The sequence below is a fragment of the Pseudonocardia halophobica genome, from assembly GCF_050948485.1.
In the GTDB taxonomy this organism is placed as follows: Bacteria; Actinomycetota; Actinomycetes; order Mycobacteriales; family Pseudonocardiaceae; genus Pseudonocardia; species Pseudonocardia halophobica.
In genome coordinates this window covers 510,636-741,321 of the sequence record NZ_CP192046.1, presented here as the reverse complement: position 1 = coordinate 741,321, position 230,686 = coordinate 510,636, and the positions used below count along the sequence as shown (strand labels likewise).

At 71.6% G+C, this 230,686-nt stretch carries 198 protein-coding genes, 3 tRNA genes, 3 rRNA genes, 5 pseudogenes and 1 other annotated feature (1 of these 210 running past the window's edge); of the genes and pseudogenes, 109 read left to right on the top strand and 100 right to left on the bottom strand.

The window, feature by feature from the left end:
* Positions 1-126: 126 nt before the first annotated feature.
* Positions 127-1,197: a UDP-N-acetylmuramate dehydrogenase gene (locus ACQP04_RS03600; RefSeq protein ID WP_433505650.1), complete on the bottom strand. Its 1,071-nt coding sequence runs from the start codon at positions 1,195-1,197 to the stop codon at positions 127-129.
* A 37-nt stretch (positions 1,198-1,234) separates the two neighbouring features.
* Here ACQP04_RS03600 and ACQP04_RS03595 point away from each other — a divergent pair, with 37 nt between their 5' ends.
* From ACQP04_RS03595 to purU, 4 genes are all read left to right on the top strand, one after another.
* The gene (locus ACQP04_RS03595; RefSeq protein ID WP_433505649.1) at positions 1,235-1,726 is read left to right on the top strand and encodes a DUF2505 domain-containing protein; all 492 of its coding nucleotides are present in this window, start codon (positions 1,235-1,237) and stop codon (positions 1,724-1,726) included.
* A gap of 58 nt (positions 1,727-1,784) precedes the next feature.
* The gene (locus ACQP04_RS03590; protein ID WP_433505648.1) at positions 1,785-2,612 is read left to right on the top strand and encodes an alpha/beta fold hydrolase; all 828 of its coding nucleotides are present in this window, start codon (positions 1,785-1,787) and stop codon (positions 2,610-2,612) included.
* A gap of 41 nt (positions 2,613-2,653) precedes the next feature.
* The gene (locus tag ACQP04_RS03585; protein ID WP_433505647.1) at positions 2,654-3,421 is read left to right on the top strand and encodes a GNAT family N-acetyltransferase; all 768 of its coding nucleotides are present in this window, start codon (positions 2,654-2,656) and stop codon (positions 3,419-3,421) included.
* 121 nt (positions 3,422-3,542) lie between these two features.
* Positions 3,543-4,436, top strand: coding sequence for a formyltetrahydrofolate deformylase (gene purU / locus ACQP04_RS03580; protein ID WP_433505646.1), 894 nt, complete (start codon positions 3,543-3,545; stop codon positions 4,434-4,436).
* A 62-nt stretch (positions 4,437-4,498) separates the two neighbouring features.
* Here the strand turns inward: purU and ACQP04_RS03575 are convergent, their stop codons facing one another.
* From ACQP04_RS03575 to ACQP04_RS03545, 7 genes are all read right to left on the bottom strand, one after another.
* A complete protein-coding gene (locus ACQP04_RS03575; protein WP_433505645.1) occupies positions 4,499-5,893 on the bottom strand; it encodes an FAD-binding oxidoreductase in 1,395 nt (464 codons plus the stop codon).
* Positions 5,894-6,017: 124 nt separating this feature from the next.
* Entirely contained in the window at positions 6,018-7,412 is a 1,395-nt protein-coding gene (locus ACQP04_RS03570; RefSeq protein ID WP_433505644.1) for an FAD-binding oxidoreductase, read from the bottom strand.
* Positions 7,413-7,528: 116 nt separating this feature from the next.
* Complete coding sequence (lon, locus tag ACQP04_RS03565; RefSeq protein WP_433505643.1) at positions 7,529-9,829, bottom strand: endopeptidase La; 2,301 nt, start codon at positions 9,827-9,829, stop codon at positions 7,529-7,531.
* A gap of 89 nt (positions 9,830-9,918) precedes the next feature.
* Positions 9,919-10,461, bottom strand: a complete 543-nt coding sequence (locus ACQP04_RS03560; RefSeq protein ID WP_433505642.1) for a YbaK/EbsC family protein — start codon at positions 10,459-10,461, stop codon at positions 9,919-9,921.
* Positions 10,458-10,805 (bottom strand): DUF2516 family protein, encoded by a 348-nt coding sequence (locus ACQP04_RS03555; RefSeq protein WP_063739861.1) that lies wholly within the window; start codon positions 10,803-10,805, stop codon positions 10,458-10,460. The genes ACQP04_RS03560 and ACQP04_RS03555 overlap by 4 nt, the downstream gene beginning before the upstream one ends.
* A 134-nt stretch (positions 10,806-10,939) precedes the next feature.
* Positions 10,940-11,779, bottom strand: a complete 840-nt coding sequence (locus ACQP04_RS03550) for a hypothetical protein (RefSeq protein ID WP_433505641.1) — start codon at positions 11,777-11,779, stop codon at positions 10,940-10,942.
* A gap of 5 nt (positions 11,780-11,784) precedes the next feature.
* The gene (locus ACQP04_RS03545; RefSeq protein WP_358212236.1) at positions 11,785-12,213 is read right to left on the bottom strand and encodes a helix-turn-helix domain-containing protein; all 429 of its coding nucleotides are present in this window, start codon (positions 12,211-12,213) and stop codon (positions 11,785-11,787) included.
* A gap of 156 nt (positions 12,214-12,369) precedes the next feature.
* Between ACQP04_RS03545 and crcB (ACQP04_RS03540) the strand changes: the two genes are divergently transcribed.
* Entirely contained in the window at positions 12,370-12,813 is a 444-nt protein-coding gene (gene crcB / locus ACQP04_RS03540) for a fluoride efflux transporter CrcB (protein WP_433505640.1), read from the top strand.
* Positions 12,810-13,166 carry a fluoride efflux transporter CrcB gene (crcB, locus tag ACQP04_RS03535; protein ID WP_433505639.1) on the top strand — a complete coding sequence of 119 codons (357 nt, stop codon included), beginning with the start codon at positions 12,810-12,812 and terminating at the stop codon, positions 13,164-13,166. The genes crcB (ACQP04_RS03540) and crcB (ACQP04_RS03535) overlap by 4 nt, the downstream gene beginning before the upstream one ends.
* A 40-nt stretch (positions 13,167-13,206) precedes the next feature.
* Here the strand turns inward: crcB (ACQP04_RS03535) and ACQP04_RS03530 are convergent, their stop codons facing one another.
* Positions 13,207-14,412: a DUF445 domain-containing protein gene (locus tag ACQP04_RS03530; RefSeq protein WP_433508289.1), complete on the bottom strand. Its 1,206-nt coding sequence runs from the start codon at positions 14,410-14,412 to the stop codon at positions 13,207-13,209.
* A gap of 241 nt (positions 14,413-14,653) precedes the next feature.
* Positions 14,654-15,157: a hypothetical protein gene (locus ACQP04_RS03525; RefSeq protein WP_433505638.1), complete on the bottom strand. Its 504-nt coding sequence runs from the start codon at positions 15,155-15,157 to the stop codon at positions 14,654-14,656.
* 285 nt (positions 15,158-15,442) lie between these two features.
* Between ACQP04_RS03525 and ACQP04_RS03520 the strand changes: the two genes are divergently transcribed.
* A complete protein-coding gene (locus tag ACQP04_RS03520) occupies positions 15,443-16,354 on the top strand; it encodes an NAD-dependent epimerase/dehydratase family protein (protein ID WP_433505637.1) in 912 nt (303 codons plus the stop codon).
* Between the two features lie 59 nt (positions 16,355-16,413).
* Here ACQP04_RS03520 and ACQP04_RS03515 read toward each other — a convergent pair whose 3' ends face one another.
* Positions 16,414-16,617, bottom strand: coding sequence for a cold-shock protein (locus ACQP04_RS03515; protein WP_037051431.1), 204 nt, complete (start codon positions 16,615-16,617; stop codon positions 16,414-16,416).
* 398 nt (positions 16,618-17,015) lie between these two features.
* Here ACQP04_RS03515 and ACQP04_RS03510 point away from each other — a divergent pair, with 398 nt between their 5' ends.
* Both ACQP04_RS03510 and ACQP04_RS03505 read left to right on the top strand, forming a co-directional pair.
* On the top strand, positions 17,016-17,978 hold the full coding sequence (locus ACQP04_RS03510) for an acyl-CoA desaturase (protein ID WP_433505636.1): 963 nt from the start codon (positions 17,016-17,018) through the stop codon (positions 17,976-17,978).
* A 300-nt stretch (positions 17,979-18,278) separates the two neighbouring features.
* Complete coding sequence (locus ACQP04_RS03505) at positions 18,279-19,175, top strand: hypothetical protein (RefSeq protein ID WP_433505635.1); 897 nt, start codon at positions 18,279-18,281, stop codon at positions 19,173-19,175.
* Between the two features lie 915 nt (positions 19,176-20,090).
* Here the strand turns inward: ACQP04_RS03505 and mftR are convergent.
* The gene (mftR, locus tag ACQP04_RS03500; RefSeq protein ID WP_433505634.1) at positions 20,091-20,714 is read right to left on the bottom strand and encodes a mycofactocin system transcriptional regulator; all 624 of its coding nucleotides are present in this window, start codon (positions 20,712-20,714) and stop codon (positions 20,091-20,093) included.
* A 175-nt stretch (positions 20,715-20,889) separates the two neighbouring features.
* On the opposite strand from mftR, the gene ACQP04_RS03495 reads away from it, so the two are divergent.
* The 3 genes from ACQP04_RS03495 to ACQP04_RS03485 all read left to right on the top strand — a co-directional run bounded on the left by ACQP04_RS03495 (position 20,890) and on the right by ACQP04_RS03485 (position 23,877).
* Complete coding sequence (locus ACQP04_RS03495; RefSeq protein WP_037051436.1) at positions 20,890-21,714, top strand: mycofactocin-coupled SDR family oxidoreductase; 825 nt, start codon at positions 20,890-20,892, stop codon at positions 21,712-21,714.
* Positions 21,711-22,547, top strand: coding sequence for a mycofactocin-coupled SDR family oxidoreductase (locus ACQP04_RS03490; protein WP_037051437.1), 837 nt, complete (start codon positions 21,711-21,713; stop codon positions 22,545-22,547). The genes ACQP04_RS03495 and ACQP04_RS03490 overlap by 4 nt, the downstream gene beginning before the upstream one ends.
* Positions 22,548-22,857: 310 nt before the next feature.
* The gene (locus tag ACQP04_RS03485; RefSeq protein ID WP_433505633.1) at positions 22,858-23,877 is read left to right on the top strand and encodes a sigma-70 family RNA polymerase sigma factor; all 1,020 of its coding nucleotides are present in this window, start codon (positions 22,858-22,860) and stop codon (positions 23,875-23,877) included.
* Positions 23,878-24,004: 127 nt separating this feature from the next.
* On the opposite strand, the gene ACQP04_RS03480 is transcribed toward ACQP04_RS03485, so the two are convergent.
* Positions 24,005-24,346 (bottom strand): hypothetical protein, encoded by a 342-nt coding sequence (locus ACQP04_RS03480; protein WP_433505632.1) that lies wholly within the window; start codon positions 24,344-24,346, stop codon positions 24,005-24,007.
* A gap of 386 nt (positions 24,347-24,732) precedes the next feature.
* Here ACQP04_RS03480 and ACQP04_RS03475 point away from each other — a divergent pair, with 386 nt between their 5' ends.
* On the top strand, positions 24,733-26,211 hold the full coding sequence (locus ACQP04_RS03475; RefSeq protein ID WP_433508288.1) for a glycosyltransferase family 39 protein: 1,479 nt from the start codon (positions 24,733-24,735) through the stop codon (positions 26,209-26,211).
* Here the strand turns inward: ACQP04_RS03475 and ACQP04_RS03470 are convergent, their stop codons facing one another.
* From ACQP04_RS03470 to ACQP04_RS03455, 4 genes are all read right to left on the bottom strand, one after another.
* Positions 26,212-26,739, bottom strand: coding sequence for a hypothetical protein (locus ACQP04_RS03470; RefSeq protein ID WP_433505631.1), 528 nt, complete (start codon positions 26,737-26,739; stop codon positions 26,212-26,214).
* Between the two features lie 257 nt (positions 26,740-26,996).
* A complete protein-coding gene (locus tag ACQP04_RS03465; RefSeq protein WP_433505630.1) occupies positions 26,997-28,433 on the bottom strand; it encodes a sugar porter family MFS transporter in 1,437 nt (478 codons plus the stop codon).
* A 189-nt stretch (positions 28,434-28,622) separates the two neighbouring features.
* Positions 28,623-29,408, bottom strand: a complete 786-nt coding sequence (locus ACQP04_RS03460; protein ID WP_433505629.1) for a DeoR/GlpR family DNA-binding transcription regulator — start codon at positions 29,406-29,408, stop codon at positions 28,623-28,625.
* Positions 29,401-30,378 carry a LacI family DNA-binding transcriptional regulator gene (locus ACQP04_RS03455; RefSeq protein ID WP_433505628.1) on the bottom strand — a complete coding sequence of 326 codons (978 nt, stop codon included), beginning with the start codon at positions 30,376-30,378 and terminating at the stop codon, positions 29,401-29,403. The genes ACQP04_RS03460 and ACQP04_RS03455 overlap by 8 nt, the downstream gene beginning before the upstream one ends.
* Positions 30,379-30,727: 349 nt before the next feature.
* Between ACQP04_RS03455 and ACQP04_RS03450 the strand changes: the two genes are divergently transcribed.
* Entirely contained in the window at positions 30,728-30,946 is a 219-nt protein-coding gene (locus ACQP04_RS03450; RefSeq protein ID WP_433505627.1) for a hypothetical protein, read from the top strand.
* A 42-nt stretch (positions 30,947-30,988) separates the two neighbouring features.
* On the opposite strand, the gene ACQP04_RS03445 is transcribed toward ACQP04_RS03450, so the two are convergent.
* The 4 genes from ACQP04_RS03445 to ACQP04_RS03430 all read right to left on the bottom strand — a co-directional run bounded on the left by ACQP04_RS03445 (position 30,989) and on the right by ACQP04_RS03430 (position 31,707).
* Positions 30,989-31,062: transfer RNA gene (locus ACQP04_RS03445), tRNA-Phe, on the bottom strand.
* Between the two features lie 29 nt (positions 31,063-31,091).
* Positions 31,092-31,165, bottom strand: a tRNA-Asp gene (locus tag ACQP04_RS03440).
* Between the two features lie 19 nt (positions 31,166-31,184).
* Positions 31,185-31,257: transfer RNA gene (locus ACQP04_RS03435), tRNA-Glu, on the bottom strand.
* A gap of 189 nt (positions 31,258-31,446) precedes the next feature.
* Entirely contained in the window at positions 31,447-31,707 is a 261-nt protein-coding gene (locus ACQP04_RS03430; RefSeq protein ID WP_156067997.1) for a hypothetical protein, read from the bottom strand.
* Between the two features lie 320 nt (positions 31,708-32,027).
* On the opposite strand from ACQP04_RS03430, the gene ACQP04_RS03425 reads away from it, so the two are divergent.
* The 3 genes from ACQP04_RS03425 to ACQP04_RS03415 all read left to right on the top strand — a co-directional run bounded on the left by ACQP04_RS03425 (position 32,028) and on the right by ACQP04_RS03415 (position 33,018).
* Complete coding sequence (locus ACQP04_RS03425) at positions 32,028-32,309, top strand: metal-sensitive transcriptional regulator (protein ID WP_433505626.1); 282 nt, start codon at positions 32,028-32,030, stop codon at positions 32,307-32,309.
* A gap of 38 nt (positions 32,310-32,347) precedes the next feature.
* Entirely contained in the window at positions 32,348-32,566 is a 219-nt protein-coding gene (locus ACQP04_RS03420) for a heavy-metal-associated domain-containing protein (protein ID WP_433505625.1), read from the top strand.
* A gap of 80 nt (positions 32,567-32,646) precedes the next feature.
* Entirely contained in the window at positions 32,647-33,018 is a 372-nt protein-coding gene (locus tag ACQP04_RS03415) for a hypothetical protein (protein WP_433505624.1), read from the top strand.
* 56 nt (positions 33,019-33,074) lie between these two features.
* Here the strand turns inward: ACQP04_RS03415 and ACQP04_RS03410 are convergent, their stop codons facing one another.
* Complete coding sequence (locus tag ACQP04_RS03410; RefSeq protein ID WP_433505623.1) at positions 33,075-34,340, bottom strand: GDSL-type esterase/lipase family protein; 1,266 nt, start codon at positions 34,338-34,340, stop codon at positions 33,075-33,077.
* Between the two features lie 280 nt (positions 34,341-34,620).
* Between ACQP04_RS03410 and ACQP04_RS03405 the strand changes: the two genes are divergently transcribed.
* From ACQP04_RS03405 to ACQP04_RS03375, 7 genes are all read left to right on the top strand, one after another.
* Positions 34,621-36,510, top strand: coding sequence for a propionyl-CoA synthetase (locus ACQP04_RS03405; protein ID WP_433505622.1), 1,890 nt, complete (start codon positions 34,621-34,623; stop codon positions 36,508-36,510).
* Positions 36,511-36,621: 111 nt separating this feature from the next.
* Positions 36,622-37,359: an excalibur calcium-binding domain-containing protein gene (locus ACQP04_RS03400; protein WP_433505621.1), complete on the top strand. Its 738-nt coding sequence runs from the start codon at positions 36,622-36,624 to the stop codon at positions 37,357-37,359.
* Positions 37,356-38,000: a class F sortase gene (locus ACQP04_RS03395; RefSeq protein WP_433505620.1), complete on the top strand. Its 645-nt coding sequence runs from the start codon at positions 37,356-37,358 to the stop codon at positions 37,998-38,000. Before ACQP04_RS03400 ends, ACQP04_RS03395 begins: the two co-directional genes overlap by 4 nt.
* Before the next feature lie 207 nt (positions 38,001-38,207).
* Positions 38,208-38,621, top strand: a complete 414-nt coding sequence (locus tag ACQP04_RS03390; RefSeq protein ID WP_433505619.1) for a hypothetical protein — start codon at positions 38,208-38,210, stop codon at positions 38,619-38,621.
* Positions 38,618-38,809 (top strand): ferredoxin, encoded by a 192-nt coding sequence (locus tag ACQP04_RS03385; RefSeq protein WP_037051458.1) that lies wholly within the window; start codon positions 38,618-38,620, stop codon positions 38,807-38,809. The genes ACQP04_RS03390 and ACQP04_RS03385 overlap by 4 nt, the downstream gene beginning before the upstream one ends.
* Positions 38,810-38,855: 46 nt before the next feature.
* Positions 38,856-40,439, top strand: a complete 1,584-nt coding sequence (locus ACQP04_RS03380) for an acyl--CoA ligase family protein (protein WP_433505618.1) — start codon at positions 38,856-38,858, stop codon at positions 40,437-40,439.
* A gap of 107 nt (positions 40,440-40,546) precedes the next feature.
* A complete protein-coding gene (locus tag ACQP04_RS03375) occupies positions 40,547-41,767 on the top strand; it encodes an MFS transporter (protein ID WP_433505617.1) in 1,221 nt (406 codons plus the stop codon).
* 80 nt (positions 41,768-41,847) lie between these two features.
* Here ACQP04_RS03375 and ACQP04_RS03370 read toward each other — a convergent pair whose 3' ends face one another.
* Complete coding sequence (locus ACQP04_RS03370) at positions 41,848-42,663, bottom strand: DUF72 domain-containing protein (protein ID WP_433505616.1); 816 nt, start codon at positions 42,661-42,663, stop codon at positions 41,848-41,850.
* 28 nt (positions 42,664-42,691) lie between these two features.
* Between ACQP04_RS03370 and ACQP04_RS03365 the strand changes: the two genes are divergently transcribed.
* The 6 genes from ACQP04_RS03365 (at position 42,692) to ACQP04_RS03340 (ending at position 52,956) form a co-directional block, all read left to right on the top strand.
* Positions 42,692-43,999 (top strand): M20 family metallopeptidase, encoded by a 1,308-nt coding sequence (locus ACQP04_RS03365; RefSeq protein ID WP_433505615.1) that lies wholly within the window; start codon positions 42,692-42,694, stop codon positions 43,997-43,999.
* A 19-nt stretch (positions 44,000-44,018) separates the two neighbouring features.
* A complete protein-coding gene (locus ACQP04_RS03360; RefSeq protein WP_433505614.1) occupies positions 44,019-44,837 on the top strand; it encodes a serine hydrolase domain-containing protein in 819 nt (272 codons plus the stop codon).
* 386 nt (positions 44,838-45,223) lie between these two features.
* Complete coding sequence (locus tag ACQP04_RS03355; protein WP_358203911.1) at positions 45,224-45,484, top strand: hypothetical protein; 261 nt, start codon at positions 45,224-45,226, stop codon at positions 45,482-45,484.
* Between the two features lie 165 nt (positions 45,485-45,649).
* Positions 45,650-50,023: an ATP-dependent RNA helicase HrpA gene (gene hrpA, locus ACQP04_RS03350; protein WP_433505613.1), complete on the top strand. Its 4,374-nt coding sequence runs from the start codon at positions 45,650-45,652 to the stop codon at positions 50,021-50,023.
* Positions 50,024-50,066: 43 nt separating this feature from the next.
* The gene (locus tag ACQP04_RS03345; protein ID WP_433505612.1) at positions 50,067-51,260 is read left to right on the top strand and encodes an acyl-CoA dehydrogenase family protein; all 1,194 of its coding nucleotides are present in this window, start codon (positions 50,067-50,069) and stop codon (positions 51,258-51,260) included.
* A gap of 115 nt (positions 51,261-51,375) precedes the next feature.
* Entirely contained in the window at positions 51,376-52,956 is a 1,581-nt protein-coding gene (locus ACQP04_RS03340; protein ID WP_433505611.1) for a fatty acyl-CoA synthetase, read from the top strand.
* On the opposite strand, the gene ACQP04_RS03335 is transcribed toward ACQP04_RS03340, so the two are convergent.
* The 5 genes from ACQP04_RS03335 to ACQP04_RS03315 all read right to left on the bottom strand — a co-directional run bounded on the left by ACQP04_RS03335 (position 52,935) and on the right by ACQP04_RS03315 (position 60,232).
* Positions 52,935-53,396 (bottom strand): type II toxin-antitoxin system death-on-curing family toxin, encoded by a 462-nt coding sequence (locus ACQP04_RS03335; protein WP_433505610.1) that lies wholly within the window; start codon positions 53,394-53,396, stop codon positions 52,935-52,937. The genes ACQP04_RS03340 and ACQP04_RS03335 overlap by 22 nt on opposite strands.
* Positions 53,393-53,599, bottom strand: a complete 207-nt coding sequence (locus ACQP04_RS03330; RefSeq protein ID WP_433505609.1) for a DUF6290 family protein — start codon at positions 53,597-53,599, stop codon at positions 53,393-53,395. The genes ACQP04_RS03335 and ACQP04_RS03330 overlap by 4 nt, the downstream gene beginning before the upstream one ends.
* A gap of 45 nt (positions 53,600-53,644) precedes the next feature.
* Positions 53,645-54,022, bottom strand: a complete 378-nt coding sequence (locus ACQP04_RS03325) for a rhodanese-like domain-containing protein (protein WP_433505608.1) — start codon at positions 54,020-54,022, stop codon at positions 53,645-53,647.
* Positions 54,019-54,612, bottom strand: a complete 594-nt coding sequence (locus ACQP04_RS03320; RefSeq protein ID WP_433505607.1) for a cysteine dioxygenase — start codon at positions 54,610-54,612, stop codon at positions 54,019-54,021. Before ACQP04_RS03320 ends, ACQP04_RS03325 begins: the two co-directional genes overlap by 4 nt.
* Positions 54,613-54,763: 151 nt before the next feature.
* On the bottom strand, positions 54,764-60,232 hold the full coding sequence (locus ACQP04_RS03315; RefSeq protein WP_433505606.1) for a SpoIIE family protein phosphatase: 5,469 nt from the start codon (positions 60,230-60,232) through the stop codon (positions 54,764-54,766).
* A gap of 145 nt (positions 60,233-60,377) precedes the next feature.
* Between ACQP04_RS03315 and ACQP04_RS03310 the strand changes: the two genes are divergently transcribed.
* Positions 60,378-61,082, top strand: a complete 705-nt coding sequence (locus ACQP04_RS03310; RefSeq protein WP_433505605.1) for an acetoacetate decarboxylase family protein — start codon at positions 60,378-60,380, stop codon at positions 61,080-61,082.
* Positions 61,083-61,097: 15 nt separating this feature from the next.
* On the top strand, positions 61,098-61,922 hold the full coding sequence (locus ACQP04_RS03305) for an alpha/beta fold hydrolase (protein ID WP_433505604.1): 825 nt from the start codon (positions 61,098-61,100) through the stop codon (positions 61,920-61,922).
* A gap of 39 nt (positions 61,923-61,961) precedes the next feature.
* Here the strand turns inward: ACQP04_RS03305 and ACQP04_RS03300 are convergent, their stop codons facing one another.
* Both ACQP04_RS03300 and ACQP04_RS03295 read right to left on the bottom strand, forming a co-directional pair.
* On the bottom strand, positions 61,962-62,786 hold the full coding sequence (locus ACQP04_RS03300) for an alpha/beta hydrolase (protein ID WP_433505603.1): 825 nt from the start codon (positions 62,784-62,786) through the stop codon (positions 61,962-61,964).
* On the bottom strand, positions 62,786-64,957 hold the full coding sequence (locus ACQP04_RS03295) for a carboxypeptidase regulatory-like domain-containing protein (protein ID WP_433505602.1): 2,172 nt from the start codon (positions 64,955-64,957) through the stop codon (positions 62,786-62,788). The genes ACQP04_RS03300 and ACQP04_RS03295 overlap by 1 nt, the downstream gene beginning before the upstream one ends.
* A 268-nt stretch (positions 64,958-65,225) precedes the next feature.
* On the opposite strand from ACQP04_RS03295, the gene malQ reads away from it, so the two are divergent.
* Both malQ and ACQP04_RS03285 read left to right on the top strand, forming a co-directional pair.
* Positions 65,226-67,172 (top strand): 4-alpha-glucanotransferase, encoded by a 1,947-nt coding sequence (gene malQ, locus ACQP04_RS03290; protein WP_433508287.1) that lies wholly within the window; start codon positions 65,226-65,228, stop codon positions 67,170-67,172.
* A gap of 15 nt (positions 67,173-67,187) precedes the next feature.
* Complete coding sequence (locus ACQP04_RS03285; protein WP_433505601.1) at positions 67,188-67,976, top strand: 2-keto-4-pentenoate hydratase; 789 nt, start codon at positions 67,188-67,190, stop codon at positions 67,974-67,976.
* 95 nt (positions 67,977-68,071) lie between these two features.
* Here the strand turns inward: ACQP04_RS03285 and ACQP04_RS03280 are convergent, their stop codons facing one another.
* Positions 68,072-68,725, bottom strand: a complete 654-nt coding sequence (locus ACQP04_RS03280) for an RraA family protein (protein ID WP_433505600.1) — start codon at positions 68,723-68,725, stop codon at positions 68,072-68,074.
* 82 nt (positions 68,726-68,807) lie between these two features.
* Between ACQP04_RS03280 and ACQP04_RS03275 the strand changes: the two genes are divergently transcribed.
* A complete protein-coding gene (locus ACQP04_RS03275) occupies positions 68,808-69,239 on the top strand; it encodes an SRPBCC domain-containing protein (RefSeq protein ID WP_433505599.1) in 432 nt (143 codons plus the stop codon).
* A complete protein-coding gene (locus ACQP04_RS03270) occupies positions 69,236-69,544 on the top strand; it encodes an ArsR/SmtB family transcription factor (protein ID WP_433505598.1) in 309 nt (102 codons plus the stop codon). The genes ACQP04_RS03275 and ACQP04_RS03270 overlap by 4 nt, the downstream gene beginning before the upstream one ends.
* Position 69,545: 1 nt before the next feature.
* Here ACQP04_RS03270 and ACQP04_RS03265 read toward each other — a convergent pair whose 3' ends face one another.
* From ACQP04_RS03265 to ACQP04_RS03255, 3 genes and pseudogenes are all read right to left on the bottom strand, one after another.
* On the bottom strand, positions 69,546-69,743 hold the full coding sequence (locus tag ACQP04_RS03265; protein ID WP_433505597.1) for a hypothetical protein: 198 nt from the start codon (positions 69,741-69,743) through the stop codon (positions 69,546-69,548).
* Between the two features lie 38 nt (positions 69,744-69,781).
* On the bottom strand, positions 69,782-70,657 hold the full coding sequence (locus ACQP04_RS03260) for a diacylglycerol/lipid kinase family protein (RefSeq protein ID WP_433505596.1): 876 nt from the start codon (positions 70,655-70,657) through the stop codon (positions 69,782-69,784).
* A gap of 10 nt (positions 70,658-70,667) precedes the next feature.
* A pseudogene (locus ACQP04_RS03255) lies at positions 70,668-71,574 on the bottom strand (DMT family transporter).
* Between the two features lie 59 nt (positions 71,575-71,633).
* Between ACQP04_RS03255 and ACQP04_RS03250 the strand changes: the two are divergent.
* Both ACQP04_RS03250 and ACQP04_RS03245 read left to right on the top strand, forming a co-directional pair.
* Positions 71,634-72,011 (top strand): RNA-binding S4 domain-containing protein, encoded by a 378-nt coding sequence (locus ACQP04_RS03250; protein WP_433505595.1) that lies wholly within the window; start codon positions 71,634-71,636, stop codon positions 72,009-72,011.
* Positions 72,012-72,210: 199 nt separating this feature from the next.
* Positions 72,211-73,308: a quinone-dependent dihydroorotate dehydrogenase gene (locus tag ACQP04_RS03245; protein WP_433505594.1), complete on the top strand. Its 1,098-nt coding sequence runs from the start codon at positions 72,211-72,213 to the stop codon at positions 73,306-73,308.
* 132 nt (positions 73,309-73,440) lie between these two features.
* Here ACQP04_RS03245 and rrf read toward each other — a convergent pair.
* The 10 genes from rrf to iolC form a co-directional block, all read right to left on the bottom strand.
* Positions 73,441-73,557 (bottom strand): 5S ribosomal RNA (rrf, locus tag ACQP04_RS03240).
* Between the two features lie 134 nt (positions 73,558-73,691).
* A 23S ribosomal RNA gene (locus ACQP04_RS03235) occupies positions 73,692-76,822 on the bottom strand.
* A 300-nt stretch (positions 76,823-77,122) separates the two neighbouring features.
* Positions 77,123-78,639 (bottom strand): 16S ribosomal RNA (locus ACQP04_RS03230).
* Together the 16S, 23S and 5S rRNA genes form the textbook arrangement of a ribosomal RNA operon.
* A gap of 1,144 nt (positions 78,640-79,783) precedes the next feature.
* The gene (locus ACQP04_RS03225) at positions 79,784-80,242 is read right to left on the bottom strand and encodes a hypothetical protein (protein WP_433505593.1); all 459 of its coding nucleotides are present in this window, start codon (positions 80,240-80,242) and stop codon (positions 79,784-79,786) included.
* A gap of 199 nt (positions 80,243-80,441) precedes the next feature.
* Positions 80,442-80,906, bottom strand: a complete 465-nt coding sequence (locus ACQP04_RS03220) for a MarR family winged helix-turn-helix transcriptional regulator (RefSeq protein WP_433505592.1) — start codon at positions 80,904-80,906, stop codon at positions 80,442-80,444.
* 183 nt (positions 80,907-81,089) lie between these two features.
* Positions 81,090-82,583 (bottom strand): CoA-acylating methylmalonate-semialdehyde dehydrogenase, encoded by a 1,494-nt coding sequence (locus ACQP04_RS03215; RefSeq protein ID WP_433505591.1) that lies wholly within the window; start codon positions 82,581-82,583, stop codon positions 81,090-81,092.
* 8 nt (positions 82,584-82,591) lie between these two features.
* Entirely contained in the window at positions 82,592-84,505 is a 1,914-nt protein-coding gene (gene iolD / locus ACQP04_RS03210) for a 3D-(3,5/4)-trihydroxycyclohexane-1,2-dione acylhydrolase (decyclizing) (protein WP_433505590.1), read from the bottom strand.
* Entirely contained in the window at positions 84,505-85,365 is an 861-nt protein-coding gene (gene iolB, locus ACQP04_RS03205) for a 5-deoxy-glucuronate isomerase (protein WP_433505589.1), read from the bottom strand. The genes iolD and iolB overlap by 1 nt, the downstream gene beginning before the upstream one ends.
* Positions 85,362-86,261 carry a class I fructose-bisphosphate aldolase gene (locus tag ACQP04_RS03200; RefSeq protein WP_433505588.1) on the bottom strand — a complete coding sequence of 300 codons (900 nt, stop codon included), beginning with the start codon at positions 86,259-86,261 and terminating at the stop codon, positions 85,362-85,364. The genes iolB and ACQP04_RS03200 overlap by 4 nt, the downstream gene beginning before the upstream one ends.
* Positions 86,258-87,223, bottom strand: a complete 966-nt coding sequence (gene iolC / locus ACQP04_RS03195) for a 5-dehydro-2-deoxygluconokinase (protein ID WP_433505587.1) — start codon at positions 87,221-87,223, stop codon at positions 86,258-86,260. Before iolC ends, ACQP04_RS03200 begins: the two co-directional genes overlap by 4 nt.
* A gap of 107 nt (positions 87,224-87,330) precedes the next feature.
* Between iolC and ACQP04_RS03190 the strand changes: the two genes are divergently transcribed.
* On the top strand, positions 87,331-88,065 hold the full coding sequence (locus tag ACQP04_RS03190) for a GntR family transcriptional regulator (protein ID WP_433505586.1): 735 nt from the start codon (positions 87,331-87,333) through the stop codon (positions 88,063-88,065).
* Between the two features lie 34 nt (positions 88,066-88,099).
* Here the strand turns inward: ACQP04_RS03190 and ACQP04_RS03185 are convergent, their stop codons facing one another.
* Entirely contained in the window at positions 88,100-89,086 is a 987-nt protein-coding gene (locus ACQP04_RS03185) for an ABC transporter substrate-binding protein (protein WP_433505585.1), read from the bottom strand.
* Between the two features lie 39 nt (positions 89,087-89,125).
* Positions 89,126-89,563, bottom strand: a complete 438-nt coding sequence (locus ACQP04_RS03180) for a Fur family transcriptional regulator (protein WP_433505584.1) — start codon at positions 89,561-89,563, stop codon at positions 89,126-89,128.
* 91 nt (positions 89,564-89,654) lie between these two features.
* On the opposite strand from ACQP04_RS03180, the gene ACQP04_RS03175 reads away from it, so the two are divergent.
* The 3 genes from ACQP04_RS03175 (at position 89,655) to ACQP04_RS03165 (ending at position 92,848) form a co-directional block, all read left to right on the top strand.
* Entirely contained in the window at positions 89,655-90,152 is a 498-nt protein-coding gene (locus ACQP04_RS03175) for a Dps family protein (RefSeq protein WP_433505583.1), read from the top strand.
* A 136-nt stretch (positions 90,153-90,288) separates the two neighbouring features.
* Positions 90,289-91,191 (top strand): hypothetical protein, encoded by a 903-nt coding sequence (locus ACQP04_RS03170; protein WP_433505582.1) that lies wholly within the window; start codon positions 90,289-90,291, stop codon positions 91,189-91,191.
* Positions 91,192-91,285: 94 nt separating this feature from the next.
* Positions 91,286-92,848, top strand: coding sequence for a hypothetical protein (locus tag ACQP04_RS03165; protein WP_433505581.1), 1,563 nt, complete (start codon positions 91,286-91,288; stop codon positions 92,846-92,848).
* Here ACQP04_RS03165 and ACQP04_RS03160 read toward each other — a convergent pair.
* The gene (locus ACQP04_RS03160) at positions 92,797-93,414 is read right to left on the bottom strand and encodes an AAA family ATPase (RefSeq protein WP_433505580.1); all 618 of its coding nucleotides are present in this window, start codon (positions 93,412-93,414) and stop codon (positions 92,797-92,799) included. The genes ACQP04_RS03165 and ACQP04_RS03160 overlap by 52 nt on opposite strands.
* 45 nt (positions 93,415-93,459) lie before the next feature.
* Here ACQP04_RS03160 and ACQP04_RS03155 point away from each other — a divergent pair, with 45 nt between their 5' ends.
* Entirely contained in the window at positions 93,460-94,200 is a 741-nt protein-coding gene (locus ACQP04_RS03155) for a class I SAM-dependent methyltransferase (protein WP_433505579.1), read from the top strand.
* Between the two features lie 3 nt (positions 94,201-94,203).
* Here the strand turns inward: ACQP04_RS03155 and ACQP04_RS03150 are convergent, their stop codons facing one another.
* Complete coding sequence (locus ACQP04_RS03150; protein ID WP_433505578.1) at positions 94,204-94,440, bottom strand: hypothetical protein; 237 nt, start codon at positions 94,438-94,440, stop codon at positions 94,204-94,206.
* 202 nt (positions 94,441-94,642) lie between these two features.
* Here ACQP04_RS03150 and ACQP04_RS03145 point away from each other — a divergent pair, with 202 nt between their 5' ends.
* From ACQP04_RS03145 to ACQP04_RS03120, 6 genes are read left to right on the top strand one after another with little or no spacing between them, the layout of a single operon-like run.
* Entirely contained in the window at positions 94,643-95,488 is an 846-nt protein-coding gene (locus ACQP04_RS03145) for an STAS domain-containing protein (RefSeq protein ID WP_433505577.1), read from the top strand.
* Between the two features lie 11 nt (positions 95,489-95,499).
* Positions 95,500-95,928: an STAS domain-containing protein gene (locus tag ACQP04_RS03140; protein ID WP_433505576.1), complete on the top strand. Its 429-nt coding sequence runs from the start codon at positions 95,500-95,502 to the stop codon at positions 95,926-95,928.
* The gene (locus ACQP04_RS03135) at positions 95,925-96,335 is read left to right on the top strand and encodes an ATP-binding protein (protein ID WP_037053623.1); all 411 of its coding nucleotides are present in this window, start codon (positions 95,925-95,927) and stop codon (positions 96,333-96,335) included. The genes ACQP04_RS03140 and ACQP04_RS03135 overlap by 4 nt, the downstream gene beginning before the upstream one ends.
* Positions 96,323-97,360, top strand: coding sequence for an ATP-binding protein (locus ACQP04_RS03130; protein WP_433505575.1), 1,038 nt, complete (start codon positions 96,323-96,325; stop codon positions 97,358-97,360). The genes ACQP04_RS03135 and ACQP04_RS03130 overlap by 13 nt, the downstream gene beginning before the upstream one ends.
* A complete protein-coding gene (locus ACQP04_RS03125; RefSeq protein WP_433505574.1) occupies positions 97,357-99,114 on the top strand; it encodes an ATP-binding protein in 1,758 nt (585 codons plus the stop codon). Before ACQP04_RS03130 ends, ACQP04_RS03125 begins: the two co-directional genes overlap by 4 nt.
* Positions 99,111-100,691 carry a SpoIIE family protein phosphatase gene (locus tag ACQP04_RS03120; RefSeq protein ID WP_433505573.1) on the top strand — a complete coding sequence of 527 codons (1,581 nt, stop codon included), beginning with the start codon at positions 99,111-99,113 and terminating at the stop codon, positions 100,689-100,691. The genes ACQP04_RS03125 and ACQP04_RS03120 overlap by 4 nt, the downstream gene beginning before the upstream one ends.
* Here the strand turns inward: ACQP04_RS03120 and ACQP04_RS03115 are convergent.
* Positions 100,688-101,152, bottom strand: a complete 465-nt coding sequence (locus ACQP04_RS03115; protein ID WP_433505572.1) for an ATP-binding protein — start codon at positions 101,150-101,152, stop codon at positions 100,688-100,690. The genes ACQP04_RS03120 and ACQP04_RS03115 overlap by 4 nt on opposite strands.
* A complete protein-coding gene (locus tag ACQP04_RS03110; RefSeq protein WP_433505571.1) occupies positions 101,152-101,556 on the bottom strand; it encodes an STAS domain-containing protein in 405 nt (134 codons plus the stop codon). Before ACQP04_RS03110 ends, ACQP04_RS03115 begins: the two co-directional genes overlap by 1 nt.
* A 477-nt stretch (positions 101,557-102,033) precedes the next feature.
* Here ACQP04_RS03110 and ACQP04_RS03105 point away from each other — a divergent pair, with 477 nt between their 5' ends.
* The 3 genes from ACQP04_RS03105 to ACQP04_RS03095 all read left to right on the top strand — a co-directional run bounded on the left by ACQP04_RS03105 (position 102,034) and on the right by ACQP04_RS03095 (position 104,676).
* Positions 102,034-102,612, top strand: coding sequence for a TetR/AcrR family transcriptional regulator (locus ACQP04_RS03105; RefSeq protein WP_433505570.1), 579 nt, complete (start codon positions 102,034-102,036; stop codon positions 102,610-102,612).
* A 188-nt stretch (positions 102,613-102,800) separates the two neighbouring features.
* Positions 102,801-103,430, top strand: coding sequence for a globin domain-containing protein (locus ACQP04_RS03100; RefSeq protein WP_433505569.1), 630 nt, complete (start codon positions 102,801-102,803; stop codon positions 103,428-103,430).
* Positions 103,431-103,590: 160 nt separating this feature from the next.
* Positions 103,591-104,676, top strand: coding sequence for a nitrilase-related carbon-nitrogen hydrolase (locus tag ACQP04_RS03095; protein WP_433505568.1), 1,086 nt, complete (start codon positions 103,591-103,593; stop codon positions 104,674-104,676).
* A 15-nt stretch (positions 104,677-104,691) separates the two neighbouring features.
* Here the strand turns inward: ACQP04_RS03095 and ACQP04_RS03090 are convergent, their stop codons facing one another.
* Both ACQP04_RS03090 and ACQP04_RS03085 read right to left on the bottom strand, forming a co-directional pair.
* On the bottom strand, positions 104,692-105,567 hold the full coding sequence (locus ACQP04_RS03090; protein ID WP_433505567.1) for a TIGR03621 family F420-dependent LLM class oxidoreductase: 876 nt from the start codon (positions 105,565-105,567) through the stop codon (positions 104,692-104,694).
* A 60-nt stretch (positions 105,568-105,627) separates the two neighbouring features.
* Positions 105,628-106,245, bottom strand: a complete 618-nt coding sequence (locus ACQP04_RS03085) for a GyrI-like domain-containing protein (protein ID WP_433505566.1) — start codon at positions 106,243-106,245, stop codon at positions 105,628-105,630.
* Positions 106,246-106,371: 126 nt separating this feature from the next.
* On the opposite strand from ACQP04_RS03085, the gene ACQP04_RS03080 reads away from it, so the two are divergent.
* From ACQP04_RS03080 to ACQP04_RS03070, 3 genes are all read left to right on the top strand, one after another.
* The gene (locus ACQP04_RS03080) at positions 106,372-107,439 is read left to right on the top strand and encodes a DUF2332 domain-containing protein (protein WP_433505565.1); all 1,068 of its coding nucleotides are present in this window, start codon (positions 106,372-106,374) and stop codon (positions 107,437-107,439) included.
* Between the two features lie 112 nt (positions 107,440-107,551).
* Positions 107,552-108,625 carry a zinc-binding dehydrogenase gene (locus tag ACQP04_RS03075; protein ID WP_433505564.1) on the top strand — a complete coding sequence of 358 codons (1,074 nt, stop codon included), beginning with the start codon at positions 107,552-107,554 and terminating at the stop codon, positions 108,623-108,625.
* Between the two features lie 38 nt (positions 108,626-108,663).
* Positions 108,664-109,788 (top strand): mandelate racemase/muconate lactonizing enzyme family protein, encoded by a 1,125-nt coding sequence (locus ACQP04_RS03070; protein WP_433505563.1) that lies wholly within the window; start codon positions 108,664-108,666, stop codon positions 109,786-109,788.
* Positions 109,789-109,812: 24 nt separating this feature from the next.
* Here the strand turns inward: ACQP04_RS03070 and ACQP04_RS03065 are convergent, their stop codons facing one another.
* The 4 genes from ACQP04_RS03065 to ACQP04_RS03050 form a co-directional block, all read right to left on the bottom strand.
* Positions 109,813-110,196: a VOC family protein gene (locus tag ACQP04_RS03065; protein ID WP_433505562.1), complete on the bottom strand. Its 384-nt coding sequence runs from the start codon at positions 110,194-110,196 to the stop codon at positions 109,813-109,815.
* Positions 110,197-110,242: 46 nt separating this feature from the next.
* The gene (locus ACQP04_RS03060) at positions 110,243-111,001 is read right to left on the bottom strand and encodes an alpha/beta hydrolase (RefSeq protein WP_433505561.1); all 759 of its coding nucleotides are present in this window, start codon (positions 110,999-111,001) and stop codon (positions 110,243-110,245) included.
* 332 nt (positions 111,002-111,333) lie between these two features.
* Entirely contained in the window at positions 111,334-112,986 is a 1,653-nt protein-coding gene (locus ACQP04_RS03055) for a cation:proton antiporter (RefSeq protein WP_433505560.1), read from the bottom strand.
* A 465-nt stretch (positions 112,987-113,451) separates the two neighbouring features.
* On the bottom strand, positions 113,452-113,949 hold the full coding sequence (locus ACQP04_RS03050; RefSeq protein ID WP_433505559.1) for a hypothetical protein: 498 nt from the start codon (positions 113,947-113,949) through the stop codon (positions 113,452-113,454).
* Between the two features lie 251 nt (positions 113,950-114,200).
* On the opposite strand from ACQP04_RS03050, the gene ACQP04_RS03045 reads away from it, so the two are divergent.
* The 3 genes from ACQP04_RS03045 to ACQP04_RS03035 all read left to right on the top strand — a co-directional run bounded on the left by ACQP04_RS03045 (position 114,201) and on the right by ACQP04_RS03035 (position 117,372).
* On the top strand, positions 114,201-114,542 hold the full coding sequence (locus ACQP04_RS03045) for a hypothetical protein (protein ID WP_433505558.1): 342 nt from the start codon (positions 114,201-114,203) through the stop codon (positions 114,540-114,542).
* 482 nt (positions 114,543-115,024) lie between these two features.
* A complete protein-coding gene (locus ACQP04_RS03040) occupies positions 115,025-115,831 on the top strand; it encodes an SCO6745 family protein (RefSeq protein WP_433505557.1) in 807 nt (268 codons plus the stop codon).
* 692 nt (positions 115,832-116,523) lie between these two features.
* Positions 116,524-117,372 (top strand): NmrA/HSCARG family protein, encoded by an 849-nt coding sequence (locus ACQP04_RS03035; RefSeq protein WP_433505556.1) that lies wholly within the window; start codon positions 116,524-116,526, stop codon positions 117,370-117,372.
* A gap of 7 nt (positions 117,373-117,379) precedes the next feature.
* Here the strand turns inward: ACQP04_RS03035 and ACQP04_RS03030 are convergent, their stop codons facing one another.
* Positions 117,380-117,634, bottom strand: coding sequence for a hypothetical protein (locus ACQP04_RS03030; RefSeq protein ID WP_433505555.1), 255 nt, complete (start codon positions 117,632-117,634; stop codon positions 117,380-117,382).
* A gap of 312 nt (positions 117,635-117,946) precedes the next feature.
* On the opposite strand from ACQP04_RS03030, the gene ACQP04_RS03025 reads away from it, so the two are divergent.
* Positions 117,947-118,600: a response regulator gene (locus ACQP04_RS03025; protein ID WP_433505554.1), complete on the top strand. Its 654-nt coding sequence runs from the start codon at positions 117,947-117,949 to the stop codon at positions 118,598-118,600.
* A 193-nt stretch (positions 118,601-118,793) separates the two neighbouring features.
* On the opposite strand, the gene ACQP04_RS03020 is transcribed toward ACQP04_RS03025, so the two are convergent.
* Complete coding sequence (locus ACQP04_RS03020; RefSeq protein WP_433505553.1) at positions 118,794-119,144, bottom strand: response regulator; 351 nt, start codon at positions 119,142-119,144, stop codon at positions 118,794-118,796.
* Between the two features lie 151 nt (positions 119,145-119,295).
* Here ACQP04_RS03020 and ACQP04_RS03015 point away from each other — a divergent pair, with 151 nt between their 5' ends.
* From ACQP04_RS03015 to ACQP04_RS03005, 3 genes are all read left to right on the top strand, one after another.
* Positions 119,296-119,610 (top strand): hypothetical protein, encoded by a 315-nt coding sequence (locus tag ACQP04_RS03015; RefSeq protein WP_433505552.1) that lies wholly within the window; start codon positions 119,296-119,298, stop codon positions 119,608-119,610.
* A gap of 333 nt (positions 119,611-119,943) precedes the next feature.
* Positions 119,944-120,126, top strand: coding sequence for a hypothetical protein (locus tag ACQP04_RS03010; RefSeq protein WP_433505551.1), 183 nt, complete (start codon positions 119,944-119,946; stop codon positions 120,124-120,126).
* Between the two features lie 8 nt (positions 120,127-120,134).
* Complete coding sequence (locus tag ACQP04_RS03005; RefSeq protein ID WP_433505550.1) at positions 120,135-120,581, top strand: pyridoxamine 5'-phosphate oxidase family protein; 447 nt, start codon at positions 120,135-120,137, stop codon at positions 120,579-120,581.
* Positions 120,582-120,660: 79 nt separating this feature from the next.
* Here the strand turns inward: ACQP04_RS03005 and ACQP04_RS03000 are convergent, their stop codons facing one another.
* Positions 120,661-125,868: an AAA family ATPase gene (locus ACQP04_RS03000; protein ID WP_433505549.1), complete on the bottom strand. Its 5,208-nt coding sequence runs from the start codon at positions 125,866-125,868 to the stop codon at positions 120,661-120,663.
* A 709-nt stretch (positions 125,869-126,577) separates the two neighbouring features.
* Between ACQP04_RS03000 and ACQP04_RS02995 the strand changes: the two genes are divergently transcribed.
* Together ACQP04_RS02995 and ACQP04_RS02990 are read left to right on the top strand one after the other, a co-directional pair.
* On the top strand, positions 126,578-127,018 hold the full coding sequence (locus ACQP04_RS02995) for an ATP-binding protein (RefSeq protein ID WP_433505548.1): 441 nt from the start codon (positions 126,578-126,580) through the stop codon (positions 127,016-127,018).
* 211 nt (positions 127,019-127,229) lie between these two features.
* Complete coding sequence (locus ACQP04_RS02990) at positions 127,230-127,622, top strand: STAS domain-containing protein (protein WP_433505547.1); 393 nt, start codon at positions 127,230-127,232, stop codon at positions 127,620-127,622.
* A gap of 478 nt (positions 127,623-128,100) precedes the next feature.
* Here the strand turns inward: ACQP04_RS02990 and ACQP04_RS02985 are convergent, their stop codons facing one another.
* On the bottom strand, positions 128,101-128,355 hold the full coding sequence (locus ACQP04_RS02985; RefSeq protein ID WP_433505546.1) for a mechanosensitive ion channel family protein: 255 nt from the start codon (positions 128,353-128,355) through the stop codon (positions 128,101-128,103).
* Between the two features lie 257 nt (positions 128,356-128,612).
* Between ACQP04_RS02985 and ACQP04_RS02980 the strand changes: the two genes are divergently transcribed.
* Positions 128,613-129,563, top strand: coding sequence for a DUF2382 domain-containing protein (locus ACQP04_RS02980; protein ID WP_433505545.1), 951 nt, complete (start codon positions 128,613-128,615; stop codon positions 129,561-129,563).
* 79 nt (positions 129,564-129,642) lie between these two features.
* Here the strand turns inward: ACQP04_RS02980 and ACQP04_RS02975 are convergent, their stop codons facing one another.
* Together ACQP04_RS02975 and ACQP04_RS02970 are read right to left on the bottom strand one after the other, a co-directional pair.
* Entirely contained in the window at positions 129,643-130,215 is a 573-nt protein-coding gene (locus ACQP04_RS02975; RefSeq protein WP_433508286.1) for an aquaporin, read from the bottom strand.
* Positions 130,216-131,362: 1,147 nt separating this feature from the next.
* Positions 131,363-132,129: pseudogene (locus tag ACQP04_RS02970) on the bottom strand (AAA family ATPase).
* 53 nt (positions 132,130-132,182) lie between these two features.
* On the opposite strand from ACQP04_RS02970, the gene ACQP04_RS02965 reads away from it, so the two are divergent.
* Positions 132,183-132,554, top strand: coding sequence for a hypothetical protein (locus ACQP04_RS02965; protein ID WP_433505544.1), 372 nt, complete (start codon positions 132,183-132,185; stop codon positions 132,552-132,554).
* 201 nt (positions 132,555-132,755) lie between these two features.
* Here the strand turns inward: ACQP04_RS02965 and ACQP04_RS02960 are convergent, their stop codons facing one another.
* From ACQP04_RS02960 to ACQP04_RS02945, 4 genes are all read right to left on the bottom strand, one after another.
* Positions 132,756-133,853: a YeiH family protein gene (locus ACQP04_RS02960; RefSeq protein ID WP_433505543.1), complete on the bottom strand. Its 1,098-nt coding sequence runs from the start codon at positions 133,851-133,853 to the stop codon at positions 132,756-132,758.
* A gap of 142 nt (positions 133,854-133,995) precedes the next feature.
* A complete protein-coding gene (locus ACQP04_RS02955) occupies positions 133,996-134,505 on the bottom strand; it encodes a flavin reductase family protein (RefSeq protein ID WP_433505542.1) in 510 nt (169 codons plus the stop codon).
* A gap of 111 nt (positions 134,506-134,616) precedes the next feature.
* Complete coding sequence (locus ACQP04_RS02950; protein WP_433505541.1) at positions 134,617-135,828, bottom strand: bifunctional 3,4-dihydroxy-2-butanone-4-phosphate synthase/GTP cyclohydrolase II; 1,212 nt, start codon at positions 135,826-135,828, stop codon at positions 134,617-134,619.
* Positions 135,829-135,902: 74 nt separating this feature from the next.
* Entirely contained in the window at positions 135,903-136,985 is a 1,083-nt protein-coding gene (locus tag ACQP04_RS02945) for an LLM class flavin-dependent oxidoreductase (protein WP_433505540.1), read from the bottom strand.
* A gap of 204 nt (positions 136,986-137,189) precedes the next feature.
* Between ACQP04_RS02945 and ACQP04_RS02940 the strand changes: the two genes are divergently transcribed.
* The 3 genes from ACQP04_RS02940 to ACQP04_RS02930 all read left to right on the top strand — a co-directional run bounded on the left by ACQP04_RS02940 (position 137,190) and on the right by ACQP04_RS02930 (position 140,395).
* Positions 137,190-138,074 (top strand): LysR family transcriptional regulator, encoded by an 885-nt coding sequence (locus tag ACQP04_RS02940; protein WP_433505539.1) that lies wholly within the window; start codon positions 137,190-137,192, stop codon positions 138,072-138,074.
* 196 nt (positions 138,075-138,270) lie between these two features.
* The gene (locus ACQP04_RS02935; protein WP_433505538.1) at positions 138,271-139,611 is read left to right on the top strand and encodes an MFS transporter; all 1,341 of its coding nucleotides are present in this window, start codon (positions 138,271-138,273) and stop codon (positions 139,609-139,611) included.
* 445 nt (positions 139,612-140,056) lie between these two features.
* Entirely contained in the window at positions 140,057-140,395 is a 339-nt protein-coding gene (locus tag ACQP04_RS02930) for an IS3 family transposase (protein ID WP_433505537.1), read from the top strand.
* A 355-nt stretch (positions 140,396-140,750) separates the two neighbouring features.
* On the opposite strand, the gene ACQP04_RS02925 is transcribed toward ACQP04_RS02930, so the two are convergent.
* Genes ACQP04_RS02925 through ACQP04_RS02915 form a run of 3 tightly spaced genes read right to left on the bottom strand, consistent with a single transcriptional unit; the run spans position 140,751 to position 143,085 of the window.
* Entirely contained in the window at positions 140,751-141,827 is a 1,077-nt protein-coding gene (locus tag ACQP04_RS02925) for an LLM class flavin-dependent oxidoreductase (RefSeq protein ID WP_433505536.1), read from the bottom strand.
* A 14-nt stretch (positions 141,828-141,841) separates the two neighbouring features.
* Positions 141,842-142,444 (bottom strand): isochorismatase family protein, encoded by a 603-nt coding sequence (locus ACQP04_RS02920; RefSeq protein WP_433505535.1) that lies wholly within the window; start codon positions 142,442-142,444, stop codon positions 141,842-141,844.
* Positions 142,441-143,085 carry a GntR family transcriptional regulator gene (locus tag ACQP04_RS02915; RefSeq protein WP_433505534.1) on the bottom strand — a complete coding sequence of 215 codons (645 nt, stop codon included), beginning with the start codon at positions 143,083-143,085 and terminating at the stop codon, positions 142,441-142,443. The genes ACQP04_RS02920 and ACQP04_RS02915 overlap by 4 nt, the downstream gene beginning before the upstream one ends.
* An 85-nt stretch (positions 143,086-143,170) precedes the next feature.
* Here ACQP04_RS02915 and ACQP04_RS02910 point away from each other — a divergent pair, with 85 nt between their 5' ends.
* Together ACQP04_RS02910 and ACQP04_RS02905 are read left to right on the top strand one after the other, a co-directional pair.
* Complete coding sequence (locus tag ACQP04_RS02910) at positions 143,171-144,058, top strand: isocitrate lyase/PEP mutase family protein (protein WP_433505533.1); 888 nt, start codon at positions 143,171-143,173, stop codon at positions 144,056-144,058.
* A gap of 917 nt (positions 144,059-144,975) precedes the next feature.
* On the top strand, positions 144,976-145,320 hold the full coding sequence (locus ACQP04_RS02905; RefSeq protein ID WP_433508285.1) for a LuxR C-terminal-related transcriptional regulator: 345 nt from the start codon (positions 144,976-144,978) through the stop codon (positions 145,318-145,320).
* Between the two features lie 784 nt (positions 145,321-146,104).
* On the opposite strand, the gene ACQP04_RS02900 is transcribed toward ACQP04_RS02905, so the two are convergent.
* Positions 146,105-147,175 (bottom strand): alpha/beta fold hydrolase, encoded by a 1,071-nt coding sequence (locus ACQP04_RS02900; protein ID WP_433505532.1) that lies wholly within the window; start codon positions 147,173-147,175, stop codon positions 146,105-146,107.
* Complete coding sequence (locus tag ACQP04_RS02895) at positions 147,144-151,730, bottom strand: HAD-IC family P-type ATPase (protein WP_433505531.1); 4,587 nt, start codon at positions 151,728-151,730, stop codon at positions 147,144-147,146. The genes ACQP04_RS02900 and ACQP04_RS02895 overlap by 32 nt, the downstream gene beginning before the upstream one ends.
* Before the next feature lie 871 nt (positions 151,731-152,601).
* Here ACQP04_RS02895 and ACQP04_RS02890 point away from each other — a divergent pair.
* Complete coding sequence (locus tag ACQP04_RS02890; RefSeq protein WP_433505530.1) at positions 152,602-154,323, top strand: flavin-containing monooxygenase; 1,722 nt, start codon at positions 152,602-152,604, stop codon at positions 154,321-154,323.
* A gap of 800 nt (positions 154,324-155,123) precedes the next feature.
* Here ACQP04_RS02890 and ACQP04_RS02885 read toward each other — a convergent pair.
* The 3 genes from ACQP04_RS02885 to ACQP04_RS02875 form a co-directional block, all read right to left on the bottom strand.
* Positions 155,124-155,318, bottom strand: coding sequence for a hypothetical protein (locus ACQP04_RS02885; RefSeq protein ID WP_433505529.1), 195 nt, complete (start codon positions 155,316-155,318; stop codon positions 155,124-155,126).
* 199 nt (positions 155,319-155,517) lie between these two features.
* A complete protein-coding gene (locus ACQP04_RS02880) occupies positions 155,518-155,928 on the bottom strand; it encodes an LLM class flavin-dependent oxidoreductase (protein ID WP_433505528.1) in 411 nt (136 codons plus the stop codon).
* Complete coding sequence (locus tag ACQP04_RS02875; protein ID WP_433508284.1) at positions 155,925-156,101, bottom strand: Dabb family protein; 177 nt, start codon at positions 156,099-156,101, stop codon at positions 155,925-155,927. Before ACQP04_RS02875 ends, ACQP04_RS02880 begins: the two co-directional genes overlap by 4 nt.
* A 208-nt stretch (positions 156,102-156,309) precedes the next feature.
* Here ACQP04_RS02875 and ACQP04_RS02870 point away from each other — a divergent pair.
* From ACQP04_RS02870 to ACQP04_RS02835, 8 genes and pseudogenes are all read left to right on the top strand, one after another.
* A pseudogene (locus ACQP04_RS02870) lies at positions 156,310-157,696 on the top strand (IS30 family transposase).
* A gap of 329 nt (positions 157,697-158,025) precedes the next feature.
* Positions 158,026-159,465, top strand: a complete 1,440-nt coding sequence (locus ACQP04_RS02865) for an MFS transporter (protein WP_433505527.1) — start codon at positions 158,026-158,028, stop codon at positions 159,463-159,465.
* 804 nt (positions 159,466-160,269) lie between these two features.
* Positions 160,270-160,515 carry a hypothetical protein gene (locus tag ACQP04_RS02860; RefSeq protein WP_433505526.1) on the top strand — a complete coding sequence of 82 codons (246 nt, stop codon included), beginning with the start codon at positions 160,270-160,272 and terminating at the stop codon, positions 160,513-160,515.
* Positions 160,452-160,901, top strand: a complete 450-nt coding sequence (locus ACQP04_RS02855; protein WP_433505525.1) for a GAP family protein — start codon at positions 160,452-160,454, stop codon at positions 160,899-160,901. The genes ACQP04_RS02860 and ACQP04_RS02855 overlap by 64 nt, the downstream gene beginning before the upstream one ends.
* Positions 160,902-161,361: 460 nt before the next feature.
* Complete coding sequence (locus ACQP04_RS02850; protein WP_433505524.1) at positions 161,362-161,907, top strand: hypothetical protein; 546 nt, start codon at positions 161,362-161,364, stop codon at positions 161,905-161,907.
* Between the two features lie 302 nt (positions 161,908-162,209).
* Positions 162,210-162,500 carry a cytochrome ubiquinol oxidase subunit I gene (locus tag ACQP04_RS02845; RefSeq protein ID WP_433505523.1) on the top strand — a complete coding sequence of 97 codons (291 nt, stop codon included), beginning with the start codon at positions 162,210-162,212 and terminating at the stop codon, positions 162,498-162,500.
* 16 nt (positions 162,501-162,516) lie between these two features.
* Positions 162,517-163,746 (top strand): cytochrome d ubiquinol oxidase subunit II, encoded by a 1,230-nt coding sequence (gene cydB, locus ACQP04_RS02840; protein ID WP_433505522.1) that lies wholly within the window; start codon positions 162,517-162,519, stop codon positions 163,744-163,746.
* A gap of 612 nt (positions 163,747-164,358) precedes the next feature.
* Positions 164,359-165,159 carry a hypothetical protein gene (locus tag ACQP04_RS02835; protein ID WP_433505521.1) on the top strand — a complete coding sequence of 267 codons (801 nt, stop codon included), beginning with the start codon at positions 164,359-164,361 and terminating at the stop codon, positions 165,157-165,159.
* A gap of 218 nt (positions 165,160-165,377) precedes the next feature.
* Here ACQP04_RS02835 and ACQP04_RS02830 read toward each other — a convergent pair whose 3' ends face one another.
* Positions 165,378-165,758: a hypothetical protein gene (locus ACQP04_RS02830; RefSeq protein ID WP_433505520.1), complete on the bottom strand. Its 381-nt coding sequence runs from the start codon at positions 165,756-165,758 to the stop codon at positions 165,378-165,380.
* Between the two features lie 180 nt (positions 165,759-165,938).
* On the opposite strand from ACQP04_RS02830, the gene ACQP04_RS02825 reads away from it, so the two are divergent.
* From ACQP04_RS02825 to ACQP04_RS02815, 3 genes are all read left to right on the top strand, one after another.
* Positions 165,939-166,118 carry a hypothetical protein gene (locus ACQP04_RS02825; protein WP_433505519.1) on the top strand — a complete coding sequence of 60 codons (180 nt, stop codon included), beginning with the start codon at positions 165,939-165,941 and terminating at the stop codon, positions 166,116-166,118.
* 401 nt (positions 166,119-166,519) lie between these two features.
* Positions 166,520-167,116, top strand: coding sequence for a hypothetical protein (locus tag ACQP04_RS02820; RefSeq protein ID WP_433505518.1), 597 nt, complete (start codon positions 166,520-166,522; stop codon positions 167,114-167,116).
* Between the two features lie 299 nt (positions 167,117-167,415).
* Positions 167,416-168,996, top strand: coding sequence for an ArnT family glycosyltransferase (locus tag ACQP04_RS02815; RefSeq protein ID WP_433505517.1), 1,581 nt, complete (start codon positions 167,416-167,418; stop codon positions 168,994-168,996).
* 103 nt (positions 168,997-169,099) lie between these two features.
* Here the strand turns inward: ACQP04_RS02815 and ACQP04_RS02810 are convergent, their stop codons facing one another.
* On the bottom strand, positions 169,100-169,771 hold the full coding sequence (locus tag ACQP04_RS02810; RefSeq protein WP_433505516.1) for a TetR/AcrR family transcriptional regulator: 672 nt from the start codon (positions 169,769-169,771) through the stop codon (positions 169,100-169,102).
* A 370-nt stretch (positions 169,772-170,141) separates the two neighbouring features.
* On the opposite strand from ACQP04_RS02810, the gene ACQP04_RS02805 reads away from it, so the two are divergent.
* The gene (locus ACQP04_RS02805; protein WP_433505515.1) at positions 170,142-170,630 is read left to right on the top strand and encodes a hypothetical protein; all 489 of its coding nucleotides are present in this window, start codon (positions 170,142-170,144) and stop codon (positions 170,628-170,630) included.
* 674 nt (positions 170,631-171,304) lie between these two features.
* Positions 171,305-171,589: a tyrosinase family protein gene (locus ACQP04_RS02800; RefSeq protein ID WP_433508283.1), complete on the top strand. Its 285-nt coding sequence runs from the start codon at positions 171,305-171,307 to the stop codon at positions 171,587-171,589.
* A gap of 450 nt (positions 171,590-172,039) precedes the next feature.
* Here ACQP04_RS02800 and ACQP04_RS02795 read toward each other — a convergent pair whose 3' ends face one another.
* The 7 genes from ACQP04_RS02795 to ACQP04_RS02765 all read right to left on the bottom strand — a co-directional run bounded on the left by ACQP04_RS02795 (position 172,040) and on the right by ACQP04_RS02765 (position 179,055).
* Entirely contained in the window at positions 172,040-172,759 is a 720-nt protein-coding gene (locus ACQP04_RS02795; RefSeq protein ID WP_433505514.1) for a hypothetical protein, read from the bottom strand.
* A gap of 92 nt (positions 172,760-172,851) precedes the next feature.
* On the bottom strand, positions 172,852-173,121 hold the full coding sequence (locus ACQP04_RS02790) for an SHOCT domain-containing protein (protein WP_433505513.1): 270 nt from the start codon (positions 173,119-173,121) through the stop codon (positions 172,852-172,854).
* Positions 173,122-173,320: 199 nt separating this feature from the next.
* Positions 173,321-175,615, bottom strand: a complete 2,295-nt coding sequence (locus tag ACQP04_RS02785) for a heavy metal translocating P-type ATPase (protein WP_433505512.1) — start codon at positions 175,613-175,615, stop codon at positions 173,321-173,323.
* Positions 175,612-176,613 (bottom strand): hypothetical protein, encoded by a 1,002-nt coding sequence (locus tag ACQP04_RS02780; protein ID WP_433505511.1) that lies wholly within the window; start codon positions 176,611-176,613, stop codon positions 175,612-175,614. Before ACQP04_RS02780 ends, ACQP04_RS02785 begins: the two co-directional genes overlap by 4 nt.
* Positions 176,614-176,670: 57 nt before the next feature.
* The gene (locus ACQP04_RS02775; RefSeq protein ID WP_433505510.1) at positions 176,671-176,880 is read right to left on the bottom strand and encodes a heavy-metal-associated domain-containing protein; all 210 of its coding nucleotides are present in this window, start codon (positions 176,878-176,880) and stop codon (positions 176,671-176,673) included.
* Between the two features lie 148 nt (positions 176,881-177,028).
* Positions 177,029-177,310 carry a metal-sensitive transcriptional regulator gene (locus ACQP04_RS02770; protein WP_433505509.1) on the bottom strand — a complete coding sequence of 94 codons (282 nt, stop codon included), beginning with the start codon at positions 177,308-177,310 and terminating at the stop codon, positions 177,029-177,031.
* 227 nt (positions 177,311-177,537) lie between these two features.
* The gene (locus tag ACQP04_RS02765) at positions 177,538-179,055 is read right to left on the bottom strand and encodes an MFS transporter (protein ID WP_433505508.1); all 1,518 of its coding nucleotides are present in this window, start codon (positions 179,053-179,055) and stop codon (positions 177,538-177,540) included.
* A gap of 230 nt (positions 179,056-179,285) precedes the next feature.
* Between ACQP04_RS02765 and ACQP04_RS02760 the strand changes: the two genes are divergently transcribed.
* The 12 genes from ACQP04_RS02760 (at position 179,286) to ACQP04_RS02705 (ending at position 191,426) form a co-directional block, all read left to right on the top strand.
* Positions 179,286-179,636 carry an NADH-quinone oxidoreductase subunit A gene (locus ACQP04_RS02760; RefSeq protein WP_433505507.1) on the top strand — a complete coding sequence of 117 codons (351 nt, stop codon included), beginning with the start codon at positions 179,286-179,288 and terminating at the stop codon, positions 179,634-179,636.
* Positions 179,627-181,207, top strand: coding sequence for a hypothetical protein (locus ACQP04_RS02755; RefSeq protein ID WP_433505506.1), 1,581 nt, complete (start codon positions 179,627-179,629; stop codon positions 181,205-181,207). Before ACQP04_RS02760 ends, ACQP04_RS02755 begins: the two co-directional genes overlap by 10 nt.
* 4 nt (positions 181,208-181,211) lie before the next feature.
* Complete coding sequence (locus ACQP04_RS02750) at positions 181,212-182,255, top strand: complex I subunit 1 family protein (RefSeq protein ID WP_433505505.1); 1,044 nt, start codon at positions 181,212-181,214, stop codon at positions 182,253-182,255.
* A complete protein-coding gene (locus ACQP04_RS02745) occupies positions 182,255-182,824 on the top strand; it encodes an NADH-quinone oxidoreductase subunit J (RefSeq protein WP_433505504.1) in 570 nt (189 codons plus the stop codon). Before ACQP04_RS02750 ends, ACQP04_RS02745 begins: the two co-directional genes overlap by 1 nt.
* The gene (locus ACQP04_RS02740) at positions 182,821-183,126 is read left to right on the top strand and encodes an NADH-quinone oxidoreductase subunit NuoK (protein WP_433505503.1); all 306 of its coding nucleotides are present in this window, start codon (positions 182,821-182,823) and stop codon (positions 183,124-183,126) included. The genes ACQP04_RS02745 and ACQP04_RS02740 overlap by 4 nt, the downstream gene beginning before the upstream one ends.
* A gap of 5 nt (positions 183,127-183,131) precedes the next feature.
* The gene (locus ACQP04_RS02735; protein WP_433505502.1) at positions 183,132-185,087 is read left to right on the top strand and encodes a proton-conducting transporter transmembrane domain-containing protein; all 1,956 of its coding nucleotides are present in this window, start codon (positions 183,132-183,134) and stop codon (positions 185,085-185,087) included.
* A 12-nt stretch (positions 185,088-185,099) separates the two neighbouring features.
* A complete protein-coding gene (locus ACQP04_RS02730; RefSeq protein WP_433505501.1) occupies positions 185,100-186,617 on the top strand; it encodes a complex I subunit 4 family protein in 1,518 nt (505 codons plus the stop codon).
* 28 nt (positions 186,618-186,645) lie between these two features.
* Positions 186,646-188,157, top strand: a complete 1,512-nt coding sequence (locus tag ACQP04_RS02725; RefSeq protein WP_433505500.1) for an NADH-quinone oxidoreductase subunit N — start codon at positions 186,646-186,648, stop codon at positions 188,155-188,157.
* A gap of 85 nt (positions 188,158-188,242) precedes the next feature.
* Positions 188,243-188,848 carry a hypothetical protein gene (locus ACQP04_RS02720; RefSeq protein WP_433505499.1) on the top strand — a complete coding sequence of 202 codons (606 nt, stop codon included), beginning with the start codon at positions 188,243-188,245 and terminating at the stop codon, positions 188,846-188,848.
* Positions 188,849-188,914: 66 nt separating this feature from the next.
* The gene (locus ACQP04_RS02715) at positions 188,915-189,577 is read left to right on the top strand and encodes a DUF305 domain-containing protein (protein WP_433505498.1); all 663 of its coding nucleotides are present in this window, start codon (positions 188,915-188,917) and stop codon (positions 189,575-189,577) included.
* Between the two features lie 299 nt (positions 189,578-189,876).
* Positions 189,877-190,239, top strand: coding sequence for a hypothetical protein (locus tag ACQP04_RS02710; RefSeq protein ID WP_433505497.1), 363 nt, complete (start codon positions 189,877-189,879; stop codon positions 190,237-190,239).
* Positions 190,240-190,820: 581 nt separating this feature from the next.
* Complete coding sequence (locus ACQP04_RS02705) at positions 190,821-191,426, top strand: CPBP family glutamic-type intramembrane protease (RefSeq protein ID WP_433505496.1); 606 nt, start codon at positions 190,821-190,823, stop codon at positions 191,424-191,426.
* A 559-nt stretch (positions 191,427-191,985) separates the two neighbouring features.
* Here ACQP04_RS02705 and ACQP04_RS02700 read toward each other — a convergent pair.
* On the bottom strand, positions 191,986-196,962 hold the full coding sequence (locus tag ACQP04_RS02700) for a Pls/PosA family non-ribosomal peptide synthetase (protein WP_433505495.1): 4,977 nt from the start codon (positions 196,960-196,962) through the stop codon (positions 191,986-191,988).
* A 343-nt stretch (positions 196,963-197,305) separates the two neighbouring features.
* The gene (locus tag ACQP04_RS02695; protein WP_433505494.1) at positions 197,306-198,034 is read right to left on the bottom strand and encodes a HupE/UreJ family protein; all 729 of its coding nucleotides are present in this window, start codon (positions 198,032-198,034) and stop codon (positions 197,306-197,308) included.
* A 135-nt stretch (positions 198,035-198,169) separates the two neighbouring features.
* Here ACQP04_RS02695 and ACQP04_RS02690 point away from each other — a divergent pair, with 135 nt between their 5' ends.
* From ACQP04_RS02690 to ACQP04_RS02675, 4 genes are all read left to right on the top strand, one after another.
* On the top strand, positions 198,170-198,679 hold the full coding sequence (locus ACQP04_RS02690) for a Chromate resistance protein ChrB (RefSeq protein ID WP_433505493.1): 510 nt from the start codon (positions 198,170-198,172) through the stop codon (positions 198,677-198,679).
* Positions 198,676-198,900, top strand: a complete 225-nt coding sequence (locus tag ACQP04_RS02685; protein WP_433505492.1) for a chromate resistance protein ChrB domain-containing protein — start codon at positions 198,676-198,678, stop codon at positions 198,898-198,900. Before ACQP04_RS02690 ends, ACQP04_RS02685 begins: the two co-directional genes overlap by 4 nt.
* Positions 198,825-200,609, top strand: a complete 1,785-nt coding sequence (gene chrA / locus ACQP04_RS02680; protein WP_433505491.1) for a chromate efflux transporter — start codon at positions 198,825-198,827, stop codon at positions 200,607-200,609. Before ACQP04_RS02685 ends, chrA begins: the two co-directional genes overlap by 76 nt.
* Positions 200,610-200,721: 112 nt before the next feature.
* Complete coding sequence (locus tag ACQP04_RS02675; protein ID WP_433505490.1) at positions 200,722-201,000, top strand: GlsB/YeaQ/YmgE family stress response membrane protein; 279 nt, start codon at positions 200,722-200,724, stop codon at positions 200,998-201,000.
* 757 nt (positions 201,001-201,757) lie between these two features.
* Here the strand turns inward: ACQP04_RS02675 and ACQP04_RS02670 are convergent.
* The 4 genes from ACQP04_RS02670 to ACQP04_RS02655 form a co-directional block, all read right to left on the bottom strand.
* Positions 201,758-202,249, bottom strand: coding sequence for a DUF305 domain-containing protein (locus ACQP04_RS02670; protein ID WP_433508282.1), 492 nt, complete (start codon positions 202,247-202,249; stop codon positions 201,758-201,760).
* A 221-nt stretch (positions 202,250-202,470) separates the two neighbouring features.
* Entirely contained in the window at positions 202,471-203,832 is a 1,362-nt protein-coding gene (locus ACQP04_RS02665) for a histidine kinase dimerization/phospho-acceptor domain-containing protein (protein WP_433505489.1), read from the bottom strand.
* A gap of 63 nt (positions 203,833-203,895) precedes the next feature.
* On the bottom strand, positions 203,896-204,624 hold the full coding sequence (locus ACQP04_RS02660) for a response regulator transcription factor (RefSeq protein WP_433505488.1): 729 nt from the start codon (positions 204,622-204,624) through the stop codon (positions 203,896-203,898).
* On the bottom strand, positions 204,624-206,123 hold the full coding sequence (locus tag ACQP04_RS02655; RefSeq protein WP_433505487.1) for an ArnT family glycosyltransferase: 1,500 nt from the start codon (positions 206,121-206,123) through the stop codon (positions 204,624-204,626). Before ACQP04_RS02655 ends, ACQP04_RS02660 begins: the two co-directional genes overlap by 1 nt.
* A gap of 390 nt (positions 206,124-206,513) precedes the next feature.
* Between ACQP04_RS02655 and ACQP04_RS02650 the strand changes: the two genes are divergently transcribed.
* On the top strand, positions 206,514-206,885 hold the full coding sequence (locus ACQP04_RS02650) for a hypothetical protein (RefSeq protein ID WP_433505486.1): 372 nt from the start codon (positions 206,514-206,516) through the stop codon (positions 206,883-206,885).
* A gap of 46 nt (positions 206,886-206,931) precedes the next feature.
* On the opposite strand, the gene ACQP04_RS02645 is transcribed toward ACQP04_RS02650, so the two are convergent.
* Both ACQP04_RS02645 and ACQP04_RS02640 read right to left on the bottom strand, forming a co-directional pair.
* Positions 206,932-212,112 carry a Pls/PosA family non-ribosomal peptide synthetase gene (locus ACQP04_RS02645; protein WP_433505485.1) on the bottom strand — a complete coding sequence of 1,727 codons (5,181 nt, stop codon included), beginning with the start codon at positions 212,110-212,112 and terminating at the stop codon, positions 206,932-206,934.
* A gap of 1,508 nt (positions 212,113-213,620) precedes the next feature.
* Complete coding sequence (locus ACQP04_RS02640; RefSeq protein WP_433505484.1) at positions 213,621-215,465, bottom strand: heparan-alpha-glucosaminide N-acetyltransferase domain-containing protein; 1,845 nt, start codon at positions 215,463-215,465, stop codon at positions 213,621-213,623.
* Positions 215,466-216,078: 613 nt separating this feature from the next.
* Here ACQP04_RS02640 and ACQP04_RS02635 point away from each other — a divergent pair.
* A pseudogene (locus tag ACQP04_RS02635) lies at positions 216,079-216,362 on the top strand (transposase); the annotation flags it as partial.
* Positions 216,363-216,382: 20 nt separating this feature from the next.
* On the opposite strand, the gene ACQP04_RS02630 reads toward ACQP04_RS02635, so the two are convergent.
* Complete coding sequence (locus ACQP04_RS02630) at positions 216,383-217,624, bottom strand: IS110 family transposase (RefSeq protein ID WP_433505483.1); 1,242 nt, start codon at positions 217,622-217,624, stop codon at positions 216,383-216,385.
* A gap of 320 nt (positions 217,625-217,944) precedes the next feature.
* Between ACQP04_RS02630 and ACQP04_RS02625 the strand changes: the two are divergent.
* A pseudogene (locus tag ACQP04_RS02625) lies at positions 217,945-218,925 on the top strand (IS3 family transposase); the annotation flags it as partial.
* Positions 217,959-218,093: a sequence feature (AL1L pseudoknot), on the top strand. It overlaps the preceding pseudogene by 135 nt.
* 28 nt (positions 218,926-218,953) lie before the next feature.
* On the opposite strand, the gene ACQP04_RS02620 reads toward ACQP04_RS02625, so the two are convergent.
* Entirely contained in the window at positions 218,954-219,124 is a 171-nt protein-coding gene (locus ACQP04_RS02620) for a hypothetical protein (protein ID WP_433505482.1), read from the bottom strand.
* 360 nt (positions 219,125-219,484) lie between these two features.
* Between ACQP04_RS02620 and ACQP04_RS02615 the strand changes: the two genes are divergently transcribed.
* Positions 219,485-221,059, top strand: a complete 1,575-nt coding sequence (locus ACQP04_RS02615; RefSeq protein ID WP_433505481.1) for a PP2C family protein-serine/threonine phosphatase — start codon at positions 219,485-219,487, stop codon at positions 221,057-221,059.
* Between the two features lie 216 nt (positions 221,060-221,275).
* On the opposite strand, the gene ACQP04_RS02610 is transcribed toward ACQP04_RS02615, so the two are convergent.
* Positions 221,276-221,554, bottom strand: a complete 279-nt coding sequence (locus tag ACQP04_RS02610) for a GlsB/YeaQ/YmgE family stress response membrane protein (protein WP_433505480.1) — start codon at positions 221,552-221,554, stop codon at positions 221,276-221,278.
* A 430-nt stretch (positions 221,555-221,984) separates the two neighbouring features.
* Here ACQP04_RS02610 and ACQP04_RS02605 point away from each other — a divergent pair, with 430 nt between their 5' ends.
* On the top strand, positions 221,985-222,422 hold the full coding sequence (locus tag ACQP04_RS02605; RefSeq protein WP_433505479.1) for an ATP-binding protein: 438 nt from the start codon (positions 221,985-221,987) through the stop codon (positions 222,420-222,422).
* On the opposite strand, the gene ACQP04_RS02600 is transcribed toward ACQP04_RS02605, so the two are convergent.
* Positions 222,391-222,615, bottom strand: a complete 225-nt coding sequence (locus ACQP04_RS02600; RefSeq protein WP_433505478.1) for a hypothetical protein — start codon at positions 222,613-222,615, stop codon at positions 222,391-222,393. The genes ACQP04_RS02605 and ACQP04_RS02600 overlap by 32 nt on opposite strands.
* Positions 222,616-223,148: 533 nt before the next feature.
* Between ACQP04_RS02600 and ACQP04_RS02595 the strand changes: the two genes are divergently transcribed.
* Positions 223,149-223,511 carry a DUF6401 family natural product biosynthesis protein gene (locus ACQP04_RS02595; protein ID WP_433505477.1) on the top strand — a complete coding sequence of 121 codons (363 nt, stop codon included), beginning with the start codon at positions 223,149-223,151 and terminating at the stop codon, positions 223,509-223,511.
* A 253-nt stretch (positions 223,512-223,764) separates the two neighbouring features.
* A complete protein-coding gene (locus ACQP04_RS02590; protein ID WP_433505476.1) occupies positions 223,765-224,526 on the top strand; it encodes an MIP/aquaporin family protein in 762 nt (253 codons plus the stop codon).
* A 396-nt stretch (positions 224,527-224,922) separates the two neighbouring features.
* Here ACQP04_RS02590 and ACQP04_RS02585 read toward each other — a convergent pair whose 3' ends face one another.
* The 3 genes from ACQP04_RS02585 to ACQP04_RS02575 all read right to left on the bottom strand — a co-directional run bounded on the left by ACQP04_RS02585 (position 224,923) and on the right by ACQP04_RS02575 (position 227,475).
* Entirely contained in the window at positions 224,923-225,330 is a 408-nt protein-coding gene (locus tag ACQP04_RS02585; RefSeq protein ID WP_433505475.1) for a PGPGW domain-containing protein, read from the bottom strand.
* A gap of 215 nt (positions 225,331-225,545) precedes the next feature.
* A complete protein-coding gene (locus tag ACQP04_RS02580) occupies positions 225,546-226,340 on the bottom strand; it encodes a mechanosensitive ion channel family protein (RefSeq protein ID WP_433505474.1) in 795 nt (264 codons plus the stop codon).
* Positions 226,341-226,575: 235 nt separating this feature from the next.
* A complete protein-coding gene (locus ACQP04_RS02575) occupies positions 226,576-227,475 on the bottom strand; it encodes a DUF2382 domain-containing protein (protein ID WP_433505473.1) in 900 nt (299 codons plus the stop codon).
* 471 nt (positions 227,476-227,946) lie between these two features.
* Between ACQP04_RS02575 and ACQP04_RS02570 the strand changes: the two genes are divergently transcribed.
* Positions 227,947-229,074 carry a MerR family transcriptional regulator gene (locus ACQP04_RS02570; protein WP_433505472.1) on the top strand — a complete coding sequence of 376 codons (1,128 nt, stop codon included), beginning with the start codon at positions 227,947-227,949 and terminating at the stop codon, positions 229,072-229,074.
* Between the two features lie 181 nt (positions 229,075-229,255).
* Here ACQP04_RS02570 and ACQP04_RS02565 read toward each other — a convergent pair whose 3' ends face one another.
* Both ACQP04_RS02565 and ACQP04_RS02560 read right to left on the bottom strand, forming a co-directional pair.
* Complete coding sequence (locus ACQP04_RS02565) at positions 229,256-230,473, bottom strand: cytochrome d ubiquinol oxidase subunit II (RefSeq protein ID WP_433505471.1); 1,218 nt, start codon at positions 230,471-230,473, stop codon at positions 229,256-229,258.
* Between the two features lie 2 nt (positions 230,474-230,475).
* Positions 230,476-230,686: the 3' portion of a cytochrome ubiquinol oxidase subunit I gene (locus ACQP04_RS02560; RefSeq protein WP_433505470.1), read on the bottom strand. It continues 1,178 nt past the right edge of the window; the window shows 211 of its 1,389 coding nt (coding positions 1,179-1,389); its start codon lies beyond the right edge, outside the window; the stop codon is at positions 230,476-230,478.

Sequence of the window (230,686 nt, the reverse complement as noted above, 5' to 3'; positions counted from 1 at the left end):
ACGGGGCGGCGGACGTTGCTCGTGAGCAGTGTCCGGTCGACGAGGTTACGCGTCACCACCGACAGCGACGACCGCCGACGCGGGCGGGGTTGCACGCCGTCCCGCCCGGTGAAACGTCACGGTCGGTCACAGGGTGCAGCCCACGAGGACCGGCTCCGGGTGCAGCGCGATCCCGAACCTGTCGAGCACCCCGGTCCGCACCTCGCGAGCGAGCGCCAGCAGGTCCCCGGTGCTGCCCGCGCCGCGGTTGGTCAGGGCCAGGACGTGCCGCGTCGACAGCCCGACGCGGCCGCCCGGGCCCTCGTGGCCGGGGGCGAAACCCGCGTGCTGGATCAGCCAGGCGGCGGGCAGCTTCGTGCGGCCCTCCCCCGCCGGCCAGCGCGGCATCGCCGGGTCCGGCACCACGGCGTCGTCGACGATCGGGTTGGTGAAGAAGGAGCCGGCGCTCCAGGTGTCGTGGTCGGCGGCGTCGAGCACCATGCCCTTGCCGCGGCGCAGCTCCAGGACGGCCTCGCGCGCCACCTCGGCGGGCACCGTGGAGCCGGGGTCCACGCCGAGCGTGCGGGCGAGCTCGGTGTAGGCGATCGGCATGCTGGCCCCGCCGCCGGGCAGCGCGAACCGCACCCGCAGCACGACCGCGGCGTCGGTGTTCTTGAGGACGCTGGTGCGGTAGCCGAGGCCCAGCTCGGCGGCCGGGACGTGGGTGCGGACCGTACCCGTCCGCCGGTCGTAGAGGTCGACGTCGACGAGCAGCGCGGAGACCTCCACGCCGTACGCGCCGACGTTCTGCACCGGGGTGGCGCCGGTCAGGCCCGGGATGCCGGACAGGCACTCCAGCCCGCCCAGGCCCTCGGCGACGGTCGCGGCCACGACCGCGTCCCAGTCCTCCCCCGCCTCCGCCGTGAGCAGCACCGACCCGTCCGGGCGCCGCTCGAGCGCGGTCCCGCCCCCGGTCATCCGCACGACGGTGCCCGTGAACCCCTCGTCGGCCACGACGACGTTGGACCCGCCGCCGAGCAGCAGCAACGGCTCGCCGGACTCGTCGGCCGCGCGGACAGCGTCCACCGCGGTCCCGGCGTCGGGCGCCTCGATCAGCCGCGCGGCGGGACCGCCGAGGCGCAGGGTCGTCAGCGGGGCGAGCGGCGCGCCGACGTGGACCGGGCCGGTCTGCTCGTCCTGCGCGGGGGAGGTCTGCACAGGGCGCCACGGTAGCGGGCGGGGTAGCCTCCCGGCCGTGTCCCGCCCGACGGAGTTCCGTGCCACGAGCCCCCACCCGGTCGACCGGGTGTACGCCACCATGGTCGACCGCGAGATCCTCAGCGACCGGCTCGCCACGATGGGCGGCCCGGGCGCGGCGATCCTCGAGTACACCGGCGACGAGAACGGCGCCAAGTACCGGATCCGGCACGGCATCGACGAGAAGGACCTGCCCGGGGTGGTGAAGTCCTTCGTCGGGTCGCGCGGCATCACCATCGAGCGGGACGAGAGCTGGACCCGCTCCGGCGACGGCTACGACGGCACCGTCGGGGTCGAGCTGCCCGGCATGCCCGCGGGCGCGCAGGGCACCATGCGGCTCACCCCGAAGGGCGAGGGCTCCGAGCTGGTCGTGAAGGTCGACGTCACGGTCAAGGTCCCGATCATCGGCGGCAAGATCGAGGAGTCGGTCGCCCAGCAGATCCACCACCTGCTGGAGATGGAGACGGAGTACACGCTCTCCCGGATCTGACCGCCGGGTGCCAGGTCGATGAGACCCGGCTGACAGGCCCGCCGCGCACGCTGCCGTCATGGCTACCTTCGACGGCCGTCACGGCCGGATCTTCCACGACAGTCGGCTGCCCGCGGGCGAGGCGCGCTGCGCCGTCGTCGTGCTGCACGGGTACGGCGAGCACCTCGGTCTCTACGACCCGCTGGCCCGCCGGCTCGTCGCCGACGGGCACGCCGTCCACGCCCTCGACGCGGTCGGGCACGGGCGCAGCGACGGGGAGCGGGCGGTGATCCCCTCCTGGGACGACCTGGTCGACGACGCGCGCACCCTGGTCGGGATCGCCCGCGCGCAACACCCCGGGTCACCCGTGGTCGTCGTCGGGCATTCGGGCGGGGCGGTGACCACGATGCTGCTGGGGCTGCGCGACCCCGACGCCGCCGACGCGCTCGTCCTCTCGGCCGGACCGATGCGCCCGCTCGAGTGGGTCGACGCCGAGCTGGCGACCGGGGCCGACGAGACCGGCGAGGGGGAGCCCACGGAGTTCCTGAGCACGCACCCGGAGTACGTGCACGCCCTGCTGCACGACCCGCTGACCTGGAAGGGTGGCTTCCGGCGGGAAACCCTCCTCGCGCTCAGGGCCACCTGGCCGGAGATCGCCGCGGGGCTCGCCGACGGCCGCCCCGCGGTACCCGTTCTCATGGTGCACGGCGAGGCGGATCCGGTGGTGCCGGTGCAGGACACGCACGAGATCGCCGCCCGGCTGCCGGACGCCACCGTCCGCACCTTCCCCGGGGACCTGCACGACGTGCTCAACGAGCACGACCGCGACCTCGTGCACGACGTGGTCGCCCGGTTCGTCGAGGCCGCCGCGGTGCGCGGGCGGGTCGACCTGGTGGGGCGCGGCTAACTCCGTTGCGCGGCGGGTGCGCCGCGGGCGAGCCTGCCGACATGGTGCTGCGGGAAGGGACGCACGGCGGGGAGACCGACGCCGACCTGTACGCCCGCGGCACGGCGACCCTGCTCGCGGCGTGGGAGGAGTACGCCCGCGGAGCGCGGGACGCCGCCGTGCACCGCCTCCCGGGCGTCGCCGCGGCGGTCTTCCCGCACGGGCCCGAGCGCGGGGTCTACAACAACGCGGTGCTGGTCGGCGGCCTCCTCCGGCCGGAGCGCGCGGCGGCGCTCGACGCCATGGAGGAGGCCTACGCCGCCGCCGGGATCACCCGGTTCGCGGCCTGGGTGCACGAGGACGACCTCGCGATGCGCGCCGACCTCGAGCAGCGCGGCTACACGCTCGACGAGACCACCCGGGCGATGGGCCTGTCCCTCGACGAGCTCCGGGTCCCCCGCCCGGCGCTGGACGTGGCCGCACCGGACTGGGCGGAGTACCTGCGCGTGATCGAGGTGCCGGCGGACCTGCTGGCCGATGCCGACCACGCCGCGTTCCACGTCGTCGTCGCGCGGCTCGGGACGGAGGCGGCCGCCGCCGCGATGGCGTACGACCATTGCGGCGACTGCGGCATCTACAACGTCGGGACGCTGGCCCACGCCCGCCGCCGCGGCCTGGGCACCGCGGTCACGGCCCTGCTCCTGCACGAGGCGCGCGACCGCGGCCGCCGAACCTCGAGCCTGCAGGCCACGCCGATGGCCGAGCGCCTGTACGCGACGCTCGGGTTCCGGGACCTCGGCCGGATCCTCGAGTACGTCCCGGAGCCGTAGACGCTCGTCCCGACGACAGCCCGCTGCCGACCCTGTGTCGTCACGAGGGCGATCGTGCGTCGGGGCCCGTCGTGGCGCACCCCACGTGGGACGTGTCGTTCGCGATGGCACCCTTGTCGTCGTGCAACCGGAAGCCGACCGCCGCTACGTCATCACCTTCAGCTGCCCCGACCGCACGGGCATCGTCGCGCGGATCGCCGGCTTCCTCGCCGAGACGGGCGCCTGGATCGTCGAGGCCGCCTACCACGCCGACGCGGAGGAGGGCTGGTTCTTCACGCGCCAGGCCGTGCGGGCGTCGTCGGTGCCGTTCGACGTCGACGAGCTCCGCGCCCGGTTCGCGGCGATCGCCGAGGAGTTCGGGCCCGAGGCCACGTGGCGGGTCACGGACAGCGGCGTGCCCAAGCACGCCGTCCTGCTCGTCACGCGCGAGGCGCACTGCCTGCACGACCTGCTCGGCCGCGTCGCCGCCGGCGAGCTGCCGGTCACGCTGGACGCCGTCGTCGGCAACCACGAGGACCTCGCGCCGCTGGTCGAGGCGCACGGCATCCCGTTCCACCACGTGCCCTTCCCCGGGCCGCGCGACCCGAAGCGCGAGCAGGGCAAGGTGGAGTCGTTCGAGAAGGTCCGCCAGATCGTCGACGCCCACGAGCCCGACGCCATCGTGCTCGCCCGGTTCATGCAGATCCTGCCCGCGCACCTGTGCGAGGAGTGGGCGGGCCGTGCGATCAACATCCACCACAGCTTCCTGCCGTCCTTCGCCGGCGCGCGCCCGTACCACCAGGCGCACGCGCGGGGCGTGAAGCTGATCGGCGCCACCTGCCACTACGCCACGGCCGACCTCGACGCCGGCCCGATCATCGAGCAGGACGTCATCCGGGTCGACCACGGCGACACCGTCTCCGACATGGTCCGCCGGGGCCGGGACGCCGAGCGCCTGGTCCTCGCCCGGGGCTTCCGCTGGCACCTCGAGGACCGCGTCCTGGTGCACGGCAACAAGACCGTCGTCTTCCGGTAGCTGTCCGAACGGCGCTCTCGCTCACACCTTGTGAGCGAGAGCGCCGTTCGTTCCTGTACGGGTCAGGCGGGCTTGACGTTGACGTTCCGGTGGAAGAGGTTCCCCGGGTCGTACTGGCTCTTGATCGCTGCGAGCCGCGCGTACTTGGCGGTGCCGTAACTCGCGAGAACCCGGTCCTCGTCGTACTCCGTTATCCCGTTGACGTAGGTTCCGGAGCCCATCGACATAGGGCGGAGGGCCTCCCAGAACCCGCGCACCCACTCCCGCTCGGCCGGGAGGAGCGACGGCTCGGCCGCGTTCGCGATGAGGAAGACGATGTACCTCGGCGACCGACCTCCGCTGAACGCGGTCGCGTCCTCCTCCGGCTCGCAGTACGCCGCGTCCAGGCGGTACGTGAGCATGACCGAGAGCGGGGACTGCTTGCGTGCGAAGTGCTCGACCACCACCTCGATGACCTCGTCCGTGAAGTCGGGCAGGTAGCAGGACTTGTCGTAGTAGTGATTGCCCCACGGGTTCGCCTCGTCGAAGAGGGTCTGCACAGCCGTGTAGGGCAGAGGCATCGTCGCGTCGATCAGCGGGCGGCTCTGCGAACGGATGCGTTCCGCGACCCCCTCGAACTCGTCGTCCGTCCCGAAGCCGACCAGGATCACTCCGAGACAGGGGAGGAGATGGTGCTCCTCCGGGACGAAGGGCGCGGGCGGCGCGTCGGCGCCTGCGATCATGGCGTTGACGTTCGGAGGGAGATCACCGACCACCGTCCGCAGCGCCTGCAACGCCTCGACACCGCGTTCGAGCGGCCACAGGAGCAGCCCGAACTGCACCGTGGGGCCGACCTCGGTGAGGCGCAGCTCGAACTCCGTCACCACCCCGAAGTTGCCTCCACCGCCGCGAACGGCCCAGAACAGATCAGGGTGCTCCGTCTCGGAGATCCTCAGGACACGGCCGTCGGCCACGACGATCTCCGCGGACAGAAGGTTGTCGATCGTGAGGCCGGCCTTGCGGGACAACCAGCCCATACCTCCGCCGAGCGTCAGGCCGCCGAGGCCCGTGTGCCCCACCATCCCTGCTGTGACCGCCAGACCGTGTGCCTGTGTCGCGGCGTCCATGTCGGAGTTCAAGGCACCGCCCTGAACCCGGGCGACCCATTTCGCCGGGTCCACGGTGACACCGCGCATCGCACTCAGGTCGATGACGAGCCCGTCCTCGACGGTCGATGCTCCGCTCATGCTGTGCGCCCCGCTGCGTACCGCGATCTCGAGCCCGTTGCGTCGGGCGAACTCAACCGCCGCTGCCACATCACCGGACGAGGCGCATTGCGCGATCAGCGCGGGCCTCCGGTCGATGTCGGCGTTGAAGACCTTCCGCGCCTCGTCGTAACGCCCGTCCGTCGGTTCGATCAACTGCCCCGTCAACGCCGCGCGCAGTTCTGTCGCGTCGTACCGTGCCGTGCTCGTCATCGCCCCTCCTCGACGTCGAAGGACAGAGGCTGTGACCCCGGTCACTCGTACGCCATACGTAGTTCTACGTACTTCCTCCCCCCGAGAACGGCGCCCTCGGGGAGAAGGGCGCCGTCCGCGCGGGTCAGGCGGGCTTGATGTTCGCGTTGACGTGGAAGACGTTGCCCGGGTCGTACTTCGCCTTGATCTGCGCGAGCCGCTCGAACTTCCGCGCGCCGTAGGCCGAGCGAAGGGCGTCCTCCGGGGTCTCCGCCATGAGGTTCACGTAGGAGCCCGAGCCGACGGCGGCGGGACGCAGGGCGTCCCAGGTGTCGCGCACCCACGTGCGGTCGATCGCCATGGTCTCGGAGTCCGGCGCGATCGCCTCGATGGCGACGACGTAGCGGAGCCCTCGGCTGCCGCCGAACGCCGTGTCGTCGTCGCCGACCTCGGCGTACGCACCGCCGAACGGGAAGATCAGCACCTCGGACATCGGCGATGTCATGCCGGGCAGCCGCTCGGCCAGGGTCTCGACGACCTCGTCCGGCATCGCGTCGAGGTACAGGCCCTTCGTGTAGGAGTGGATTCCCCAGGGCGACGCCTCGTCGAGCATCTGCTGCAGACCGACGTACGGGATGGGCGTGAGCACCTCGAACAGCGGGTCGAGTGCCTCCCGCAGCGGTACGACCGCGGCCGCGTGCTCCTCCGCGCTACCGAAGCCGACGACGATCACGCCGACACCGCGCCGGAAGTGGTGCTCCTGCGGGACGGTCGGCATCGGCGGGGCCGAGATGCATGCGACGGCCGGGCTGATCCCCTCGGGTATCCCGTCGAACCAGTCCCGCGCCGTCCGCAGGGCGTGCACCGCCCGCTCCTGCTCCACGAACAGCAGGCCCAGGTGGACCATCGGCCCGACCGGGTGCAGCCGGAACTCGAACTCGGTCACCACGCCGAAGTTGCCGCCGCCCCCGCGGATCGCCCAGAACAGGTCCGGGTGCTCGGCCGCGCTCGCCCGCACGCACCGGCCGTCGGCCAGGACGACCTCGGCCGACTCGAGGTTGTCGATCGAGAGGCCGTGCAGCCGGGACAGCCACCCGAACCCGCCGCCGAGCGTGAGCCCGCCGACGCCGGTGTGGCTCACCGTCCCGGCCGGCGTGGCGAGGCCGTGGGCCTGGGTGGCGGCGTCGAGCTGCGCCAGCTTCGCGCCCCCGCCGCAGCGGGCCCGCCGGGCCTCCGGATCGACGACCACGGAGTCGAGCGGGCTCAGGTCGATCATCAGCCCGCGCTCGGGCACGGCCGCGCCCCAGTACCCGTGCCCGCCCCCGCGCACGGCCACCTCGAGGCCCTCCTCGCGGGCGTACCGGAGCGCCGCGGCGACGTCGTCGGGGCCGGCGCAGCGCGCGATCACCGCGGGCCGCTTGTCGATCTCGCCGTTCCACACCGACCGGGCCTCGTCATACCCCTCGTCCCCGGGCAGCAGGACGCTCCCGCCCATCCGGGCCCGCAGCGCCTCGACGTCGTACCGTGCTGTGCTCGTCATTCGCCCTCCTCGGTGTCGGAACTCCCGCCCGAGGAAGAGCGTGTGAGGACGATCACAGATACCGAGAACGCCGGACGGCGCCCCTCGTCGAGGGGCGCCGTCCAGGTTCGTGCAGGTCAGGCGGCGGTGCGCTGCTCCACCGGCTCGAGCGCGATCTCGAGGACCTCGCTCACGTCGGCGACCGGGTGCACCCGGAGCTCACCGCGGACCGACTCCGGCAGGTCGTCGAGGTCGGGCTCGTTGCGCTTCGGGATGATCACGTCGGTCAGGCCCGCCCGGTGGGCGGCCAGCAGCTTCTGCTTGACCCCGCCGATCGGGAGCACCTTGCCCTGCAGCGTGACCTCGCCGGTCATGCCGACCGACGACCGCACCGGACGTCCAGAGGCGAGCGACGCCAGCGCCGTCGTCATCGTGACGCCGGCCGAGGGGCCGTCCTTCGGGACCGCACCCGCGGGGACGTGCACGTGCAGCTTCTTCGACGCCAGGTCCCCCGCCAGCCCGCGCGAGCGCAGGTAGGACAGGGCGATCGACACCGACTCGGTCATGACCTCACCGAGCTGGCCGGTGATCGTCAGGCCGGGGTCGCCGTCCATCTTAGTGGCCTCGATGAACAGGACGTCGCCGCCCGCACCGGTCACCGCCAGGCCGGTCGCCACGCCCGGGACGGAGGTGCGCTCCGCCGACTCCGGGGTGAACTTCGGCCGGCCCAGGTACTTGACCAGGGTGTCGGCGTCGACGTGGATCGGCGCCTCCTGCCCCGAGTCGAGCCCGACGGCGGCCTTCCGCAGGACCTTGGCCAGGCCCCGCTCCAGCTGCCGCACGCCTGCCTCGCGGGTGTACTCGGCGGCGATCATGCCCAGCGCGACCTCGGAGAACTCGACGTCCGTCGGCTCCAGGCCGGCCTTCTCGACCTGCCGCGGCAGCAGGTGGTCGCGGGCGATCGCGATCTTCTCCTGCTCGGTGTACCCGTCGAGCGTCACGACCTCCATGCGGTCCGCCAGCGGGCCCGGGATGGCCTCGCCGACGTTCGCGGTCGCGAGGAACAGCACGTTCGACAGGTCCAGGTCCACTTCGAGGTAGTGGTCGCGGAACGTGTGGTTCTGCGCCGGGTCGAGCACCTCGAGCAGGGCCGCGGACGGGTCGCCGCGGTAGTCGCTGCCGACCTTGTCGATCTCGTCGAGCAGCACGACGGGGTTCATCGTGCCGGCCTCGCGGATCGCGCGGACGATGCGGCCGGGCAGCGCGCCGACGTAGGTGCGCCGGTGGCCGCGGATCTCCGCCTCGTCGCGCACGCCGCCCAGGGCGACCCGGACGAACTTGCGGCCGAGCGCGCGGGCCACGGACTCACCCAGCGAGGTCTTGCCGACGCCGGGCGGCCCGACGAGCGCCAGCACGGCACCCGAGCCGCGGCCGCCGACGGTGTCCAGGCCCTTGCGGTTGCGCCGCGAGCGGACGGCGAGGAACTCGACCAGCCGCTCCTTGACGTCGTCGAGGCCGGCGTGGTCGGCGTCCAGGATCCGCCGGGCCTCGACCAGGTCGTCGGTGTCGACGGTGGTCTCGTTCCACGGCATGTCGAGGATCGTGTCCAGCCAGGTGCGGATCCAGCCCGACTCCGGGCTCTGGTCCGACGCCCGCTCCAGCTTGCCGACCTCGGTCAGCGCGGCCTTGCGGACGTGCTCGGGCAGGTCGGCGGCCTCGACGCGGGCACGGTAGTCGTCCTCGCCCTCGGGGTCGCCTTCACCGAGCTCCTTGCGGATCGCGGCGAGCTGCTGGCGCAGCAGGAACTCGCGCTGCTGCTTCTCCATGCCCTCGCGGACGTCGTTCGAGATCTTCTCGGTGACCTCCTGCTCGGCGACGTGCTCCTTCGTCCACTCGAGGAGCTTCTCCAGCCGGCGGGTCACGTCGGTCTCGGCGAGCAGCTCCAGCTTGTGGGAGTTGTCGAGCCAGCTCGCCCAGCCGGCCAGGTCGGCCAGCTGCCCCGGGTCCGTCGTCTGCTGGACGGAGTCGATCACCTGCCAGGCGTTGCGCTGCTGCAGGATCCCGACGACCAGGGCCTTGTACTCCTTGGCCAGCTCCTGGGTCCGGCCGGTCACGGGCGACTCGCCGACCGTCTCGGCCTCGACCCACAGGGCCGAGCCCGGGCCGGTCACGCCCGAGCCGATGCGGGCCCGCGTCTCACCGCGGACCACCGCGGCCCGGTCCCCGTTCGGGAGCCTGCCGATCTGTTCCAGGACCGCGACCACACCGATCGCGGCGTACTTCCCGTCGAGGCGGGGGACGACGAGGACCTTCTTGCCCTCCGCGGCGTCGACCGCGGCCTGAACCTCCGGAGCGTCGAGCCGGACGGGCACCACCATGCCGGGCAGCACCACCGAGTCGGTCAGCGGAAGCACCGGCAGCTTCAGCGTCTGTGTCATGCCCCGGTCAACGCTTACACCGCAAGCCTCATTCCAGCGTTCAAGTAAGTCCGCTGTGAGTGAACGCAGGAACCTTGAGCGAGGATGACTCAGGCCGGCCGGGCCAGGTCCTCCACGACCTCGGCACCGGGGAGTGCGGTGAGCACGACACCCGGGACGGCGAGCTTGGAGCCCCGGATCCCGCTGCCCACGACCACGGCCTCGGCCGCGGCGACCTCGGGCGCGATCAGGAGCGGCCAGCCGTCGGGCAGGCCGAGCGGGGTGATGCCGCCGTACTCCATGCCGGTGAGCTCCACGGCCTCGTCCATCTGGGCGAAGGAGGCCTTGCGGACGTCCAGCCTGCGCTTGACCACGCCGTTCACGTCCGCGCGCGTGGTCGCGAGGACCAGGCAGGCGGCGTACCGGACCTCACCGGACCGCTTGCCCGACACGACCACGCAGTTCGCCGAGAACTCGGGCGGGGAGGCATAGGCCTCGCAGAAGGCGGCGGTGTCGGCCAGGTCGGGATCGATCTCCGCGACCAGCACGCCGCTCACGTCGGGCAGCCGCGACAGCGCCTTGACGACGGGTTCGGCGAGCAGTTCGGGGTGGTCGGCGGCGGGGAGCGGAGTCAGGCTGCCGAGCACGCTCACCAGCTGTTGCCACCCCGCGAGGCGGCGACGACGGCCGGCTTGACGTCGACCAGGTAGACCAGCATCGCGACGGTGCCGGCCAGCCAGAACAGCGTGAGCTCGCTGCGCAGCCCCTGGAACGAGGCGACGACGCCGAGCAGGCTGGGCGACGAGATCACCCCGAAGATGGGAATGACCAGCAGGAACAGCGCCGCCGCGCCGGTGATGCCCAGCCAGGCGTTCTTGGTCAGCTTGCTGGCCGCCTGGAAGGCGTCGGCACGCTGGCGGACGGCGTGCACGAAGGCGTAACCCGAGCACACCGCGACCACGATGCCGATCACGCACAGCACCAGGCGGTCGAGCATGGTGAACACGTTCACCGGTCCAGACTACGTGCGGCGGCGGGATCAGGACATACCCGCACACCGTGAGCGGTGTCCCCGCAGAGACCGACGGCCCCGGAGCGGGGTGCTCCGGGGCCGTCGGGACGCGGGACGCGTCAGCTGTCGGACCTGGCCGGGCCCGTGCGCCGGGTGGCCGGCTTGCGGGTCGCGGCCTTCGGCGAGGTCTTCGCCGGGGTCGCGGCCTTCGCGGCCGGGGTCTCGCTCCGCGGCGCGGTCTCGGTCGTCGGAGCCGGCTCGGTCACCGGGGCGGTGCGGGTCGCGGCGCGGCGCGTGGTGCTGCGCGTGGTGGCGGCGGCCTCGTCACCGGCCTCGTCGACGGCCTTCGCGGCGTCCTGGCCCGCCTCCGCGACGGCCTTCGACGCGTCCGCGGAGACCTCGGTGATGGTCTCGGCGACCTCGTCGGCCGCCTTCTGCGTGCGGACGGCGACCTTCTCGCCGACCGAACGGGTCTGGCGGGTCAGGGTCGAGAGGGCTTTCTCGGCGGCGTCGTGCGCGTCGTCGACGAGGGCGTCGACCCGGGCGTCGAACTTGCCGGTCAGCTCCTCGACCTGGGTGAACGCCTGCTTGACCTGCGGCTGCTGGCGGATCTCGGACCAGGTGCCCTCACCGTGGCGGGCGAGGTCGGCGTAGGCCTTCTCCGCCCGGACGCGCCACAGCTCGACGACCTTGCGCAGCTCCTCGGTGGTCAGCTTGCCGCGCAGGCCCTCGATCTCGCCGGGCAGCTCGGAGGCGAACTTCTGGGCGGCCTCGGCCTGGGCGGTCGCGGCGGTCCTGGCGTTGCTGTAGGCGCCGAGGATGCTCGAGTACGCGTACTCGCCGGCACCCAGCACCGCCAGCAGCGGCGTCTTGACGGTCCCCGCCTGCTCGGCGGCGGACTTGGCAGCCTGCTCGCGGACCTTGCGGACGTCCGCGGCGGTCGGCAGCGACACGGCCATGGTGATCACTTCCTCTGTTCGGTCGGGACGTCGGGATCGACCTGTAGGTCGTTCTCCCGCCGGAAGGACTGGTAGATGTCGAGAAGAACCTGCTTCTGACGCTCCGTGAGGGAGGCGTCGGACAGGACCGCGTCGGTGACGACGCTGGCAGGCCGCTCCTCGAGGATCCCCGCCTTGACGTAGAGGGCCTCGGCGGAGATCCGCAGCCCCTTCGCGATCTGCTGCAGGATCTCGGCCGACGGTTTGCGCAGCCCGCGCTCGATCTGGCTGAGGTACGGGTTGCTGACGCCGGCCGTCCGGGCGAGCTGCCGCAGCGAGACCTGGGCGGCCTCGCGTTGGGAGCGGATGTAGGAGCCGATGTCGTCCACGGTCTTCTCGACGACGTGACCCACCTGACCCACGGCCTGGTCGATCAACGGCTTGTCGTCCGACATACGCTCACCTCCCCCGGACACGACCGACCGTACGCGGCTGTGCTAGCTGCTGCAAGCGCAGTGCTTGCGCAGGTGGCGTGGCCCTCGTCACGATCTGAATCGATGATCCTGAGCGAGCGTGGATCAGGGCCGGCGGCCGCCCTCTAGGGTGTCGACGTGCACGGCACCCCTCCGCCGGAAGCCGCGGCCCGCCCGCCGGCCGTCGCACCGCTGCGCGGGCAGGGCCGGGCCACCGGTGCCGTCGCCGTCGGGGGCGCGCTCGGGGCCCTGGCCCGCTGGGGCGTGGGGCTCGGGCTGCCGACCACGCCCGGCGCCTTCCCGTGGGGGACCTTCCTCATCAACGTGTCCGGCTGCCTCGCGATCGGCGTCCTGCTCGTGGTCGTCACCGAGCTCCGCACGGCCCACCCGCTGGTGCGGCCGTTCCTCGCGACCGGGGTCCTCGGCGGCTTCACCACCTTCTCGACCTTCTCGGTCGACGCCCAGCACCTCCTGCTGGGCGGGCACGTCGGCCTCGCCGTCGCCTACCTGGCCGGCACGCTGGTCGCGGCCGTGGCGGCGACCTGGCTCGGCGCCGCGGCGGCGCGGAGGTTCGGCCGGTGATCCCGCTGCTCGTGGTGCTCGGCGCGGCCGTCGGCGCCCCGGCCCGCTACCTCACCGACCGGCTCGTGCAGTCCCGGCACGCGACGGGCTTCCCGTGGGGCACCTTCACGATCAACGTCGTGGGCTCGTTCGCGCTCGGGACGGTGGCGGGGGCAGCCACCTCCCCGGCCGTGACCGCCCTGGTCGGCACCGGGTTCTGCGGGGCGCTGACCACCTACTCGACCTTCGGCTGGGAGACCGTCGGCCTCGCCCGGGACGGCCGCCGCCTGCTCGCCGTGCTCAACGCCGTCGGCTCCGTCATGGCCGGGCTGGGCGCCGCGGGCCTGGGCCTGGCCGTGGGCACCACCTTGTGAGTGGCGATGGTCGCTCCGGCGACCATCCGTACTCACGACGTCAGAAGACCAGCTGGGACACGGTGTAGATCACCAGGCCGGCCAGGGCACCGACGACCGTGCCGTTGATCCGGATGAACTGCAGGTCGCGGCCGACCTGCAGCTCGATCTTGCGGGAGGTCTCCTCCGCGTCCCAGCGCGCCACCGTGTCGGTGATCAGCGTGGTGATCTCGCGCCGGTAGTGCCGCACCACGTAACCCGCGGCGTCGGCGAGCCAGCCGTCGAGGCGGGCCCGCAGCTCGGCGTCGCCGGACAGCCGGGCGCCGAGCGAGATCAGCCCGTCGCGCACCCGCGCCCGCAGCTCGCTCGACGGGTCCTCCGCGGCGTCGAGGATCATGCCCTTGACCACGCCCCAGGCCTGCCCGATGAACTTCTGGACGTCCGGGTGGTCGACGATCTGCTGCTTGACCTGCTCCGCCCGCGCGATCGTCTTCGGGTCGCTCTGCAGGTCCCGGGCGAACTCGGCGAGGAAGCGGTCGACGGCGTGCCGCAGCGGGTGCTCCGGGTCGGTCTTGACCGCCCACGCGTAGCCCTGGACCTCGTTGAACAGCTTGTCCGCGACGAGGTCGTCGACGAACCGCGGCGTCCACATGGGGGCGCGGTCGTGCACGACCCGCAGCACCATCTCCTGGTTGGCGGTGACCCAGTCGTAGGCGCGGTCGCACACGAGGTCGACCAGGTGGCGGTGGGCGCCGTCGTCGAGGATCCCCTCGAGGATCTTGCCGAGCGGCGGCCCGACCTCCTTCTCCAGCAGCTTGCGGACCAGGACCTGCTCGATGAGGTCCTGGACGACGTCGTCGCGCAGCACGGTGACCAGGCCACGGGCCGCGGTGGCCAGCTCGGCGGTGATCCGCTCGGCGTGCTGCGGCTGCCCGATCCAGCTGCCGACCCGGTACGACACCTCGACGCGGCCGAGCTTCTCCCGCACCACGTCCTCGGACAGGAAGTTCTCGCCGACGAAGTCGCCGAGGCTGTCGCCGATCGTGTCCTTCTTGCGCGGGATGATCGCGGTGTGCGGGATCGGCAGCCCGAGCGGCCGCTTGAACAGGGCCGTGACCGCGAACCAGTCCGCCAGCGCGCCGACCATGCCGGCCTCGGCGGCGGCGCGCACGTAGCCCGCCCACGCCTGGCCGTGCAGCTCCAGGTAGCGCATGACGAAGAAGACGACCGTCGCGCCGAGCAGGAACCCGGTTGCGACGAGCTTCATCTTCCGCAGGTCGCGGCGCTTCTGCGCCTCGGCCTCCGGGCCGAGGCCCAGCCCGGCCGGGATGCTGCTGCCGCCGGCGGGCCGCGACGGCGCGGTGGCGAGGGCACGGTCGGAACTCACGGGTTCATAGTGCCCGTCGGCGGAACGGCGCGCGGGCCCGAACCTGAGAATGGCTGCCCCGGAATGGCGACGGCCGGGCCCGACGGTGGTCCGTCGGACCCGGCCGGGTCCTGGGGAGCGGCTAGCTCGCGCGGGCGACGGTCTCCGGCTGCCGCACCGCGGCGGACCGCAGCCGCACGGCGGCCTGGACGGCGTCGACGATCACGGCGGCGGCGGGCACCTCGTAGCCGGTGAACGAGGGGCGCACCCGCCACTGGACCCAGCCGTCCGGCCGTTCGGTGGGCGGGGCCAGCACCCCGATGCCGTCCGTGTGGAGCACGACGTCCGTGTGCAGGGACAGCTCCGCGGGCAGCTCGTGGTTCGGGGTCATCGGGAACCACCACGTGTCGTGCGGCGTCGCGGCGACCGGGACGACCATCCCGCGGTCACGCAGCGTGGCGCACACCTGCCGGCCGAGCTCGGCGGGCACCTCGATCACGTCGAGCACCGTGCCCGTGTCGAGCAGGACGTCCGCGCCCGGGCCCGGCACCAGCGGCCACCCGTGCTCGACGTACTCGACGGCGGCCGCCCGCAGCTCCGCGCCGTAGACGGCCCGGTAGCTGTCCCACCACGACATCCGGCTCATCTCCTCTTCCGTACCGATCACCCATGACCCGGCGCGCCCTTCCGGGCGTCGCTCACATCACATGCAACACCATCGGCGGGCACCGGGTTCGTGTTAGCCGGTCGCTCGCGGTGACCGCACGTGACATAGAGGTGAGTGGCCGACGCCACCGACGACCGGTCCGTCACCCACCGGTGGTCGGCGGCCGACCGGTCGCCGGCCGGGGACCGGCGGCTACTCCGTTCGAGGTTGCGACCGATCGGCGCACGGGCACACGGCGAACGGCCCTACGGCGATGATGGGGCCATGCTGCTCGTCACCGGTGCCACCGGGTTCCTCGGAAGCACGCTCGTCGCCCTGCTGGCCCGGCGCGGCCGGCCGGTCCGGGCGCTCGTGCGTGACCCCGCCCGGGCCGCCACCCTGCTGCCCGAGGGCGTGCCGACCGCCGTAGGACGGCTCGACGGCCCCGGCTCGCTCGACGCCGCGCTCGAGGGCGTCGACGCGGTCCTGCACCTCGCCGGCGTCGTCGGCGGCACGGCCGAGGAGATCCGGGCCGTGAACGTCGACGGGACCCGGGCCGTGCTGGAGGCGATGCTCCGGGCCGGGGTGCGCCGGCTCGTGCACGTGAGCAGCAGCGCCGCCGTGATGGACGCGTCCGGACTGGTGGGCGAGCGGCCGTCGGGCCCGCCGGTCCTCACCGACCCCTACTCGCGGACCAAGGCCGAGGCCGACGCGCTCGTGCTCGGCGCGGAGGGGATCGACGCGTCGATCGTGGTGCCGGTCAGCATCTACGGGCCGAGCCCCGCCGGGCCGCAGAGCTACAACGGGCTGCTGCGGTTCCTGGCGCGCGGGGAGATCACCGAGGTCGTCGACGCCCCGATCGGCTGGGTGCTGGCGGAGGACGCCGCAGAGGGCGTGCTGCTCGCCCTGGACCGGGGCGAGGCCGGGCGGCGGTACGTGGTGTGCGGCGAGGTCGCGCCGTTCGGCCGGGTGCTGAACGTTGCCGCCGAGATGCTCGGGACCCCGCACCGGGTCCGCACGCTCCCGCCGGGCTCCGAGCTCGGGCCCGACGCGTCGACCTTCGCCCGCCGTTCGGAGGTCTACGGCAGGTTCCCGCCGGTCCACGTCGACGACGCGGGCGCCCGCGCACTCGGCTTCACGCCGCGCGGGATCGACGAGGGCCTGGCGCTGACCTGCGCCTGGTTGAAGGACCTCTAGAAACGCCGCTGCCGGCGACCCCCGAGGGGATCGCCGGCAGCGGAAGACTCAGATGCCGCTCAGAGCGGGGTCACCGAGTCGGCCTGCGGGCCCTTGGCGCCCTGGCTGGCCTCGAAGGAGACGCGCTGGTTCTCCTCGAGGGTCCGGAAGCCGTTGCTCTGGATGGCCGAGTAGTGGACGAAGACGTCCGGCCCGTTGTCGTCGGTGGCGATGAAGCCGAAGCCCTTCTCGGCGTTGAACCACTTGACGGTGCCCTGCGGCATAGCTTTTTTCTCCCACACACTGAACGGATCCGGCTCCATGGCGAAGGCCGGAGGTTGCGCGGGCACCTCACGCGGGTGTGGGGACGACCCTCGACCTCACGTGGGGAACCGCTGTCACACGTTCCACGCACGCTGTCTCAACGATCGAGGAAGACACGACTGCAACCGGGGCGAACGCTACCACGGCCGGACGTGACGCCGGACGCAGATCTCCCGCGCGTCACCCGGATCCGCTATCCGGCCTTGTCCGGTTCGTTGCGCTACCGTGACCTACGGCCGCGATCGCGACGGGCCGGCAGGGAAGACACGACAGCACGTCGCGTGGCGGACCTCCGCCGCCGCGACGAGGCCGGAGCCGGTCCTCCCCCGACCGACCCCTCGACGTTGAAGGCGCCCGTATGACCAGCCTCGCCCCCGACCGCCCGCAGAGTCCTGCCGCCGAGCCGGCCACCGAGGGCCGTCGCTCGACCCTCGAACACGTGCTCGTCATCGCGTTCATGATCGTCCCGCTGCTGGCCGTCGCGGCCGCGGTCCCCGTCGCCTGGGGATGGGGACTCGGCTGGGTCGACGTGGCCCTCTTCGTCGTCTTCTACATGGTCAGCGGGCTGGGTGTGACGGTCGGTTACCACCGGCACTTCACCCACGGCTCGTTCAAGGCGCGCCGCGGGCTGCGGGTCGCGCTCGCCGCCGCGGGCTCGCTGGCCCTGCAGGGCAGCGTCGTGTCCTGGGTCGCCGACCACCGCCGGCACCACGCCTACTCCGACAAAGAGGGCGACCCGCACTCGCCGTGGCTGTTCGGCACCGGACCGAAGGCACTGGTCAAGGGCTTCTGGCACTCGCACATGGGCTGGCTGCTCGACCGCGACAAGACCAACGCCCGCCGCTTCGCCCCCGACCTGCTCGCCGACGCCCCGGTCCGGCGGATCGGCGACAACTTCCTCTGGTTCGCCCTCACCAGCCTGCTGCTGCCGGGGCTGCTCGGCGGGCTGCTGACCTGGTCGCTCGGCGGCGCGCTCACCGCGCTGTTCTGGGCCGGTCTCGTGCGCGTGGCCCTGCTGCACCACGTCACCTGGTCGATCAACTCGGTGTGCCACATCTGGGGTGACCGCCCCTTCGCCGCGCGCGACCGGTCGGCCAACGTCTGGTGGCTGGCCCTGCTCTCCTTCGGCGAGTCGTGGCACAACCTCCACCACGCCGACCCCACCTGCGCCCGGCACGGCGCCAAGCGCGGGCAGGTCGACATCTCCGCCCGGCTGATCCGCATCTTCGAGGTGTTCGGGTGGGCACACTCCGTGCGCTGGCCTACCACCCGGCGCCTCGACCGGCTCTCGCGCAGCTCCGCGGTCGAGCACGCAGCGTGATCGACCGGGGCGTTCCGCTCCACGTTCGGTGACACCGCGCCCGACCGAGTGAGGGTGATCGCAGACGTACGCCCTCGGGTGACGTCGGGTCGTGCCCGCCCGGGCACGTCGTCGCCCGCCCGTGGGACGACGGCCGGGTGTGTCACCCGGTCCGGGGTCACCGGTTCGAGTGGTCGGACCCAACCGCTCTCACGCAGAGTGAGCGCGGTAACCGCGCTCCCGAGGTGGGGCTCTGGTCAGCCCGCACGGCTCCTTCGCATGATTCGCCCGTCCCGCCGGGTGATCATCAGGAGGCTTGCCGTGCGGAAGAAGATCGCGCTCTCGCTCGTCGCGGTGGCGGCCGGCGGCAGCGTCGCCGTCCTCGGAGCGGGGACGGCGTCCGCCGCACCCGTCGCCGACCAGCTGCCCCCGGTCGCCGCGCCGGCCGTGCCCGCGTTACCGGCGGTGCCGGCGGTGCCCGCCGTGCCGGAGACGCCGGTGGGCGGCCTGCTCAACGACGTCCTGCAGGGTCTGCAGGGTCTCCTCCCCGGCCTGCTCGGCGGCGTGGTCCCGCCGGACCCGACGGCCGTCGTCCCCGTGCCGGTGGCCGTCCCGGCAGACGCCGCGACCGTGCCGGTCGCCGCCGACCCGGCTGCCGCGGCTCCGGTGGTGGCCGACCCGGCTGCTCTCCCGGCGGTGGCCGACCCGGCTGCCGCTGTCCCGGCGGTGGGCGATCCGGCCGCGGCTGACCCGGCCGCGGCGGCTTCGGCGGTGGGCGACCCAGCGGCCGCTGCCCCGGCCGCCCAGCAGGAGGTCACCGCCGCCGACCCGGCGCAGCTCCCGCCGCTGCCGGCCCCGCCGGCCGTGCCCGACCCGGTATCCGCTCTCCCCGTCGACCCGGCCCTGCCCGCGGACCCGGCTCTGCCCGTCGACCCGGCCCTCCCGGTCGACGCCCCCGCAGTCCCCGCACCCCCGGCCGACCCCGCGCTGCCGGCGGTTCCCGACCCGGCCCTCCCGCCGGTCCCCGCGCCCGGCGCGCTCCCGGTCGACCCGGCCGTCCCGGTCGACGCCCCGGCCGTCCCGGCACTTCCCGCCGACCCCGCCCTTCCCGCGCTCCCCGACCCGGCCCTCCCGCCGGTCCCGGATCCCGCGGCCGCCGTGCCCGCCCCGGCGCCCGCGATCCCGGGCGACACCGCCCCGACGGCCCCGGTCGGCTGACCGGGCCCCGCACACCTCGTGGCCCGGTCGCCCGGCTCCTCGGCGACCGGGCCACGTCACGCCCACGCTCTGAACCGGCGTCGCCGGGTTGAATGATCGCCACGAGAGTGCCGTGACGGTCGCCCGACCAGCCCTCACACGCCGCTTGCAACGATCATGAACGCCGTGGTGCCCTGCTCGCAGCACGCCAGGGTCGCCACTCGCAGGCCTCGGCCAACGACTGCCTGCGTGCCGTAGCCACCGCCCGCAGGAACAGCCACGAGCCGCACCATGATCACCACTCGCGGCACATCCAGGCCACATGCGGCCGCCATGGACCGCGACTGACGATCAGCGCGTCAAGATCTCTACGAGAGTGACGGCACGGTCGGCCGAACAGCCCTCACCCACCACTCGCAACGATCATGAGCGTCGTGGCGCTCTGCTCGCGGCTCGCTACGGCCGCTAGCCGACCTCGGCCAACGGCTTCGTGCGGTAGCCACCGCCACCGGAACACGCCACGAGCCGCACCATGATCACCACTCGCGGTGGATCCCGGCCACCTGCGGCCGCCATGACCGCAGCCAGCGATCACTTCCTCATGATCGCCACGAGAATGACGCCACGGTCCCCTGGACAGCCCTCAGTCACCACTCGCGACGATCCATCGCGTGTTGATCACCGCGAGGGTGACGTTGTGGTCGCCCGAGCCGCATCCACGTCCCACTCGCAACGATCACGAAGCCGACCCTCCCGGCGCCAACCCGAGCGACTCGCGGGGGTGCCGCTTCTCCCGACTCGCGGCGCCACTTCTTCCGACTCGCGGCGCCACATCTCCCGACTCGCGGTGCCACATCTCCCGACTCGCGGTGCCACTTCTCCCGACTCGCGGTGCCACTTCTCCCGACTCGCGGTGCCGCCTCTCCCGACTCGCGGTCAGTTCACGCGGGTGTCGGCGAAGCCGTTCTCCAGGGCGTGCATGACCTCGTCGAGCAGGTCCCGGAGCTCGACGTCCTCGGAGCGGAGCCACTGCTCGTAGGCGGAGAGGGCGGCGCCGAGGCAGACGTGGCCGAGGGTGCGCGGGAGCAGGGCGGTGGCGGGCTGCCCCAGCCGCTCCCCCGCGTAGTCCGCGACCACCCGCCGCCACTCGGCGTACCGCAGCGTGGAGTGGGCCTGGAGCGTCGGCGTCTCGAGGATCAGCCGCAGCCGCTGCCGGTGCCACGGCTGCTCGTCCGCCGGGACGTCGTTGAAGTCGAGGACCGTGGCGCGGATGCCCTCCATGACCGGCACGTCCGCGGGCAGCGCGGCGAACCGCTCCCGCATGCGGTCGAGCATCTCGTCGAACGCGCCCCACGGCACGTCGTTCTTCGAGGCGTAGTAGCGGAAGAAGGTGCGCCGGCCGATCCCGGCGGCGTGCGCGACGTCGTCGACCGTCGTGGTGTCGAAGCCGCGTTCGCTGAACAGGTCCAGGGCGATGTGCTCGATCTCCGAGCGGCTCGTCACCGGTCGGCGCCCGGCGCGACGCGTGCCCGCCCCGGGATGGTCAGCAACAGCGGACATCGACCCTTCCTCCGCCCGGGGACGCCGGGCTAACGTCGGTGAGACCGGGCTCACGCGGCACCCGTCGTCGAGGTCATCGTACGACCGGGCACGGCGTTACCTGCCCGGTGCAGTGCGGCCGGGCGTCTACCAACCGGTCGACAGCCGACGGCGACGAAGCCGGGAGGAGCAACACGTGGGCAAGTTGGAGGGCAAGGTCGCCCTGGTGACCGGAGCCGCGCGCGGGCAGGGACGCAGTCATGCGCTGCGACTCGCCGAGGAGGGCGCGGACATCATCGCCGTCGACATCTGTGCGCAGGTGGAGACGGTCGCCTACCCCATGTCGTCCAGGGCGGACCTGGACGAGACGGTCGCGGAGGTCGAGAAGCTCGACCGCCGGATCGTGGCCCACGTGGCCGACGTCCGCGACGAGAAGGCGCTCAACGCGGCGGTGGCGGACGGCGTCGCGGCACTGGGCGGTGTCGACATCGTGCTGGCGAACGCCGGCATCGCGTCGATCGGCACGGCCGAGGACGGGAACGAGGCCGCCGTCTTCCGGACCCTGATCGACATCAACCTGACCGGCGTCTGGAACACCGTGCACGCGGCCGCGCCCACCATGATCGAGCAGGGCCGGGGCGGCGCGATCGTGCTGACCAGCTCGACCCAGGGCCTCACCGGCCGGGGCGGCGACGGCAGCGGCGCGATGGACGGGTACTGCGCGGCCAAGCACGGGGTCGTCGGGCTGATGCGGACGTTCTCGCACTGGCTGGCGCCGCACAACATCCGGGTCAACTCCGTGCACCCGACCGGCGTCAACACGCCGATGATCGTGAACCCGGTCGTCGAGAAGTTCCTGGAGGAGTCCGCGGACGTCGGCGACGCCCTCGCGAACCTCATGGACGTCCCGGTGATCGAGGCGCGGGACGTCAGCAACGCCATCGCCTGGCTGGTGTCCGACGAGGGCCGCTACGTCACCGGCACGACCCTGCCCGTCGACGCCGGGTTCGTCGTCCGATGACCGGGCGCGTCGAGGGGAAGGTCGCGTTCGTCACCGGCGCCGCTCGCAACCAGGGCCGCAGCCACGCGCTCCGGCTCGCGCAGGAGGGCGCGGACATCATCGCCGTCGACATCTGCGAGCCCGTGAAGAGCATCGAGATGTACCCGCCGGCCACCGAGGAGGACCTGGCGGAGACCGCGCGGCTGATCGAGGAGCTCGACCGGCGGGTGCTCACCACCAAGGCCGACGTCCGGGACCCGGACGCGCTGCAGGCCGCGGTCGACGCCGGGGTCGCCGAGCTCGGGCGGCTGGACATCGTGTGCGCCAACGCCGGCGTCTTCGAGATCCAGCCGGCGCTCGAGCTCACCGACGCGGCCTGGCGCGAGATGATCGACATCAACCTGACCGGCGTCTGGAACACCTGCCGGGCCGCGCTGCCCCACCTCGTCGACGGCGGCCGCGGCGGCTCGATCGTGATCACCAGCTCCACCGCGGGACTCAAGGGCACGCCGAACACGGTGCACTACACGGCGGCCAAGCACGGCGTCGTCGGGATCATGCGGACGATCGCGAACGAGTTCGCCGCGCACTCCATCCGCTGCAACACGGTGCACCCGACGGGCGTCGACACGGTCATGATCCAGAACGAGAAGACCTGGGGCCTGTTCGACCCGGAGAACCCGAACCCGACCCGGGAGTCCGCCGCCCCGATCTTCGAGTCGACGAACGCGCTGCCGGTGCCGTGGGTCGAGCCGATCGACATCTCCAACGCGATCCTCTTCCTCGCCTCGGACGAGGCCCGCTACATCACGGGGGTGACGCTGCCGGTCGACGCCGGCTACACGGTCAAGTGAGGTCACACCGCATCGAGTAGGCGAGGGTACGGCCCCGGGTCGGGGACACGGGCGCCGGCGTCGAGCAGCCGGCGCCCGTGCCCCCGCCCGCGGTACCCGCGTCGTGCTCCCCGTCGTCACGCGAGGTCCTCGCGAGATCACGGGGAGCGTCGACGACCAGGCCAAGAGGGTGCCCGTCCGGCCGTCGAGCGGTCGGAAACGGACGGGTCGCCGATACGCACCTGATTTTGTCGGGGGGAGCGGGCACACTCTCGGGGGTGAGGCCGGACACTCCCACTCCGGCCCGCCGAGCCGAGGGGGGACCCGGGTCATGAGCGCGACGACGACCACGTCGGCCGCGGTGTCGACGCCGCCGGACCGCGCGGAGCTGGAGGCGCAGCTCGAGCGCTTCCGCGCCGAGCTGACCGGCTACAGCTACCGCATGCTCGGCTCCTCGTTCGAGGCCGAGGACGCGGTGCAGGAGACGATGATCAGGGCCTGGCGGGCCCTGGACAAGTTCGACGGGCGCTCCTCGCTGCGCTCGTGGGTCTACCGCATCGCCACGAACGTCTGCATCGACGCGCTGAACGGGCGCAAGCGCCGGGCGGTGCCGATGGACTTCGGGGGGCCGTCCGAACCGAGGGCGGAGAACCTGCGCGAGCCGCTGCCGGACGACACGTGGCTCGAGCCTATGCCTGACGCGCGGGTCACCCCGTCCGGGTCGGACCCGGCGGACACCGCCGTGGCCCGGGAGTCGATCCGGCTGGCGTTCGTGGCGGCGCTGCAGCACCTGCCGCCGAAGCAGCGGGTCGTGCTGATCCTGCGCGAGGTGCTGTGCTGGAAGGCGGCCGAGGTGGCCGAGCTGCTCGGCACGTCGGTGGCGTCGGTCAACAGCGCCCTGCAGCGGGCGCGGGCCACGCTCGACGACCGCGGGATCGGCGAGGCGGACGAGGCGGCGTCGTCTCCGCCGCCCGAGGAGCACGTGGAGCTGCTCGCCAAGTACGTGGCGGCGTTCGAGAGCTACGACATGCAGGCGCTGGTGGCGCTGCTGCACGAGGACGCCGAGCAGAACATGCCCCCGCTCGAGCTCTGGCTCAAGGGCCGGGACGACATCCTCGCCTGGATGCTGGGTCCGGGTGCGGAGTGCCGAGGTTCGCGGATGCTGCCCACTTTCGCCAACGGCGCTCCGGCGTTCGGGCAGTACCGGCTGCACCCGGACGGCGTGCACCGGCCGTGGGGCCTGCAGGTGCTGCGGATCGAGGGCGACCGGATCGCCGGGATCAGCACGTTCCTCGACGCCAAGCTGTTCGAGTTCTTCGGGCTGCCGATGGAGCTGCCGCCCGGTTCCTGAGCCGTTTCCGCGGCGCCGACGAGAAATCTCGGGGCGCGGCGGGAAAAGGGCCGAGAACGCAGGGACGCACCGGACCCGGAGATCGGGTCCGGTGCGTCATCCCCGGTTGGACGCTGAGTTCAGCGCGTCACTTCTGCCAGATGCCCTGGACGTCGCCGGCGTCGCACGAGGTGCTGTTTGGGGCGGCGTCGTTGACGGCCTGGCCGCCCAGGATGCCCAGCACGCTGAGGGCCGCGTCGACGTCCACGCCGCAGACGTTGACGTTCTTGAGGACCTCGGCGTCGTTCAGCGCGTTCACGGCGATGAGGCCGTTGGCGGACGAGCCGCCGTCGCTGATCACACCGACGTTCTTGATGTCCCTGTCGGCCTCGTGGTGGCCGTGGCCCTTCTCACCGGCGAACGCGAGCGGGGACACCGCAACGAGGCTCGCAGCGACGCCGACGGTGACGATCCCAGCCTTCTTCAGCACAGTGCTTCTCCTGTTACGTACGGGGATCCGGTTGGTGGACCCATCGTGTTTCAGCGTGTGACTTGGGGAGCCCCGCTGATGACGGAAAAGCTATCCGGCCCCCGACCGAACTACCGAGCCATCTACCACTATCGTGTGTACGGCATTACTTTCGGTGAGGATATTGCTCTCTTCGGGCATCGTCGGCCGCCAATGTCAACCTCATCCATCCGAAGGTCGTCACACTTTGCAGTGAATCATGACCCGTTCGGCCGCATATCCTTTGGCCGTGTCACGCTTCGTGACGAGCGCTTCCCGACACGGGGATGAGTGCACCCCGATCGGGCACGGCTCCCGAATCCGACACACGGCGCTTCGGCCGGGCGGAGGTGCCTCCGGTGAACGAGATGCAGTCACCGAGTGCGACCGAGGACACAGCCGGGCGGCCGCCCTTCGCCCGAGGTGCCGTACCGGCGATCGCCGCGCTGCTCGTGGCCGTTCTGCTGGTCGCGGCGGGGGGCTACGGCTACCACCGGGACGAGCTCTACTTCCTCGCCGCCGCCCGGCACCCCGCCTGGGGCTACGTGGACCAGGGCCCGCTCACGCCGTTGTTCGCGCGGTTGGCCACGGCGGTGTCCGGGGACTCCCTCGTGGGGCTGCGGGTGCTGCCCGCTCTGTTCCTGGGCCTGCTCGTGGTGGTCACCGCCCTGCTCGCCCGCGAGTTCGGCGGTCGCCGGGGCGCCCAGGTCCTGGCGGCCTCCTGCGTCGCGGTCTCGGCGATCGTGCTGCAGACCGGCCACCTGCTCTCGACCACCACGTTCGACCTGCTGGCGTGGGCGGTGGTCGCCTGGCTCGCGGTGCGGGCGTTGCCCACGGGCGGGCCGCGTTGGCTGCTCGTCGGGCTCGCCGCGGGCATCGGGCTGCAGAACAAGACTCTCGTGGCCTTCCTGCTGTTCGGCCTCCTCGTCGGTCTCGTGGTCGCGGGCCCGCGGCAGCCGCTGCGTGATCCGTGGTTCTGGGGCGCGGGCCTGCTCGCCGTCGCGCTGTGGACCCCGTACCTCGTCTGGCAGGCGCTGCACGGCTGGCCGCAGCTGGCGCTGTCGAGGTCGATCGCGGCCGGCGGGTCGACCTCGAGCGAGCCCTGGTGGCTCGTCGTCCCCTTCCAGGTGGTGCTGGTCTCGCCGCTGCTGGCGCCGGTCTGGGTCGCCGGGCTCGTGGCGCTCTGGCGCAGCCGGCGGTACCGCCTCTTCCCCGTCGCCTACGCGGTGCTGGCGGTGCTCGTCATGGCCACCGGCGGCAAGCCGTACTACCTCTGTGGGCTCTACCCCCTGTTGCTGGCCGCGGGGGCGGCGCCGGTCCTGCGCTGGGCGCGGGGCGGGCGCGCGCGGGCCGGCCTGCTCGGCGGGGCCCTCGCGCTGAGCGCGCTGGCCAACGCCGTGCTGATGCTGCCCGTCGTGCCGGTCGCCGAGCTGAAGGACACCCCGATCACCGCGATGGTGGCCGACGTCGGCGAGACGGTGGGGTGGCCGGAGCTCGCGTCGACGGTCTCGGGGGTGGTCACCGCGCAACCACCCGGGACCGTGGTGCTGACCGGCAACTACGGCGAGGCCGGGGCGGTGCAGCGGTTCGCGCCGGGGATCCCGGTGGTCAGCGGGCACAACTCCTACGCGGACTGGGGGCCGCCGCCCGACGACGCCGCCACCGTTGTGGCCGTCGGCTACGGGCCCGCGGTCCTGCGGCAGTGGTTCGCCTCGGTGGAGCCGGCCGCGGTGATCGACAACGGCGTGGGCCTCGACAATCAGGAGCAGGGCCGGACCGTGTGGGTGTGCCGGGACCCGGTGGCGAGCTGGTCCGCGCTGTGGCCGCGGATCCGGCACGTCGGCTGATCAGTCCTTCCGGACCCGGCCGCGCGGCTTCCACACGGACAGCACCGTGGCCACGACCAGCAGGCTGATCGACACGCTCGGCGGCATGAACAGCCGCGGGACCTCGCCGACGTCGGGCAGGCCCGCGGCGAGGGCCCGGCCGTGCCGCCCGGCGTCCTCCAGCCCGGGCCCCAGCAGCACCACGATCAGCGTCACGAGCAGCAGGTTCGTCACCAGCTTGATCGCCACCCACCAGTGCCGGACCAGCCCCCAGCGCGTGACGAGCCCCAGAGCGGTCCCGCTGACCAGGCTCAGCAGCGCCGTCGTGAGCAGGGGCCAGAACAGCAGCGGCAGCACCTGGTGACAGGCCGCGGTCCACGACGCGTCGAGCATCGGCACGAAGACCAGGACCGCGAGGGCGACGTCGAGCCCGATCCACGCCGCCGTCGCGACGATGTGCACCACGAGCAGGCCCAGGCGGACCCGGCGCGGCACGGGCAGGCGGATCGGGTCGCGCCCGGCGCGCGGGCGGGCGGTCACGGTCGTCATGTCCCCTCCTCGGTGCGGTGCCCCGAGGGTCGCAGCGCAGGGACGCGGGCGAATCGGGCCACGGCGGGCCCGCGCCCTACCGCACCGGTCGCGGATCGACGGGCCGCCGTACTCCCGCCGCGGTATGGACCACCAGCCGACAGCACGGACGTCCGCCCCCGGTGAGCTCGACGAGATCGCCGGTACCGCGGCAACACTCGCCCACGGCGGACGTCACCCGGTCGCCCCGACGGCGGCCGGGTGGGTCCGCCGGCGGGTCAGGACCCGTGGGCGTCGACCGGCGCGGACCGCGCCGCCTGCTTCCAGTCGTTCCGCCGGAGCTGGTCCTCCAGCTCCTCCAGGCTCCGGCCGCGGGTCTCCGGCGCGTACCGCTGCACGAACAGGATCGAGCCGACGTTGATGACCGCGAAGAGCCCGAACGTGGCGCTCGCGCCGAGGGCCGCGACCAGCGGCGGGAAGGCGAAGGAGATCGCCGCGTTGACCGTCCACAGCACGAACACCGCGATCCCCATGGCGAAGCCGCGGATCGTCATCGGGAAGATCTCCGAGAGCAGGAGCCAGACGAGCGTGCCGATGAAGGTCTGGACGAAGAACACGACGATCAGCATCGCGGCGAGGATCAGGTAGCTGCGCCCGGTGGACTCGGGCAGCAGGAACGACAGTCCCAGCACCGCGTGCCCGATGGCGACGCCGCTGAACCCGGTGAGCAGCAGCGGCCTGCGGTTGATGTAGCCGAGCAGGATGATCCCGAGGACGGTACCGATGATCGCCACCACGCCCACCGTGATCGTCAGGACCAGCGACGCGCTGGCGCCGAGGCCCGTCGACTCGAGGATCGTGGGTGCGTAGTAGTTCACCGTGTTGATGCCCGTCGCCTGCTGCACGGTGGCGAGCCCGCAGCCGATCCAGAGGATCCGCCGCATCCAGGGGAACGCCCGCAGGTCGCGCATCGCCGCGCCCTTGTCCTCGGCGAGGTCCCGCTTCGCGTGCTCCGCGATGACGTTGTACTCCTCGGCCGCCTCGGCCTCTCCCCTGCTCAGCGCAAGGACGCGCTTGGTGTCCTCGAGCCGCCCGCGCACGGCGTACCAGCGCGGGGAGTCCGGCAGGAAGAACATGCCCACGAACAGGGCGACGGCCGGGACGATCGCGACGGCGAGCATCCAGCGCCACACGTGCGGATCCTTGATCAGCGCATCGAGCAGTGCGTTCATCGCGAAGGCCAGGAACTGCCCGGTGACGATCATCAGCTCGTTGATCGTGACCATCCGGCCGCGACGGTCCGCCGGCGCCATCTCGGCCAGGTAGAGCGGGCAGGTGGCGGCTGCCGCGCCGACACCGAAGCCCAGCAGGATGCGGCCGACGGTCATGACCCCGACGTTCGGGGCCACCGCGCAGACGAGCGCGCCCACCAGGAACAGCCCGGCACAGACGAGCAGGCTGCCCTTGCGGCCGAGCTTGTCCGACAGCCGCCCTCCCAGCAGCGCACCGAAGGCGGCGCCCGGGAACAGGAGCGAGCTGACGACGAGTGCCTCGGTGAAGGACGTCAGCTGCAGGTCCGTCTTCATGTAGAGCAGGGCACCGGAGATCACGCCGGTGTCGTAGCCGAAGAGCAGACCACCGAGCGTGGAGATCACCGTCAGCTTGACCAGGAACCTATTGTGCGACCCCGACGATGTGGACCGACTCGCCGTCATTGGCGCCTCTTCCCCTCGACTCACGACATTCTTCAGACCTTTTGACACGGCTGCCGAGATCATCTCGGCGGCGGCGTGACCAGGAGGTTAAGTACCGAATATGATCCGTGCAACACGAGACTGCGTTCTTAATCGAACAATTCTTGTCGCTTTGCGAACACGCCGGGCGAATGTGTCGGGAATGGATGGTCAACTGCATCCGACCACGTCGAGCGACACGTTTGCCGCTCGCAGCGCGGCCGCGACCTGCGGCGGCGGGGGCCGGTCGGTCACCACCCGGTGGAGGGGCGCCAACTGCGTCACGCGGGCCGGCGCGGAGGCGACGAACACGTCGGCCGTCGCGACGAGGACGACCTCGTCCGCGATTCCTGCCAGCTTGCGCTGCACGCTCGCCTCGGCAGGCGAGTGCGCATACGTGCCGCGGGCGTCGACGGCGGAGGGCGCGAAGAAGAACGTGCGCGCCCGGAGCCGGTCGAGGGCCGCCTCGGTGGCCGGGCCGACGAAGGCGTGCCGATCCCCGAGCAGTTCCCCGCCGAGGGCGACCGTGCGCGAGGTGTGCCGCCGCGCGGCCATCAGGGCCAGCACGGGCATCGAGTGCGTGATGAGCGATCCGGCGAAGCTCGGTCGGAGCGCCCCGGCGAGCGCGAGAGCGGTCGGCCCCGCGTCGACGGCGATCGTGTCCCCGTCGTCGACCGACGTCGCGGCGCGCTCCGCCACGCGCAGGCGACCGGCGCCGTGGCCGTCCTCCGGGAAGGCAGGGGTGTGCAGCTCCCCCGGCGTGAGTGCCGCGCCGCCGTGCACCATCCGCACCTGCCCGGCGGACTCGAGCGCGTGCAGGTCACGACGCACGGTCATCGGCGTGACGCCGAGTTCGCGCGCCAGGTCGGCGACCGAGAGGAAGCCCAGGGAGCGCAGCCTGGTGAGGATCCAGGATCGCCGCTCGACGCCCTCCTGGCGGGCTCTCGGGTCACTCACCGCGCCGCACCGGCCCGGTGCTCGACCGGACGATCAGCTCCGCCGCGAGGCCCACGGGCTCCGCCGGAGCGGGCCGTCGGTCGATCAGGTCGAGCAGGATCCGCACGCCGACCCGCCCGGACTCGGCGGCCGGCAGCCGCACCGTGGTCAGCCGGGGAGTGACCATCTCGGCCAGCGAGGTGTCGTCGACGCCGACGACGCTCAGGTCGTCCGGCACCCGCAGGCCGCGGTCCGCCAGCCGGTTGAGCACGCCGACGGCCACCTCGTCGTTGTAGGCGACGACGGCGGTCGCCGAGGTGGCGAGGACCAGGTCCGCGGCCCGGACGCCGTCGGAGAAGCGGGCGTTGAACGGCCCGAGCTCGCGGGGCCGCACCCCCAGCCGCCGGCAGGCGCCGTGGTAGCCGCGCAGGCGCATGGTGTTCGCGAAGCCGTCCGGTCCGGCGAGGTAGACGATCTCGCGGTGGCCGAGCGCGTGGAGGTGCTCGACGGCATGTCCCACGGCCTCGGTGGCGTCGGTGACGACGGCAGGCAGCGCATCGAGCAGCCGGTTCGACAGGACGAGCGGGATGGCCGCGAGCTCCCGCAGCGCGTCGTCCGACATCAGCGGGGAGACGAGCATCAACCCGTCCACCTGCGGGGCCATCGCCCGCGCCCATTGCTCCTCGTCCCGGGCGCGCTCGTCGGAGCCGGACACGAACAGGGCGTACCCGTCCCGGGCGGCCTCCTGCTGCACGGCCTTGGTGACGACGGCGGAGAACGAGTTCGCGATGTCCGGCACGACGATCCCGAGGTTCCCGGTGCGGCGCCGGGCGAGCGAGCGGGCGACGGGATGCGGGGTGTAGCGCAGCTCCTGCGCGACGGCGAGGACCCGGTCCCGGGTGTCCGCGGCGACCGCGTCCGGCCGGGTGAAGACGCGGGACACGGTCGCGGGCGACACCCCGGCCCGGGTCGCGACCTCACGGATCGACACGCGTCCCTCTCCCCTCCCCGACGACCGGCCCCGCCCATGATGAAACCGGTTTCAGAAACAGTCAAGCCCACCACCCGTCCCGGCAGAGCTGCGGTCCGGGCCGGGCGGCTCACCGGGGCCACCGGAGCTGCGCTACCCGTCCCCGCTGAGCGCCGCCCCCACCGCGCTGCTCGTCGTGCAGGCGACGCTGGCGAGCACACTGGTCAACGGAGTGCAGCGGGTGCTGAGCGTGGTCTCCGGGGTGACGCCGGCTCTGTTCGTGTCGGTGGGGTGCTGGTCAACGTCCTCTTCCCACCGGCCGTGCAGACGCGCAACGCGGGGCGCGCCATCGAGGAATTCGCCAACGGCATTGCCGCCCTGCTCGAAGGAGGCATCGACGACGCCGGCCGCAGGCGCCGTCGAGGCCGGGACCACCGCCCGCTGGCTCGACGACGCACGCCGCCTCGACCGGCACGCCCCCCGGGTGGACAGGGGGCTGGCCCACGCGCGACCCGCGAGCACACCGCTCAACTCCGCACTGCTGACGACCGTGGACCGGGTCCTGCGGCAGATCGCGCCCGCGGGCTAGACACGAACGGCCCGCGCAGGACGCGGGCCGTTTGAGAAGGTGTGGCCAGGGGCGGGGTCGAACCGCCGACCTTCCGCTTTTCAGGCGGACGCTCGTACCAACTGAGCTACCTGGCCCTGGCTCCGAGGGGAACCGGATGGTGAAGCGACCCAGACGGGACTCGAACCCGCGACCTTCGCCGTGACAGGGCGACGCGCTAACCAACTGCGCCACTGGGCCTTGCTGTATGGACTTACCGTACCCCCAACGGGATTCGAACCCGCGCTGCCGCCTTGAAAGGGCGGAGTCCTAGGCCGCTAGACGATGGGGGCTCGGAGCACCGCTGGTGTTCCTCGACCTCCAACGGCTGTCCGTTGGGAGCGAGGAAACTATATGACACGCCGCCAGGCCGCCCAAAATCGCCCCCCTCTTACGGCGTTCCCGCACGTCACACAGGGTGCGAGGCGCCCGCTCGGGCCCGTTCGGCCCGGTCGGTGCCGTGTGTGACCTGCGGTACACCTTCAGCGGCAGACCGGCGGCGGCAGATCGGGGTTGCCCGAGACCAGGCCGAGCATGTCCAGCAGCAGCCGGAGATCGTCCGGGTCCTGCGAGTTCTCCGCAACCACGAGCCGGGCGCGGTGCACCTCGTCGTCGGAGACCCGGTAGGCGTCGGCCGCGGTGCGCGGACCGGGGATCGACCCCGACGTCCGGTCCTCCCCGCCGGCGACCCCGTTCGAGAGCCCGTTGACAGAACTGCCCCGCACGCTGTCGATCCCGCTCAACGACGTCTCCCCTTCGGTCGCGACCCCTGGCGACCCGGGGTGACCCGCGGGCGGAGACGGGCACGGCGGAACGCACGACCGCCGATCCCCCGACCGACGCCGCGCCCCGTGACCGGCGTACACCCTGCGGCCACCCCCGTGGCCGTGGCCGGAACGTTACCCATCCGAGACCCGCATCGCATGCCCCTTCCCGGGTGAGCACGGCGACGGTGCGTCACACGATCGCCCCGGTGCGAACAGCGGTGTGTCCGGTCCCACGTACCCCCTCGGGGTATGCTTGTCCCGAGAGCGACACCACGGGCGACCCAGGGAGGAACGCGATGCCCGGTTACTCCGACGCCCGCGAGGCCCATCTCCGGCGGCTGCGCCGCATCGAGGGCCAGGTCCGCGGCCTGCAGCGCATGGTGGACGACGACGTGTACTGCATCGACGTGCTCACCCAGGTCTCCGCCGCGACCCGGGCGCTGCAGTCCTTCGCTCTCGAGCTGCTCTCGGAGCACATGGCGGGGTGCGTCGTCGACGCGGCCCGCAACGACCCCGAGGAGGGCGCGGCGAAGGTGAAGGAAGCCGCCGACGCCATCGCCCGGCTCGTCAAGTCCTGACCACCCGCTGTCCGATCCGCACGAGAGGCTCCCCACCCATGAGCGTCGAGACCCCGTTCCGCACCACCGTCACGGTCGTCGGCATGACCTGCGGGCACTGCACCAGCTCGGTGCAGGAGGAGATCGGCGAGGTCGCCGGCGTCCGCTCGGTCGAGGTCGACCTGGCCAGCGGCGCCGTCACCGTCACCGCCGACCGCGAGATCGGCCGGGCGGAGATCGAGGCCGCGGTCGTCGAGGCCGGCTACTCCCTGGCCTGAGCCTGGGTCCACCGGGCGGCACCTCCGATCGGGGGTGCCGTTCGTTCGTCCGGGTGACGTGGCGCCGCTACGCTCCCCACATGGCCGGCTTCCGGGAACGACGCCCGTCGCGCCACGGCGCGCCCGCCCGCAGGGCCGCCGGGCCCGAGCTGGAGCAGCACGACCCCGAGCTCGACTCCTACCTGGCCGCCCTCGCCCCGGACGCCGAGCCGGGCGCCACGGAGACGACCGGCCGGTTCGGGACCGCCCAGGTCTTCCAGCTGCGGCTGCCGGCGCTGCGGATCGAGCAGCTCCGCCGCGTGGCCGAGGAGCGCGGCACCTCCCCCGGCGCGCTGGCCACGGAGTGGGTGCTCGAGCGGCTCGAGCAGGAGGACTCCCCGACCGGGCCGATGCCCGTCACCGCCGCCGAGGCGGGCCGGCGGGCCCAGCTGAGGCTCCGCCGCCGGCGGTAGAGCGGGTTCCCTCCCCGTCGGGCCCGTCGGCGCTCAGGTCGACCACCAGCAGTTCCTCATCGCGGCGCCGAGACCAGCACCTTCGCCGCGTCGCCCGCGGCCAGGCACGGGCTGCCGGTGAGCCGCGTCGGGTCGACGGCCGCGGCCAGCGCCCGGTAGCCCGCCGCCGAGAGGTGCAGGCCGTCGCCGGCGTCGAAGGCCGGCGCGAGCCGGGCCGGGTCGGCCGGGTCGGCCACCGCGGCGGCGAGGTCGAACACCCCGTCGGCGTGTGCCGGGCCCTCCGTGCGGATCCACCGGTTGACCGCCGCGCGCTGCACCACGGCGAAGGGCGCGCCGTGCGCCCCCGCGGCCGAGGGCGTGATCGTGGTGAGGAAGACCCGCCGCCCGTCCGCGCGGACCCGGTCGGCGTAGTCGACCAGCCCGGAGACGATCTCCCCGGCGTCTCGGCCGGCGGCGAGGTCGTTGGTCCCGATGTGCAGGACGACGTCCGCGGCGCCGGGCACCGAGGCGACGTCGGCGGCGTAGCGGGCCGCCGGGGCCTCGCCGGTCCCACCGCCGAGCAGCTGGTTCGCCGAGATCCCCGCGTTGAGCACGGGCATGGCGAGCCCGCCGGTGAGCCGTCCGGCCAGCGCGTCGGGCCAGCGGTCGTCCCGGTCGGGGTCGCTGCCGACGCCGTCCGTGATCGAGTCCCCGACCAGGACGACGGCGTTCTCGGCGCGCGGCGCGAGGACGTCGACGCCGGTGAGCACGAACCAGGACGAGACCGCCCGGACGAACGGGCCGGGGCCGGCCGTGTCGGCCACGTCGCCCGGCGCGGAGACGTACGAGGTCTGCAGCGCGACGGGGTGCACGGCGACCCGGTCCGGCTCCTCCGGCAGGTACAGGCTGATCGCGAGCGGGATGCCGCGCTGGGCGACGAACGCCAGGGCGTCGCTGGCCAGCTCCTCCCCGGGCGGCACGACCACCGTCGGCGCACCGGAGAACAGGACCGGCCGCGCGGTGCCGGGCACGAGCGCAGCACCCGAGCCGGCCTCGGCCGCCGACGCGGAGTCGATCCGCAGGGGCCGCGTGCCGAACCGGTTGGAGACGCGGATGCGCAGCTCGGAACCGGTGGCCTGGGGGCGCACCAGCATCCGCAGCGTCCGACCGCCCAGGTCGAAGGCCTGTCCCGCCTGCGGGCTGGTCCGCCAGGCCGCGACCCAGGCGGGACCGCACGGCGCCGGCGAGGCGCCGTCCTCGGCGCCGGACGCGCCCGTCGACCCGAGCGGCAGCAGCGCGACGGCCAGGCCGAGCACGGCCGCGGCCGCCACCAGGCCTGCCACGACTCCCCGGCCACCTCGCACCCGGTGCAGAGCGTCCACCCACACCCCTTCGCCGACCACGGATCACCCGACCGGGGCGTGCCGGCGGGGCGAGTTCCTCACCCGAACGAACGATTCCGCTCGCCGCTCGGCCTATCGGCCATCCGAGTGGTGACGTTACGTCAACCACTCATGACGGTCCGTCGCCTCACCGAAGGGGCAGTTCGGCGCCCGCGGAGGCCCGGTTCGGCCTAGGGTCAAGGGCCGGAAGCGCGAGGACGTTCGAGGTCAGGAGGCCGGTGTGGGCGCGTACGAGGACGTTTTCCGGGCCAGCGTGGAGGACCGGGAGGGGTTCTGGTTGCGGGCGGCGGAGGCGCTCGACTGGCACAAGGCGCCGACGAGGGCCCTCGACGACTCGAACCCGCCCTTCTACCGCTGGTTCCCCGACGGGGAGATCAACGTGGCGCACAACGCGTTGGACCGCCACGTCGAGGCCGGTCGGGGCGAGCAGGCCGCGTTGATCTACGACTCGCCGGTCACCGACACCAAGCGGACCTACACCTACGCGCAGCTGCGTGACGAGGTCGCCACCTTCGCCGGGGTGCTGCGCGACCTGGGCGTCGGGCCCGGGGACCGCGTGGTGATCTACATGCCGATGGTCCCCGAGGCCGCGATCGCGATGCTCGCCTGCGCGCGGCTGGGCGCGGTGCACTCGGTGGTGTTCGGCGGGTTCGCGGCCAAGGAGCTCGCGGTGCGCATCGACGACGCCGCACCCAAGGTCGTCGTCTCGGCCTCCTGCGGGATCGAGGGCAAGCGGGTCATCGAGTACAAGCCGCTGCTGGACAAGGCCATCGAGCTCTCGGCGCACAAGCCGGACAAGCAGGTCATCCTGCAGCGCCCGCAGGCCGAGGCCGCGATGGGCGACAACGACGTGGACTGGGCCGAGGCGGTGTCGAAGGCCAGCCCGGCCGATCCGGTGCCGGTGCGCTCGACCGACCCGCTCTACGTGCTCTACACCTCCGGGACCACGGGCAAGCCCAAGGGCGTGGTCCGCGACGGCGGCGGCTACGCCACCGCCCTGGCCTGGTCGATGCCCAACGTCTACGACGTCTCGGCCGGGCAGACGATCTTCACCGCGTCCGACGTCGGCTGGGTGGTCGGGCACTCCTACATCGTCTACGCCCCGCTGCTGGCCGGGGCGACCACGGTGCTGTACGAGGGCAAGCCGGTCGGCACCCCGGATGCCGGGCAGTTCTGGCGGGTCATGTCCGAGTACGGGGTGCGCTCCATGTTCACCGCGCCGACGGCGTTCCGGGCGCTGAAGAAGGAGGACCCGAACGGCGAGTACGCCCGCAAGTACGACCTGTCGGGGCTGAAGTACCTGTTCCTGGCCGGGGAGCGGCTGGACCCGGAGACCTACCGCTGGGCGTCGGCGCTGCTGGACATCCCGGTGATCGACCACTGGTGGCAGACCGAGACCGGCTGGCCGATCGTCGCGAACCCCGCGGGCATCGAGCTGCTGGAGATCAAGCCCGGCTCGCCGACCCGGCCGCTGCCGGGCTGGGACATCCAGATCCTCGACACCGACGGCAAGCCGGTGCCGCCCGGGGAGGACGGCGCGATCGTGGCCAAGCTGCCGCTGCCGCCCGGCGCCTTCCCGACCCTGTGGAACGACGACGAGCGGTTCGTGCAGTCCTACATGTCGGCGTTCGAGGGCTACTACCTCACCGGCGACGGCGGGCGGATCGACTCCGACGGCTACGTGTTCGTCATGGGTCGCACCGACGACGTCATCAACGTCGCCGGGCACCGGCTGTCCACCGGCGGGATGGAGGAGGTCCTGGCCTCGCACCCGGACGTGGCCGAGTGCGCGGTCATCGGGGTCGCGGACCAGATGAAGGGCCAGATCCCGCGCGGGTTCGTGGTGCTCAAGGCCGGCGTCGACTCCTCGGCCGAGGGCTATGAGGACAAGCTGCGTGCCGAGCTGGTCCAGATGGTGCGTGACCAGGTCGGCGCCGTGGCCTCGCTCAAGGAGGTCGCGATCGTCCCGGGCCTGCCCAAGACCCGCTCCGGGAAGATCCTGCGCAAGACCATGCGCGGCATCGCCGACGGCGCCGACGAGCCGGTGCCCTCCACCATCGAGAGCGTCGACGTCCTGGAGGCCCTGCGGCCCGTGCTCCGGAAGGACTAGCAGCCGCATACCAAAGATGGATGAGACGGGGTAATACGGAGGTAATCCTCGCGATAGGCGGGTCGGCCGTCGAGAAGAACCGGCGGCCGGGCCCCCTTCGAGAGGACACCGATGCCCACTCGTGCCCCCGCACGCCCCGTGATCCGCGCCGCGGCGCTGGTCGCCACCGTCTCCGCCGCCCTGCTGTTCGGCGCCACCGCACCCGCGCTGGCCCAGCCGATGGTCGGGGACAAGAACTGTTCCGACTTCGACACCTGGCGCGAGGCGCAGAACTTCTACGAGAGCGCCGGCTCCGGCGACCCGCACAACCTCGACGAGGACGGCGATGGGATCGCCTGCGAGACGCTCCGGGGCGCTCCGGGTTCGACCACGCCGACCACCACCCCCGAGCCCACGCCGACGACCCCGACCAAGCCCCCGAAGCCCTCGCCCACCACGCCCCCGTCGCACGACGACGACCACGGCAACGGCGGCCGCGACGACCACGGCGGCAAGAACGACGGCCACAACAACAACGAGGACGGCCACGGCGGCCGGGACGACCACCACGACGACGGGTGGAAGGACCGCGACGACCACGGCGACAACGACGACGCCACCTCCACCGACGAGGACGACTCCACCACCGTCGATTCGGCCGTCGTCGTGGTGACCGGCGACCGCGACTGCGCCGACTTCGCCACCCAGGCCCAGGCCCAGGCCGTGCTGCTGGCCGACGTGTCCGACCCGGAGCGGCTCGACGCCGACTCGGACGGCATCGCCTGCGAGGACCACTTCGGCACCGAGGGCCGCCAGGTCGCGGTCTACCCGGTCGGCGGTGTGGCGACGGGCGGGGCCGGCCTCCGATGAGCCGCACCCGGATCCCGTCGCCCGCCCGCCGGTTCCGCCGGCTCGCGGCCGGCCTGCTGGCCGGCACCGCGCTCGTCGTCCTCGTCGGGTGCAGTGCCCCGGAGGCGGCCCAGCCGACGCAGGCGACCCAGCCGGCCGCGCAGGTCCCGGCGGCCGCGGCTCCGGCCGCCGCCACGGCGCCGCTGGCCGCCTCGGCGCCCGAGCGGCTCGAGGTCCCGTCGATCGGCGTCGCGTCCGGCCCGCTGCTCAGGCTGGGCCTCACCGTGGACGGCGCCCTCGAGGTCCCGGCCGACGCGACGACGGTCGGCTGGTTCGGCCTCGGCCCGACGCCCGGTGCGTCCGGGCCGGCCGTGCTGGCGGCGCACGTCGACTACGGCGGCGTGCCCGGCACGTTCACCCGCCTGTCGGCGATGGCCGTGGGCGACGAGATCCGGGTGGCCCGCGCCGACGGCAGCGCCGCGCTGTTCACCGCCTACCGCGTGGCGCAGTACCCGAAGTCGGCCTTCCCGACCGAGGAGGTCTACGGCGACACCCCGGGTGCGGAGCTGCGGCTCATCACCTGCGGCGGAGCCTTCGACGACACCGCCCGCTCCTACGCGGACAACGTCGTGGTCTACGCCCGCCTCACGGGCACGGTCTGACCGGTCGGTGATCCGCCGTCGGGCAGCGGGACGTTCGGCAATCGAACGTCCCGCTGCCGGGACGCGGATCATGGGCGCGCCCGTTCGGCAGCGCCGCTCGACCGTTCACCCGAACGTGTAACGCCCGGGTCCGGGACCTGCGATGAGGGAGCGACGGCACGCTCCCCCACCGGCCGTCGCACCCCACCGGAGAGGACCCCGCCTCCGATGCGTCACCCGCTCCGCCCGCGGCTCCCCACGGTGCTGGCGGCGAGCCTGGCCGTGGTCGCCGTCGGCGGCCTGACCGGCGCCGCGCTCGTCGTCGACACCGGGCCGCCGGGCTCCGTACTGGCCGCCGAGCTCCGCGTCACCCCGCCCGCCGCCCCCGCGGACACCGTCGAGGCCACCGCCCTGCACCAGTCCGCGCACGTGCCCCGCACCCCCGTCACGACCCCACAGGCCCCCGCGCCGCTGGCCCTCGCCGGCGCCGTCCGGGCCGCGGCGGCAGCCCGCGCGGAGGGCGGCCGGACCCCCTGCCCGAGCACCCGCGCGGCCGCGCCCCGCCTGCCGGGCACCGGCTCCAGGCAAGGGTGTCCTGAGTCACCCGGCACCGACCCCGCAGGTCCACCATTGACGCCATGAAGGTTCACGTGGACTTCGACCTCTGCGAGAGCAACGCGCTGTGCATGGCCGCCGCGCCGGAGGTGTTCGAGGTACGGGAGGACGACTTCCTCTACATCCTCGACGAGAACCCGCCGGAGGAACTGCGCGGCAAGGTCGAGGAGGCGGTCCGGGCCTGCCCGAAGGCCGCCATCACCCTCGAGGGCTAGTCGCGACCTGTTGCCCGGCCCGGGACCCAGCGGCGAGGATCGGCGGATGGATTCGGTCTGGACCACGCCGCTGACGCCGCTGAGCTTCCTGGGCCGCTCGGCCGAGGTGTACCCGGACAAGACCGCGATCGTCCACGACGACCGCACCTGGACCTACGCGGAGTTCGCCGCGGAGGCGACCCGCGTGGCGCACGGCCTGCGCGGCTCCGGTGTCGAGCGCGGGGACCGGGTGGCGTACCTGCTGCCCAACGTGCCCGAGATGCTGGTCGCGCACTTCGCCGTGCCGCTGGCCGGGGCGGTCCTGGTCGCGATCAACACGCGGCTGTCGACCGAGGAGATCCGCTACATCCTCGACCACTCGGGCTCGAAGATGCTCGTCGTCGACGCCGCGCTGTACTCGCAGGTCGAGCCGGTCGCGCGGGAGCTGAAGACGGTCGAGGAGATCGTCACGGTGGTCGACCCGGCGAGCCCGGGGGACGGCATCGGCTCCGGCGTGCGCTACGACGACCTGCTCGCCCGCGGCGCGGACGACCCGCTGCCCTGGGAGGTCGCCGACGAGGACTCGACGATCTCGATCAACTACACCTCGGGCACCACCGGCAAGCCCAAGGGTGTGCAGTACTCGCACCGCGGGGCGTACCTGAACTCCTTCGGCGAGATCGTGCACTCCTCGCACACGCCGGACAGCGTCTACCTCTGGACGCTGCCGATGTTCCACTGCAACGGCTGGTGCACACCGTGGGCGCTCACCGGCATCGGCGGCACGCACGTCTGCCTGCGTGAGGTCCGCGGCGACCGGATCTGGCAGCTCATCAAGCAGCACGGGGTCACGCACCTCAACGGCGCCCCCACCGTCGTCACCACGATCATGCGCGCGGAGCAGGCGACGAAGCTGGACTACCAGCTCGTCGTCACCACCGCCGGCGCCCCGCCGAGCCCCACCACGATCCTGCAGATGGAGCGGATGGGCTTCCGGATCGTGCACGTCTACGGCCTCACCGAGACCTACGGCCCCTACTCCGTGAACCAGTACCAGCGCGCCTGGGACGACCTCGAGCCGGAGGAGCGCGCGCGGCTGCAGGCCCGGCAGGGCGTCGGGATGCTGCAGACCGACCGGGTGCGCGTCGTCGACAAGAACATGCGCGACGTGCCGCGGGACGGGGAGACGATGGGCGAGATCGTCATGCGCGGCAACAACGTGATGACCGGCTACTACGAGGACCCGGCGGGCACCGAGAAGGCGTTCGAGGGCGGCTGGTTCCACTCCGGCGACCTGGGCGTGATGCATCCCGACGGGTACGTGGAGCTGCGCGACCGCGCCAAGGACATCGTGATCTCCGGCGGCGAGAACATCTCGACGGTCGAGGTCGAGCAGGCCGTGGTGTCGCACCCGGCGGTCCTCGAGGCCGCGGTGATCGGCGTGCCCGACGAGCAGTGGGGCGAGCGGCCCAAGGCTTTCGTCGTGCTCGCGCCCGGCGGCGAGGCCACGCCGGAGGAGCTGATCGCGCACGTGAAGTCGAAGATCGCCCGCTACAAGGCCCCGCGGGACGTCGAGATCGTCGACGAGCTGCCCAAGACCTCCACCGGCAAGATCCAGAAGTTCGAGCTCCGCGCCCGCACCACCCCGTGAGTGCCTACTGCCCCTAGAGGGACAGTAGGCACTCGCGACCCCCGGGGACCTGGCATTCGTCACGTGCGGGCGAGGTTCGGGCCGGAAGTCCGTTAGCGTTGCTCATCGTGAGCCGCGAACAGACCGCCTTCCGCGTGGGGGCCGGCGCGGTCGCGATCACCACCTCGACCGTGCTGCCGATCTTCCTGACCGGCGCGCTCGCGGTGCAGATCTCCGCCGAGCTGGGCTTCGACCCGGCGGGGCTCGGCCTTGTCGTGGCGCTGTACTTCGGCGTCTCGGCACTGGTGTCGCTGCCCGTCGGCACGATCGTCGAACGCCTCGGCTCGGGCCGGACGAGCCGGATCGCCGTGCTCGGCGCCGCCACGTTCATGCTGCTCACGGCCGGTCTGGCGCGGAACTACGCCTCGCTGGTCGCGATCCTGCTCTGCGGCGCGTGGTGCAACGTCATGGGCCAGCTGTCCTCGAACCTCACCCTGGCCCGCTCGATGCCGGCCGCGCGGATGGGCCTGTCCTTCGGCGTCAAGCAGGCCTCGGTGCCGCTCGCCACGCTGCTCGCGGGCGTCGCCGTCCCGGCCGTCGCGCTGACCGTCGGGTGGCGCTGGGCCTACGTGATCGGCGCGGCGCTGGCGCTGACCTCGCTCGCCGCCGCCCCGCGGGGATCCGGCCCGGGTGCGAAGGACCGGACGGTCCCCGAGGACCGGGCGACGGCGGCGCTGTCGGTCATCGGCGCGGCCGCCGGTCTGGGCGCGGCCTCGGCGACCGGGCTGGGCATCTTCCTCGTGGCCTCGGCGGTGGACCGGGGCGTGGCCCCGGGGCTGGCCGGCCTGGTCCTGACGCTCGGCAGCGTCGTCGGGCTGCTGATGCGGATGCTGCACGGCTGGCTCGCCGACCGGCGCACCGGCGGGCACGTCGCCGTGGTGGCCGGCTGCCTGCTGCTGGGTGCGGCCGGGCTGCTGCTGCTCGCCGTGCCGGGGCCGGTGCCGCTGATCGTCGGGACCGTCCTGGGTTTCGGGCTCGGCTGGTCCTGGCCGGGCCTGCTGCAGTTCGCGGTGGTGCGGCTGAACCCGTCGGCGCCCGCGGCCGCGACGGCGATCGTGCAGGTGGGCGTGTACGCCGGCGGGTTCCTCGGGCCCGTCGGGTTCGGGTTCCTGGCTGCGCACGCCTCCTTCACCACGGCCTGGATCGTGGCCGCCGCGGCGATGGTGGTCGCCGGCGTCGGGGTCCTGCTGGGCCGCCTGATGCTGGTGGCGCATACGCGCAGGTCAGCAGGGGTCGTGAGTGCCGAGCGCACCTCTGGCGGCATTCGGTACTCACGGGTCGACGGGTGAGGCGCCGACCCTCGTAGCATCGCTCGGCCACCTCGTCACTCCGACGAAGTAGTCGTCCGTCCGCCCCACCAGGGGCAGTTTCATTCACGGAGTCGGTCGGCCAGGGAGATCGCGTCGAAGGGGGCGTGGACCTTGACGTCGTTGTCGAAGTAGACGACCACGTCGAGGCCCGCGGCGCGCCAGCCGCGGATCCGCTCGGCCCACACGTCCAGGGCCTCCGGGGTGTAGCCGCTGACGTAGAGCTCCTGGTCGCCGTGCAGCCGGACGTAGACGTGGTCGGCGGTCACGTCGGTGAGGAAGGGCCACTTCCCGGCGGTGTCCGCGACCACGAGCGCGACGTCGTGCTCCCGCAGCAGGGCGAGGAAGGCCGGGTCGCGGAAGCTCTCGTGCCGGACCTCCACGGCGTGCCGCAGCCGGCGGTCCGCGTCCGTCTCGAGCAGGTTGCGGCCCTCGAGGCGCTCGTCGTGTTCCTTCGCAAGGTCAGCTGCGGCGCCGGTCGAGTGCGGCAGCAGCTCCAGGAAGGCCCGCATCCGGTCGGCGTCGAAGCGCATCCGCGGCGGCAGCTGCCACAGCACCGGCCCGAGCTTGGGGCCCAGCGCCAGCACCCCGGAGGCGAAGAAGTTGGCCACCGGGGTGCGGACCTCGCGGAGCTGCTTCAGATGGGTGACGAACCGCGGTCCCTTGACCGCGAACAGGAAGTCCGGCGGCGTCTCCTCGCGCCAGCTCACCCAGCTCTCCGGCCGCTGCAGCGAGTAGAAGGAGCCGTTGATCTCGATCGACGCCACCGCGCGGGACAGGTACTCCAGCTCGCGGCGCTGGGCGAGGCCCTTGGGGTAGAACACGCCGCGCCACGGCGGGTACCGCCAGCCCGACGTCCCGGTGCGCACCTCCGCCACGTGGTCATCCTGGCCTAGGGTGCGGCAGGTGCGCAGCGAACCCGTCCGGCCCGACGACGGCTACCTCCGCGCGCTGGTGGCCGCGACCGAGCGGGCGGTCGCCGACGCCGAACCACTGGACTCGGACCACGCCGGCGCCCCCGCCGAGCTCCGCGAGCCGGTGGCCGACGCCGTCGTCGAGCTCGGCGACGAGCTGGTGGCGCTCAGCCGCGACCTGCACGCCCACCCCGAGACCTCGTTCGACGAGCACCGCTCCGTCGCCGCCGTCGCCGACCTGCTGAAGCGGCACGGGCACGAGCCCGAGCTCGGCGTCGGCGGACTGGAGACGGCGCTGCGGGTCGGCGTCGGGAACGACGGCCCGCACGTCGGCATCCTCGCCGAGTACGACGCGCTGCCGGGGATCGGGCACGGCTGCGGCCACAACGTCATCTGCACGACGGCGGTCGGCGCCTACCTCGCGCTGGCCGGCCGGGCGCCGGGCCGGGTCACCCTGTTCGGCACGCCCGCCGAGGAGGGCGGGGGCGGCAAGGAGACGATGGCGCGGGCGGGACTGTTCGACGACGTCGATGCCGTCGTGATGCTGCACCCCTTCTCGCACGACATCGCCATGCACCCGTTCCTCGGCCGCCGCCAGGTCGAGATGGTGTTCCACGGGGTGGCGGCGCACGCGGCGGCCCAGCCGTTCATGGGCCGCAACGCCCTCGACGCGGCCGTCGCCGCCTACAGCGGGGTCGCGGCGCTGCGCCAGCACCTGCCGCCCGGCGACCGGCTGCACGGGGTGTTCACGGACGGCGGGGCGCGCCCCAACGTCGTCCCGGACCGGGCGGCGCTGATGTTCTACGTGCGCTCGACGGAGCCGGACACGTTGCGGGACCTGGCGGCGCGGCTCACCGCGATCGCCGAGGGCGCCGCCCTGATGCACGGCTGCGGCGTCGAGCTGACCTGGGACGAGAAGCCCGCCTACCTGCCGATCCGGCACAACCGCACCCTCGCCGGGCGGTGGGCGGTCAACCAGCGGGAGTGCGGCCGGTCGTCGCTCGCGCCGGGGGTGGTGCCGGAGTTCCTCACCGGCTCGACCGACCTGGGGAACCTGAGCTACCGGATGCCCGCCATCCACCCGATGCTCGCGATCTCGAGACCCACGGACTCGCTGCACACCCTCGAGTTCGCCGAGGCGGCGGGCGGCCCGGGCGGCGACGCCGGGGTCCGCGACGGGGCCCTCGGGCTCGCCCTGACCGCCCTGGACTACCTCGCCGACCCCGCACTGCGCGAGGCGGTGCACGCCGAGTTCGAGGCGCAGGGCGGGGCGGTCGACGTGCCCCACTATTTCGAGTAGCGCCAACTAGGCTCGACCCGTGGATCTCGCCCGCGCCACGCGCGCCGTCCTGGACTGGCCCGTCGACCACGTCGCCGCCGCGGTGGTGGGCGCCGACGGGGAGGTCCGGGCGACGGCGGGCGACCTCGACCGGGAGTTCCGGCTCGCCTCGGTGACCAAGCTGCTCTCCGCCTACGCCGTGCTCATCGCGGTCGAGGAGGGCGCGATCGAGTGGGACGACCCGGCCGGGCCCGAGGGCTCCACGATCCGGCACCTCGCCGCCCACACCTCCGGCCTCGCCTTCGACTCCGACGACGTCCAGGCGAAGCCGGGCACCCGGCGGATCTACTCCAACGCCGGGTTCACGGTGCTCGGCGACGCGATCGCCAAGGCCAGCGGTATCGAGTTCCCGGAGTACCTGCGCGAGGCCGTGCTCGCCCCGCTCGGGCTCGACGCGACCGAGCTGCGCGGCCCGGCCGGGTCCGGCGCGTTCTCCACCGCCGCGGACATGGCCCGCTTCGCCGCCGAGCTGCAGGCCCCCACGCTGGTCGCGCCCGCGACCTTCGCCGAGGCCAGCCAGGTCGTCTTCCCCGGCCTCAACGGCGTGCTGCCCGGGTACGGCTCGCAGCGTCCCAACGACTGGGGAGCCGGCTTCGAGATCCGGGACGGCAAGAGCCCGCACTGGACCGGCACCCGCAACTCGCCGCGCACATTCGGGCACTTCGGCCAGTCCGGCACCTTCCTGTGGGTCGACCCCGACGCCGGCGCGGCGTGCGTGGTCCTCACCGACCGGAAGTTCGGCGAGTGGGCCGTCGAGGCGTGGACGCCGTACAACGACGGGATCGTCGACGCCCTGTGAGCAGACCGTAGACGGCCGGATCCGGAACGTGACCCCACGACACCCCCCGGATCCGGGAATCATCCACGGGGCCCGCCCGTTGGAACCCCATGTCCGAGCCGGGCGAGCAGTGTCCCCGGGCCGCAACAGATAAACGCCGCCGCGGAATACCGTACGGCTGGAGCCGCGGTGCGCCACTCGCCGCGAGGCGACCTGCGTCCGGCTCGGACCCCATCGTCGACCAGGGAATACCTCCCTGCCGGCGTGGGTTGGAAGAAGCGTCCGGATCGGGCGGACACCGTGTCCCCGGGTCTCAACCATCCGCCGCTGCGAGCGGCCACGCGCCGAGAGGCGACCGGCCGTCCGGTCCGGGCCTTCCCATCCCTACTTCGCTCGAGGAGCACGCCATGAAGGGCGACCGCGTCGAGATCGTGGTCGACGCCGGCAGCGGCACCACCAAGACCTACGAGGTCGAGGCGACCCGTGCCGGGCGTCGCGTCGACATCGCGCAGACCCGCGGGACCGTCGAGGTCAGCGAGGTCACCCGCGGGGGCACCGCCGTGCGCACCGCGCGCTTCCTGTCCGGCCGCGTGATCGCGCTCGTCGAGCACCCCGCCGCGGACGAGCCGGTGGCCGAGGAGATCACCCCGGCCCTGCGCTCGGCCTGACGGGGACGCGCGCAATCCCGTCGCGCCGATCCGTCGCGTCCGCCACACTGGGCCGGACGCGGGTGTGATCCACACCGCCCGCCGGAACAGATCCTCCGGCCGGCCCGTTGCACCACGTGCCCGCCGGGCGCGGTCCTCGCCCCCGACAGGCAGACTTGCACAACGATGACCTCCATCCGAGCCACCGGGAACACGGCTGCGCGCGCGGGCGATCCCTCCGCACGCACCGACGTTCCCCTCCCGTCCGGTCCGCCTCCCACCACAGCGACCGGACCCGCCGCCCCGCAGGCCGCGGCAGCGCCCCAGAACGGCAGCGCTGCGGCCCCGGAGAGCGGCGACCGGACCCGCCGCCGTCCACCCCGCCGGCGCGGGTCCCGGGGCCGGAGCGCACCCGCCGAGAGGCGGGGGAACGCGCCCGGCCCCGCCAGCGCTCCTCCCGACGGCCGGACCGACGGCCGGACCGACGGCCGGTCCGACGGCCGCCCCGCCGACGAGCGCCGTGACGGCGCCCGCGAGTCCGGCCGTGACTCGGGCCGTGAGCCCGGCCGTGACTCCGGGAACGGCCGCCGGCGCGGTCCGCGCCCGGAACGGACCGAACCCGCCACGCCGGCGTTGCCCGCGGAGGTCCTCGCCGACGTCGAACGCCGGATCGGCGAGCTGGGCCCGCACGACGCGGCCCGCCTGACCCGCCGGTTCCGCGGCGCCCGCCGCTCCGGCGACGGCACCGCCCAGCAGGCCGTGGCCGACGCCGTCGCCGCGGCCGAGCACCGCCTCGAGCGCCGCCGCGCCGCGGTGCCCCGGATCGCCTACCCGCCCGCCCTGCCCGTCAGCGCGCGCCGCGAGGACATCGCCGCCGCGATCCGCGACCACCAGGTCGTGATCATCGCCGGTGAGACGGGCTCCGGGAAGACCACGCAGCTGCCCAAGATCTGCCTCGAGCTGGGGCGCGGCGTCACCGGCACGATCGGCCACACCCAGCCGCGGCGGCTCGCCGCGCGCACGGTCGCCGCCCGCATCGCCGAGGAGCTCGGCACCGAGCTGGGCGACGTCGTCGGCTGGAAGGTGCGGTTCACCGACCAGGTGGGCGACCGCACCATGGTCAAGCTGATGACGGACGGCATCCTGCTCGCCGAGCTCGCGGGCGACCGGGACCTGCTGCAGTACGACACGCTGATCATCGACGAGGCGCACGAGCGCAGCCTCAACATCGACTTCATCCTGGGCTACCTCACCCAGCTGCTGCCCCGGCGTCCCGATCTCAAGGTGATCATCACCTCGGCGACCATCGACCCCGAGCGCTTCTCCCGGCACTTCGGCGCGGCCGGCAACCCGGCCCCGATCGTCGAGGTGTCCGGCCGCTCCTACCCCGTGGAGGTCCGGTACCGGCCCGTCGTCGACCCGGACGACCCCGACGCCGACCCGGACCGCGATGAGATCGACGCGATCGGCGACGCCGTCACCGAGCTGCAGCGCGAGGGCCCCGGCGACGTCCTCGTGTTCCTGCCCGGCGAGCGGGAGATCCGCGACACCGCGGACGCGTTGACGCGCAGGAACTTCCGCAACACCGAGATCCTGCCGCTCTACGCCCGGCTGACCACCGCCGAGCAGCAGCGCGTCTTCGCCCCGCACCCCGGCAACCGGATCGTGCTGGCCACGAACGTCGCCGAGACCTCGCTGACGGTCCCCGGCATCAAGTACGTGATCGACACCGGCACGGCCCGCATCTCCCGCTACTCGCGGCGGCTCAAGGTGCAGCGGCTGCCGATCGAGAAGGTCTCGCAGGCCAGCGCCAACCAGCGCGCGGGGCGCTGCGGCCGCACGAGCGACGGCATCTGCATCCGGCTCTACGCCGAGGACGACTTCGACGCGCGCCCCGAGTTCACCGACCCGGAGATCCTGCGGACCAACCTGGCGTCCGTCGTGCTGCAGATGATCGCGCTGGACCTCGGGGAGATCTCCGAGTTCCCGTTCGTGGAGCCGCCGGACAAGCGCGACGTCGCCGACGGCCTCGCCCTGCTGCACGAGCTGGGTGCGGTCGACCACGGCGCCCTGACCGCGGTGGGCCAGGCCCTCGCCCGGCTGCCCGTCGACCCCCGCCTCGGCCGGATGCTGGTGGAGGCCAACCGGACCGGCTGCCTCACCGAGGTCCTGGTGATCGCCGCGGCGCTGTCGGTGCAGGACCCGCGCGAGCGGCCGACCGAGCAGCGCCAGGCCGCCGACGAGCAGCACAACCGCTTCCGCGTGGAGGGCTCGGACTTCCTCGCGTTCGTCACGCTCTGGCAGTACCTCGCGGACCAGCGGGAGGCGCTGTCCGGCAACCGGTTCCGCCGCACGCTGCGCGAGGAGTTCCTGCACTACCTGCGCATCCGCGAGTGGTGGGACCTGCATGGCCAGCTCCGGCAGGCCGCGCGCTCGGCCGGGATGACCGCCAACGACTCGCCCGCCGATCCGGACCGGATCCACCAGGCGTTGCTCTCCGGCCTGCTGTCCCAGGTGGGGCTGCTGGAGGAGACCGACAAGAAGCAGCGGGATCCGAAGGAGCGCCGCGGCGCCCGGGACTACCTCGGCGCCCGCAACGCGCGGTTCGCGATCTGGCCCGGCTCGGCGCTGGCCAAGAAGCCGCCGCGCTGGGTGATGGCGGCCGAGCTCGTCGAGACCTCCCGGCTGTGGGCGCGGACCGTCGCGCGGATCGAGCCGGAGTGGATCGAGCCGCTCGCCGGGCATCTCGTCAAGAGGACCTATTCGGAGCCGCACTGGTCGCGCAAGCGCGCGAGCGCCGTCGCGACCGAGCGCGTGACGCTGCACGGCATCCCCGTCATCGCCGACCGGAGCGTGGAGTTCGGCCGCATCGACCCCGAGGTGTCGCGCGACCTGTTCCTGCGGCACGCGCTCGTCGAGGGCGACTGGGAGACCCGGCACCGCTTCTTCCACGCCAACCGCGAGCTGCTCGACGATGCCGAGGAGCTCGAGCACCGCGCCCGCCGCCGCGACCTCGTGGTCGACGAGGACACGCTGTTCGACTTCTACGACCGGCGGGTGCCGGCGTCCGTGGTGTCGGGCCGGCACTTCGACTCCTGGTGGAAGAAGGAGTCGAAACGGAACCCGGACCTGCTCGACTTCACCGTCGGGATGCTGGAGACCGAGGCCGCGCGCGGCGTCGACCGCTCCGCCTACCCCGACCACGTCGCCGCCGGCGGCCTCACCCTGCCGCTGTCGTACGCGTTCGAGCCCGGGCACCACACGGACGGCGTGACCGTCGACGTCCCGGTGGCCGCGCTGCACCAGGTCGACCCGACGCCGTTCACCTGGCAGGTCCCCGGGCTGCGCGAGGAGCTCGTCACGGCGCTGATCAAGACGCTGCCGAAGACCCTGCGCCGCAACTTCTCCCCCGCCCCCGACCACGCGAGGGCCGTGCTCGCCCGGGTGCGCGCCGGGGACGAGCCGCTGCTCGACGCGCTGGAGCGCGAGCTCGGGCGGATGCGCAACGTGCGCATCGGCCGGGACGACTGGGAGCTGGACCGGCTGCCCGAGCACCTCGTCGTCACGTTCCGGGTCGTCGACGAGAAGGGTCGCGAGCTGGCCCGGGGCACGGACCTCGAGGCCCTGCGCGCGCAGCTCGCCCCCCAGGTCCGGCAGGAGATCGCCGCCGCGGGCCGCGACGTGGAGCGGACCGGGCTCACCACGTGGACCGGTGACATCGGGTCCGGCGGCGAGCTCCCCCGCGAGCTGCCCATCCGCCGCGGCACGCACGTCGTGACCGGCTTCCCCGGGCTGGTCGACCGCGGCAGTTCCGTCGATATCCGGGTGTTCGCCACCGCCGCCGAGCGGGACGCCGCGCACCGCCGCGGCGTCCGGCGGCTGCTGCTGCTCGCCACACCCTCGCCGACCAAGCAGGTGCAGCGCGGGCTGGACAACAAGGCCAAGCTGACGCTCTCGCGCAATCCGCACGGCAGCGTCGACGCCCTGCTCGAGGACTGCGTGACCTGCGCGGCCGACCACCTGATCGCCCGCGCCGGCGGCCCGTGCTGGGACGCAGCCGGGTTCGAGCGGCTCCGGGGCGTATTCGCCCAGCACCTCGGCGGCACCACGATGCAGGTGCTGCGGGCCGTGCGCGGGGTGCTGGACCGCTGGCACCCGGTGCAGGCGGCGCTCGCCGAGCTGCGCTCGCCCACCACGCGCGAGGGCGTGGCGGACATCCGCGCGCAGCTCGACGGCCTCGTCGGCCCGGGCTTCGCGACCGCGGCGGGGGCGAACCGGCTCGCCGACGTCGCCCGGTACCTGCAGGCCGTCGGGATCCGGATCGACAAGCTCCGCACCGACCCGGCCCGCGACGCCGAGTGGACCGCGCAGGTCCACGTCGTCGCCGACGAGTACGCGGACGAGATCGCCGCCCTGCCCGCGGGCGTCGATCCCCCCGCGGGCCTGGTCGAGGTGCGGTGGATGATCGAGGAGCTGCGGGTGAGCCTCTACGCCCATCCCATGAGGACCCGGTACCCCGTCTCGATCAAGCGGATCCAGAAGGCGCTCGACGAGCTGTGACGTTCGAGGTGCCGCGCGGCGGCGGACAGGGCAAGGTGATCGCATGGAGCCGCAGTACGCCCACCTCGGCGAGGCGCTGGGTACGGACTTCTTCTCGGTCCGCGAGCAGTTCACGGACGAGCAGTGGGAGCGGTTCGCCGCCGTCCGCAAGTTCGTCGACGCCGAGGTGCTGCCGGAGATCGGCGGGTACTGGGAGCGCGGCGAGCTGCCGTGGCACCTCTTCCGCAGGCTGCCCGAGCTGGGCATCGTCGGCGAGACGATCACCGGCTACGGCGCGGCCGCGATGAGCCCGTTGGCCTGCGGGCTCGTCCACATGGAGCTGCACCGCGGCGACGGCTCGCTGGGCACCTTCCTCGGCGTGCACGCCGGGCTGGCGATGCAGTCGATCGCGATGTGCGGCGGCGAGGAGCAGAAGCAGCGCTGGCTGCCGTCGATGTCCACGATGCAGCGGCTGGGCGCGTTCGCGCTCACCGAGCCGGAGCACGGGTCGGACTCGGTCGCGCTGGAGACCACCGCGCGCCGGGACGGCGACCACTGGGTGCTCGACGGCCGCAAGCGCTGGATCGGCAACGGCACCATCGCCGACCTCGTCGTCGTGTGGGCCCGGGACGAGGCCGACGGCGAGGTCAAGGGCTTCGTCGTGGAGACCCCGACCGAGGGCTACGAGGCCACCGTGATCGGCGGCAAGGTGTCCGTGCGCTCGGTCTGGCAGGCCGACCTCACGCTCACCGGCGTCCGGGTGCCCGAGGAGAACCGGCTCACGGAGGCCCGCAGCTTCGCCGACTGCGCCGCCGTCCTCGCGTCCACGCGGGGGCTCTGCGCCTGGATGGCCCTCGGCCACGCGACCGCGGGCTACGACGCCGCGCTCCGCTACGCCAAGGAGCGCACCCAGTTCGGCAAGCCGCTGGCCGCGTTCCAGATCGTGCAGGAGAAGCTGGTCCAGATGCTGGCCGACCTCACCGGCATGCAGCTGTACTGCATGCAGATCGGCCGGCTCGCCGAGGCCGGACGGCTGTCCCCGACCGTCGCCGGCCTGGCCAAGATGAACAACACCCGCACCGCCCGCCGGATCCTCGGCACCGCGCGGGACCTGCTGGGCGGCAACGGGATCCTGCTCGAGCACCACGTCGCCCGGCACTGGGCGGACATCGAGGCGGTGCACACCTTCGAGGGCACCGAGACCATGCAGACGCTGATCGTCGGCAAGGAGATCACGGGGATCGGCGCGTTCTCCTGACTCGTGAGTGGCGATGGTCGCTCCGGCAGCGATCGCCACTCACGAGGGGTGTCGACCCGAGGCGGCCGGGCGGGGTCTACTGATCACCGGACGGCTCGACGAGGAGGCCCTGCACATGACCGACGACGACCTCGACCGCTACCTCCCGCCGTACACCGCGGAGATCGCGCGGGCGCGGCGGCAGAGCATCGGCTCGCTCCTGGCCCGCACGGCGAAGAAGTACCCCGACAAGCTCGCGGTGGTCCACCGCGACACCCGGCGGACCTTCGCCGAGCTCGACGCCGACGCCAACCGGGTGGCGAACGCCCTGGCCGCGCGGGGCGTACGGCGGAACCGGCGGGTGGCGATCCTGTCGCACAACTCGTACGCCTTCGTCGTCGCCTACTTCGCGCTGGCCCGGATCGGCGCGATCTCCGTGCCGGTCAACTTCAACTTCACCGCGGGCGAGGTGCGGTACGCGCTGGAGGACAGCGGGGCTCGTGCAGCGATCGTGTCCGAACGGCTCGCGCCGACCTTCGAGGAGGCCGGGGTGCCGGTCGAGCTGCAGGTCGTGGTGGGTACGCGGGACCATTGGGTGGGCTTCGACGAGTTGCTCGCGCATTCCGACGCCACCGAGCCCGACGTCGAGATCGGCGACGACGACCCGGTCCAGCTGCTCTACACCAGCGGCACCACGTCGGCTCCCAAGGGCGCGATCATGACCAGCCGGAACCTGATCGCCCAGTACGTCTCGGACATCGTCGACGGCGAGTACCACCGCGACGACGTCGAGCTGCACGCCCTGCCGCTCTACCACTGCGCGGCGCTGCACGACTTCCTCACGCCGGACGTCTACCTGGGCGCGACCAGCGTGATCGTCGACTCGCCGGATCCGGGGACGATCCTGCGCACGGTCGAGGCCGAGAAGATCACCAAGATGTTCTGCCCGCCGACGGTGTGGATCCGGCTGCTGCGCTCCCCCGACTTCGACCGCTACGACCTGGGCTCGCTGCGCAAGGGCTACTACGGCGCGGCGATCATGCCCGTCGCCGTGCTGAAGGAGCTCGGCGAGCGGCTGCCCGCGATCCGGCTGTTCAACTACTACGGCCAGACCGAGCTGGCACCCAACGCCACCGTGCTGTTCCCGGAGGAGCAGATCGCGAAGGCGGGCACGGCGGGGCGCGCGAGCCTGAACGTCGAGACCCGGCTGCACGACGACGAGGACAACCCGGTGTCCGTCGGCCAGGTCGGCGAGATCGTGCACCGCACCCCGCACGCCATGCGCGGGTACTGGGGCAAGCCGGAGGCGACCGCCGAGGCCTTCCGGAACGGCTGGTTCCACAGCGGCGACCTCGGGGTGATGGACGCCGACGGCTACCTCACGATCGTCGACCGCAAGAAGGACATCATCATCACCGGCGGCGAGAACGTCGCGAGCCGCGAGGTCGAGGACGCGATCTACGAGCACCCCGCGGTCAGCGAGGTCGCGGTGTTCGGGGTGAAGCACCCGGAGTGGATCGAGGCCGTCGCCGCCGCCGTCGTGCTGCGGGAGGGCGCCACCGCCGAGCCGGCCGAGATCGTCGCCCACACCCGGGAACGCCTCGCCGGGTTCAAGGCGCCCAAGTACGTGGTGGTCGTCGACGAGCTGCCCAAGAACCCCAGCGGCAAGATCCTCAAGCGCGAGCTGCGCGACACCTACGCCGGCCTCGCCGACTGAGCGGACCGGAGGTGCGAAAGGGCTACTCGCCGCGGCGCCGGCGCGGTGGGGAGGTACCCGGCCAGGCGGTCGACGATCTGCCGGAGCTCGGGCAGGGAGCCCTCGGCGACGTCCACGATGAGGTCGACGATCTCGTCCTGCGTAGCGACGAGCCGGATCTCGTTCAGATCGCAGAAGACCCAGGTCGCGAGCCACGCCAGTCGCTCGTTGCCGTCGACCAGCCCGTGGTTGCGGGTCAGCGACTCGCACAGGGCGGCTGCCTTCTCGAGCACGGACGGATAGGCGTCGGCGCCGAACACCGTGGTCTGCGGGCGGGCCGCTGCGGAGGCCAGCAGGCCGTGGTCACGGACCTGCGGCTCGCCGCCGACGGCCCAGCGGGCGATCTCCAGCAGATCGTCGAGATCCAGGTGGACGGTCTCCGGTCTTCCCGGACCGCTCACAGGGTGCCGAGGCGGTGCAAGGCCTCCGCGTAGCGTTCGGCCCCGGCCTCGGCGGATGCCGCGACCCGGGCCTTGTGCGCTCGGCGCGCGATCTGCTCACGTACCGCCCGGCGTGCGTAGTCGTTCATCGAGATGCCCTCGGCCTCTGCTGCGGCGCGCAGGGCCTCGGTCTCGTCCTCGGTGAACCGGACGGTCATCGCCATGAGGCGATGGTACGACGGTGATACCGCGTCCTCACCGACTCGCGTTCAGCGGGTGGGGAGGCCGGCCGCCTTCCAGGCCCGGAACCCGCCGTCGAGGTCGGTGGCGTTGTGCAGGCCCAGGTCCTTCAGGGAGGCGGCGGCGAGGCTGGAGCTGTAGCCCTCGGAGCAGGCCACGATCCAGGTGACGGCGTGGTCGACGGCCTCGGGGATGCGCGCGTCGGAGGCCGGGTCGAGCCGCCACTCCAGGTGGTTGCGCTCGATGACCAGCGCGTCGGCGAAGGAGCCCTCCTCGTCGCGCTGCCACTGCGGGCGGGTGTCGACCAGGCGCGCGCCCTCGCGCAGCAGCGCGGCGGCCTCCTGCGGGCCCACGCGGTCCAGCCGGGCCCGCGCCTCGGCCAGCACGTCGGCGATCGAGCGGGTCATGCCCCCACCTTCTCCGGTTCGTCCGTCAGCTCCGTGCGGGTGCGGCGCAGGAACTCCCCGCCCGGGCCCGACGCGACCTCGTAGTAGCTCATCGCGGTCAGCGGCGGCGAGTACGCGTGCACGCTGACCGCGGGCGACTCGAGGTGGTTGGCGACGTCGTGCACGTGGCCGAGCGGGAAGGCGGCGCCGCGCCCCGCCCGCAACGTACGGGCCCGCAGCCCCTCGCCGGCGACCCAGCGCTGCTCGACGAGGTCACCGGAGACCACGGTGAGCGCGCCGAGCGAGCCGGCGTGGTCGTGCAGCTCGGCGATCTGCTCCCGGGCCCAGCTGATCAGCCAGACGTCCACGACGTCGTCGCTGTGCAGCCGGCGGGACCAGCGGTGCACGGGATCGACGTGCACCGCGTGCCGGCCGAGGCGGACCTCTTCGACGTACCGGCGGGTCAGCGCGCTGAGGTCGGAGAGGTCGAGCGGGGTGGGGGCGGCGGTGCGGACCGCCGCACGGGACACGGTGCGGGCGTGCGCGAGCACGAGGTACTCCAGTAGGGGACGACGCGAGCAGGGGGCCTGGGTCAGCTCGAGCTGTGGCATCCCTGACAGCACTCGTCGAACACGTGCCCGCGGCGGCTCTCCCAGATGGGGCCGAGGTTCCACGCGGGCATCACGTCGATGATTCCAGCACACCCGGCGCTCCGGACGGAAATCCGCTCCCAGCGCCCGGGACCCGGACCCGAATGTCCGGTCAGCGCCCGTTGCGCCCGCTCAGGGGGTCCGGGACCGCGCCGATCAGGGTGTCCAGCCCCGCGAGGACCAGGATCCGGCGTGCCGGGCTGTCCGAGGGTGTGACCACGCTCAACTCCGTGCCGCCGGACCGCGCACGCTGCGCCAGCTCGGAGAGCAGCGCGATCCCCGAGCTGGAGACGTACGAGTCCGCGGCCAGGGTGAGGGTGAGCGGCCCGCCGCGGTCCAGCTCGGCGAGCAGGTCCGAGCGCACCGCGGCGACGCCCGCGAGGTCGAGGTCCCCCTCCACGTGCACGCGCACCGTGTGCTGGTCCGCCCACCGCCGCAGCCGGGTGACGGCCGGGCCGCCGTCGGTATGCGCGGGCTCGGCGGGCCGGTCGGCCGCCCCGCCGGGCAGCCGCGGGACCACCTCCACGGGCAGCGCCGGCAGCCGGAACCAGACCTCGGTGCCGTCGTCGGCCGGGAGGACCTCGACGTCCTCGGCCAGCTCGCGGATCAGCGCGAGCCCGCGCCCCCGGTAGCCGGGGTCGGCGGGCGGCGGCCGCCAGAGGCCGTGGTCGACGACCCGCACCGCGACCGAGCCCTCGGGCTGCAGCTCCAGGGAGAGCTCGACCGCGTCGGCGGCCGGCCTGTTGCCGTTGGTGTAGGCGTGCTCGACGGCGTTGGTCACCGCCTCCCCCACGGCGAGCTGCAGGTCGGTGGTGCCGTCCTCGCCCAGCCCGCACCGGGCCGCCCACTCCGCGATCGCCCGGCGCATCGGGGCCAGGCACTCGGCGTCGGCCGGCATCGACCGGGTCAGGGGCTCGGGCACCCGCCGGGCCAGCACCACGGCGGTGTCGTCCGGGGCGCCCTCCGCGTCGAGCATCCGCTCCAGCAGCACGTCGACCATGTCCGACGGCCGGTGCCCGGCCAGCGCGCCGAAGGTCGCGACCAGCCGGTCCATGCCGTCGTCGATCACCTCGGTGCGGCGCTCGAACAGCCCGTCCGAGCAGAGCAGGATCGTCTCCCCCGGCTCGATCCGGCCGTCGGCCTCCGCGAACGGCGGGCGGCCCGCGACGCCGAGCGGGGTGCCCCGGCCGCCGTCGAGCAGCCGGACCCCGTCCGGGCCGGCGACCAGCGGTGCGGGATGGCCGGCGCACGCGTAGCGCAGCTCCCCCGACGCCGTGTCGACGACAGCGCAGGCGACCGTGCTGGCCCGGGCGCCAGTGACCCGGCGGGCGAACAGGTCGAGCTGCTCGAGGGCGGTGGCCGGCGGCTGGCCGTTGACCAGGTTCGCGGCGAGCGCGCTGCGCAGCTGCCCCATGACGGCGGCGGCCGACGGCCCGCGCCCAACGACGTCCCCGACCACCAGCGCCACCCGGCCGTCGGCGAGGTCGAGCACGTCGAACCAGTCCCCGCCCGCCTCGGTGCCCTCGGTCCCCGGGTTGTACCGGGTCGCCACGGCGAGCCGCTCGAGCTGCGGCAGCTCCTGCGGCAGCAGGCTGCGCTGCAGGGTCACGGCGACCTCGTGCTCGGCCTGGTGCAGCCGCGCCCGCTGGACCGCCTGCGCGCACTGGCTGGCCAGGGTGAGCACCAGCCCGCGCTCGTCCGGCCCGAAGGCCGGGTCGCGGCCGAAGCCGAGCCCGATCACGCCGATCGCACGGCCTGCGACCAGCAGTGGGACGGCCGTGCGCACCGGGTACGGCGTCGGCTGCCCGTCCGCGGCCCAGATCGGCTCGGCCGACCGCACCACCTGGCCCAGCGGGTGGTCGGAGGTCACCCGCAGGCCGTGCTCGACGATCCGGCCGGTGTCCTGGTCCGCCCAGCCGTCGGCGGCCAGGGTGTGCAGGAGGCCCTCGTCGTCCACCAGCAGCACGACGACGGCCTCGGCGCCGATCGCCGACCGCGCATGGGCGAGGATCACGTCGGCCACCGACTCCAGGTCGGTGGCGCGGGAGAGCGCGGTGGCCACGGCGCCGAGCCGCTCGGCGAGCCGGCGGCCCTCGGTCTCGGCGACCAGCAGCAGCGAGCGGTCCAACGCCTGGGCCGCCAACTCCGCCACGGCCAGCGTCGCCTCACGGTCGCTGTCGGTGACAGCCCGCGGCCCGGTGAATCCGACGGCGATCATGCCGAGGTCCCGGTCCCCCGCCACGAGCGGCACCCAGAAGGCGGCCTCGATCCCGAAGGTGCGCAGCCACTGCGCGGCCGGGGGATGCTCGCTGTGCAGGCCCTCGGCGTCCTCGAACCAGAGCGCCTGCCGGGTGCGCAGCGCGGTGCGCGCCGGGTGGTCGCCGTCGAGGGAGACGGTGGAGAGCTCCGCGGGCGGCTCGCCCTGCCAGCCCTGCAACGCCAGGAGCTGCAGGTCCTGGCCGCGGGTCTGCCACACCCCGGCCACCGCGGACCCGAGCAGCGCCACCAGGTGGCCGGTCGCGGTCCGGGCGACCTCGGCGGGGGTCGCGGCCGCGGACATCTCGGCGGTCGCGCGGTGCAGCAGGCCCAGCCGCGTGCTGCTGGCGCGTTCCTGCTCCAGCAGCCGCGCGTTGTCCACCGCGACCGCCGCGCGCCGCGCGATCTCGGTGAACAGCACGGCGTCGGACTCGTCGAGCACCGGAGAGGCGCCCGTGCGCGCGACGGCGAACATGCCGAGCATCCCGCCGCGGGCCCGGAGCGGGACGAACAACGCGGAGTGCGCCCCGGACCGTCGCCACACGTCCTGGTCCTCGGGCGGGGTCTCGCCGAAGGCGGCCGCGAGCTGCTCGGGCGGCAGCAGCACCGGGTCGTCGACGTCGGCGAGCTGGTGCAGCACGGGCAGGCCGGGCAGGGTCCGCAGCTCTCGCTCGACGTCCGGGTCGGTGGCGGCGACGATCCGCAGGGCCGGGCCGGCGCCGTCGTCCGTGAACACGCGCACGATGTCGCCGAGGCCCTGGTCGACGACGGTCCGGGCGAACGCCTCCAGCCGCGCGGACTGGCTGATCTCCCGGTCCAGGGCGTCGCCGACGACCGCGTAGAGCTGGTGGCGGCGCTGCTCGGTGTGCCGGGCGTCGATGTCGAGGCAGCCGCCGACGTACCCGGCCCGCCGCCCGGCCGGACCGCCGTCCGTGCTGCCCGCCGCGCCGACCGGGGCACCGCGGTCGAGCACCCAGCGGAACCGGCCGTCGCCGCCCCGCAGCCGGTACTCCACCTCGAACGGCGCGCCCGCCCGCGTCGCCGCCTCGACGACCGAGCGGTACCGCTCGCGGTCGTCCGGGTGGATGCGCTCGCGCCAGTCCAGCCCGAGCTCGCCGACGGCGTCCCGCGCCCCGGTGAAGTCCAGCCAGCCGCGGTTGACGAACACGCGGTGCCCGCCGGCGTCGTCGACCCAGATCAGCGCGGGCGTGGAGTTGGCCATCGCCCGGAAGCGCAGCTCGGCGGCCCGCCGCACCCGGCCGAGGTGCAGGTGGTTGGCGACGCGCGCGAGCAGCTCCCGCGCGGAGAAGGGCTTGACGAGGTAGTCGTCCGCGCCCGCGGCCAGGCCCTCGACCGCGGCCTCCTCGCCGGCCCGCGCCGAGAGCAGCACCACCGGCAGGCCCGCGGTGCGGGCGTCGGCGCGCAGCGCGCGGAGCAGACCGATGCCGTCGAGCTCGGGCATCATGACGTCCGCGACGACGAGGTCCGGAGGGTCGGAGCGGGCCACGTCGAGCGCCTCGGTACCGCTCGCCACGGCGTGCACCGACCAGTTCTCGCTCAGCAGCCGGTGCAGGTGCTCGCGCATGTCGGGGTCGTCCTCGACCACGAGCACGCGGCCCTGCGGCGGGTCGACGGACTCCGGCAGCCGCGGCGTCCCGCGGTCCTCGGGCCGGGCGGGCGTCCAGCGCAGGGCCTCGGCGACGAACGGCTCGAACGTCTCGGGGCGCGGGTGCGGCGTGGCCGCGGGCCGCCCGAGGGTGATGCTCTCGACCGGCAGGTGGCTGAAGCCGAGCGGCAGCCGCACGGTGAAGGTGCTGCCGACGCCGGGGGTGCTGGCCGCGTCGACGGTGCCGCCGTGCACCTCGACGAGCTGGCGGACCAGGGCCAGCCCGATGCCGCTGCCCTCGTGCGAGCGGGCGCGGGCGGCACGGACCCGGTGGAAGCGGTCGAACAGCCGGGGCAGCTCGGCGGCCGGCACCCCGGTGCCGGTGTCGGCGATCCGCAGCACGAACCGGTCGTCCTCGATCCGGGTGCTCACCCGCAGGCCGCCCTCGAAGGTGAACTTCAGGGCATTGCTCAGCAGGTTGAGGACGATCTTCTCCCACATGTCCTGGTCGACCCAGGCGGGCCGCTCGGACGGCGGGCAGTCGACGTCCAGCCGCAGGCCGGCGCGCTCGGTCGGGGCGCGGAACAACGCGGCGAGCTCGCCGGTGAGCGTGCCGAGGTCGACGGGCGTGAAGCCGGCGTCGGGGTGGCCCTCCTCCAGACGCGAGACGTCCAGCAGGGTGTTGACCAGCTTGAGCATCCGCTGCGCGCTGCGGTGCGCCACGTCGGCGTCGTGCCGGACCTGCGGGTCGTCCGCCGCTCGGAGCTGCTCGAGCGGACCCATGATCAGCGCCAGCGGGGTGCGGAACTCGTGGCTGACGCCGGTGAAGAACTCGGTCCGGCTGCGGTCGCGGCTCTCCAGCTTGCCGGTGCGCTCCCGGTCCTCGGCGGCGGCCCGGACGGCCGCGAGCGCGGCGTCCACGTGCCCGGCGACGAGTGCGAGGAACTCGCGGTGCTCCTCGTCGGCCGGCTGCAGGGGCGACGCGCCGAGCAGCAGCCGGACCCCGCCGCTGAGCCCGGCCGCCCAGGCCTGCCCGCCCGACGGCAGCGTGACCAGGCCCTCCCGGTCCAGCAGCGCGACCAGCTCCGGCGTCGGGTCCACCCCCACGGCTACCGGCGCGCCCGCCCCGCCGAGCAGCGCGAACGGCACGTCCGGCGAGTCCACCAGCGCGGCGGCGACGTGGGCGGCGGCCGGGTCGGCCGGGCCGGCCTCCCGCACCAGCCGCGCCAGCCGGCCGAGCAGCGCGGTGCGCCGGGCCGCCACGACCTGCGCGGTGCTCTCGGACATCACGTCGAACACGCCCGCGACCGAGCCGTCGGCCGCGCGGACCGGGCTGAACGCGTAGCGCCAGAACGTCTCCCGCGGGCCGCCGGGGCGGTCCAGTACCAGGCGGTCGTCCGTGTGCTGCACCGCTTCGCCGGTGTCGAGGACGTGCCGCAGCGCGGGGCCGATCCGGTCCCACACCTCCGGCCACACCTGCGCGCCGGGCCGGCCGAGTGCCCACGGGTGCCGGTGGCCGAGGACACCGGCGAACGCGTCGTTGTAGACGACGCAGTGCTCCCGACCCCAGAACAGGGCGAGCGGGTGCGGCGAGGCGAGCATGAGGGCGACGGCCGAGGTCAGCTCGGCGGGCCAGCCGTCCGGGGCCCCGAGGGGCGAGTCCGCGGGGTCGGCGGTCGCGAGCAGGCGCCGGACGCCGGGGCCGTCCGGATCCGTCACGTGCCCTCCTTCACACCGCGGGACCGGCGCCCCGCCGGACCAGCCTGCCAGGTCCCCGTGGTCGCGGCGAACCGTGGCCCGCGCGGGCCGGACGCGGCCCGTCCTCCGGCCGCCCGGACCCCGTCCGACCGGGCAGGATGCCCGCATGGCGACGAAGCTCGACGACGGCTCCTGGGAGGTGCAGGGGAAGCACCTGACCTTCCCCGTGCGCATCGGCGACGCGGGCGTGGCCTGCGCCGCGTACCCCGTGCGGGCGGCCCGCGCGGCGGCGCTGCTGGAGGGCACCGGGCTGGAGCCGGTGGCCGTCGCGGGGTGGGCGCTCGCCGTCGTCGGGCTGGTCGACTACCGGGTCAACGACCTCGGCAGCTACGACGAGCTGGCCCTCGCCCTCCCCGTCCGGTTCCGCGGCCGGGTCGGCGTGCACGTCACGCAGCTGCCGGTCACCGAGACGTTCACGATGGAGGCCGGGCGGGCGCTCTGGGGACTGCCGAAATGGCTCGGGACCGCCGAGCTGGACATCCGGGGCTCGGACGCCACCGGGCACCTCGCGTACGAGGGCGCGCACGTCCTCACCGCGGCCCTCTCGACGCTGCCGTTCGCGCTGCCGGGCACCGTGCCCGGCTCGGTGACCGCCTTCGCCCCGCGCGCCGGCGTGATGCTGGCCAGTCCCGTCCGGGCCCGGCTGCGCGGGATCCGGGTCGGCCTCGGATCGGGCACGCTCGTCCTCGGTTCCGGTCACCCGATGGCCGACGAGCTGCGCTCCCTCGGCCTGCCGCGGCGGCCGCTGCTCACCGCGATCGTCGACCACCTCGCGTTCGACATGGACCCTGCCGAGGAGCTCTCCCTGTAGGGGATCATCGACCCCGTGACGGGGGTTCGCGTCGACGCGCTCGAGGTCCCCGGAGCCCGTCTGCACTGCGAGGTGCGGGGGTCCGGGCCGGTCCTGCTGCTCATCCCGGGTGGGGCGGCCGACACCGCCTCCTACGACGGGATCGCCCCGCTGCTCGCCGCGGACCACACCGTCGTCACGTACGACCCGCGCGGCACCTCCCGCAGCCCGGCCGTGGACCCGGAATTGGCGGCGTCCGTCGCGAGGCTCGCCGACGACGCCCAGCGCGTGCTCGAGGCGATCGGCGCCGGGCCCGCGACCGTCTTCGGCAGCAGCGCCGGCGCGGTCACCGGCCTGGAGCTCGCCACGCGGCGGCCCGAGCGGGTCGCGCGCCTGATCGCGCACGAGCCGCCGGTCACCGCCTTGTTTCCCGACGCCGCCCGGCACGACGGCGGGCGGCTGGCCGAGCTCCAACGGCGGGAGGGCACCCCGGCGGCCACGGCCCGCTTCCTCGCCGACACCGGCATGGCCGGCGACGCGCCGCCCCCGCCGACGGACGACCCGGCCGCCCTGGAGACGCTCGCCCGCTTCGCCGCCAACCTGCCGGGGTTCTTCGCGCACACGGTGGTCGCCGTCAGCCGCTACGAACCGGACATCGAGGCGCTGCGCTCCCTCGGCCCGCGGATCGTGGTGGCCGCCGGGCGGGACTCGGCCGGGCAGGTCCCGCGCCGCGCCACCGAGGCCCTCGCAGCGGCGCTCGGCACCACGCTCGTCGAGATGCCCGGGGACCATCGCGGGTTCCTCGGTGCACCCGTCGCCTTCGCCGAGGCGCTGCGGCCGCTGCTGGACGGGGCGCCCTGACCGTCAGCGCGGGGTCGCGGACGCCGTCGTCGGTGACCCTCAGCGGTGCGCGGCGAGCCAGGCGCGGAGGTCGGCGATCGGGCGGTCCCGCTCCGGCTCGTTGTAGATCTCGTGCCAGAGTCCCTCGTAGAACTCCACCGTGAGGTCCTCGGAACCGAGGACGGCGGCCAGCGCGCGGGAGGTCTCGACGGTCGTGATCCGGTCGTCGACGCCGTGCTGCAGCAGCACCGGGAGCCTGATCTCCGCCGCGGTGGCGAGCACCTCGTCCATGGCGTCGAACATCGCGGAGCCGAGCCGCAGCGTCGGGTGACCGTGGTGGACGAGCGGATCGGCCCGGTACCCCGCGACCACGGCGGGGTCCTTGCTGAGGTCCGCGACGTCGATGCCCGCCGGCCGCAGCGTCGGCGCGACCCGGGCGAGCGCGGTCAGCACCGGGACGAGCCGGCCGGGGACGGCCTGCTTCGACAGGGCCGGGGCGGAGAGGACCAGGCCGGCGAGCGCCTCCTGGTGCGCGGCGGCGTAGCGCAGCGCGATCAGCCCGCCCATGCTGTGCCCCAACAGGACCAGCGGCCGCCCGGGGTGCCGGGCGGCGGCGTGCCGGCGGACCAGGTCGAGATCGGGGACCCAGTTGGCGGGACCACCGTCGACCCGCCGGCCCTCGGACAACCCGTGGCCGGCGTGGTCGGGGGCGTACACCGCCCAGCCGTCCGCGGCGAGGGCCGCGGCGAGCGCGGCGTAGCGGCCGGAGTGCTCCCCCAGGCCGTGGCTGACCAGCACGATCCCGGTCACTTCGGCCGTAGGGAGCCAGGCCCGCCAGAACAGCTCGCCGAGGGCGCCCGGCAGGCGCCCCTCCGCGACCGGCATCAGTGGTCGGCGGCGCCGGTCGACCGTGCGACCGGCCCGGCCAGCACGACGTCCTGCGCCGCGTCGGCCTCCTCGCCCACCCGGACCGGGAGGGCCCGCGGCTCGCGCCCCTCGGCGACGACCGCGATCGTGTACTCGCCGGCGGCCAGCTCGCCGAAGCGGTAGCCGCCGTCGGCCGCGCTGATCGTGGTGGCGACCAGCTCGCCGTCCTGCAGCAGGGAGACCGCGACCTCGGCGACGCCGGAGCCCCCGGCGTCGCGGACCGCGCCGGCGACCGTCGACGAGCGCACGAGCTGCACCTCGACCTCCGCCACCGCGTACTCGGTCGCGGGGACGGTCAGCGCGACGACCCCGGGCTGGTGCCCGTCCGCCGCCGCGACCAGCACGTACCCGCCCGGGCGGGGTGCGGTGACCTCGCCGCGGCCCTCGACGTCCGCCTTCGCCGAGGCGGTCTCGCGGCCGCGCGGGTCGAGGAGCGTGACGGCGGCGTCGGCGACCGCGAACCGGTCCCGCTGCACCACCGAGAACCGCACGGGCACGGCCTGCCCGGGCGGGAGCGGCTCCTCCTCGTGCGCGACCGCGAGGTCGACGACGGGGGCGGCGCCGGGGCGCGGGTTGGGGTCGGCGAACCCGAGCGTGCGCAGCAGGGCCAGGTCGACGGCGGCGTGCTCGGCCGCGCGGGCCTCGTCGGGGGCGATGTCGGCGGGCTGCGGGGCGGGCTCGGGGGCGCTCGTCGTCGGGCTCACGGGGCTCAGCGTGACGGGCGCGGGCGCGGCCTCCGCAGCCGGGGTGTCGATCACGACGTCGGGGCTGGTGGGCGGCGCGGGGGTGGGCGTCGGGGCCGTCGCGGAGGCGTCGACGACCGGCTCCTCCAGCTCCTCGGCGACCAGCTCGTCCGACACCTCGACGGCCGGCTCCTGCAACACCTCAGCGGTCGGCGTCTCGGCCGCCTCGGCGATCGGCTCCGACGACACCTCGGCAGCCGGCTCCTCCGCCTTCTCGGCGACCGGCTCCGTCGACGCCTCGACGGCCGGCTGCCCCGGAACCTCGGTGAGCTCGTCGACCGCGGTCACGGGCTCCCCGGCCTCTGCCGCCGGCTCCTCCGGCGTGACGACCAGGTCCTCCGCCTCTGCGGACTCCTCGCCATGCACCGCGGCCGCCTGCTCGACCGGCTCGTCGGGCGCGACGTCCAGGTCCTCCGCCTCGACGGGCTCCTCGGAAGGCACCTCGGCCGGCTCCTCGGCCAGTTCCTCGGCCTGCGCCTCGACCGACTCCTCCGCCGACTCCTCATCGCGCGCGTCGGCTCGATCCTCCGCCGAGTCCTCGACCGGCTCCTCCGCCGGCTCCGCGACCTCCACCTGGCGCTCCTCGGCCTGCTCGGCCGGGTCCTCCTCGACCTCCTCGAGCACCTGCTCCGCCACCACCGGCTCGGCGAGCGACGCGGCCGCGGCACCGCCCGCCATCGCGGCCATCGGCGGCACTGCACGCAGCCGGCGGACCTCGCGGCCGTCGTCCGCCCCACCCCGCACCACGGCGAGGACAGGGCGCTGACCGGCGCCGTCCCGCGGCGCGGGCACGGCCGCGTCGTCCGACAACGGCTCGGGTCCCTGCTGGCGGCGCGACGCCTCGGCCCGCGCCACCGCCTCGGCGACGGCCGGGCTGACGATCCCCCGCGCCATGGGGCGGTCGTCGCGGCTGGGGGTGGGCGGCGCGACCGAGGTGACCCGGGCGACCAGCGCCGGGTCCACCGAGGAGCGGCGCTGCGGGCGGGTGCGCGGGGGTGCCTCGACCGGCACGCCGTCGACGAAGCCGCGGGTCCACGGAGGACCGACGGGGCCGGCGTCGACCTCCTCGGCCACGACCCGGCGTTCGGCGGGAGGCTCCTCGGGCCGCTCGTCCGCGGGCGCCTCGGCCGGCGCGGCGGGCGCGTCCTCGGCCGTGGTCGGGTCCTCGGCCGGAGCGGCGGGCTCGGCGGGCTCGGGGTCGGCGGGCGCGCCGACGGACCGGTCGCGGACCAGGTCGCCCACGGTCCGCCCGGCGGGGCGGGGTTCGGGCCGGGGACCGGCGGCGGCGGTCGCCCCGCCCCGGTCCCCGCGGCGCATCGCCACCAGGACGATCCCGGCGGCCAGCAGCACGAGCAGGACCATGACGACCAGGGCCCACGTGCTCATTCGGCTCTCCTCGCGCGATCTCGTCGAGGCCCGACCGGTGCCCTCGCCGCGGCGCGCGAGACGTGCGGGCCCGCCCGGACTCGTCGGAGGACCGTAGCACCGGGAGACCCCTTCACCCTGTTCGGCGACCGGTTCGCGGCGTGTCGCCCGGGCGGGTATCGGCCCAGCTCAGCGCGATTCAGTCGGCGCGGGTGACCGGCCCCGGCGCGTCCGGGGGATCCGAGCGGGCGGAGGCGGCCCCGATCCGGGACGATTCCCCCTCGTGGCGATCGATCCGGACCTCTCGGAACTGGCCGCGGCGCACGGCGTCGCGACGGGCTACAACGACGGCGACCGCAGGCCGGTCACCGTCGACGAGGAGGTGGTCGTCGAGGTCCTCGGTCTGCTCGAGGTCGACGCGACCACCCCCGCCGCACGGGCCGCGGCGCTCACCGAGGCCCGCGAGAAGGCCGCGCGCGGCCTGCTCCCCGGCACGATCGGCCTGCGCGCCGACCATCCCCGGCCGCTGCCCGTGCCCGGCGTGCTCGTCGGCGAGGACGGCAGCCGCCGCGAGGTCGAGGGCGAGCTGGCCGGCCCGGAGCCCGGCTGGTACCGGCTGGAGACGGCGGAGCAGCAGGTCACGGTCGTCGTCTCGCCTCCGGCACTGCCGCCGACCCCGCGCTCCTGGGGCTGGATGCTGCAGCTCTACGCGCTGCACTCGGCGGGCAGCTGGGGGATCGGCGACCTCGGCGACCTCCGGAGCTTCACCGCGCACGCCGGCGAGCAGGGCGCGTCGGCGATCCTGCTCAACCCCCTGCACGCGATCACCCCGCTCTCGCCGGTGCAGCCCTCGCCGTACACGCCGTCGAGCCGGCGGTTCGCGACCCCGCTCGCGCTGCGGATCACCGACCTGGCCGAGTACGCCGCGGCCGACCCGGCCACCCGCGCCGAGGTCGACGCCCTGCGCCCGGAGACCGTCGGCGACCGCCTCGCGCACGACCGGGTGTGGGCAGCGAAGCGGTCGGCGCTGGAGCTGCTGTGGCGCTCGGCCGGGCGCCCCGACCCCGTCGAGCCCGGTCCCGATCTCGTCGACTTCGCGACCTACTGCGCACTCGCCGAGCGCTACGGCGGCCGCTTCACCCTGTGGCCCGAGGAGCTGCGCCATCCCGGCTCCGAGGCCGTCGGACGCGCCCGGCGCGAGCTCGCCCCGCGGGTCGCGTTCCACGGCTGGGTGCAGCAGCGGCTCGCCGACCAGCTGGCCGCCGCGCGCACCGCGGCCCGCGAGGCGGGCATGCCCCTCGGCGTCATCCACGACCTCGCCGTGGGGTGCGACCCGGAGGGCGCCGACGCCTGGGCGCTGCAGGACGTCCTGGCCCTCGACGTGACCGTCGGCGCCCCACCGGACGCGTTCAACCAGCGCGGACAGGCCTGGGGCCTGCCGCCGTGGCGCCCCGACCGGCTGGCCGGGACGGGGTACGCCGCCTACCGCGACATGCTCCGCGCGCTGCTCACGCACGCCGACGGGCTGCGGATCGACCACGTCGCCGGGCTGTTCCGGCTGTGGTGGGTGCCGCCGGGCCGCACGCCCGACCGCGGCACCTACGTGCACTACGACGCCGAGGCGATGCTCGCCGTCCTCACGCTCGAGGCCTCCCGGGCGGGCGCGGCCGTGGTCGGCGAGGACCTCGGCACCGTGGAACCCGAGGTCACCGAGGCCCTGCACAGCCGCAACATGCTCGGGTCGACCGTGCTCTGGTTCGCCCGCGACCCCGAGCGCGAGGACGCGCTGATGCCGCCCGGCGAGTGGCCGGAGGAGGCGGTCGCGACCATCTCCACCCACGACCTGCCGACGGCGTCGGGCTTCCTGACCGGCGAGCACGTCCGGGCCCGGGCCGACCTCGGCCTGCTCGACGACGTCGAGGCCGAGGAGCGCAAGGCCGCCGCCGAGCGCGAGGAGCTGGTCGGCCTGCTGGTGTCGGAGGGGGTGCTCGACTCGGCCGACGCCCCCCAGGACCGGATCGTCGTCGCGATGCACGCGCTGCTGGCCCGCAGCCGCAGCCGGCTCGTGCTCGCCTCGCCGTACGACGTCGTCGGCGAGACGCGTCAGCCCAACCTGCCCGGGACCGTCGACGAGTACCCGAACTGGCGGCTGCCGCTGCCCGTGTCGCTCGAGGAGCTGGTGGCGGACCCGCGGGTGAAGGAGGTCGTCGCGGCATTGCGTTCCGGGGGCCGGTGAGGCGACGATCACAGCATGCCCCTCAGTGCCGAGGCCCTGACGACCGCCGACCACGCCGCCGACCTGCTCTGGGCGGCGTGGACGGCCGGTGACGTGATCGACGACCTCCCCGAGGACCTGCGCCCCTACGACCATGCGGCCGGCTGGGCGATCCAGCAGCGGATCGGCGAGCGGGCGGGCCCGGGCTACGGCTGGAAGATCGCGGCGACGTCGGCGCCGAGCCAGGCCGTGATCGGCATCGGCACCCCGCTGCCGGGCCGGCTGTTCGACCGCTTCCGCTTCGAGCCCGGCGACACGCTGCCCTTCGGCGGCCTGCACATGCGGGTGGTCGAGGCGGAGTTCGCGTTCCGGATGGCGTCGGACGTGCCGGCCGGCGCGTCCCGCGAGGACGTGCTCGCGGCGGTGGCGGCACTGCACCTGGCGATCGAGGTACCGGACTCGCGACTGCGGGACTACCCGCGGGCCGGCAGCTCGCAGCTGCTCGCCGACGTCGCCTGCGCCGGGCAGTTCGTGCTCGGCCCGGAGATCCCCGACTGGCAGGGGATCGAGTTGTCCACAGCGGGGACAGCCTTGTGGATCAACGGCGAGAAGGCGGCCGCGGGCACCGGCGCCGAGGTGATGGGCGACCCGCGCACCGCGCTGGTGTGGCTCGCCGAGGAGCTCGCGCACCTCGGGACGGGCCTCCGGGCGGGCGAGATCGTGACGACCGGCTCCACCACCCCGGTCCCGCCGATCTCCGCGGGCGACGCCGTCCGCGCCGACTTCGGCCCCCACGGCTCGGTGGAGATCACCTTCTCCTCCTGACCCCCGAACTCGCGACTCGCGCTGCAGAAGGTCCCGACTCGCGGACCTCCTCCCGCGAGTCGGGAGATCCGGCACCGCGAGTCGGGAGCTTCGGGTCAGACCGTGAAGCCCAGGGCGCTGGGCTGCTGCTTCGCCAGGGCGGCGAGGTGCTCGTCGACCGTGGTCATGCCGTGCAGGTCCCGGCCCGCCGCCATGCCCTCGACGAGCGCCTTCTCCGCCCGCTCGATCTCCTCGGCGGTGTCGATCGCGGCGGCGAAGCGCTCCCGCGGGCCGACGACGATGCCGTCGTCGTCCCCGACGACGAGGTCGCCCGGGGAGACGCGCACCCGCCCGAGGAGCACCTCCCGCCCGAAGGTGCCCGGGTCCCGGGTCGTGCCGGACATCGGGTTGGTGCCGCGCGCGTGCACCGGCAGCCCGATGCGGCGCAGCCCGCGGACGTCTCGGCAATAGCCGTCGATCACGATCGCGGCGAGGCCCCGCCGGCGCGCCTCGGTCGCGAACAGCTCTCCCGACACCGCCTTGCGCAGCGAGTTGGTGGCCACGACCAGCACCGAGCCGGGCTCGGCCTCGCGCAGGGCGACGAGCACCGGCAGGTGGTCGTCGTACGCGAGCAGCGTGAAGGCGGGCCCGGCGAACGAGACGTCCGGGATCATCGCGCGGATCGCCGGATCGACGACGGCGAGCCCCTTGTCGGCGTCGCACAGCGGCGAGACCTGCACCGCGCGGAGGCGCTCCATCAGCGTGTCCATGCCCCCATCGTGCATCCGCAAGCCTTGACTTGCACCTCCGGATGGTGCAAGTCTGAGCTTGCACATCAACCGAGGAGGACACATGGACACCATCACCCGCGAGATCACCGTCAGCGCCGCCCGGGCCCGCGTCTGGGACGTCATCACGCAGGCGCAGCACCTCGGCCGCTGGTTCGGCGACGCCGGGGCCGAGATCGACCTGCGGCCCGGCGGCCGGCTCACGCTCAGCTTCGAGGGTCACGGGACGAGCGTCGCGCGCGTCGAGCGCGTCGAGGAGCCGGCGGTGTTCAGCTTCCGGTGGGCGCGCAGCCGGGAGACCGAACCCGCACCGGGCGACGAGACCCTCGTCGAGTTCACCCTCACCGAGACCGCGGACGGGACCCTCGTCCGGGTCAGGGAGAGCGGCTTCGCGAGTCTGACCGGCGACGCCGCGGCCTACCACCGCGGGAACACCGAGGGCTGGGCGGTGAAGACCGCGGAGCTGCAGCGCTACCTGGAGACCGTGCCGGCATGAGTGGTCAGGCCCTGTCGGCCCTCGCCGACCCCACCCGCCGCGAGCTGCTCGAGCGGCTCGCGCGCGGGGAGGCCAGCGCGACCGTGCTGGCGCGGGACCTGCCGATCAGCCGCCAGGCCGTGGTCCAGCACCTCGGGGTGCTCGACGCGGCCGGGCTGGTCCGCTCCACGCGGCACGGCCGGGAGGTCCGCTGGTCCCCCCGGCCGGACGGGCTGATCGCGGCCGCGGCCTGGCTGACCGGCCTGGCAGAGGAGTGGGACCGCAGGCTCTCGGCGATCAAGGCGATCGCGGAGGAGCGCCAGTAGGTCAGCCCTCGTCGAGGTCGGGGTCGTCGAGCGGGCGGGGCGGGAGCTCCGTCCGCTCGATGCGGTTCTCGACGCCCTCGCGCGGCTCGGTCTCCGCCCACTCCTCGCGGTGCCCGCCGTGGTTGCCCAGCCGGCCCCGGACCTCCGCGGCCTCCTGCTCGTCGACGCGGGCGCTGTGCTTGCTGCTGCCACGTTCCATGTGCCGGGCGTACCTCCCCGGCGGGCGGGCAAACGGGGTCAGCGGACCGTCGCGAGCGCCGCCGCGACGATGTCGACCCGCACCCGGGCGCCGGCGTCGAGGTCGAGGACCTCGCCGTCGACCTGCAGCGGCATCGGGTCGACGGTCCGGAACGCGTACTCCCGCACGCTCGGCTGCGGACCCAGGCCCCGCACGGCGGCCTTGACCGCGGTGGCCAGCACCCGCAGCTTCGAGGTGTGCGGCAGCAGCACGACCTCGAACACGCCGTCGTCCGGCCTGCTGTCCTCGCTGAGGGTGGCGTACTTCGCCATCTCGGCGATGTTGGCGAACACGAGGCTGTCGAAGTCCTGCCGCCGACCGTCGTCGACCTCGATGGTGAACGGGCGGAATCGGGAGAAGGCCCGGACGGTCGTCAGGATCTCCTTGAGCGACCCCTTACCGCCGCGCTCGAGCTCCAGCGCGACGACCGGCGTGATGCCGAGGCCGATGTAGGAGTGGGCGTGGCGCGGCTCCTCGTCGTCGACGCTCAGCCGCAGCAGGTCGAGCTGCTCCGTCCGGCCCTCGGCGATCGCGTCGAGCAGGGGGCGCCGGCCCACGACGCGGCGGTGGTCGTTCGCGTTGCCGGCCGCCAGGACCGCCGCGACGGCCCGCGACTCGCCGGCCTTCATCAGGCCGTCGACGACCTCGTTGTAGCCGCCGTCGCCGCTCACCGAGACGACGAGCGGCGCACCCGATCCGGCCTCCTCGCGGGCGATCTCCCGCGCGTGCCCGGCGTACTCGGTGGGGCGCAGCTCGACGGGCAGGTCGGCGGCCCGTTCCGCGAGCCCGGACTTGAGCTCCTCGGCGCGCTCCTGCGCGTCCCCGGTGCTGTTCGGGTTGAAGACGATGACGACCCGGTCGTAGGCGCGCGCCACGCCGCGCACCCTATCCGGTCCGGGTCAGGACGACCGGTTCTGCACCGCGTTCACGTAGCCCGAGGGCGGTGATCGCCGCCACGACGACGAGCAGCCCGATCCACTGCGTTGGGGCTGGGCGAGACGCCGAGGAAGGCGATGCCGAGGACAGTTGCCGTCGCGGGGAAGGCGAGCTCGGCGAGCGTGGCCCGCGCGGCCGGGGTGTCGCGCAGCCCGACGTAGTAGAGGACCAGGGCGAGCAGGCCCGGGATCAGCGCGAGCAGGGCCAGCGGACCCAGCTGACCGGGCGAGACGGCGAGCGGCGCGCCCTGCACCGCGACGATGACCGCCGACGCCGGCAGCCCGACGAGAAACCGCAGCACCGTGACGTCGCGGGGCGCGGTGCGCACTCCCACCATCCGGCCGAGCACGGTGCCGAAGCCCCACAGCACCGCGGCCCCGATGGCGAGCCCCGCCGCCCCGAGCTCGCGGACCTGCACCGCGAGCGGATCGGGGAAGGCCACCAGCCAGGCCCCGACCAACGCCGGGACCGCGAACAGCCAGTACCCGGCGCGGACCCGCTCCCCGAGCAGGGCCGCCGCCGCGACGACCGCCACGAGCGGCTGCAGCTTCTGGAGCACGAGCGGGGTCAGCGCGTCGCCGGTGGCGAACGCCGCCGTGAACAGTGCGGTGGCCAGGGCCGACGACCCCGCCCCGATCACGAGGATTGCCGTCCGGTCGCGGGTCGGGGCGGCCCGGAAGGCCCGCACCGCCGCGGGGACCAGCGGCAGCAGCACGACGACGGCGATCAGGTGCTCCCAGAACACCACCGTCGCGGCCGGGAGCGCGCCCGCGAGCGGGGCCCGGAGCAGGCCGTCCGTGCCCCACAGCGCCGCCGCGACGGCCACGAGCCACGTCCGGTCCCGCACGTGCGTCATGCACGGGGCAACCTCGTGCGCGGTGGATCTATGCCGCGCGGTGCTGTCACGATGGAGGGATGGAGTCCACCCGCCTCGACCGCTGGCTCTGGTCGGTCCGGCTGGCCAAGACCCGGTCCGACGCCGCGGCCGCCTGCCGGGGCGGGCACGTGCGCGTCAACGACCGCCCCGCAAAGCCCGCCACCGCGGTGCACCCCGGAGACGAGGTCCGCGCGCGGGTGTACGAACAGACGCGGATCGTCGAGGTCACCAAGGTGATCCAGAAGCGGGTCGGGGCGCCCGAGGCGCAGGCCTGCTACCTCGATCGCACGCCGCCCCCGCCGCCGAAGGAAGCCCGCCCGGTCTTCGCCGTCCGCGACCGCGGGACCGGCCGCCCCACCAAGCGGGAGCGGCGGATGCTCGACCAGCTCGGCGCCCTCCGCCCGCCCCGTCCCTAGGCCGTGTCCCTCGATCCGGCGCCGCCGGGCCCGGTCGTCCACGTCGTTCCCGGCAAGGCAGCCGGGCTGCCCTCATACCGGGCGTATTCGGGTGGCCCGGCAACGCCGGCGGGGACGGCGTGGGCGCCGGGACCGGTGGTGGCGGGTTGGGAGACACGGCCTGGGCGCCCGCCCGCGGCCGGTGGGCGATGATGGGGACATGTACGACCTGCTGTTCCGGCACGTCCTGCGGCGCATCCCCGCCGAGCCGATCCACGGCGTCGCATTCGGTGCGATCCGGGGCGTGGCCGGGTCCCCGGTCGTCGGCCCGCGCCTCGGCTCGCTGCTGACCGAGTCGGACCCGGTCCTGCGGACGCGGGTGTTCGGCGTCGACTTCCCGAACCCGCTCGGCCTGGCTGCCGGCTTCGACAAGGACGCCCGCGGCCCGGTCGCCCTGGGTCGGCTCGGCTTCGGGTTCGTCGAGCTCGGCACGATCACCGCGCGCCCGCAGCCGGGCAACCCCAAGCCCCGGCTCTTCCGCCTCCCCGAGGACAAGGCGCTCGTGAACCGCATGGGGTTCAACAACTCCGGGGCCGACGCCGTCGCCGCCCGGCTGATCGCCCTCCCGACCGAGGGCCGCCCGGTCCTCGGACTCAACATCGGCAAGAGCAAGGTCGCGACGCCCGAGGAGGCGATCGACGACTACCGGCACAGCGCGCGCGTCCTCGGGCCGCACGCCGACTACGTCGTGGTCAACGTCAGCTCCCCCAACACACCGGGCCTGCGCGACATGCAGCAGGTCGCGGTCCTCGAGCCGCTGCTGGGCGCCGTGCGGGAGGAACTCGACTCCGCGGTGTCCGGCCGCAGGATGCCGCTCCTCGTCAAGATCACCACCGACCTGGCCGACGACGACGTGGACGCCGTCGCCGACATGGCCGTCCGGCTGGATCTCCACGGCGTGGTCGCCACCAACACCACCGTGTCCCGGGAGGGCCTGCACACCCCGGCCGCCGAGGTCGAGGCGATCGGGGCCGGCGGGGTGTCGGGCCTGCCGCTCGCAACCGTCGCGCACACCGTGGTCGGGAAACTGCGGGCGCGGCTCGGCCCGGACCGCACCATCATCTCCGTGGGCGGGATCTTCACCGGGGAGGACGCCTACCGCCGCATCACCGCGGGCGCCTCCCTGGTGCAGGCCTACACGGGCTTCATCTACGGCGGTGGCACCTGGCCCCGCCGGGTCAACCGCGACCTCGCCGCCCTGCTGCACCGAAACGGATTCACGAGTGTCGTGGACGCAGTAGGAACCGACACGGCCTGATCGCTGTCCTCTGGTCGGTGAACGGCGCTCTCGTTCATTCCTGGTGAGCGAGAGCGCCGTTCACCCGAACCGACCCCGAGAACGCGGGAAAGGCCCCGGAACCGCAGTTCCGAGGCCTTTCCCAAGGTTTGATGTCGGCGGCGACCTACTCTCCCACACCCTGGCGAGTGCAGTACCATCGGCGCTGGAGGGCTTAGCTTCCGGGTTCGGGATGGGACCGGGCGTTCCCCCTCCGCAATGACCACCGACAACACTATTCACCTATCCCACCCCACCCCCCGTTCTACCGGGGGAATGGACCGGGTCGAACACCAACCACCGACCCGAAACCGGGCCGGACTGGTCGTGTGCTCAGGGTCACACAGTGGATGCGAACAACATGTTGTGGCAAGCCCTCGGCCTATTAGTACCAGTCAACTCCACCCCTCACAGGGCTTCCATCTCTGGCCTATCAACCCAGTCGTCTACTGGGAGCCTTACCCACGCAAAGGTGGTGGGAGACCTCATCTTGGAACGAGCTTCCCGCTTAGATGCCTTCAGCGGTTATCCCTTCCGAACATAGCCAACCAGCCATGCACCTGGCGGTACAACTGGCACACCAGAGGTTCGTCCGTCCCGGTCCTCTCGTACTAGGGACAGCCTTCCGCAAGTCTCCTACGCGCGCGGCGGATAGGGACCGAACTGTCTCACGACGTTCTAAACCCAGCTCGCGTACCGCTTTAATGGGCGAACAGCCCAACCCTTGGGACCTACTCCAGCCCCAGGATGCGACGAGCCGACATCGAGGTGCCAAACCATGCCGTCGATATGGACTCTTGGGCAAGATCAGCCTGTTATCCCCGGGGTACCTTTTATCCGTTGAGCGACACCCCTTCCACCAGGAGGTGCCGGATCACTAGTCCCGACTTTCGTCCCTGCTCGACCCGTCAGTCTCACAGTCAAGCTCCCTTGTGCACTTACACTCAACACCTGATTGCCAACCAGGCTGAGGGAACCTTTGGGCGCCTCCGTTACCCTTTAGGAGGCAACCGCCCCAGTTAAACTACCCACCAGGCACTGTCCCTGAACCAGATCATGGCCCGAGGTTCAGACACCCAATTCGACCAGAGTGGTATTTCAACAACGACTCCACAACCACTAGCGTGACCGCTTCACAGTCTCCCACCTATCCTACACAAGCCGAACCGAGCACCAATACCAAGCTGTAGTAAAGGTCCCGGGGTCTTTCCGTCCTGCCGCGCGTAACGAGCATCTTTACTCGTAGTGCAATTTCGCCGAGTCTCTGGTCGAGACAGCGCCCAAGTCGTTACGCCATTCGTGCAGGTCGGAACTTACCCGACAAGGAATTTCGCTACCTTAGGATGGTTATAGTTACCACCGCCGTTTACTGGCGCTTAAATTCTCCGCTTCGCCGACGAATCGGCTAACAGGTCCTCTTAACGTTCCAGCACCGGGCAGGCGTCAGTCCGTATACATCGTCTTGCGACTTCGCACGGACCTGTGTTTTTAGTAAACAGTCGCTTGGGCCTGGTCTCTGCGACCGGCCACCCCTAGCCCGCAACGGGGCTTCAAGGCAACCGGCCCTCCTTCTCCCGAAGTTACGGAGGTATTTTGCCGAGTTCCTTAACCAGAGTTCACTCGATCGCCTCGGTATTCTCTACCTGACCACCTGTGTCGGTTTAGGGTACGGGCCGCAACAGCACTCACTAGAGGCTTTTCTCGACAGCATGGGATCACCCTACTTCGCCTCAATCGGCTACGCATCACCTCTCACCCCCGCCATTCAAGGCAGACCCCCGGATTTACCTGGGAGTCGGGCTACAGGCTTACACCACGACAACCACCGCGTGGCGAGGCTACCCTCCTGCGTCACCCCATCGCTTGCCTACTACCGAATCGGATCCCACGCTCCCCCACTCCCCCTCGTCCCGAAGGACTCAGAGGCGGGTTCGGATGGTTAGCATCAACAGCCTCGGCATGGACGCACTATCACGAGCACGGGAATATCAACCCGTTATCCATCGACTACGCCTGTCGGCCTCGCCTTAGGTCCCGGCTCACCCTGGGCGGAACAACCTGGCCCAGGAACCCTTGGTCATCCGGCGGCAGAGATTCTCACTCTGCATTCGCTACTCATGCCTGCATTCTCACTCGCACACCCTCCACCACTCGATCACTCGGCGGCTTCACCGGATGCACGACGCTCCCCTACCCAACCCAACCACTACACCAACGCCCCAAAAAGGCCCCGGCGGATGAATGTCGGATTGCCACGGCTTCGGCGGTGCGCTTGAGCCCCGCTACATTGTCGGCGCAGGACCACTTGACCAGTGAGCTATTACGCACTCTTTCAAGGGTGGCTGCTTCTAAGCCAACCTCCTGGTTGTCTCGGCGATCCCACATCCTTTCCCACTTAGCGCACGCTTAGGGGCCTTAGCCGGTGATCTGGGCTGTTTCCCTCTCGACTACGAAGCTTATCCCCCGCAGTCTCACTGCCGCGCTAACAGTACCGGCATTCGGAGTTTGGCTGACTTCAGTAAGCTTGTCGGCCCCCTAGGCCATCCAGTGCTCTACCTCCGGTACCCACCACGCGACGCTGCACCTAAATGCATTTCGGGGAGAACCAGCTATCACGGAGTTTGATTGGCCTTTCACCCCTACCCACAGCTCATCCCCCAGGTTTTCAACCCTGGTGGGTTCGGGCCTCCACGACGTCTTACCGACGCTTCACCCTGGCCATGGGTAGATCACTCCGCTTCGGGTCTACACCCCGCGACTCAACGCCCTCTTCAGACTCGCTTTCGCTACGGCTACCCCACACGGGTTAACCTCGCCACGAAGCATAACTCGCAGGCTCATTCTTCAAAAGGCACGCCATCACCGATAAAGGCTCTGACGGCTTGTAGGCACACGGTTTCAGGTACTATTTCACTCCCCTCCCGGGGTACTTTTCACCTTTCCCTCACGGTACTCGTCCGCTATCGGTCACCAGGAAGTATTTAGGCTTAACGGGTGGTCCCGCCAAATTCACAGCAAATTCCACGAGCTCGCTGCTACTCGGGTATGCGGTCCATCATGCGCTGCGCGTTTTCGCGTACGGGGCTCTCACCCACTACGGCGACCCTTTCCAGAAGTCTTCCACTAACACACAACCACACAATCCGAGGTCCGGCAGAACCCCGACGACCACAACCCACGACACCGCATCCGCAACCCCTGCCGGGTATCACACGAACACGGTTTAGCCTCCTCCGCTTTCGCTCGCCACTACTCACGGAATCACGGTTGTTTTCTCTTCCTGTGGGTACTGAGATGTTTCACTTCCCCACGTTCCCCCTTACACCCTATGAATTCAGATGTAAGTAACGCCCCATGACGGGCGCTGGGTTTCCCCATTCGGACACCCTCGGATCACAGCTCGGTTGACAACTCCCCGAGGACTATCGCGGCCTCCCACGTCCTTCATCGGCTCCTGATGCCCAGGCATCCACCATGTGCCCTTACACACTTGACCACAACAAGATGCTCGCATCCACTATGCAACACTCAACACACAACCACACCCCGACCCCCGTCACACCACCACCCACACAACGGCGGGCGTTAGATGAACCAGACCGGACGCGGCCACCAAGAACACACCCACAGGTGTCTCCTCAGGACCCAACAGCGTGCCGAACCGTAGAAACAAATACCGGAACCAGAACGATCGTGTTCCACCCAGCACCCCGAAACCGGGGTGATTCAGTGATAAGGAGGGACAGACACCCCAAGGGCACTGACCTCATCCCACCAACACGGTGAGACTCCTTAGAAAGGAGGTGATCCAGCCGCACCTTCCGGTACGGCTACCTTGTTACGACTTCGTCCCAATCGCCAGTCCCACCTTCGACGACTCCCTCCACAAGGGTTGGGCCGCCGGCTTCGGGTGTTACCAACTTTCGTGACGTGACGGGCGGTGTGTACAAGGCCCGGGAACGTATTCACCGCAGCGTTGCTGATCTGCGATTACTAGCGACTCCAACTTCATGGGGTCGAGTTGCAGACCCCAATCCGAACTGAGACCAGCTTTAAGAGATTCGCTCCACCTCACGGTCTCGCAGCCCTCTGTACTGGCCATTGTAGCATGTGTGAAGCCCTGGACATAAGGGGCATGATGATTTGACGTCATCCCCACCTTCCTCCGAGTTGACCCCGGCAGTCTCCCATGAGTCCCCGGCATTACCCGCTGGCAACATGGAACAAGGGTTGCGCTCGTTGCGGGACTTAACCCAACATCTCACGACACGAGCTGACGACAACCATGCACCACCTGCACACCAACCACAAGGGAAGCCCTATCTCTAGGGATGTCTGGTGCATGTCAAACCCAGGTAAGGTTCTTCGCGTTGCATCGAATTAATCCACATGCTCCGCCGCTTGTGCGGGCCCCCGTCAATTCCTTTGAGTTTTAGCCTTGCGGCCGTACTCCCCAGGCGGGGCGCTTAATGCGTTAGCTGCGGCACAGAGACCGTGGAATGGCCCCCACACCTAGCGCCCAACGTTTACGGCGTGGACTACCAGGGTATCTAATCCTGTTCGCTCCCCACGCTTTCGCTCCTCAGCGTCAGTATCGGCCCAGAGACCCGCCTTCGCCACCGGTGTTCCTCCTGATATCTGCGCATTTCACCGCTACACCAGGAATTCCAGTCTCCCCTGCCGAACTCCAGTGATGCCCGTATCGACCGCAAGCCCAGAGTTAAGCCCCAGGTTTTCACGGCCGACGCGACACACCGCCTACGAGCTCTTTACGCCCAATAATTCCGGACAACGCTCGCACCCTACGTGTTACCGCGGCTGCTGGCACGTAGTTGGCCGGTGCTTCTTATCCAGGTACCGTCACTCACGCTTCGTCCCTGGCGAAAGAGGTTTACAACCCGAAGGCCGTCATCCCCCACGCGGCGTCGCTGCGTCAGGCTTCCGCCCATTGCGCAATATTCCCCACTGCTGCCTCCCGTAGGAGTCTGGGCCGTGTCTCAGTCCCAGTGTGGCCGGTCGCCCTCTCAGGCCGGCTACCCGTCGTCGCCTTGGTAGGCCATCACCCCACCAACAAGCTGATAGGCCGCGGGCCCATCCCCAGCCGAAAAACTTTCCACCCACTCCCATGCAGGAGAAGGTCCTATCCGGTATTAGACCCGGTTTCCCAGGCTTATCCCAGAGCTGAGGGCAGGTCACCCACGTGTTACTCACCCGTTCGCCGCTCGTGTACCCCGAAGGGCCTTACCGCTCGACTTGCATGTGTTAAGCACGCCGCCAGCGTTCGTCCTGAGCCAGGATCAAACTCTCCAACAAAAACTGGCTCCAACTGGCGGGCCCACTCCCGACGGGGTCAGGAACATGAGCCCAAAAATGAACTGGCACAAACCGCCAGTCCCGATATTACTAGCTCGACACACTGTTGAGTTCTCAAAAGACACCCGCACACCATGGCTCACCCGACGGCGAACTTCCGGGGCTTTCCCCACCGTACACCCACTCGAATCCACGAGGATCCAGGGGGTCCGGCTCGGGGGGGCGGCCAGCGGGCCTGTTGACCGAACCCCATGGGCTCGTTCTGTCCGGCGTCTCGCTGACGACGAGAAAGTTACGCCCTGCCGACAGCGAGGGTCAAACCGGGGTCCCCCAGCCCGAAACCGGATCATCGCTGCAGGTCAGGGACCTGCACCCGACGCCGCTCGCCACGTTGACCGCAGATTTCGTGCTTCATGACGCCGGTCACACCTTGTCGTCGAGGGTCGTTCCGACAGCGACCGAGGAGCGCCGAAACCGGTGCTGACCTGCGAAGACGAGCCCTTGTAGGCGCTCACGGTGCGCAACTCCCCGTCCGTCGGCCCGAGTTGCGCCCCGCGAGCGAGCTCTGGCCCTCGTCCGGCGACCGGGGACGGGCTCGTCCCCCAGGAGATCCCCACCCGCTCCCGGCGGACGGGGGCGCCGGGCGGCTCGGGTGCTCCCCACGCGTGCGCACGAGGGCGCGCGAGGTGGCCGGCGCCGGGAACTCACCCAGGAGCCGGCTGCCGCACCTCCCGGGCCTTCTCGATCATTTGCTTCCGGACGCACCTACTCCGACCGGGGCCGCGGATATCGAGCGCCGCCCGTGATCGAACCGCGATCACCACCCGGAAAGTCGGGAGTCCACACCTACGACCGCTCGATCGAATTCGGGGAAACGCGATCCGTGGACACGTCGTCGCAGGCAGCGACCGACGGACCACCCGTTCGTGCGTGCAACTCCTCCCGCTCCGCCGCGTTGGACCGGATGAGCGTCTCCCACCGGACGCGCCGCGAACGCGGGGGCGAGCAATTCCGCGGCGGCCGGTGGGAGACGCTCTTTCCGTTCACCGGGAATTCAGCTCCACGCGGCGCAGCACGAGCCACCCTCGTATGCCGCGAGGGACGCGGCCTCGACGACGCCGCCACCCGCAGACCCGTGAGCACGTCAGACCCCCGTCGTCGAGCCGGGGCGCACGATCATCAGGACGACGACGACCGCCCAGAGCAGCGCGAACACCCCGGACGTCATCGACAGCCGCCGCGCGGCCACCGGTGCGCGAGTCTCGCTTTCTCCCTCGAGTGCGGCCACCACCTCGGCCTGCGCCGGGAGGATCCGTAGCCCCAGGAGCGCTGCGGACGCCGCCGTGAGGACGAGGGAGGCGATCAGCCAGGCGTCGCCGAGCACACCCAGCGCCACCGCGGTCCCCAGTCCGAAGACCGGCACCGCGATCGCGAGGAGCGCGTAGACCCGGCTGATGCGGTGGAGGAGCGTCACCGGGGCGGCCGGCCCCTCGCCCGCGAGGGCCGCGCGGGCGTACCGCGGGAACATCGATGTGGCCACGGTCACCGGTCCGACGAACACGATGGCGCCGAGGACGTGGATCGAGAGCAGGACGGCCGTCACATCCGACTCCTTCCTCCGGCACGAGAAGGCCGGGTTCGAGTTACAGAGAGACTGAAACCTTGATCCCGGTGCACCCCTCCGGGAGGCACGATCGGGACTCCATCCGCTTCAGCTCGGCTGAAACCGCCGCCGCGGGCCGGCCCCCTTCACCGGAACACGACGCCATCCTCTTCCAGCCGGGCTGAAACTAGCAGCCCGATCAGCGAGTGTCCTCCCCCAGCCGCCCGAGCATCCCCACGAGGGTGCGGGCCAGGAGAGCGCGCTCGGGCCGGGGGACGGAGGCGAGCATCACCCGTTCGACCTCGGCGACGGCCTTCTCCGCCCGGGTCAGCAGCCGGCGCCCGTCCGGTGTGACGTGCAGCTCGGCCACCCGGCCCCGCCCCGGCTCCGTGCGGCGCTCCACCGCGCCGCGCTCCTCGAGCTGGCGCAGCGTCGCCTGCATGCTCTGGGCCGTCACGCCCGCACGGCGTCCGAGCTCGCTGTAGGAGAGCCCCGGTCGTCGGGCCAGGTGTCCGAGGGCCGACAGGTGCCGCATCGTGAGCTGCTCGGCCCGCAGCGCCGTGTCGATCTCCTCGCGCACCCGCCGGCCGAGGGTGGCGAGCAGCACGGCGACGGCGCCCGGCCCGGCCGGCGGTCCGGCAGGGGGCGGTGCGGGGCTCGACACGGCGTCATCATGCCTGCCCGGACGCCCGGTCCCGGCCGGGACGCCCCCGGGAACGCCGCCGGCCCCGCACCACGGAACGGGTGCGGGGCCGGTCGTCGCGGAGGTCACCCGCCGGGCCGGGGATCGGTCGGCCCGGCGGGGAGCCCCTGCGGGTCCCGGACGGTGCCGGGACGTGGGAGCGGATCAGGCGTTCTGGGGGAAGCCCAGGTTGATGCCGCCGTGCGACGGGTCGAGCCAGCGGGTGGTCACGACCTTGCCGCGGGTGAAGAAGTGGAAACCCTCGGTGCCGTGGGCGTGGGTGTCGCCGAACAGCGAGTTCTTCCAGCCCCCGAAGGAGTAGTAGGCCATCGGGACCGGCACCGGCACGTTGATGCCGATCATCCCGACCTCGACCTCGTTCTGGAACTTGCGCGCCGCACCACCGTCGTTGGTGAAGATCGCGGTCCCGTTCCCGTACGGGTTCGAGTTGATCAGCTCCACGGCCTCCTCATAGGTGTCCACCCGGACCACCGAGAGCACCGGGCCGAAGATCTCGTCGGTGTAGATCGACATGTCGGTCTTCACGTTGTCGAACAGCGTCGGGGCCACGAAGAACCCGGCCCCGTCGGCGTCGAACGAACCCTGCCGGCCGTCGACCACCAGCGTCGCCCCGGCGGCCTCACCCGCGTCGATGTAACCCGACACCCGCTCCTGCGCCACCCTCGTGACCAGCGGGCCCATGTCGCAGCCCCGGGTGCCGTCCCCGGTGCGCAGCGCGACCGCACGCTCCTTGATCTTGCCGACCAGCTCGTCGGCGATGTTCCCCACCGCGACCAGCGCCGAGATCGCCATGCACCGCTCCCCCGCCGAGCCGAACCCGGCGTTGATCGCCTGGTCCGCCGCCAGGTCCAGGTCCGCGTCGGGCAGCACCACCATGTGGTTCTTCGCCCCACCCAGCGCCTGCACCCGCTTGCCGTGCGCCGTACCGGTCTCGTAGACGTAGCGGGCGATCGGGGTCGACCCCACAAAGCTGATCGACTTCACGTCCGGGCTGGTCAGCAGCGCGTCGACCGCGGTCTTGTCACCGTTGAGCACGTTGAACACGCCGTCGGGCAGCCCCGCCTCGCGCCACAACTCGGCCATCCACAAAGCGGCGGTGGGCACCTTCTCCGACGGCTTGAGCACCACCGTGTTGCCCGCGGCGATCGCGACCGGGAAGAACCACATCGGCACCATCGCCGGGAAGTTGAACGGCGAGATGATCCCCACCACGCCCAGCGGCTGGCGGATCGAGGCCACGTCCACGTTCGTCGAGGCGTTCTCCGTGGCCGAGCCCTTCAGCAGGTGCGGCGCGCCACAGGCGAACTCCACGACCTCCTGGCCACGCGCCACCTCACCCGCGGCGTCGGAGAGCACCTTGCCGTGCTCGGAGGTGATGATCGCCGCCAGCTCGCCCGCCCGCTCGTCGAGCAGCTCACGGAACGTGAACAGGATCCGGGTCCGCTTGGCCAGCGACGTGTCGCGCCAGGCCGGGAACGCCGCCTTCGCCGCGGCGATGACCTCCGCCGCCTCCTCCTCCGACGCCAACGGCAGGGACGCGGTCACCTCACCGGTCGCGGGGTTCGTCACGTCCGAGAACCGGCCGGACTTGCCATCGACCTTCTGGCCGTTGGCCCAGTGGTACAGCGTGTTCGTCATTTCTCTCCTCAGGAACTGGGCCGCAGGAACGACTTCTGGGTCGCCTTGTGCTCGTCGTAGACCTTGCGCGCGGACTGCGTCGACTCGAGCTCCGAGACCGCGCTGACCGGGACGTCCCACCAGGACTCCGAGTCCGGAGCGCCGATCAGCGGATCGGTCTCCACGTAGATCACCGTGCTGTCCGTGGCCTTCTTCGCCTCGGCGATGGCCGCCGCGAAGTCCTCCGGGGTCTTCGTGCGGATCACCCGCAGGCCGAAGCTCTCCGCGTTCGTCGCCAGGTCCAGCGGGAGGACCCCGCCGTCGAGCCGGCCCGTCTCGGCGTTGCGGTAGCGGTACTTCGTGCCGAAGCGCTGCGAGCCGAGGGACTCGGACAGCGAGCCGATGGACGCGAAGCCGTGGTTCTGCACCAGGACGGTGATGACCTTGATGCCCTCCTGCACGGCCGTGGCGAGCTCCGTGGCCATCATCAGGTAGGACCCGTCGCCGACCATGACGAAGACGTCCCGGTCGGGGCAGGCCAGCCGGACGCCGAGGCCACCCGCGACCTCGTAGCCCATGCAGGAGTAGCCGTACTCCACGTGGTAGCCCTTGGCGTCCCGCGTCTGCCAGAGCTTGTGCAGGTCACCGGGCATCGAGCCGGCGGCGCACACCACGACGTCGCGCGGGTCGGACAGCTCGTTGACCATCCCGATGACCTCGTTCTGGGTCAGCAGGCCGCCCGCCCCGTTGCTCGGGATCTCGGGCTCGTAGACGGACCTGACCGTCTCCGTCCACACGCGGTCGAGCTCGGCGTACTCGGCCTTGTACGCCTCGGCGACCGTGTAGCCGTCGAGCAGCGGGAGAAGGGCCTCGAGGGTCTCCCGCGCGTCGGCGAGGACCGAGGCACCGGAGTGCTTGACGACGTCGATCGGCGCCACGTTGATGTTGACGAACCGGACGTCCGGGTTCTGGAACGCCGTGCGGCTGGCCGTGGTGAAGTCCTCGTACCGGGTGCCGATGCCGATCACCACGTCGGCGTCCTTCGCAATGGCGTTGGCCGCGGTGGTGCCGGTGGAGCCGATGGCGCCCAGGCACTGCGGGTGGTCGAACACCAGCGTGCCCTTGCCCGCCTGGGTCTGGCCCACCGGGATCCCGGTGGCCTCGCAGAGCGCGGCGAGCGCCGCGTTCGCGCCCGAGTAGTGGATGCCGCCACCGGCGACGATCAGCGGCTTCTTCGCGCTCTTGATGATGTCCGCGGCGCGGGCGACGCGGGCCTTCTCCGGGAGCGGCCGCGCGACGTGCCAGACCCGCTTCGCGAACAGGTCGGCGTCCCAGTCGTGCTCCTGCGCCTGCACGTCCTGCGGGAAGCAGACGGTCACGGCGCCGGTCTCGGCCGGGTCGGTGAGCACCCGCATCGCGGACAGCAGGGCCGCGGGCAGCTGCTCGGGGCGCCAGACCCGGTCGAAGTACTTCGACACCGGGCGGAAGACGTCGTTGACCGTGACGTCGCCCGCGTAGGGGAGCTCGAGCTCCTGCAGCAGCGGGGACGCCGCACGGTCCGCGAAGGTGTCCGCGGGCAGCAGCAGCGCCGGGATGCGGTTGATCGTGGCGAGCGCTGCGCCCGTGACCATGTTGGTGGCGCCGGGGCCGACGCTCGACGAGACGGCCCAGGTCTGCAGCCGGTCCTTCATCCGCGCGTAGGCGACGGCGGTGTGCACCATGGCCTGCTCGTTGCGGCCGAGCACGTAGGGCAGCGCGTCGGGCTCCTGCAGCTCGGCCTGCAGCAGCGCCTGGCCGAGGCCCGCGACGTTGCCGTGGCCGAAGATGCCGAAGCAGCCGGCGAAGAGCTTCTGCTCGACGCCGTCGCGCTCGCTGTACTGCGCGGCGAGGAACTTCACCGTGGCCTGCGCGACGGTGAGCCGAACCGTGGACGACGCTGCCATCACTGGCCTCCGAGGCGGGAGTCGATCGCCTGGTCGGCCCACGTGTCGCGGATCCAGGCCTGGTCGGGGTGATCGGTGATGAGCCAGGCGCGCTCCTCGCCGGGGCCGGCCATCACGTTCAGGTAGTACATGTCGTGGCCGGGCGCCGCGGCGCACGGACCGTGCCAGCCCCACGGGATGAGCACGGTGTCGCGGTCGTGGACCTCGACCATGATGTCGATCTCGTGGCCCGGCGAGCTGCTCGTGCGGTGGAAGCCGAGGCCGGGCTGGCCGGCGGGGCCGGGCGCGATCTCGAAGTAGTAGATCTCCTCGAGCTGTGACTCGTGCGGGCCCGCCTCGTCGTGCTTGTGCGCGGGGTAGCTCGACCAGTTGCCGCCGGGGGTGACGACCTCGCAGGCGATGATCGAGCCGGCCTCGAAGGAGCCGACGGTGCCGAAGTTGCGCACCTGGCGGCTCGCCTGGCCGGCGCCGCGCAGCTCGACCGGCACCTCGGCCCTGGGGCCGTAGCGGAAGGGCAGCTCCTGCTCGCACTGCGCGCCGCACAGCGCGAACCGGCCGCCGGCCTCCGACGCGATCGTGACGGTGGAGCGGATCGGCAGGTAGGAGATGTCCGTCGGGCCCTCGAAGACGTTCGCGCGGCCCTGCAGCGTGTGGGTCTCCGACCCGAGGGTGACGGTCGCGGAGCCGTTGAGCGGCACCACGAACATCTCCTCGGTGCCGGTCTCGACGGTCCGCTCGGCGCCGGGCGCGAGGGAGACGATCCGCAGGCTGGAGTGCTCCCAGCCCGCGGACTTCGGGGTCACCTCGAGCTCGTAGCCGTCGGCGGCACCGGTGCCGGCGGGGATGTACAGCTCGCTCATGCGGCGACGACCTCCTGCGGGCGGACGAGGGAGACGGCGGTGTCGACGGCGCTCGCGACGTCGCCGTCCTCGGGGTAGAGCAGCGCGCGGCCGACGATCAGGCCGCGCACGGACGGGAGCTCCAGCGCGGCCTTCCAGGAGGCGTAGGTCTCCTCGGGGGCGCCGGTCGGGTCGCCGCCCAGCAGCAGCGTCGGCAGGGTCGTGGCCTCCATGACCCGCTCCATGCCGTCGACCACCGGCAGCTTCATCCAGGTGTAGGCGCTGGAGGCGCCCAGGCCCTGGGCGATGTGCACGGACTTGATCACGGCCTCGGTGGAGAGGTCGTTGATGATGCGGCCGTCGACCCGGCGGGACATGAACGGCTCGACCATCGCGACGACGCCGGCCCGGTTGGCCTCGGTGACCACCTGCGCGCAGGTCTCCAGCGTGGAGACGGTCGCGTGGTCGTCGAGGTCGATGCGGGTCAGCATCTTGATCGCCTCGAAACCCGCCTCCGCGGTCCCCGCGACGTCGTAGCCGGTGAGCCGGTCGTCCATCTCGAACACGGAGCCCTGCAGGCCGCCGCGGTTCATCGAGGAGACGACGACCTTGCCCTCCAGGGCGCCGAGCAGCAGCAGGTCCTCGAGGATGTCCGCGGTGCCGAGCACGCCGTCCACGCCGGGGCGGGACAGCGCCGTGACCAGGCGGTCCAGCAGCTCGGGGCGGCTCGCCATCGCGTCCGCCCGGCCGCGCGCCGACAGGGCGCCGCGGGCGGGGTGGTCGGCGGCGACGATCATCAGCCGGCCGTCGGAGGGGACGAGCGGGCGGCGCCGGCGCGCGGCCAGGAGCTCGGTGATCCGCTGCGGCTCGTAGAACCGGATGTCCCGGAGCTCGTCGTGGTCCTTGGCGAAACTCACGCGCTCACCTTCTCGTTGGGGTCGCCGCCGGCGAGGAGGACGTCGATCTCCCCGGCGGTGGGCATCGCGGTGGAGCACTCCAGGCGGGACGCGACGATCGCGCCCGCGGCGTTGGCCCGGCTGAGCACCTTCTCCAGCGGCCAGCCGGCCAGCAGGCCGTGGGCCAGCGAGCCGCCGAAGCTGTCGCCCGCGCCGAGGCCGTTGTAGGGGGTGATCGGGATGGGCGGGGAGACGACGCGCGCGGTGCGGCTCTTCGCCAGCACGCCCTTGGGGCCCTGCTTGACGACGGCCAGCTCCACCCCCGCGTCGAGCAGCGCGTCGGCCGCCTTCTCCGGGTCGGTCTCGCCGATCGCGACCTCGCACTCCTCGCGGTTGCCGACGGCCACGGTGACCTGGCCGAGGATCTTCTGGATCTGCTCGGTGGCCGCGGCCGGGGTTTCCCAGAACATGGGGCGGTAGTCGAGGTCGAGCACCGTGGGACGGCCGTCGCGCGCGGCGAGCACCTCGTGGTGGGCGCCGCGGCTCGGCTCCTCGGACAGCCCGGTCACGGAGAGCCACAGCAGCTCCGCCGCGCGGACGGCGTCGAGGTCGATGTCCGCGGCCGTGACCTGCAGATCCGGGGCCTTCGGCTTGCGGTAGAAGTACAGCGGGAAGTCGTCCGGCGGGAAGATCTCGCAGAACGTGACCGGCGTCGGGTACTCGTGGTTGGTCACGACGTGCGCGTCGCTCACCCCGAGCCGGCGCAGCTCCTGCCGGACGTAGCGGCCGAACGGGTCGTCGCCGACCCCGGTGATGATGGCGGCCCGCCGGCTGAGCCGCGCGGCGGCGACGGCGACGTTGGCGGTGGTGCCGCCCAGGAACTTGCCGAAGGACTCGACGTCCTCCAGGCCCACCCCGACCTGCAGGGGATAGATGTCCACCCCGGCGCGCCCGAAGGTCAACACCTCTGCTGGTTCGCTCATCAGTCCTCTTCGACGTCTCGTTACGCGCTGTCCGACGGGTTCGAAGCTACGTGCCCGTCGGTACTTTGTCTATACATAGTTACGTACTCACTTGTAGCCTCGCTCGCATGGAGGACACCCCCGTCGCGTTCGAGGTCGAGCTGGACCGCACCAGCCCGGTCCCGCTCTACCACCAGCTCGCGCTGGCCATCGAGCGCGCGATCGAGACCGGGGTCCTCAAGCCCGGCGACCGCCTCGAGAACGAGGTGGCGCTGACCGCGCGGCTCGGCCTGGCCCGGCCGACGGCGCGGCAGGCGATCCAGGAGCTGGTGACCCGCGGGATGCTGGTGCGGAAGCGGGGCGTCGGCACGCAGGTCGTGCAGCCGCACGTGCGCCGCGAGGTGCGGCTGACCAGCCTGTTCGACGACCTCGCGGCCGAAGGGCGGGTGCCCGGGACCGAGCTGCTGTCGCTGGACGAGTGCGGCGCCGAGGAGGTGCCGGAGCCGCCCGGGCTGCCGGCCCGCCTCACCCGGATCCGGCGGCTGCGCAGCGCCGACGGGGTGCGGCTGGCGATCCTCACCAACTATCTGCCCGCGCACTTCACCGTCGCCGGCCCGGACCTGGAGCGCACCGGGCTCTACGCGCTACTGCGGGCGCAGGGGGCGAGCTTCCGGATCGCGCACCAGAGCATCGGGGCGCGGCTGATGACCGAGGCGGAGGCGACGCTGCTCGGCGAGGAGGAGCCGGCGGCGTGCGTGACGGTCCGCCGCTCGGTCTACGACGACACCGGCGCCTTCGTGGAGACGGGCACGCACGTCTACCGCGCCTCCCAGTACACGGTGCGCACGTCGTTGGTGGTGTAGCGGGGCCCAATTCCCGCGGCGGGCGGCGGGCCGGTCAGGCCCGGGTCGCGAGGGCGGTGGAGAGCTGCGGGACCAGGTGGTCGAGGGCGTAGGGGACCGAGAGGACGCTGTTGTAGGTCATCGCGCCCCGGGTGTCGGTGTCCGGGACGATCATGCGCCCGTCCGCGACGACCGGGACCTGTTGCAGCACTGCGTCGGCGTCGACGGCGGAGCGGGCGGCCGGCTGGTCGGCCAGCATCACGAGGACGTCGCCGTCGAGGATCCCGGCCTGCTCCGGCGCCACCTCGACGAAGAACCGCTCGCCCGTGTCGAGCACCGCGACGCCCTGCGGGAGTGTGAAGCCGAGGCCAGCCATCACCTGGCCGCGGGCGTCGCCCGGGGTGTAGGCGCCGTACTTGCCGTCGTAGGGCAGCACGACGGTGCCGGTCTTGCCGCGGAAGCCGGGGTTGGCGGCGACGGCGGCGGTGTAGGCGTCGTCCGCCTTGCGGATCAGTTCCTCGCCGTGGGCGGACTTCCCGAGCGCCTGCGCGATCACGCGGGTGGCGTCGCTGCGCGGGACGGCGTAGGCTGCGGTGCCCTCGGGCCGGGCGATGGTCGGCGCGATGGCCGAGAGCTTCTCGTAGACGGACCGGTCGAAGCCCGCGTTGATCCCGATGATCAGATCCGGCCGCAGCCCCGCGATCTGCTCGAGGTTCGGCTGCGAGTCGCTCTCGAGGAGGACCGGCTGCTCACCGCTGACCAGCGGGCGCGCCCACGGGCCGAGCCCGCCGGTGGACTTGTAGAAGGCGTAGCCGGTGAGCGCGACGGGTGTGGTGCCGAGCGCCAGCGCCGCGTCGGCGTCCGTGACCCCCAGCGTGACGACACGGGTGGGCGGAGCCGGGATCGTCGTGGTGCCGAAGAGGTGGGTGATGGTGACCGGCTCGGCCGACGGGGCGGGCGCCGCGGGCTCGGCCGAGGAGCAGGCCGTGAGCAGCAGTCCGACGAGCAGGACGAACGGGACGATCAGGCGGCAAGGCGACACACGAGGACATTAGGCCAGCCTCACCTTCCAGCGGAAGCCTCAGCGCGCGGCGCACTCCGCGCAGCGACCCCAGAACACGAGCTCGGCCTCGTCGATCTCGAAGCCCTCCTGGGGCCCCGCCTCCAGGCACGGTGCGGAACCGACGGTGCACGGCACGTCCCGGACCCGGCCGCACACGCGACAGACCAGGTGGTGGTGGTTGTCGCCGTGCTGCAGCTCGAACCGCGTGGCCGAGCCGGCGGGCTCGATGCTGCGCACCAGCCCGACCCGGCGCAGGTCCTCGAGCACGTTGTAGAGGCCCTGCCGGGACAGCTCGGACACCGCCGACGGCCCGGCGGCCGCCCCCGCGTGCGCCACGACCTCCGCCACCTCGACGGCCGTGGAGTGCGGCCGGTCGGCGAGGGCGTGCAGCACCGCGCGCCGGTGCGGCGTGCTGCGCAGCCCCTTCCCCCGGAGCAGGGCGGTGAGGTCATCCATACAGGTGAGGCTACCCCAATACTTTGGATGCGGTCACTAACTTGACCAGCATCACAACTTGACACGGTCCAAAGTAGGGTACAAAGGAATCATGACCGCCACGAACACCACCACCAGCGCCCCCACCGCCTTCCGCCCCTTCACCGCCTCGCCCGAGCTCGAGGCGAACCTGCAGAAGGTGCTCGTCGACCTGGTCGCCCTGCACCTCGAGGGCAAGCAGTTCCACTGGAACGTGGTCGGGTCGAACTTCCGCGACCTCCACCTGCAGCTCGACGAGATCGTCGAGGTCGCGCGGGAGCACAGCGACACCGTCGCCGAGCGGATGCGCGCGCTCTACGCGGTGCCGGACGGCAGCCCGCGGACCGTCGCCGAGACGACCTCGCTGCCCCGTCAGCTGACCGGCGAGCAGGACACCACCGCCGCCGTCAACGCGATGAGCGAGCTCCTCTACCGCACCGCGGCCACCGCCCGCCAGGTGCACGACGCCGTCGACGCCGAGGACCCCTCGACCGCCGACCTGCTGCACGCGGTGATCGTCGACCTGGAGAAGCAGGCCTGGATGCTCAGCTCGGAGAACCGGCGCGCCTGAGCGACCCGGGCGCGACGGGCGGCTGCGGCCGGATCCCTCCGGGGGTCCGGCCGCGTCCCGTTCTCGGGGTCGTCCGTAACGTCCGGATCGGCCGGAGCGTGATCTCCACGGAGAGGTCTGCACGGGGGTGGTCGACGTGGTGTTCGGACGGCGCAGGCGCGCGGCGGCGGTGGAGATCCGCACGGACCGGGAGGTGTACCGGCCCGGCGACACGGTCCGGGCGCGGGTGCGGCTCACGCCGGGCACCGACCTGCCCGATCCCGAGATCGTCGTCGCGCTGCTGCACGCCGACAGCGTCAGCGAGAGCGGCAGCAGCTGGACCGACTCCTGGGCGGTCGACGGCCGGTACGTCTTCGAGGGCCGCTCCCTGCGCGCCGGGGAGGCCGTCGAGGTCGTGGTGGACCTCCGGGTCCCCGACCGCAGCGTGCCCTTCCCCGAGATCGACGACGACCCGCTCGTCGACGACCCCGACGACTACCGCTACGAGATCCTCCGCTCCGAGGTCTGGGGCGCCCCGACCAGCACCGGCAAGGCGCTGCGCTCGGAGTGGTTCGTGCAGGTGATCGCGCCCGGCACGGACGAGCGCCTCGCGATCACCGTCCTCGCCGTCGGCGGACCGGTCGACGCCGTGACCGAGCCCCGCGGCGACACGGGCCGGCTGGCCCGCATCGTCCTCGACGGCCTGCCGCAGCGTTCGGTCCCCGCCGGCGCCACCCTGACCGGACGGCTGCGCGTCGATGCCCGCACCGAGCTCGACGCCCGGGCCCTGCGCGTGGACCTGCTGCTGGTCGAGACCCGGGCCGACCGGGTGCTCACCGCCGAGCGCAGGGCGGGTGTCACGGTGTCGGGGCCGGTGAAGCTCAGCCCTGGCGCCCCCCGCGACCTGCCGTTCTCGCTGACGCTGCCGGCGGACCTCACGCCGTCGATCACCACCGAGTCGTGGGCGGTCAGCTGGGTCCTGCACGGTGTGGTCGACCTGCCCCTGCGTGAGGACGCCGTCGGCAAGCAGGTGATCGCGGTGCACGACCCGCGTGCCTGACCGCACGATCGGGTACTGCTCCCGGCGTCGGAGAAACGGCGGCCCGCCCGGCGTCGATCTTCCCCGTGGACGGCGCACGTGAGGGAGTTCGGCAGTGCAGGTACGCAACGGGCCGGGGGCCCTCGGCGCGCAGCAGGGGACGGAGGCCCGGGTACCCGCACCGAGGGAGCCCGCGACCGGACCCGTCCGCGTCCGCCGCTCGTCCCTCGTGACCGAGATCGCCGTCGCGGCGATGGCCCTCGTCCTGCTCTCCCTGACGGTCGTCACCTACCCCTTCCGCGGTGACCACGCGATCTTCGCCCTGATCGGCCGGCAGGTCCTGCACGGCGAGACGCTGTACACCGACCTGTGGGACGTCAAGCAGCCCGGCGTCTTCCTCTGGTACGGCCTGGCCGACGCGCTCGGGCTCGGCGAGACCGGCGCCCGGCTGCTCGACGTGCTCGCCGCCGTCGCGTTCGGGGCCTGCGTGTGGGTGCTGCTGCGCCGTCGGACCACCACACCGTGGGTGCGCCGCTGGCTTCCCGTGCTGGCCACCGGCGTCCTGCTGGCCTCCGCGGGCCCCGGCGACTTCGGTCAGCTCGAGATGCTCTGCCTGCTCCCCGCGGTGGGCGCCTTCGCGTTGGTCGCGGCGGACCCTGCGGAGACACCGGGCCGGCGGCGGATCGTGGGCGCCGCGCTGTGCGTCGGCGTGGTCGGGGTGTTCAAGCTGCCGCTCGCCGCCGTCACCGGCCTGGCGCTGCTCGTGTTCCTCGTGCTGCGACTGCGTGGGCGTGCCCGGGTCGTCGCCGTGCCGATGGTCGTCGTCGTGGCCCTGGTCCCGGTGCTGCTGGTGCTCGCCTGGCTGGCCACCCGCGGCGCGGGCGGTGCGGCCCTGCGGGTCTGGCTGGTCGACGCCGTGGACATGGGGGCCGCCCACGGCTCCCGCTCCCCCGCCCGGCTGCTCGAGGGTCTCGGCCGGTACCTCCTCTGGACCGCGTCCGTCGTGCTGCTCGTGGGGTGGCGGCTCGCGACCACGGTGCGCCGCCGGGATCCGCTCGACCTCGCGATGGTCGCCTTCGCGGTGCTCCACGCCGCGTCCGTCGCGGCGCAGTTCGGCTGGTGGTACCAGTGGTACTTCCTGTCCGCGCCGCTGGTCGTGCTGGCCCTGCGCGGGCTCGACGACCACGCGTCGCGGCTCGCCCGCGGCCCACGGCGGGGCCGGGTGGTCGTGCTGCTGGCCGTGGCCTGCCTGCCGATGCTCGCGCACGTCGCGAGCTGGACCGTTCCGGCCGTGCTCGACGGCGGCGGTGTCACCGCGGCGAGCCGGGCGCGGATCGACGAGCGGGTGGCGGGCTACGACACGATCCGCGCGGAGATCGCGGCCGCCGGCCTCCGGCCCGACGACAGCCTCTTCGTCCTCGGCGACCCGCTCTACCACCTGCTGTCCGGCAAGCCGCTGGTCGTGCGCACCAACGGCTGGGACTACGACCTCCTGGCCGACCGGCAGTGGCGGGAGCTGGCCGGGGAGGTCGCGGCCGTGCGGCCGACCGTCGTGCTGGTCGACGACCAGGCCGCGGGCTGGCTCACCGAGCGCGGCCCGGACCTGCGGGCGGCGCTGGCGCGGGACTACGCGCCGGTCCGGTCCGGCCCCGAGGGCACCTGGTACCGGCTGCGCTGACCCACGAGCGCCGCGACCTGCGCGGCGACGGGCGCGGCCCCGAGCCTGTTGTCGATCTCGTGGTGCGGGGCGGGCGGCGGCTCGTCCGGGCGCATCCGGGCCACGAAGGCGTCGAAGTCCGCGAGCTTGCCCGTGTCCCGCGGCGACCCGCGCCGCTCCAGGCGCTCCCGCAGGGTCGCGCGGTCCGAGCGCACCCAGACCAGCCGCACGTCGTCGCCGCCGAGCTCGGCCACCCACCGGCGCCAGCGGTCCGGGTCGCGGATCTGCCCGGTGAAGGGGCCGGACAGCAGAACGGGGCAGCCGTGCCCGCGGATCTCCCGGGCGGTGGCGGTGAGCCCGGCGTACTCGTGGACCTTGATCGCCGAGTCGTACCAGGGTCCCTCGCGCTCGCCCGGCGGCCGGCCCGCGGCGGCCAGGGTCGCGGCCACGAAGCCCCCGTAGAGCGTGTCCTTGTCCAGCAGCGCCGGGACGGGGTCGAGGGCGGCGAGCAGGGCCTCGGCGACCGTCGTCTTGCCCGCGCCGGGCGCCCCGGCGACCACCCAGACCGTCGCGGCCGTCGTGCCCATGGGTCCACCGTGCACGATCGCCGCCGGTCGGGCCAGGATCTTCCCGTGCCCCGCGACCCGATCGGCCCGGCCACCGTGCCCGGCGCCTTCGACGACCACGCCGCCTCGTACGACCGGCTCGTCGGCCGTAACCCCGGCTACCACGAGCACCTGCGACTCTCCGCCCGCCGGCTCACCGGATGGTCGGCTCCGCAAGCTCCGCCTCGGCGCGCCACCGGGCCGCGGCTGCTGGACCTGGGCTGCGGGACGGGGGCGTCGACGGCGGCACTGCTCGCCGCCACGCCGGACGCCGAGATCGTGGCCGTCGACGGCTCGGCGGAGATGATCGCCGAGGCCCGGCGCAAGGACTGGCCGGACCGGGTGACCTTCGTGCACTCCCGGCTGGAGGACCTGCCCGCGACCGGGATCACCGGGCCGTTCGACGGCATCCTGGCCGCCTACCTCGTGCGCAACCTGCCCGACCGGGACGCCGGCCTGCGGACGATGCACGACCTGCTCGCGCCGGGCGCCCCGATCGCCGTGCACGAGTACTCGGTGCGGGACAGCCTGCGCGCGCGGGCGATCTGGACGGCCGTCTCCTGGGGGATCATCATCCCGATGGGGCGCCGGGTCACGGGCTCGGCCGACCTCTACCGCTACCTCTGGCGCAGCGTCCTGGACTTCGACGGCGCCGGGCGGCTCGCCGCGCGGATGCGCGAGGCCGGGTTCGCGGACGTCCGCGTGGAGCCGGTGACCGGCTGGCAGCGCGGCATCGTGCATTCCTTCACGGGGCGGCGCCCGGCCTGACGGTCACGCCCGGTCCCGAAGCGCCTCCCCGCCCTCGGCGTGCGACGCGCAGTGGGCGCAGCAGAAGAACTTGCCCCCGGCCTGCACCCCGTGCCCGATGATCGTGCAGCCGCAGTGCTCGCAGACGGGCGCCATCCGGTGGATCGCGCACTCGAAGCTGTCGAACACGTGCACCGCGCCCTGGGCGTGCACCTCGAAGGCCATGTCGTAGTCGTTGCCGCAGACCTCGCACTCGGCCATCGCCCTGCTCCTCTCCTCGACGGAGTCCCCCGGCTACCCGCCCGGGCCCGGCCGAAGCACACCTGTCGGCGTCGCGCAGAGCGACCGGCCTGCGGCGGACGGCGACGACGGTTCACCCGCGTGCCCGCGACCCCGCCGCGCCGGATCCCGCACCTCACCCTTGTGGTTAGGTGCAGCCGGAAGACGGTCACTGGAGGTGGCGATGACGCAGGCGGACGGCGGGCGCGTGCGGGCCCTGCTGCGCAGCGGCGACAAGGTGCTGCGGCGCTGGGTCGAGGCGGCGGAGGAGCCGCTGCGCGGCCGGCTGACGACCGGCGAGCTCGGGAGGACCTGCTCGGACCTGCTGTCCGTGCTGGTCGAGGCCACCGACGGGGGGCTCGACGTCCGGACGGATGCCTACGCCGGCGCCCGCGGGTTCCTCACCGAGCTCTCCCGGGACTGGGCGCGCCGCGGCTTCAGCCCGACCGAGACGGCCTCGGCGGTGTTCGCGCTGAAGGACGCCCTGTTCGCGGCGGCGGACGAGGACGGCGACAGCGGCGGCGACCTCGCCACGGTCCTGGATGCCTCGCGCTGGGTCGACGCGCTGGGCCTGGTGACCTTCGAGAGCTTCGCCCGCGCCCGCGAGCAGGTGATCAGCGAGCAGGCCGAGCAGCTGCTGGAGCTCACCACGCCGGTGGTGAAGCTGTGGGAGGGCGTGGTCGCCGTCCCGCTGATCGGCACGCTGGACTCCGCGCGCACCCAGATCGTGATGGAGAAGCTGCTGCAGACCCTGGTCGACACCGGCTCCGAGCACGCGATCATCGACATCACCGGCGTGCCCGCGGTCGACACCGAGGTGGCGCAGCACCTGCTCAAGACGGTCGTGGCCGCCCGGCTCATGGGCGCGGAGTGCACGATCTCGGGCATCCGGCCGCAGATCGCGCAGACGATCGTGACGCTCGGCATCGAGTTCGGCGACATCACCACCAAGTCCACGCTGGCCGACGCGCTGCTGCACGCCATGCGCGGCACGGGCGTCGAGGTCGTCCGCCGGGCCGGGAGCCGCTGACCGTGGAACGGGTGCCGGTCCTGTCCCTGGGCGACGCGCTGCTCGTCTCCATCCAGGTCGACCTCCAGGACAACACCGTCCTCGCGCTGCAGGAGGACCTGGCCGAGCGGATCGTCTCCACGGGCGCGCGGGGTGTGCTCATCGACATCTCCGCGGTCGACATCGTCGACTCCTTCATCGGCCGCATGTTCGCCTCGATCGCGGCGCTGTCCCGGCTGCTCGACGCCGAGACCGTCGTCGTCGGGATGCGTCCGGCGGTGGCGATCACGCTCGTCGAGCTGGGGCTCTCGCTGGAGGGCGTGCGCACGGCGCTCGACGTCGAGCGCGGGATGAGGATCCTGCGCGCGCTCTCCGACCGCCGCGAGGTGCGGCAGGCCGACGAGGCGGACGCGGACCTCGTCCCCGTCGTGGAGGGCGGCGGCCCGGCCGCCCGGGCGTGACCACCTCGACCGGGGTCGAGGAGCTGCCGATCCGGACCGGCGACGACGTCGTCCGGGTCCGGCAGCTGGTCCGGGCGCGTGCCCAGGAGGTCCGGCTCTCGTTGGTGGACCAGACGAAGCTCGTCACGGCGGCCAGCGAGCTGGCCCGCAACACGCTCGTGCACGGCGGCTCGGGCACGGCCACGGTCGAGACCCTGAGCCGGGACGGGCGGTCCGGCATCCGGGCCGTCTTCGCCGACGAGGGTCCGGGCATCCCGGACGTCGACCAGGCCCTGACCCCGGGGTGGACCAGCGGTTCCGGGCTCGGTCTCGGGCTCAGTGGCGCGCGCAAGCTCGTCGACGAGTTCGCGATCGACACCGCCGTCGGCCGCGGCACGACGGTCACCGTGGTCAAGTGGACCCGGTGATCGCGCCCCGGGTCGAGGACGTCGCCTGGATCCCGCTCGACGACCCGAGCGCCGCCGGCAGGGCCCGCAGGGCCGCCGAGAAGCTGGCCGAGCAGCTCGGCTTCCCCGCGTCCCGGGTCGCCGAGGTCGGGCTGGTCGTCACCGAGATCGGCACGAACGTCGTCCGGCACGGGGGCGGCGGCGCGCTGCTGCTGCGCGCGGCGCACCTGGACAGGACCGGCGGCATCGAGGTCGTCGCGGTCGACGCGGGGCCGGGGATGACCGACGTGCCGGCGTCGAGCCGCGACGGGCACTCGACCAGAGGAACCCTCGGCGTCGGGCTCGGGACGATCGGCCGGCTCGCCGACGACCTCGACATCGGCTCGCGCCCTGGGAAGGGCACCGTGCTCGTGGCCCGGTTCCGGCCCGAGCGCGACGCCGGGCCGCCCGGGCCCGACGCGGCGGGCATCACCCGCCCCCTGTCCGGCGAGCAGCTCTGCGGCGACGCCTACGCGCTGCGGGAAGAGGGCTCCCGGCTCTGGCTCATGCTGTGCGACGGCGCCGGCCACGGCCCGCTCGCGGCCGCCGCCGCGCGGGAGGCGGTGCGCTCCTTCGCCGAGTCCGACCGCCCGCCGTCGAGCCCGGTCGACGCGCTCCGGGCGATCCACGGGGCCATGTCCGGCACCCGCGGCGGCGCGGTCGCGGTGGCCGAGCTGGATGCCGACGCCGGGCTCGTGCGGTTCGCGGGGGTCGGCAACGTGGCCGCCGCGGTCGTCAGCGGCACGACCAAGCGCAGCATGATCTCGGTCGGAGGGATCGCCGGCTACCGGGTGCCCAGGCTGCGGGCCTACGACTACCCCCTGCCGCCCGAGGCCGTCGTCGTCCTGCACTCGGACGGGGTCCGGCCCCGCTGGCAGGCCGAGGACCTGGTCCTGCTGCCCCGCCGGTCCCCGGTGGTCGTCGCCGCCGCACTGCTGCGGGACGAGGGCGTGCGCCAGGACGACGCCTCGGTCGTGGTCGGCCGCGCACCGCGGGCGGACCGATGACGGCCGCGCGGGGCGAGGTGTTCCGCCTGCGGATGCGCGGCGAGCAGGACGTGTTCGTCGCCCGCCAGCGCGGCCGGGAGGTCGCGGCGCTGGCCGGGCTCGAGCACCAGGACCAGATCCGGGTCGCGACCGCGCTCAGCGAGCTGAGCCGCGAGCTCACCACGTTGCCCGGCGAGGTCACGATCACGATCTCGCTCGGCGCCGAGCCCACGCCCGCGCTGGTGCTCACCGCGGAGTGGGCCGGCCCCGGCGGACGTCCCGAGGACCTGGAGGGCGTTCGGGCCGCCGCCCGGCTGACGGACGCCTGCGAGGTCAGCCACGAGGGCACGGGCGGCTCGGTCCGGCTCACCAAGCGGCTGCCACCGGGCAGCGCGGTCGACCACGACCAGGCCGAACGGATCCGCGCCGCCGTCCGCGAGTCGCGGCCGACCGACGCGCTCGGCACGCTGCGCAGCCAGAACCAGGACCTGCTCGAGGCGCTGGAGATCCTGCAGGCCCGGCAGGAGGACCTGCTGCGCGTCAACGCGGAGCTCGAGGAGACCAACCGCGGCGTGCTGGCCCTCCACGCGGAGCTCTCCGAGGAGCTCGAGGAGACCAACCGCGGCGTCGTCGCCCTCTACGCCGAGCTCGACGACGCGTCCACCCGGCTTCGCGAGGCCAGCGAGGCGAAGACCCGCTTCTGGGCGAACGTGAGCCACGAGCTGCGCACCCCGCTCAACTCGGTGCTGGGCATCTCGCGGCTGCTGCTCGACCCGGACGGCGGCCGCCTGGACCCGGAGCAGCGCCACCAGGTGGAGCTGATCCGCGACGCGGGCGCGATGCTGTTGTCCCTGGTCAACGAGCTGCTCGACGTGGCGAAGGCCGAGTCGGGGCAGATCGGGGCGACGATCGTGCCGACCGACCTCGGCGCGGTGTTCGACGAGCTGCGCGCCACCCTGCGGCCGGTCGCCGACGCCGGGGTCGAGCTCGTCGTGGAGCGGCCGGAGATCGACGTCGTGTGGACCGACCCGGTCCTGCTCGGCAGGATCCTGCGCAACCTGGTGAGCAACGGCCTGAAGTTCACCGAGCGCGGCGAGGTGCGGGTCCGGGCGGGCCTGGACCCGGAGGACGGGGAGGTGGAGGTCCGGGTGAGCGACACCGGGATCGGCATCCCCGCCGAGCACCAGCAGCGGGTGTTCGAGGAGTTCTACCAGGTCCGGGGGCACCTGCAGGCCGCCAGCGGCGGCACCGGCCTCGGGCTGCCGTACTCGCGGCGGCTGGCCGCGATCCTCGGCGGCTCGCTGGAGATGGAGAGCGAGCCGGGCCGCGGGACCGAGCTGAGGCTGCGCCTGCCCGGGCGTCCGGCGGGCGAGGCGGCGGCGGACGTCGTGCCGCTCGGCCGCGTGCTCGTCGTCGACGACGACCCGGCGGTGCGGGCGCTGCTGCGGCGGATCGTCGAGGGGCTCGAGGGCGAGGTCACCGAGGCCGCGTCGGGGCCGGAGGCGCAGCAGGCCCTCGGGGCCGCGGTCCCGGACCTCGTGCTGCTGGACCTGGACATCCCCGCGCCGACCGGCTCCGAGGTCCTCGCCGGGATGCGCGCGGACCCCGCCCTCGCCGCCGTCCCGGTCGTGGTGGTCACCGCCGCGCAGCTCGGCGACGCGCGGCGGCGGGACCTGGGCCGGACCGCCGCCGTCGTCGACAAGGCGCAGCTGTCCGGGCCGGTGCTGGTGGCGGCGGTCGGCGCCGCCCGTGACCTGGTCGGGAGGGCCCCGTGACCGGCCCGGAGACGAGCACCGAGGTGGTCGACGGGACCACGATCCTCGTGGTCGACGACAACGCCGGGAACCGGTACGTCGCCGCGAGCTGGCTGCGCCGCGCCGGGTACCGCGTGGTGGAGGCCGCGACGGGCACCGAGGCGCTGGACCGGGTGGCGTCCGACCCGATCGACGTCGTGCTGCTCGACGTCGGGCTGCCGGACATGAGCGGGTTCGAGGTGTGCGAGCGGATCAAGGCCGATCCGGTGCTCGCCCGGCCGGTGATCCACCTGTCCGCCACCGCCATCCGCGGCGAGGACCGGGCGCAGGGCCTCACCCGCGGCGCCGACGCCTATCTCGTCGAGCCCGTGGAGCCGGACGAGCTGCGCGCCACGGTGTGGTCGGTGCTGCGCTACCACCGCGCCCGGGAGGCGGCGGAACGGCTCGCGGCGCGGCTGGCCGGGCTCAGCCGCGCGACCATGGCGATGAACGCCGCCGTCGACTTCGACGAGCTGACCACCACGATCGCGTCCGGCGCCGCGGCGCTGGCGCAGGTGCCGGCCGCCGCCCTGGTCGCCGCGTCGGACCGGACGGTGCGCCGTGCCGTCGTCGACCCCGCCGACCCGGAGGACGACCTCCCGCGCTGCGACGCCGTGCCGCCGCGGCTGCTCGACCGGCTCGCCGACACGCTCCCCGACGGGCCGGTCGCCGTGTCCTGGGCCGAGGCGGTGGACCGCGGCGAGGACGACGGACCGGCGTCGGCCCTGCGGTTCGGGTTCCGCTCCGGCCGGGTCGCGATCGTGCTCCGGACGCCCGAGCTGTCCACGGAGCTGCGCGACCTGCTGGCCCAGCTGGGCAACGCGGCGGCGCTCGCCGTCGACTCCCTGCAGCTCTACGTCGAGGAGCACACCCTCGCCCTGACCCTTCAGCGGGCGTTCCTGCCCAGCGCCCCGGCCGCGCCGCCCGGGGTCGAGGTTGCGGTGCGCTACGTGCCGGCGGCGCAGAACACCGAGATCGGCGGGGACTTCTACGAGGTCGTCGAGCTCGGCGAGGGGCGGCTGCTCCTCGCGATCGGGGACGTCTCGGGCCACTCGATCCACGCCGCGACGGTGATGGTCGAGCTCAGGCACGCGCTGCGGGCCTACGCCGTGGAGGGGCACGGCCCGTCGGCGATCCTGAACCGGCTCGAGACCATGCTGCGGCAGTACCACCCGCGCGAGTTCGCGACGGTCTGCGTGATGGTCCTCGACGCCGCGCGAGACGTCGTGACCGTCGCCAACGCCGGGCACCTCGCGCCGCTGCTCGCCTCCCCCGAGGGCACGGTCCCGCTCGCCGCGCACGGCCCGATGCTCGGCCTGCGCCGCGCGCACGGGGAGGACTCGGTGCTCGCCCTGCCCCCGCGCTGGACGCTCGTGCTCTACACGGACGGGCTGGTGGAGAAGCGGGGCGTGGACCTCGACGCGGCGCTGGAGGACCTGCGCGCCGCCGTGTCCGTGGACCCCGCTCCCGAGGAGCTGGGCGACCAGCTGCTCGGTCGGTTCGCCGGGGTCCGCGAGGACGACATCGCCCTGCTGATCCTGCGGGGCGGCGTCGGCTAACGGCGCCACCAGAGCGAGACCGTGGTCCCGCCCGGCCCGCGCTCGATCTCCGCGTGGTCGCTGAGGTTCGTGATCATCGCCAGGCCGCGGCCGCGGTGCCCCGGGTCCGCCGGGATCGGTCGCCAGCGCCCCTCGTCCCGCACCGTGACCAGGACACAGCCCCCGGCGGTGCACACCGCGCCGAGGTCGACCGGTCGCTCGCCGTCCGCGTAGGCGTGCTCCGCCGCGTTGACCATGGCCTCGTAGGAGGCGAGGAGCAGGTCCTCCACGGTCTCCTCGTCGAGCCCGGTCGCCGCGGCCCATGCCCCCAGCTCCCGGCGCGCCGTGGCAAGCCGCGCGGCCTCGCCGGGGAACCGGTGCTCGAGGAGCGGGCCGTCCGCGGCGGGCTCCCGGCCCCACGCCTGCGCGTCCGGCGGATCGCCGACGGGCTGCGGATCGCGCCGGATAGGGACGGTCACCATCAGGCGTCCCCGAGCGCCGCCGCCCGGGAGGGGTACAGCGCGAGGGTGCGGTCCATGCCGGTGATCTGCAGCGGGCGCAGTACCCGCCGCGAGTCGGCGACCACGCGCAGCGCGACGCCGCGCTCCTCCGCGCCGCGCTGGGCGAGGGCGACCGCGGTCAGCCCGACCGAGGTGAAGAAGTCGACGCCGGTCAGGTCCAGGACGAGGACCGCGGGCCGGACCTCGAGCTCCGCCTGCAGGGTCTCGTCCAGCCCCGCGGCGGTGACGAGGTCGATCTCGCCGGCGATGGCGACGACCGTGGTGCGGCCGAGGTGCTCGATGTGGACGGTCAGCGCCTCGTCGTCCGGCCCGGCGCGCAGGAGTGGGTTGATCTCGGCCGTGCCCGAGGTGCGCCGTACCTGCATCGTCCGCCCTTCACCCGCCCCGACGCCGCGGGACGATCAGTCCGGCGGGCCGGGTGCACGGCGCACATGACGTGATCCGGTCCCCTGCCCTGGTCGGAGGCTACGCGTCCGTGCCGCCCGCCTCCAACGGGAACGGACCCACCGCCGGACCTCACATCGAGGCCGCGCCGAACGGAGCAACGGAGTGGTCATCTCGGCCGCCGGGACGGGACCGGTGGCGCACCGCACCCCTCGAACGGTGGCCGACCGGCCCGGCGCCGGTAGTTGAACGGGGTTCAGTACCGGCGCACGCCCAGCCTAGGCCGTGTTCACGAGGTCCTGATCGAGGGGCTTCGTGATCAGATCGTGTCGGGCGAGGCGCCGCCCCGGCCTCGTACCGGGCGTACTTGGCCGCGGGCGGCAACGCCAGGCCCGATCTGGGCGCGAAGACCGCGATCCGGGGCGTTCCGAACGCGGCCTAGTAGCGTGCGCGCCGTCATGACGCGGAGGGTGCGGCTGGACGGCGGGACGCGCCGCGAGCAGCTGCTGGCGGCGGGCATCGCCCTGTTCGGCTCGCGGCCCTACGCCGAGGTCGAGATCGCCGACATCGCCCGCGCCGCCGCCGTCTCGCGCGGCCTGCTCTACCACTACTTCCCGGACAAGCGGAGCTTCTTCGCAGCCGTCGTCGGGCGCCAGGTCGCGGAGCTCGCCCGCGCCACCCGCACCGACCCCGGCGACCCGCCCGGCGTGCGCCTGCGCTCCGGCGTCGACGCCTACTTCGACTTCATCGAGACCCACCCGCAGTGGTACCGCTCGCTGTACCGCAGCACCGCCAACGCCGACGACGTCGTCCGCCGGCTCCTCGACGAGGCCCATTCCAACCAGGCACACGCCATCCTGTCGCTCTTCCCCGACCTCGATCCCACGCCCGTCCAGCGCCTCGCCGTCCGCAGCTGGATCGCCTTCCTCGCCAGCGCCGGGATCGGGTGGCTGGAGGGCGTGCACGCCTCGCGGGACGAGGTGCGGGAGATGTGCTGCGCCACGCTCCTCGCGGCACTGGGCCTCGAGGACACCTGAGGCCGCTCGTGCAGGCCTTTCGGACCAGTGGCGGGTCCACGGCCGGCGTAACCGCGACCGCACACGGCGCAACATGTGCGACACACACAGGGAACCTGCCGGTAACCCGCTTCGATGACCCCGGGTCGGCGCGCTCCCTCCGCCACCGCCTGCCCACCCCGTATCGCCGCCGCCGAAAGGGCATGTCGATGGGTTCCCCGACGGGCTCCGGCCCGACCCGCGCCAGGACGGACACCGGACCCTCCGACGGGCGGCCCACTCCCGAGGTCATGGCGGAGGTGCAGCGGTCCTGTCGGGCCGTGGCGGACCGGCCGGAGCGGCTGGCCGAGGTGTTCTACGCGCACCTGTTCGAGATGGCGCCGTGGGCGCGGTCGATGTTCGGCACGGACATGACCGAGCAGATGCAGAGGATGACCGCGACCCTGCTCGCGGCGGTCCAGCAGCTGACGACGTCGGACACGGCCGACCTCGAGCTGGTGCTGCACCGGATGGGCGCCGATCACTACGTGCGCCACGGGGTCGAGCCGACGCACTACTTGTACATCGCCCACGCGCTGACCAGGGCCGTTCGTGACGTGGTGGGCTGGGAGTACAGCGGCCACCTCAGCTCGTGCTGGGTGTGGCTGAGCGAGTGGGTGTGCCGGCACATGATCTCCGGGGCCCGTGAGGCGATCGCCGAGCAGAACCCCGTCGAGGACGACGCCGGCTGGCGCCTGAGCGAGCGCGCCACCTCCGCCGCGATCCCGTCCCCGCGCGCGGAACCCGTGGCGCACGCCCGGCCGAGGCACGCCAGACGCCTGTTCCGGACCCGGAGCTGAGCCGACGGAGCACGGACCCGCCGGGGACGCCGACGCTGATCGGGGACGGACTCGTCGAGCCGCGTCCGGAATTGCCGATGGCGTCCGCGCCCTCGGTCCGGCATGGTCGTGACGTGGCTCACCGTGCAACGGGACGGGACGCCGGACACGAGGAGGCGCCGTGATCGAGCCCTACCAGGTCGTCGGCCTCGTCCCGACGATGCGGGGCATCCGGTACCGCGACGAGATCAAGCGCAACATCGAGCACCTCGGCCACCTGATGAAGGCGGCGTCGTGGCTGTCGGCGATGGCCCTGCCGGTCCGCCTGATCACCATCCCCGAGGGCGCGCTGCAGGGCTTCAACGACGAGGTGCTCGACCACGACCACGAGTGGTTCGCCGCGGAGTGCGCCATCGACATCCCCGGCCCCGAGACGGACGCGCTCGGCGCGCTGGCCGCCAAGTGGGACGCCTACGTCATGGCCACCGCGAAGGCGCGGCACCCGGAGTTCCCGGGCCGGTTCTTCAACGTCGGGTTCGCGATCTCCCCGCAGGAGGAGATCGTCCTCGTCCACCACAAGGTGGTGCCGCTGCTCCCGGTCGAGCACTCGGTCACGCCGCACAACGTCTGGGACCGCTGGGTCGAGCTCTACGGCGACGGGCTCGACGCCTTCTACCCGGTGGCGGACACCGAGATCGGGCGGCTCGGCGTGATGATGGCCAACGAGGCGTCGTACCCGGAGAACGCCCGCGGCCTGGCCATGAACGGCTGCGAGGTCGCCTACCGCGGCCCGTACCCGCACCCGCACGCCGGCAACGGCTTCTTCGAGATCCAGAACCGGGCCCGGGCGCTGGACAACAACATGTACGTGATCGGGAACCAGGTCGGCACGTACTACCTGGACGCCGACTCCGACATCCCGATCGACACCTTCGGCTCGCCGAGCATGATCTGCGACTACCGCGGGGACGTCGTCGGGCAGGTGGGCTACGCCGGACACTCCACCTGGGTCGCGGGCACGATCGACATCCAGGCGCTGCGCGACTTCCGCTCCCGCGCGCAGTTCGGCAACTGGCTCAAGGACCTCACCACCGAGCAGTACCAGGTCATCTACCGGGAGCCGATCTACCCGAAGAACCTCTACCTGCACCGGAAGCCGTACGCGCACGAGGAGTACCGGCGCGAGGTCACCGAGAAGCAGGTCGAGCTGCTGCACGAGCGGGACGTCTGGCGCCGCCCCGACCCTGGCACCCCGGACGAGGGCTGACGGCGGGATCCCACCTCACCGGAGCTTCTCGATCACCGGGGCGAAGGCCTCCGCCGACGGCTGGAGCACCGTGACGTAACTGGTCCCGAACCGCTCGCGGGCCGCTCGGAGCTGCTCGACGATCTCGTCGACCGTCCCGACGAGGAGCGTGGGCAGCTCCAGCATCTGGTCGACGGTCAGGTAGTCGACGCCGAACCGCGCCCGCAGCTGCTCGATCCCCGCCCGCCGGTCGTCCACGACGGCGACGACCTGGACCAGCAGGTTCCGCTCCGGGTCGCGCTCCCCCGCCGCCTCGGCCGCCAGCGCGATCCGCCCGTCGAGCTCCTCGGCGGTGAGCAGGAGCAGCTCACCGGTGGTGGAGCCGGGCTTGAGCGTCGCGCCCGCGAACGCGACGGTGTCCGCGCGCCGAGCGGCGAGACGCAGCATCCGGTCGCCGTTCCCGCCCAGGAGCAACGGCGGCCGCGGCTGCTGGGCGGGTCTCGGGGTGCCGTCCACGAGGGCCGTGTCGAGTCGCCCGACGAGGTCCTCCAGCGCCGAGACCCGCTCGCCGGGCGAGCCGAAGGGCAGGCCGGCGGCGTCGAACTCGGCGCGGTTGTAGCCCGTCCCCAGCCCGAGCTCGAACCGGCCGCCGGAGAGCTGGTCCAGCGTGGCGACCTCGCGCGCGAGCAGCGTGGGGTTCCAGAACCCGGCGTTGAGCACGAAGGTGCCGAGCCGCACCCGCTCGGTGGCGTCCGCGGCGGCGGCGAGCGCCGGGAAGGGCGCCGGCATGCCGAGATGGTCGGGCACGAGGAGGACGTCGTACCCCTGCTCCTCGACGCGCCGGCACGTCGCCACCCACGTCGCCCGGTCCTCGAACGACGTCAGGTTCACGCCGAATCGGAACGGCCTCATTCCCCACCCCCGGATCCGTGACGGTCTCCGGCCAGCATCGCGCACCCAGAGGCCGCGGGATCAGGCCTCGGCCACCGGCTGCCGGAGGATGGTCCGCAGCCTCGACGGGTCGGCCCGCCTCGGATCACTCAGGTAGATCTCGTGGTGCTTGCCGACCATGGTGAGGCCGTGCTCCGGGATGAACTCGTGGTGCATGTGCCGCAGCAGCTCGGCCTCGTCGTCGTAGGCGCCGACGTGGAGCGCCTGGACGCAGCGACCTTCCGCCAGGGTCGCCATGCGGACGTCGGCCAACCGGGAGGGCGGCGTCTTCGAGGCGACCTTCTCGACGGCCGCGTCGAACATCTCGCCCGTGGTCCAGCCGGGCACCATGATCATCATGGTCCAGTCCCACCGGGACTTGTCCCGCACTGTGGTGAAGGCGTCCATGTCCTCGGCCCACCAGAGACCTTCCAGCGGCATCACGACGTAGTCGCGGCCGAGCTCGGTCCTGCTGGCGAACTTGAGCGCGTAGGCGAGGGGGTACAGCGCCGAGACCGCGGCCTCGTACACCGGCGTGTTCGGGTCGCCGTGGCCGTCGATCATCAGGTACCGGAGGTCCGGCACGTCCAGGACCTCCGGCGAGTCGCGGCGGGCCCGGTAGCACGGCAGCTCCCGCTTCAGGTCCACCTTGGTGGCCACAGTGCCCCTCCCGATCGGTCACGAGTGTCTGCGGACGCCGGGAGCGTGCCGCACGACCACCCGTCCGTCACGCGCGCCCTAGGATCGCCGGGGTGCCAGGGGCCGACCGCAGGAAGCGCCGCACCCATGGTTAGAGCTCGCTCCCTCGCCGAGGTGTACCGCCGCTTCGGCGAGGTCGAGGCCGCCGGGACGTCGCCGCTGTACGAACGCGTGGCCGTCGCCCTGAGCGAGTCCGAGGAGGCGCTGCGCGCCGTCGAGGCGGCACCGGCGCGCTCGCGGCGCCCCACAGTGATCCTCGCCGCGCTGCACGACCTCGCCCTCGCGGGCCGCGCCCCGGCGCTCGCCGCGGCCTACGCCGCTGCGGACGGCGACGCCGCCGCCCGCGCGGCGATCGACACGCTGCTGCGGATGACCGACTCCGTGGTGGCCGTCGCCGTGCGCCGGCCGCCGCGTCCGGACGAGACCGGACGCTGCGCGGTGCTGTACCCGGCCATCGCCGAAGCGGCACGGCGGGTGGGCGCGGAGGCCGTCGGGCTGATCGACGTCGGCTGCTCCGCCGGACTCAACCTGGGTGTCGATCGCGTCGGCATCACGTACGGCAACGGGCAGTCGTTGGGCGACCCGTCGTCCCCCGTGCAGATGTCGTGCTCGATCGTGGGAGCCCGGCCCGTCCCGACGCGGGCGATGCCGCAGGTCGTCTCCCGGATCGGCATCGACCTCGATCCGGTCGACGTGACCGACGCGGACGACGCCCGGTGGCTGCGCGCCTGCCTGCCGCCGGATCAGCCGGAGCGGCTCGCGAGGCTCGACGCGGAGATCGCGTTGGGGGCGGCGGCCCCGCCGGTGCTGCTGAGGGGCGACGTCGTCGAGATGCTGCCGGACGCCTTCGCCCGCGTGCCCGCGGACGCCCTGCCCGTCGTCACCACGACGTGGGCGCTGTCGCGTCTCCCGCTCGAGAACCGGTTGCGGTTCCTGCACCGCCTCGACGACGCGGCGGCCGGCCGCCCGGTGGCGTGGGTGTCGGCGGAGGGGGTCGGCGTCGCGCCCGCCATCCCGACACTCGGGGACCGCCGCGCCTCCGGCCACAGCATCATCGGCCTGACGGTGTTCGACGGGGCGGCCCTGCACGCCGAGGCCATCGGCCGCTGCTGGTCGCAGGGCCGCATGCTGGCGTGGCTGACAGAAGAGCCGTAGGGGACGTGCAGGGCCCGTCAGGTACACACTTCCCCGAGAGCGCCCATCCGAGCCGCAGGACGTTCCCCGACCTGACCGCAGCCCGTTGCCACACGATCGACGTGGAGGTCCCATGGCGCACACACCGGCGGTTCCCGTGGACATGACGGCCGCGGTGCTCACGGGCTTCGGCGGCCCCGAGGCGCTCCGGCTGCAGCGGGTCCCCGTCCCGGTTCCCGGCCCGGGCGAGGTCCTGATCAGGGTCGCCGCCGCCGCGATCAACAACACCGACGTCTGGACCCGCCAGGGCGCCTACGGCCTCCCGGGCCGCCCGGACGCGCTCGCCGGATGGCGGGGGCCCATCGCGTTCCCCCGCATCCAGGGCGGCGACATCGCCGGCACCGTCGTCCGGGTCGGCGACGACGTCGTCGGTGAGTGGGTCGGTCGCCGGGTGCTGGTCGATCCCGCGATCTACGACCGCCCCTCGGACGACGCGAACCCGGTCGGCCTGCTGGGCAGCGAGGCCGACGGTGGCTTCGCCGAGTACGTGACCGCACGCGCCGACCAGATCCACGACGCGAGCAGCTCGCCGCTGACCGACGAACAACTCGCCTGTCTGCCCATCGCCTACGGCACGGCGATGGGCATGCTGGAACGTGGCCGACTCCGGGAAGGGGAGACCACGCTGGTCACCGGTGCCTCCGGCGGGGTCGGCCTGGCCGCCGTGCAGCTCGCGGCCGCGCGCGGTGCCCGGGTCGTCGCGCTCACCACCCCCGACAAGAGCGACGCGATCCTCGACGCCGGCGCCGCCGCCGTCGTGCACCGTGACGGCGACCCTGCCACCACCGCCGCAGCGATCGCCGAGGTCGCTCCGGACGGGCTCGACGCGGTGATCGACGTCGTCGGCGGCCCGCTGCTCCCGGCCGTGCTCGGACGCGTCCGCGACGGCGGCCGGTGGGTCATCGCCGGCGCCGTCGGCGGCGCCCGGATCGAGCTCGACCTGCGCCGCCTGTACCTGCACAACATCAGCCTCGTCGGCTCGTCGATGCACACCCCGGCCCATTTCCGCCGCCTCGTCGACGACGCGGTGACCGGGGCGATCCACCCCCGTGTCGCGCACCTGTTCCCGCTCGGGGCGATCCATGCCGCGCAGGAGGCGTTCGGCCGGTCCGACTACGTCGGCAAGATCGTCCTGACCCCGCCCTGAGGAGCGTGTCGTTGCGGCCCCGGACCCGAGGAACGACGATGAAGATCGCGCGGATCGACCTGTTCAGCGTGGACCTGCCGTACGTCGCGGGCGTCTACACGCTGTCGGGAGGTCGGACCTACGAGTCCTTCGACGCCACCTTCACGCGGATCACCGCCGACGACGGCACCGTCGGCTGGGGCGAGAGCACGCCGTTCGGGTCGACCTACATCGCCGCCCATGCCCGCGGAGTGCGCGCCGGCATCGCCGAGCTCGCTCCCGCGCTGCTCGGCCGCGACCCCCGCCAGGTCGAGCGGATCGCCGACGCGATGGACGCCACGCTGGTCGGCCACAACCACGCGAAGACGCCCCTCGACGTCGCCTGCTGGGACCTGTTCGGCAAGTCCGTGGGCCTGCCCGTCTGCGAGTTCCTCGGCGGCTCGACGAACGTGCCCCTGCCCATGATCTCCTCCATCTACGCCCGGGATCCCGAGCAGATGCGCGCCCACGTCGCCGAGCACCGCGAACGCGGCCACCGGGCCCACTCGATCAAGATCGGGGCACTCGACGCCGAGGGCGGCCCCACGCTCGACGCCGAGCGGATCACGGCCTGCCTGGCCGACCGCCGCCCCGGCGAGTACTTCCTCGTCGACGCCAACGGCGGGCTCTCCCCCGAGACGGCCCTGCGGATGCTCCGCCTGTTGCCCGACGGTCTGGACTTCGTCCTCGAAGCACCCTGCCCGACCTGGCGCGAGACCCTCTCCCTGCGTCGTCGGTGCCCCCACCCCATCGTGCTCGACGAGCTCGCCCAGCTCGACGCCGACATCGCGACGGTCGTGGCCGAGGACGCCGCCGACGGGATCGGACTCAAGATCTCCAAGGCCGGCGGACTGACCTCCGGACGCCGCCACCGCGACATGTGCCGGGCCGCCGGGCTGACGATGGCCGTGCAGGAGACCACCGGGTCCGCCGTCGCCTTCGCCGCGATCGTGCACCTGGCCGCGACCATCCCTCCCCGCCTGCTCCGGGGCGTGCTCAACACCCAGGACATGGTGACGCTGCGAACCGCACGCTTCGATGCCCCCGTCCTCGACGGCGGGGTCCTCCCACCCACAGCGCCCGGCCTCGGCGTCGACGTCGACGAGGACGTCCTCGGTGCCCCGGTCATGACCTGGGGCGGCTGAGCCGGACCGGGGTGTGGAGCGCGGTCAGCGGTCCTGGTGGACGCTGAGCTCGACGAGGTTCCTGTCCGGGTCGCGGATGTAGACGCTGCGGATGGGGCCCGTCGCGCCGGTGCGGTCGACCGGGCCCTCCTCGATCGGCACGCCGGCGGCCTCGAGGTCGGCGACGGCGTCGTCGAGGCTGCCGTCGAGGATGAGGCAGACGTCCGCGCTGCCCGGCGTGGGCTTGTCCGCGTACGGCGTGAACGAGTGCCCGGCCTCGTGCAGGTTGATCTTCGAGCGGCCGAAGGCGAGCGCCTTCCGTCCCTTGAAGGTGACCTCCTCCATGCCCAGGACCCGCGTGTAGAAGTCGATCGTCGCGTCCAGGTCGGCGACGGTGAGGACGAAGTGGTCGAGCCGGTCGATCTTCATGACGGGATCCCTTCGGTCGCCTGCAGCCTTTCGTGAGCCGCGGCCTTCATGGTTGGTCGAGCGACAACGGCGCGACAAGCCGCGAGTGGACCACGGGCCAGGCCGACGACAGCGGATCGATCAACGCGAAATGCCCCGTTCCGGGGACGACGACGACCTCGGTTCCCGGGTGAGCGTCCGCGTAGCGACGGGCCTGCGCCGGCGGCACGATTCCGTCCCGCTCGCCGTGCACGATCGTCACCGCAGACCCGACCGGGCCCAGCCGGACCGGGTCGAGGTCAGGACGGGGCTCCGGACCGGCGACGCCCAGGAACGCCCCGACCGCACCGTCACCCAATCCAGCCCGCTGAGCGGCAACCAGGTCGGACACCGGCGCGAGCGCGACCGTGGCGACCAGCCCGGGAGGCGGCGCCGACGCCGCGGCCCACAGGGCGAGGTGCCCGCCGGCGGAATGCCCCGCAACGACGACCGGGCTGCCGACCTCCGCCGCGAGCGCCAATGCCGCTCGAACGTCGGTCGTCGAGGCGTCCGGGTCGCCCGGCACCCGGCGGTACTCCACGGACACCACCGTCCGGCCCTCCTCGCGCAGCGCCGACGCGAGCGGCCGCAGGTGCGTCCGGTCGTAGGCAGGCCGCCAGAAGCCGCCGTGGATCACGCAGATCAGGCCCGCCCCCGTAGCGCCGCGGTAGATCTCGACCAGTTGGTCGCGATCGTCGCCGTACCTCCGCACCTCGTCCGGCCCGGGCGCGGCCCGCGTCAGTACTGAGCGGTCCTCCCCGCCCACGGCGGCCTCATCATCCGTCACGAGCTGCTCCGTCGGGTCGCTTCGCCGGGTCAGGATCCCGGCACACTCCCTGGAGTATGTGACACACGTCGAAGTAGGCGTCGTGCTCCGGGTCGGCGAGGGCGGCATGTTCGCCGAGCCGAACCCTGCGCCAGGCATCGGCCGACGTCGCATGAAGGCCTGGAAGTAGGTGAGCCACGAATCGACCGAGGTAGTCCCACGAACAGCTGGGCCGATTGCGTTCGTGATCGTGGCGAACGCTCCTGTTCCGCCGAAGAAGCTGAGGGTCGCGAGGAGCAGGGTTCCAGCCGACACCACCCGCTGCGCACTCTTCCCCAGCCGACGAGTTAGAGTCAGATCGGCCGCGCGACCTGGAGCTCAGCTGCTAACCAAGCCCGCATGCTCGCGCCGTCTGGGGTTGCGTCGAGCCTCAGTCGGCCGGGTTGGCCCTGGAGAACCGGACCTCCTCGATGTCGAGCCGGGCCTGGACCTGGCGCAGCACGATGTCGTCGATCCGCTGCTCGTCGCGCAGCTCGAGGAGCGCCTCGCGCCGACGGGCGATGAGCGCGAGCCAGAGACTGGCGTACTGGTCGTCGTGCCGGATCATCGGATCTCCCTCGGCGCCGTCGGCCGCGAGCACTTTCCGCCGTTTCTCGATCTCGGCGCGCACCCGCTCGACCACGCGCTCGTCGATGCCCAGCTCGGCCGCGGTGGCGTCGATCGAGCCGATCGCCGCGTCGGTGGTGAAGACCTCGGCGAAGCGCCGCTCCTCCTCGACGGAGGTGTCGACCGGAAGCCGGGCGAACCGCACCACACGCGGCAGCAGCAGCGCCTGCAGCAGCGTCAGCACGATCACCCCGCACGTGATCACCACGATCAGGTCGCGGTCGGGGAAGCGCTCCGGAGCCCAGCGTGTGCGGCACGGCCAGCACCGCGGCGAGCGAGACCGCGCCGCGGAACCCGGCCACGCCGCTGACCGAACGCTGCCGGGCACCGAGCCGGCGCAGCCGCTGCGCCGGCCGCCGGTCGAGCGCGCGGATGATGTACGGCGTGGTGTAGAGCCACGCCCAGCGCACCCCGATCACCACCGCGGTGACCAACAGGACGTCGACCAGCGCGCGGACCAGCGAGACGCTGGACAGCTCACGGATCGCGCTCTGGGCCTGCAGACCGACGAGCACGAACAGCACGCTGCTGAGCACCGTCGTCGAGACCGTCCAGAACGGGACCGAGGTCTGCCGGGTGACCGCGCCGGTGATGCGCGGGGTCACCTGGCTCATGAACAGCCCGCACACGACGACCGCCAGCACCCCGGACGCATGGATCAACTCGGCCAGCAGGAACGCCGCGAACGGCGTCACCAGCATCGCGATGCTCTCCAGCATCGGGTCGTCCATCCGGCGGCGCAGCTGCCAGCTGACCAGACCCGTCAGCGCGCCGGTGAGCACACCGCCGCCGTACGCCAGGACCAGCAGACCGCTCACGTGCAGCGGCGTCAGGTGCTCCTCGCCGACGGTGACCCCGACCGCGAGGCCGTAGATCACCAGCGCGGTGCCGTCGTTGACCAGGCTCTCCGCGCGCAGCACGGTCACGGTCCGGCGCGGCAGCCTCCGGGCCAGGACACCGACCGCGGTCGCGTCGGTCGGGGCGAGCGCGGCACCGAGCACCCAGGCCGGCCCCCACTGCAGGCCGATCGCGTGCGCCACGGCCGCCACCGCCGCGGCGGTGGCGAGAACCAACACAGTGCTGGCGAGGACCACGACGCGGAGGTTGTTGCGGATCTCCCGCAGCGAGGTCGTCAGGCTCTCCCAGTACAGCAGCACCGGCAGGAACAGCAGCAGCACGACCTCCGGCGGCAGCTGGGCCTGGCGCAGATGCGGCACGAAACCGATGAGTACACCCACGAGCACCAGCAGGATCGCCGGCGCGATCGGGTAGCGGCGCGCCAGCGCACCGCACACGACCAGGGCGACGCCCAGGACGACCGCCATCTCCAGTCCCAGCACGCACCCATCCTGACGGGCTTCTGCGTCGAGCCAGGACGGCCGACAGCAGCAGATGAACGCCCAGCTCCGAGGATGTGGACACGGTGATCCGCCCGGGCAAACCCAGCGTCCCTCACGACGCGGAACTGCGCTGGCCCGGCTGGGCGCCGCGGGCAGCTCGGCCGACGCCCCGGCGGTCAGTAGTCGTCCACGTCACCGCAGGTCCGCGCCTCGACTATGGCCGCAACCGGGTCTGCGCTCACCCCCGAACAACCGCCAGCCCCGACCCGTTGCGGGCCAGGGCTGGCCTCTGGGCGATCCCGAGGCTGCGTAGTCGAGCGCGTGCAGCACGGTGCCGTCCTGGCCGTCCTGGAGCGTGACGACCTCGAACCCGACCGTGGTGAGCGACTCGAGTGCGACACGTGCATCCCGGTAGCTCAGGCAGGCGAACAGAGCCGCATCACCCCCAGGAGTCCCGGCCACCGCTCAGCCCTCCGCCGGTTGACGCCGACCAGGACCGGCCCACCGCAGATGCAGACCGCGCCGTCGGATCCCGAGGGCAGCGACGATCACGACAACCAGCCCGACGGCGGCACCGAGTGCGAGCACCGGTTCCCCGGCCCCGCGGGCACCGAGCACCGCCCCGGCGAGGGCCCACACGACCGCGCCGAGGTAGGGCAGCAGCACACCGGTCCAGCGCAGCAGCGCCACCGCGGTCGCGGTCGCGGTGAACCCCGCGAACACCACGGTCAGCGGCCGCGCGATCCGCTCCCGAAGGTCCGGGTCCGGCCCGCCCGGCACCGCCGCCCACATTGCCCAGAGCAGTGACAGGACCTCGATCACCAGCCAGATCGAGAACGCATGCCCGGCCGGCACGATCGCAGGCTCACCGGCCCGGTCCGCCGTCGTGAACGCTCCCCCGCCCAGCGCCGCGATCACCGGGGGCGCCGCGAGCTGCACCAGGGCGAGCACCACCAGTCCCACCGTCCAGCCGCTCCACCGAGCGAAGCGTGCGGGCCGCGCTATCGCTCCGCGCACATCCCTGAGCAGACGAGCCACAACGATCACCCTCCCGATAAAATCTCGACCGTCAAGAGACTCGGGGGTGCGTCGGGGAGCTGCAACTCGATCACGGCGCCAAGACCGCGCTGAACGGTCTCCGGGCCCGGCGCCGAGGTAGCCGGGTACCTGCTCGACGATGCCGCCGACCCGAGGAGATCGTCCCGGCCGAGGTAATGGCGGAGTTCGACGAGGGCTGGCAGAATTTCCGGCTCGCCGCTGCCCAACAGCCAGGAGGCGGCATGATCTATCTACTGCTGTTTCTCATCCTCGTCGGATGCACGCCGCTGCTCTGCCTTCTCACGCCCGTCGCTGCCGGCGTCTTCCTCGCCCTGCGCGTCCTCGTCTTTGCTGTAGTGGTCCTGGTGCACCTTGTGGTTGCGGGCATCAGCGCCCTGTTGCGGTGGTCGGGCGACGAATGGAGCAACGGGACACCGCCCGGCAAGGACGAAGCTGGCGTCTGGGCCGATGCAGAGCAGCCGACCCGACCTGTGCCGACCGCCTGGCGACGTTACTGAGCAGCACGTCGCCTCACGACGTGCAGAGGTCGGCGACCGACTCCCCGCCGGCGTGCATTCCGCAGCTGTCTGGCCTGGTCCGCTCGGCGCTCTGGACCGCGCCCGCGGGGGACTCGAGGAGACCTCGAGAATGCTCGGCTCGGACCGCTGCCGGGTCGGTCCCGCCAGGCCACCACGACCGTTCCGACGAGAGGCCCCGGCCCGGTGCCACGTCCGGGTATATGCCTACGCCGACGTCGAGCGGTCGACGTACGGGTTCCAGCGCCCGAGCTGTGATGCGAGAAGCCTTGGCGTCCGGATGCCGGACCGAGGGGGTCGGCACGCTCCACCCGACGGTCGGGGCCTCGGTCGGCTTCGCTCCATCCACCGAGCGGACCCTGGTCAAGCGACGGAAGTAGCCGAATTTCTCCTGCACAAGCCGATGAGTTCGGGGGGCTCTCCGAGTCGGACCAGGCATGCCCACCGCGAGCACCGCCCGACGGATGTTCGAGCTTCTGGAGCCGATCTGCCTGGTCACCTACTTCGCCGACGAGTGCAACGAGGAGCTGGCCGCGCTCGGCCACCGCACCTACTGGGACGGCTATTTCGCCAGCCGCGCTGCGCCGTTGGGGCGGGTGCCGGCGCAGGTCGTGCACGCGGCCTTCTACAGCTTCGCCGAGGGGGAGGCCGCGCGGCACATCCCGAGCGCGTGGGAGACGATCCCACCCGAGGCGTCCCTCGCCGCGCGGGAGCGGGGCAGCGCGGCCTCCGTGCGGCGGATCCTCGGCGACGAGCTGGCCGACTCCCCGGGCCTGGTGCGCGCCGCCGATTTGACCACCAGAGCCGCGACAAGCGCGCCCACAGAAGGTCGGGTGAACTACGCCGGGATGCGCACCCTGCCGGTGCCGAGCGACCCGGTCGCCCGCCTGTGGCATTCCGCAACCATGCTGCGCGAGCACCGTGGTGACGGGCACGTCGCCGCTCTCGTCGGCGCGCGCATCGGCGGCACGGAGGCCCACGTGCTGTCCGCACTGGAGATGGGCATCCACCCGCCGGAGTCGTTCGGGCGCATCCACCACCTGCCGAAGGAGCGGCTGGCCGCGGTCATGGACGGGCTGCGCGAGCGCGGGCTCGTCGACGCCGAGAGCCGCTTCACCGACGCCGGCCGCGAGACCAAGCAACGCATCGAAGACCTCACCGACGAGCTCGCCGCCCCGCCCTACGAGGCCCTCTCCCCCGCCGAGCTCGACGAGCTGATCACCGAGCTCGAACCCATCACAGCGACACTGGTGGCCGCAGGGTCGCAGTGACGAACCGTGAAGGACGGTCGAGCAGGCCCCGCCCCCTGCGGGCTGTACGGACTGGTCGCGGCCGGTCTGCTGAGCCCCCGGCCGCACATCTGATGACCGCCGGGTTCTCCTCCCACCGCGGCCTGCCGGCGGCCGCGGGCGCGCGAGCGCTCACCCTGCGTCCAACACCGAGCGGCTTCGGCGCTTTCCGCGACCGCTCCCTGGCCGACCAGGCCTTCCCCCTACGTGTTTCTATGCTGTGGTGGCGTCAAGCCCGTCGGCGTGTCTCGGCCCTCACCGGGGCATCCTGACCCGCACCGGGTGTCGTCGAGGATGTGCGGAGCACCTTTGTCGTAGACCAGCCAGATCCCCGTGCTGGTCGCGGCGTGCTCCGCCGGCAGGCCCACCAGGCCGCGCGGTCGGCGAGGTGGACCCGGAACCGATCAGCTCCAGGTTTGCCGCGCACGCACGCGTCGTCGTCATCCCGGCTGATTTTCTCGGGTCCTGGCCACGGCGTCCGCGTCGGGCGGGGTGCGCAGAGCGCACCGGACGGTGGCGATCATCGTCCGACATCTGGAAGCACTGGGGACCCGCGGTGCCATGGCGCTGCGGGACCATACGGACCTCCCCGCCCTCGGCCCCGCCTCGCTCAGGGATGACGCGGGCGGCCATGATGGTTGTGCGTGCAACTAGCCGAACGCGAAGGGGATGTCGTGAACGCCGGAGAGTCGATCCTGGTCCTTGGCGCCACGGGCGGGCAGGGCGGTGCGGTCGCCGCCGCCCTGGGCCGCCGCGACGTGCCGATCCGCGCGCTCGTCCGGCGGGCGGAGTCCGCGGGAGCCCAGCGCCTGGGGGCACAGGGGGCCGAGCTGGCCACCGGAACGCTCGACGACGTCGACGCGCTGACCGCCGCCATGTCCGGCATCCGAGCGGTCTTCGCCATGACCACGCCATTCGAGGGCGGCACGGACGCGGAGATCGCGCAGGGCCGCACGATCCTGGCCGCCGCGGCGCAGGCCCGAGTGCCGCACCTGGTCTTCAGCTCCGTCGCGAGCGCGGACGCCGACAGCGGGGTGCCGCACTTCGAGAGCAAGGCCGTCATCGAGCGGGACCTGCGCGATGGCGACGTCCCGTTCACGATCCTCGGCCCGACCTACTTCTTCGAGAACGCCCTGAGTGGGCTGGACGAGCTGCGCGCGGGCGTCCTCGACCTCCCACTCCCCGGGGACCGTCCCCTCCAGCAGGTCGCACGGCGCGACCTGGGCGAGTTCGCCGCACGCGTGCTGACCGCTCCCGCCGAGTACGTCGGACGGCGCATCGAGTTGGCGAGCGACGCCCCGACTCCGGAGCAGATGGCCGCCGCGTTCGCGGCGGCACTCGGCCGGCCCGTCGAGCACCGCACGAGCGACCCCAGCCGCATCGGCAACGCGGACATGCGGGCGATGTGGACCTTCCTCAACAGGCAGGGGTACTCCGTGGACCTCGCCGCCCTGCACGCCGAGGCCCCCGACGTCGCCTGGACGACCTACGAGGACTGGGCCCGACAGGCCCTCAACGCCTGACACGGACTCACAGGATCGCGGTCGCGTTGGCGGGCGAGCCCACCGCCGGGCACGACGAGCGCTTCACCACTAGGAGGAAGCCGTTGAGCCGTCTCTGCAAGGCGGCGTAGTCGATCTGCCCTTGTGGTAGATGATCAGCCTCCAGGGTGTGGTCGCCCGAGGACAGCTTTCGCTGGCAGTAGATGTCCGGCACCTGCTCGATCAGCGCGCGGGCCGCGGTTCGGACCGCCATGCCTACGATCTTGTCCGGGTCGCCGGCCACTACGGAGACGGCACCGAAGGCAGAACCCCGGCTTCTCCTGGCTCAAGCCTCAGGGGAGAACCTGGTAACGCCCAGGGGTGCTCGGCGCCGCAGCGCCCCGTATGCGGTCAACGTGCTCACCCCAGCGCGATCGAGGCCCCTACGGAGCCCTTCCCGCCCTGGCCAATCCGAGCTCCACCCGCTGGCCCCTCGTCCGGGGCTGCGGTAGCCGACGAAGTGGTGTCGTGAGGGCTCGTCGGTGGTCGATAATGCCGAAATGTTGACGGCCAGGCACGTGAGCGCCCTCGCCGACCAGGCGAAACCTCCACGGCCATGACTGCCCTGCGGGTGGTCGTCGCTGACGACGATGTCCTGCTGCGTGAGGGACTGGCGAGCCTGCTCGTGCGCAGCGGTTTCGAGGTCGTGGGTCAGGCGGGTGACGCCGTTGAGCTCCTCGAGCTGGTCCGCAAGACGCCGCCGAACCTGGTGGTCGTGGACATCCGGATGCCGCCGGCGCATGCCACCGAGGGGTTGGACGCGGCCCGGGAGATCCGGCGGGAACATCCGGAGATGGCGGTCCTGGTCCTGTCCGCGCATGCCGAGGTCGACCACGCGATGGAGCTGCTCGCGAGCGGGCGTGGAATCGGCTACCTGCTCAAGAGCAGGATCAGCGACGTCGACGAGTTCATCGAGACCCTGCAGCGGGTCGCTCGGGGTGGTTCGGTCGTCGACCCGGCACTGGTGCAGGAGCTCGTTTCTGCGCGCAAACGCGACGACCCGCTCGGGGCCATCAGCCAGCGGGAGCGTGAGGTACTGGCGCTGATGGCAGAGGGGCGGTCCAACGCCGGCATCGCTCGCCAACTGTGGATCACCGAGGGGACCGTCGAGAAGCACGTGCGCAGCATCCTGACGAAGCTGGGCCTCGCGGACACCGAGGACGATCACCGTCGAGTGCTTGCCGTGTTGACCTTCCTCGAGAACCGCTGAGTCCGGCGGGCGGCGACGAACGTTCCCACTTCGCAAGCCTCGAGGATTCTCACGGCCTGCTTGCTCGTCCTCACCGCCGGAGCTCGCCCGGTGGCGTTGAGCTACTGATCCGCCGGGAGACAAGCTGTCGACCGGTGCAAGGCCTGCACCGGAGACACACCGGCCGCCGTCGGGGCCCTGAGCCGCCGGCCGTTCAGCACCGGTGAGGCGAGACCAGTTCGCGCACGGCCGTGGCGGAGAGCAGGTTCTTCGGGAGGAACCCCGCTGCCGGGCTAGCGGTGATCAGGTCCTCGAAGTCCTCGTGGTCCCGGGTGGAGATCAGGATGATGTGCGCGTGGAGGTCGGGGAAGGCCGCCACGAGACGACGGGTGAGCTCGAAGCCGCTGTCGGTGCCCAAGCTGATGTCGACGAGGACGACGTCGGGTTTGAGCTCTGCGGCCTTCGCCAGCGCCTCGGCCTGGGTTCGGGCCGTGCCGACGACGTCCAACCCGTCGTGGGTGAGCCGGTCGCGGGCGACGGCGAGGAAGCGCTCGTTGTCGTCCACGATCATGCACCCACACACCGGCCTCACGGTCGCAGCCGAGACAGCCTCGCGCATTGCAGGTAGCGGGAAGTTGCGGGGAGTCCCAGCCGGTAGCGCAGATGGGCGGAGGCTGTGACGACACGGCGCCCACCCGCGAGCATCCTTCTTCGCCGTGGACAGCGTGGCAGTGCTCAGCAACGCGATGACGGACTACCTGCTCACCAAGGGCACGAGCCGGGCTCACGCTGCGCAGGCCCCCGCGCACATGGCTGCCTACCTGGAAGCCACAGGCCACCGCATCGTCCGCTCCCCCGCCCCCGAGCCCGTCGATCGGGGCAGACGCGACCTGGTCGCCCGGATCGCTGCCCTGATCGACTGGCCCGGCTGTTGCAGCGACCGGAACGCCCGCCACTGGGTCGTACGCCAGGTCCTCGGGGCCGTCACGGACGGGCCTGAGAGGACCACCGACCCCCGCCGGGTGGCGTGACGCGACCCGCTACCCGGCGGGCCGAACCGCTCAGTCCTGTCGGGCAAACCCGGGACGGTCCGCTCCTCGACCCGATCGGAGACGTCATGCCCGTCTCGGCCGCGCCCCAAGCGGAGCTGACTCGCCTCAACCGGAGCCTGCACCAGGCGGCCACCGCGGTCCTGCTGCGGATCCACAGCCCCGTGAGCCCCCGGACCCGATGCCATGGGGTGCCGCGTCCCCCTCCGCGCGGCACCCCCTTCCCGTGTGGTGGAGCGGCCAACACGCTTCCCGAGCCTGGCGCGGGCGCTCGCGGTCGGGCCCGGCAGGGCGGCGCCGGGCGGGCGGTCGGTCATGAGCGATGACCCCGGCGCGGCAGCGTTCTCCGGGGTGCTGCGCGCCATCGAGCACCGCTACCTCGGCCGCATCCCGCGCGCGTTTCGAGGCATGGCGGCACCCAGCACCGATGCCGAGCTTCGGGAGTTCGGCAAGGCCCTCGCCGAGGCCGCCCGCCTCGCCACACATCGGGGGAGATAGTGCGTCCCGTGGATCGAGTCGTCAGCCCGCCGGATGCTCCTGTCTCTGCAACGGGCCACACCGCTGGCTTCGTGACGATCGGTCGGGCCGAGTGTCTGCTTCTGCTCGATACCGTCGACGTCGGCCGGGTGGTCTACACCGAGAACGCTCTGCCGGCGGCGCACCCGGTGACCTTTCTGCGGGACGGCGAGGAGATCATCTTCCGCACCGGGAGCCCCGTGAAGGCTGCGGCCGCAGCCAAGCGAGCAGTCGTCGGCTTCCAGGCAGATCGCATCCAGCCAGACCGGGGATGCTGGAGTGTGCTCGGTATCGGCACCACCTACGAGATCACCGAGCCCACACGGCTGGCTGACCTCGATCATCGACTACCTCGGCCCTGGCTACCGGATCACGACGGCTTTGTCCTCGCCATCGCGCTGCGCCTGCTCACCGGACGACACGTCGCGGCGCTGTGATCGCGCGCTGGGCCACCCGGGTCGGGACCGAGACCGGAGGCCGATAATTCGGTCAGCGGCCGGAGTCGGCGGGGCGTCGTCAGGTGGAGCAGGTGTTCAGGGGGAGCTCGGCCTGCACGGTGGTGCCCGCCCCGGGGGGGCTCTGCACGCGGATCCGCCCGCCGAGCGCTTCTATCCGGTCCTTGAGCCCGACCAGGCCGGATCCGCCGGCGGGGTCGGCGCCGCCGCGGCCGTCGTCGTGTACCCGGACCCGCAGTACCTCGTTGGCGTCATCGGCCCCGACGGTCTCGACCTCGATGCGGACGGCGGAGGCGTGTGCGTGTTTGGCTGCGTTGGTCAGCGTCTCGGCTACCAGGTAGTAGGTGGCGATCTCGATCTGCTCGGGCAGTCGACGGTCGAACCGCGTGTCGAGCTCGACCGGGATCGCGGCGCGCCGGGCCAGTCCTCGCAGCGCCGGGCGAAGCCCGCCCTCGGCAAGGATCGCGGGGTGGATGCCGCGGGCGAGGTCGCGTAGCTCGTCCAGGGCACCGGTCAGCTCGACGGTCAGCTCGTGCAGCTGCGCGGCCAGCTCACCAGCCTCCGGCGGCACCGCTGCTCGGGCGGCTTGCAGCTGCAGAGCGAGCGAGACCAGCCGCTGCTGGGCCCCGTCGTGCAGGTCGCGTTCGATGCGGCGGCGGGCCTGATCGGCGGCGGCCACGATCCGCGCGCGTGAGCTGGTGAGCTCGGCGTAGAGCTGGGCGTTGTCGAGGGAGACGGCGAGCTGGCCGGCGATGAGCTTGACACCGTCGAGCCGGTCGGCGGTGAAGGCGCCGTGGATCAGGCGGTTCTCCAGCAGCAGCACCGCCCGCAGGGTGCTGCGGCTGAGGACGGGCAGAGCCAGTACCGAGCAGCAGTCCAGGGCGGTGAAGTAGGGGTCGAGGGCGAAGCGGTCGTCACGGGTGGCGTCAGCGACGACCAGCGGTTCACGCATGCGTTGGGCGTAGCGCAGCACTGACATCGGCAGCTCGTCGCGCTCCCGGTCGGTGACGAGGGCGGTGCCGCCGTGCGGGGTGGGCAGCAGCCAGTCCTGACGATCGTCGCTCCACAGGAGCAGGCGCACACCGGTGGCCCCGGTCATCGCGCCGAGAACCGTGACCACGCGCGGGTGCAGCTGATCGATGCTGGTCTCCGAGCTCAACGCCTGGGACGCGGACAGGATGCCGAGCAGGTCGAGCGTTCCGGTGGTGACCGTGGCGCGACGACGAGGAAGGTCGCCGGGGTGCTCGGTGCCGGCGTCCTGGCCGGCGGTGGGCCGGGCGGGTGGCTGCAGGACCGGATAGACCCAGTCGAGTTGGGCGACCTTCGCGGCCGCGCCCCACGCGAGGTAGTGCTGCCGGGCTTGGGTGAGCAGGTCGCGCCCGGTGTGTTCGATGCCGTGGGCGAGGTGGAAGCGCGCAGCGCGTTCGGTGATCAGTGCTCGATGCCAGGGCCGTTGATGGTCGGCGACCTCGCGTCGGGCGGCGTCGAAACCGAGCACGGCGGCGCGGAAGTCGCCGACCGCCCAGGCCCGCTCGGCCTCGAGCAGCCGCAGCAGGTGCCGGAAGTTGTCCGGTGCATCCGTGGCGCGAGAGGCCAGCCACCAGATCATCTCGTCCAGCTCGGGCAGCGGATCGCCGCGCTCGCGCCCGTCGGTGGCGCGGGCATGCTCGGCGAGGGCGAGCCCGTACAGCAGGCGGGCCACGGCGGTCGGGTAGAGGTCCGGCGCGGCCGACAGCAGCGGCATCGCGGCCGCGGTGTGCCGGGTCAGGCCGACCGGTTCGTCGAAGATGGCGGCGGCGAGCGCGTGGCTCAGATGCGCGTAGAGAAGCGCCAGCGGGTTGTCGGCGTAGCGGTCGAGGGGGATCGGATCACCGGCGGCGGCTGGGCTGTCGCCGCGCAGTACGCGGGCCAGCCAGTGGTGGCTGTCGAGCCATTGGCCGGTCTGTTCGCTGCCGGTCCGGCGGAAGAAGGCCACCGCCGCCTCCACCTCGGCGACGAAGTTCTCCAGCGTCGGCGCGCAGTCCAGCAGCGCAGGCACGGTCAGCACGTAGGTGTACCCGGCATAGGCCATATCGCCGCCCGCGATCAGCCCTTCCCGGGCCCGCTGAGCCACGTGCACCCCGTGCTCGATCGGCTCGAACAACCAGCTCAGGGCAGCGAACATGTGGCGCGCCTGCGAGGTGGCGGGCTCGTGGCCGCGGGCCTCGGCCCGCGCCAGGATCCGCCGCATCGCCCGGTACCCGGCGGCGTAGTCGCCGTGCTGCGACCCGGCAGCGTAGGCGGCGTGGCAGGCAGGGCCGAGCAGGGTGGGGGTTGGGCCGTGCTCGGTCCAGATCCGCAGCGCTTCCAGGCCGAGCCAGGCGATCAAGGGCGGGTCGGCGAGGAAGTAGGCGGTCGGCAGGACTGCGTCGATCAAGCAGGTCGCCGCCAGCAGCGTGGGCTCGGTGAGGTCGGGCCGAGCCGGATCATCGGCCGCGTTCGTGTGGTCCAGCCATCGGTACAGATAGCCGAACTGGTGGTCGAGACCGTCCGCGAGCCGGTCCGCGGCCGGGACGGTGATGCCGCACTCGCGCAGCGACTCCAGGCCCAGGTCGATCGCCTCGGCAAACCGCGTCCGGTGGGTCAGGCTGTGCACCTGCACCGCCGTCGCGTCAGCACGCTCTACCGCGGTGGGGCACAGCGCCGCGATCGCGCGGTACTCCTCGTCGGCCTCGTCCAAGCGTCCCAGGCTGAACAGGGCGGCGTGCCGGGCGGTGCGCACCTCGACCACCGTGGCGGCGTCGCCGGGGTCGACCAGCCGCAGCGCCCCGACCAGCAGGGCGTTCATCAGCGCGTAGTCGCCGATCAACGCGGCCTGATCGGCGACGCGCCGCAGCAGCCCCACCACCCGATCTTGTTCCGCCGGATCGTCGATCGCGTCGATCACGGGGAGGTACTGCTCGGCTGCGACCGCGAACAGCTCCGATACCCGGGCCAGCCGGCGGGCCATCGCCAGCTGCAGAGTGCCTTGCCGCTGCGGGTCCAGCCCGGCCAGGATGGCTTCGCGGGTACGGTCGTGGCGAAACCGCACGGCCTCATTCGCCCCGGGCTCCAACACCAGCAGGCCCTCGTCGAGGGCGGGCGCCAGCAGCCGGCCCATGCCGTCCGCGGGCCCGGCGGTGGCGGTCTGCAGCACGCTCAGCTCCGCTCGCCCGCCCAAGCACGCCATCGCCTCCACCGTCCGCCGGGACCGCGCCGGCAGGGCCGCGACCCGCGCTGCCAACAGCCCGGCGACCTCGGACCGGCGCAGGCGTGCGCGCACGGTCGCCGCATTCCACCGCCATCCGTCGATCGTCGCCGCCAGCACGCCGTCACCACGCAGCGCGTTGAGCAGCTCCACGGTCTCGTACGGGTTGCCCTGCGTATAGGCCTCGATCACCTCGACCAGGCCGGCCGCCGCATCCGGGGCCACGCGCAGCATCTCCGCCACCATGACCGCCGAGCCGGGTACCGGCAGGTTCTCCAGGCGCACCTGGCGCACCTGATCTGGCCCGGCGTGCCGCTGCCACCGCGACAACATCGGCTGCAGGGGATGCGTGGTGTCCACATCGGCGTCGCGGTAGGCGCTCACCAGGAGCAAGCCCTCGATCGGCTCCTCGGTCAGCACCAGGTCGACGACGCCGAGCGGGGTGTGTCCCGCCCACTGCAGGTCATCGACGAACACCACCACCGGCCGTTCCCGCGAGGCGACCGCCCGCAGCACCGCCACAGCTGCCCTCTGCGTCCGCACCTGGGCGGTCAGCGGATCTCCTGCATCCGGCGGCGTGCCCAGCAGCGCCGCGAACTCAGGTGAGGTCGCCGTCACCAGACCCGCGTTCGTCCCGAGCACTCCCAGGATCCGTTCCCGGACCGCGGCCAGCTCGTCCTCCGGCTCAGCCAACAACAGCCGGCCCAGGGCGCGGAACGCCTGATACACCGCGTCAAAAGCCAGATCTCGCCGATACTGGTCGAACTTGCCCGCCACGAACCAGCCGTCCCGGCCGGTCACCACCGGCCGCAGCTCGTCGATCAACGCCGTCTTGCCCACCCCCGGCGCGCCACCGACCAGCACCCCACGACACCGGCCGGCCCGTGCGTCCTCGAACGCCACCTGCAGTGCCGCCACCTCCTCCTCGCGGCCCACCAGCCGGGACGGCGGCAGCAGCCGCAGCGGAACATCGCGCTCGCCGATCCGCAGCCCAGCCGCGCCGGCCCGCACCCGCTCCAGGTCGTAGACCAGACCCGCCGCCGTCTGATAGCGATGGTCCGGCTCCTTCTCCAGCAGATGCATGATGATCTTCGACAGCGACGTCGGGACCGCAGGGTTCAGCTGTGCCGGCGGCGTCGGCACCCGCGCAAGATGATCATGAATGAGCTGCAGCGGATCATCGGAGCCGAACGGTGGCGCACCCGTGGCCAGCTCGTAGAGCGTCGCCCCCAACCCGTAGAGGTCGGCGCGCTGGTCCACCGACCGGCCGGTGCGCCCGGTCTGCTCCGGCGCGAGATAGGCCAACGTCCCCACGATCTCGCAGTGGTGGATGAACTCGGGGCGGATCTCGGCGAACGAGGTCGCCAGCGCGAAATCCACCAGACACGGGCTGCCGTCGGCGGAGATCACGATGTTCGCCGGCGAGATGTCGCGGTGCACCACCCCCCGGCCGTGCACCCCCGCCACCGCCCGAGCCAGCCCCAGTCCGAGCCCGACCAGATCATCGACGGCCAGCGGCAGGGCCAGCCCGGCCAGGCTGGCGGCACCAGCGTCCCCCAGCACGATCGCCCCCGGATACCGCGGCTGCGCCACCAGCTGCGCAACCCCCGAAACACCGCGCAGCCGCTCCAAGATCGCCAGCTCGTGCTGTAGCCGGCGCTGCGCGTCCGGTCCACGCGGCTCCTTCCGCACGACCGTGCGCCCGGGCAGGAACAGCCGCGTGACGCGGGTGCGTTCGCTCTCCTGCACGACGTCGGCCCGACCGGATGGATCTCCGCCCGGCAGCACCCTGCCCGTGTCCACCCGACACCTCCATGCACGGCCGGACGTGACGCACCTTGCGTGCCCCGCCAAGGCGCGTCCTCCGGCCAAACCTACCCGGCCCCGGGCGACCGGCCGCGCCGAAGACGACTGCCTCTCGCCATCAACGAGCTCCGATCGGCGACTGGTCCGTGAGGGCACCGGCCTGCTCGGCCCGCACACCTTCGAGGTCCCGCGCACCGTGCAACTCGATCGGGGCTTCGAGATCTCCTGGCCGAGCATCCGGCACCGGTTGGGCGCATGAAACATCCACAACGCCGCCATCATCGCCCGTGCCCGTGGAGCATCCCAACAGGTTCTCTCGACTGCTTCCGGCTTCGACAACCGAACCGCCGAGGGGGCCGTCCAGTCGTGGCGGCCCGACGCGGCAGCTGTGTCGAAGCGGGCTCGGGACTGTCTGATCTTCGTGTAACTGGTCTCGAGCTCCGGGCGTGTTCCGGGGACGGGACCAGCGATGACCGACACGATCGAGCCCATGCCGCGGGCTCGAAGTGATCACCAACAGTTCGCTCAGCGGTAGGTGGAGGCCGCGAAGGCCGACGGGGTCGAGCTCCTCGGCCCGGACGGGCCCGCCGGGCTGGAGTTCCGGATCCGCACCCCGGGCGGGGCGGTGACGTACAGGTGCTCTCCCCCGGAGGTTCTCGACGGGTCGCTCCTGGTCGTGTGGAGTGTCGGCCGGTCGGGACGTGTCTGCATCGCATCGGCGTCGGCTGGGACACCGACCGAGGTGGCGTGCCCTCTCTCGCTGTCCAGACTCGAAGGCAGCTCTGGTAACGGCATGGAAGGTGCTGGGGCGGTGGCGACAACGTCTGGTTCGGCTTGGTTCGGCTTGAAGTGCGCAGGGTGGGGTAGTGAAGGCGCGACGCGGGCGGCGAGGGGCTCTGGCGTCGTTGGGCGTGGCGCCGAGCTGGAGTGGCGACGGAGCTGTGCGATGGGGGCAGTCAAGCTGAGTTGGCAGGTGTCGTTCGCGCCGCTGTTGGAGACACCGGGGCGGGTGCGTGCGGAGCTGCGCCGCTGGTTGAGCGAGCTGCAGTGGCCGGCTGCGCAGGCCCGGCGGTTGGTGAGCGCGGTCAACGAAGCGGTCACCAACGCTGTCGAGCACGGCTATCCGGTGGTCGGGTTCGCCGGCGGAGTGGTGACGGTGACCGCCGAGCTGGTCGAGGACGGGAACGGCCTGCGGCGGGTGCGAGTCCGGGTCAGCGACGACGGCTGGTGGCGACCGCGACTCGAACCGAGTTCCCCGCCCGAGCATGCCGGGTTGACGCTGATCGCGACGGTCATGGACGAGGTGCAGGTCCGGCGCGGCGAGATCGGCGAACCCGGCACTGAGATCGTCATGCTGAGCCCACCGGTCCGGAGTCTGATGGACTGAACGCGGACCCGGGGCCCCCCGACCAGACGGCTAGCTGCGGGTGCGCAAACTTTTGCGGTGCGCTGCTCGAGGTGAGATTGTCGACGACGTGGGTTGCGCAGGCCTGAACTGAGATGGCGGTGACCTGCCGCGGCGAGGACCTCGCCGTCGACGTTGCGGACACTGCAGGTCCGGTCGGCCCGGGCCTGGGGTTGGGCGTGGTTGATGCCGTATGGACAGCTTCGATGACCGTTTCGGGCCGGCGGAGTTTCCCGTGTCCCGCCGCCTGGAGCTGTCCCGGGTGTCGCTGAGCCCGACGCTGAGCATGGTCGAGGCCAGCGGAGACATCGACATCCTCAACGTCGCCGAGTTCGACTCCTGCCTGCGCGCCGCCACCGACAGCTTGGGGGTGGGCGGACGGCTGGTGGTGGACCTGGCCGGGGTGAGCTTCCTGGCGGTGTGCGGGGTGCGCAGCCTGCTCGAGGTCGACCGCCTGGTGGCCAAGCGCGGACAGAAGGCTCGGTTTGTGGTCACCACCGAGCCCGTGCGGCTCCCGCTGCAGGTGTTGGGCCTGTTCGAGCAGTTCGCGGTGTTCACCTCGCGCGCGGATGCCACGGTGGCGTAGCCATCACCAGTGCCCGATCATCAGATCTGGATCAGCGGGGCTATCCAGCGGGTTCACGGTCAGAAAGCTCGTCGGCGTCTTGATCAGCCCGTGAAGCGGTGAGCTGCGGAAACGCCTCAGCTCAACCCCGGGCACTTCCTTTTCCTACTGGATAGGGCGGGCCGTAGCAAGGCATCGGTCGCACCAGAACCGTGTCTGGTCCTCAGAGGGTCGGAGGCTGACAGCCGTGACGAACTGTCATGTGAGGCGTTCTCGGACCACGCCGCCAAACGCACCTTCCGCGGCCTGGATACGAAGGCGAGCGGGCCGGTCACAAGCCTGGTCCTCCTGCCGAAGCATGCCAACCAGACATCGGAAGCAATCCACCGGCGGAGCCATCTCGCTCTTGGTCGCACTCTTGACCAGCATGGTCGGCTTCTCTGCGCGAAGGGAGAAGCTCCGACAGGAATTGCGCACAGAGTTCATGGCGGAGCGGGCCTCACGCAGCTACCAAACCACTCACAGTGGAACCAGCGTTCTTACGAGACCATACCTTCTCCACATAGCGGCCGCCGGAGTTGGCGGTCAGCCGCTCGTCGACGCGGGCCTTGCGCAGCCCCTCGGTGATCAGCTTGTTCAGGATCTTGGCGATCAGGTAGCCGACCACCAGCACCACGATGGCCCCGAGCAGTTGTGGCAGGTAGTTGACGAAGGCGGTGAACCCGCTCTGCAAGCTCTGCAACGCATCGAACATTCTTCCGACCTCTCCGTAGGTGACCTGGTCCGGCCGACCCTCACCGAACGGAGTCGGACCGATCACCGGATACCCGCCCGGCTCACCGATGCAACCCCTCCCTCTGGTTTGACGAGACGGGCTGGGCCTCCGGGAGCCCTCGGCGACCCGTCGAGCAGAAAAAAGGCACAGTTGACCCCGGTGGGAGTTGCGAGGTCATCGCTCGTCCGTTCGGCTCAGACGCCTCGCGGACGCCTCGACGAATTCTGAAATCGGGGGTGTGGGCTCGCCGTGCGGGGGCTACCCGCCCGCCACTGTCCAATCCACCGGTTCGGGTGAACCCGAATCAGGTGATCGAGAAAGGGAGAACAGTGGCACTGAACCTCGAAGACCCGAAACGCATCTTCGGGATGACCGTCACCGGCCGGCAGGGCGAGAAGCTCGGCAAGGTCGACGGGCTCTTCCTGGACAACGACACGCAGCGGCCCGAGTGGGCGGCCGTCAGGACTGGGTTGTTCGGCACCCACGTCTCGCTCGTGCCGTTGGCGACCGCCGAAATGGCCGGCGACAAGTTGCGAGTGCCGTTCGACAAGGACGCTCTGCGCAACGCCCCGCACCACGACCCGGACCGCGAGCTGAGTGCTGAGGACGAGAAGAGCCTGTTCGAGCACTACGGCGTGTCTTACGGCGGCAGCAGCGTGACCGCGCAGACCGAGGGCGGCCAGGTCGCGGACACCGGCCGCGGGGAAGGGCGGGCCGCGACCACCGGCCGCCGCCGGACCGAGGACGACGGTGCGCGGGGGGCGGTCGGCCATGACACCTCTGGGCCGACGACCGACGACGCGATGACCCGCTCAGAGGAGCGGATGCGGGTCGGGACGGAGACGACGGAGGCGGGCCGGGCGCGGCTGCGCAAGTACGTGGTGACCGAGCAGGTGACCCAGACGGTGCCGGTCTCGCACGAGGAGGTCCGCATCGAGCGGGAGCCGATCTCCGAGTCCAACATCGATGCGGCCACCGACGGCCCGGCAATCTCGGAGGAGGAGCACGAGGTCACACTGCACGCCGAGCGGCCGGTCACCCAGACCGAAGCCGTCCCGGTGGAACGGGTGCGCCTGGACAAGGAGACCGTGACCCAGCAGGAGCAGGTCAGCGGCGAGGTCCGCAAGGAGCAGATCGAAGCCGACGGGGTGCAGACCGACCGCGACCAGAACCTGCGCAACCGCTGACGCCACCCGCACACCACGGCGCCGCTCCCAGCGGGCGGCGCCGTGGCGGGCGGGCACGCGCGAATAGGTGCGCTCTGTGCTACGCGGGCTTGTCGCCCTTGGCCAGGAAGCGGTGGTAAAGCAGCGCGGCAAGGGCGCCGCCGACGATCGGGCCGAGTAGGTAGGCCCACAGCGCTGAGAAGTCACCGGCGACGACGGCCGGCCCCAGCGTTCGGGCCGGGTTGACCGAGCCGCCGGTGACGGGGCCCGCGATCAGTACCGCGACAGCGAGGGCCGCCCCGACCGCGACGGGCGCGAGGCTCGGGTGTACCCGCTCGTCGGTGGCGACGGAGACCACCACGAACACCAGCACGAAGGTCACGAGCAACTCGACGACGAAGGTCGTCCCGCCGCCGACCCCGGGAGCCGGGGCCGTGGCGGCCAGCGCGGCCTCGTCCCGGCCAGGTTTGCCGAAGGTCAGCCAAGTGGCGAGGGCGCCGAGGATTGCACCGACGACTTGCCCGATCACGTACGCGGGCACGAGCCGCAACGCGAAGGCGCCCGCTGCCGCAAGTCCGATCCTCACGGCCGGGTTGACGTGCCCGCCGGACACATGGCCGATCGACGCCACGGCCACCAGCAAGGCAAGCCCGAAAGCGAGCGGGGTGGCCAGGGAGTCGTAGACCGGGCCGGCGACCGGCGGTCAAGAATGGCGGCGACTGCGACCGCCGTTCCTCCGTAGATCAAGACGAAGGTGCCGATCAACTCGGCCACGACCGCGGCAGCGGTATTCGTCCCGATCCGCGAGCCGTACAGGCCGGTCGGGCCATGAGGCTCGGTGCGGGAGCGGAGTCGGTCACGGGAACCTCCATTGATGCGCGGTATCGGGCGGCTGTCGGTCCGAAGGTGGCCCGCGGAATAACACTGATTCGCGCCGCTACACCTCAGCGGTCAAAGTCCGAGGCGCCGCGCTCAGCCAGGCCGGCCTAAGGGGTAGATCAGCGGCCCTCTATGCCCAGCAGGCCCTGAGGCGAACTCCTCCCTCGGTCGGCGGAACAACGAACCACGCTGACGGCGACCGCGACTCCCGCACGTCAGCCATCGTGCGCGCGTGTTGTCGGTGGCGTCGATCGCTGCCGATCGGTGCGGTCCCGAACCGGATCCACTCCCTCCGGCATCAGCGGACCTGGCGCGGGCCTCCCGCTGGACCCCCTCCCAGCGGACGGCCGTGCCCCCGTGCTGCGTGAGCGGAATCTAGGACCGCCTGCCATCAGAACCTGTATGCAGCGCTGGGTCGCTCGCTCGGAGTTTCCAGTCATGAGCGACGCGACGCGTGATCTCGCGGCCGCCGATGCTGTTCGTGTGCGTTCACAACGCGGCAAGTCCCGAATGACCGCCGAGTTCATGCGCCAGCTCGCCGGGACCGGATCGAGGTCCACTCCGCCGGCACCGACCCCGAACAGATCAACACCCGGTCCGCCGAGTCTCTCGCCGAAGTCGGCGCCGACATGACCAAGACCCCGAAGCCCATCGACCCCGACCTGCTTCGAGCGTCGACCTGGTGGTCACCTCGGCCGGAGGCCCACGTCGACGCGCTCGAGGGCGTCGAGTAGCGCAACAGGGCCACCCACGAGCCCTCCGAGGCGGCATCGACGGGATCAAGCGTGTGCTTTGTCCGCGACGACATCGCAGCGCGCGTCAAAGATCTGCTCGACGAGTTCGCTCCTGACCAGCGGCTCTGAGCTGACTCAATTGGGCCGGCGCCTCGGCACGCAGGTTCAGACCTTCTCTAGCTGTTCAAGTCGGCGCCGCCGCGCCGCTTACCACCCGCCGGGGCATCCGGCCTCCGGCCGGTCCCCGTCCGGGGCGCGGCTCCGGTTGGCGAGTTCGCTGTGTGCCGATGGGTCTGGATTAGAGGAGAACGTCAGCTCTTCGCTTCGCGACGATGCATCGCCCAGGGCGAGATTTGCTTCCGTCGAAGAGATCACCAGCTGGTGAGTGTCTTCGTCGCGCGCGACGGCGAGCACTGAGCGGGCAACCTCCGACCACGCGATCGATCCGAGGATGAGCGTGCCGGTGTCCGCAGACTCGCGTTTGCCGAAGTGCACAATCCCCAGCACCGCGGCACCCGTGTCGACCGCCAGCTTCGAAACGGGCTCGACGCCACGACGCATCTGGCGGTCTCGGTCTCCGTCGAGCGAGCTATCGATCACCGAGGTCGCGGCGTCGAGTACGACGAGGGCCGCGCCGAGATCGCCGATCTCTTCCGCAAGCAGCCATGTGTCTTGGGGCAGGACAAGCGGCGACTCGTCCTCGCTCGGTGTCATGGCGTCTAGGAAGACGACTCGCTCAAGGTTGGCCCGAGCTGCCACCGGACGCGGGACGATCGTGCTGTCTCTCGCGTCCTCCGAGTTGACGTAGATGACGCGACGAGACTCGCCGAGGAACTCCCGGCGCGCTCGCCACGCGTGACCTGTGCGACCAGGTCCACTGCGACTGTCGACTTGCCGAGCCCTTCTCGACCGGCCAACGGCGTCAGCCCGCCGAGCACGATTCGGTTCTGCCACAACCATCGCAGCCTGCGCATCGTCACTTCAGAGGCAGGCGTCCGGCGGAGCCGACGCCCTCGACCAGGAGGACGTGGACCTCTCGGCCGGCCTCATGACCATCCGCCGTCAGCTTGTCCAGAACGGATGGCAGGTCATCGAGAGCGGCCGAGTGAAGGTGCTGCAGGAGACCCTCGGCCGCAGTTCGGTGACGCTCAACGCCGACACCTACACGTCGGCCTTCCACGACGTGGCGGCGATTGCGGCCGAGGCGGTCGCAGCGTTGATTCCATGTGCCCGAACCGGATCCGCCACGCACAGACCACGCACGCACTCGCCCGAAGGCGATCATCCCGAGGTGCGATCTCCCCAGGTAGAAGGGGGTGGGCCCCTGGAACCCATGCATCCTGCCTGGTCTCCTGGGCCCGAGCGGACGAGCTGCACAGGGTCGTTGACGAGATTCTGAGCATGGAGCGCTGGAGCGGACCCCACCAGACGCCGCAATCCTCGAACCCGCCCAGCCGCTACCTGCCTTCGTCGACCCCACCGTCGCAGCGACGACTTAACGATCAACGGGACCTGCTCCCCGACGCATTCACAAGTGGAATCGTGACGCGGACGGGCGACCTCTGAAGGACCGGAGCAGCAAACCAATTGGATGCTCGAGTCACAACAGACCAAGCACGGCCTGCATGCCGAGCCCTGTCGCAGCGACTGTGACCCAAAGCAGCCCCCCGAATATCAGCGGGCGGACTCCGGCGGCGCGCATCTCAGAGAATCGCAGATTGAGGCCGATTCCGGCGAGAGCGGTGGTGAGGAGGAAGACGCCGAGCAGGGACAGGGGTTCGCGCCAGCTCGAGGGGATCAGGCCGAGGCTCTGCATCGCGGCGGAGGCGAGAAACCCTAGCAGGAACAGGGGGACCACCTTTCTCCAGGGAATACAGCGGGGCCCTCGTCCCTCGTTCCGTCGCCGAGCCTTCAGGGCACCGAGCGCGATCACGATAGGAATCAGCATGAGGGCGCGGGTGAGCTTCACGACGATGCCGTGTTGTCCCGCCTCGTCGCCGTAGGCGACGGACGCGGCGACCACGGACGATGTGTCGTTGATTGCCGTCCCGGCCCAAAGGCCGAAGGCCTGCTGGTCCAGACCGAGCAGGTGACCAAGAGGAGGGAAGAGTAGAACTGCGACGATATTGAATGTGAAGATGACACCGACGGAGTAGGCGATGTCGGCGCGCCTCGGTTGAATGACTGCCGAGGTAGCGGCGATTGCCGAAGCCCCGCATATCCCAGTTCCGACGGCGATCAGGGTCTGGCCGTCGCCGCGCACGCCCACTAGCCGCCCGAGCAACCAGCCACCGCCTAGGGCCACGGCCAACGTGCTGACCATGACGGGTAGCGAGCTTAGTCCGACGTTGGCGACCTGGGCCAATGAGAGCCCGGTGCCGTAGACGACGATCGAAAGCTGGAGGACGGGACGGGAGGCGACGGCCAGGCCCGGGTCGAGCCGGTCGCCCGGTTTCACGAGTGCGCCGACAGCGGCACCGAGAACGATCGCGACGACTGGTCCTCCGATAACGGGAACCGCGCGGCCGACGAACGTTGCCACGCTGGCCACAGCCATGGCCAGGAGCAGTCCAGGGCCGAGGCGGCGCAGGATCGAACCGGCCCGTCTCGCTAGGACGGTGGACATCCCCTGGGGTTTGTGCCCGAGCCCGGGTTGGGGGTAGGGGATGCCGCCTGCTGACTGACCGGGCACGATCATCGGGACTCCATGAGGCAGCGGGGGTTGCGAATCGAGCGGTGCGCAACGGCATCAGCGCAGACCAGCCGCAGAGCGCCCGCCGGCAAGTGCTTGATCCCAGCACGACGACGGGCCCACCGGCGCCATGGTGTGCCCGGGGCGATCAGGCGGGCAGCAACCCGGAGTGGGTGCCGAAGGTCCGCCGGCTGTAGACCAGCGGCCGCCGGTCTGCCGTCTCGGCCGCGGTGACCAGGCAGAACAGCACCACGTGATCCCCGCCGCCGACGAAATCCAGTACCTCGCCTGCGACCCAGCCCGCGTTTCCATCGAGCCGTGGCAGGCCTGCGCTGAGAGTCCACGCCGTACCAGCGAACTTGTCATCGCCCTTGCTGGCGAATCGCATCGCCAGAGCGTCATGGCCCTCGGCGAGCAGGTTGATCCCGACGCGGCGGGTCTCGTGTACCGCCGCCAGCAGTCGGGATCCGCGGTCGAGGGCCACGCAGACCATCGGCGGGTCCAAAGACAGTGAGCAGAACGCGGTCACTGTCGTCCCGTGCGGACCGGCCTCGGTCGTGGTGGTCACCACGGCGACCTGTGCGCACACCTCGCCCATGATCGACCTGAACCGTTCCCCGGACACGGGGATAGCGGTCCTGTTGGTGGTGATGGTCATCGGGCTTCCTCTGTGTCGGCAGTAGTGGGAAGAGACCGGGGCGGTCGCGCAGGCCGCACCCCTGCTGCTGCGGTCAGTCCCTGGGGTTCAGCGGCCAGGGGCGGGCATCGGTCAGCCGGCGCTCTCCTCGAGTGGCAGCGCGTGCCCCATTCGGTCTCGCTTGGTGCGGAGGTAGCGGAGGTTGTGCTTGGTGGGCGCGGTCGGCAGGGCGACGCGCGCGACGATCTCGATATCGCGCCCACCGAGCCCGGCGTACTTGGCGGGGTTTCCGGTGATCAGCCGGACGCGCGGCACGCCGAGATCACCGAGGATCTGCGCTCCGGCGTCGTAGGAGCGGGAGTCGACGGGTAGGCCTTGCGCGATGTTGGCGTCGACGGTGTCGAGGCCGCGCTCCTGCAGCGCGTAAGCGCGGATCTTGTGCGCGAGACCGATCCCGCGGCCCTCCTGCCCGCGCAGGTACACGAGTACGCCGGCGCCCTCGGCCACGATCGCCTCCAGTGAGCGCTCCAGCTGGGCACCGCAGTCGCAGCGCACGGAGCCGATGATGTCCCCGGTGAGGCACTCGCTGTGTACCCGGACGAGGGCGCCTCGGGCGCTGCGGCCCGCTGCGGCTGCATCCCCATGAACGAGAGCGAGGTGCTCAGTGCCGTCCACGCAGGAGCGATAGGCCTCAGCTCGGAACTCGCCGAACACCGTCGGCATGGTCGCGCTCGCGACATGCTCGACAAGACGCTCGGTCCCGCGTCGGTGACGGACCAGATCGGCGATGGCAAGCATCGGGATGACATGCTCGGTGGCGAGAGCACGCAGGTCCGCGCCGCGGGCCATCGCCCCGTCGGGGGCGACGATCTCGCCGATCACACCGACGGGTTCGCGGCCGGCCAGCCGTAGGAGGTCCACCGCAGCTTCGGTGTGCCCGGCCCGGGCCAGCACGCCGCCCTCACGGGCACGCAAGGGGAAGACGTGACCGGGCCGGCGCAGCTCGGCGGGGGTCGTCGCCGGATGAGCAAGGGCCCGTAGCGTCGTGGCGCGGTCGGCGGCGGACACCCCGGTTCCGGCGCTGACGTGGTCCACCGTCACGGTGAAGGCTGTCCCGTGGGTTTCCTCGTTGTTCTCGACCATAGGAGGAAGCCGCAAGGCGTCGGCCCGAGCGGCGGACATGGGCGCGCACAGGATTCCGGTGGTGTGCCGTACCAGGAACGCGATCTGCTCAGGTGTGGCGGTGGCGGCGGGCAGGACGAGGTCGCCCTCGTCCTCCCGGCCGGGATCGTCGGTGACGATCACCATGCCGCCCGCGGCCAGGGTCGCGACCGCGCGCTGCACGGCTCCGGTGGTCGGCAGCGCGGCGACCGGTCGCGGGTCGGTGCTGATGTGCGTCATCGCGGTAGCTCCTGGGTCTAGACGTACTCGAGCTCGCGCTGCCCGGGGAGGCGCTCCTCCGCGAACAGGGGCATGACGAGCTGCCCGAACCGCTCCGCCTCGCGGGCGTGCGGGTAGCCGCTCAGGCAGAAGCTGGTACAGCCGGCGTCGATGAACCGGCGCAGGGTCGCTGCGACCTGCTGCGGGTCACCGACCACCGCGACTCCCGCGCCCTCGCGGACGGTGGCGATCCCGCTCCACAGGTGATCGTCGATCATGTGGTTCTCAGCGCGCGCCAGTTCCTTCATCCGGTCGTTGGCCCGGGACTGGTCTCCGGAGGCCTGGCGCGCCGCACGCAGCTCGGGCGTGGCGTCGGCGATGAGGTCGTGCGCTGCCGCCCACGCCTCCTCCTCCGTCTCGCGGACGATGACCTGCAGGCGCATGCCGTAACGAAGGGTCCGGCCCTGCGCGGCTGCGCGGCTGTCCATCTCCTGCACCCGCTCGGCGATCGCGTCCGGGGTGTCGCCCCAGAACAGGTGCACGTCGGCGTGCGCGGCACAGAGCTGCTTCGCCGCTTCCGACAGACCGCCCAGGTAGAGTGGCGGGTAGGGCTTCTGCAGCGGCTTGGGTTTGACGAGGATCCCGTTGGCTCGGAAGAACTTCCCCTCGAAGTCGAAGGGCTCGTCCTCAGTCCAAGCGCGCTTCATGACGTCCAGCGCCTCGCCGAACAGCTCGTAGCGCTCGTCATGGCCGTAGAAGGAGCCGTCGGCCTCCAGCTCGGCTGAGGTCCCTCCAGCAATCAGGTTGACCCGGACACGGCCACCGGAGAGCTGGTCGAAGGTGGACAGCATCTTCGCCATCACCGTTGGGGCGACAAACCCGGGGCGGGCGGCGACGAGCGGCGCGATCCGCGTGGTCCGTGCGGCGATCATCGCGCAGGTGATGTAGGCGTCCCAGCAGTTGGTCTGCACGGGTACGAGCAGGTACTCGAACCCTGCGTCCTCCGCCTTCTGCGCGACGTCGGAGAACAGCTCCATGCCGGGCTCGATCTCGGCGTCGGGGCGCCCGAACGCCGTCGTGTCGCCCCAAGTCGGAATGAACCAGCCGAATTCGATGGTCACGTCCACCCTCCGCGGTGTGCACCGGTGCTCACGTCGCCGACGACGACGGATCGGACTGGCAGCGCCGCACCCCGGGTCCGGGGCCGCTCCGCCCTCGGTACCGACGCTAGCTACCGGCCGGTGGCCGGGTCCAAGCCGAGCTACTTGTGCGGGTCATACGGGCGACTTATCGTCACGTACGCGAGCGTCGGAACGGGGGCGGACGTGGAGGTCCGGCAGGCGCGGCACTTCCTGGCCGTCGTCGACCATGGGACGACCGGACGGGCGGCGGCGGAGCTGCACATGACACAGCCCGCCCTGTCGCAGTCGATCGTGGCGCTCGAGCGCGAGCTGCGGGTGCGGCTGTTCCTGCGCTCGACTCGGGGGATGGCACTCACGCCAGCTGGGGAGGCGCTCATCGGGCCGGCGCGTCGGCTCGTCGAGTCGTCCGTGCGGGCTGTCGCGGCGGTCGAGCAGAGCATCGACGTCCCGCACGGAACACTGAACGTGTCGGTGATGCCGGCGCTCGCGGCGACTCCCGTGTCGACCTGGATCGCGTGGTTCCGCGACGCCTACCCGCAGGTCTCCGTCCGCCTCTCGCCCTACTTCGGTGACGAGACCGTGACCAGGGTCTTCGACCGCGACCATGCGGAAATCCTGGTGTCGTTCGTCGGCGAACCCGGACCCGGCCGGGTTCAGCGGGTAGAGGTCGGCTCCCAGGAGATGGTCGTCGCCCTGCCGCCCGGAACGCCGGTGCCCGACGGGCCGACGGTGCAGCTCGAGGAGGTCGCGCACCTGCCGTTCGTCGTCGCGCCACCCCGTACTTCGATGCAGCGGATCCTGCAAGATGCCTTCGACAAGATCGGCTCCACCCTGGCGGTGGCCGTCGAGACGCCGTTCATGGACACCATGCCGGCGCTGGTCGCCGCCGGGGCGGGATGCGCCATCTTCCCGGCACGCGGAGCGGAGACGCTGCGCGCGCTCGGGGCGGTCGTCAAGCACCCCGAGCCGCCGATCGATCGGCCCTACTACCTGTTCTACGCGGCCCACCGGTTGTCCTACGCCGCCCAGGCCTTCATCCGGACGGCGAGGTCCGAAGACTGGTCCTGACAGACCGCTCCATAAGCGTCGCCTATAGGGGCCGTACGGACGTCGCGTTGGAACTACGGCCCCGGCGCAACGCAGGATGTACTGGCTTCCGGCCGACCGCTTGGCCGGGGTTCGCTGCGGGCACCCGGCGGGCAACGCCGGACGACGCCGCCGCGACGGGCCGAGTACGTCCGAACCGACAAGAGGGAGCGTCAGCGTGGACGCCAACACCGAGCAGGTCCAACCTGAGCAGCGGGACCAAGACCCGGAACAGGCCGCCCCGCCCGGGCGACGGATCCGCAGCGTCGTCGCCGCCAGCACCGTCGGCACCGCCATCGAGTACTACGACTACTTCATCTTCGGGACAGCAGCCGCGACCGTCTTCCCGAAGCTGTTCTTCCCCGACTTCAGCCCCGCGGCGGGAACACTTGCGGCCTTCGGCGCCTTCGGAGCCGGGTTCCTCGCGCGGCCGCTCGGCGCCGCGGTCGCCGGGCATTTCGGTGACCGCATCGGCCGTAAGGCGATGCTGGTGGCGACACTGCTGGTCATGGGCCTGTCAACGTTCTGCATCGGCCTGCTCCCGCCCTATGCGACCATCGGGATCTGGGCCCCGCTCCTACTCGTCCTGATGCGACTGGCGCAGGGTTTTGGGGTTGGCGGCGAACTTCCGGGCGCCCAGCTGATGTGCGTGGAGCATGCAGGGCCGCGACGTCGCGGTTTCTACGGCAGCTGGCCGCAGAGTGCCTCACCAATCGGCCTGGCGCTGTCGACCGGCGCGTTCGTCGTGATCGGCGGGCTGATCAACGACGAGCAGTTCGCCCAGTGGGGCTGGCGGATCCCCTTCCTGCTCAGCGGTGTCCTCGTGCTGGTCGGGATCTTCGTGCGGCTCAAGACGCACGAGAGCCCCGAGTTCGAGCGAGCTCGCCGGCGCCAGAGGAACGAGGTCGCACCGCTGCGCGAGTTCGTGAAGAACAACCGCCCTGCTGCTCTGCGCGGCATCGGCATGTACCTGGGCGTGACGGTGATCTACTACCTCGTCACGACCTTCATGATCTCCTACGCCACGGGCACCCTCGGGATGCCGCGCTCTACGGTGCTCAACGTCGTGCTCTGCTGCCAGCCGATCTTCTTCGCCCTCTGTCTCACGGGCGGCGCGGTATCGGACCGCATCGGCCGGCGTGCGGTGTACGTCATCGGCACACTCGGAGCCGGGGTGGCAGCCTTCCCGGCCTTCGCTCTGATCGACCAGGCAACGACGACGGGCCTGCTGCTGGGCACCTTGCTGCTCGGCGGATTCCTCTTCTTCTACGTCGGCGCCCAGGGAGCATTCTTCGCCGAGATGTTCGACGTGCGGGTCCGTTACACAGGAACGTCCCTGTCGATTGCACTCGCAACGCTGGTCGGCGGAGCCTTCACCCCGGCCGCCGGCACGCTGCTCGTGCAGTGGTTCCACGGCGGCAGCACCGGAGTAGCCCTCTTCGTGATCGCCATCGCGGTCATCGCAGCCGCCTCCGCGGCGGCGGGGCGCGAGACTCTTCCGACCAGGACGGTGGCCTGAGGGGCGGTCGTGGCTGCGTTTTGACGAGGGAAATCGGAACGACAGAACACCCACTGAGCGCAACACCCGCGGCGGCCCTCCACCGGGATCATCCGGTGGACCGCCGCCGTGGCGTTGTCAGCGATTATGCCGGACGCCCGGGAGCAAGATCGGTGGCCGCGACGCACGAGGGCGACTCTTCCGGCCAAGTGCGACGCGGCCGTCCTCCACGATGAGCCAAAGCGGGCCCTCCCCCACACCTGCCAGCGCCGTGCACCGTCGCGCAGATGCACCTGAGCTCGGGCTATGTCGGGCGTCGATGGCGAGATCGTGCATTTCTGGTCAGCTTGCGCTAAGGCCGCCGGCCACGCAGGAAGTACATGATCGGCACGAGACCGACGGAATTGATCAACAAAATGGCGGCTGCCCACCTCGCCTTGGAACCGTGGATCTCTCGGCTTGACCGTTGCGCGAGGTCGATCAGAGCAGCAATCTTCAGCCCTGCCTCGAAGGCACCACCAAGCATGATCGCTTGCCGAAGGCGCGGATCCAGTTCGTCCCACCGTCTCTTGGCCACGACATGACCATGGACCGCATCAGAATCCACGACAACTACCAGGAGGCGGAGAACGCGCTGTTCGCCTACATCGGCTGGTACAACGCCGAGCGCATCCAGGAGCGTCGGCTGGCACAGTCAGCCACGAGCTCGTCGAGATCCCCCGCGATCGGCGCTCCGGCATGGTGCTCGAAGATCTCCTTGGGTGTCCGCGTCATCTCATCCCTCATCCCCCTGCTGTGGGTCTGACACAGCAGCGTGCCGAGCCGCGGCAGCCGGGCGTTCGCCCGCGCCCCGGCCAAAGCGTCGTCCCGGTCAACCGGCTGGTCCAGCGGGCGATCGCGAATGGGGCACGGCTGGCCTTGCGCACCCCGCCGGCGCTGGCCCGCGCGCTCGGCCGGCTCAACCGCCGGGGCCTGCGGCTGCACGACTCGATAGCCCGCTGGGGCCGGCAGGATGGTGGTGGAGCAGCTGGCCGCCAGCTGGTTATGTTCCCCAGCCGTCGAGGACCGACATTGGCTGTCCGCGAACCCGGCGCTCCCCCGAGCACGGGTAGGACGGTCGGGTTCCCTTGTCGTCGAGCCGGTTCGCCGAGCGGCTGCAGTCAGGCCGCGGGCTGGGCCGCGGTGGTCAGCAGCGGCTTGACCCGCTCGCCGAACTTCGTGACGCCGTCGACGAAGTCTGGCCAGGTCAGTAGGGCACCGTCGATACGGGTGGTGGCGGCGATCTCGTCGAACTGGCGGGCGACGGACTCGTAGGAGCCCTTGATCACCGGCAGCGACAGGAAGGCCATGTTGCCCTCGTCGGCGGGCCGCGCGAGGCTGGCGAGTAGCTGCGCGGAGGTGCCGTCCTGGTTGGTGTCGAGTGCGGCGCCGCCGAGCATCAGCGAGATCGCTTCGGTGTCGGCGTGGTCGAGGATGTGCCGGCACAGCCGCTCGGCCTCGGCGTCGGTCTCCTCCGCGATCACGCAGTAGAGGGCGAAGGTGCCGACGTCGCGGCCCGCCTGCCGGCCGAACTCCTTCACGCCGGAGGCGATCGAGGCGACCTGGGATCGTTCGGCCATGATGAAGTTGCGGTCGCCGTGTTCGGCGGTGAAGCGCTGCCCCTTGGGAGACTGTCCGGCGCAGACGATCGGGACGTCGTGCAGCGGCTTGGGTCGCACGTCGCAGTCGGTCAGGGTGAAGTGCTCGCCGCGGAAGTCCGCGTTGCCCTCGCTCCAGAGCGTGCGCAGGACCTGCACGTACTCGGCGGCGTAGGTGTAGCGCTTGTCGAAGTAGTCGTCGCCGGGCCAGAGCCCCATCGACTCGTACTCGGGCTTGTTCCAGCCGGTGACGATGTTGAGCCCGCACCGCCCCTGGCTGATCTCGTCGATGGTGGCGACCATGCGCGCGGCGAGTACGGGGTGGGTGGCCAGCGTGGTGACGCTGGGGAAGAGCTGGAGGCGCTCGGTGTGCGAGGCCAGCGCCGACATCAGGGTGAACGACTCCAGGCAGGATCCCCAGAAGTCGCTGCTTCCGGGGATGCCGTGGTGCTTCATCATCGACAGGACGAAGTCGAGTCCCTGCTTCTCGGCCTCCTGGGTGATGGCCAGGTTGTGCGCGAAGCTCGGGCGGTACTGCGGGCTACCGGTGGAGATGATGTAGCCGTTGGTGGCGTTGGGGATGAACACGCCGTACTGCATGGTGAGCCTCCTGGTCAGCTGAGGTGGGTCAGGACGTCGTCGAGGTCGACGACGTCGGCGTACTTGGCGTCGAGATCGGTGAGGTTGCGCTCGTGCAGGGCCGGGTCGCGGTCGGCGCAGGCCTGCCGGACCACGAGTGCGCGCAGTCCGTGCTGCAGGCAGTCGGTGGCGGTCGCGCGTACGCAGCCCGAGGTGGACACGCCGGCGACCAGGACGCTGTCCGCCCCGAGAGCGGTCAGGGTGGCGGCAAGCGAGGTCCCGGCGAAGGCCGAGGCGTACTGCTTGACCACGACGGTCTCGCCAAGCGCCGGAGTGAGGGCCAGTGCGTCCCAGTCGCCCGGGGCGCCCTCGGCGAACGCGGCGAGCGCGGGGACCTTTCGCACGAAGAGCCCGGCGTCGGCGAGGTCGGCGGCGTAGCGCACCACCGTCCACAGCACGGGCACGCCCGCGGTGCGGGCGGCCTCCACCAAGGTTTGGGTGGCGGTCAGCGGCGGGTCGGGTAGCGCGAACGGTCCGTCCGGCTCGGTGTAGGCCCGCACAAGGTCCACGACCAGGACCACGGGGCGCTCGCCCCAGCCCAGTCGGCCCGAGAAGGCGCCACCATGGGGACGGTTCACGAGGCGCTCCGGAGCATGACGGCGCGAGCGTTGCGCAGGTGGGCGACCATGACCGCCGCCGCCCAGTCGGCGTCCCGGGTGCGCAGGGCCGCGACGAGCTCCTCGTGGTGGGCGAGGCTGCGCCGCAGCGAGTCGTCGTCGTAGCGGTGGAAGTTGCGCAGCACCACGGGCGGGCGGACGGCGCCCGCGAGGGCCGTGGCCAACGCCGGGGAGTCGGCGGCGGTGACGATCAGGCCGTGGAACCGGCGGTTCAGCGCGGCCAGCTCCTCCAGGTCCTGGCCCGGACCTGTTGGCCCGCTCCGAAGCATCCGGCTGCTGAGCAGCGCGAGCTCGTCGGTCTCCGCCGCGGTGATCCGGTCGGCGGCCAGCGCCGCGAGGCGGGGCTCGGTGGCCTGACGGACGTCGAACAGCCCGGCGAGCTCGGCGGCGGTCCAGGTGCGGACCCGCGCACCCCGGTGCGGGACCAGCTCGATCAGCCCCTCCACGGCGAGCCTGCCCAGGGCCTCCCGGACGGGGGTCCGGCTCACGTCGAGCCGTGCGGCGAGTTCCGCCTCACCCAGGCGCGAGCCCGCGACGAGCTCGCCCCGCAGGATCAGCTCTCGGAGGGTCTCGACCGTGCGATCGGACTGGGTGGACCTCATTGTGTGCAATGTAGGGATCACGGGGTCGGATCGCTAGGCTCTGCCCCGACGTTGCATGCAAAGTTCCTGTTTCAGGAGGATCCTCGTGTCCGGACTGTTGAGCGCACCCAGCCCCCGGTCGCGGCTGCGCGACCTGCTCTCCGGGCCCGGCCCGCTCGTCGCCCCCGGCGCCTACGACGCCCTGTCCGCCCGGCTCGTCGAGCAGGCGGGTTTCGACGCCGTCTACATGACCGGCTTCGGCACGACGGCGGGCCTGCTCGGCCGCCCGGACGTCGGCCTGCTGACCGGCACCGAGATGGCCGACAACGCCCGCCGGATCGTCGCGGCCGTCGACGTGCCGGTGATCGCCGACGGCGACACCGGCTACGGCAACGCGATCAACGTGCTGCGCACCGTGCAGACCTACGAGCAGGCCGGGGTGGCCGCGATCCAGCTCGAGGACCAGGTCACGCCGAAGAAGTGCGGCCACATGCGCGGCAAGGAGATCGTGCCGCTGCCGGAGATGCTCGGGAAGATCCGGGCCGCCGCCGAGGCCCGCCGCGACCCCGAGTTCCTGATCATCGCGCGGACGGACGCCGTCGCCGTCGAGGGTGTCGACGCGGCGATCGCGCGGGCGAAGGCCTTCCGCGAGGCCGGCGCGGACCTGCTGTTCGTCGAGGCGCCCACCGCGGAGGCGGACATCGAACGGATCGCGGGCGAGCTCGCCGGGGTCGCCCCGCTCGTCTTCAACTGGGCGGAGGGCGGGAAGACCCCGCCGCTGAGCCTGGAGCGGATGATCGAGCTCGGGTTCGCGCTGGTCATCTACCCGATCGGCACGCTGCTCGCGGCCACCGCCGGGATCCGGTCGCTGCTGGAGACCCTGCGCAAGGACGGGACCCCGCAGGCCGCGCTGCCCGGCCTGCCGGCCTTCGACGAGTTCACCTCGCTGGTCGGCCTGCCCGAGGTGCAGGAGCTGGAGCAGCGCTACCGCTGAGCGGTCTACCGGGGAAAGGCGGTCTTTATTGCTTCCGCGACGGCCGCGGATGTGGGCCCACGGCCGCGACTCCGCCCAGTCCTGGCCCGCTCCGGGATGCGGGCCGGTTACGACTACGTCCACGCCGCCGTCGACAACCACTCCCGGCTGGCCTACGTCGAGGTCATCACCGTCGCCGAGGGAGGGGAGAACCAGCGCGACTGCGCCGGGTTCGCCCGCCGCGCCACTGCCTGGTTCGCCGACAACTACGGGGGTCATGTTCCGATCCGTAGTGGGGGCGCGGCCGCCGGTATGGTCGGCGACCAGCGGAAAGACTTGCATCAGTGGCGACCTCTGGGCACTGGAGGCACTCGCAGTTCGCAGATCAGATGGTGGAGCAAGATTCACTACCTTGCCGGCCCGCTCCCGGCCGCGCCATCGGGCCCATGCAGGACGCCTGGGTACCTCCCGTGCCGCATCCCCCGATACTTCGCCCGGCCTCTCGCGTCGATTGCGCTGGGTGAGCGCGACGACGCGGCCACGTCCTCGACGAGTACGCCGCCATGGTCCGCCGGTGACCGGAGGTACCGATCCCGACGTGGTTGGGCTGGCTGCGCGGAGACCTGCTGAGGCTCGCAGCGAGCCGGAGACCGCCCGCGAGCACCACGCCACGGACATCGCCGATCCGGCCACCCGCCTGCTGCCATTCGTTCACGCGTAGCTCCTGCACACGGCGAGGAACCTCGAACGTGCCGTCGGCCACCCTCGCAATGCCATCGACCGGCTCACCCCTGCTCAGATGATCTTCGCGGACCTGTGGGCGACCCTGTACACCCAGAGGGTCGCCGCGACCTGGCGGCCTGCGGTGGGGACGCGGTCCGAGGATCCGCTCGCGCTCACCGAGCGGGAAGACGTGGTGACGCTGGTGATGCGCGGGGCTGACCAGCAAGGAGGTCGCGGCCGAGCTGTTCCTGACCGCCAAGACCGTCGACCACCACCCCGAGAAGGTCAACTCCAAGCTCGGCATCCCCGGCCGCCGCGAACTCCGGAAACTGCGGACTGGCAATTCCTCCAAGGTCACGGGGGCCCCGATCGCGCAAGGTGAACCGCATGAACAACGACGAGTTCTGGACCCCCCGCGGAGTCCGGCTGCGCAAAGCCCACACCACCGACGGCCGTACGGGATGACGGAAGTGGGGCTGGCGACGGTGAGCCCGCCGTCAGGCCGGATCAAGCCCGGCTCGGTCGGGCAGGTGGTTCCCGACGGTGGCCGCGGGGGTTGATGCGCGCTGGACGTGGCGCACGCTCGATGACCTCAGCGATCGCTTGGCTGCCGGACTGCCGGGAACCGGTTGGAGGCCACGCCCGAGCCCGGCTCAGCCCCGCACTACCTGAACGCTCAAGGCCCGGGGCGCCACCCTCCCTTCAACGAAGGACGCGCCAACACCGAACAACGCGATGTTGCCTTCCCTGCAGCGAGTCGGTGGCCAGCACCCGACCGGACGGACCGGCCCGGCGCGCCGCGGCCTCTCCCGGTTCGAGCGCCCTGACGGCTTCCAGGGCCCCTGCGAGCTCATCGTGGCCTAGGGCACGAAGACCCGCTCGCACATCGCGCCGGACGCTTGAAATCAGTAACACGATCGCCCGAGCCGCGAAGGATCTCGCACGACGAACCGTAATTGAAACAAGAATGGGACATGCCGACGATAAGGCCGCGAAAAACGTCTTCGCGAGCCGCGAGGCACGCCATAGCCTTATCGGTCGCCCAGCAAGGGCACTCTCTCCTATGACCGCCACACCGGCATCAGTGAGACCGCCAGTCCGGTCGGCGTATTCTTCGGGCTCATCCCGGTCGCTCTCGCCGACATAACCGCCGTCGCAACGTGCATTTGTCCGGATTGACTCGGTCTCTCGACCGGGCCGCCCTACTGGTCATCGACGTAATGCCTCCAGTGCCGCTGGAGCAGCGGAACTTGACGCCCATGGTCCGGCTACCGACGGAGCGCGTCCGGGGACCGACTCGCGCCGACATGAACGACATGAGCCGACGCTCAAGGGTAAGCAGGTTCAGACCTCGGAGCTCAGCAGTTCGGTGAGGTTGTCGTCGACCTCCTGCAGGTAGGACTGCTCGAATCCGAAGAGGCCGAAGTGGCCGGCGATCGAGTGCACTACCCGGAGTTCGCTGTTCGGCACCAAGGCCTGCTCCGCCTTGCAGTCCCGAACCGGGAAGAACATGTCCTCGTCGATCGGCATGACGAACATCTTTGCCGTTATCCGGCCGAGCGCGGCCGCGAGGTCCCCATCGGTGTTGCGGGAGACATCGCCGCGCTGCCATTTCCAGCCCTGGACGAGTAGCGAATTGGGGTCCATGGCAGCGAAGACGGCGCGAATGAACCGGTCCTTGAACTCGATTGCGCTGCTCCAGGTGACGTCGGGGAGCTCGATGTTGCGCCAGAACTCGGTCCGCCAGAACTCGGTGGACAGGCCCATGACCGCCCAGATGTCGGCATGCCGAGCCAGGCCACGGCCGACGTCGGTGTTCGACGTGTATTCGCCATGATTCCAGCCCGGGTCGTCGGTGATCGCGTCGAGGAGAGTCTGCGTGAACAGGAAGTCGTGCGGAGTGTTCTTCGCGGTGCCGGCGATCGCGGCTGCTCGCTGCACCTTGTCCGGAAAGCGGACGGCCCATTCCCAGGTCTGCTGGGCGCCCATCGAGCCGCCGACCACAGCGTGCAGCCGCTCGATCCCGAACCGCTGTCCGAGCAACTGCTCCTGAGCCCGAACATCGTCACCTATGCGCACCTTCGGGAACTTCGACATCGCGATGTCACCCTCGCTGTTGTGCGGCGATGTCGAGAGCCCGTTGCCGATCTGGTTGACGACGACGATGAAGTACTTGTCGGGGTCCAGCGCCCGTTCCGGCCCGATGTAGGCCTGTTCCCAGGTCAGGTGCGTCCCCGAGAACCACGTCGGGATACAGATGACGTTGCCTTTGTCCTCGTCGAGGGTTCCGAACGTGGCGACGGCCAGGCGCAGGTCGGGAATGACCCCGCCGTCCTCGAGTTCGAACTCCCCCAGGCTGTAGAGCTCGTACGGCCCCTGCATCTCAGGGGTGTAGAAGGGGTTCGTCAATGCCATCGCCGACCTCCCTGTTCATGCTGTCCGACTTCGTCAGCGGCGCGCCGACCGGTGGCGCGCCCCGCTCCCGCCACTGCCTCATCAGGCGCGGCACGACCTCGGCACCGGCGGTGGCGACCCCGGCCCAGCCCAGGACGACCAGCCACGCCAGGGGGTCCAGCGGCGTGCAGCCGAAGAACCGGCTCACCCCGGGCGTCTGAACGACCGCCGCGAGCACGACCAGGGAACCGGCGGCAGTCGCCAGCACCAGCGGGCTCCGCCGCCCGGCCCAGGCCGTCTGGCCGAGCTGGCTGGCGATCAGCGCGGCCAGCCCCATCGTGCTCGCTCTGCCCCGGAACCCGGTGAGCGAGCCCACCGCCCACGCGCCCCCGGCGCCGGCCGCGGTCGCGGCGCCACGCACCAGCACCATCTGGCGCACCGATCGCGTGAAGCCGCGGTGCGGGCCGGCCAGCAGCACGTCCTGGAGCGGGTGCGCGGCCAGCGGCCCGCCGTCACCGTCTCCGCCGGTGCGCCGCGGTGACGCCACCGCGATGGCCAGTGCCGGGAACATGTCGGTGAGCATGTTGACCAGCAGCAGCTGCCGGGTCCCCAGGGGGGACCGGCCGCCGAACGCGGTGCCGAGGACGGTGAAGGCGACCTCCCCGGCGTTGCCGCCCACGAGGACGGACACCGCGTCGCGCACCCTCGACCACATGGCCCGGCCCTCGGCGACCGCATCGACCAACCGGGTCAGGTCGGCGTCGGTGAGCACCACGTCCGCGGACCTGCGCGCGGCCGGTGACTCGGTGCCCGTCACCGCGATCCCCACGTCCGCCAGGCGGATCGCGGCCGCGTCGTTGATCCCGTCACCGGTCATCGCGAGTGTGGCGCCGGCCCGCCGCAGCGCCGCCACCAACGTCACCTTCTGTTCCGGGGACAGCCGGGCGAAGACGGCCGCCTCGCGCACGAGCGCGGCCCGTTCGGCTTCGGTCGCCCGGGCGAGCTGCGCGCCGGTCACCACGCGGTCGGCGTCCGGGACACCGGCCCGTGCCGCGACCGCGCTCGCCGTCTCCGGATGGTCGCCGGTCGCGACGACGACCCGGATCCCGGCGGCGCGCAGCTGCTCCACCACCGTGGCCGTCGACCCGCGGACGGTGTCGGCGAGAGCGACGAACCCGCGCAGCGTCAGCTCCCGCGCCGCCTCGTCGATGTCGTCCGGGCAGCCGTCGACCTGCCGGTCGGCCACCGCCAGCACGCGTAGCCCCTCGGCCGCGAGCGCATCCGCGTGCTCCCGCCCGGCCCCCGCGTCGGTGCAGCGCCCCAGCACGACCTCGGGGGCGCCCTTCACGACGAGGCGCCCGTCGCGCGCGGCGGCGGAGAACGCGCGCCCGGTGGCGAACGGCAGGCTCGTCTCCGGCTCCTGCGCGGCGGCCACGCCCCGCTCGGTAGCGGCGTCCAGGACCGCGCGGTCCGTCTCGTGTGCCTGATCGTCTCCGTCGCCGATGGCGGACGCGGCGAGCTGCAGCAGCTCGTCCTCGCCGATCCCGCCGGCACCGTCGACCGGCACGAGCCGCACCACCCGCAACGTGTTCTCGGTCAGGGTTCCGGTCTTGTCGAAGCAAACCGTGTCGACCCGGCCGAGCGCCTCCAGCACACGCGCGCTCCGCACGACCGTCCCGAGCCGGGAGAGCCGGCGGGCCGCGGCCAGCTGTGCCACGGTGGCGACCAGGGGCAACCCCTCGGGGACCGCCGCGACCGCCACCGCGACGCCCGCCCGGACGGCCTCCCGCAGCGGGCGCCGCCAGAGCACCCCGAGCCCGGCGACCACGGCGCCACCGGCGAGGGTCACCGGCAGGACCGCGCGGGTGAGCTCGCCGAGCCGAGCCTGCACCCCGACCTCGGGTGGCGCGGTTCCGGCCGCGGTGGCGGCCCGTCCCGCCTGGGTCGCGTCGCCGACTGCCACGACCACGGCCCGTCCGCGGCCGGCGACCACGGTCGTGCCGTCGAAGAGCATGCAGGTCCGGTCGGCGACCGCCGCCCCGGGGGTCGCCGTGGGCGACTTCGCGACCGCGAGCGACTCGCCGGTGAGGCTGGACTCGTCGACCTCCAGATCGCAGGCCTCAAGCAGGCGGAGGTCCGCCGGCACCACGTCCCCGGCCTCGACGAGCACGACGTCCCCGAGACGCAGGGCGTCGGCCGGCACGTCCTCGCGGCCGCCGTCGACCTCGCGATGTGCGACCACCTCCTGCTGCAGCAGCAGCGACTCGAGGGCCGTCTCCGCGCGCATCCGCTGGAAGCCGCTGATCACCGCGTTGACCACGGTGACCGCGCCGACGAGCACAGCGTCGGTGACCTCGCCGAGGATCGCGGTGGCCACCGCCCCGGTGCCCAGGACGGGCGTGAGTGGGTCCGACAGCTCGGCCACGACCGTGCGGGCGAAGCGCGCGTGCCGGCGGGTCCCGGGCCGGTCGGCAAGAGTCCGTCGCGGGTGCTCCTCGCCGCCCTGCGCGGACCGGTCGGCCAGCCGGCGCAGGACCTGCTCGGGTTCGAGGGCGTGCCAGGGTGTCTGCACGGTCGGCGGGGGCGCCGGCTCGGCGTCGAGCCGCAGTGCGGCCCACGCCCCCCGCGCCATCATCACCCCGGTCGCCGTCCTGCCGGGCGCCGTCGCCTTCCGCTGCCCGCGCCGCGGGTCGCCGACGGCGGCGAGCAGGGCTCCGAGGACGTTGCCGACGACGGCGCCGCGGGCGGCCTGCGCGCTCACCTCCCGGGCCCGGCGGGTCGCGGCAACGACACGGCAGGCGTCGGCCAGCCCGGGCCCGGTCACCAGGTCCGCGCCCCACGCGGGAGCGCACCCGCGGCGGACCGGGGCGACGGCGACATCCGCCGCCTGCAGCGCCGCACCGTCCACCACGGACACGACGAGCACGCCGCGCCCCTGTGCCTGGAGCCGTCGTACGGTCTGCGCCAACAGTTCGCCTGCGGGTGCGATCTCGTCCGCGAGGCCGGCGAGCTCGCGCGTCCCGGCGTGCTCGGTGAGCACCAGCCGGTGGCCGGCCGCGGCCACTGCCTTGAGCAGTGCCTCGGCGTGGAGGTCGAACTCCGCCGCGACCGTCACCGTCCCGACCCGCCGGTCGCCGTCAAGCACCGTCCGGACCACGCCACCGGGCTCGTCCGGTGACTCCGCGGGCGGGCCCAGCCGGGCACCGGCCTTCCGGTCGGGGTCGGCGAGCAGGCGCGCCGCCGTCGCCCAGACCCCCCGCTCGTCCCAGCCGTCGGCCTCGGCGGTGGCCTGGAGCACGACCGGCGGACCGGTGCACAGCGCGTCCGAGTCCAGGACGACGGTGTCCACGCGGTCCAGCCTCCGATACGCGGAACCGTCCATGGGCAGCACCCCGCGCCGACACATCAGCAGGTCGAGCACCGTGGCGAACGACTCCCGGCCCATGGTCGCCGTCCGGGGCGACAGGGCCTTGAGCAGATCCGCCGAGCGTCCGGGTGCGCGGGTCAGCCCGAGCAAGCCCAGGGCCGCCGGCAGCGAGGCGGGGTTCAGTCGGGACCCGTAGGACTCGATGGGCCCCGGCGGCAGCGGAACCGGCCGCTCGCCCGGTGGTGCGAGCGGCTCGCCCGGCCCCTCCGCCTGCTCGGGGCGGCACAACTCCGGCTCCCGCCGGCGCCAGACCTGCCGGCGTGCGTAGACCTCCAGCGCGCGCTCGACGGCGGCAACCGCATTCAGCGCGGGGATGGTGGGGCTCTGGGTCAGGGCGTGCAGCAGCGCGCTCGTGCCGCTGAACACAAGGTCGGTGCCGATCGGACCGATGCGCCGGGAGAGGCGGTCGGTGATCCAGCCCTGCGAGTCGAGCAGGGCGAGCGCGAGCGTTGCGTGCCGGGGCAGCGCGGGGATCGGGAGCAGCTTCCCCGCGACGGCCACCCCGATCCCCGCCGTGTCGACGGCCGCCATGACGAGCGCGGCCAGCAGGGGTTCGAGGTCGGCCGGGTGCTCGTCGTGACGGGGGAAGACCTGCCGCCCGCCGCGGGCCCGCTCGATCGCGGTCACCGTCGCGACGACGTCCTCGACCCCGACACGCCGCTGGTCGAACGCGACGAGGACCCGGCCGGCGACGTCGTTCACCGTCGCCCACTCCACGCCCTCCAGGCGCTCGAGCTGCCGGCGCAGGGCGCGCCGGATCTCCGCACTGCCCTCGACGGCCGGCTCGGCGAGCTCGACGTGCGCGTGACCCCCGGAGACCCAGACGCGGCGGTGGTGCCGCTCGTCCGCCGGCTCGAACATGCCCCGGGCTACGTCCGCGACCCGCGCCAACCGTCCCTCGGTGAACGGGTCAGATCCTGTCACCTCCGTGGCGACCCGCCTGACGCCGGCCTCTGCGGCGCTCCGCGCGAGCCCCAGCGAGCCGCCGGCGACCGTGGCGGTGGCCCCGGCGACCGCACGGGTGGCCCTGGCGCCGACCACGGCGGACCCCGCGACCAGGCCCGCGGTCAACCCGACCCCGGTCGCGGAGGCGCTCAGGGCCCCTCCCGCTATCAGGCGGGCGGCAGCAGTGAGGCGGGACAGAACCATCACCGGCGCTCCTTACGTGCGACGATGCACACAGGCCGTTTACCCGTCTGCGCGGCGGACATTCGGTCTCGACCTGACAGAGTCCCCCGGCACCCGCATGACTTGCCCTGATCGTCGACGATCGATCCGCGACTCCCGCCCCGCCGCGCGACGCGGTCCACGGCTGCTCGGAGACCTGCCCGACACCGAACTCGACGCCAAGCCCGCGCGGCTGCACCATGCCGTCGGTCCGCTGCTTGACGGGAGCAGGTCGGCCTCACCGCTGGTCGACGAGTCATATATACGGCAATCGCCGGACCACGCACCTCTCGGCGAACAGCTGGAACCGAGTAACCCCGGCTTCTGAGCCGTTGAGGAGTAGACGGCCAAAACCCACTCGTATCGACTATCAGAAGTGTTCAGGACCGAAGTTTCCGGCCCCTTCGCCAACAGTTCAAAGGGACGCGAAGAAGCAGGGCGAGCACTGCGACGCCACGGACCCGGTGGAGCGTCGACGACGAGGTCGTGCTCCCGCGCAGCATCCGCACGCGTTCGATCATCGCGAGTCCAAGAGTCGCGACGACCGCCGCTCGGGGTCATCAGCGCCCCTCCACACCGGTCAGCCGCAGGCCGGACCAATGGGCGGCCGAGCCTTGACACTCGCCGTGCCCCAGCTCACACTCCGCCACACCACCGTCTGGCGCCCCTTGTGCCGCGCCGGGACGGGATGGCGGAGCGCGAACGGCCACAGAGCTGGGCCTCGACGATCCGTGGAGTGCCGGTGAGAGCTGCCTGGAACCGCACGCTCGGCCCGCTCGGGCTACGTCCTTCGCTGCCGGCAGGTCCTGCCGGAGGTAGTACCGACCAAGGAAAATCAACCGGGGAGTAAGGCATGTCCAGCGAGCAGCAGAACACTCCGGGAAACGGTGTCGGACCGGGCACAGATTTCGATGCGATCGTTGTCGGGGCGGGGTTCTCGGGCTTATACATGCTCCACCGCCTGCGCAACACGCTCGGACTGTCGGTGCGCGTGTTCGAGGCGGCGGACGACGTCGGCGGCACCTGGTACTGGAACCGCTACCCCGGCGCCCGGTGTGACTCGGAGAGCTACTTCTACAGCTTCTCCGACCGCTTGTCCGAGGACCTGCTCCAGGAGTGGACCTGGAGCGAGCGCTTCGCCGCCCAGCCGGAGATCCTGCGGTACCTGCAGCACGTCGCCGACCGTTTCGACCTCCGGCGCGACATCCAGTTCGACACCCGGGTCACCAGCGCCGACTACGACGAGGCGACCAACCGCTGGGGGATCAGCACCGACGACGGCGGATGGGTCACCGCGAAATTCCTCATCACGGCCGTCGGCTGCCTGTCCGCGGTCAACCTGCCCAACTTCGAGGGACGCGACAGCTTCCGAGGCGAGCAGTACCACACCGCGCGCTGGCCCCACGAAGGAGTTGACTTCACCGGCAAGCGCGTCGCAGTGATCGGCACCGGGGCGACCGCGGTCCAAGCCATCCCGGAGATCGCCGAGCAGGCGGCCCACGTGTACGTGCTGCAGCGCACCCCGAACTACGACATCGCGGGGCGCAACGGGCCGCTGAGCGAGGAGTACGTGCGCGAGACCAAGGCCACCTACAACGACATCTGGCAGCGGACCCGGGAGACGAGCTTCGGCTTCCCCTACGACGCCCCGGAGCGGCCCGCCCTCTCGGTGCCGGAGGAGGAGCGGCAGCGCATCTACGAGACGGCGTGGGCGCAGGGCGGCTTCCGCATCGGCCTCACGTTCAACGACCTCCTGACCGACCCGGCGGCCAACGAGACGGCCTCGGAGTTCGTCCGAAACCAGATCCGCGCACGGGTGCGCGACACGGAGGTCGCCGAACTCCTCGCGCCCAAGGACCACCCGTTCTTCACCAAGCGGCCGCCCCTCGAGAACGGCTACTACGAGACATTCAACCGGGACAACGTGACGCTCGTCGACGTGCGGCGCTCACCGATCGAGGAGATCACCCCCACAGGTGTGCGGACGCGGGACGCGGAGTACGAGGTCGACGCCATCGTGTTCGCGACCGGGTTCGACGCCATGACCGGCATGCTCTTCAACATGGGCATCGCCGGACGGGGCGGCGTCGCCCTGCGGGAGAAGTGGGCCGAAGGGCCGCGGACCTACCTCGGCGTCGCGACCCACGGCTTCCCGAACCTGTTCATGATCACCGGACCGCAGAGCCCGTCGGTGCTGAGCAACATGCCGGTCTCCATCGAGCAGCACGTCGACTGGATTGCCGACTGCATCAAGTACATGCGCGAGCACAAGCTCGACAAGATCGAGCCGCTGCCCGAGGCCGAGGACGACTGGGTCGACCACCACAACGCGGTGACCCAGGCGACGCTGCTGCCGATGGCAAACTCCTGGTGGGTCGGCGCGAACATTCCGGGCAAGCCGCGCAACCTCTACCCGTACGTCGGCGGCGTCGGGAACTACCGGAAGATCTGCGAGGAGGTCGCAGCACACGGCTACGACGGGTTCGGGATGGCCAAGTACGGGAAGACCTCGGTGACCGGCACGCGCCCGGCCAGCCGCTTCCCGGTCAAGACCGCACGCGCAGTGATCGGCTGAGGAAATCGGCGACTCCGACCCACTTCACCCGATGGCCCAGCAGCTGCTCGCAGCGCTCGACGCGGCCAGCACGCCGACCGGCTGACAAACGATGGTCGCTGGCGCCCTGGCCGGTAATCCGCTGTGATTCCGCCCGCGCTAGTCCACCAGGTCGATGCCTTCCCTCCGACTGGTTCATCTGCTCGCCGGGGGTTGCGGTGGGCCCGGCGGCGTGCTTGCGCGGAGCAGGGGCGGCCACGCAAGTGGAGCCGGCGGCCGTTGATCGACGGGATCCGCGGCGCACCCGGGCCGGCGCGGCGTGGCGGACGTGCCCGAACGCTACGGTCACTGGCAGTCGACCAACGGGTTGTACCGCCGTCGGAGGGCGAAACGGGTCTGGGCGCTGGTGTGGTCCACTCTGCTGACCGGGCCGACACCGGCGACATGATCCGCTGGCACGTCTCGGTCGGCTCCACGATCAGCAGCGGCCGCAGCTGCGTTTCAGGTCCGCCACTACCGGTCGGTCAGGCCTAAAGAGCGGACCCTCGCCTGTCGCCGTGGTTGTCAGGTCCTGTTCGCGCGGGCGGCGACGAAGCAGGCATAGGTCGCGGCGGAGCCTTCGGCGTTGCGTCCGATAGCGGCCGGTGAACGGCGGGCGCTGCTAGCACCCCCGCGATCGCGGGTCGACGGCCTACCCCACCCGATCGACCTGTCGGCCCCAGCCGCCGTGTGTGAAGGACGTCCGCGACTTCGACTCAAGGGGCGCCCGAGACGCGGGCCGATCTCTGCGCGACGCCCCGCTGTGCCGCCGTCAGCGCGGCCTACTTCCTCGCCTCCAGCGTGTAACGCAGGGTCTGCGCGCGGATCCCTTCATCGGCAAAGACGAACTCGATGAACAGGACGTCTTCCTCGAGTATCCTTGTCGGAACATCCCATTCCGCGTCCGGTAGGTCGGCAAGCAGCTCGCGAACGCCGTTCGCCGCGACACGGAAGGTGAGCGACAAGATCGAGATCATCGCCGCTCTTATCGGTCCGCCGGCTCGTGCTCACCTGAGCTCAGCCGCGCAGGACGGATCTGAGGCATCGATATGCAGGACCGCCCGCCCAACTAGCCGAGACACAAAATCCGACGAGCCGCGAAAATCCTACAGCAGCCGTTCGAACTCGCAGTCATTACTGCATTGCACCGTGTCTCTCGCGGGACATAATTGCAGTTCAGATGGGGTGGGCCCCCAGGGGATCGAACCCTGAACCCGCGGATTGAAAGCTAGCTATTGCGGGTGTCGGCCGCTGACGATCAGCGGTGACCTCAGCCGTTCCGCAGGTCATCCCTGTCGTCGGGGTTCCCGCCGTATCGGTCGATGACGGGGTCACCCGGTCCGTCCACGCACAAACGACGCCCTCGACCCGCGCGGTGCGGGCGGCGAGGTACCCGAGCAGCGTGTAGACCTCGAGCATGTCGTGCTCTGGAGGACCGTGGGCGACGATCTGCCACACGTGGTCCATCACGCTGATCCGATCGAAGCCCGCGTCCTCGGCCTCCGCAGCGACCCGAGTCAGGTCGTCCGCGAACGTGGCCGGCCCGCCCGCCCAAGTGAGGTCGGCCAGGTGCAGACCGATCTTCACGCCGTCTCGTTCTGGATCGACAGCCAGCTCTCGCACAGGGGCTCGAGCAGGTCGGCGACCATGGCCCGGTGCAGCGGGTGGTCGAGGTACGCGGCGAAGTCCTCGGTGGTGCCGAAGGTCGTCACCAGGGCGACGTCTGCGACACGCGGGTTGGCGGCGTCCCGAAGCTGCAGATCGGCCTCGACCGAGAGGGGCCCGCGGCGAACGGTGCCTCAGCCCCGAAGGCCTGCAGCCCTGCGATCAGCTTCCGCCGCGCGGCCGGGTCGACCGGTCGACGGAGACGGAATAGCACGGTGTGGGTGAGCACATAGTCCTCCTGGTGCAGGCGGCGAAAGGCGGATTCAACTGGTCGTCGCAACACCCTGATCTTGAGGGGTGCGGATGGGACGAGCACGAGGTTGGGGTTCGGTAGCGACGGGGCGGCCGCCGATGCGGTCACCGGGACGGCCGCCGGCCAACCATCGTCAGGTCCATAGACGGTTCTGGGTCAAGATCGCCGAGGGCCTGTCCAGCGAGGACGCGGCGCTGGCCTGCGGCGTGTCGACCCCGGTCGGGACACGGTGGTTCCGCGAGGGTGGCGGGATGCCGCCGATCTCCCTCGCCGAGCCGTCGGGCCGGTACCTGTCGTTCGACGAGCGCGAGGAGATGGCGCTGCTCAAGGCGCAGAAGGCCGGCGTGCGGGAGATCGCCCGCCAGCTCGGGCGTGATCCATCGACCGTCTCGCGCGAGCTACGCCGCCACCCGCGGTGGCCGGCTGGACTACCGCGCCTCCACGGCGCAGTGGCATGCCGAGCAGCGGGCCCGTCGTCCGAAGACAGCCGAGCTCGCCGCCAATCCGACGCTGCGGGACTAGGTGCAGGACCGGCTCGGCGGCGCGGTCACCGGCACCGACGGCCGCCAGGTGGCCGGCCCGGAGGTGCCGTGGAAGGGACGCCGTCACGGACGCTGCGCCCACCGCCGGTGGGGCCGGTCGTGGAGCCGGATCAGATCGTCCGGCGCCTGCCGCTGGATTTCCCCGGCGATGAGTCGATGCGCATCTCGCACGAGGCGATCTACCAGGCCCTCTACCTCCAGGGCCGAGGTGCGCTGCGCCGTGAGCTCACCCGCCTGTCTGCGGACCGGACGGGCGCTGCGCGTGCCCCGGGCCCGCACCCGCGGTCGGGGCAAGAAGTTCGTCACCCCGCAAATCCCGATCAGCGAGCGACCGCCAGAGGTCGAGGACCGAGCCGTGCCCGGGCACTGGGAGGGCGATCTCATCCTCGGGCTGGGCAGCTCCGCGATCGGCACCCTGGTCGAACGCAACACCCGCTTCACCATGCTGCTGCACCTACCCCGCATGGACGGCCACGGTGACGGGCCGCCGGAGAAGACCGGCCCGGCGCTGGCCGGTCACGGCGCTGAGGCAGTCCGTGATGCCATCGCCGCCGCCATCAGCACGCTGCCCGAGCAGCTGCGGCGCTCGCTGACCTGGGACCAGGGCTGGGAGGTATCCCAGCACGCTCAGCTGCGCCTCGACACCGGGCTACAGATCTACTTCTGCGACCCACACAGCCCCTGGCAGCGCGGCACGAACTAGAACACCAACGGGCTGTTGCGGCAGTACTTACCGAAGGGCACCGACCTCAGCGCGCACGACGCCGAGACCCTCAACGCCGTCGCCACCCTCAACAGTCGACCACGGAAGACTCTCGGCTGGCGCACCCCTGCCGAAGCCCTCGACGATCACCTACTCTCCCTTCCTCCAGGCGGTGTTGCGAGGACCCCTTGAATCCGGGCAATAGACGTCCATCGCCTACACCCAGCGCCTCGCCCTCGCCGGCGCCGCACCCTCGGTCGGAACCCTCGCGACGCCTACGACAACGCCCTGGTTCAGAGTGACGGTCGAGACTGAGTTCTCCGACGACGGAACGTGCGAAGACTGCGCGATCAAAGTCCGATTGCAGGCCTGATGGTAGGTATGCGAAGGCTTCGAACGATCCCATGATGTGGAAATTTTGCCCCGAATCCGCAAATCTTGTCCATCTGCACCCGCGCCATTGGTCGGTCGGAGGCGCGCGAGGGTAGAGTTCTCCCTCCCGTTGTGAGGAGGCTCGCCCCATGGCCGTGCTGGTTCCCCAGGAGGCGCCGAGGATCTGGAAGCTGGACGAGGTCCTGGTCACCGAGCCGGGCGTGATCCGCAGGGCCATCGGTGCCGCGGCAATCGGCAACGTCACCGAGTGGTACGACTTCGGGGTCTACGCCTACTTCGAGCCGACCATCAGAAAGGTGTTCTTCTCCGGCCTCAGCGAAAGCGTCGGCACCATTGCGACATTCGGATTATTTGCCGTGGCGTTCCTCATCCGGCCGCTGGGCGGGCTGTTCTTCGGCCCGCTGGCCGACCGGATCGGGCGCAACCGGGTGCTGGCTACGACGATGGTGCTGATGGCGCTGGGCACCTTCGCCATCGGCTGCATCCCCAGCGAACGCACCATCGGGATCTGGGCGCCGGTCCTGCTGCTGCTGGCCCGGCTGGTGCAGGGGTTCTCCACCGGCGGCGAGTACGGCAATGCCATGACGTTCATCGCCGAGTACGCCCCGGACCGCCGCCGCGGCTTCCTGGGCAGCTGGCTCGAGTTCGGGACGTTCACCGGCTACCTGCTCGGCGCCATCGTGGTGACCGTGGCGGATGCCGCCCTGACCCAGGACCAGCTGTTGTCCTGGGGCTGGCGGATCCCGTTCTTCGTGGCGCTGCCGCTCGGCCTCGTCGGCGTCTACATGCGCGCCCGGCTGGCCGACACCCCCGCCTTCGTCGCGCTGGAGCACGAGGCCGAGCAGCGGGAGAAGGAGCACCGGCACCTGCACCCGCACGAGACCCGGACCCTGCTCGCGCTGTGGCCGTTCCTGCTGGTCTGCATGGGCCTGGTGCTGGTCTGGAACGTCACCAATTACATGCTCACCTCGTACATGCCGACCTACGTCACCGAGACCATGCCGAAGCTGCAGGGCTCGACCACCGACACCACGACCACCTCCCAGATGGTGCAGATCGCGGTGATGGTGGTCGCGCTGATCCTCATCCCGCTCATCGGCAGGCTCTCGGACCGGATCGGGCGCAAGCCGATCGCCTGGCTGGGCTCGATCGGGCTGGTCGTGCTGGGCCTGCCGATGATCCTCCTGGTCCGGACCGAGACCACGGTGGGCGTCTTCCTCGGCCTAATGATCATGGGCCTGTTGTTGATCTGCTTCAGCGCGACGATGCCGTCGACGCTGCCCTCGCTGTTCCCGACCCAGGTCCGCGGCGGAGGCCTCTCCATCGCGTTCAACGTGTCGGTCTCGGCGTTCGCCGGCACCACCTCGCTCGTGGTCGGCGCGCTGGTCGCGGTAACCGGCGACCTGAACTGGCCGGCCTACTACCTGATCATCGCTGGCGGCATCGGCATCGCCTCGCTCTGGTTCCTGCAGGAGCCCAACCGCCGACGCATGTGGGGCTCCCCGCCGGCCGCCACGACCCGGGAGGAGGCCGAGCGGATCATCCAGGCACAGCAGAAAATAGGTTAAACGTCAGACACGGTCGACTCGAGCAGGATGAGGTCCGACCCCAGCCAGGTGTACTACTACCGATCTCAGCCGCGTACTGGACCTGCTCCGGGTTCCGCCACAACCTTGGGGTGCCCGGCAGTCATCGAGCATGCGGTTCCGAGGGGTGCGGCGTCTGCGACCTTTTGAGGACCTCCTGTGGGTCGTACGGATGCCGTCAGACAGCTCCACACCACTCCAGGAGGTCCTCACCCACCAAGATCAATCAGATCGTGTCGTCACACGATCCCCAACTCGACCAACGTCCCCGGACAGCACATCTAGCCCGCGAATAACCCCGGCTTCTCCGGGGTGTCCGAGGAGCCTCCCGGGCGAGGGTCGAAAACCTGGGAGGCACGATGAGACAGGGCCACGGAGCGCTGCCGGCTGGGAGGCGGGCTGGTGGCGCCTCGCGTCGACCGCGAACTGGGCCCGCGGGCCGCGCCGGCGACGATCCGGCAAAAGCTCGCCGGGGCGCTGCACGGGCTGCGCAGCTTCGGCGCCGACTCGACCCGCGGGCCACCGCGCGGCGGACGAGGCCGGTGCTCTGCGTAGAGCTCGGTCAGGCCGAACCGGCGAGGAGCCGTTGTCACCGGGCTTCGATCTCCGGCGGAGCCATGCCCCGCGGCGGGTCGGTCATCGAGCCGCGCGCCGACCGTCGTTCATTCCCCTACGGGTCGTCGGGCTCGTCCCCGGGGTCCGTCGGTCCCTTTCCCCGGCGTGCCGGCGACCCGGACGCTGACCCCTCCGGCGAGAGCCCGCCGTGGCAGGGGAAGGACGGTGGCGATGTTGGGTGAGGCCGTACCGCCCGCGTTGGCGGCGGCGATCTACCCGCCGGCGCTGCTGTTCATGGCATTCGTGCTGGTCCGTCCGCAGCCCCGCAAGCGGGCTGTGATTGTCCTGGCCGGCGCGGTGGTCATCACGCTGGGAGTGGGGTTCGCCGTGGTGCTGCTCCTGCAGAACACCGGGTGGAGAGCCGTCAGCATCGGACAATCCCCCCGTGGATCGACCTCGGCCTCGGTGCGCTGCTGATCCTCTTCGCCGTCCTGGTGTACCGCAGGCCACCACGGGGACCGAACGCATCCCGGCAGCGCCGCGACCTCGGCCTTCTCGGCCTCTTCGCGATCGGCCTGCTGATGTACTCGCCGTCGCCGTTCTACCTGGCGTCCCTGCACGCTATCGCGAAGGGCCAGGCCGGCGCCGTCGCTACCGCACTCGGGGTGGTCCTCGTCGCCGCGATCTACATGCTGATGATCGAGATCCCGATCGTCGCGTACGCCATCCGGCCCGAGGCGACCGTGCGGGGCGTGAGCGCGGTGAACGCCTGGCTGTCCCGCCACGGCCGGACCCTTGTCTGCCTGGCGGCGGCCGCCATCGGGGTCTACCTCGTCGTTTCGGCGACCGTCCGGCTGACCTGAGGCCCCACGTGGGGGTCGTGACCTCACCACACCCGGTGGCCTCGCCGCGTGGCCTGGCACGCGGTCGCCTCGTCGCGCTCGGCCACCCAACAGCGAGGTGGGACCGCCTGCAAGAGGACGCTCGTCGCCGTTGCGATCGTGGACTAGCTGGTGGAAAACGTACTCAGCACGACCCCTGCGGGCACGCACGCGATAAGCACGGAGTCGCTCATGGTCGGAATGGAGCTGGCCAGCCGGGGCAGGGTCTTCGTGCCGCCGCGCCGTGAACTCGTCCATGGTGGCCGTGTCGGTGTCGTCGGAGACCTGGCGCAAGCTGATCCGGCCATCGACGAGGGCCGCATCTTTCGCCCGGCACAGGTGAAGCTCCCCCCCGAGGACGCGATGAGGCTGAGCGCGACCCTGGTCCGCTGTCGTATCACTCGACGGACACCAGGACGCCAATCCGATCGAAGGGGATGACATGGCAATCGGGCCCGTACAGTTGATCGTGCTCGGATTCCGGCATCCGGACTTTCACGGCCGGATCATCGAGGAACTGGAGCGGCTGCGGGACAGCGACACCGTACGGGTGATCGACGCCTTGGCCGTCTACAAGGACGCGGCCGGCGACCTCGAAGCGATGCACCTGAGCAACCTGTCCCAGGATGAGGCGATCGAGTTCGGCAGCAAGATCGGCGCGTTGATCGGCCTCGGCTTCGAGGGCGAGGAGGGAATGGAGGCGGGGGCGCAGGCCGGTGCCGAGGCGGCGGCCGACGGGGCCATGGCGTTCTCGGACGAGGAGGCCTGGGACGTCCTGGCCGACATCCCGAACGACTCCGCCGCGGCGCTCATCCTGCTCGAGCACCACTGGGCGGTGCCCCTACGCGACGCGGTCGCCGAAGCCAACGGCTTCCGCATCAGCGACGGGTTCATCAGTCCGCTGGACCTCGTCGAGATCGGCCTGCTCTCCGACACCGAGGCCAAGGACCAGCACCTACTGGAAACGGCGTCGGCCAGCAGGAGATGACAGGCGAACGTCCGTCACAATCACGAGTTGACTCGGAGGTAGGCATGTTCGGATCACGCAGGGTCGCGCGGCGCACAGCGCGGCGCACAGCCCGTCGGGTCGACCGGCGACGAGGCTGAGCAGAACTCTCGAGGGGGTGGCCCGCCACCACGGGCTACCCTCCCCAGCCCTGCGGCCGCCTGCTCGGGCTGGCCGGGCCTGCCCGGCTGTCAAAGGAAGGCGCAGGTGAGCGCGAGATCTCGGCGCCGGTTGGGTCACCACTCGAACGCCCACTGCCGCTCGCGAGGTTTCGGTTCCTGCGGGTGGCGATCTGGTGCCTGCCGCTGCCGTTCCTGGTCAACACCGCGGGCTGGATCCTGACCGAGAACGGCCGCCAGCCCTGGATCGTGCAGGGACTGCAGAAGACGGCGGACGCCAACTCGCCGTCGGTGACCGCGGCGGCGATCCTCACCAGCCTGCTGATCTTCCTCGTGCTCTACGGGGTGCTGGGCGTCGTGGACTGGATCCTCATGGCGCGCTACGCCCGCCGGGAGCTCCCGGCCGAGGAGGCCGCCGACGAGGTCGAGGCGCCCGCCCCGGCGCCGACCTACTGACCCGGGAGGTGGGCCGATGACCCTCGTCGCGTTCTGGTTCGTCGTCCTCGCGGTGGTGTGGACCGGGTTCCTGCTGCTCGAGGGGTTCGACTTCGGGGTGGGCATGCTGCACGGCGTCGTCGGGCGCGACGAGGCCGGGCGCGACCTCGCGATCCGCAGCATCGGGCCGGTGTGGGACGGCAACGAGGTGTGGCTCGTGCTGGCCGCCGCCGGAACCTTCGCGGCCTTCCCGGTCTGGTACGCGACGATGTTCTCGGCCTACTACCCGGTGCTCGTCGTCGTGCTGGTCGCGCTGATCCTGCGGGGGGTGTCCTTCGAGTTCCGCGCCCACTCGGGGTCGACGCGCGCCCGGGCGCTGTGGAGCGGCGCGCTCACCGGCGGGAGCCTGGTGGTCCCGCTCGGCCTCGGCATCCTGCTCGGCGGGCTGCTGGCCGGGGTCCCGATCGACTCCGCGCAGGAGTTCGTGGGCGGCGCCGGGGACCTGTTCCCGGCGTACGCGCTGATGACCGGAGCGACGGTCGTGCTGGTGTGTCTGGTCCACGGGGCGGTGTTCCTCGCCCTGAAGACCACGGCGGCCCTGCGCCGGCGGGCCCTCGGGATCGCCCGGGCCCTCGCCCCGGTGGTCGCCGTCGTCGTCACCGGGTGGGCGGCGTGGACCCGCGTCACCGCCGGCGACGGGGTGCTGCTGTCCGTGGCCGAGTTCGGGGCGATCCTCGCCGCGATCACCGCGGCCGCCTTCGTGCACGTCCGGCGGGAGGGGCTCGCGTTCGCCGCCACCGCGGCGACCATGGCGGCCCTGACGACGTCGATCTTCTCCGAGCTGTACCCGCGCGTGATGGTGTCCAGCCTCGGCCCCGCGAACGACCTGACCACCACGAGCACCGCCTCCGCCTCGTACGCGCTGACGGTCATGACGGTGGTCCTGGCGGTGCTGCTGCCCGTCGTCCTGGCCTACCAGGCGTGGACCTACCACGTGTTCCGCGCCCGGCTCCGCGGCCCGGCGCCCACGCCACCGGGATCGGCCTTGGCCGGAGCGAGGGGCGAGGCAGTCGCTGCCGTGGATCCCTCCGGCCCTGCACCGGGCACGAACAGCACCGCTCCGGGCGCGACCACCACCGCGCTGGTGCGGGCCGTCCGCCCCCTCGGCCGGCCCCGCCTCCGGGTGTTGGTCGTGCTGCTGGGGTGGGCGATCTTGCGCCACTTGATCCGACCCGAGCTCCTCCCGCCGCGGCGTCCGCGTTGGTGACCCGACTGAGCAGGGGCCGCTCGGCTCCCGGTCGTGCCCGCACTCGTCGACACGGACCGCGCACTCGAAGTCGAGCTTGCGTCAGGATTGCTGGGCGCAGACCGGCTCCACCAACATCGGCTCACCGACCGCGGCAGCTGGGTTCAGGCCTTCTCTTCCTGCTCAAGCGGCAGCTCCGCCGCCACCGCCACGTCGCGCCCCAGCTCGGGCCAACACCCGAGGCGACGACGACCGGCGGGCAGGTCACCTACGACGCACGCCGACTCCGATTGACGGTGGCATCGAACGCGTCCCCGGCCAGCCACCGCTACCAGGTCACCGATCCCCGTCCTGCGGCCAGCCGTCTGTGCTCGCGGCCCCGTAGAGGTCAGCCTCTGCGCTCGAGGTCCTCGCCGTGACTGGGCTTGTATCAAGATCGGCCTAGCAGGCACAGCCTGCCGCCGTACCGAGAATCGGCCTCCACGACGAGACGCGCGGCGCGCAGTCCACCAGCGGTTCACACCGGCGAGGTGATGAGGTGCAGTTGTGTAGATCATTAAATGAGTGGGGCGTCGACTGGCATACATACCCGCCGGTGCACACCGGCTCGGGCGCCGATCGCAAGGAGGGGCGATGTTGTTCTTCTCCCTGAGCACGTGGGTGCTGGCACTCATACTCTTCGCGATCACGCTCCTGGCGACCGGGCTGGGCCTGGTTGCCGGTCGGAAGGTGCGGCACCGGTCAGATGATCTGCGTGAGCCATTCGGCGTCATGCAGGCAGCGCTGCTGGGCTTCATGGGATTGATCCTCGCCTTCGGCCTCAGCCTCGCGGTCGGACGATACGAGGACCGGAGGGCAGCGGTTGTCGCCGAGTCCAATGCGATCGGCACGACCTACTTGCGCGCGCAGACGCTTGCGGAGCCGGTACGAACCCAGTCCCTCGCCCTGCTGAAGAGCTTCACCGACACCAGCATCCGCCTGACGCAGACGGTGCCGGGCAGCTCCGAGGCGAACCGCGTCCTTGCTGACAGCACACAGATCGAGACGCAGCTGTGGGGGCTCGCCGGACAGGCACTCAACGCCGCTCCTACCGATACCGCGCCCCGCCTCTATGTCGACAGCCTCAATCAGACCTTCGACGCGCAGTCGACGCGAGCGTACGGCCTCGGCAACCGGGTGCCAGACGAGGTTCTGCTCTTGGAGGTCGCCGGCGCGGCACTGGCACTTGGCTTGCTCGCCCTCCATCTCGCCACTATGGGGCAGGGCGTATTCACCGTCGTCCTAGCGGCAGTGCTGGTTACCCTGATCCTCTTGGTCACCTTCGACCTGGACCGCCCGACCAGGGGTTTCATTCAAGTGCCGGCCGAACCGCTGATCAACCTGCGTATATCAATGGACGCGCCGCCAGCCGCCAGTGCGCCCAGCGGTGGCTAGCTCTTCATACCGGCAACGCAAGCGTGGCAGGCACTGCTCCTACGCCAGCCCTGCTGCCCAGCGGCCCGCGCGCGGCGTCGAGGGGTCGGGACCGCGGCCCACCCAGCCGGGGCCAGTCCAGATGACCACACCCACCGGACCCGCGAACCCGCATCAGCAGCGCGATGCTGCCGCATCGCGCCAAGAACACCTGCCCCCAAGACAACAAAGACTCCATATCAGCTCGACGGCGGGGCCGTGCGGCTCGGGTCCACCGGCGTCGGGTTCTGGCGGCGTTGGCGCTGCTCGGCCCGCCGCTCGAAGAGCTGATCCTGGCGCCGACGCTCGCGGATGCGCAGCAGCACCAGCATCGAGATGCCGTACGCGATCCCGACGACGATCAGCGCAATGCCGAACTGGGTGACGATCGGCACGTCGATCGTCGAGAGGAGGGCCAGGACGCCGAGGGTGAGCAGGTGGAAGAGCACCGAGAGCAGAATGTTGATCGAGTGGGCGGCTTCGTTGCTCTGGAACACCTCCTCCAGGAAGGGTTGGCCGCGACGGAGCAGCACCTGCCCGACCGCCACCGTCAGCAAGACCGCGGCGATGAGGTAGAACACGTACTCTGTGGTACCCATCGTCTCTCCTTCGGCAGGGGCCACCGTGCGGCGACCCGCCGTAGACGTTTACCCATTCGCGCGGCCTGTACGCCTCCGTCGTAGCGGTCGGTGCTCGCGGACCCGCTGAGAGCCACGACCGTGTGCTCACGGGATTCAGCGCCTACCGAGGCCAGGGGCTACGTGGCCGACTTCGCGCGGCGGGTCGGGGAGGACGGCCCTGCGGCGTATGCGCGGATCGCGCGTTGGGGCGAGCTCGTCGAGCAGGAATCCACCGTCCTGGTGGCCCGGCTGTTCCAGCACCTCGCGGTGATATCCCTGGATGTTCCAGGCGAACACTCCCCTACTGTGGGGTTCCACTGAGCGGTGCCGCCGCCCGGGCGCCTACTGGCGGCCTACGCCCCGTATTTCTAGCGCTGGCACCCGGGTCATCCGTCGGGGCGGTCGAAGGGGCGGTCGGCTTGTTCGCAGGGCACGGCGGCGGGCTAACCGCCTCCGGGCGGGTGCCTGACCCAGCATCGACGCGACACGATAGAAGCCCAAGGCACACAGCCCGGCGCCGCTGTCGATACTTCCCGCGACCCAGACCTGCGCGGCGCGTTGGCCTACACGAGTTGGTGAGCCATGCCGATCAGGAGGAGACCGCTGGCGCCAGGGAAAGCATGGGTGATCGGCTCGGGGGCAGCACGTCAGGTGGTCGCTGCACGCGTGGTCACGGGAACGGCCTCAGCGTGTCTTCAACTCACCCGTTTAGGCTTCCGCTCGTGACCGGAGCGCTGACGCGTAGGACGGCCGGGACGCTCTTCGGAGCGTCGCTCGGCCGGCTCGGGCGTTGGGGCAGCTTCGGTGTGCGGCAGCTCGCAGTGGCCGCGGTGCTGGTGCTGGTCGGCGGGGCGCTCGCCCTCTGCTGCTGCACCGACAGCCCGGGCAGGCCGGAAGCCCGAAGCGCTGCACCTGCGGCGGCCGCCCCCGGGCTCGTCGCTCACCGCGGTGATCTCGAGCAGCACGGCTCCGGCGCGGACACCGGCGACAGGAGCGTGCTCAGGGCTACCGAGAACGCGGATGCGGGGAATGCGCGGATCAGTGCGTCCACGGCCGTCCACCGCGCTACGCCTGGCCGGGCTGCTGAGCGAGCCGGCCAGGACGTCCGGGTGGCCGAGACGTGCGGGGCAGTGGCGACCTCGGATGCCGCCGCTACAACACCGGCCGGGCGCGCGATGCTGACCGCGCCCACCGCGACCGCCGTCGTCTCGACGGCACCCCTTGCCCCACCGGCAGTGATCAGGGCCGTGGATGCGCAGCTCCTCGATCACCTCATAGCTCAGGCGTCGCCTTACCGGCTGTGCGTGATGCGGACGTAGATCGACCGTCGCCGGTCCTTCTGCAACTCCTGCACACGCCGCCCTCGGTGCCCGGTATCGCCGGGCTGGTCCTCACGAGACCGGGCGGTTCCTCGAAGGCGCGTGGCGTCTCCCTCTTCTGCCCTCGGCAAGGTGACTGAGCTGTGATGTCCCAAGGTGCGGATTCCCCGCACGGATCAAGACTTGACCTCCCCACCAAGAAGCTCTACCCGCGGCCATCCGCCGACAGTGCAACGACGCCAGCAGCACCCCACGCGTCGCCCCTGGGCCGGCCGGTTTTGGCCCGACTGACCTGGTGGGTGCTGGCGATCGCCGCGGTCGTCGTCGTGCTCTCGGTGGTCCGCGCGTTCGCGCCGATGACCGCCTACCCGGGCGATATCTGGCGGCAGTCGGACACTGCCACGATCGCGCGGAACTTCGCGCTGAACGGGATGAACATCTTCTTCCCGCAGATCAACTGGGGCGGGTCCGGCCCCGGGTACGTGGAAACCGAGTTCCCGCTGATGCCCTGGCTCACGGGGCTGACCTATCTGGTGTTCGGTGAGCACATCGTGCTCGGCCGGCTGATCTCACTGGCCTTCATGCTGATCGCGGCGGCCGCCTTCTGGGGCCTGGCCCGACGACTGCTGCCGGCCACGGCGGCCCGCTGGGCGCTGGCGGCCTTCTTCCTGTCCCCGGCCTTCATGCGCTGGGGCAGCGCGTTCATGCCCGAGGCGACGGTGCTGGCCTTCTACGTGCTCGCCCTGCTCGGGTTCTGCCGCTGGCTGCAGGAAGACCGGCCCGCATTCCTGGTGTGGGCGGCGGCCGCGACCTCCGCGGCGGCTCTGGTCAAGCCCACGTCGTTGCACATCGGGCTGGTGATCGGGGCGTGGGTGGTGTTCGCTGCGCGAAATCGGGTGCGCCGCCCCTCGCTGTACGCCGCCGGGGCCGCCGCCCTGGTGGCGCCGGCGCTATGGCTGCGCCACGCCGCCTCGCTGCACGCCACCTACGGCAACACCTTCGGCGTGATCTCCGGCGGGGACAGCAAGTGGGGCAGCCTGTCGCTGTGGCTGAGCCCGGCGTTCTACCTGGGCAACCTCCGCACCGAGACGATCTTCATCTACGGGCTGGTCGGGCTCCCGCTCGCCGTGCTCGGCGTGTTCTGGCTGTGGCGGCACCGCGCGGACAGCTCACCGGCACAGGGCTCCTCAGCCGCGCTTGGAGCGGTCGGGGTGTCGCCGCTGCCGCTGCTGGGCGCGGGCGCGATCGCCTTGACCGTCTACTACTTCGCGGCCGGCCGCTACACCAGCACTGACCTGGGCATCCAGTACCACGTCTACTCGCTGCCCTACGCCGCGATCGCCGTCGGTGTCGGGGTCGGCGTCGCCCTGGGCCGGGTCGGGGCGTGGCTGAGCCGGTCGGCCGCCGTGGCGGTCGCGGCCGTAGTGGGGGTGCTGCTCGGGGCGCAGGCGGTCAACGTGTTCGCCCAGTCGCTGCAGGACGAGGCCGGCGTGTTCGGCAGCTGCGCGATCGCGCTCGATGCCGTGTCGATCCCGTCGGACCTGGCCGTCGTGTCCACGACCAGCCGCACGGTCGAGGACGGGGTAACCAACAACTACCAGGAGCCGGTCGTGTTCTTCCTGGCCGACCGCAAGGGCTGGAGCCTGCCCGCGGACCACCACACCCCGGACGACGTCGACGCCCTGCGCGCAGCCGGGGCCCGGTTCCTCGTCGTGGGCGACCCGCAGCTCGTCCCGACCGGCGGACCACTGGCGGCCTGGCTCGCCGACAACGCCCGCCCACTGCGCACTAGTGAGCGGGACGGATGCTCGGTCTGGGACCTCGCCGCGTCCGGTCCGAGCCATGAGCCCACGCACGAGGAGGGGGCCGGGGGCCAGTGAGGTCCGGCCGGACTCGAGACCTTCGGCCCGGGTTGGTCGCGGCTGTCGCCAGCGCAGGGTTGCGGAGGTGACGGGCGGAGCAGGGTTGTATCGGGACGCGGACTCAGCCGGAGTTGACCGTTCCCGGATCGCCCCTGGGCGGAGAGGTGGGCTGCAACGCCACGATCACGAGGTCCAGGAGCCGGTCGAGGGCAGCTGGCTCGCTGAGGCGGCGGGCCGCGCTCATCGCGGACAGGCAGTAGACCGCCAGCTCGGCGGGCGGTACGTCATCGCGAACCCCGCCGAGGCCCTGGCTGTGGCGCAGGCGTTCGGCGAGGAGCTCAACGAGCCGCTGCTCAGCGCTTCGAACGTGATCGGTGCGGTGCAGCCGCGCGGCGATCTCCCCGCCAAGTACGGGATCGCTGTGCGCGATCAGGTGTGCATAGGCCTGCAGCGCTGAACGCAGGGCGGCGAGGCCGTCAGGGCCGGTCGCGTGACCGGCCATGGCACTGGCCGCGGTACCGAGTTGGACATTGTCGGCCGTTGGTCGCAGTGCCTGTTCGACGTGGTCGAGGTGGGCGGTGATGACCCGCTCATGCCACGCGACCAGGAGCGCCTCGATGTCGGGAAAGTACTTGTAGAGGGTCGCGCGGCCGATTCCGCTGCGGCCGGCCACCCCGGACATCGTCACCGCAGCCGGGCCGCCCTCGGCGACGAGGTCGGCCACGGCGGTGAAGATCGCCTCGCGCACCGCCTTCTTGTGCGCGTCGAGTGTGTCGGTCCACAACCGCGGCACCCCACCAACCTACAGAACGACGCCCTCTGGACACGCTGTCTCTACCGAGACACACTGTCTCCCTCAATTGTGGGAGGGCCGATGGCGCGATTAGTAGGTCTACCGCGATGGGTCACGGTGCTCCTCCTCGTCGCGGCGGTGCTGGTGCTGCTGGCTGTGCTGGCCACGGTGACCGGGGTGGGCGGTGAGCACGGGCCGGGCCGGCACTTCGGGCAGCCGGTCGCGACCGCGGGGACGACGACGTCGCCCGTCGATTTGGCGGCATCGCCTGGGGTTTCGGCTGGGGGCTCAGCGCCGGCTGCGCCGGGGCGGGCGTGAGGTGGCGCGGGCAGCTCGAGCGGGGGCGGACCGGCGCCTGCGCCGTTTCGCGTTGACCGTCCACGTGCTGTGCTCGATCGGCTGGGTCGGTGCGGTCGCGGCGTTTCTGGCTCTCGCGGTCGGGGCAGCACTGAGCGCGGGCGTGTTCCGGTCGGCGATGCTCGTCGCGGCCATGGTGGTCACGCAAGCCGTGATCGTTCCCCTGGCGCTGGCCTCGACGGTGTCCGGGGTGGCCTCGTCACTGGTGAGCCCGTGGGGGTTGTGGCGACACTACTGGGTGATCACGAAGCTGGCGCTGACGTTGGCGGCGACCGGGGTACTGCTGTTGCAGGTCCAGCCGATCGCCGCGCTCGGCAGCACACACGCACTCGCCATATCGTCGCCAGGCCAGCCCCTCGTAGCTGAGGGGCACGCCGGAGTGGCGTCGCTGCTGATTCACGGGACCGGAGGCGTCGTGATTCTGATCGGGATCGCCATCCTGGGGATCTGGAAGCCACGCGGCGAGCTGCGCCGCCGAACCACCAACGCTAGGTCACCTTAGCCCAGCGCCCGCTAGGCCTTAGTCAAGCCGACTGTCACCCGCACGACGCACCCGACGCTCGTGGTGAAATCGGGCGTAACGGTGACGTGAAGGCGCCGGGTGCGCTTACCACCTGGAGATCGGCCCCACGACAAGCGTGTTCGAGAGTTGCAGCAGAGGCTGCGCCGGGGATCCGTAGCGGATGGTCTCGCTCTCGACGGCAGCGGCACTCCTTATACGTAGTTCTGCGTAGAGTTCTTCCCCTTCCAGCTTCATAGAATCAGTCGAGGGTAGGCGGGGCAGGTCGGTCAGATGTTCCCGCAGTCGAGGAGATCGGATAGCGCATAACTGATAAGACTGCAGACTTCGGCGAGCATTCCGTCGAAGCTGCGGAAGGGCTACGGGGCCGGTGCTCGTCATTGATGATGTACCGCATCTGACTCGTAGAGCACACTGAGACTTGTTCATCCTTAAAGATGACGCATTCGCGCCCGCTGGAAATCTCGACGAGTTGGCGCACCGCGTCATCGTTGCACAGGCTGCCGATCGCTATCGATGCGACTACGGGACCGCCCTCTCCTGCGGCAGGTGAGGACCATGCCGACACGTAAGAACTACCGCGACCTCACCGTCACGGAGAAGGCGCGGTTCGTCGCGGCTCTGAACTTCGTGAAGTAACGGGGGTTGTTGACCGTCTGGCCGCTCATTTATCCTTCTTCGACTTCGGCATCCACCACACCTCCCACTTCCTCCCCTGGCATCGACGATTCCTGTCGATCTTCGAAAAGCTGCTCCAAGTATACGTACCGACCATTACGATCCCCTACTGGGATTCCACCGTTGATCAATTCTCCATCAGACCCACAGTGGGATCAGACTTTCTTAGGGCAGTTCGACGTGGGATGGAATCTGCAACGGTGGCTCTCGGATGGTCTCTCACTACCCAAGCCGGTGCGACAACAGATGGGCATTCAAGATAGCGGATTGCCATTTCTCGCGAAGGTCAGCGGCCTGAGCGCGCACCTGGGTACGGCCAGCTGCCATAGCTTCTGCCACAACACGGAGACCGTCTACCACAATCCGCTCCACCGCTGGGTGGGCGGCGCGATGCGCGCCACCAGGGCCCTTACCGACCCGGCCTTCTATACCTGCATCATTGCTGGATTGACCGCCTCTGGGTGCAATGGTAGGAGGCCAACAGTAGGGCGAACCTGAACGCCTTCGACACTTTTACAGCAACCGAGCACGCGGGCCCGGCCGAAGACTTCGGGCTCGATGGTCCCTTGTTCGGCTTGGGTGAAACTCCGAGGCAGCAGCTTGACTACCGCGCTCTCGGCTACGACTACATCTTGTGAACACTAGGCATTGTGTGGGCGGCGCAGCACGAGCACGCGCTGGTCCGCGAGCACTCCCGCCCGGAGTCGTCGGTTCTAGGCGCTGGCCACGGGGGCAGTCGGCTCTCGCGATCTGAGTCCGACGACGAGCAGGCCGACGCCGAAGACGAGGACGACGAGCTGCAGGGCGATGCCGACAGCGTCCTGGAACCCGCTCTCCAGCCCCTCGTAGCCGATGGAGACCCCAATGGCGAGGGAGAGCAGACCGCCGACCACCAGCAGCACACCGAGCCAGCTCGCGAGGAGGCGGCCCACCACAACCGCGACACCCACGAGCACGAACGCCACGCCGAGCAGGACCCGGAAGTAGCTCTGGACGCCCCACTCGATCCAGCGGGTGGTTTCGGCATCGGCGAAGCGGGTCGGCTTCTCGATCTCCGCTGCGGCGGCCCACGCCTCGACGTTCTGCTTGAGGGTGACGCCATCCACCGCCTGGAGCACGGCCCAGGCCCCGGCGCTCGCGACGAGTGCTCCAGCCGCCAGAAGCGCAAGACACGGTGTCTCCCGGTGCAGGGCGCGGCAGAGCACGAGCAAGCCGGAAAGGGCCACGAGCACGAGGACGAACTCTGCGAGGTGGGTGGCGACCCAGGCGCCGCTCGCCGCGTACGCGGCGAAGATCGCCTCGTGGTTGTCCTCCTCTCCGGTCGGATGCAGGAGCATCCGCTGGACGGCGTTCACGACGAAGCCCCCGAGCAGTAGTGCGCCGCTGAGGGTCAGCACACTGCGGTCTGACGAATTTGCCGCTCGCACGCTCATCGCCGCGATCCTTTCCGCCGCTGCGACCCAGATGGCCCGGCCCCGATCGCCGACGTGCCGGTTCCGGGCCCCCCGAGAAGCGAAGGGCGCCCTCAGGGTCGGGAAGTTTCCTTGACCGGCGCCGCGAGGGCGGTGCGGCGGCGGTGGTACTCGTCGTCATCGATCTCGCCGCGCGCATAGCGCTCTGCGAGCAGCTGTTCTGGGGTGGGTCGGGGCTCATATGCCGGGCCCGCGTCCCGCGGGTTCCGGGTCAGGCGGACCAGCACGACGATGCCGAGGATCAGGAGGCCCCAGAACGCAACCGAGCTCAACGTCATCAGGGTGTAGCCCCACCCGCTCATGTGATCGCTCCACCAGACCATTTCCGGGCGCTCCCTCCGCAAGCCAAGCCCCCCACTTGTCACGCTGTCCCAGGAAGCGGAGCGAATCGCAGAGGAAAATGGCCTGCTCGGCGAGGCGGAAGTCCCGCCTGCGTGACCATCCTTCGGTCCGTGGCCGGCTCGTCCTTCAACGAGCCGGCCACAGGACCGTCTGCGGGTCGGCGAGAGCTCGCCGTGGCGCCTAGCGTGCCGTCGTGCGGAACCTCCGCAACCGCAGACTGTTCCCGACGACGAACACCGAGCTGAACGCCATGGCGGCGCCGGCGAGCATCGGGTTGAGCAGGCCCAGGGCGGCCAGCGGCAGCGCCGCGACGTTGTAGGCGAACGCCCAGAACAGGTTGCCCTGGATCGTGCCCAGGGTGCGGCGGGACAGGCGGATCGCGTCGGCCGCGGTGCGCAGGTCGCCGCGGACGAGGGTGATGTCGGCGGCCTCGATGGCGACGTCGGTGCCGGTGCCCATCGCGAGCCCGAGGTCGGCCCGGGCCAGCGCGGCGGCGTCGTTGACCCCGTCGCCGACCATCGCCACGACCCGGCCACGGGTCTGCAGGTCCTCGATCACCCGCAGCTTGTCGCTGGGCAGGACGTCGGCGATCACGGTGTCCGGGTCGGGGTCGATGCCGACCTCGCGGGCGACGGCCTCGGCCGCGGCCCGGTTGTCGCCGGTGAGCAGGATCGGGGTGAGCCCGAGCCCGCGCAGCTGCGCGATCGCCTCAGCGGAGGTGTCCTTGACCGCGTCGGCGACCACCAGCACCGCCCGTGCCTCGCCGTCCCAGGCCACTGCAATGGCGGTGCGGCCCTGCACCTCGGCCGCCGCCTTCGCGGCCGCGAGTTGCGGGGTGAGCGGCTGGCTCCACTGCTCGAGCAGTGCCGCCCGGCCGACGAGCACGGCGTGCCCGTCCACGACGCCCTGGACCCCGAGGCCTTCGAGGTTGGTGAATCCCTCGACGCCAGGCAAGGCGCCGACCCGCTCCCGAGCCGCATGGGCGACGGCCTGGGCGATCGGGTGCTCGGAAGCGTCCTCCAACGCCCCGGCGAGCCGCAGCACCTGCGCCTCGTCGACCCTGTCACCGACGTGCACCTCGACCAGCCGCATCTTGCCGGTGGTGACGGTGCCGGTCTTGTCCAGCACGATCGTGTCGACGCGGCGGGTGGACTCCAGCACCTCGGGGCCCTTGATGAGGATGCCGAGCTGGGCGCCGCGACCGGTGCCGACCAGCAGCGCGGTCGGGGTGGCCAGCCCGAGCGCGCACGGGCAGGCGATGATCAGCACCGCGACCGCGGCGGTGAACGCCGCCGCGGCACCGGAGCCGGTGCCCAGCCAGAACCCCAGGGTGACCGCGGCGAGCGCGATCACAATCGGCACGAACACCCCGGAGATGCGGTCGGCGAGCCGCTGCACGGCCGCCTTGCCGGTCTGGGCGTCCTCGACCAGCCTCGCCATCTGCGCGAGCTGGGTGTCCGACCCGATCCGGCGGGCCTCGACGACCAGCCGGCCGCCGGCGTTGACGGTCGCCCCGACCACGTCGTCGCCCACGCCGACCTCGACCGGCACGGACTCCCCGGTCAGCATCGACGCGTCGACCGCCGAGCTGCCCTCGACCACGGCCCCGTCGGTGGCGATCTTCTCCCCGGGCCGGACCACGAACCGGTCGCCGACGGCGAGCTGCGCGACCGGGATCCGCACCTGCACCGGGCCGTCGGGGCCGTCCCGCAGCACCGCCACGTCCTTGGCGCCGAGCTCGAGCAGTGCCCGCAGCGCGGCGCCGGCGCGGCGCTTGGACCGGGCCTCGAAGTAGCGCCCGGCCAGGATGAACGTGGTCACCCCGGCGGCGACCTCGAGGTAGATGTTGCCCGCCCCGTCCGACGGGCTGACGGTCAGCTCGAACGGGTGCGTCATGCCCGGGACGCCGGCGGTGCCGAACAGCAGCGCGTACAACGACCAGGCGAAGGCCGCGAGGGTGCCCAGCGAGATCAGCGTGTCCATCGTCGCGGCGCCGTGGCGCAGGTTCGCCCAGGCCGCCCGGTGGAACGGCCACGCCGCCCACACGATCACCGGGGCGGCCAGCGCCAGGGAGATCCACTGCCAGTAGGTGAACTGCAGCGCAGGGACCATGGCCAGCGCGACGACCGGCAGCGACAGCAGCGCCGACACCAGGAGCCGCTGCCGCGCCTCGCGCAGCTCGGGCCCGTCGTCGCCGGAGTCCGGGCGGTCGGCCTCGTTGATCGGGAGCTCCGGCAGGCGGGCGCCGTAGCCGGCCGATTCCACCGCGGCGATCAGCGTCTCGGCGGCGACGCCGTCCGGGGCGGTGACCTTCGCCTTCTCCGTGGCGTAGTTGACCGTGGCGGTCACGCCGTCGAGCTTGTTGAGCTTGCGTTCGATCCGGTTCGCGCAGGACGCGCAGGTCATCCCGGTGATGGCGAGCTCGACCTCGCTGACCGTGCTGCCCGCCGTGGCGGGCTCACGGAGGGTGGTCATCGGTGGCCTCCTTCCGTGGCCCCCGCGTGCGGGGTGGCGTCGGTGTGCGGGGTGCCGGTGTCGCGCGGGGCGACAGCACCGGCGTCGGTGGCGGGGCCGGTTGGCAGGGTGAACTCCGCGGTCCGGACCACGCCGGCGTGCTGGAAGTCCAGGAACAGCCGGTAGGTGCCGGCCGACGGGACCTCGGCGACGAACCGGATCTGTGGGCCGGCCGGGGTCCGCCCGTCGCCGGGTTCGCCGTCGGGGTGCACGTGGAGATAGGCCAGGTCGCTGCCACGTAGCGCGACCAGGTGGCCGTAGGCGCCGAGGTAGGGCTGCAGGTCGGTGACCGGCTGCCCGTCGCGGGTGACCGTCAAGGTCAGCGGCGAGGCCGCCCCGGCGGTGAGCTCGCCGTCGAGGCGGACGGTGTAGCCGTCGACCTGGGCGGTCCGGCTCGGTGTGTGCTGGACCGGGGTGTAGGTACCGGCGGCGGACAGGTCGACGCCGAGCGTGGTGGCCGGGCCGCCGGTGGGGGTGAAGTCGGCGAAGGCGCGGTAGACCCCGCCCGCGGGCACGTCGATCCGGGTGCGCCAGGTGCCGTCGGGCTCCATCGTCGGGTGGACGTGCTGGAAGCCGGTGGTGTCGCGGCGCACGACGATCAGGTGCAGGCGCTTCGTGTGTTCCTCGTCGAACGCGGTGACCGGGTTCCCGTCGGGGCCGGTGATGCGGAACGCGATCTCGTTGCCGGTCCCGGCCGTCAGCGGCGAGGCGGTGGGCGTGAGGGTGTAGCCGCCCCTGCTCGACGCCAGCCCGGCCGGCTGGTCTGCGGTCTCCGGGACGGCGCCGCTGTGGGTGTCCCCGTGCCCGGCGTCCTCGCCGCCGGACATGTTCTCGGGCCCGGCCGCCGTGGCGGCGGGGGCGGAACGGAGGGGACCGACAGCGGTTCCGGTCGCGTACGCCCCGACGGTGAGCAGGGCGAGCGCCGCGCCGTAGGCGGAGAGCTTCGCAAGAGTGTTCATGATCAGTCCCTTGCTGGGTGCCCGCCGACCCAACGGTCGGGGGCTGGGTCGGTGCGGCTACGAGGCCGCGAGCTGATAGCCGGCCTCCTCGACCGCGGCGCGAACGTCGACGGGGTCGAGCGGGGTGTCGCTGTCGACGGTGACCGCACCGGTGAGCAGGTCGACCGCCACCGAGCGCACGCCGCGCAGCTCGGTGAGCTCCTCGGTGACCGATGCGACGCAGTGCGCGCAGGTCATCCCGCTGACGGTGTAGGTGCTGCTGGCCATCACATATGCCTTTCTTCTCCTGCCGATCCCGTGCGGACACGACGAAGCGAGCGGCCGGCGAGGCGCCGGTGCCGGGCTTGTACGGGCGAGTCGTAGGGGCGCTGGGGAGGGTGGGAGCGCGGCGCCGTGGTCGGCGCTCCCACCCCGGTCAGGACTTGACCAGGCGGGCGATCGCAGCGCTCGCCTCGGCCACCTTCTGGTCGGCGATCTGTCCGCCCTCGGCGACCGCGTCGGTGACGCAGTGCTTGAGGTGCTCGTCGAGCAGGTTCAGCGCCACGGCCTCCAGGGCCTTGTTCACCGCGGAGATCTGGGTGAGCACGTCGATGCAGTACTTGTCGGACTCGATCATCTTCGTGATGCCGCGGACCTGTCCTTCGATCCGACGCATCCGCTTGAGGTGTGCATCCTTGGTCTCGGTGTAGCCGTTCACGACGCCTCCTCCGCTCGTAATACCTAGACTATACCCTAGGGGGGTACCGTACTCAAGCCGACCCACGAGCGGGTGTGGCGATTTGTCACGGCGGGCGCCGATCGCTCGACCTTCCCGACCATCGTCGCCGACTCGGGCTACTTGGTCAGGGCGCCGAAGACGGTGGGCCGGCATGCCTGACGCCCACCGTCTCGTCCCTTCGCGCGCGAAGTGCACATTCCCTGCGGCTACGCGGCGTCGGCGTCGCCTCTGGCCGGCGAGCCGTTGCCGTAATCAGCCTGCGCCGCGCCTCCGCTCGCTGACGTTGCCCGATCCGTCGCGCCGTTCGTCTCCCCTGCGGTAGTCGCGACATCTGCAGCGACAGGCGTGGGGCGGCGAACGGTGAGGGCGGCGAGCAGGCCTCCGGCAGCCGCGATGGCGGCAGCGCCGAGGAACGCGGCGGAGAAACCGCTCGTCAGCGCGTTCGGGTCCTGCACCTCGGTCGCTCCGTAGGCGGCCGCCACGGCGGTCATCGCGGCAAGTCCGAGTGCGGACCCGACCTGGTAGGACGTGTTGACGATGCCCGAGGCCAGCCCGCCTTCCTCTGGGCGGGCGGCGGAGAGCGCGGTACCCAGCGACGGAATGAACGCCAGCGACATGCCTACCGCCGCCAGCAGCGACGGCCCCAGGACATCGACGGTGAACGCGCCCCCTGGCCGAGCGAAGGACATCCAGGCCAGGGCGCCGGCCAGGACCAACAGGCCGGTCACGATCAGCGGCTTCGGTCCGGTCCGCGTCACCAGCCGCGGCACGATCGCCACCATCAGCACCATGATCGCGATGGTCATCGGCAGCAGCGCAGCGCCTGAGGCGAACGCACGGTAGCCGAGGACCTGCTGCAGATAGAGGTTGAGGAAGAACCACATCGGGATCCACGCTCCCCCCAGCAGCAGCTGCGCCAGGTTCGCCGCTCCCAGATCGGGTGCCCGGAAGATCCCCAAACGCATCAGCGGAGCAGACCCGTGCGCCTGCGTCCACCAGAACGCCATGAGCAGGACGACCGCGGCGGCGAGCGCGCCGACCGTGGATCCCGCCGACCAGCCGACCTCCGGGGCGCGCACCACCGCGAAGACCCCGAGCCCCAGGCCGGCAGTGACCATCAGCGCTCCGAGCACGTCGAGCCTGCCCCGCGCCGTATCCGTGGCCGGCAGCAGTACCGGGGTCATTACCAGTACCGCGGCCGCGATCGGAACGTAGAGCCAGAACACGAACGGCCACGACAGCCACTGCGTGATCACTCCGCCGAGGAACACCCCGGCAGTCCCGCCGGCCGGAGCGGCCGCCCCGTAGAGCGCCAGAGCCTTGGTCAGCTCGCGCGGTGTCGACCCGAACAAGACCATCAGCAGCGTCAACGCCGCCGGCGCGATCAGTGCCGCGCCCACGCCCTGAACGGCACGGCCGGCCAGTTCCAGCCACGTCGAATCGGCCAATGCCGAGGCCACCGAGCCGACCAGCAGGATCGCCCAGCCCGCCGTGAACACCCGCCGCGCGCCGAGCAGGTCGGACAATCGCCCGCCCAGCAGCAGCAGCCCGCCGAACGCGACTACGTAGGCGTTGAACACCCAGGACAGGCCCGCCTGGGAGAACCCCAGGTCGGCCTGCATCTGCGGCAGCGCCACTCCGATGATCGAGGTGTCCATGATCACCATGAACTGCGCCAACGCGATGAGCGCCAACGCCCACCATCGGCGCGCTTGACCAGCCATGTTCCTCACTCCTTCAGACGCCCTAAATACCCTAGGGGGGTTCCCTATCGATGAGGACGTTGTTTACACCCCCCCGGGGTATCTAGCAAGGCCATCGCAGGGGTTGATCCGCGCGTCAGCGGGAAGTGGTGTGCCGGTGGGGTGGCCGCACTGGACAGCCGACATCGGATGCCCCAAGATGCCCATCCGGGGTATGGGTATCAGGCACGGCGTCTGGACGGAGGTGGAGGATGGGCGAGTTCGTTCCGGTCCTCGCTGCCCTCGGGGTCGTACTCGCTCTGGTCGCTGCGCTCTACGCGATCGCCGCGACGACCGCCACCGCCCGGACGGCGCTGGATGTCGTTCCGTTCGCGGGCGGGCTACCGCCGACCCAGCACGCCTTCTCCCGATTCCACGTGCGGTGGTACCCGGTGACCATGGTGTTCTTGGCCTTCGACATGGAGATGGTCTTCATGTACCCGTGGACGCTGGTCGTGTCCCGGGTCGGGCCCGCTGCGGTGATCGAGATGTTCCTCTTCCTGGGAATTCTGCTCGCCGGAGTCCTGTATGCCTGGCGCGAAGGCGCTCTGCGATGGACCTGACCAGATGGCTGCTGCGCTGTGCAGCCCGCCGCCCGCACGTGCTGATCGTGCCCAGCCGAGGTGGGACGGCCGTGCGCCTGGCGGTGGAGGCCGAGCTCGCCCGTCGGGGCTGGCCGACCGCGAGCGCGCCCGCCGACGCGGACGTGCTGCTCGTCGCCGGGAGCCCTGGTCACGAGCTGTCGGCGGCGATCGGCGCCGTCTGGGCGGCCGTCCCGCAACCGCGGACTCGCACCACCCTCGATGGCCCCGATGACGTCGGCGCCGCCCTGGATCGGGCCGCCGCCGACCTCGCCGCAGGCGTCGGGTCGGCCACTCGCTCCACCTCCGGGCACTCGAAGCAGGACGACACAGCCACCGACGGGCGTGCGAGCGAGCATGGGCCCGCCGCGCGCGAGAAGCACACCGACCACGACGACCACAAGCACGGCGACCGCGAGCACGATCGCGAGACCGGCACTCATCCGCACGAGCGATCCGAGCACGGCGACGGACACGGCCCGTCGGCTGAGCACAGCGTCGACGACGCCGCGGACCAGCTCCAGGAACTCGGACAGGATCCCGGTCACCACGACCACCACAGCGGGCACGCCGAGCATGACGACGAGCACGGCGACCACGGCGCACATGGCGATCCCACCGATGAGCACAGCGGGCACGGCGGCCACAGCGGGCACAGCGGGCACAGCGGGCACAGCGGGCACGGCGGGCACGGCGGGCACGGCGGGCACGGGGACATGGAGATGACGGGCGGGCTCCCGATGGCGGATCTCGGCGAGGACCGTGACGGGTTGATGCTCGACCAGCTTCGGGTGGCGCTCGGGCCGGTGCTGCCCGGTTGGCCGGCGGGCCTGGTGGCCGAGGTGACCCTGCAGGGTGATGTCATCCAGGACGCCGAGCTTCGGCTGGTCGACGATCCCGTGATCGCGCCGTTCTGGCCGCGGGAGCCGGCCGCGCCCGAGCTCGCCGAGTTCGGACAGGACGCCGGCGACGACCGCCGCCGCGATGGACCCGGCCACTCCGGCGGGGCATCCGAGCTGCGGCGCGTGGTGGCCCGCGAGCTCGACGCGCTGGCCCGCCTGCTGGCGGTAGCCGGCTGGAAGGACTTGGCGATCCGAGCGCGGCGGCTCCGCGACGAGCTGCTGGACGATGGGCCTGTCGACATCACTGGGGTCGCGGCCGCCGATCTGTCGCGGAAGGTCGCACGGTCGCGCACGCTTCGGCGGATGTTGCGCGGGCTGTCCGACGTGCCAGCCCTGGTCGACCTACGTCTTGCCGCCCTCGACAGCGCCCTCAGGGCCCTCACCGCGCCGACGACGACGGGCCGGCGGCTCGAGCTCCACGGCGCCCCAGGCGCCGTGGCCGGGGCGACCGTCGGAGGGCGGAGCCGACTCGGCTTGTCGGAGCTCGAGCAGGCCCTCGTCGGCGTCGACCTGGCCGTGGCCCGGCTCCTCGTGGCGGCGGCTGATCCCGACACCGAGCGCGAAGCGGCCGACCCGCGTTCCGCGGACACGGCCCACACAGGTCATGAAGTGCAGCACGACACGGCCGGGCAGGGGGCTCATGATGGATGAGCCGATGCCGCCCGGCCCGGTACCGGCGGACGCGTTGCCGCTGTGGTGGGTATCGGTGCTGCCGCTGCTCCTGGTCACGGTGACCTGGGCGGCGGTGACGTGGGATGCGGTGCTTGCCGCGCGGGCGGCCGGCCGACCTGCCGACCTGGCCGCCCCCGCGCGGGAGGTGGCACGGCTGTTGATCGGGCAGCGGCGCCGCACTGTGGCCGCGGACCGGGTGCTGTGGCGGCTGGGACCGGTACTGCTGCCGGTCGCGGCCGTGCTGGCGGCCCTGGTGCTGCCGCTGGGCGAGCGGCCGGTCGCGGACCTCGGCGTCGGCGTGGTGTGGTTCAACGCGGTCGAGGTGCTGGCCTGGGTCGCGGTCTGGATGGCGGGCTGGGGCCCGAACAGCGCCCTGGCGCTGGTCGGTGGCTACCGCATCATCGCGCAGGGCCTGGCCTACGAGCTGCCGCACATGTTCGCGATCATCACTGCGGCGCTCGGTGCGCAGAGCCTGCGGGTGAGCGACATCGTTGCCGCCCAGTCGGACCTGTGGTTCGCCGTGATCATGCCGGTGGCCTTCGTCGTCTACTTGATCTCGGCGGCGGGCATGGCGTTCTGGGGCCCCTTCGACGCGCCCGTGGCGGGGGACGTCGCCGGCGGGGCCGCCGCTGAGCTCTCCGGGGTGGATCGGCTGTTGTTCGCCGGTGGCCGATGGCTGCTGTTCGTCGCGGCCTCGGCCATGGCCGTGCCGCTGTTCCTGGGGGGCGGGGCGGGGCCGTGGCTGCCCGCGTGGGCGTGGGTGGCGCTGAAGACCGCCGCCGTTCTGGCGGTGCTGGTATGGCTCGGCCGCCGCTTCCCGACCATCCGTATGGACCGCTTCACCGAGATCTCCTGGATCGTGCTCGTCCCGCTGACCATCGCCCAGGCGCTGGTCGTCGCGCTGATCGTGCTCGGCCAGGGCGGCCTTCCGGGGCAGATGGGCATGGAGGCGGGGCTGCAGCCGGGACCGGGCGCGGTGCACGGGATCGGGGTGCCCGGGCTCGGCATCCAGGAGGGAGGCTTGTGATGGTGGCCGTGTTCTGGGTCCTCGCCATCGCCGCGGTGGTGTTCGGGTTCGCGGTGTTCCGGCTGAACTCGATGGCCCAGGTGACCTTTGCGCTGCTCGCGTCCTTCCTCGCCGTGGCGGGGCTGGTGGTGTTGCTCGGGCTGGGCTACCTGGGCGTGGTGATCGCGCTGATGATGGTCATGGAGATGGTCGTCATGGCCGTCTTCATGATCATGTACATGATGAACCCGGCCGGGCTCATGCCGATGGCGATGTACCACAACAAGCCGGGAGCGATGAGCATCTCGGTCGGGACGTTCGTCGTGCTCGCCGCCGGGATCCTGCTGGTCGACTGGCCGGACCGGCCTGCCGGCGCGGCCTCGCCGCCTCCGGTGGAGCCGACCTTCGCGCTCGGGCAGGCGCTGATGGGCGGGCAGATGCTCACCATGATGACGCTCGGGATCACCCTGTTCGCCACGATCGTCGCGACGGTGGTGCTCTCCACCGGGCGGGGCCGCTACGACCGGCTCGGCGACGATCTTGCCGCCCCGGTCGCCGCCGACCCGGCCGGTGGAGGCGTCGGGCGATGATCCTGCAGCTGTTCCTGCTCACCGCGGCGGGGCTGTTCGCCATCGGACTCTACGGGGCGTTGTCGCAGCAGTCGATCGTCATGTTGATGATGGGGCTGGAGCTGATGCTCAACGGCGTCATGCTCGCCGCGGCGGCGTTGTGGTACTTCCTCGCCCCTGCCGGCACCGAGGGGCAGGTGCTGATCGTCGTCGTGCTGACGGCGATGGCGGTCGAGATGGCCGCCGGGTTCGCCGTGGCCACCGCGATCTACCGGGCCCGTCAGGTCGACATGACCGACGGCGCCGCCGACCTCAAGGGTTGAGTGCCGTGCTCCTGTGGTGGCTGATCGGCGTCCCGCTCGGGCTCGGCGCCGTGCTCGCCCTGGCCGACCTCCGCCCGGCCCGGTCTCCTGGGGCATCGGTCGGGGGCACCGAAGCACGGGCCGGGCGGGCTGTGGCGCTCGCCGGCGTGCTCACGGCCTCGGTGGTGCTGGTCCTCGCGGTGGTCGCCGCGGTCTCCCGCCCTGCCACGGGCGCCGCATTGTTCGCCGGGATTCGCGCCGGCTGGGCGGTCGACTCGCTGTCCGCGGTCCTGGTCGTCACCGTCGCTGCGGCCCTGCTGGCAGTGTTGGTGTTCGCGGCCGGTGAGCCGGAGCTGCGTACCGGCCGCTTCACCGGGGTGATGCTGCTGTTCGCCGGGGCCATGCTGGCAACGGTCACCGCGACGACGCTCGCGCCGCTGCTCATGGCGTGGGAGGTGATGGGCGCAGCCAGCTGGGCGCTGATCGGCTACGGCTACCGCGACCCGGGCGCGGTCGATTCCGCGCACACCGCGTTCCTCACCACCCGCTTCGCCGATCTCGGGCTCTACGTCGCCGCAGGTGCCGCGCTCGCAGGCGGCGCCGGCAGCCTGGCCCTCGACCAACTGCCGGCCGCAGCCGGAGGCTGGCGCGATGTGGTCGCGGCCGGGCTGATCGCCGCGGCGCTGGGCAAGTCGGCGCAGCTGCCGCTGAGCTTCTGGTTGTCCGGGGCGATGCGCGGCCCGAGTCCGGTCTCCGCGCTGCTGCACTCGGCGACCATGGTCGCCGCCGGCGCCTACCTGCTCCTGCGGATCACTGGGCTGCTGGGTTCCGTCGGTTGGGCCGGGCCATTGGTGGCCTGGGTGGGTGCTCTGACCGCGGCGGGGCTCGGGCTGGTCGCGGTCGCCCAGCGCGACCTCAAGCAGCTTCTCGCCGCGTCGACGTGCGCCCAGATCGGCTACATGGTGCTGGCCGCCGGCAGCGCCGCCATCGCCGTGCGGGCGAGCGCGGAGCCGGACGAGTCGGCCGCCGGGATCGCGGCCGGGACGTTGCAGCTGGTCGCGCACGCGGCGACGAAGAGTCTGCTGTTCCTCGCCGCGGGAGCCTGGCTGGCCGCGCTGGGCACCAAGCAGCTCGGCCGGCTCCCCGGCGCGGCGCGCCGCTTCCCGCTGGTCGGCATCACCTTCACCATCGGGGCCCTGTCCCTGGCGGGGCTCCCACCGTTGTCGCTGTGGGTCGCGAAGGACACCGTCCTCGCCGCCACCCTCGACGCCCCGACCCCCATGGCCGGCCCGCTGTACGCCCTGGGGCTGGCCGGTGCCGCGATCGCGGCCGTCTACAGCGCCAAGGCCCTCTGGTTCGTCTGGTGGCCTGCACGACCGGCCGCCGCCGCCCCGGGCACGCCCTCCGGCAAGGAGCACACCGAGCTCGAGCAGACGCCGACCGGCCGCGTCGCCGGCACAGCCGCTCCTCCGCTGATCGTGTTGGCCGCTGGGGCCGCGCTACTGGGGCTGCTCCCACTCATCGGCCCGGCGATCCTGGCTGCGCAGCTACCGGCCGTGTGGGAGCTCGTCACGTCCGCGGTGGTCGCAGTGCTCGCGGCGTTCGTCGGGTGGCGATGGGCTACGCGGCTTCCGGCACCGGGCGCGCTGCAGGAATGGCTGTACCTGGAGCGGGCGGGCCGGCACCTGGTGGTCCGTCCCGTCTCGGCGCTGGCGGCCGCGGCCGCACGGTTCGACGACCGCGTCCTCGACCGCGGCGTCGGCTCCCTCGCACGGGCCACGGTCGGGCTGGCCCGGCTGCTCGACCGCCGCGGCGAGCCCGCGGTCGACGGTGCCGTGCGCGGCATCGCCGACGGCGCCCGGGTGCTCGGCCGCTGGGCGCGGCGCCCGCAGACCGGACAGCTGCACCAGTACTACGCCCAGACCTCGGTCGGGTTCGCCGCGCTCGCCCTGCTCGCCGTCGTCGTCATCGTCGTGTCCTGAAGGAGGACAGCGGTGCTGTCGTTGATCGTGTTCCTTCCCGCCGCGGTCGCGGCGGTACTGGCCGGGCTGCCCGCTCGGCTTCCCGCCCGGGTGTTCGTCGGAGCGTGGGCCGCTGCCGGACTGGCCGATCTCGCCCTCATCGTCGCCGCGTGGGTGCAGCTGCCCGACGCGCCCGGACCCAGCGGCTACATGTTCGAGGAACGGCTGCCCTGGATCCCCAGCGCCGGGATCTCCTACCACCTCGGCGTCGACGGGCTGTCGCTGCCGCTGCTGGCCATGACCGGCGTGCTGTTCCTCGCCTGCGCGGTGTTCGCGCTGCGCGAGACCCGCCGGGTCAAGGCCTACGTGCTGCTGTTCCTGACCCTGCAGACGGTGTGTCTGGGGCTGTTCGTCGCGCTCGACCTGATCCTGTTCTTCCTGTTCTTCGACCTGTCGATCGTGTTCATGTACTTCGTGATCGCCGGCTGGGGGCACGCCGAGCGGGCCCGGGCTGCGGCCTTGAAGTTCTTCCTCTACACCTTCCTCGGCTCCCTGGCCCTGCTGCTCGGGTTCATCCTGCTGTTCCTCGCCGCGCAGCCGCACACCTTCGACATCGTCGAGCTCGCCGCGGCGAACCCGCTCGCGGCCGGCGGCCCGTACGCCGGGCTCACCCTGCTCGCGATCGGGATCGGGCTGGCCGTGAAGACCCCGACGGTGCCGTTCCACACCTGGCTGCCGCCCGCACACACCGAAGCCCCCGCGACGGGGTCGGCGATCCTGGCCGGGGTGCTGCTGAAGATGGGCACCTACGGCTTCGTCCGCATCGCGATGCCGCTGCTGCCCGCCAGTTGGCGGCACTACGCCCTGGTCGTGCTGCTGGTCGGGGTGGTGTCGGTGGTCTACGGCGCACTCGTCGCGCTCGCCCAGACCAACCTCAAGCGCATGATCGCCTACACCTCGGTCAACCACATGGGCTACGTCCTGGTCGGGGTCGGCGCCGCCGGCCTCGTCGCGACCGGCGACGCCCAGGCCCGCACGCTGGCCACGACCGGAGCGCTGGTGCAGATGGTGTCCCACGGGCTGATCACCGCAGCGCTGTTCCTGCTCGCCGGAGTGCTCTACGACCGCGGCCGCACCTACGACTTCGGCGACTGGTCCGGACTCGCCCCCCGCACCCCCCGCTTCGCCGCACTGTTCGCGATCGCCGCCTTCGCCTCCCTCGGACTGCCCGGCTTCTCCGGGTTCATCGCCGAGTTCCAGATCTTCACCGGCTCCCTGCCCGCGGCGCCGATACCGGTCGCGATCGCCGTCACCGGGATCCTCATCACCGCCGCACTGTTCCTGGTCGCGCTGCAGCGACTGTTCCTCGGGCCCCTGCGCACCCCGGACGCCCCCGGCACCCCCCGCCCGCTCGCCGATCTGCATCCCAGCGAGCTCGTCGCGATCGCGCCGCTGCTGGCGCTGGCCACCCTCATCGGGCTCGCGCCCCGTTTCCTGCTCGACCTCGTCGAACCCGCCGCGACCGCCGTCAACACCCTGGTCGCCCGATGACCCGCCCGTCGGCGGGCAGCCTGCTGCCGTGCAGGGCGGCGACGACCAGGCCGACGACGCGGCCGAAGGTGCCGGAGGTCGCGCCATGGAGATGATGAACGAGGACCCGGGCGCACTCGTCCCCGAGCTCGCCCTGCTCGGCGCCGCCGTGCTCGGCCTCCTCGCCGGATCCTGGCTGCCACGGCATCGCCAATGGCTGGTCGCCGCCCTCGCGGGCGTGGCCTGCGTGGTCGGGATCATCGCCACCGCCGTGGTCTACACCCGGCCCGCCGAGACCGTGTTCGGCTCCTACGCCATCGACGCCACGACCAACGCCACGCGGCTGATCGTGCTGGTCGCGACCCTGCTCGCCGTCTGCGCCTCGGTCGACGCCGCCCGCGGACAGCGTCGTGAGACCGAGTACTGGGTGCTGCTGCTGCTCGGGGCACTCGGGTCCGTCCTGATGGCCGGGGCCACCGACCTGCTGCTGCTGTTCGCGGCGTTCCTGCTGGCCAGCATCCCCCTCTACGCCCTCGTCGGCTGGTCGGCGACGTCGACCGGGACCGAGGGCGCGATGAAGTACTACCTCTCCGGCGCGTTCGCCGGCGTCACCATGATCACCGGCGTCACGCTGCTCTACGCCGCGGGCCGGGTCACCGCCTACGAGCCCCTACGGGAGAACCTCACCGCCATTGCCGCAGGCGGCCGGTCGATACCGGCGCTGGCCGCGGTCGGGCTGGTTGCCGTGCTGGCCGGGCTGGCGTTCAAAGCCGGCGCGGTCCCCGCCCAGTTCTGGGTGCCCGACGTCAGCGACGGCGCCCCCGCGCCCGTCGCCGGAATCGTCACCACCATCCCGAAGATCGGTGCGCTCGTCGCCACCTACCGGCTGCTCACCCAGGCCATCCCCGAGCAGACCATCGACTGGCCCTTGCTCGCGGCGATCCTCGCCGCAGCGTCGATGACCCTGGGCAACCTCGCCGCGTTCTTCCAGACCTCCGTGCAGCGCCTGCTCGGCTACTCCGCGATCTCCCAGGTCGGCTACGTCCTCATGGCCGCCGCCGTCGCCACTCGCACCCCTCAGGCCGGACCGGCGCTGCTGCTCTACCTCGCCGCCTACGCGATCACCAACCTCGGCGCCTTCGCCGTCGCCGCCGCCGTCACCACCCCCGGCGGGCCCGCCCGCACCCTCGACGACTACCGCGGCCTGTCCCGTCGACGGCCCGCCCTGGCGGCCGCGCTCGTCGTCTGCCTCCTCGGCCTCGTCGGCACCCCACCCACCGCGGTGTTCCTCGGCAAGCTCACCGTCTTCACCGCCGCCATCGACGGCGGCATGGTCTGGCTGACCGTCCTCGCCGTGCTCAACACCGTGGCGAGCCTGTTCTACTACCTGCGCTGGATCGCGCCGCTGTTCGCAGCCGAGCACCATGACCAGGACGCGACCGAGCACCACAGCGCACCAAGGCACTGGGCCAGCGCCGGCGCCATCAGCGCCGCGGCAGCGACTCTCATCCTCGGGATCGGCGGAGGGCTCCTGACCGGGCTGCTCACCAACACCCTGTGAAGCACAGCACCGACGAAGGCCGACGCCGGGCTGCGCCGGGCAGGGCCGGGGAGCGCGCGCAGACCCCGTCGGTATCGTCGAAACCGTGCACGTGATCGGTCGGCGTGGCTGGCAGCAGGTCCTGCTGATGCTGTCGCTGATCGTCGGCGTCGTGACAATGCACTCCACGATCGCCTGTCACGCCGACAACGGCACCGCACCGGCGACACATGGCACTGCGCATCCCACCGCCGCGACTTCGGCGGCCAGCACCTTTCTCGGTCCAGCTTCCGAAGCTCCCGACCCGGCGCCGGCTGTCGAGCCCATGACCATGACGGCGAGCCATGGCGGTAACGCGCACGTGGCGATGGTCAACGAGATCGATGCGACTGGCCCGAGTAGCGCTCCAGAGCAGGACCTGGCCCCGGCCAAGACCGAGGTCATGCTGTTGGCCGCCCCACTGCTCGGGCTGAGCGGACTTGAGAGCTCGCAGCCAGACGCTCCGAGGTCAGCGCTGCACGATCTTCTCCACCTGTGCCTGGCGGTGCTGACCGCCCTGCTCGCGTTGGCGGCCGCGGCGCTGCTCGCCCTGTTCGTCGGGAGAGCGACTCACCGCGACGGGTCACCGGCGGGTGGGCTGCCGGTGGCCGGGCCCCAGGCGCCGCCACCGACCTCGGTCCGGCTCGCGCAACTCTGCGTGCTGCGGAACTGATCGGCCTCCAGCGCGGGAGAGCGCTGGTCCGATCACATCCACCTGCACACAGGAGCTTCTTCGATCATGAACAGCAAGTCCGTCCTCGGCGTGCTCGGCACCGCCGCCGCCACCGTCGTCCTCGTCGCCGGCTGTAGCGGCTCGAGCGGCACCGCCACCGGCACTTCGGCCACCCCGAGCGCGGCGGCCACCTCGTCGCCTGCCAGCAGCGCCGCGCACAACGCGGCCGACACCGCGTTCGTGCAGGGCATGATCCCGCACCACACCCAGGCCGTTCAGATGTCGGACATGGCCGCCCAGCACGCGAGTAACGAGCAGGTCAAGCAGCTCGCCACCCGGATCCAGCAGGCCCAGGGCCCGGAGATCGAGCAGATGCGTGGATTCCTCGCCGCCTGGGGCGAGCCGGAGACCGGCCCGGCCGGCCCGAGCGGCTCGATGGGCGGCATGGATCACGGCGGCATGGGCGGCAGCACCAGCATGCCGATGCCCCAGGGCATGGGCGGCATGATGACCGACCAGCAGATGCAGCAACTCGACCAGGCCAATGGCGCGGCCTTCGACCGGATGTTCCTGCAGATGATGACCGAGCACCACAACGGCGCCATCCAGATGGCCCAGACCGAGCTCGCCCAGGGGCAGAACACGGACGCCAAGATCCTTGCTCAGAAGATCATCCATGACCAGCAGGCCGAGATCACCGAGATGAAGCAGCTGCTCACAACCCTCTGACCCTCGCTGAGACGGGCAGAGGTGGGCCGCCACGGCCCACCTCTGCCCGTCTCAGCGAGGGCGTCCGACCGGTCTGGGGCATCGCAGCGTCAGCCGATCTCGGTACGCCTGCTCACCTCAAGCACCTGGGTCGCCGCCGATCAACCGACAGCGCCGCCTCGACCGTGCTGCCCGAACGGCCCTAACCCGCCGCCACGTGGCGACGGAAGCATTCCTGCCACATCAGCGAGATCTCGGAGGAACCGACGATTGCGCCCGCTCTACCGCTTCTGCCGCCCATCCTGCGCACGCTGATGCTGGTGGGCGCGGTCCTGGCCCGGCGCCATGCTCTGCGCCGGCGGGACCGCTGGACTCGCGACCAGCTACACGCCCACCAGGCCCGCGAGCTGGATCGGCTGCGGCGCCACGCCTACGCGCACTCGCCGTTCTACCGGCGCCTGCACGCCGGACGGATGGACGCGGCGTTGACCGAGCTGCCGGTGCTGACCAAGGCGGAACTGATCGAGCGTTTCGACGAGGTGTCCGCCCGCCCGGACGTGCGCTTGTCCGCGGCCGAGGCCTACCAGGCCCGGGCGAGCGGCGATGAGCTCTTCCGCGGCCGCTACTACGTCGCCGGCACCGCCGGCACGACCGGACGGCGCGGGGTGTTCGTATGGGACTAACGACTGCCCGTGCGGGCGGCCCTATGCGCTGATCACCGGGATCCAGGGCCGCGAGCAGGAGGCGCTGACCTTCCCGACCGTCCAGGGCGGGTCCCGCGCAGTTCAGCCGATCGTCTTCCACCACGTGATGGACGCCGTACACACCGCCGGCTGGCAGATCAACCAACTCCCCGGCGGCGCGCTCGAGGTCCTGCTGCTGCCGCCCGGTCCGGTCGGCCCGGTCGACGAGGTCGAGAAGGCCCTGGTTGGCCGCGACATCGCCGAGGCGCTTGACCGAGCAAGGCGTGCTCCCGCCCCCGATCCAGGTGAGGACGTTGACCACAATCCCGCGCACCCCGCTTGGCAAAGCCCCGCTGATCCAGGCCAAACGACCCTATAGGCGTACCCCCTAGGGGTATAACGTCGTGGTTGTCGAACCAAGGAGGCAGCGATGGCAACGCAGCGAGCCGCGACGGGGCTGGCCCCAGCTGTTGCCCGGGCTTCACACCACTGGCTCCGCGACCTCGTCGTGCGTCACCCGCTGGCTGCGTTCGTGACGCTGATCCTCGGCTTCGGCTGGCCGATCCTCGCCATTCCGGCCCTTGCCCGGTACGGCTGGATCCCGGGCGGCCCGCTCCCGCCGGAGCCCTTCGCGCTGGCGGCCACCCTGCTGTGCTCCTGCCCGCAGCGCTGGGGATCACGCTCCTCGTCGAGGGGCGCGCGGCGCGAGCTCTCCTCGCCCGCGCCCTGCGCTGGCGATCGGCATCGAATGGTGGGCCCTCGTCGTCGCGACCCTGCCGCTCCTGGCCCTGGCGGCACACCTGCTCGCCGGCTCCCGACCGGTCCTCGCCGACGTCCCCTCCTTCCTGCTCGGCCAGGCCTTCCAGCTCGTCACCGCGGTGTTGATCATCAATCTCGCCGAGGAACTGGCCTGGGCCGGCTTCCTCCAGACCCGCCTCGAGCAGCGGCACGGCCTACCCGTCGCGGCTGGCCTGACAGCCCTGCCGTTCGCGCTGCTGCACCTGCCGCTCCTGCCGCTCGCTTCCGGGCCACTCTGGCGAACCGCTGCCATCACGATCGTCTTCGCCCTCGCGGTCCGCCTCGCCCTCGGCGTCGCCATGCGCGGCACCGGAGCAAGCGTGCTGGCAGTCGCCGTCCTTCACGCCGAGATCAACAAGTCAACGCCACGTCGACCACCATCGGGCTGATCACCGTCACAGCGCTGGCCGCCTTGATGGCAGCCCTTTCCAGGCGATTTCCGTCGGCGAAGTTGGGCGGGCAAGCAGGAACAGCCTGAGCCTGACCGCTCAGACCGCCGCCCCCACTCGTTTCAGCGAGCTCTTCCTGGGCCCAGTGAGGGGCGACACAGCCAGGTATTTCCCGGCTCGCCGATTGCTCCTTCTAGAAGCTGGGTCCCGGGAGTGCGTGGCTGCAAGGTTGCCAAGTACGCCGTGAGTCACGGGTTGGGTGGCGGCCCTGCGCTGGGGGGTGGGGCAGGGCCTACCGCCTAGCTCCGAGAAGGTATTGCCGTCAGAACCATCCGGCGTCGTCAGAATTGATCACGGCTATCTCGTTAGCCTTCGCCGTCAAGCAGAAGTCGCTATAGAGTGCGCATAACAGCCACCCGGGCTGCGGCCAGTGCGCGTGATTAGCGTCGACGGCAACACTGTGGGTCAGGGTATGACCCGGCTACGTCCTTTCTGCATTCGTCGCGCCGGTGCGGGCCGCGATGCAATCGCTTCCGTCAGCCTTCTGGTTGCGGGTGCGTCACTGTCGGCCGGCGAGAGCACCAGAGCGAAGTGCCTGTTCCGAAGTAGCGAGCTGCCCGTCCTGAGACGGCACTTCCGCCCCCGCTGTGTAGGTCGAGCCCGCCAGCGGCTCGACGAGCTCGTGGGCGGGGTTACCACCCCACCGCGACCCGGCCGGGATCTCCTCGCCCTTCATGACGAAGGAGTCGGGGGCGATCTCGACGGCGTCGCCGATGGTGACGCCGTAGTGGATGAACGCGCCGATGCCGAGGGTCACGCCGGAGCCGATGGCGATGTGGTCGGACTTGAAGGCGCCGTCCTCCTGGGAGTGGCACTGCATGATGCTGCCGAAGTTCAGCGTGCAGTCGTCGCCGATGCTGGTGAGGGTGCGCTCGAGGATGCCGGAGCCGTCGTCATAGACCCGTCGGCCGATCTTCGTGCCCACAAGGCACATGACCAGGTTCTTGTACGGGGTGCCGGCGAGCATGCGGTCCAGCGGCGGCACCATCAGCTTCCAGTACCGCTCGTGGCGCCAGAAGCGCACGTCGTAGATCGAGCACGAGCGCGGGCGCAGCCGCCGGAAGCGGATCGACATCCGCTCCCAGAACACGAACCACAGGATCGTGAACAGCAGGCTGGCGGCGGCCTGGGAGGCGAACGCGGCAGGGCCCCAGTCGTGATAGTGGTCCACGGCGACCAGGGCCAGCAGCAGCAGGCCGAGGACGTGGCCCCAGCGGACGAACAGGAACAGCGCGATGGTGGCCAGGTTGTGCCGGTTCTTGCGTCGTAGCTGCCGCCGGCGCTCGAGGACGTCGACTTCGAGGACCCGGTCGCGCTGCACGGTGCGGGGGATCTCGAACGCGGGTGAGCCGAGCAGGCCGACGCCGTGGCGGACCGGGCCGTCGATCGGCACCGCGACCTTGGTGGCGAGCAGGCAGTCGTCGCCGGTGCGGCCGCCGATCGGGTAGGCGATGTTGTTGCCCAGGAAGTTGTTGCCCCCGATGGCGATCCGTGAGGTGCGGAACGAGGTGTTGGAGAAGTCGGCGTTGACCACCGCGAGTCCGTCGGCGACGACCGTGCCGCGTCCGATCGAGGTGAGGTACGGGGTCTCCTGGGCGAGGTTGGAGCCGAAGTTCGAGCCGGTCTGCTCGACCTTCCCGAGGTCGTAGCCGAGCAGGTAGAGGTAGCTGACGATGTAGGAGCTGTCGCCGAACAGGTAGACGAACAGCCGCACGTTGGTCAGCCGGGTGATCGTGCGGTGCAGGGAGTACCGCCAGCCATGGACGGGGTAGACGCGGTCCGGTCGCACGAACAGGGCCAGGACCCGCGGCACGGTGAAGACCACGAGCAGCCCGATGAGCAGGCCGCCGAAAACGAGCACAGCGGACTCGATGAGGGCGTTGAGGTAGAAGTGCGCGGTGGTGTGCCCGGCCGCGCCGGGCTGGAGCAGCTCGGCCAGCCGGGGGACCTGGGTGAGCAGCAGGAACAGGCCACCGAAGCCGAGCGGCAGGAAGATCGCGAACAGCTTCAGCAGCTGGCTCGCGACGTAGGTCAGCTTGCGCAGCCGTCGCACCCGCAGCGGAGGCACCCCACGGAAGTCCGTGGTTGTCGGAACCGCAGGTGAGCCGTGCCAACTCTGCCCGGAGGGCACGGCCTGGCCCCGGTGCAGGGCAGAGGCGTGGCCGAGCTGGGCGCCGTCGCCCATTGCGGTGCCGATGTCGAGCACGCTCTTCTCGCCAACGACGACGTCGTGGCCCAACGTGACCCGACCGGTCTGAATTTTCCCGGCGTGGGCGCGGTAGCCCAGCAGCACGGCGTCCTTGCGGATCACGGTGCCCGAGCCGATGGTGAGCAGGTCGGTGGCGACGGGCAGGTGCCGGCTTAGGACGACGACGTTCTTGCCGACCTTGGCGCCGAGCGCGCGCAGGTACAGCGTGTAGAGCGGCGACCCGACCATGATCAGAACGAGTGGGTTGGCCCGGGTGAGGATCCTGACCAGCCAGAACCGGAAGTAGCGCAGGCTCCACACCGGGATCTCGCGCTCCTTCCAGCGCCCGATGAACAGCCACTTCGCCACCACCGGTACCAGGCACATGACCAGGAACAAGGCCCCGCCCGCGAGGACCGAGCGGACGTAGATCTCCAGCGGCCCGACGCTCGTGAGGATCCAGACGTAGGCACGGTCCAGCACGTAGCCGAGGCCGGTGACGTAGAGCAGGAAGCTCAGCAGCTGCAGGAATCCGGTGAGCAGGTATCCGAAGGTGCTGTGCCGGACCGGGGCCACCGGCGGCGGAGCAGGCGTCGCAGTGTGCGTGGCGGCCGGCGCCGTGGCCGGGGCGGCCGCCGCGGCCATGCCGACGATGGTCGGGTTGGCGTAGACGTCACGGATGGAGATCGACGGCAGGTCGTCGCGCTTGCGTAGGCGTGCGCAGAAGCGGGTCATCACCATCGAGTCCGCGCCGAGGTCGTCGAACACGTTGCGGTCCACAGGCACGTGGTCGACCTCGAGCACCTCGGCGAGCACCTGGCCGAGACCCTCGACGACGGATGCACCGTGAGGGGTCGGCTGTGCGGGAGCCGGTACGGAGTCCGCGAAGGCGGTGGCGAGTCCGGCGATCGTCGGGTGGGCGTAGACATCCTTGATCGAGACCGACGGCAGGTCGTCGCGCTGGCGCAGTCGCGCGCAGAAGCGCGTCATGACCATCGAGTCCGCCCCGAGGTCGTCGAACACGTTGCGGTCGACGGGAACGTGCTCGATGGTCAGTACCTCACCGAGCACGCTTGCCAAGGCCGCGCCCAATCCTGCTGTCGACGCCGCGCCTACGGGAGCCGGCGAGGTCGTGCCCGTCGGCGCAGCCGGAGTCGGCGGGATGGCAACGGGCGGCGCGGCGGAAGCCGCGGGCGGGGGCTGACCCGCCGTCACCTGCACGGGTGGGCGCGCGTAGGGCGTCGGTCGCGAAGCACGGCTCGGCGAGCCGGGCGTCGAAGCCGGTGAGCAAGGATAGGGCGTCGGTCGCGGGTCCGGCGTAGGCGGAGGCGCGGGTGTCTGCGCCGGTGAACGTGGGTAGGGCGTCGGTCGAGACGGCGCACTCGGCGGGGCCGGCGCGGGCGCTGCCAAGTCAAAGGCCAAGCCACTGGCCTGCGGCTCCGGCGGCGGTGCGGGCTCGGGGGAATGCGCTGAGGGAGGCCGGACGATGTCGTCAAAGGTCAGGTTTCCGGGCTCGGCCTCCACTGGTGTGGCTGGTGGTGTGGCGACTTCGGGCTCGGCAGCCGGCTGACCGAGGCCCTCCAGCTGCTCCTGCAGCCGGGCGTTCTCGGTGCGCAACTCGCGCACCTCGGGGTCCGCGATGGGTTGCGATGTCAACGCCGCCCGATCCACGACACCGTCGGCGGTCAGCGGCAGGGCCTCGAGCTGCTGCAGGCGCGCCGGCAGGTGTGTGGGGTCGAGCCGATCGCGCAGCCAGGCCCAGACGGTCTGCTCGTCGGCCTGGGGCCGGTCCACGCAGCAGGTGTAGTAGCCGACCAGCTCGGCGAGCTCCGGCGCGGGGCGATGAATATCGACAACCGCAGAGGTGACGCCGGGCACAGACAGCATCGCCGATTCCACCGCGGTGAGATCGACGCGTTGTCCGTCCACGACCGTCTGCAGGGCGGTACGCCCGCGGTACTCGATCTCGCCGGCGCCGTTGACCCGGCCGAGGTCGCCGGTGCGGTAGATCTTGCCGGAGGGGTTGCCAGGGATGCCGAGGAAGTCCTCGACGAACGCTTCTCCTGACGGATCCAGATATCCGCACGCCAAACCCAGGCCGGCGAGGCCAATCTCGCCCGTCACGCCATGGGGCAGCGCCATCGGATAGTCCGGATCGAGCATGACCGCCGCGTAGGTCGGCAGCGGGGCACCGATCATCACCGGCATGTCCGGCTGCGCTTCGGCCCAGGCCGCAGCCACCGTCGCACCGCCCGGCACATAGGCGGTGTAGAAGCGCCGACCCGGACGGCGCCATCGCGCGACGAGGCTCGGCGGACACGGGTCGCCCGACACCACGAGCACCTGCAGCGCAGGCAGATCCGTCTCGAGCGTGGACAGCAGCGCCGGCGTGGTGCAGATGGCAGTGACGCGACGGTCCACGAGCTGCGCATGCAGCGCAGGACCGCGCAGGTGTGGCCCCTCGGGTGCCGGAACCAGCGTGGCGCCCGATGCCCACGCCATCCAGGTCTCCTCGATGCCTCCCCCGGAGGACAGAGCCTTTCCCTGATAGAGGCGATGCCCGCGGACTCCGAAGGTCTCCGAGGAGATGCGCACCGCATTGCAGATGCTGCGATGATCGATCGTCACGCCCTCCGACCACCCGGAGGCATCGCTCAGGTGCACTATGTAGGCGGTCCGGTCGACCAGTGCCCCCCGCTCCGCTGGTTGCAGTCGCTGCGCGCTCATTTCACCGATCAGCTGTGCCGCCTCGTCGACGGCGACGACCTCGGCTGCTGTGGCCAGCAGGGCCTCGGTACCGGCGACCCGGCCACGCAGTTGGGAACGACTCAACACGACCCGCACGGAGGTGTCGGCGACGACGAAGGCGATGCGATCAACCGGAGCGGTCGGATCGAGCGGCACACACGTCGCACCGATCTTCAACACCGCGAGCGTCGCCCCATAGGCCTCGACGCGATCGTCGAACAACAGCCCGACCCGATCCCCTGCGTCGGTGCCGTGCAGGCGCAGATACCGAGCAAGCCGGTTGGCCCGAGCATCGAGCTCGTCATAGGTCAACGAGCACTCGGGGCCGTCAACTGCGAGCTGACCGGCCCGTCCATACTCCCGGATCCAGTCGCAACGCTCCTCGAACACGAAGTCGAGCCGCTCGTGGCGGCGGACCCGCCAACCCTGCGCCTCATGCCGGTCGACGACGACGAGGTCCGCGAGCGGAACGTCCGACTCGGGGCCCAACGACGACACGACCTGCTCGAACTCGGGATCAGGTGAAGAAGTCGAGGACATCCTTTCACCCCACCTGCGCCCCGACGATGAGCTCCACAACGAGCTGAGCACCGGCACGACCGTCGGGACGCCCGTCAGCGCCTGATCTGCACAAGCGTCGTCCCGTCAACGCCCGTGGTCCTGCCAAAGCCGGGCGTCTGGGCATGATGAACATGAGCCCCCCATCCAGCAGCCGGTGCTGCACCCCTCAGCAGACCGCCTCACGCGGTCCGGCTCCCTCCTCCCGAGGGTTGACCGAGCAGACCCCATCGGGCAATGGGGCAGATACCCGACACGGGGTGCGGACGAGAGATTTTGCCGTTGTTTAACCCAGCCCGGCAAAGCAGGCGATCCGGACGGCGGGCTAACCGAACCGGCTCGTCACCGCAGTGGAGGCGGCTGCCTCGTCTGGGACGGACGCATCGCTCGGCAGGAGCAGCGCCGCGGCCGCTAGGCAACCGGCTGCGACGAGACCGAGGTGTAAGCCTCGCCTGAAGCGTGGGCTCTCGAGCCGGCGGCGGACGCACTCGGCGAGGAAGGCGAGCACGGAGATGGCCATGACCTGCCCGAGCTCGATACCGATGTTGAAGGCCACGGCCCAGCCGAGAAGACCTTCTTGGGGCAGGCGCAGCTCCGCGAAGCGCGTGGCCAGTCCCACACCGTGCACCAGCCCGAACACGAACACTGCGCCGGTCACGAGAGGCCACCAGATCGGTGGCGGTAGCAGGCCGGCCACTCCGATGAAGACGACGCTGAGAGCGATGACGACATCGACGAACACGACGTCCATCCGCCAGCCGAAGCCCACCGACAGCAGCAGCGTGAGGCTGTGGCCAGCGGCGAAGAGACTGATCAGCTTGGCCGCCCGTCCCGCCTCCCGGGCCAGCAGGATGACCCCGGCGATGAACAACAGGTGGTCCCATCCGCCGAGCATGTGCAGCATCCCGAGGCCCAGGAATTGCGGAAGACTGCGCTCGGCCGGCTGGTCGAGGCCATGCGCGGCTACCGGGGTCGCCATCAGAACCATCAAGAGCGGCATCACGAGGAACGCCCCTGCCGCGCCGAGCGTCGACCACCGGCGTACCTCGCGCATGAGCCTCCTCGAACCCGCACCCGGGACGGCTGCTCGCCCCGCCTGCTCATCGCAGCCGTCGCCGGACCATTACGGGCCGACCCCTCGGAGCCCGGCAGCTTGCCTAGCCGGATGTAACCATGGTTGCATCGCCCTGTGGTCGAAGCGACGTCCTCCTGGGTCTTGCTGTGGTACCGCGTGCCTCGGGAGCCTTCGACGCCGCGGATTGCGGTGTGGCGGGCGCTGAAGCGTCTCGGTGTGGCTCAGGTCGGCGACGGGCTGGTGGCGTTGCCCGCGGACGCGCGCACCCGTGAGCAGCTGGAGTGGGTCGCCGAGGACATCGGCCAGGCGTGTGGGGAGTCGATGCTGTGGACCGCGACCCCGGACTCGGTCGCCGACGAACGCCGGCTCGCCACGCAGATGGCCACAGCGCGGGCCGCCGAGTACGAGGCGGTCACCCGCAGAGCCGGGGAGGCGCATGACGAGGGCGACCGCCAGGGCCTGGTGAAGCGGCTGCGCGCCGAGCTGCGCCGGATCGAGCGGCGCGACTTCTTCCCGCCTCCCGAGCGGGCGCTCGCCAGGAACGCCGTCGACGAGCTCGCGCACCGCGCGGACGCGGCACAGGCGAAGAATGCCGCCGGGACGGCTACCGAGGGCACGCGATGAGGTGGGCGACGCGGCGCGGGATCCACATCGACCGTGCGGCCTCGGCATGGCTGATCCGCCGCATTCTCGACCCGAATCCGGAGTTCGTGTTCGTCCGGGATCTGGCGGAGGTGCCGCCCGACGCGAGCCGTTCGACATGCGTGGCGTGGAGCTCGGGCACCAGGCGTTCGGCGGCGGGCAGGACTGCACTTTCGAGACGATCCTGCGTCGCCACGAACTGACCGACCCGGTGCTGTGGAAGCTCGCCGAAGCGGTGCACGAAGCCGACCTCGAGGACGACCGCTACGACGCACCCGACGCCCCGGGCCTGGACGCAATCCTGCGCGGGCTGTCGATGACCCCCTCGACGACCAGGAGATCCTCACCGTCACGGGCCCCATGTTCGACGGGCTCTACGAGTACTACCGCCGTGCCGTGCTGCTCGGCGTCCCTCCCGCCTGACCACATGACGACGGCCACCCTTCCCCCGGAGCCTGCCGTGACCCCTCCTGACGAGCGCAGCCGCGTGTCCGCAGACGACATCTCTGCCCCCGACGCCACCGCTTCACCCCCGAGCGACGCCGCCCCGGACACCCGAGCCGGTGCGGATGTGGTGCCCTTCCGCTCCGCTCTGCGCGCCTGGTTCCTGATCTCGTTGCAGACCTTCGGCGGCCCGGCCGGACAGATCGCCGTCATGCAACGGGCCCTGGTCGACGAGCACCGCTGGATCAGCCAGGGCCGGTTCCTCCACGCGCTGAGCTACTGCATGCTGCTGCCCGGCCCGGAGGCCCACCAACTCGCCATCTACGTCGGCTGGCTGCTGAACGGCCGCCGCGGCGGCCTCGCCGCCGGCGTGCTGTTCGTCCTACCGGGCGTGGCCTCCCTGCTCGCGCTCTCGGCGCTGTACGTCGCGCTGGCCGACACCACCGTCGTCGCCGCCCTGTTCACCGGGCTCGCCGCCGCGGTGGTCGCGATCGTCGCCCAGGCCGTCGTCCGGGTCGCCGGGCGGGCGCTGAGAAACCGCGTGCTCGTCGGGGTTGCGGTTGCGTCCTTCGTGAGCCTGGCGGTGTTCGGGGTGCCGTTCCCGATCGTCCTCGCCGCGGCCGCACTGATCGGCTGGTACGGCAAGCGCAACCCCGAGCTGGCCCGCCCGCCGGCGCACAAGGAAGCAACGGACGGACCAGAGCCGCTCATCCGCGACGACACTCTGCACACCGCACGTCCGTCCACCGCCCGCACCATCCGCAGCCTCGGCCTCGGCGTAATTGTGTGGCTCGCGCCGGTCGCCGCGGTCGCCGCGCTCACCGGCATCGGCAGCGTCTACACCAGCCAAGGTCTGTTCTTCTCCGGCACCGCACTGATCACCTTCGGCGGCGCGTACGCCGTGCTCGCCTTCGTCGCGCAGCAGGCCGTGCAGACCTTCGGCTGGGTCACCTCCGCCGACATGGTGCGCGGGCTCGCCCTCGCCGAGACCACCCCCGGCCCGCTGATCATCGTCGTGCAGTTCGTGGCGTTCCTCGGCGCGTACGCCAACCCCGGCACGCTGTCCCCCTGGGTCGCCGGAGTGCTCGCCTCGTTGCTGGTCAGCTGGGTCACCTTCGTGCCCAGCTTCCTGTTCATCTTCCTCGGCGCCCCCTACATCGAGCGCCTGCGGCACAACACCGGTCTCACCGCCGCGCTCAGCGGCATCACCGCCGCGGTCGTCGGCGTGATCGCCAACCTCGGCCTGTTCTTCGCCATCAGCACCCTCTTCTCCCGCACCATCTCGCTCGACGACGGACCCTTGGCGCTTCAGCTACCCGACCTCAGCTCGCTGCGCCCCGTCCCAGCGGTACTCGTCGCCATCGCTTCGATCCTGCTGTTCGTCCTGCGGTGGCCCGTTCTGCGGGTACTGGGGTCCTGCGCGGTGCTGGGCCTGGGTGCCGGGCTGCTGCTTCCGGGCCTGACCTGACCACGAGCGCGGCGGCGAGGAGCGCAGGCCGATAGAAAGTGCCGCTCCCCTTGTGAGCGCTCATCATCGGGGGACCCGGCGATCACGCCGGAGGCGTCGACAGAAGGTCGACATGACCATCACCGGCATCATCAGCGCGATCGTGATCGGGCTCGTCATCGGGGCTCTCGGGCGGCTCGTCCTGCCCGGCCGCCAGCCCATACCGATCTGGCTCACGATCCTCGTCGGCATCGTCGCCGCGCTCGTCGGCACGTGGCTCGCCCGTGCCATCGGGATCCCGACGAACACCAGCGGCATCGACTGGCTCGAGCTGCTGGTGCAGGTCATCGTCGCTGCAGTGGGTGTCGCGCTGCTGTCCGGGGCCTACCGCCGAAGGGGCATACGCCGCTAATCTCCGTCGCTGCCTGGCCGCGCCCGGTCGGGAGGCAGGACCGGGAGTGCAATCCGAGCGCGCCCCGGTCTCGTCCCGGGCCGACACACGGCCGGTCGGCGTTCCCGACGTCGGATCGTGACGTCCGCGACGAGAGCGGTCACGAGCCCACGACGATCCAGCTCCACCACGCCCCGGTCGAGCTCCAGCACAGTCGACCGGCTGCCGTTGCCTCATGGCCGCCGGCCAGCGGAGCATCGTGAGACCGCCGCCTCAGGTGGACCGCGTCCAGCGGCCCGAGGCGACCTCCTCCCTCAGCTGACGTTCATCGCCGCATGAGGAGCCAACGCAAGAACACGAGCAGCTCCCGGCCCTCAGCCAGGAGTGCCGGCAGGAGGGTCGCGTACTCCTGACCCCTGGTGTCGACGAACGACGTCGAGGCCGAGCGATGGGGCGCAGTCAGGTGTTCACGGGAAGGCTCATCGATCACACCTCATAATCTATGTACGACAACTGTGGCGACGCTGAGGAAACCTCCGTACCACGTTTTCTCAGCGTCATTCCTGAACAGACAGCATGCCGTGGCCAGGTTTTTACCGTCCTCTATCTTTCGGTGCGCAAGTGTTGCCGCCGCTCGCCCGGTTAACCTGCGACTGAAGGCACTGGACCGCAGGTACGGCCAGCGTGGCCAACGGGCCGCCGACGCGGACACGCCGGTGTCGAATTGAAGTAAGTGGCCTCGGCCAGCAGTTCCTTGCGGTCCTCGCAAGGTCGCGCCTCATACGATTTCGACTACGCGTAAGGACGCCCAGCGGGCTACCTTTTCTGCCTCTACAGAGTTCTCATGCCGCGCGCGTCCACCAGCTCGGTCATCACCACGGTCTCGTGGTTCTGGAGGCTCGCCGCCTGGGCGCGAAGTTGGCGACGACCGGGTTGTGCGCCTCAGCGGCCGCGTAGTTGAGCATCGAGGCGCCGCCCTGGTGGGGCGCAGCATCAGCTGCAGGAACAAGCCTTCCCGAGCGGGTCCCGCCGGGGTGCTCCGCAGCGCGGACAGCTCCTCGGGACTGGCCATGCCGGGCATGGTGGCCGTCCCACCGTGTCCGCCGTGACCCATCCAGCTCATGTGACCGCCACTCGGCAGTTGCGCCCTCCCCCACAGGGCCAACCAGCCCTGCATCTGCCCGACCTGCTCCGTCTGGCCGGTGAAGATGTCGTAGGCGAGGGCCCGAACGAGCGGGTCCGGGCTGTCGCGGAAGACCAGATCGGCCATCTGGATCGCCTGCAGGTGGTGGACGGTCATGTCCTGGGCGAAGCCGACCTCCACCGAGTCCGGGGCAGGCGCGTCGGACGTCGCCGGGTGTGGCAGAAGAAACCCGAGCGCAGATCCGAGTAGCAGCGTCGCCACCGCCACGACGAGCACCCGGGACGGGCTCCACTCGAACCCGCTGAGCCTGGTCCGGCCCGGCTCGCGTGAAGGTCGAGCACCACTCATCACGAGCCTCCGACAGCGGCGACCGGAGCGGAAGCGAGCGGCAGGAACAGCGTCAGCTTCGGCGGGCTCTCCCGGGTCAGGACCAGCCTTCCACCCTGGTTCTCGACCAGTCGCGTCGCGAGTGGGAGGCCGAGCCCCGTCCCGCTTCCCGCGCCGATGCCGGGGCCATCGCCGTCGGCGTCGCCGAAGCCCGGTCCCTCGTCCTCGACGTCGACCGCCACGGCGTCACCGACTTCTCGCACGCCGATCCGGACCGCTCCCGCTCCATGCTGCAGAGCGTTGTCGAGAAGGACTGCCAGGGCCTGGCGAATCGCGCCATGGGAACCCACGACCGCGGACGGCAGGGCTTCCGCGGCCTCTCCGTCAAGCCCCTCGGCCTCGTCCGACGCAGCGATGTTCACCTCAAGAGTTCGACCCTCTGCCGCGAGCCGTATCCGGTACGTCTCGGTCACATCGTTGAGCACAGCCGGCAGATCAACAGGCGCCCACCGTTCGTTCCCGCGTGATCGCGCGAATTGCAGCAACTCCTCGATGGTGCGTGTCAGCCGCTCCGTCTCCGAGATGGCGGCGTCGAGAGCCGCGTCGACGTCGGCTTCCGGACGTGCGCGAGCGTTCTCCAGACGCAGCCGCAGCGCTGCAAGAGGCGTCCTGAGCTGGTGGGAGGCCTCCGCCGAGAACGCACGTTCGCGGGCGAGGAGGTCGTCCAGGCGAGCGGCCGTGGTGGTGAAAGCGGTGCCGAGGGCGTCGACCTCGGCAAGACCGGCCCGTGGGGCCCGAACGCTGAAGTCCCCGTCGCCGAGTCTCTCGGCCAGCACCGCGAGGTCCTCCAGTGGCTGGGTGAGCCGCCTGGCCTGCCGCCGTGCGATCGCCCATCCGGCCGCGAGGACCAGCGCCGCCAGACCCACCATCCCCAGCCAGATCGGGATGAGCTCGGCGTAGACCCTCGGCACCGGGCGCGTCGCCCGGACCGCACCGACGATCTCGTGCTCACCGATCACAGGGACGGCCACGATCACCATGCCGTCGCTCTCGACGATCTGTGGGCCGGCTCCCTGCAGCGCGGCGGTGACGTACACGTCGCCGACCGGAGGTCCCTCGCCGATGATGCGTAGGCCGTCGTCGTCGAACAGCCCCACGAGCGTGTCGTCGTCGCGGGGACTGCCGACGGGCAGGGCGGCAGGCATCCGGTCGTGAGCCAGATCGGTGAGCACCGCCGCGGCCGTGAGGTCAGCGACCCGCTGAAGGGTGACGCCTTCCTCGGCGACCGCGTAGCGGGCGAGCCCGACCGCGAGCGGAATGCCGAACAGCGCCACCGCGATGGCGGCGATGATCACTGCAAGGGAGATGATGCGCGTGCGCACGCGACGCCACCTCCCGTCGTTCGAGGCCGGCCGCGACGCAGCCGAAGGCTGACCGATCGCACACTAAGGCTCCGGCGGTTCGAGTCGGTATCCGTGCCCGCGCAGCGTAAGAATGCGGGGCAGACGTGTCCCGGCCGGGAGTCCCGAGAGCCGCTTACGTAGCGACGCGACGTGCACGTCGAGTGTCTTGGTAGATCCGCCCCAGCGGTCATTCCACACCTCCGCCATGAGCGTCTGCCGGCTCAGCGCCGATCCGGGGTCGCGGGCCAGCCGCTCGAGCAGGTCGAACTCCTTCGCGCGCATGACGAGCTCCTGCCCCTTCACCAGGACCTTGCGCTGCCGCAGGTCGAGCTCGAGATCACCGAGCCGCACGGTCTCGTCGTCACCCGAAGGCCGCGCGCGTCGAAGGTGAGCACGGACCCGCGCGAGGAGCTCGTCGCGCCGGATCGGTTTGGTGAGGTAGTCGTCAGCGCCGGCATCGAGGCCGACGATGACGTCCATCTCGGCACCACGAGCGGTCAGGATCACGATCACGGCGTCGGGCGACAGGGTTCGTAGGGTCCGGCAGACCCTGATCCCGTCCATGTCCGGCAGCCCGAGGTCGAGCAGCACCAGGTCGACCGCGTCGCCGTCCGCGACCGCGTCGAGCCCGGCATGCCCGGTGTGCACCCAGGAGACCTGGTGGCCCTGCTGGGTCAGGCTCTCGACGAGGCCTTCCCCCAGTCCCTGGTCGTCCTCGATGAGCAGAATGCGGGCACCCACCTCGTGGGTGTCCTCGGCCTCTCCGGCCATCAGCCCGACCGGAGCGCCCAGATGTCGCAGCCGGCGGTGGCCGAGCTCGACACCTCCTGGGCATTGGCCTGCAGCCAACGATCCAGGGCCTGCCCGGGCGTCACCAGCTCGGGGAACGGGTTGACGAAGTACCGGGCGCCCTGCTCGCGGAAGCCGCTCAGGAGCTCGGTCTGCTCGTACTGGTCGGCGGCCAGCACCCATCCTCGCCTGTCGGCCCGGTGGTGGACGACGGGCTCCTCGTAGTTGTTGGCCACTCCGTCGTCGACGGTTGTGCTGTCGGTCCCCACCACGATCAGGTCGGTCGGCGCCGACAGGCCAGCGATGCGATCCGCACACGTCCCGAACGCCCCGGCCTGGTCCGAGAACGAGCGCGCGAAGATGTACAGCGACTGGGCTGCGAGCAGGAGCACCAGCATGACCGCCGCCACGGTACGCACCAGACGACGCTCGTCGATACCGCCGTTGGCCCGCTCGGTGACCCATCGCCCGAGTACGAAGACCCCGACGCCGGTGGCCAGCGCGGTGTACGGCAGCGAGAAGACGTGGTACTGGATGCCCAGCTCGGAACCTGTGTAGCGGCCCGCGAGAAAGTAGAGGATCGTCGCTCCGACGAAGCCCGCAGCCACGACCGCGAAGGCCGGCACCATGCGGCGGTCGCGCCACAGCCGCACGGCGCCGAGGATCGCCAGCGGGAGGCCGATCACGCCGAAGATGAACAGCAACTCGGCACGCGCCAAGCCCACGTAGAAGTCGGGCGAGGTCCACAGGGCGAGGTTTCCGAACTTGTTGTCGCCGCCAGAGATGACGCCGAAGGTGTTGCCGTACTCGCGGTAGAGCGAGGACGCGTGACGCAGCCACAACACCGGCGCCACCAGCGCCGCGACTCCCACGACGTACAGGGCGGGCCTGCGCAGCCGCGACCGGTCTGCGATCAGGACCCACACCAGCAGCACGATTCCCACGTGCAACGACGTCGGCTTCACCAGGCCGGCAACCGAAGCCGCCGCGCCGGCCCCCACCAGCAGTGCCAGCCGGTCCTCCTGGAGCCACCGGCAGAACAGCAGCAGGGCCAGGATCGTGAAGAACAGGACCGTGGCCTCGGGCATGAACGCCGTGCCCCAGCGCAGGAACGCCGGGGACACCGCGAACGCGATGAGCGCCCAGCGCGCCGGAGCCGCCGGGAGCACCCGGCGCGCCAGCCCCCAGAACGCGGCCGCCGCCGCGACCATGAACGCCAGGGAGACCAGCCGCCCGAGGAACTCGTGCTCACCGAAGATCAGGTAGAGCCCGCCGGTGAGCCACGGCATCAGCGGCAGCTCGGTCTCGACGTAGCCGGGCCCGTTCCCGCCCCAGTTGATCTGCGGGAAGAACAGGTTCATCCCGTTCCGGGCGAAGTTCCGGGCGATCGTCGCGGTGTCCGCCTGCCGCCAGATGTCACCGGGATAGGTCAACGGCCCGAACGCCCGCACCACGGACAGCACCACAACGACGGCGAGCACGCCGGCCGCGAACCGTCCCAGACGGTCACCCAGGAGACCACGGCCAGGGGGAGCGACAGGGGGAGCGAGCAGGCACGTTCCGGACACTCGAGCAGCATCTTCGACAGCCACTGTGATCGGCCTGAGAGTTCGGTTAGGCGACGGCAAAATCTGCTTCGGTGGGACCGATCGGCCTTGCCCGACATCGCCGGACGCCGTACACCCGAGCTTGGGTGGAGGATCCCCCCGCCACCTGCTCGGGCCGGGACCGCATCCCCCCTTTCGCGGCCCCGGCCCTTCGGTCTCTTCACGTCTTCTGTAAGCCGGCCGCGTACCGTAACCACGGTTACACCAGTTGGTCTGAGAGCTCCTACTGCTCCAGCCCGGACGCCCCGAGGGAAGTGGTGCGCCGTGATCCTCCCGTGGTTCACCGTCGCATACGGCGCCGCACTGTCCGCCGTTGTCGCCGCGCTACTCGTGGTCCTGGCTGTGAGGCCACGACAGCCCACGCTGATCATCGCCGCTGCCGTGGCCTCGGCGGCGGGTCCGCTCGCGTGGAATTCGATACTCAACAGGGTCGGCGCGACGGAGTTCTTCGTCGATGCTCCCGTCGTGGTGTTTCCCGTGAGTTGGCAGGACACCGGTAGTGGCGTCTTTGCGACGGCGGCGGTCGCCCTGGTGGTCGGGTTCGGCCCGGGGCGACACAGAGAAGGGCGTGACGTCGCACTGACGGCGCTGCTCTCGGGCATCGGTGCGCTGCTGGTGGACATCTACCTCTACTGAGCCGAGGATCTTCGGGACACCCCGCACCAGCGTCCGCGAGCTCGACTCACACCGTCACCTCGTAGAGCGGTCTGTGGTCCGCAGGTCGGGGCATTTCCCCGGCGGACCGTTGGACGGCGGCGCGCGGCACCTGTGCCGCGGGTTCGTCGTCCAGCTCCTGTGCCGGATTGCCGCCCCACCGCGCCCCGGCCGGGATCTCCTCGCCCTTCATGACGAACGAGTCGGGCTCGATCTCCACGGCGTCGCCCACCGACACGCCGTAGTGGACCAGCGCGCCAACGCCGAGAGTTACTCCGGCGCCAAGTGCAGAGCGGTCGGACTTGAAGGCGCCGTCTTCCTGGGAGTGGCACTGGATGGTGGCGCCGGGGTTGAGCGAGCAGTCGTCGCCGATCGTGGTCATGGTGCGCTCGGTGATCGACGCGCCGTCGTCGAACACGCGCCGGCCGACTCGCAGGCCGAGCATCCGGGCGACGACGTTGCGGTACGGGGTGCCGGCGAGCAGGCGCTCCATCGGCGGCATGGTGAGCTTCCAGAACCGCTCGTGTCGCCAGAAGCGCACGTCGTAGATGGAGCAGACCTTCGGCTGTATCGGCCGGAAGCCGACGATCGCCCGCTCCCAGAACGCGAACCAGAGCAGCGAGAACGCCACACTCGTGAGGACCTCGGCGGCGAAAGCCACCGGTCCGAGGTCGGCGTAGTGATCCACGGCCAGCAGCCCGAGCAGCAGCAGCCCGAGGACGTGGCCCCAGCGCACGAGCAGGGTGAGCGCGATCGTGACTGCGTTGTGGACGTTCTTGCGGCGCAGCTTCCGGCGCCTTGCCTCCGGAGTGATCTCGAACGCCCGGTCGCGCGCGACCGTCCGCGGGATCTCGAACGCGGGCGAGCCGAGCAGGCCGACACCCTCACGAACCGGGCCGTCAATGGGCACGGCGACCTTCGTGGCGAGCAGGCAGTCATCCCCGCTGCGCCCGCCGGTCGGGTAGGGAATGTGGTTGCCGAGGAAGTTCCGGGCCCCGATCGAGACCCGCGACGTGCGGAAGGCGCTGCTGGAGAACTCGGCGTTGTTCACCGAGAGCCCGTCCGCGATGACAGTGCCGCGACCGACCGAGACGAGGTAAGGCGTCTCCTGCGCCACCATGGATCCGAAGTTCGAGCCGGTCTGCTCGACCTTCCCGAGGTCGTAGCCGAGCAGATAGAGGTAGCACACGATGTAGGAGCTGTCGCCGAAGAGGGTGACGAACGTCTTGATGTTCGTCAGCCGTACGACGGTACGGTGCAGCGAGTACCGCCAGCCGTAGAGCGGATAGACCCGGTCCGGCCGGACGAACAGCGCCGCCAAGCGCGGGAGGGTGAAGACGATCGCCAGCCCGAGGAACAGGCTGACGAGGACGACGGTCGCCGAGCCGACGAGCGCGTCGATGTAGAAGGCCGCGTTCGTGTACCCCAGGGCACCCGGCTCGAGCAGCGCGCTGAACTGTGGCACCTCGGTGAGCAGCATGAACAGTCCGCCGAAACCGAGCGGCAGATAGATCGCGAACAGCTTGAACAGCTGGCTGGTGACGAAGGTGAGCTTCCGCAGCGCCCGCACCCGCCCGGCAGGTAGCCGGAGGAAGTCGGTGTTCGTCGGGACCGGTGGCGTCCCGTGCCATCGCTCCCCCGCCGGGACGCTCTGCCCGCGGTGCAGCGAGGAGGCGTGGCCCAACTGCGCGCCGTCGCCCATCGCGGTGCCGATGTCCAGCACGCTCTTCTCCCCGACGACAGCGTCACGGCCGAGCGTGACCCGTCCCTGCTGAATCTGCCCGGCGTGGGCGCGGTACCCCAGCAGGTAGACGTCCTTCCGGACGACCGTGCCGGACCCGATGCTGATCAGATCGGTGCACACCGGGACGTGACGAGTGAGAATGACGACGTCCTTGCCGACCTTCGCCCCGAGCAGACGCAGGTAGACGGAGTAGAGCGGGGAACCGACCATCAGAAGCGCCAGCGGATTGCCCCGGATCAAGGTCTTCGCCAGCCAGAACCGGAAGTAGCGCAGGCTCCAAACCGGGAACTCCGTCTCCTTCCACCGCCCGACCAACAGCCACTTCGCCACGACCGGTAGTAGGGCCATGGCCAGGAACGCCAGGGCGCCCGCCTCGAGTGAGCGGAGATAGATCTCCACCAGCCCGACGCTCGTCGAGATCCAGACGTAGGCCCGGTCCATGACGTAGCCGGCGCCAGTCACGTAGATCAGGAAGGTCGCCAGCTGCAGGAAGCCGGTCAGCCAGTAGCCGAACGTGCTGTGTCGCACAGGCGTGTTATCTGCAGGGACGGCTGGGTTCGGAGCCGGTCTGCCGAGGGGCACGTCCACGGACGACGCGCTCCCGTAGGCCGCGGCGGCCATACCCGCAAGGGTCGGGTGCGCGTAGACATCCTTGATCGAAATCGACGGCAGGTCCTCCCGCTTGCGCAGCCGCGCACAGAACCGCGTCATCACCATCGAGTCCGCGCCCAGATCGTCGAACACGTTCTGGTCCGGCTGCACCTCGTCCACGCCCAGCACCTCGGCCAGAACCTGCCCGAGGCTCCGGACCACGCCGTCGTCTGCGACCCGAGCCGACGTTGCGACGTGGGTCGACGACGCGAAAGCCGTAGCGAGTGCAGCAATCGTCGGGTGCGCGTAGACATCCTTGATCGAAATCGACGGCAGGTCCTCCCGCTTGCGCAGCCGCGCACAGAACCGCGTCATCACCATCGAGTCCGCGCCCAGATCGTCGAACACGTTCTGGTCCGGCTGCACCTCGCCCACGCCCAGCACCTCGGCCAGCACCTGCCCCAGCTTCGGGACGATGTCGTCGCTTGCCGGCCGGGCCGACAACGCGACGGGGGCCGACGACCCGAAAGCCGCAGCGAGTGCAGCAATCGTCGGGTGCCTGTAGACGTCCTTGATCGAGATCGACGGCAGGTCCTCCCGCTTGCGCAGCCGCGCACAGAACCGCGTCATCACCATCGAGTCCGCGCCCAGATCGTCAAACACATTGCCGTCCACCGGGACGTGCTCCAGCTCCATCACCTCGGCGAGGACCTTGGCGAGCGCGACGGACAGAGCTGCTGCTGCGTCCCCAGTGGGAACGGTGGTGCGAGCGAGCTCGGCGAGAGCCGGCCTGGTGGAGGCGGGAAGCGGTGGAGATTGAGGCGGCGTCGATCGCGGATACGGCGTGGGTCGAGGAGTGCCCGCACGTGGGTAAGGAGTGGGTCGAGGAGTGCCCGCACGTGGGTAAGGAGTGGGTCGAGGCGAGGTTGCACGGGGATACGGCGTAGGCAGCGCGTGCGGGGGTGTTCGCGGCGCCGATGGGGCCGGAGATGTCGCCGACAGGGGTGGTGGCGCCAGGATCTGGTCGAGCGTCATCAGACCCGAGGCCTGCTTCGGCTCAGCAGCATCTGCGGCGGCGGGTTCGGCTCCGTCGGCCTCCAACACCTTTGCGTCGTTCTGCTCGACGACAGCGACGGGCTCGTGATCCGGTGTCACCGGGTGAGTCAGGGCATCGCGCGCTTCTTCCACCTGGTCGCGCAGCTGCCCGGACACGGCGAGCAGCCGCTTGAACTCGGCGTCGGCGGGCATGTTCGGCAGGCTGGCGCGGTCGAGCTTGCCTTCGACTGTCATCGGCCATGTCTCGACTCGCTCGAACCGAGCAGGGATGTCGCTCGTCGGTAGCCGTTCAGACATCCAGGACCTGATCGCCTGCTCATCGGGAGCAGGACCATTGCCGAAGCACGTGTAGTAGGCGGTCAGCTCGGTCGATTCACGAGCAGGGCCCTTTCTGAGGATCGCAGCCGTTCTCACACCCGGAACAGCGAGCAGGACCGACTCGATCGCGGCGACGTCGACACCGCTCGCCCCCGACCACAACGCGCTCGGGCCGCGGTATTGGATCTCCCCGTCCTCATCGACGCGGCCCAGATCGCCGGTCCGGTAGATCCGACCCGACGGGTTGCCCGGAAGCCTGAGGAAGTCCTCCTCGAACCGGTCCCCGGACGAGTTCGAGTAACCACAGGCCAAGCCGAGTCCGGCGAGACCCACTTCTCCGGTCTCGCCGCGCGGCAAGGCCGCAGGGAAATCTGGATCCAGCACGACGGCCGCATACGTCGGCAGCGGGAGTCCGATCATCGTCGGCTTGTCCGGGTCGGCCTCAGCCCACGCTGCCGTGACCGTCGCACCGGTGGGCACGTAACCCGTGAAAATACGCCGCCGAGGCGCCTGCCACCGCGCCACGAGAGCCGGCGGGCACGGCTCCCTGGACAGCACCACCAACCGCAGCCCCGGAAGATCCGGCTCGACCAGGGACAGCATCGTCGGCGTCGCGCACCACGCGCTGACACGCCGCTCCTCGAGATAGGTACGTAGGTCCTGACCCCGCAACGGTGGCCCGAGGGGGGCCGGCACCAAGGTTGCACCCGCGGCCCAGGCCATCCAGGCCTCCTCGGTCCCGCCACCTGTGAAGAGCGGTTGCCCCTGGTAGATCCGGTGGCCCCCGATCCCGAACGTCTCGGAAGCAATCCGCACTGCAGTGCAGAGGACTTGATGGTCGATTTCCACCGCGCCCGACCAGCCGGTGGCGTCGGTGACCTGCAGGACGTAGGCGAGCCTGTCGGCGACGCCTCCGCGCTCGGCCGGCTGCAGTCGGGCCACGCTCATGTCGGCGATCGGTCCCGCGGCGTCGTCGATCGAGATCACCTCGTCCACGTTGCGCAGCAGCGTCGTCTCGACGTGCCGCCCGTGAAGACGCGAGCGGCTGAGCACGACGCGCGCTCCTGAGTCGGTGACGGCGAAGGCCAACTGCTCGACGAAGGCGTCGGGATCGAGCGGAACGCACGTCGCACCGATTTTCAACACTGCAAGCAGGCCGACATAGGAATCGACCCGGTCCTCGAACAGAATCGCGATCCGATCACCGGCCGAAAACCCTTGCGATCGCAGGTACCTGGCGAGTTGGTTCGCGTGACGGTCGAGCTCGTCATAGGTGAGCGAGAGTTCCGCACCATCCACGGCCAACTGCGTCTCACGGCCGTACTCGCGAAGCCAGTCGCAACGCTCCTCGAAAACGAGATCCAGACGCTCATGACGCGGGACGCGCCAGCCTTGCGCCTCGTGCCGGTCGACGACGACCAGGCCCGAACCTGACAGATCGAAGTGACGCCAGGAAGACGACATGTTGCATCCACCCGTGCTGGACGAATCGGTGGACATCGCTCAGATCACCATCGCCTTGCGACCCGGTCCTCCGGCGGTTCCACGCTCTACACGGCCGGGTCTCTGCACGACGAACCCGTTGCGCAGCATCAGGCGGCGCTGTCGAACGCGCGGAGCGCCCCGGTGAGGCCAGCCTCTCGAACCACGCTCGGAAGACGTCCCGTATGCCTGGTCAAGATCGCCGAACCCCAGAGATCCGGACGAGCGCCGCACATGCTCGACAACACAAAAGATCGACATGCGGCCCCCCATCAGCAACGTGTGCTGTGCCCACTCGAAAAGATCGCCGTCAGCTTCTGTCGATACGTCCGAGGGTGCCCCCTGGAGACGAACCAGACAATGGGTTAAATACCCTGACGACGAGGGACCCAAAGACGTCTTTTCTTGCCTTTTGCAGGCAAATCGGACAGTCAGTGCAGGCTACCCTGAGACCGCGCTTCTCAAGTCCGGACCCTCCTCCGCTCACGGCTCATCCTCGTGCACTTCGGCAGGCATCGTCCGACCCGAGTCGGACCAGCGATTCAAGATCGGGGCCGGCGGGACGGGGACGTGCCGGCGTGGGTGAAGGAGCTGGCACGAGTCGACAGGGCGTCGGATCGGCGGCTTCGTCTTCCCGCCCAATCGTCTGCGAGAGTTTGATCAACCTAGCCGCGATCCACGCACTCTTGCCTCGCGATCGATCCCGACGATCGCCTGGTCAGGCGGTCACCGAGCTCGTCTGCGGCCTTGACTGCCGTCTGGACGAAAGGCACGAGATCCCGAATCAGATCGATCACCAGGGCGGCCATGTCACGTCCGGTCGGCGGAGCCCACGCTCTCTGCCGAGGCGCCACGTCCCTCGTCCCGCGGCTCGGCGCCGCCAGGCCCGTACAGCTGCCCGCCCGACGTTCACGGTCCTCCAGCAGCCCGACAGCCCGCCCTACCAACAGCACGGCCGCGCCGGCCCCGAGCACTCCGGCGGCGATCCGGCCCAGACGGTCAGTCGACAGACGACCCTCGCGGAAAGCGGCACGGAGGGCGAGCAGGCACGTTCCGGACACCCGCGCAGCATCATCCAAATGAGCTGTGACCGCGCTGAGAAATAGGTTAGAGGACGGCAAAATCTGTTTCCCGCCGGTCCGCGGATCACTGCAAGAGCACTAATGCGGTGGCGCGTGCCCTTGGCTCAGCCGCACCTTGGGTCGGACGAGGCGGACGAGCCAGCGGGTACGCCGACCACTCACGTCTGGCTGACGACGATGTAGATCGCGAGGATCGCCGGCGTGCGGCCTGCCGCGATGAGCAGGACCCGCATCGCCATGACCGCCCTTCGGGGATTCGCATGCCCCGGTGTGGCGCCGCGGCAGCACGAGGGGCCAGATCCGGGGACGGGCGCCCTCTCCCGAAACCAGGACGGCCCTAGACCATCGGCGTCGGCCGAGCACCACTGTGCAGTGCGGCCCTGCCCAAGAGCAGGCGCACAACTCAGCCTGGTTTGAGGCATGCACCCCAGGGCCTCGACAAAGTCAGCAGTTCCGCGTGACGAACTCTTTGATCGTCGCCTCGGCAGCCAGCACCTTCTCCGGGGCAGGCGCCGCGCTGAGGCCGATACCGCCGCGGGCCCGAAGGTCGTCGACCACCGTGTCCACCGCCGCTCGGATCTCCGCCGGCGCGTGCCTTCGCATCTCCTCCAGGATGGTGGCGCCCTCCTTGACCACGACGTCCGGCTGGCCGGGGTGCTCCTCCGTGAGAACCGAGAGCTGCGTGGCCAGCCCGCAGTAGCGGGCCACATCCGCGGATGCGCGAGCGGGCCGCGCCACCGGGGCCACGGGTACCGGCTGACCTTCCGCCGGTGGCTCGACACCCCCGCCCGGATCAGCGTCCGTTTCCGCATCGGCACCAGGCTCGGCCGGAACGCCACGTTCCCTCGGAGGCTCCTCCGCGCCTTCAGGACCAGCGGCGCCTGCCCCGGCAGCATCGGTCTCGGCGGCCGATCCTGCCTCCGGGCCGGCGTCCGGCGCCAGCTCGGGCTGCGTCACCGACGCGCTGTCACGCTCCTCACCCGCGCTGGCCAAGGGGTGCGTCACTGCCCACACGCCGGTCCCGGCGACTCCCGCGACGACAAGGACTACGAGGAGGCGGGCGGCCACTCGCCACACCAGGTGCGAGCCGGCGTCACGCGGCTCTGCGCCGGAGCGCGGCCGATCGAGCGCCGAGGCCACGGCACGACGTGCCGCACCCGCAGGTACCGACACGGCCCGCTCGAGCGGCCCCTGCCCGCACCAGCGACGCCACACCGCGGCGAACACCAGCCCGCCCACCGCCATGGTCAGGAACAGCACCATTCGGTTCCCGGTCGACCAGCCCGTCGCCAGGAGCAGCAGGTGCGCGCAGTACAACGTCAGCGAGAGGCTGCCCGCGGCACCGATCGGCGACAGCAGTAAACGGCCGGCCCGGATCCGGGTCAGCAGGAGCGCGGCCCCGAGCACCGCGGCCGCGGACCCCAAGGTGTGCACGAGATCGACGGGTGTGTGCGAGTGCGGAGCGGGAAGTGCCAGGTACCACCATGACGCGATCCGCTCCGGTTCCCACAGGAGCTGGTTGGCCGCCTGCGCGGGATCGTCGCCCGCCGCGGCGAGCGGGAGGAGCTGTGCGAGCCCGCCCAACCGGCCCAGGACCAGCCACGACACCGCCTGGGCCGCCGCCGCGAGCACGAGGCCGCCGCCCAGCAACCAGCCCGCGACGCGCCGCGACGAGAGGTCGAGTCTGCCGAGGGCAAGCCCCGCCGCGAGATAGCCGAGGTAGACCACGACCGGGTACTCGCCGGTGATCGCCAGCTGGGCCAGCAGTCCGAGCGGGTCCTCGACGAGCGTGACGAGGGTCGGATCCTGCTGAGCGCCCGCATAGGGCAGGCCCACGCCGGTCGTGGCGACGATGACGAGCGATCCGACACCGAAGGACGCCACGGTCACGAGCGCGAGAGCCCAGGACCTCAGGCGCAGCATCGGGATCACCAGCAGGAAGAGCAGCCCGTAGAACGGAAGGATCCCGAGGATCCCGTTGAGCGGGGACAGGAACCCGAGCGCGAGACCGATCAGCCCGATGAGCACTGCCCGGACCACGAGCCCCGCCGATACCGCGGCGCGGTCCCGGCCCTGCGGCCGCGTTCGACCGCCCGTTAGGAAGGCCACGCTGACGCCCGCCACCAGCACGAAGGTCGCGACCGCCCGCCCGGATGCCACCACATGTACCAGCGAGGGCGAGCCGTACTCGCCACGCAGCGCGAAGGTATGTGTCGCCATCATCCCGATGAGTGCGAGCCCGCGCGCCACATCCACACCGACGACGCGAGGCTTCGAGGGCTTGCGCACGACGTCGACCGGCTCGGTCGGGTCCTCGGGGCCGTAGACCGGCCCGCGCTCCAACACTGCTGATGGCACGCCAACTCCCTGCTGTCCACGTCCGCGCTCGGTCCGTGCCGCTCTCGCATTTCGGAACCCGGCACCCGCAGGTTCGGACTGCAGACGCGGAGCCACGATGAGCTCCCGCGATCTGACGGACCCTCCACAATTGCGGAGCTGACCCGCCACGAAGAAGCGGCTCATGTGACCGTGTCAGGAGCGGAGGCCCTCGTCGCTGGGGCAAACCCCCGCCGGCTTGGGGGACGGCCCGCCCGCTTCTGCGCGAAGCGAGGATCGCAGTCGACGTCCCAGCCAATGGTTCGCCGCTGCGTCGTTCTCGACCAAGCCTCTGATCGGCCTGGCTGGACGCTGGCGTCTTGAATCGTGTGCCGGCTGGCAGGCGCGACGCGGTCCGCCGGGCCTGCCTGCTGGGGCTGCTCTGACCAGGCGATCGGCCCGGGGGCGCTCATCCCACGCGGATGGTGTGCCGGTCCGCCGGGAGCACATCGTCGACCCGTCGACCGCTGGAGGAGTGACTCGCCCTGGGTCCGATGGAGGCTGGCCTTGGAACGAGGATGGAGCTATGCCGAGAGAGCAGTCGCCGGGCAAGCCGAGCACGCGTCGGTACTCCGAGGAGGAGAAGGCCGCCGCGGTGCGGATGGTCCGGACCCTGCGCGCGGAGCTGGGCAGCGACCACGGCACCGTGAAGCGGGTGGCCGAGCAGCTCGGCTACGGGGTCGAGTCGGTACGGCTGTGGGTGCGCCAGGCCGACATCGACGACGGCCACGCACCGGCGTGCGCACCGACGAGGCCGCTCGAGTCCGTGAGCTCGAGCGGGAGGTCCGCGAGCTGCGCCGGGCCAACGAGACATCCCACGCTGCTTGAGGTCAAGCGGCGGCGGGTTCGAGCCGCTGGGTCGGGGCGGGGAACGCGGTGCTCTCGTCGTAGGGGGTGCCGGTGATCAGGCAGTGGTGCAGGCAGCCGAGGAGCCGGTTGAACAAGTTGCGTTGCGCGGCGACGTGGGCGTCGCCGCGGGCGCGTCGGCGGTCGTAGTGTGCCCGCGCCCCTGCGGAGGCGGTCAGGGAGGAGAACGCCCAGACGTAGCCGGCCGCGGCGAGCCGCTGGTTCTTGATTCGGCGGGTGGTCACGCTGCGGACCCGGCCACTGGCGCGGGTGATCGGGGCCGAGCCGGCGTAGGCCTTGAGCGCGCGGGCGTCGACGAACCTCGCCCGGTCGTCGCCGATCTCGCCGAGGATCCGTGCGCCGGTCAGTTCGCCCTGGCCGGGGAAGCTGGTGATGATCGCGGCGTCGGGGTGGGCGCGGAAGGCTTGTGCGGCGGCCTCGGCGAGTTGGTCGGCGTTGTCGCAGGCGGCGTCGAGTAGGGCGAGCAGGGCGAGGGCGTGGACGCCCATGGCCTGCTCGACCACTGCGGGTTGGTGCAGATAGTCGGCGCGCAGCACGGCCTGTAGGCGAGCGGCCCCGGCGGCCAGCTGCCGAACCCGTCCGGCCCGTCGGAGCACCGCGACGAGCTGGGTGATCGTCAGTCGGGCCGCCGCCGTCGGGGTGGGTGCGGCGGCGAGGAGCTTGCGGGCTTCGGGGCGCATCAGGCCGCCGCGCTTACCGGCGAACGCGGCCAACATGGCCGGGAAGTACTCGTGCAGCAGGCTGCGCAGCCGATTATGGGCGATCACGCGGTCCCAGACGGCGTCTTGTTGGGCACGGGCGAGGACGGCGATCGCGCGGACCTGGTCACTGTCGTCGGGCAGTGGCCGGTGGGCATGCAGGTCGGTGCGCAGGATGTTCGCCAGCACCAGCGCGTCGCCTGCGTCGGACTTGCGCCGCGCCACGCTGTGTCGGTCGCGGTAGCGGGCCACGGCCAGCGGATTGATCGCGTAGACCGCGCGCCCGGTGGCGCGCAGGCACGACACCAGCAGGCCCCGGGTGGTCTCGATCGCGACAGGGATCGGCGCGTCGGCGCTGTCACCATGGGCGGCGAGCGCCTCGAGGAGCTGGTTCCAGCCGTCGACGTCGTCGCCGATGCGCTGTTGGTGCAGGACGCGGCCGCTGTCGTCGACCAGCGCGATGTCGTGGTGGTCGTCGGCCCAGTCGATCCCGCAGAACACTGTCATCGCTGCTCGCCTTCGTTTTGGGGAGGATGGACTGTGAGCTGTGGCAGGGCACGCCGGCGCTCTAATGGAAGGGCTCGTCGGCCCGGCATCCCACGGGCGGTTCGTGACCCCAGCAGACCGACGCGGCCCTCGGTCTTGATCAGCGCTGGCGCGCCCGATCGGGGAAGAGGTGACCGCGGCGGACAGCTCACGCCACGACCAACGAGCAGGAAGATCAACAGGTCGCTCGGAAGGTGATCGGGCCGGGCGCCGGTCTCATTCTCCAGGCTCGAGGGCCTCCTCCTGAAAGCAGGCGTCCGGACCCGATCGCTGCCCATTAGATCCTCAAGCGGGCCGCCAGTTTCTTCGGGGCGGAGCTCGACCGCCAGCATCGCAGGTAGTGGCGTTCATCGACGCCCACCGCGACGACGTGGTCGAGGGGAAGCCGCTCGGGGTCGAGCCCATCTGCTGGGTCCTGCAGGTGGCCCCGAGCACCTACTACGCCGCCACGACCCGCCCGCCCTCGGCGCGGGCCTGCCGAGACGGCGAGCTGATTCCGCAGCTGGTCGCGTTCTGGGAGGACAACTACCGCGTCTAGGGGCCCGCAAGCTGTGGAAGGTCGCCCGCCGCGCCGGCCTGGACGTCGGGCGTGACCAGGTCGCCCGACTCATGCGGGGGCGGCCGGGATCGAGGGCGCCCGACGGACCAAACGCGTGCGCACCACACGGGCGGATCCCGTCGCGGCTCGATACCCGGACCTGGTGCAGCGCCACTTCCAGGCCCAGGCACCGAATCAGCTCTGGGTCACCGATCTGACCTACGTCCCGACCTGGGCCGGGATGGCCTACGTGTGCTTCATCGTCGACGCCTTCTCGCGGATGATCGTCGGCTGGCGGGTCGCGGCGCACATGCGTACCTCCATGGTGCTCGACGCCGTCGAGATGGCCCGCTGGTCGCGCGGCACCAGGCTCGACGGGCTGCGGTGTCACTCCGACGCGGGCTCGCAATTCACCTCGGTGCGCTACGGCGAGCGACTCGCCGAAATCGGCGCCGTCCCGTCGATCGGCTCGGTCGGCGATTCGTTCGACAACGCCCTGGCCGAGACGATGAACGGCTACTACAAGGCCGAGCTGATCCGCGGTCCCGCCCGCCAGGGGCCGTGGAGGACCGTCGAGGACGTCGAACTGGCCACCTTGGGCTGGGTGCACTGGCACAACACCCGACGCCTGCACGGCTACCTCGGCGACCAGCCACCTGCTGAGTTCGAGCAGACGTTCTACGCTGCCCATCGGGACGACCGTGAGACAGTCGAAATCCCATAGGACGGGCCTCCATCGGACCCAGGGCGACTCAGACGTCCATTCGGACCGTGCGCGGGCCGCGAGCGTGCTCGAGCGCGTTGGTGACCAGCTCGGTGCACATCAGCTCGGCGTCGATCTGGTGGTCGTCGCTGTTGGGAAGGTGCTCGCGCAGCCAGGCCCGAAGGGGCGTCAGGCAGCTGGCGTCCTCGACCGCGATCACCAGCGAGCCCGGGTGCGGCCGAGGTCGGCACCGGTCTGACTCGCACTGTGCCGGGCGGGCGGCCGAGGGCATGTTGTCCCCGTCCGCCCGCTCCGGTCGTGGCCCGGTTGTGCTTCCCCCGTCGTTGGTCACGCTGTTCACCATCCCGACTGCTGCGGCTTTGATAGCCCGGGGTTACCCGCCGCGCCGACTCATGCAGCGCTTGTCCAGGTTCTTCCGTCCAGGGGTGCTGGCTGGTGCCGTCGACGAGGTTCGCGGCCTGCCGCGGTGTCGGATAGGAGCGCAGGACCTCCCGGCTTCGCGCTGACGTACTTGTCAACCCGGGTTGAAGGCTGCTGGCCTAGACCGACGAGCTTGATCGTGGCACGCGACAACTGGGGGAGGCTTCGAGGGCGTGCAGAACATCGGGCCCAGCTTTTCGCCTACTACGGCCGGCTTCCCCCTCGTCGAGACCGGGCGGACACGCTGATCTTGCCCGCGAGGTATTCCGGCGGCTCCACGACAAGCTTGGCCGGCGCATCCCCACCGCCGCAGCGGCGCTCGATTAGCCCGGGGCCGGGTACGGTCCCTTCGGTGAGCAGCGCAGAGGCCGAGGCCGAGGCCCTGACGAAAGCCCTGACAGAGGCCGAGGCGGAGGCCCTGGCAGCGGCGTGGGCCCGCGCGTTTGCACATGTCGTCGACCGCACCCATCTGGCCACCGGCGACGAGCTGTCGGCCATCGTCGACGACGCCGTGCGCCCACTCGGCCTGCGCACCGTCGTTCTGGTCGCCGACCTCGCCCAACAAGTCCTCACCCCGCTGACGGCCCAGGCCGCGTCCGCTCTGTCCGTGGACGGCACCCTCGCGGGCCGGTGCTACCAGACCGGCCAGATCATCGCGGGCGGCGACCCCGAGCAGCGCGTGCTGTGGGTGCCGATCCTCGACGGCACCGAGCGCGTCGGTGTCATGCGCGCCGACCTGCCCGATCCCGCGTGCACCGACCCGGCCACACACGGCGACCCCGATGAGCAGACCCAGCATGTTGCGCGCGGCGGCGGCGCGCCCCTGGTGGCGACCGACGGGCCGGAGCTGCGACGCTGGCTGTGGTCGTTGGCCGGGATGACCGGCCACGTCGTGATGACCAAGCTCGTCTACAGCGACCGGTTGCGCCGCATCCGCAGCAACGGCCCGCTCTCGCCCGCCTCGGAGCTGCTGTGGCAGCTGCTGCCACCGCGCACCTTCGCCACCGACAACGTCGTCGTTGCGGCCTTGCTCGAACCGCACGACCAGGTCGCCGGCGACGCCTACGACTACAACAGCGACGGACGCTGGGTCGACCTGGCCGTGTTCGACGGGGTCGGCCACGACCTCCCGGCCGGCCTCACCACCGCGGTGGCGATCACCGCGATCCGAAACGCCCGCCGCTCCGAAGAGACCGACCTGCTCGCCCTGGCCGCCCGCGCCGACGAGCTGCTCACGACCACCCCCGGCGCCCAGCTGTTCGTCACCGCGGCCCTCGCCCGCCTCGACACCACCACCGGGCGTCTGCGCTATCTCCTGGCGGGACATCCACCGCCACTGCTCGTACGGGAGGGCCACGTGGTCAAAGAGCTGGCCGCGCCGCCGCGTCCTCCCCTCGGGATCCACGCCTCCGGCGACAGCGGCCCGGGCGGCCTCGTGGCCGAGGAACAGCTCCAACCCGGTGACCGCTTGCTGCTCTACACCGACGGGATCACCGAGGCCCGCGACGCGGCTGGTGAGTTCTTCGGCGAGCAACGCCTGGTCGAGCTCACCGAGCGCACCGCGGCGGACCGACTACCGGCACCAGAGACCCTGCGCCGACTGTCGCGGGCGGTCCTCGAACACCAAGGCGGCAAGCTGCAAGACGACGCCACGCTGCTTCTGGTCGAGTGGTCCAGCACGGCCAAACAGACCGTGCTGCCGAGCAGCATCTAAGCAGGGTGAGCAGGACTTCGACCAGTTCGGACGCGCTCCCCGCAACCGAAGAGCCACACCCAGCATCAGGTCGAACCCCCAGACGGGGTCCTCGCCGTCCGCTGTCGACGTGGGCTAGCACACCGGTGACCGCGGCGGCCCGTGTCCCGCAGGCCGGGGACCCATGCTCGCGCAACTGCCCGTGCTCAGGTAGCCGTGTCGGGGCAGCGCCCGTGGTCAACGTCGGGCGCCGCGGCGGCTGTAGAAACCGGCGGTAACGGCCACCAGGATCGCTGCGACCACGACCTGAATGATGATCAGGATCCAGGGGATGCCGCCGTTGGCGTTGCCGTAGCCCAGCGCGGAGGCGATGAAGCCGCCGATGAACGCTGCGACGATACCGATGATCAGCGTGAGCCAGATCGGGATGGGTTGACGGCCCGGCACCACGAGCCGGCCGAGCGCGCCGATGATCAAACCGACGACGATCGCTGAGATGATTCCCGTGACGCTCATGGTGTCGCTCCTCTGCTGGCAATCCTGACCAAGTGGGCGGCGAATACCCGGCACGATGTCGCGCTACGCCGATCTGCCCGTTCCTGCCGAACCGGCCCGGCAGTGCCAGCGGGCCTATCCGCGCGGCGTCTCATGCCGCCCGTAGCGTTCCAGGCCTTCCCGGTGGCCCTGTCATCGGCAGCTGCGGCTGGTTGGGCTGATCACGAGCCCCCCGAGTCGCTGATGTGCACGAGGCAGGTCTGGTGGCTCGGCGTGCTGGCGGCGAACGTTTAGGCCGCTCGATGAAGGAAATAGCGGCCGGCTGGAGTGGCCCGAGCTCGCGAGGGGTCGCGCCACTGCGCTGCCCCGAGGAGGACGACGAAGGGAGCGAGGGTAATCGGGCATGGGTCGATCATTAGACGACGAGGGCGCGCCGGAGTTGGCGTGCTCCATGGCACTGAAGGCCGAGATGTGGGCGCCGGGAGTGGCGCGTGCGGAGCTCACAGCATGGCTGGAGACTCTGGCTTGGCCGGCCGCCGAGGCGAGCGCGATCACGGCGGCGGTCGACGAGGCGGTCGCAAACGCCGTCCTGCACGCCTATCCCCCTGTGGAGGACGCGGGTGCAGACGCCGCGCGGCGGTCGGGGAAGCAGGTGTCGGTGGAGGCGAAGGTGGTGCGGTCGACTGCTGGGACCCGGCGGATGCGGGTGGTCGTGCGTGACAGCGGCTGCTGGAACCCGCTCGGGGAGCTGGACCCGAAGGGTTCAGGCTTCAAGCTAATGAGAGCGGCGATGGACGAGGTGCAAGTCCTTCCCGGGGATTTGTGGTCCGATGCGGCCGGCACCGAGGTGACCCTGCTCAGCCGACCGGTCGCCGACGGACCCGGCTGATCGACCGGCCAGGTGCGGGCTCGGTGCTTGACGCATCGACGGCAAAGTCGGCTTCGCCGGCATGTGCGGTTTGGCCGCTCTGACGGTTGATCCGGCTGATTGCCCGGGTCGACTTTCGCGCGGTCAGATGTGCAAGTTGCCGCTCGCTACGGCGAACTTCCTGGTCGATCAGGAACTGCTCGTCGCGCGCCATGATTGCCTCCGAGCTGCGCCGCCGGACTGCGGCCTGGCCAGCGGGCTGACTCGCCACGGCCGCGTCGCGCCGCTTGCCGGGCCACACGCCGGGGCCTCGCGGGCGGCGACGTAGTCCATGATCGAGTCGATCACGTACTGCTTCGTCGTCGGCGCAGGTTCGGTGCGCGAGCCGGCTTGCTTGCTCTAGAGGCCCTTCTCGCCACCGCGCGGCACGACGCCCGGCTCAAGGCCGCCCGCACACTGGGGCGGCTGATCGGCGGCGGCGAGCTCGACGAGCACAGCGCCCGCACGCTGCTGCTGCAGGCCGCCGCAGGACACGTGGCCCGGACATCCGCGAGAGCGAGGTCGTCCGCGACATCACCGACGGCCTCGAGTACGGCAAGCAGCTGCCCCGCACCCTCCGCCGCCGCCACCACCAGCACGACCAGGTCGGAGTCCCCTGACCGAGTTCTCGTTCCAGCATGCGCAGTGGACCCGGGTGTGATAGAGGCGATCTGGTCGGGCGTGCGGGCGCCGGTAGCGTCAGCCGGCGTGAGTGTGGAGACGGCGGTGTTCACCCAACGGACCGCGCGCCGCTGGCTGGACGGGTTGCACCACGACGTGGGCCGGGCCGGACTGATTGCCGCAGCCGCCGTACCCGGACTGGCTGCGATGATCGACCAGCACGCGGCGGCAGTACGCGACGCCACGACGATCGGGCTGGAGAGCACCGCCGTCGTCGCCGGTCTGGCGCTACTGGCCAGCTACGCACACGGCGTACTCACCCACTCCCGCGACCTCGGATGGCGACCGCTGGAGCCGAACGTCGGCTCCTGGGGCAGCGCGGACTGGACGAGCCTGCGCCTCGCCGCCGTGTGCGCCCTCGCACGCACACGACACCTTCCTCTGCAGTAACTACTGCCCCTCGACGGAACCGCCGTGCCCTACACAGCCCGCCGGTTCCGCTCGCGGCCCGCTGATCGCAGCGCGGCCACCGCCGACACGGGCCGCCTCACCAGCAGGCGTCGTCCGTGGCAGCGAATCTGCGCCTTGACGAGGCCCCTGTCGTGGATGCGGTGCAGCCAGGTGTGACCGGGCGTATCGGTGTTATCCCGTGGCCACCGTTGGGGCGACACCCGTCGCCCTGCGTCAGCCCTCGGAGGTTTCCGTGACCGAGACCGACACCCGCACCACACCCCGCGTCCCATCGGGCCTGTACGGCTCGCGGATCGGGACGAACACGGCCGCTGCGGTCGTGGCCGAGCTGATCGGCACCTTCGTCCTGATCTACGGCGGCACCGCCGTCGCCGTGGCCGCCACCCTCAACCGGCCGGTCGCGGGACCCGTGTACAACTCGTTGGCGATCCCGCTGGCCTTCGGGCTGGCCCTGCTCGTGGTCGTGGCGTCGATCGGCCACGTGTCCGGCGGGCACGTCAACCCGGCCGTGACGATCGGACTCGCGGCGACGGGCGCCTTTCCGTGGCGGCTCGTGCCCGCGTACGTGATCGCGCAGCTGGTCGGCGCGATCCTCGGTGCCCTCGCAACCTGGCTGACCTTCGGGAATCCCGGCCGAAACGAGGCCTCCCTGGCCGCCACGGCACCGGCCCCCGGCGTCGGCGGCGGGACGACCTTCGTCGTCGAGCTCCTCGTGACCTTCCTGCTGGTGTTCGTGGTGGTCTCCGTCGCCACGGACGACCGCGTGCACCCGAGCCTCGCGCCCGTCGCGGTGGGCGCGGCGCTCGCCGTCGCGGTCTTCATCGCGGGCCCGGTCACCGGCGGCTCGGTCAACCCGGCCCGGACCCTGGGGCCCGCCATCGTCGCCGGCGAGTTCTCCGCGCTGTGGGCCTATCTGCTCGGCCCGATCGTCGGCGGCGCCCTGGCCGCGCTGCTCTACCACCGCTTCCTCGCGAAGGGCGACAAGCCCGCGTAGAGCACCGGCCTCCATCGGCGGGCCGGTCGGCGGCCTGCCGATCAATCCGGCGTGCACAGCAATCCCCGCGCCGACCGCGCCCACGATCACAGCATCCGCTCGCGGCCCGGCCCGCCGGCGGATCGCGCCCGGGTCTTGCGCCCACGTACACGGCGGCTTATTCGGCGACCGCGACACCGAGACCCCGAGACGCTGGGCGGGCATGCTCGGCCGCTTACCGATATTGGGCGGTCGCGCATCGGAATCTGACGACCGCGAACATGGCCGACGCTCCCCCGCCAGTCCGACCTCAACCGAGGCGAAGCCCTGGCCGTTCTCCCCATCGGGGGCGGTACGGGTTCGGGCGGGCCGCGGCCCGGGGTGCCGCGGACCCGGGCTGTGACCACCTAGCAGTAGTCAGAGGCCCAGAGCGTCTCTGACGCGCGCGACGATCTCGAAGTGGCGCAGTGCCCACACTCCGACGGCGACGACGACGAGCCCGCCCAGGGTGATCGCGGACGAGCTGACCGGGTGAGTCCTGGCGTGCTGCCAGGCCTGGCGAGCCTTGACCTGAAAGCGGCGGAACAGACGCTGCGCCCACGCGAACTCGGTCGACCACACCCATAGCCCGAGCAGCACCGGCGGGATTGTCAGCGGCCCGGGGAGCACCGAAAGTGCCAGCCCACTGGCGATGCATAACAGCCCAGCCACGAATACGGCGACCCGGTATGCCAGCGCGAGCCCGGGCCGCGAGCGGATGCGGTGGCGCAGTCCGCCGTGCGGCACTCGAGATGGCGCGCCGAGCAGCAGTGGCGTCGACGTCATGACAACTCCTGTCCCGTCTGCTCGAAGCACATGTGGCCGAGCCTGACCTCCGATGAGGGCGACTCTTGGCAATGGCGCAGCTGGTGCTACCGGCAGGAGGAGGGGGCGCGCTCGCGGTTCGCGAGCCCGCCACCTCCCCTAGCCGTGCCTTAGCGCGATCCCTCGGCGTTCCGGGTTACCAACGCAATCTTTCGGTCGGCTGCGCCCGAGGGGGATTAGCGCTGGTACTGGTGGGCGCCGGGGCGGTTGCCGGTCTGCGGGTCGGCTTGGTGCTCGGCGTGGGCCTGGGCGCGGGCTGCGTCGGCCTGGCCACGCTCGCGGGCGGTCTGCAGGTCGGACTTGACGGTGTCGGACTGCTCCTGGGCCTTGCGGTAGCCGGAGTCGATCAGGTTCTTTGCGGCGTCGCGCCCGCCGAGGCCGAAGGCCAGCGCGGCGGCCAGGGCCAGCCCGCCGATCAGGGCGATGTAGGTGGCGGTGACGATGACCGGGGCGATGCCCAGCTGGGTCAGAATCATGAACACGGCGATGGCCATGACCAGCGTCGGCGCGCCGCTTCGGACGATCTTGCCGGTCGGGGTGTCGCCCATGGTGCGGTGCGCGAGCCCGCCCACCGCGCCGGCAACGGCGGCGGCCACGATGAAGATGAGCAGCGCCGCGATCACCCGAGGCAGGTACGACAGGACCAGCCCGAAGAACGCGGTCAGTGCCGGGATGTTCAGGGTGGCGATCGCCGCGGAGATCACGAACAGCATGATCACCCAGAAGACGACGCCGCCGACGAGCCGGGCGGGGCTGCCGCCGGGGCTGACCTTCTCCACGTAGCGGCCGCCGGAGTTGGCGGTCAGCCGGTCGTCGAGCCTGGCCTTGCGCAGGCCCTTGGTGATCAGCTTGTTCAGGATCTTCGCGATCAGGTAGCCGACCACCAGCACGACGATGGCGCCGAGCAGTTGTGGCAGGTAGTTGACGAAGGCGGTGAACCCGCTCTGCAGGCTCTGCAACGCATCGAACATCGGTGTGACCTCTCGGATGTGGAGACCTGTGCGGCCGTTCCTCCCGCAGAGGTCAGGCCTGGTGGCGGGTTACCCCGTACTACTGATGGAGCAACAGCCGCCCTTCTTCCGGGGCGTTCGCCCTGTCGGGTCACTCACGGACCGCCGTCCTCGGCGGGCCCCGGTCCCGGCAGACCGACGGCGGTGGCACCCCCGGGAACCGGGCGGTGCCACCGCGCGGGACGGACCGGGGAGGTCAGCGCTCTTCGGTGCGCCGCTCGGTGCGGCCGGTGGTCTCGACCCCCGTCGTTTCGATCTCCTCCTTACGAACCTGACCGCTGACCTGCTGTTCCTCGGTCACGGTCTCCTTGCCCAGGCGCACCCGCTCCACCGGTAAGGCCTCGGTCTCGGTGACCGGTCGCTCGGCGTGCAACGTGACCTCGTGCTCCTCCTCGGAGATCGCCGGGCCGTCGGTGGCCGCGTCGATGTTCGACTCGGTGATCGGCTCGCGCTCGATCCGGACCTCCTCGTGGGAGACCGGCACGGTCTGGGTGACGTGCTCGGTCACCACGTACTTGCGCAGCCGGGCTCGCCCGGCCTCGGTGGTCTCCGTACCGACGCGCATCCGCTCCTCCGAGCGGGTCATCGCATCGTCGGTGTTCGGGCCCGACACGTCGTGGCCTGCTGCCCGCTCGACACGGCCGTCGGCGTCGCCGCGGGTGGCGCGCTCGTCGGCGAGCCCGTGCCGGCCGCCGGCCGCCTGCTGCCCGGCGTAGCCGGCCTGCTCGCCGTGGCCGGTGTGGCCGGTCTGTCCGGTCCGGGCCGTGACGGACTCGCCGCCATAGGGGACGCCGTAGTGCTCGAAGAGCTGCTTTTCCTCCTGGGTGCTTAGCTCTTTGTCCGGGTCGTGGTGTGGCGCGGACTGCAGGGCGTCCTTGTCGAACGGCACCCGCAGCTCGTCGCCGGCGAGGTCGGCGGTGGCCAGCGGGACCAGGGAGATGTGCGAACCGAACAGCCCGCTCTTGACCGCCGCCCACTCCGGGCGCTTGGTGTCGTTGTCCAGGTAGACCCCGTCGACCTTGCCGAGCCTCTCCCCGCCGCGGCCGGTCACGGTCATCCCGAAGATGCTCTTCGGATCCTGCAGATTCACAGCCATCGTTCGTCTTCCTCTCGCCGTACTGCGCGCCCCGGTGGACGAGCGGTTCCGTGTGTCAGGAGTCGGCCGACGAACCAAGGGGTAGCCACCGCCACTAGCAGTAATCATCCGCGCCCAGATTTTGCCCAAGATTTAGTGAACGCCGGAGTAGCGAGAGTGGCGCGGGTTGCCACCAGTGGGTCGCCGGTCTGCGTGACAGACGTGAGCCGAGCCCGCGCGTAACGTGATTGCGGTCGCCTGATCCCGGTCGGGCGGGCCTGGGGCGCGCTTTGGAGCTACCGACCTGTAGGCGTCGGCGCCGCGATACTCCCGAATGGCCGACAGCAGGAACCGGCACGTGCGGCCGCGTTCAGACGATGCGAAGCCTTGAGGAGCGGCGAGGGACTGGCGGCGGAAGGGCTGGCGGCGGAGGGGCTGTCGTCGTACCTACTGCTCAACGACGTCGTTCTCCGATCGAGGAGGTGATAGATCTTGGAGCTGGGATTGCCTATCTCCTCGGCCGCCCGCCAACTCGGCATCGACCCCGAGACCCTGCGCAGCTGGCAACGCCGTTATGGGCTGGGCGCCAGCAGTCGCTCCGCTGGCGGGCACCGCCGCTACACCGGAGCCGACCTCGCGCGGCTGCGCCACGCCCGCGACCTCATTGCCGCCGGCCTCAGCACCGCGGAGGCTGCTCGCGTCGTCCTCGCGTCAAATCAAGCATCATTCGCGCTGGAACTCCCCTCGGAATCGTCGCGCCCTTCCAGCGGCGAACCTGCACACCGCGATGTCGGTCTTTCACCCGACGCCCACCCCGGCCCTACGGTGACAGCTGGTCTGATGGGCGCGGCAGAGCAGCCACACACGCCACCGCCACCCGATGTCGCTCTGTTCACCGAGGCCGCCTTGAGTCTCGACGGGGCCTTACTCGCTTCCCTGCTCGCCGCTCACCTCGACCGCAACGGCAGCTACCGCACCTGGGAGGCCCTGCTGCGGCCGGCATTTCGGGCCGTCGACTCGTGCGACGCCGACCGGGCCCAACGCATCGCCGCCGAACACCTGCTCTCCCACCTCACCTCGGCCGCGCTGCTCACCCGGGCGGCCCCCCGGACACCGGGGCCGCTCAGCGACACCGCCCGCCCCACTCGCCGCTCACAAGCTCATCTAGGCCGGGTAGTGCTCGCCTGCACGCCTACCGAGCAGCACAGCCTGCCTTTGCTGGCGCTCTCGGCCACCCTGGCCGACGACGGCATCCCCACGCTGATGCTCGGTGCCCGTACCCCCGTCACGGTACTGCGCCGCCTGGCCAACACCCCCTACACACAGGAACAGCAGGTCATCGTGCTGTTCGCCCTGCGCGCCGGCGCCGCGAACCCCGCGCTCCTCGCCCCCGGTCGCAACGGACTCACCTGGATCGCAGCAGGCCCCGGATGGGACCCTCGCCCAGTTCCTGTCGAGGTCCGGTGGGCCAACGGGCTCGCCGCCACGGCCGAGGCCGTCAGCGCCGCCCTCCCCCCGCTCCAGAAGCCCCCGTCACCGACGTCACCTAATGCGTCCCCAGCATGCTCACCTTGCCCGGCGACGGTCAGCTCATCGAACTCCGTCGGCTCATTTGGTTGAGGCAGGCCCTCCTCCGGACGCCTCGGTGGGTATCCGCTCCGGATTGGGCTTGAGGCTGCGATTCGGGCAGGTTCTCTTTGCGAGCAAGCTCGCGTATCGCCGTCCGTCGGGTGGCCCGCGCCCTTGAGCCTTCTGCACCTCGGTCACCCCGATGCCCTCCCTATCGATGGCCCGTGCCCAATCAGTTCCGCCGGCGCCGCCGCGGGGCGAGCTGCCGGAAGACTTCACGGAGCGCGCCGCCGACGACGACTGCGAACACGGCTGCCTCCAGGACGGGATGGCGATCGACGGGGTGCCGAACCCCCGCTGCTGCCGGCCCCTTTTCCTCGGTCGCGCCGCTGGTGCCGGCTCGGGCCCCGGCGGGTACCGGTGGGGGCTGCGACTCCTGCAGCATCCCGTGCTGCTGCAGCCAGTACAGCCACACGAACGCGGGGAACACGAGCAGCACGGCCAGGCCCAGGGCGACGAAGAGCGCCAGCTGCGCCGGCTCGGGGGCGGCGCTCTGCGTGAGCGTGAGAGCCCCGGGCAGGACCCACGGGTACTGGGCGACGCCCCACCCGGCGACCACGCCGACCACAGCCAGCGCCGCGGCGCCGCGCAGCAGGTTCGGCCGCCTGGCCGACAGGAGGGCCAGCGCGGCGATCCCGCCGAGGACGGACACGACGACCGCGGGGAGCGCCGGCCCGGTCAGGCGGGCCCACAGGTACGGGGCGCTGCCGGCCAGCAGGCCCAGATCGACCCCCGCCAGGACACCGGTGACCACGCCCGCGACGAGGGAGCGACGGCGGAAGTAGCGTGCCATGTCGCCGTGGCCGCGCCGCTCGCAGTCGGCCACGAGGTAGACGCCGCCGACGTAGGCGCACGTGGCCACGAAGAGCAGACCGGTGACGACCGCCGTGGGGCTGGTCCACGCGCCGCCCAGGTTGCCGGCCGGGTCGGCCGGTACCGCCCCGGTGGCCACCGCGCCGACCGTGGTGCCGAGGAAGAACGGCGTGAGGAAGGAGGAGGCGGCGAACAGGGCCCCGTACAGTCGCGTCGTCGCCGGGCGCTTGGCCTCGTGCCGGAATGCGAAGCCGACCCCGCGCAACACGATGCCGAGCAGGGACAGGGCGAGCGGCACGAACAGCGCGACCATCACCGCGCCGAACGCACCCGGGAAGCCGGTCCAGAAGACGACGAGCCCGAAGATGATCCAGACGTGGTTGCCCTCCCAGACCGGTGTGACGGACGCGTCGATCTCCTCGCGCGGGCGGGCCCCACGCTCGTCGCCGCCCGCCAGCAGGTCCCAGGTGCCGGCGCCCAGGTCGGCACCGGCGAAGAGGGCGTAACCGGCGATCGTCACCATCAGCACCACGGCGACGGCGACGGTGCTGACGGAGGGGGCCACGTCGGGGTTCACGATCACGTGTCCTCGGCCCGCCGGGCCCGCTCGTAGGGCGCCCACACGGTGTCCGCGCCGGCCCCCGCCTCGTCCTGGGCCCGCCAGCGGCGGCCCATCAGCCAGGGCACCGCGGTGCTGGTCACCGTCAGCACTCCGTAGATCACCACCGTGACGGCTAGCGTGACCGGCACGCCGGCTGCCGGGGTCACCGCTTCCCGGGTGAGCTGCAGC

What these genes read in the sequence shown, in the direction of transcription:
- ACQP04_RS03105 (WP_433505570.1), top strand. Translation starts at nt 102,034, where the DNA reads ATGACGCGGAGGGTGCGGCTGGACGGCGGGACGCGCCGCGAGCAGCTG.
- ACQP04_RS03190 (WP_433505586.1), top strand. Translation starts at nt 87,331, where the DNA reads ATGGAGGACACCCCCGTCGCGTTCGAGGTCGAGCTGGACCGCACCAGC.
- ACQP04_RS02760 (WP_433505507.1), top strand. Translation starts at nt 179,286, where the DNA reads ATGGGCGAGTTCGTTCCGGTCCTCGCTGCCCTCGGGGTCGTACTCGCT.
- ACQP04_RS03215 (WP_433505591.1), bottom strand. Translation starts at nt 82,583, where the DNA reads ATGACGAACACGCTGTACCACTGGGCCAACGGCCAGAAGGTCGATGGC.
- ACQP04_RS03420 (WP_433505625.1), top strand. Translation starts at nt 32,348, where the DNA reads ATGAGCGTCGAGACCCCGTTCCGCACCACCGTCACGGTCGTCGGCATG.
- ACQP04_RS03590 (WP_433505648.1), top strand. Translation starts at nt 1,785, where the DNA reads ATGGCTACCTTCGACGGCCGTCACGGCCGGATCTTCCACGACAGTCGG.
- ACQP04_RS03355 (WP_358203911.1), top strand. Translation starts at nt 45,224, where the DNA reads ATGAAGGGCGACCGCGTCGAGATCGTGGTCGACGCCGGCAGCGGCACC.
- ACQP04_RS02765 (WP_433505508.1), bottom strand. Translation starts at nt 179,055, where the DNA reads ATGGCTGGTCAAGCGCGCCGATGGTGGGCGTTGGCGCTCATCGCGTTG.
- ACQP04_RS03075 (WP_433505564.1), top strand. Translation starts at nt 107,552, where the DNA reads ATGGCGCACACACCGGCGGTTCCCGTGGACATGACGGCCGCGGTGCTC.
- ACQP04_RS03395 (WP_433505620.1), top strand. Translation starts at nt 37,356, where the DNA reads ATGAGCCGCACCCGGATCCCGTCGCCCGCCCGCCGGTTCCGCCGGCTC.
- ACQP04_RS03045 (WP_433505558.1), top strand. Translation starts at nt 114,201, where the DNA reads ATGGCGGAGTTCGACGAGGGCTGGCAGAATTTCCGGCTCGCCGCTGCC.
- ACQP04_RS03300 (WP_433505603.1), bottom strand. Translation starts at nt 62,786, where the DNA reads ATGCCGGTCGCGGAGGGGCGCCTGCCGGGCGCCCTCGGCGAGCTGTTC.
- ACQP04_RS03125 (WP_433505574.1), top strand. Translation starts at nt 97,357, where the DNA reads ATGACGGCCGCGCGGGGCGAGGTGTTCCGCCTGCGGATGCGCGGCGAG.
- ACQP04_RS02695 (WP_433505494.1), bottom strand. Translation starts at nt 198,034, where the DNA reads ATGCGCGAGGTACGCCGGTGGTCGACGCTCGGCGCGGCAGGGGCGTTC.
- iolC (WP_433505587.1), bottom strand. Translation starts at nt 87,223, where the DNA reads ATGAGCGAACCAGCAGAGGTGTTGACCTTCGGGCGCGCCGGGGTGGAC.
- ACQP04_RS03040 (WP_433505557.1), top strand. Translation starts at nt 115,025, where the DNA reads ATGTTCGAGCTTCTGGAGCCGATCTGCCTGGTCACCTACTTCGCCGAC.
- ACQP04_RS03265 (WP_433505597.1), bottom strand. Translation starts at nt 69,743, where the DNA reads ATGGAACGTGGCAGCAGCAAGCACAGCGCCCGCGTCGACGAGCAGGAG.
- ACQP04_RS03010 (WP_433505551.1), top strand. Translation starts at nt 119,944, where the DNA reads ATGAGCGATGACCCCGGCGCGGCAGCGTTCTCCGGGGTGCTGCGCGCC.
- cydB (WP_433505522.1), top strand. Translation starts at nt 162,517, where the DNA reads ATGACCCTCGTCGCGTTCTGGTTCGTCGTCCTCGCGGTGGTGTGGACC.
- ACQP04_RS03465 (WP_433505630.1), bottom strand. Translation starts at nt 28,433, where the DNA reads ATGACGGCGAGTCGGTCCACATCGTCGGGGTCGCACAATAGGTTCCTG.
- ACQP04_RS03145 (WP_433505577.1), top strand. Translation starts at nt 94,643, where the DNA reads ATGACGCAGGCGGACGGCGGGCGCGTGCGGGCCCTGCTGCGCAGCGGC.
- ACQP04_RS02575 (WP_433505473.1), bottom strand. Translation starts at nt 227,475, where the DNA reads ATGGCTGTGAATCTGCAGGATCCGAAGAGCATCTTCGGGATGACCGTG.
- ACQP04_RS03550 (WP_433505641.1), bottom strand. Translation starts at nt 11,779, where the DNA reads ATGGCCGTGTCGCTGCCGACCGCCGCGGACGTCCGCAAGGTCCGCGAG.
- ACQP04_RS02785 (WP_433505512.1), bottom strand. Translation starts at nt 175,615, where the DNA reads ATGACCACCCTCCGTGAGCCCGCCACGGCGGGCAGCACGGTCAGCGAG.
- ACQP04_RS03400 (WP_433505621.1), top strand. Translation starts at nt 36,622, where the DNA reads ATGCCCACTCGTGCCCCCGCACGCCCCGTGATCCGCGCCGCGGCGCTG.
- hrpA (WP_433505613.1), top strand. Translation starts at nt 45,650, where the DNA reads ATGACCTCCATCCGAGCCACCGGGAACACGGCTGCGCGCGCGGGCGAT.
- ACQP04_RS02780 (WP_433505511.1), bottom strand. Translation starts at nt 176,613, where the DNA reads ATGAACACTCTTGCGAAGCTCTCCGCCTACGGCGCGGCGCTCGCCCTG.
- ACQP04_RS03080 (WP_433505565.1), top strand. Translation starts at nt 106,372, where the DNA reads ATGGTTAGAGCTCGCTCCCTCGCCGAGGTGTACCGCCGCTTCGGCGAG.
- ACQP04_RS03470 (WP_433505631.1), bottom strand. Translation starts at nt 26,739, where the DNA reads ATGACGACCGTGACCGCCCGCCCGCGCGCCGGGCGCGACCCGATCCGC.
- ACQP04_RS02850 (WP_433505524.1), top strand. Translation starts at nt 161,362, where the DNA reads ATGGCAATCGGGCCCGTACAGTTGATCGTGCTCGGATTCCGGCATCCG.
- ACQP04_RS03340 (WP_433505611.1), top strand. Translation starts at nt 51,376, where the DNA reads ATGACCGACGACGACCTCGACCGCTACCTCCCGCCGTACACCGCGGAG.
- ACQP04_RS03115 (WP_433505572.1), bottom strand. Translation starts at nt 101,152, where the DNA reads ATGGTGACCGTCCCTATCCGGCGCGATCCGCAGCCCGTCGGCGATCCG.
- ACQP04_RS03270 (WP_433505598.1), top strand. Translation starts at nt 69,236, where the DNA reads ATGAGTGGTCAGGCCCTGTCGGCCCTCGCCGACCCCACCCGCCGCGAG.
- ACQP04_RS02685 (WP_433505492.1), top strand. Translation starts at nt 198,676, where the DNA reads ATGAGGTGGGCGACGCGGCGCGGGATCCACATCGACCGTGCGGCCTCG.
- ACQP04_RS02925 (WP_433505536.1), bottom strand. Translation starts at nt 141,827, where the DNA reads ATGCAGTACGGCGTGTTCATCCCCAACGCCACCAACGGCTACATCATC.
- ACQP04_RS03570 (WP_433505644.1), bottom strand. Translation starts at nt 7,412, where the DNA reads ATGACGAGCACAGCACGGTACGACGTCGAGGCGCTGCGGGCCCGGATG.
- iolD (WP_433505590.1), bottom strand. Translation starts at nt 84,505, where the DNA reads ATGGCAGCGTCGTCCACGGTTCGGCTCACCGTCGCGCAGGCCACGGTG.
- ACQP04_RS03585 (WP_433505647.1), top strand. Translation starts at nt 2,654, where the DNA reads ATGGTGCTGCGGGAAGGGACGCACGGCGGGGAGACCGACGCCGACCTG.
- ACQP04_RS03310 (WP_433505605.1), top strand. Translation starts at nt 60,378, where the DNA reads ATGGCGACGAAGCTCGACGACGGCTCCTGGGAGGTGCAGGGGAAGCAC.
- ACQP04_RS03280 (WP_433505600.1), bottom strand. Translation starts at nt 68,725, where the DNA reads ATGGACACGCTGATGGAGCGCCTCCGCGCGGTGCAGGTCTCGCCGCTG.
- ACQP04_RS02865 (WP_433505527.1), top strand. Translation starts at nt 158,026, where the DNA reads ATGGCCGTGCTGGTTCCCCAGGAGGCGCCGAGGATCTGGAAGCTGGAC.
- ACQP04_RS02700 (WP_433505495.1), bottom strand. Translation starts at nt 196,962, where the DNA reads ATGTCCTCGACTTCTTCACCTGATCCCGAGTTCGAGCAGGTCGTGTCG.
- ACQP04_RS03110 (WP_433505571.1), bottom strand. Translation starts at nt 101,556, where the DNA reads ATGCAGGTACGGCGCACCTCGGGCACGGCCGAGATCAACCCACTCCTG.
- ACQP04_RS02740 (WP_433505503.1), top strand. Translation starts at nt 182,821, where the DNA reads ATGATCCTGCAGCTGTTCCTGCTCACCGCGGCGGGGCTGTTCGCCATC.
- ACQP04_RS03475 (WP_433508288.1), top strand. Translation starts at nt 24,733, where the DNA reads ATGCAGTCACCGAGTGCGACCGAGGACACAGCCGGGCGGCCGCCCTTC.
- ACQP04_RS03245 (WP_433505594.1), top strand. Translation starts at nt 72,211, where the DNA reads ATGTACGACCTGCTGTTCCGGCACGTCCTGCGGCGCATCCCCGCCGAG.
- ACQP04_RS03090 (WP_433505567.1), bottom strand. Translation starts at nt 105,567, where the DNA reads ATGAGGCCGTTCCGATTCGGCGTGAACCTGACGTCGTTCGAGGACCGG.
- ACQP04_RS03415 (WP_433505624.1), top strand. Translation starts at nt 32,647, where the DNA reads ATGGCCGGCTTCCGGGAACGACGCCCGTCGCGCCACGGCGCGCCCGCC.
- ACQP04_RS02610 (WP_433505480.1), bottom strand. Translation starts at nt 221,554, where the DNA reads ATGAGCGTCACGGGAATCATCTCAGCGATCGTCGTCGGTTTGATCATC.
- iolB (WP_433505589.1), bottom strand. Translation starts at nt 85,365, where the DNA reads ATGAGCGAGCTGTACATCCCCGCCGGCACCGGTGCCGCCGACGGCTAC.
- ACQP04_RS02670 (WP_433508282.1), bottom strand. Translation starts at nt 202,249, where the DNA reads ATGGCCGATCTGGTCTTCCGCGACAGCCCGGACCCGCTCGTTCGGGCC.
- ACQP04_RS03490 (WP_037051437.1), top strand. Translation starts at nt 21,711, where the DNA reads ATGACCGGGCGCGTCGAGGGGAAGGTCGCGTTCGTCACCGGCGCCGCT.
- ACQP04_RS02790 (WP_433505513.1), bottom strand. Translation starts at nt 173,121, where the DNA reads ATGGTCTGGTGGAGCGATCACATGAGCGGGTGGGGCTACACCCTGATG.
- ACQP04_RS03515 (WP_037051431.1), bottom strand. Translation starts at nt 16,617, where the DNA reads ATGCCGCAGGGCACCGTCAAGTGGTTCAACGCCGAGAAGGGCTTCGGC.
- ACQP04_RS02915 (WP_433505534.1), bottom strand. Translation starts at nt 143,085, where the DNA reads ATGAGGTCCACCCAGTCCGATCGCACGGTCGAGACCCTCCGAGAGCTG.
- ACQP04_RS02600 (WP_433505478.1), bottom strand. Translation starts at nt 222,615, where the DNA reads ATGGCGCGCGACGAGCAGTTCCTGATCGACCAGGAAGTTCGCCGTAGC.
- ACQP04_RS02660 (WP_433505488.1), bottom strand. Translation starts at nt 204,624, where the DNA reads ATGGCCGGAGAGGCCGAGGACACCCACGAGGTGGGTGCCCGCATTCTG.
- ACQP04_RS03150 (WP_433505578.1), bottom strand. Translation starts at nt 94,440, where the DNA reads ATGGCCGAGTGCGAGGTCTGCGGCAACGACTACGACATGGCCTTCGAG.
- ACQP04_RS03575 (WP_433505645.1), bottom strand. Translation starts at nt 5,893, where the DNA reads ATGACGAGCACGGCACGGTACGACGCGACAGAACTGCGCGCGGCGTTG.
- ACQP04_RS02580 (WP_433505474.1), bottom strand. Translation starts at nt 226,340, where the DNA reads ATGTTCGATGCGTTGCAGAGCCTGCAGAGCGGGTTCACCGCCTTCGTC.
- ACQP04_RS02900 (WP_433505532.1), bottom strand. Translation starts at nt 147,175, where the DNA reads ATGGCATTGACGAACCCCTTCTACACCCCTGAGATGCAGGGGCCGTAC.
- mftR (WP_433505634.1), bottom strand. Translation starts at nt 20,714, where the DNA reads ATGTCCGCTGTTGCTGACCATCCCGGGGCGGGCACGCGTCGCGCCGGG.
- ACQP04_RS02605 (WP_433505479.1), top strand. Translation starts at nt 221,985, where the DNA reads ATGGCACTGAAGGCCGAGATGTGGGCGCCGGGAGTGGCGCGTGCGGAG.
- ACQP04_RS03380 (WP_433505618.1), top strand. Translation starts at nt 38,856, where the DNA reads ATGGATTCGGTCTGGACCACGCCGCTGACGCCGCTGAGCTTCCTGGGC.
- ACQP04_RS02775 (WP_433505510.1), bottom strand. Translation starts at nt 176,880, where the DNA reads ATGGCCAGCAGCACCTACACCGTCAGCGGGATGACCTGCGCGCACTGC.
- ACQP04_RS02835 (WP_433505521.1), top strand. Translation starts at nt 164,359, where the DNA reads ATGTTGTTCTTCTCCCTGAGCACGTGGGTGCTGGCACTCATACTCTTC.
- ACQP04_RS03520 (WP_433505637.1), top strand. Translation starts at nt 15,443, where the DNA reads ATGCTGCTCGTCACCGGTGCCACCGGGTTCCTCGGAAGCACGCTCGTC.
- ACQP04_RS02890 (WP_433505530.1), top strand. Translation starts at nt 152,602, where the DNA reads ATGTCCAGCGAGCAGCAGAACACTCCGGGAAACGGTGTCGGACCGGGC.
- ACQP04_RS03175 (WP_433505583.1), top strand. Translation starts at nt 89,655, where the DNA reads ATGACCGCCACGAACACCACCACCAGCGCCCCCACCGCCTTCCGCCCC.
- ACQP04_RS03160 (WP_433505580.1), bottom strand. Translation starts at nt 93,414, where the DNA reads ATGGGCACGACGGCCGCGACGGTCTGGGTGGTCGCCGGGGCGCCCGGC.
- ACQP04_RS03530 (WP_433508289.1), bottom strand. Translation starts at nt 14,412, where the DNA reads ATGAAGCTCGTCGCAACCGGGTTCCTGCTCGGCGCGACGGTCGTCTTC.
- ACQP04_RS02960 (WP_433505543.1), bottom strand. Translation starts at nt 133,853, where the DNA reads ATGATCGTGCCCGGTCAGTCAGCAGGCGGCATCCCCTACCCCCAACCC.
- ACQP04_RS03250 (WP_433505595.1), top strand. Translation starts at nt 71,634, where the DNA reads ATGGAGTCCACCCGCCTCGACCGCTGGCTCTGGTCGGTCCGGCTGGCC.
- ACQP04_RS02745 (WP_433505504.1), top strand. Translation starts at nt 182,255, where the DNA reads ATGGTGGCCGTGTTCTGGGTCCTCGCCATCGCCGCGGTGGTGTTCGGG.
- ACQP04_RS02995 (WP_433505548.1), top strand. Translation starts at nt 126,578, where the DNA reads ATGGGGGCAGTCAAGCTGAGTTGGCAGGTGTCGTTCGCGCCGCTGTTG.
- ACQP04_RS02750 (WP_433505505.1), top strand. Translation starts at nt 181,212, where the DNA reads ATGCCGCCCGGCCCGGTACCGGCGGACGCGTTGCCGCTGTGGTGGGTA.
- ACQP04_RS02630 (WP_433505483.1), bottom strand. Translation starts at nt 217,624, where the DNA reads ATGACAGTGTTCTGCGGGATCGACTGGGCCGACGACCACCACGACATC.
- ACQP04_RS03325 (WP_433505608.1), bottom strand. Translation starts at nt 54,022, where the DNA reads ATGACCCGCTCGATCGCCGACGTGCTGGCCGAGGCGCGGGCCCGGCTG.
- ACQP04_RS02860 (WP_433505526.1), top strand. Translation starts at nt 160,270, where the DNA reads ATGTTGGGTGAGGCCGTACCGCCCGCGTTGGCGGCGGCGATCTACCCG.
- ACQP04_RS03070 (WP_433505563.1), top strand. Translation starts at nt 108,664, where the DNA reads ATGAAGATCGCGCGGATCGACCTGTTCAGCGTGGACCTGCCGTACGTC.
- ACQP04_RS02955 (WP_433505542.1), bottom strand. Translation starts at nt 134,505, where the DNA reads ATGACCATCACCACCAACAGGACCGCTATCCCCGTGTCCGGGGAACGG.
- ACQP04_RS03385 (WP_037051458.1), top strand. Translation starts at nt 38,618, where the DNA reads ATGAAGGTTCACGTGGACTTCGACCTCTGCGAGAGCAACGCGCTGTGC.
- ACQP04_RS02795 (WP_433505514.1), bottom strand. Translation starts at nt 172,759, where the DNA reads ATGAGCGTGCGAGCGGCAAATTCGTCAGACCGCAGTGTGCTGACCCTC.
- ACQP04_RS03065 (WP_433505562.1), bottom strand. Translation starts at nt 110,196, where the DNA reads ATGAAGATCGACCGGCTCGACCACTTCGTCCTCACCGTCGCCGACCTG.
- ACQP04_RS03545 (WP_358212236.1), bottom strand. Translation starts at nt 12,213, where the DNA reads ATGTCGGACGACAAGCCGTTGATCGACCAGGCCGTGGGTCAGGTGGGT.
- lon (WP_433505643.1), bottom strand. Translation starts at nt 9,829, where the DNA reads ATGACACAGACGCTGAAGCTGCCGGTGCTTCCGCTGACCGACTCGGTG.
- ACQP04_RS03285 (WP_433505601.1), top strand. Translation starts at nt 67,188, where the DNA reads ATGCCCCTCAGTGCCGAGGCCCTGACGACCGCCGACCACGCCGCCGAC.
- ACQP04_RS02895 (WP_433505531.1), bottom strand. Translation starts at nt 151,730, where the DNA reads ATGGTTCTGTCCCGCCTCACTGCTGCCGCCCGCCTGATAGCGGGAGGG.
- ACQP04_RS03180 (WP_433505584.1), bottom strand. Translation starts at nt 89,563, where the DNA reads ATGGATGACCTCACCGCCCTGCTCCGGGGGAAGGGGCTGCGCAGCACG.
- ACQP04_RS03100 (WP_433505569.1), top strand. Translation starts at nt 102,801, where the DNA reads ATGGGTTCCCCGACGGGCTCCGGCCCGACCCGCGCCAGGACGGACACC.
- ACQP04_RS03425 (WP_433505626.1), top strand. Translation starts at nt 32,028, where the DNA reads ATGCCCGGTTACTCCGACGCCCGCGAGGCCCATCTCCGGCGGCTGCGC.
- ACQP04_RS02675 (WP_433505490.1), top strand. Translation starts at nt 200,722, where the DNA reads ATGACCATCACCGGCATCATCAGCGCGATCGTGATCGGGCTCGTCATC.
- ACQP04_RS03295 (WP_433505602.1), bottom strand. Translation starts at nt 64,957, where the DNA reads ATGAGCACGTGGGCCCTGGTCGTCATGGTCCTGCTCGTGCTGCTGGCC.
- ACQP04_RS03275 (WP_433505599.1), top strand. Translation starts at nt 68,808, where the DNA reads ATGGACACCATCACCCGCGAGATCACCGTCAGCGCCGCCCGGGCCCGC.
- ACQP04_RS02645 (WP_433505485.1), bottom strand. Translation starts at nt 212,112, where the DNA reads ATGTCCACCGATTCGTCCAGCACGGGTGGATGCAACATGTCGTCTTCC.
- ACQP04_RS02985 (WP_433505546.1), bottom strand. Translation starts at nt 128,355, where the DNA reads ATGTTCGATGCGTTGCAGAGCTTGCAGAGCGGGTTCACCGCCTTCGTC.
- ACQP04_RS02990 (WP_433505547.1), top strand. Translation starts at nt 127,230, where the DNA reads ATGGACAGCTTCGATGACCGTTTCGGGCCGGCGGAGTTTCCCGTGTCC.
- ACQP04_RS03555 (WP_063739861.1), bottom strand. Translation starts at nt 10,805, where the DNA reads ATGCTCGACCGCCTGGTGCTGTGCGTGATCGGCATCGTGGTCGCGGTG.
- ACQP04_RS03485 (WP_433505633.1), top strand. Translation starts at nt 22,858, where the DNA reads ATGAGCGCGACGACGACCACGTCGGCCGCGGTGTCGACGCCGCCGGAC.
- ACQP04_RS02755 (WP_433505506.1), top strand. Translation starts at nt 179,627, where the DNA reads ATGGACCTGACCAGATGGCTGCTGCGCTGTGCAGCCCGCCGCCCGCAC.
- ACQP04_RS02585 (WP_433505475.1), bottom strand. Translation starts at nt 225,330, where the DNA reads ATGACGTCGACGCCACTGCTGCTCGGCGCGCCATCTCGAGTGCCGCAC.
- ACQP04_RS03345 (WP_433505612.1), top strand. Translation starts at nt 50,067, where the DNA reads ATGGAGCCGCAGTACGCCCACCTCGGCGAGGCGCTGGGTACGGACTTC.
- ACQP04_RS03000 (WP_433505549.1), bottom strand. Translation starts at nt 125,868, where the DNA reads ATGCTCGGCCAGGAGATCTCGAAGCCCCGATCGAGTTGCACGGTGCGC.
- ACQP04_RS02885 (WP_433505529.1), bottom strand. Translation starts at nt 155,318, where the DNA reads ATGATCTCGATCTTGTCGCTCACCTTCCGTGTCGCGGCGAACGGCGTT.
- ACQP04_RS03525 (WP_433505638.1), bottom strand. Translation starts at nt 15,157, where the DNA reads ATGAGCCGGATGTCGTGGTGGGACAGCTACCGGGCCGTCTACGGCGCG.
- ACQP04_RS03330 (WP_433505609.1), bottom strand. Translation starts at nt 53,599, where the DNA reads ATGGCGATGACCGTCCGGTTCACCGAGGACGAGACCGAGGCCCTGCGC.
- ACQP04_RS03320 (WP_433505607.1), bottom strand. Translation starts at nt 54,612, where the DNA reads ATGCCACAGCTCGAGCTGACCCAGGCCCCCTGCTCGCGTCGTCCCCTA.
- ACQP04_RS03510 (WP_433505636.1), top strand. Translation starts at nt 17,016, where the DNA reads ATGACCAGCCTCGCCCCCGACCGCCCGCAGAGTCCTGCCGCCGAGCCG.
- ACQP04_RS03390 (WP_433505619.1), top strand. Translation starts at nt 38,208, where the DNA reads ATGCGTCACCCGCTCCGCCCGCGGCTCCCCACGGTGCTGGCGGCGAGC.
- ACQP04_RS02715 (WP_433505498.1), top strand. Translation starts at nt 188,915, where the DNA reads ATGAACAGCAAGTCCGTCCTCGGCGTGCTCGGCACCGCCGCCGCCACC.
- ACQP04_RS03025 (WP_433505554.1), top strand. Translation starts at nt 117,947, where the DNA reads ATGACTGCCCTGCGGGTGGTCGTCGCTGACGACGATGTCCTGCTGCGT.